The following is a 225,367-nucleotide window of genomic DNA, read 5'->3' as shown; positions in this document are numbered from 1 at the left end:
CCAGGGCTCGATCCAGGCACCGTTGACGCTGTGGGCGCCCAACGCCTATCTGGAGCAGCAGCCCGAGCGCATCTACGTGCTTGGGATCATCTACGGCGTGCTGCTGGTGATGCTGGTGTACAACCTGTTCATCTTCCTCAGCGTACGCGACACCAGCTACCTCTATTACATCCTGTATATCGCCTCGTTCGGTCTATATCAGGTATCGGTCAACGGCGCCGGCATCGAGTATTTCTGGCCCAACAGCCCCTGGTGGGCCAATGCCGCCACGCCATTTCTGATCGGTTCAGCCGCACTGTTCGGCTGCCAGTTCGCGCGCAGCTTCCTGCATACCTCGGAGCACAGCCCGTGGGTCGACCGCAGCCTGATGTTGCTGATGCTGTGTGGCGCCGTGGTGATGATCCTGGCACTGACCATCAGCTATGCCACCGCATTGCGCCTGGCCACCTACCTGGCGCTGGGCTTCACCGTGGTGATCTTCGCCGCCGGCATTCTGGCCTGGCTGCGCGGCATGCGCGTGGCACGCTATTTCATCTTCGCCTGGACGGCCTTCCTCGTCGGTGGGGCGATCAACACGCTGATGGTGTTGGGTTATCTGCCCAACGTCTTCCTCACCATGTATGCCAGCCAAATCGGTTCCGCCATCGAGGTCGGCCTGTTGTCGCTGGCGCTGGCCGACCGCATCAACGCCATGAAGGAGGAGCGCGCGCGCATCCTGCAGGATGCCGGGCACAAGCTGGAGGCGCTCAACCAGGAACTGGCCGACAGCAACCGCTTCAAAGATGAATTCCTTGCCACCGTCACCCACGAGTTGCGCACGCCGATGAATGGCGTGATCGGCTCGCTGGAACTGATGCAGACGGTGAAGATGGACGTGGAACTGGAGCAGTACCAGAAAACCGCCGCGGCCTCGGCCCGTGACATGATGCGCATGGTCAACGACATCCTCGCCCTCACCGAACTGCAGGCCGGCAAGCTCTACCCGCGCCGCGAAGCATTCAGCCTGCGCGGCCTGTTCGATGGGCTGCGCGCCCAGTATGCGCCGCGTGCCGAAGAGAAAGGTCTGCGTTTCGAGTTGAACCTCGATGACAGCCTGCCGGACATTCTCGAAGGCGATGCCGGCAAGCTGGCGCAGGCGCTTGGCTACCTGCTGGACAACGCCATCAAGTTCACCAATGAAGGCCAGGTCAGCTTGGAGATCGGTCGGGCCAGTCGGGCAGGAGAAGGCTTGCCCCTGACCGTGGTGGTGAGCGACAGCGGCATCGGCTTCGACCCGGTGGAGAACCTCCTGTACCAACGTTTCCGTCAGCTCGATGGCTCGATGACGCGCCAATATGGTGGTCTTGGCATCGGCCTGGCGCTGTGCCGGCAACTGGTCGACCTGCTCGGCGGCAGCCTGACGCACGACTCCACGCCGGGCCAGGGTAGCCGCTTCCGTCTCGATGTACCGCTGACCTTGCCTCAGCAACCTGCCAGCGCGGGCGTGCGGCCTGTCCGACGTAGCGGCGGGATCGCGCAACGCACACCGCAGCAGTGCACGGTGCTGGTGGTTGAGGACAACGCTATCAACCAACTGGTGACACGCGGCATGCTGCTCAAGCTCGGCTACCGCGTGCGCACGGCCGACAACGGCGCCGAAGCGCTCGAGCTGCTGCGTCACGAGCCGGTGGATGCGGTGCTGCTGGACTGCCAGATGCCGGTGATGGACGGCTTTGCCACCTGCCGCGCGCTACGTGGCCTGCCGGGCTGCGCCGAATTGCCGGTGCTGGCGATCACCGCCCACAGCCACAGCGGGGACCGCGAGCGCTGCCTGGCTGCCGGCATGAGCGACTACTTGGCCAAGCCGGTGAAGTTCGACGAGCTGCGCATCCTGCTGCATGACTGGGTGCTCTGCCGCCCAGTAAGCGCTACCAGCGGCACTGCGGCGGTTTGAGCGCCACGCGGTTTACCGTTCATCCCATTCCCGATTCGGCGGCAGGTTTGGCTGGATCGTCGCTTTAGCCATGGTCTGAATCCTGATTCACTGGGTGCGAATGAATCAGGATTCAGACCATGGCCTATCACACCAGTGAAGCGCGCATCGACCGCGATCAGGCGCTGCGCCAGCGCATCCTCGATTGCGCCCTTAAGCGCGTGGTCGAGGGCGGCTTCGCCTCCCTCACCATGCAGGCGCTGGCCGGCGATGTCGGCATCGCCACCGGCAGTCTGTACCGCCACTTTCGCAGCAAGGGCGAACTGGCGGCAGAAGTGTTCGCCACGGCCAGCCAGCGAGAGGTCGATGCCCTGGCCGCTGCGCTGCGTGGTTCCGGCAGCGCGGCCGAGCGCTTGCGCCTGGGGCTCGAGCAGTTCGCGGCGAGGGCCTGGCAAAGCCGCCGCCTGGGTTTTGCCCTGATTGCCGAACCGGTCGACCCGGAAGTCGACGAGCAGCGCCTGCTCTATCGCGAAGCCTATGCCGAACTGTTCGTCGATCTGCTCGGCGAGGGCGTTCGTGCTGGCGAGTTTCGCATCGAGCAACTCGGCCTCACCGCCGCCTGCCTGGTCGGCGCCATCGCCGAAGCCTTGATCGGGCCGCTGTCGCCACCCGCCCGGGCGGCGCGCGAAGCCGGACATGTCGGCCTCACTCTGGATCAGGTCAGTGCCAGCCTAGCCACCTTCTGCCTGCGCGCCGTCGGCGCCGAGGACTCCACGCGATGAAACCCAGCCTGCACGCCGAAACTCATGAGGTGTTCAACCAGGTGCCGAGCCTGGACGGCGCCAATCTCTATCGCCTCGACCTGCCATTGCAGGAGTGGACTCGTCGTTATGACGGGGCCTGGGCCTACGAACGCCTGAGTGCCTACGGCGCATTGGCCGGCGGCACGCTGATGCAGGCCGGCTTTCTCGCCAACGAGAACAAACCGGTGTTCAAGAGTCATGATCGCTACGGCAACCGCATCGACCTGGTGGAGTTCCATCCGGCCTATCACGAACTGATGCGCACGGCGGTCGAGCATGGTCTGCCTTCGTTGCCCTGGGCCGATCCGCGTGCCGGCGCGCATGTCGCCCGTGCCGGCCTGACCTACCTGCACAGCCAGGCCGAGGCCGCCAGTGGCTGCCCGCTGACCATGACCTTTGCCGCCGTGCCGGCCATTCGCCTGCAGCCCAACGTGGCCGAGCAGTGGCTGCCGAAGATCCTCTCCAGCCAGTACGACCCGCGCAACCTGCCGATGGAGCAGAAAACCGGCGTCACCATCGGCATGGCCATGACCGAGAAACAGGGCGGCACCGACGTGCGTGCCAACACCACCCGCGCCTACGCCATCGGTCTTGGCGGGCCGGGGCAGGGCTACGAGCTGGTCGGCCACAAATGGTTCTGCTCGGCGCCGATGTGCGACGCCTTCCTCACCCTGGCCTACACCGACAAGGGCCTGTCGTGCTTTCTGCTGCCGCGTCATCGCCCGGACGGCACGCGCAACCAGTTCTACATCCAGCGCCTGAAGAACAAGCTGGGCAACTGGGCCAACGCCTCCAGCGAGGTGGAATACCGTGGCGCCTTCGCCTGGATGCTCGGCGAGGAAGGACGCGGCGTGCCGACCATCATCGAGATGGTGGCCATGACCCGCTTCGACTGCATGGTCGGCTCCAGTAGCCTGATGCGCCAGGCCCTGACCCAGGCCGCGCACCACTGCGCGCACCGTCAGGTGGGCGGCAAGCGGCTCGCCGACCAGCCACTGATGCAGAACGTGCTCGCCGACCTGGCGCTGGAGAGCGAAGCCGCGCTGGCGCTGTGCATGCGCATGGGCCGCGCGCTCGACCACTCGCATGATGCGCAGGAAGACAAGTTCGCCCGCCTGGTCACCGCCGTGGGCAAATACTGGATCTGCAAGCGCGCCCCGGAAATGATCTACGAGGCCAGCGAGTGCATGGGCGGTGCCGGTTACGTCGAGGACACCATCATGCCGCGCCTTTACCGCGAGGCGCCGGTCAACTCTATCTGGGAGGGCTCCGGCAACGTGCAATGCCTGGACGTGCTGCGCGCTCTGTCCAAGGAGCCGGGCGTTCTCGATGCGCTGTTCAATGAGCTGGGCGACGGCCACGGAGATGCCCGCCTCAGGGCGCATATTCAGCGCCTTAAAGCCGATTTTGCCGATACCGCCGATATCCAGTATCGCGCCCGCCAACTCACCGAGGATATGGCCGTGGCACTGCAGGCCAAGCTGCTGCTGGAGGCCGGCAACGCCACCGTCTCAGATGCCTTTATCGCCAGCCGCCTGGAAGGCCGTGGACGGGTCTACGGCACTCTGCCGCGAGGTGTCGACGTCGAGGCGTTGCTGGCGCGTAGCACGCCGAATCTGCTTTGATTCTTGAGCGATCTTTAACAAGGAAAAGTTGGTGGATTTTTAGCGGCTGATTTTTCCCTTTGGGATAGTTGGTCGTACTAAACGTGTTCCCCGCGCCAACAGGGATGAGCCAACCGCGCCAGCCCGGCGCGCTGTTTTTTAGCCCAGCAGGCGAGTAATCTGACGGCCGATGGTTCTGCGTGCACCTACGTGACGCGGATGAAAAGGGAACAGGGTGCGGCGAGTCTCGCCAATGCCCTGGCTGCCCCCGCAACTGTAAGCGGCGAACGATGCCCTCATGCCACTGACTCCGGTCGGGAAGGCGGGCGAAGTGCCAAGCCGTGAGCCAGGAGACCTGCCATCGAATCCATCGATCCTCCAACTCGTCGCGCGGTGGGCGCGGCCAAGGAACTTGCATGCATATCGAACCCGGTGTCGTCGAAGGCGCCAAGATTTTCCTCAGCTACGCAACCGCAGTCGGTGCCTTTGGCCTGACCGCCAAACTGGCGCGCGATGCCATTCGCGACAACGGCGGGGCGACCGCCCTGGCGCTGCGCAGCCTGCTGACCACCGCGCTGGTGTTCTGCTTCTTCGAGGTATTCCCGCACCATGCGGTTGGCGTTTCCGAGGTGCACCTGATCCTCGGCTCCACCTTGCTCCTGCTGTTCGGCGCCGGTGCCACGGCCGTCGGTCTGGCCGCTGGCCTGCTGCTGCAAGGGCTGTTGTTCGCCCCATTCGACCTGCCGCAGTACGGCATGAACGTCACCACGTTGCTGGTGCCGCTGTGGGCCATCAGTGTGCTGGCCAAACGGATCGTCGCGCCCGGTACCGCCTATGTCGACCTGTCCTACAAGCAGGCGCTGGCGCTGTCGACCGCCTATCAGGGCGGTATCGTCGCCTGGGTCGGCTTCTGGGCCTTCTACGGCCATGGCTTTACCAGTGATAACCTGGCCGCCGTGGGCAGCTTCGGCCTGGCCTACATGAGCGTGATTCTGGTCGAGCCGCTGATCGACCTGGGCGTGCTGGCTGGTGCCAAGGCGCTGGCGCGTTTCAGCCGAGGCCCGCTGTTCAACGTGCGTTTGCACCAGGCGGCAGCCTGATCCAGAGCGCGGTGACCGATGCGCTCGGTCGCCGCGCTATGTTTTGCCATGAGGTTGCAGGCAAGATAGGGGCGTTCGTTCTGCCAGGAAGATGCCTGTGAAAGCCTGTTCCGATGATTTTATCGTTGCCCATACCCCCGAAGAGGCGGTTGATCGCCTTGCCGCGTTGCACCAGGAAGCCACCGGTGCCCTGAGCCACGCGCTCAAGCGCTACCTCAAGGAGCGCATCCGTCCGGATGCCAGCGAGCACTGCCTGTTCCGCTACCCCGAACTGCGCCTGACCTACCTGTGCCAGGGCGAAGTGCCGACCACCGTGCGCGCCTACGCCAAGGTGCAGATCCCAGGTACCTACGCGATCACCGTGACCCAGCCGGCTGCCTTCCGCAAATACCTGCTGGAGCAGCTGCGCCCATTGATGAACGACTTCACCGTGCGGGTGGAGGTCGGTCGCAGTCAGCAGAACATTCCTTACCCGTACGTGGTCGAGGGCGGCGATGAGCTGGCCGGCAGTGGCGTGACCGCCGCTGAGCTGGCGCGGGTATTCCCCAGTACCGACCTGTCCGCCGCCACCGACGGCACCGCCGACGGTCTGTACGACTGGGAGAACATCGACCCGCTGCCGCTGGCGCTGTTCGACGCGGCGCGTACCGACTTCTCGCTCAAGCGCATCCAGCACTACACCGGCAGCGACTGGCGCCATGTGCAGCCCTGGATTCTGCTGACCAACTATCACCGTTACGTCGACCAGTTCATCCGCCATGGCCTTGATATGCTGGTGGGCGCCTCGCGCTTCACCCGCATGGTGCTGCCCGGCAACGTGGTGATCGAGCGCGGCATGAACGAAGGCGAGATGCAGGCGATCATCGAGAACGTGGTCTGGCACCGCTACCAGATGCCGGCCTACCACCTGCAGGCCGAAGATGGTCATGGCGTGACCCTGGTCAACATCGGCGTCGGCCCGTCCAACGCCAAGAACATCACCGACCACCTGGCCGTGCTGCGCCCGCACTGCTGGCTGATGATCGGCCACTGTGGCGGCCTGCGTCAGTCGCAGACCATCGGCGATTACGTGTTGGCCCACGCCTACATGCGCCGCGACGGCATCCTCGACCGCGTGCTGCCACCGCACATCCCGCTGCCAGCGCTGGCCGAAGTGCAGCAGGCGCTGCAGGAAGCGGCCAAGCAGGTGACGGGCGAGCAGGGCGATGAGCTGAAGAAGCGCCTGCGTACCGGCACCGTACTGACCTACGACGATCGCAACTGGGAGCTGCGCTGGGCGCAGGAGCGCCCGTTGATCAACCTGTCGCGTGCGGTGGCGGTGGACATGGAGAGCGGCACCATCGCCGCGCAAGGCTATCGCCTGCGGGTGCCCTACGGCACGCTGCTTTGCGTGTCGGACAAGCCGTTGCACAGCGAGATCAAGCTGCCCGGTGCGGCCGGTGCCTTCTACGAGCGCGCCGTGACCCAGCACCTGCATATTGGCATCGCCGCGCTGGAGCTGATGCGCAGCCAGCTCGACTCGCTGCATTCGCGCAAGCTGCGTAGCTTCGACGAGCCGCCGTTCCGTTGATAAGCAGGGCGTGGCCTGACGCACAGTCTGGTCACGCCCCGGCGGCACTGATTAGCGCGCTGGTTTAGACTCGCCCTCGTCATGGACGAACGAGGCGATACACATGGAACAGGCACGTCTGCTGCTCACCGCGCTGTGGGAACCCTTCAGCTTTTTCAGTCTTTTCCTCTACACCGGCCTGGCCCTGCTGCTCGGTGCGGTTGCGGGTCTGTTGCTGGCGCTAAAGCTGCACCGATTGGGCTGGCTGGCGCGCAATAACCGCTGGCACCACTGGCTGCTCAAACTCTACTTTCTGCTGTTGCCGCTGGCCGGAGGGTTTCTCGGTTTCCAGGGCGGATTGCTGTATGGCAGCCAGCAGCAGATCAATCGCCATCTCGACAGCTACGCACCCATGGTGCAGGAGCTTGCTGATGGCGTCTGGAGCGATTTCCAGGCCTATGTCGAAGCGCAGGGCCAACAGGGCACCCTGGCGGTGCGCGATGCCAGCGTGCAGGAGGTGCTCAACCAGTTGGCGCTGGACTACCTGCGCAGCGAACGGCTGCTGGAGGCCGAGGCCCGTGCCGATGCCTCGACCGCCGAGCGCATTGCCTTCGACCTGTTCGACCGTCTGCGCGCCAGCCTGCTAGGCAAGGCGATTGGCGAGATGGCGGTAGAGAAAACCGCCCGTTACAGCGGGCTCAACGAGAAGGTGCTGACTCAGGTACTGGATGCCCGTATCGAGCAGCTGTTCCAGGCCGAGTTTCTTCTCGGGTTGTTCAAGAAGCAGGTCGGCCATGTGTTCAAGCCGTTCTATATTGCCCTGCTGATTCAGCTCGCTCTGTTGCTGGCACTGATCGCGGCCGAGTGGGGGCTGGCGCGTTGGTTACGGCAGACACCCGCTCGCCAGCCTGCCGAGCCGCTCGCCACGGTTTGAGTTCAGGCGGCCACCGGCGCCTCGTCACGCAACAGCTCGGCCAGCGCTGCGCGGTCGATATTGGCGCCGCTGAGTACCACGGCCACGCGCTGCCCGGCATTGAGTTCGCGCTCCTGCATCAGAGCGGCCAGTGCGGCAGCGCCGGCACCTTCGGCGAGGTTGTGGGCGTCTTCGTGGTAGGCGCGGATGGCGGCGCGAATTTCCTCGTCGTTGACTCGCACGATGCGTGCAGCGCCGGCGCTGAGCATGTCCAGTGTCAGTTGCTGCGGCTGGCGGCAGGCCATGCCGTCGGCCAGGGTGTCGGCACGTTCGGTCTGCACCAGGCAGCCCTGCTCGAAGCTGCGTGCATAGGCGTCGGCGCCGCTGGCGACCACGCCGATGATTTCGGTGTCGAGACCAAGCAGGTCACGGGTGCGGATCATCCCGCAGATGCCCGAACCGAGCCCGATAGGCACATAGACCCGGCGCAGATTCGGCACCGCTTCCAGCAGCTCCAGGGCGTAGGTGGCTACGCCGCGCACCAGATCCTCATGCAATGACGGTACCCAGTGCAGGTTGTCGCGCTCGGCCAGGCGCGCCGCCTCGGCGCGGGCTTCGTCGAAGTCACGGCCATATTCGATCACCTCGGCGCCGAGGGCGCGCATCGCCGCGTTCTTCTCGCGGGCGTTGCCATGCGGCACCAGGATGCGGATGGCCAGGCCCGCTTGACGCGCCGCCAGCGCCAGGCTCTGGCCGTGATTCCCTCGGGTGGCGGTGACCAGCCCGCGCACCTGCGGCTCGCGGCGCAGCAGGGCGTCGATATAGACCAGCCCGCCGCGCACCTTGAAGGCGGCAGTCGGGGCGTGATTCTCGTGCTTGACCCAGACCTCGCAGCCCGTGCGCTGGGCCAGCAGCGGCCAGCTCAGTTGTGGCGTGGGCGCCATATGGCGATGAACCAGTGCCGCGCTCTGGCGCAGTTGGGTGAGGTCGAACATGGCGAATGCTCCGGGTGGCGTTGACCCGGATGCTAGTGCGGCGCATTGTATGGGTAAATATTTATATTGCATGGCAAACAATGTGGCTTCCTGATCTGCAAAACAGCGCCTTACCCACTTACCTGGCGTTGGTCGAGGCCATCGCTGCGGCCATTGGTCGTGGCGAACTCAAGCCTGGCGAACGCCTGCCGCCGCAGCGCCGGCTGGCCTGGACGCTGGGCATCAACCCGAGCACAGTGATGCTCGCCTACCGCGAGGCGGCGCGTCGGCATCTGGTGTCCGGCGAGGTGGGGCGTGGCACCTACGTGCTCGCCGGCAGCCGTGAGGCGAGCCTGTTCCGCCTCAAGCAACCGGCCGCGCAGGGCGAGCTGATCGACCTGTCGACCAACGTGCCGGTGCATGACCCGGACAATCACGACCTCTCCGCCAGCCTCGCCGCCCTGGCGGCGCGCTGCGAGCTGGACGCGTTGCAGGCCTACCCGTCGGCAGCCTTGGTGGAGCGTGCGCACCTGGCGGGCGCGAGCTGGCTGCGCCGACGCGGCCTGGAGTTGGCACCGGGTGGTTTGCTGCTTTGTGCCGGCGCCCAGCAGGGCGTGTCGGCTGCTCTGTTGGCGCTGTGCGAAGCGGGTGAGCCGATCCTGGTGGAACGTTATACGGCGCCGGGGATCAAGGCCGCCGCGCGTCAATTGCGCCTGCCGCTGCACGGCGTGGCGATGGACGAGCACGGTATCCTGCCTGATGACCTTGACCGTCAGGCCCGCGCCACTGGCGCCCGTGTGGCGGTGCTTACGCCCTGTTTGCAAAACCCCACCGGCGCCAGCCTCGATGCCGAGCGCCGTGCTGCCATCGCCGAGGTGGCGCGGCGTCGAGGCTTGTGGATTATCGAGGACGATGTCTACGGCGTGCTCGGCAGCGAGGCGCCGCTGGCCGTGAAGCTTCCCGAGCGTTGCCTGCTGATCAGCAGCCTGTCCAAGAGCGTTGCACCCGGCCTGCGCCTGGGCTTTATCGCCGGTGCACCCGAGCTGCTCGAGCGTATCGATCCCGAGGCTCAAGCGACGCGCTGGGCGGTAACGCCGCTGAGCCTGGCGCTGGCCTGTGAATGGATCGAAAGCGGCATCGCCGAACAACGCCTGACCTGGCAAATCGACGAACTGCATCAGCGCTGGCGCCTGGCCGCGCGTGTGCTCGGATCACGTATGCCGCAGGGTCGGGCGGTGGCGCCGCATCTGTGGCTGGATGGTGCGGTGCCGGTTGGTCTGACTGATGCGTGCCGGCAGAACGGTGTGGAGGTGGTGCCGGCCGAGGTGTTTGCGGTCGAGGCCAATCCGGGGCACGCCGTGCGTGTCAGCCTCGCGGCGGCAGCCAGCCGGGTCGAGCTCAAGCGGGCGCTGGAAGGGATCGTGGCGGCTTGGTCTATCGGATGAGTGCCATATGCAGGATCGGGAAGGGGCGGCCGCCGCCGTCCAGGCGCGAGCGATCGGTCACGACGAACCCCAGATGCTGGTAGAAGCCCACGGCCTGCGGGTTTTGCTCGTTGACGTCGACGCGGGTGGAGCCCAGCTCGTCGATGGCGTGAAGCATCAACTGCTTGCCCACACCTTGACCGTGGCAGGCCGGGTCGACGAAGAGCATTTCCACCATGCCTTCGCTTGTGCCGAGAAAGCCCAGTATCCGCCCCGACTCGTCCCGCGCGCAGGTCAGTTGCACGGCGGGGAAATACTGCCCGCATAGCAACGGCTTGATCACCTGCAGGTCGTTTTCCGGCAGGAAGTGGTGGGTGGCGCGCACGGCGGCCTCCCAGATTTCCACCAGGGTGGGCAGTTCGGCAGCGGTGGGTGTGTCGAGAGTCAGCGGCATGTCAGTGGGCATCGAAAGATCAAGCAGGGCGCAGAGCATGCCAGCGCTGCGCCCGTGCTGTCATTGGCTGGCGTCGAGCACCACGCGGTAGCGCGCCTTGCCGCTGCGCAGGTGGTCGATGGCCGCGTTCACCTGGCTCATGGGGAAGTGCTCGACCTGCGGCAGGATCTGGTGTCGTGCGCAGAACTCGAGCATGGTCGCCATGTTTTTCGGCGAGCCGACTGGCGAGCCGGACAGGCTCTTCTGCTGCGGGATCAGGTTGAACACGTGCACCGGGATGGCGCTGGGCACGATGCCGACGAAGTGCAGGCGGCCCTTGCCGCGCAGGGTGCCGATCAGTGCTGGCCAGTCGAGATCGGCGCTGGCCGTGACCAGAAGGAAATCCAGGGTGCCGGCAATCGCCTTCATCGCAGCGCTGTCGGTGGAGGCCACCACCTTGTGAGCGCCCAGGCGCTTGGCCTCGTCCTGCTTGTTCAGCGACGAGGTGAAGGCCGTGACGTCGCAACCCCAGGCGTTGAGAAAACGCAGCGCCAGGTGACCGAGGCCGCCGATGCCGACCACGCCGACGCGGTCGGTGGGCTTGATGTCGAATTCCAGCAGCGGGCTGAACACCGTGGAGCCGGCACAGAACAGCGGGCCAACCAGCGCCGGATCGAGGCCGTCGGGCAGCGGCACGGCCCAGGCCCAGTGCGAGCGCAGACGATCGGCGAAACCGCCGTGGCTGCCGACGATGGTCGGCTTCACCGAGCGGCACAGCTGGTGCGCCCCCTCCATGCACGAGCCGCAATGCATGCAACTGCCCTTGTACCAGCCGATGCCGACCCGTTGGCCGAACTTGAGCCCGCGCGCCTGCTCGCCGAGGCGGACGATGGTGCCGACCACTTCATGGCCGGGGATGAAGGGGTAGCGGGCGTTGCCCCATTCGTTGTCGATCATCGACTGGTCGGAGTGGCAGATGCCGCAATATTCCACCGCTACTTCCACCTCTTCGGCGCCGAGCGGGCCGGGGTCGTAGCTCAGGCGTTCCAATGGCGCCTTGGGCGTGGTGGCGGCCCAGCCGGTGAAGGTGGCGAGTTCGGCGTTGTTGCTCATCGGTAGCTCCGGATCGCAGGGGTGAATCAGCAGCTTAGCTGCCGTGGCGAATCAGGGAAGCACCATCAATGCGGCTTATCGTGGGTTACACTGCGCAGCCCGGTTCCCGCGAAGCCCGTTGCATGTCCCGCCCTCGTCCCCCTGTCAATCGCCGCCCTGCCGCACCCCGCCGCGTGACCAAGGCACCACCTGCGCAGCCGCGCCTGTTGCTGCTGAACAAGCCATTCGACGTGCTCACCCAGTTCAATGACGAGCAGGGCCGCGCCACCTTGAAGGACTTCGTCGATGTGCCCGGCGTCTACCCGGCGGGACGTCTGGATCGTGACAGCGAGGGCTTGTTGCTGCTGACCAACGATGGCCGCCTGCAGGCGCGTATCGCCGATCCCAAGCACAAGTTGCCGAAGACCTACTGGGTGCAGGTGGAGGGTGAACCGAGCGAGGCGCAGTTGCAGCAATTGCGCGAGGGCGTGACGCTCAATGACGGCCCGACCCTGCCGGCCGAGGCGCGTTTGTTGGCTGAGCCCGAACTGTGGGAGCGCAATCCGCCGGTGCGCTTTCGCAAGAGCGTGCCGACGGCATGGCTGGAGTTAGTGATTCGCGAGGGACGCAACCGCCAGGTGCGGCGCATGACGGCCGCCGTCGGTTTGCCCACGCTGCGTCTGGTACGTGTGGCGATTGGCCCTTGGCGGCTAGATGGCTTGCAACCGGGGCAGTGGCGCGAGTTACCGGCCAGGCTGGATTGAACGCAGATCGTGAACAGGTTCTCAGGCGTTTTGTCGCAGGGGCGGCCCCGGCGACCATGACCTGAGTCAATAACCGGCCTTGATCACGGCGATACCTTTGTTCAGCACTTCACGCCAGGCCTGACGCACATCCGCGTCGCATTCCTTGTCGTGCTCGCTGATGGTCAGCAGCAGCGCGTCGAGCCACAGGTCGTAGAGTTCGGGGCGGATATCCAGACGCTGGCGCGAGTGCGATTCACCCAGGGCGCGCAGCTTGCTGTCGGACATGCCACGGGCGTGCATCACCAGGTTCATGATGCCCTGGCGCAGCAACTGCTTCTGCGCGTCCATGTCGGTGTCGACGAATTTCTCGCGGATCAGCGGCGAGCTGGCGAGGAAATGGCGGTAGAAATCAGCGAAGAACAGAGGGCTGGCGCAGCAGCGTCCATAGCTCTGCATCACGCGATCGGCGGCGGTCATTGGCTCTCCTTGAAACCACGGGGGGTGACGAAGCGGCGGGGTTAGCCGTGAATGCCGCGCGTGACCTCGATGATGTAGGTGATGATGGGCTTGGCCAGGAAGGCGAACAGGCACAGCCCGAGGCCCAGGAACAGGATGGCGGTACCCAGGCGGCCAGCCTTGGACTTCTTGGCCAGGTCCCAGATGATGAAGAACATGAACAGAATCAGCCCGCCCACCAGGACGTACATCATCAGGGCTTCGAATTGTTCGGTTTCCATTGCAGCCTCATGCACCTGCTGTCGCCAGGGATAAGCCCCTGGCGGCGGATGAAGGGGCTTTCACGCGGGCGTCGAAACGCTCCACGGAAAGCGCGGGGCGCCAATTGTACGCCTGTGCGCTCAGGCTCGCAGTAGAGCCGATCACGCCTGCGTCGATCAGCCGCGCAGGTGCTGCAACGGTAGTTGCGTGCTGGACAGGATCTGCTGCAGCACGAAGCTCGAGCGCACGCTGGACACCCCGTCGATGCGTGTCAGCGTGCCCAGCAGCAGCTTCTGGTAATGATCCATGTCCGGCACCACCACCTTGAGCTGGTAGTCGGCGTCCATCCCCGTCACCAGGCAGCACTCCAGCACTTCCGGGCATTTGCGGATTTCGTCCTGAAAGTGCTCGAAGCGTTCCGGCGTATGCCGATCCATGCCGATCAGTACGTAGGCCGTCAGGCTCAGGCCGAGTTTCTTGCGATCGAGCAGGGCGACCTGGCCGGTGATGTAGCCGTCGTCTTCCAGTTGTTTGACCCGCCGCGAGCAGGGTGAGGGTGACAGGCCGATGCGTTCGGCGAGTTCCTGATTGGACAGGGCAGCGTTGCGCTGCAATTCGGCGAGAATGTTCAGGTCGTAACGGTCGAGTTTGTCCATTTTTTAACTGGCTCTTTATTTGATTGCGCTAAATATTGCTCCTTTGGTGGTTGATTGCGCAATCGGCAAATATGTAAGCAATATTCGCAATCTTCTTTCGGTGCGGCAGGCGTAAGCTTTCTCTCAGTTTCACGGCCCGGACGATAAGTCCTACCGGCCTCGCCCAACCAGGTGAGCCGGCGCCGACGATCCCACCGGATCGCCCGGCCCCCGGGTCCGCACTGCCCAACCAGGCGGGCGACGAAAGCGGCGACACCATCGCCAGCACCGGACAGATTTCCCGAGGGGGCCGCGAGGCCCCTTTTTTATGCCTGGGATTCAGTGAGGAGCGTGGCCGACGGCACGGCTGCGGTCAGTGCTGGACGACTTCCTGCGGGTCGGCATGCACCAGCACCTCGGCGCGTGGGTAGTGCGCGTGGATGGCCTTTTCCACCGCCTCGCAGTGCGCGTGAGCCTCGGACAGGCTCATTTCGCCCGGCAATTCCAGGTGCAGTTGCACGAACCAGCGCGTGCCGGAAATCCGCGTGCGTAGGTCATGGGCGCCCAGCACACCCGGCACGGCGGTGGCCAGGTCATGCATGTGCTGGGTGGTCTCGCTGGGCAACTCTTCGTCCATCAGCACGGCTACGGAACCGCGAACGATGCTGATGGCGCTCCAGAAGATATAGAGCGCGATGCCGATGGCGAAGATCGCATCCATCTGCAGCCAGCCGAAACGGGTCAGCAGCAGGGCGACGAGGATGCTGGCGTTGAGCAGGATGTCGGAGCGGTAGTGAAGGGAATCGGCGTGGATGGCGGTGGAGCCGGTTTCGCGCACCACCTTGCGCTGGAAAGCCAGCAGGGCGATGGTCAGGGCCAGTGACAGCAGCATCACGGCTATGCCGGCACCTTCGGCTTCCAGCGGTTGCGGCGATTGCAGGCGCTCGACGCCCTGCAGGCCGATGAGAATGGCGCTGACGCCGATGAACAACGCCTGGCCCAGCCCCGCCAGCGCCTCGGCCTTGCCATGGCCGTAGCGGTGATCCTCGTCGGCCGGGCGCAGGGCGAAGTGCACGGCCACCAGGTTGATCAGCGAAGCGGCGCTGTCGAGCAGCGAGTCGGTGAGGCCCGCCAGCAGGCTGACCGAACCGCTCAGCCACCAGGCGATGGCCTTGGCCAATACCAGGGTCAGCGCTACCGTCAGCGCTGCCCGAGTGGCCAGGCGCATCAGCCTGGCATGCTGCGGATTGTGCATGGGCTCAGGCTGCCGGACGCAGGCCGTAGGCGGCCAGTTGCTGGCTGCTGCCGCTGTGCTGAATCAGGCGCGGGTCGTCGAGGGGCAGGTGGCGACCGGTCTGGGTTTCGATCAGTTGCTTGAGCGCCAGTTGATCGACCTTGCCGTCTTTGCCGATCAGTTGCTTGAGTTGTTGCGGGTCGACCTGAGCGGTCTGGCCTTCGGGCAGGTAGATGGCGCCGGTGGCGAAGTCCACGGCGAAGGCGATCAGGCCGGGAATGACGAAGAAGAGGATGCCGATGGCATCGGCAGCGGCGATCAACGGGTCGATCTTGCCTTCGATCTGGCCACGCCGATCCGGGTAGAAGATCGTGCCGCAGGCAGAGAGTTGAGCGAGCAGAGTGGCGGCGACGACGCCAGCGATGAAACGGGATTTCGTGCGCATGAGCACCTCCAGAAAAAAGTGGCGCAACTATAGCAGTTCGACATTGCAAAACCGTTGATCGGGCCGGCTCGGTTGCGCCATGAATTCTCTTCGCGCCGGCAATCCCGGTTCTCCTCAGACCGACGCGCGCGCTGGCGGTTCGCCGCTATCGATAGGCAGCACAAGACCGGGGCGGCACGGGTGTTTAGCCGAAGTGCCCTATAATCGCCGGCCTGCTGTGGAGAAACCATGAACGCCCTGCCCATCGATACCCTGCTGCCCGCCCTGCGCGATGCCTTGTCCGCCCGTCACGAAGTCGTGCTGGAGGCGCCGCCCGGCGCCGGCAAGACCACCCGCGTACCGCTGGCACTGCTGGATGCGCCTTGGCTGGCCGGACAGAAGATACTCATGCTCGAACCACGCCGGCTGGCAGCGCGCGCGGCGGCCGAGCGCCTGGCCAGCGAGCTGGGTGAGCGGGTTGGTGAGACGGTCGGCTACCGCATCCGCCTGGACAGCAAGGTGGGGCCGAACACCCGTATCGAGGTGGTCACTGAAGGGATTCTCGCGCGCCGCCTGCAGGATGATCCGGCGCTGGATGGCGTCGGCCTGGTGATATTCGATGAGTTCCACGAACGCAGTCTGGACGCCGATTTGGCCCTGGCCTTGACGCTCAATGGCCGCGCCATGTTCCGCGCGGCGGACAGTGGCGAGGCGCCGCTCAAGGTGCTGCTGATGTCCGCCACCCTGGAGGGCGAGCGCCTGTCTGCCCTGTTAGGTGATGCACCGGTGCTGCGCAGCGAAGGGCGCATGTTCCCGGTGGATATCCGCTGGGGCGCACCGTTTCAGCCGGGCGAGTGGGTCGAGCCGCGCGTCGTGCAGACGGTGCAGCAGGCGCTGGCCGATGAGCCCGGCAGCCTGCTGGTGTTCCTGCCCGGTCAGGCCGAGATTCATCGCGTGGCCGAGCAACTGGGCGAGGTGCTGGCAGGACGCGACGACATCCAGCTCTGCCCGTTGCATGGCGAGCTGGAGCTGTCGGCCCAGCGCGCAGCCATCGAGCCTGCACCGGCGGGCAAGCGCAAGGTGGTACTGGCCACCAATATCGCCGAGACCAGCCTGACCATCGACGGCGTACGCGTGGTCATCGATGCCGGCCTGGCGCGGGTGCCGCGCTTCGATCCGGCCAGCGGCATGACCCGCCTCGACACCCAGCGTATTTCCCGTGCTTCGGCTACCCAGCGTGCCGGTCGGGCAGGGCGCCTGGAGCCGGGCGCCTGCTACCGCTTGTGGTCGCAGGCGCAGCACGAACAACTCAGTGCCTATTCCAGTGCGGAAATCCTTCAGGCCGACCTCGCCGGCCTGGCCTTGCAACTGCTGCGCTGGGGCGTAACGCCGCAGGAGCTGAGCTGGCTCGACGTGCCACCGCCGGCCGCTTACGCCCAGGCGCTGGATCTGCTCGGCCGCCTGGGTGCCCTCGATGAACGGGGTGCGCTCAATGCCCACGGCCAGGCCATGGCTGAGCTACCCAGCCATCCGCGTATCGCCCATCTGCTGCTGCGTGGCCAAGCGCTGGGCCTCGGTGCTCTAGCCAACGACCTGGCGGCGTTGCTGTCGGAGCGCGATATTCTGCGCGGTGGCGGTGCCGATCTGCACAGCCGCCTGACCCTGCTCAGCGGCGAAAACCGCGTCGCACGCTCGGCCCAAGGCGGCGTGCAGCGTGCACGGCAACTGGCGAAACAGTTTCACGGGCTGGTCAGGAATCGGCCGGTGACTCAGGCAGTGAGCGACCCCGAGCATCCGCGCTGGCTCGGTTGCCTGCTGGCCTTCGCCTACCCGGATCGCATCGCCCAACAACGCCGCGCCGATGGCGCCGATTACCGCCTGGCCAATGGCCGCGCCGCACAATTCGGCGATGCCGATGCGCTGATGAAGCATGAATGGCTAGTGGTGGCCGATCTGGGCAGCCGCCAGGGCCAGCGCGAGGAGCGCATCTATCTGGCGACTGACCTCGATCCGGCGCTGTTCGCGGGCGAGTTGGCCGAGCAGGTGCAGACGCTGGAGGTGCTCGACTGGGATGAGCGCGAAGGCGTGCTGCGCGCCGAGCGCCAGCGCAAGGTCGGCGAGCTGGTGCTGGAACGCCAGGCGCTGGCTGCACTGGACGAGGAGGCGCGCTGTCGCGCCCTGGTCGGCCTGGTAAAACGCAAGGGCCTGGAGCTGCTGCCCTGGACGCCCGAGCTGCGCCAGTGGCAGGCGCGTGTGGCCTTGCTGCGTGAGCTGGACATGCAGCAGCAGGGGCAGAGCGAATGGCCGGATCTATCCGATGCCGCGCTGCTGGCCAGCCTGGAGCAGTGGCTGACGCCATTCCTGGGCAAGGTCAACCGCCTCAGCCACTTCGCCAATCTCGACCTGCCTTCGATCCTACAGACGTTGTTGCCCTGGTCGCTGCCGCAACGCCTCGACGAGCTGGCGCCGCGCACCTTGGCGGTGCCATCCGGCTCGCGCATCGCCATCGACTACACGGAAAACCCGCCGGTGCTCGCCGTGCGCCTGCAGGAACTGTTCGGCCTGGCCGCCACGCCGCGCATCGCCGGTGGCCGCCTGGGGCTCAAGCTGCATTTGCTGTCGCCGGCACGTCGCCCGGTGCAGGTGACCCAGGATCTGGCCAGCTTCTGGGCCAACACCTATATCGATGTGAAGAAGGATCTGAAAGGAAGGTATCCGAAGCACTACTGGCCGGATGATCCCTTGATCGCCGAGCCGACGGCACGGGCCAAACCGCGCAAGTGAAGGGCGCGCCTCACTTCAACTGCACAGCAACTCGCCCAGCTCGCTCGGCACGCGCCCCGTCCAGCGCTTGAACGAGCGGCGGAAGTTGGTGATGTCGTTGAAGCCCAGGCGCTGCGCCACTTCTTCGTTGCTGCAGCCTTTGACCTGGTAGAGGTAAAGCGCCAGGTCGCGGCGTACTAGGTCGAGCTGTTCCTGAAAATGCGTGCCGTGCTTGCCCAGCTTGCGCTTGAGGGTGGCTGGGCTGGTGGCGAAGGCCGTGGCGACGCGTTCCAGGCTCAGTGGCTGGCGGATATGTGCGCTGAGGTGGTCATGCAGCGCATCGAGCAGGCTGCATTGCCAGCCCCAGGCCTGTAGCTGTTCGGTGCAGGCCTGGCGGGCGACTCGCGCGCCGGTGGCGCCGCCGTTTGGCCAGGGGCACAGCAGGTATTCACGCGGCAGGCTCATGACCGTCGACGGACGGCCGAAGCTCAGGGCATCGCCCAGATGCACCCAGTATTGTTCGACGTAACCGGGTTCGGCATAGGCGAACTGGAAGCGCCAGGGCAGGCGCTCGTTGCACTGGCGCCGGGCCAGGGCGACCACGGCGGTCATGCTCGCTTCGAGCAGGAAGGGCAGCAGCCCGGCGGCGCCACAACTGTCGCGCCAGTACAGGTGCAGATGGTGCTCGTCCAGGTGCAGCACGGGCGTCAGCAGCGGTGAGAGCAGGGCGCGGTAGCTGGAAAGACCCTCCAAGGCCTGCAACAGGTGATCGGCCTGCTCCAGCAGGTGGCTGCCGGCTCCGTAGTGACCCGGCCACAGGCGCTGGCCGAAGAGGAAGCTGGTATCCGGCGCATCCAGCAGGCGCTGGGCGTTGGCGATCAGGCGCAGGAACTGGCTGGGGCTGATCCGTGCCTGGCCGGTGACGATGTCGTCGTAGAACAGCTCGCAGCCGCGCAGCAGGTGATGGGTGTCGATGCCGCGCGAGCGCGCCAGGTCGATCAGCACGGCTGGCAGGTGGTGGGCCGCGATGAAGCGGCTGTCGCATTCGTAGCCCATGGCGGTCACGCGCTGCGCGCCAGGCGCGGTTTGGCACGGGCCAGCGCCAGGTTGAGACGCTTGAGCAATTGCCCTTCGTCCTCGTCCAGGGCCATCACCGCGGCGACCGTGGCGTGCAGTTGCAGGCGTTCGCCGTGGCGTTGGCTGCGGTGCGCGAGGTTGGCGATGCTCTGGCGCAATTCGTCCGCCATGCCTTGCGCCTGTTGCTCGCCGGTGTTGGGCAGCACGGCGACGAAGCGGTCGCCGGCCAGGCGGCAGAGCATGTCCTGCTGGCGCAGGTTGAGCAGCAGCAACTGGGCGACGGCCTGCAGCACCTGGTCGCCTTCCTCCTGGCCGAAGCGCTGGTTGATCAGGCTGAACTCGTCCAGGTCGATGGCCACCAGCGACAGCGGTTGCTGGTCGATGCGCGCCTGCACCAGGGCTTGCTGCAGGTGCTGGCGCAAGTACTGGGCGCCGGACAGCGGGGTGAGCTTGTCGAACAGACGGTGGTCGCGCAGCAGTTGCTCGCGCTTGCGCATCTGTGCGCTGATGGCACGTTGTTCCTGCTGCAGGTGGTACATGCCCAGAGTCAGCAGCAGCATGCCCACGGGCATGGGCGCGGTTTCCAGCCAGTTGTCCCAGATGGCCTCGGCGGGTAACTGGATGAATTCGTCGAGACAATCCATCCACATCGAGAAGGCGGTGCAGCACAGGCCCAGTGACAGCAGGCGGGTGACGTGTCCGGCTGGGCGGCCACGCAGCAGCATGACCAGCCAGCCGCAGAGGATCAGGCAGGTGCCGCCTTCGCCGGCCACGTCCATCCAGTTGATCTCGGCCCAGGGCTTGATATGGCCGGTGGCCAGGTAGATCAGCAGGCCGGCGTTGGCGGCCAGCAACAGGCCGGCCAGGGTCACGCCGTGCAGTTTCAGCAACGACTTCATGGGGTTCTCCTTGCGTCGACGCCTGAGCGCCTGCCCAAGCATGCCGGAGCAATGTCTCAATACGGTGACGCTCATGTGCGGCGCACGCTGCAGGGCAGGTCATCCGGGCTGACCTGCAGTTTGGCCTTAGGTGCGCTTCCTGAGTCGTCAAGGAAACAAAGGCGTATGACGGTTCGGTTACCAGGCTGGGGGTCGATTCGGCTCAGGTGATCGTCGTGTTCAAGGGCGATTTTTCAGGCGGGTTTAAGGGCCAGCGAGTGGCTATCGGCCCAGGTTGCAGCCTGATTGAGCCGCATGGCGGCCCGGCGCGACGGCCCTGGGCGGCAGGCCTGCGGCGTGCCCAGGGCCTTTTCACAAGGGCAGGGATGGGCGCGGCGGGCACTGTGTGAGGCGCGCTTGGCAGGTCAAATCAGCTCAAAACGCTTGCCGATACCGCGTAAAACCCCGGTTTTCGCGGCCTGGCGGCAGGTGCTGTCACGCAAGTGCCACAAAGGATTTCTAGCGTTCGCTGCCATTGCCTGGTGTTGCCAGGGGCATCGAACGAGGGATTCAAGGTGGCACAGCCATTTCGTCATATCCGTACTGCCGGGTTTCGCATCAGCCTGCTGACCATCGCCATCAGTGCCGCGCCGGCCTGGGCGGAAGAGGTAATCGAGCGCGTCGAGGTGATCGGCCAGGCCGCCAGCATCGACCAGGCGTTGCAAGAGCAGAAGAACTCCGACAGCATCGAGAGCGTGGTGCATGCCGATGGCGTCGGCCAGTTGCCGGATGACAACGCCGCCGAGGCGCTGCAGCGGGTGCCCGGCCTGTCGGTGGAACGCGACCAGGGCGAAGGGCGCTTCGTCAGCGTGCGCGGCATGGCGCCGGATCTGAACAGCGTGACCATCAACGGCACCCTGGTGCCGGCACCGGAAAGCGACCGCCGCGCGGTGGCGCTGGATGTGCTGCCATCTGAGCTGGTGCAGTCGCTGTCGGTGGTCAAGAGCCTGACCCCGGATATGGACGCCAACTCCCTGGGCGGCACCATCGAGGTGGAAAGCCTGTCGGCCTTCGACCACGACGGCCTGTTCTACACCCTCTCCAGCGAAGCCAGCTACGACACCAATGTCGACAAGGCCAGCCCGAAACTCTCCGGCGCCATCAGCGACCGCTTCAGCCTCGGTGACGGCGTGGACAATTTCGGCGTGGCGGCCGCCTTCAGCCAGCAGAAGCGCAAGTTCGGTTCGGATAACGTCGAGACCGGCGGAGCCTGGGACTTCGAAGACGGCGAGCGGTTGGAGGAACTGGAAATGCGTGACTACGCCATTACGCGTGAGCGCACCGGTTTCGGGCTGAACTTCGACTATCAGGCCGACGATTACTCCAATTACTACCTGCGCACCCTGTACAGCAAGTTCAAGGACACCGAGACGCGCAATGCCGCCGGTGTCGAATTCGACGATGCCCAGGCCACGGGCGAGCGTGGCGATGCCGAGGGCTGGCGCTCGTTGAAGTCGCGCGAAGAGACCCAGGTCATCCAGTCCTACGTGTTCGGCGGCGAACGCATCATCGACCTGTGGACGGTCAGTGCCCAGGCCGGCTACAGCCAGGCTACCGAGAAGAATCCTGGTGGTATTGCCTCGGCCAAGTTCGTCGGTGATTTCAGCGATGTCGGCTTCGACGGCACCGAGACCCCCAGCCTGAGCGCGGGGAGTGCGTTCTACGATCCCAGCTCATTCAGCCTCGACAAGGTGGAGTGGGAGAAGGTCGACAGCAAGGACGACGAGAAGAACATTCGCCTGGATCTGGCCCGTGACTACGACTGGGCCGGCAATGCCGCTCAGGTCAAATTCGGCGGCAAGCTCAGCCGCCGGAAAAAGACCAGTGACACCGATGTTTGGGTGTACGACGACTTTTCCGGGGTCAGCCTGGATGGGCTGCAGAGCGGCTCGGTGGATTATTCGCTGGGCAACTTCGGCAATGGCATCAGCGCTAGCGCCATCGAGAACCTGATCGGCAGCCTGGATCGCAGCCAGTTCTACGATGAGGAAGAGTCGCGCATCAACGACTTCACGATGCACGAAGACATCAACGCCGCCTACCTGATGAACACCCTGGACGTGGACGACTGGCGCTTCATCGCCGGCCTGCGCTATGAGGGCACCGAGTTCGAGGCCAAGGGCACCGGCCTGCGTGACGGCGTGTACGAGGACAGCCATAGCACGAACCGCTACGAGCACTGGCTGCCGGGCCTGCATGCGCGCTATCAGTTGTCGCCGTCCACCGCGATTCGCGCGGCCTGGACCAACACCGTGGTGCGCCCGACCTTTGGTCAACTGTCACCGGGCTTCACCATCGACGGCGACGAAGCGTCCTTCGGCAACCCCGATCTCAAGCCGCTGGAATCGATGAACTTCGACCTCGGCATCGAGCACTACATGGGCCGTGCCGGCGTGCTCTCGGGCTTCGTGTTCTACAAGGACATCGACAGCTTCATCTACAACACCGACCTGGCCGGCACCGGCGCCTGGGCGGACTTCGACGAGGCACTGAGCTACGCCAATGGCGACAGCGCCAAGCTCTACGGCCTGGAGCTGGCCTACTCGCAGAAATTCGACTGGCTGCCTGCGCCGTGGAACGGCCTGCTGGTGGGCGCCAACCTGACCCTGAGCAAGTCCGACGCGAGCATCGAGGGGCAGGGCAGCAAGCGCTCCATCGACCTGCCGAACCAGTCCGACACCGTGGGCAACTTCATGGTCGGCTGGGAGAACGAGCGCTTCAACCTGCGCGTGGCCGCCAACTACAAATCCAGCTACCTGTACGAGATCGGCTCGGTGCAGGACAAGCGCCAGGATCTGTACGTCGACGGTCAGCTGTTCGTCGACGTCAAGGCCGGCTACTTCATCACCCCCGAACTGCAGTTGACGCTCGAGGCGGCGAACATCACCGACGAGTCCTACTACGTCTACACCGGCAGCCGTCGCTACAACTCGCAATACGAGGAGTACGGCCCGACCTACACCATCGGCCTGACCCTGACCCACTTCTGATGGGGGCGCAGGGGGATGGATCAAGCGCCATCCACCTGTAAGGCGCCCGCTATCAGCGACATTTTCAACGGCAGGGCTTGTTGCCAAGCGGCGACAGGATCAGGCCACTGTGACTAGGAACTCTGTATGCGTTTTCTCAAACCGTCCCTGCTGGGACTCTGCATAGCCCTGGCCGCCTGCCAGAGCAACGAAGTGCCCAAGGCCGTCGCGGCCGCTCCGGTGCTGACGATCCACGAACAACGGATCGCCAGCGAAAACACCCAGTGGCTGGCGCCGCTGCCGTTTCTGGCCGGCGCCGAGCGGGTGCAGGTGGCCGACAAGAGCCTGCAGGTGATCGCTGCCGACGGGCAGGTGCTGAGCGAGCTGCCGGGCCGCTTCGCGACCCTCGACCAGCGTGCCGACGATGACGGCCTGCTGATCGCCACCCTCGACAAGAAGCGCCAGCAAGCCCTGCTGACAAGGCTCGACGGCAAGCGGCAATGGAGCGCTCCGAGCTACCTGCCCAAGACCCGTTTCGCCATTGAGGGGCTGTGCCTGTATCGCGACGAGGCGCGCAACGACTTCCTCTTCCTGGTCGGTGATGAGGGCATCGGCGAGCAGTGGCTGGTGGCCGAGCGCGGCCGGCCCCTGGCGCAGGCGCAGCAGGTGAGGGCGCTGAGCCTGCCGCCAGCCAGCAGCTTCTGCCAGGTCGATGACGCCTCCGCCAGTCTCTACGTCAACGAGGAAGGTGTCGGCCTGTGGCGCTATGAGGCGGGCGCCGAGGCGCCGCTGCTGCGCGAACCGGTGGAGTTGGTCGCGCCCTTCGGCGAGCTGCAGGGCTCTGCCGCCGGCATGGCGGTGCTGCCCGAAGCGTTGCTGCTGGTCGATGCCGACGCGGCCAACCTGCATCTGTTCCAGCGCCACGCCGCGCACTGGCAGCGTGCCGGCGTGGTCAGCCTGGCCAGCCTCGACGAGCCCGAGCAGGTCAGCGCGCGCGCCACGGTGCAGGGCCTCGACCTGCTGCTGGTCGACGACACCGGCGCGCGCCGCGCCGCGCTGAACTGGCAGCCGCAGGCGGTCGCGCCCCAGGCCACGGTGCCGGTCGTCACGCCGCTGGTGCAGAGCGATGTCGCGCCCAGCCTGGGCGATGCGGCGGACGATCCGGCCATCTGGATCGACCGCGCGCACCCCGAGCGTAGCCGCGTGCTGGCGACTGACAAGCAGGGGGGGCTGCTGGTCTACGACCTGGCCGGCAAGCAGGTGCAGGACTTGCGCGTCGGCCGCCTGAACAACGTCGACCTACGGCCCGGCTTCCCGTTGGGTGAGCGCCAGGTCGACCTGGCCGTGGCCAGCAACCGTGACCACAACAGCCTGCACCTGTTCGCCATCGACCCGGCCAGCGGTGTAGTGACCGGCATCGGCGAGGTGGCCACGCCGCTCACGGAAATCTACGGCCTGTGCCTGTTCAAGGCGCGCGATGGCGCCATCGATGCCATCGTCAACGACAAGGACGGCACCTTCCTGCAGTACCGCCTGAGCGGCGCCAATGGCAAGGCCAGCGGGCAATTGGTGCGCCGCTTCAAGACCGCCACCCAGCCCGAGGGCTGCGTCGCCGATGACCGCAACCAGCGCCTGTACATCGGCGAGGAAGATGTCGCGGTGTGGACGCTGGATGCCCGCGCCGAAGTGCCCGCGAAGCTCGAACAGGTCATTGCCGTCGGCGGCCCGGTGCAGGACGACATCGAAGGCATGGCGCTCTACCACGGCCAGCAGCGTGACTACCTGGTGATCTCCAGCCAGGGCAACGACAGCTACGTGGTGCTCGAGGCGCAGGCGCCGTATCGGCTGCGTGGCAGCTTCCGTATCGGCCTGAATGCCGCGCGCGGCATCGATGGCGCCTCGGAGACCGACGGCCTGGAGGTGACTTCCGCCAACCTCGGCGGCCCCTGGAGCGCCGGTATGCTGGTGGTGCAGGACGGCCGCAAGCGCATGCCCGAGGGTAACCAGAACTACAAGTACGTGCCCTGGACGGCGGTCGCCGCCGCGCTGGGCCTGGAGTGAGACGAGCGGCGTTGCGCCTGTCATCCGTGCGCAACGTCGCGGTCTTCCAATATGAGCCCAGGGGCTCGAGCCTTTGAAGGAAATTCCGATGCAAAACCAAGCCCATCTCGAACACATGACCGTCTGGGGCCTGATCAGCGATGCCAGCCTCGTCGTCCAGGCGGTGATGCTCTGCCTGCTGCTGGCCTCGCTGCTCAGTTGGTATCTGATCATCCAGCGTGGCGCCGTGCTGCGCCGTAGCGAGCAACTGGCCAAGGCCTTCCTCAAGCGCTTTCGCAGCGACGAGATCGGCGCCCTGTACCGCGAGGGCAGCCAGCAGGAACTGCCAGCCGATGCCGCCCTGCAGCGCATCTTTCTGGCCGGCTACCAGAGCTTCAGCCAACTGCAGCCGCATGGCAGCGCGGACAGCGTGCTCGACGGTGTCGAACGCAGCCTGGCGGTGGCCATCGCCGAGCAGGAAGAACGCCTGGAAAAGGGTCTGCCGTTTCTCGCCACGGTGGGCTCGGTGAGCCCTTATATCGGCCTGTTCGGCACCGTGTGGGGGATCATGAATTCCTTCCTCGGCCTGTCCCAGGTGCAGCAGGCGACCCTGTCGACCGTCGCGCCCGGCATCGCCGAAGCCCTGATCGCCACGGCCATCGGCCTGTTCGCGGCGATCCCGGCGGTGATGGCTTACAACCGCTTCTCGGCGCGCAGCCAGACGCTGATCGCCCGCTACTACGCCTTTGGCAACGAGCTGCAAGGCCGCCTGCACCGCCGTCTGAACGGCGCGACGGCGAATGTCGCCGCAGCGGCCTGAGGAGGAACGCGCGATGCTGGTTCGACCGACGCACAAACATGGCCTGAAGGCCGAAATGAACGTGGTGCCCTATATCGACGTGATGCTGGTGCTGCTGGTGATCTTCATGGTCACCGCGCCGATGCTGGTGCAGGGCGTGCAGATCGAGCTGCCCAAGGTGGCCGCCGAGGCGCTGCCGACACCTGGCGAACAACGCATCGTCACCCTGTCGGTGAAGGCCGATGGCAGCTTCTACTGGAACCTGGGCAGCGAGGTGAACATCGAGGGGCAAACCGACAGCGCGGTGAACAAGGACGAGATGGGCGCGAAGATCGCCGCCCTGGTCGCCGCCAGGCCGGATACCCAGGTGTACGTGCGCGCCGACCAGCACGCCGACTACGCGGCGGTGGTGGCCGGCATCGCCGAACTGCAGCGCGGCGGCGTCAGACACCTGGGCCTGATCACCGAGGCGCCCTGAGATGAACAGCCTGACCCTGGAAATGCCCGCGCCGCGTTTTGCCTGGCCGGCCTGGCGTGAACACGGCCTGGCCTTCGGTGCGGCACTGGCCCTGCACGCCGGCCTGGCCTACGTGCTGTTCAACCTGTCGCAGCAGGCGCCTCTGCCAATGCCGGTTTCCACGGTGCTCACTACCCAGTTGATCACCTTGCCGGCGCCGGTGGTGGAGCCTCCCGCCCCTGTGCCTGTGGAGCCGTCGATGCCAGTGCCGCTGCCTGAACCGGTGGTCGAGGTCGCGCCAGTCGAACAGGCCGATCTGGCGTTCAAGCGGGTGCAGCAGGAGCGTCAGGAGCAGGCGCAGCAGCGCGAGCGTGAACGTCAGCAACGCCGGGAAGAGCAGCAGCGCCAGGAGCGTTTGGCGCGTGAAGAGCGGGCACGCGCGGAGCAGGCGCGTCAGGCGCAGCTCGACGCTCAGCAACAGGCCCAGGCCCGCCAGGCCGAAGCCGAACGCCAGGCGGCCGCGAATGCGGCTGCCGCAGCGGTCGCACGTGCCGAAGCGGAAGCCGCCAGCCGCCAGTACCTGCCCATCGCCAAGCAGGCGCCGGACTACCCGGCCACGGCCCTGGCGCGCAAGATCGAGGGTGAATGCACCGTGGCTTACACGGTCAATACGGCGGGGCGTGTCGAAGACCCGCATGTGGTCGGGCAGTGCCACCCGCTGTTCGTCAAACCTTCGCTGGCTGCGACCAAGACCTTCCGCTACCAGCCTAGGCTGGTCAACGGCCAGGCAGTGGCGGTGGCCAACGTGAAGAACACCTTCAGTTACAAGATTCGGTAAGGATGGGGCTCGCAGGCCATGGGCGTCAGGGCAACTGCAGTTCTGCGCCTTCGGCCTTCAGCGTTTCGTAGGCCTGCTCCAGATCGTCGCGCAGGCGCTCGGCTCCCGGCCAGGCGCGTGAGTAGATGAACTTCAGCGGCAGGTGCTGCAGTTGCACGAATGGCAGCTCGGCCATGCCCAGGCGGCGCCTGGCCTGCTCGACCGGCGTCTGGTAGTCCAGCAGGAAGTCGCCACGGCGGCGCTGCAGCATCTCCAACGCCGAGGTGTGGCTTGCGGTGCGGTGCAGGGTGAGGTTGAGCGCGGGATCCTCCAGCCAGTCATTCACCGCCTGCCAGTAGCTGTAGCCGGTGATCAGAATCAGGCTGCGATCCTTGAGATCCTCGGGCAGGCGCGGTAGCAGGGTATCGCGCAGGAAGTACAGGTTCAGGGTGATTTCACCCAGCAGGTTACGCCCTTCCAGCGTATGTGCGGCCAGCTCTGGCTTGCCCGGTGCGCCCAGCCACAGCTGCACGCTGCCGTCACGCAGGCCGCTGTACAGACGGGCGCCGGGGTAGGAGCGGAAGTCGCCGGTATAGCCGGCCTGCTGCAGCAGGCGCCGGGTCAGGGCCAGGCCGGGGCCGGCAGGCTCACCCTGGGCGTCGGTGTAGGTATAGGGCGGGAATTCGTAGTAGCCGACCTGAATATGGCGTGTGCCATCGGTGGCCTGGGCTACAGGCAGCCAGAGCAGTGCGAAAAGCAGCAGGCAGAAACGTCTTGGCATCCGGATGTCGCGGCGCTGGGCCGTCTTGTCATTGTCGGGCTGGATGAGCATGGACAAGTCGCCAGGGCCTGTCCAGCCCGATGCGTCAGGCTGATGCGCGCTACTGCTGGTGCGGCAGGAAGAAGCGGCCGATCACCGGCAGGTGGTCGGAGAGGGTCTGCGTGTCGTGCTGCCGTACCTGGCTGCTGAAGGGCGTCAGGTGCTGGCTGTAGAACAGGTAGTCGAGGGTGCGATCCGGGCCTCTGGCGGCGGGGTCGTTGGGGAAGTGGGTGTACCACTGCGCCTGCTCGGCGCCGTTGGCCTGCGACAGGCTGGGGATCATCGGGTAGCGGCTGGCGAGGGCCAGTAGCTCGCTGTCGGCGGCGTACCAGACACGCTGCGCGGGCGGCAGGTGCTGAAACTGGCCGGGCGGCAGCAGGTTGAGGTCGCCGCCCAGTATCCAGGGCAGGTCATCTTCCTTTAGCTGCTGCAGCAGCGCATCGGTCATCGCCACCTGGTGCTGCATGGTGTCATCACCCTGGGCGAAGGCATCGAAGTGGGTGTTGATGGCCACCAGTTCGCCGCCGCCACGAATCGGCAGGTAGCTGACCAGCAGCGCGCGCTTGAGCTGGAACAGATGGCTGATCGGGTCGCTGGGCATTTCCGGCAGTTGCAGGCGCTCGGCACGGCTGATCCGGAAGCGGCTCAGGGTGCCGAGCTTCATGCCGACGCTGCCGAGGATGCGCGGGTGCGGGACGAAGCCGGCCTTCCAGTAGAAGGCCTGGCTGGCGCAGGGGTAGAGATCGGCCAGGCGCGTCTGCAGCAGCGCGAGCTGATCCTGGTAGTCGGTGGCCCGGGCGCCGTCGTGCAGTTCCTGCAGCAACACCACGTCCGGCTTTTCGTCGCGCAGGATGCGCACCACCTCGTCGAGCGTGGTGGCCAGATCCTCGCTGCTCGGGCGGGTGTCCGGGCCATCGCCGTCGGGCAGGTCGTACCAGAACACATGGCGCTTGCCGGCCAGGTACTGCACGTTCCAGGTCATCACCTTCAGCGCCTGGCCCGGCTGCAAGGGCGGCACCTTGCCGTTGCAGGCGCTCGGCGCCACTTCGTGCGCTTTGGGCTGCCAGGTCAGGGCGTAGATCAGCGCGCACAGCGCACCGAACAGCAGCACCAGGGCAAGTGCGAGCAGACGGGCGAGGCGAGGCAGGGACATGGCAGTGTCGACGACTATGCTGAGAAGGTGGCGAGGATAACCGACCCGGGCGTCGTGGCCCAGGCTGGGTGACAGTTGTCATGGTGACCGTGCTAAAAAGCCTGGCAGACGGGGAGAGTGCAGATGCATCGCAAGGTATTCGCCAACAAGGTATTCGAGCGCAAGGTGGTGCTGGTCAGCGGTGGTTGCGCCGGGATCGGTCGGGCACTGGTCATGCGCATGGCGCAGGCCGGTGCGCGTCTGGTGATCCTCGACCTCGATCAGGCGGCGCTGGACAGCCTGGTGCAGCACCTGGCCGATCATCACAATGCCGAGGCGCTCGGCCTGCTCTGCGACGTGGCTGACGCCGAGGCGGTGCAGCGCGCCGTGGCGTTGGCGGTGGATCATTTCGGCGGCATCGACGTGCTGGTCAACAATGCCGGCATCACCCATCGCAGCACCTTCGCCGATACCCGCCTGGACGTGTTCCAGCGGGTCATGGCGGTCAATTACTTCGGCGCCCTGCATTGCACCCAGGCGGCCCTGCCCAGCCTGATCGCCCGCAGCGGGCAGGTGATCGTGCTCAGCTCGCTATCGGGCATCGCGCCGTTGCTTTACCGCAGCGCCTACAACGCCAGCAAGCATGCGCTGCATGGCCTGTTCGAAACCCTGCGCTATGAGCTCAAGGGCTCGGGCGTGAACGTGATGCTGGTATGCCCCGGCTTCACCGCCACCGACCTGCGCAAGAACGCCCTGGTCGGGGACGGCTCGGTGGCCGCGCAGCCGCCACTGGCAATGGGCAAGGTGGCCTCTCCGCAGGACGTCGCCGAGGCGATCTACCGTGGCGCACTCAGGCGCAAGCGCCTGCTGGTGTTGTCCAATGTCGACTGGCGGGCCCGCTTGCTGGCGCGCTTCTTCCCCCGGCTGTTCGAACGGGCGCTGCTGCCGCGCCTGTCCGGGCTCAAGCCGCAACGCTCCGAGGTGCGCTGACATGCGTCGTTGCTGGCTTGGCCTGTTCCTGCTGCCCTTGCTTTGCCGGGCTGCGGAACCCGAGCCGTTGCGGGTGATGACCGATCTTTGGCCGCCGTTTCGCATGGAGGCGGCCGACGGCACGCTGATCGGGCTGGACATCGATCTGCTCGATGAACTGTCGCGACGCAGTGGCTTGCGCTTCGAGATCGAGCGCGCACCCTGGGCGCGAGGCCTCGCCGCCCTGGAGCAGGGGCGCGCGGACATGATGACCGGTCTGGCGAAAACCCCGGAACGCGAGCGCTATATCCAGTACCTGGAAACGCCTTATTACGCCTGTTCGCCACGTTTCTACGCCCGGCCATCGGTGGCATCGCTACTCGATCGTTATGACCGCCTGCGCGGGCTGCGCATCGGTTATGTGCTGGAGTCGGCCTATTTTCCGCGCTTCGATGCCGACCAGGCGCTGGACAAGGTTGGCGTCAGCGCCGAGGCACAGTTGCTGGAAATGCTCGTGCGCAAGCGCATCGACACGCTGATCGGCACCGATTGCCAGGTCGATTTCGCCCTGCTCGCCCCCAATCTGGCCGGTCATATCGTCAAGGCAAGCTACCAGCCGCAGGCGCGTACCGATCTTTACATCGGCTTCTCCCGCAAGCGTCTGGCGCAACTGCCCCGCGTAGCGGCTGCGCTGAGCAGCATGCAGACCGATGGCTGGATCGCCCGTGCGGCCATGCGCTATCACGAGGTCGTGGTGCAGCAGTAGCTGCAGCCTGCATGAGGCTGGCCGTCACCGCCCGTCCGCCTGAAACAGCCTGGCCGGCATGGCTCATCCGGCCTAGTCGTTACTTTCTGGTGCCGGTTGCTGCCCTTCGAGCAGCATGAACAGGCGAAACAGCACCACGATGGCGAACAGCTGGAGGAAGCCGCTGGCGCTTTGCTGCAGCACCCAGAGCAGGGTGTCGCTCGGTTCCGGAACCGTCCACCAGTCCAGCAACCAGAGGGGCAGGAGCACGTTGAGCAGGCAGGTCAGCACCGGCCAGAAGCGCCCTTCAGTCATCGCGAAACTGCCTTGCAGCGCGCGCAGTGGTGGCTCCTGGCGCAGTACCAGCAGGAGTTCGGCGAAAGCCAGGCGCACCATCACCCAGATCCCCGGCACGATGAACAATGACAGGCCGAGCATGATCGCCAGCGTGCTGAAACCGGCCAGCAGCGCGAAGCTTGGCCACAACTGCAGGCCGGCGGCGAACAGCTGGGCGTTGCCGGGCGTCTGCCCGTTGCTGCGTGCGTGCAGGAAGAGAATCAGCGGGCCGGCATACAGCGGATAGAACAGGATGCCGAGCAGGATGCCGTACGCCGGGTTGGCGCCTGCGCCGAGCTGGGAGGCCAGCAGGGCCTGGGCGATGGCTTCGAGCAGCAGCAGTGGCAGGGTCAGGCGGGCGATGGCGGCCAGGTTGTGGCTGGAAAAGAACCAGGCGTCACGCAGGACGGAAAGTGGACTCATCGGCAGATTACCAAGGGTGAAGGCACCCGCACTGTGGCGGGTTGCCGGGACAGGTTCAAGGGTACTCCAGCTGTGCATTGGAATGTGCAGCGAGCAGACGCGGCAGTTCTTCGCCTGGTACTTCCAGGGTCAGCTCGGGCGGGCCGGGGGAGTACAGAAGAAAGTCGCAGGCCAATACCGCATGGTCGATCAGCAAGGTGATGCTCGCGTCGTGGCCGAAGGGGCAGGCGCACATCGGTACGCAGCCGGTCTGCGCGCTCAGCGCCTCGTCGCTGGCGATACGTGGGCGCTTGCCCAGCAGGCGCTTGAGCGCGGCCCAGTCGGCGCGTGTACCTTCGAGGGTGATCAGCATGGCGTGGCGCGTGCCGTCCACCTGCAGGAACAGGCTCTTGCTCTCCACTCCACGCAGGCCGAACCGCTGGCGCACGGCATGCGCGGTGGGGTAGTCGAGCACGGGCTCGTGCTCGACCAGGCGATGACTGATTTGCAGGCGCTGAAGCAGGTCGAGGTTGCGTTGGCACAGGCGGTCGAGAGGCGTCATGTCGGTCAGGATAGGGGTTGCGCCGCATCCGGGCCAGCCCTGGGCGCGTCGGCAGTCCGGCTCTGGCATACTGGCGCCTTCGTTGCCCCCGAGGACTCCCGGTGAAGAAGATCGCCGTATTCGCCGATGTGCAGAACCTCTACTACACGGTACGCCAGGTGCATGGCTGTCACTTCGACTACAGCGTGCTGTGGGCGGAGGTCAGCCGCCGTGGCGTGATCGTCGAGGCCTACGCCTACGCCATCGACCGGGGTGACGCCAAGCAGCAGCAGTTCCAGCAGATCCTGCGCAAGCTGGGCTTCACCGTGAAACTCAAGCCTTATATCCAGCGTGCCGATGGCTCGGCCAAGGGTGACTGGGACGTGGGCATCACCATCGATGTGCTCGACGCCATCGACCGTGTCGACGAGATCGTCCTGGCCTCGGGCGATGGCGATTTCGACCTGCTGCTCGAACGCGTGCGCAGCCGAGGCGTCGAGGCCATCGCCTTCGGCGCGCCGGGGCTGACCGCGCAGTCGCTGATCCGCGCCGCCAGTTTGTACGTGCCCATCGAGGGTGAACTGTTACTACGCAATAACTGAGGTTTCACGTGGAATCCATTGCCGTTATCGACTTCGAAACTACGGGCGTGTCGCCGAGCCAGGCGCGCGCCACCGAAATCGGCGTGGCCATCATCGAAGGCGGGCGCATCGTCGATCGTTACCAGAGCCTGATGAACAGTGGCGCCTGGGTGCCGCCGTTCATCGAACAGCTCACTGGTATCAGCAATGCCATGCTGCGCAAGGCCCCACCATCCGATCAGGTGATGAACGAGGTGGCCGAGTTCATCGGTGACAGACCGCTGCTGGCGCACAACGCCGCCTTCGACCAGAAGTTCTGGGACGCCGAGCTGGCGCGTGTGCGACGCCGTCGCTCGCAGCCGTTCGCCTGCTCGCTGCTGCTGTCGCGGCGTCTGCTGCCGGAAGCACCCAGCCACAAATTGGGCAACCTCAACGCCTGGGCCGGTCTGCCGGACACAGGTCGGGCCCACCGCGCCCTGGCCGATGCCGAGATGGCGGCGAACCTGACATTGCACCTGTTCGGCCTGCTGCGTGAACGCCATGGCCGGCACCAGGCTGATCATGCGTTTCTCTGCCAGTTGCAGAACCTCTCCGCTGCCAAGGTGCGCGCGCTGTTGGCAGCGCCATGCCCGTAGCCCGGATGCAATCCGGGAGTTCAGGTGGGTAAATCCCCGTGTTGCATTCGGGCTACCTAGCTTGCGTTTGCATGCGGGCTCCTACAGGTAGGCTGGCGCGGGTAAACTGCGCATCTGTTTCCTTTCCAATTCGGTTACCCCATGACCTTCGCCTCCCTCGGTTTGATCGAGCCGCTGCTGCGCACCCTCGCCGATCTCGACTACCAGACCCCGACTCCGGTGCAGAGCCAGGCCATCCCTGCCGTGCTCAAGGGCCGCGACCTGATGGCCGCTGCGCAGACCGGCACCGGCAAGACCGCCGGTTTCGCCCTGCCGCTGCTGCAGCGTCTGACCCTGGAAGGCCCGCAGGTGGCAAGTAACTCGTTGCGCGCCCTGGTGCTGACGCCGACCCGCGAACTGGCCGAACAGGTGCTGCAGAGCTTTCTGAGTTACGGCCAGCATCTGCCGCTGAGCAGTTACGCGGTGTACGGCGGGGTCAGCATCAACCCGCAGATGATGAAGCTGCGCAAGGGCGTCGACATACTGGTGGCCACACCGGGCCGGCTGCTCGATCTGTACCGACAGAATGCGGTGAAGTTCAGCCAACTGCAGACGCTGATCCTCGATGAGGCCGACCGCATGCTCGACCTGGGCTTCGCCCGCGAGTTGGACGAGCTGTTCAGCGCGTTGCCGAAAAAGCGCCAGACTCTGCTGTTTTCCGCCACCTTCTCCGATGCCATCCGGCAGATGGCTGGCGAGCTGCTGCGCGACCCGCTGTCGGTGGAAGTCAGCCCGCGTAATGCTGCGGCAAAAACCGTAAAGCAGTGGCTGATTCCGGTGGACAAGAAGCGCAAGAGCGAGCTGTTCCTGCACCTGTTGCAGCAAAAGCGCTGGGGCCAGGTGCTGGTGTTCGCCAAGACCCGCAAGGGTGTCGATCAGCTCGAACAGGAGCTGCTGGCCATGGGCGTATCAGCTGACTCGATCCACGGCGACAAGCCGCAGCCGAGCCGTCTGCGTGCCCTGGAGCGCTTCAAGGCCGGCGAGGTGCAGATCCTGGTAGCCACCGACGTGGCCGCGCGTGGCCTGGACATCGATGATCTGCCGCTGGTGGTCAACCTCGATCTGCCGATCAATGCCGAGGATTACGTGCACCGCATCGGCCGTACCGGCCGTGCCGGCAGCACCGGCGAGGCGATCTCCCTGGTCTGCGCCGACGAGGTGGATCAGCTGGCGGCCATCGAGAACCTGACTCAGCAACTGATCAAGCGCGTCGACGAGCCGGATTTCATTCCGGATCATCGCGTACCGCTGACGGCAGTTGGTGGCCAGGTGTTGAAGAAGCCGAAAAAGCCCAAGCAGAAGCTGATTCCTGGTGCGGCCAAGCCTGTTGGCAAGGGCAATATCCACCTAGGCCGCTGGTTCGAGGAGGAGGACAGCAAGCCCAAGGCCAAGGCGGTGCGCAAGGTGCCCAGCTTTGGCAGCAAGCCCAAGGGGGGCAAGAAATAGCAGGCTAAGTTGGCGGTTTGCACCCGCCCTACGGGTGCAAACCGTAGGGCGGGTGAACCTCGCCAGTGATCAGCCGTGTGCCTGAGCTAGTGCCTGGTCGATTGATTGGAGGGCGATTGCTGGGGCTGTAATCCAATCAATATGCCAACGGGAAGCCAGAACATGACCCAGTAATGGTTTGGGCGCAGGAATACTGCATGAACATCCGCCAGCATCGCCGTCATCGCCAGAATGAGCAGTGCAAGCCCCAGGCGTGCCACAGGCTGCTGGCGCAAGTGCCAGCCTTTATGCAACAGACAGCCCAGAAACACGATGAACAGGGTGATGCCGGGTAGGCCTAGCTGATACCAGAGCTGCAGATAAAGGCTGTGAGCATGATCTACAGAGCCACTCCAAGGGTAGGTGAAATCGAACGCTTTTCCTGGCCCTTCTCCCCATAGCCAGAAGTCCGGTAGACGCTCCAGCCAGCTCAACCAGATCAGATCACGTCTGCTTGCGCCCCTTACCAGCCACTCGTTGCGCACTTCCGGCCAGAAGATGATCAGCATGCCCAGGAGCACAACGGCTCCGGCGATAAGTAGCGTACGTGCGGCGCGTCCGGGAGACAGCAATAACAGGCACAAGCCAGCTGTCAGGGTGGCAATCCAGGCGTTGCGGGTAAATGTCAGCAGAACATAGAGGCACAGACCTGCGATACCGAGCAGTATCAGGCCTGCTTGCCATGCACGATGGGGGACTGCGACCAGGCGCTGGCTCAGGATAATGACAAAGATACTGTAGTAAAGGCCGGCAATTACCGGATATTTCAGATCGCCCAGGCCATGCCAGTCCAGGGTATAGAGGCGGGCGTCTTCGCGAATGGTCGCGTAGTCCAGTGGTATCGCCTTGATGCCAAACTGATGTATCACGGTCATCCAGGCGAACACAGCCGCTACCGACGCGCTTAACGTAAGCACTGTAATCAGCGTTCGTGGGTACGATGTCAGGCGCCCGACTGCGTGAATGTAGAGCACCACGAACAGGGCGATCTTCAGCCAATAGCCTGAGCTTTTGCCGCCGACTTCCGCTCGCCAGAGGGCATTCAGTATCAGGCAGGCCAGCAGGCCTGCCAGGGCAAGAACCGCTGGCTGCTTCCATAGCTGGCAGTCTGCTTGAATGAACAGCAAGACCAGGCTGGGCAGCAGTAAAAAAAAATGAACCTGGGTGGAGTAGCTACTGCCGTCGGCAATCAGCAGTATTCCTGATATCTGCAGAAAAAGTCCGAGACTGAGCACTGCCTGCCAGGGCGGTGAAAGCGCCATACGTCCATTTTTATGGGCTGCCACTTGGCTGGCTAGTCTCCTTACGCTGTGGAACAATCCCATGGTTTACCCGTTCCCTTCTGGATAAGGCATTAGCCACTATTTATGTCGCGCATTCTGCATAAAGCCTATGGCTTGTCCATCGACTCCGATTTGCCATTGCCCGAGTTATCGTCCATATCTCCAGATGCTGCGGATGGCGTCGACGTCGAGATTCGGCAAATGACGCTGGAGACTCCCGAGCGTTATGGCGCGCTGCAACAGATGGGGCCTTTTCTCTGGGCATCCACAACCTGCTTGTGGTTGCAGGTACCCGGTATCGTTACCTTTCTCGTGCGTGAGGGACGGCAGATTCTCTTTGACCCCGCAGCAGGTGTCGACGAGGACAGCATCCGTTTATTCCTTCTGGGGTCGGCCATTGGTGCATTGCTGATGCAGCGAGGATTGCTCGTATTGCATGGTAATGCAGTGCGCATTGGTGACCGTTGCATGGTCTGTCTCGGTCATTCGGGTGCCGGCAAATCCACCCTGGCAACGGCGTTCTCTCAGCGCGGATACGAAATATTGGCCGACGATGTAGTGCCCGTTACGGCAGATGGATGGGTGCTGCCGGGCATTGCCCGAGCCAAATTGTGGGCCGACAGCATCAAGCATCTGGGTATCGAGGCGACCGGCTTGCCGCGAATAAGGCCCATGCTGGAGAAGTTCAGTTTACCGCTGGCCCGTTCGGCCGAGCTGGAGCCGATTGCTCTGGGCGGGTTGTACATCCTTGATAAGCACGACCTGAGCAGCCCCACTATCGAGACGCTACAGGGTATCCAGCGATTCGAGAAACTCTGTGAGCACAATTACCGGCCACGTTTCATCGATGCGCTGGGGCTGCAAGCTCAGCGCTTTTCGCTCTGCGCTGCGGTAGCCGGCAAGGTAAAGGTCAAGCAATTGATGCGCAGCTCTACAGGCTTCGATGTCGACAGTCTGGTCGACAGGATTCTCGCTGACATGGGCGTGGTTGCATGAGTGAGGGTATCTACTGGCTGGCGTCTTACCCCAAGAGCGGAAATACCTGGCTGCGTACCTTCATCAGCAATCTGTTGAGCGATGCCGATAAGCCCGTAGAGATCAATCATCTCATCGGCGATCATGCCGCTGATCGACATTGGCTGGATGACGTGTTGGGTCTTTCCAGTGCGGATCTCAGTGATGACGAGTTGAAGCAATTGCGGCCTGCCGTATACCAGTGGGGCGAGAGGCTATCTCGTTACGTCAAGATCCATGATGCCTACGACTATTGTGCCGATGGTTCGCCGCTGATTGGTCGCTATGGAACGGTGGGCGCCGTATACCTGGTGCGCAACCCCTTGGATGTCGTGCCCTCTTTGGCCAACCATTTTGGCTGTGATCTCGAACAGGCCTTGGCCGTTGCACTCGATAGTGGGTTCGTAATCAATCACAACCCAAAGCGCTACCGCTCTCAGACCAGCCAGCGGTTGTCGTGCTGGTCAGGGCATGTGCGCAGTTGGCTCGAGCAAACGGATGTGCCCGTGCATGTCATGCGTTATGAAGACATGCTCGATAAGCCTCTTCAGACATTCGCAGCGGTAGCTCGCTTCCTGGGGGGGGCCCATGATTCGCAAGCGGTCGCCAAAGCATTGCGCTTCAGTGACTTCGAGGTACTGGTCGAGCAGGAAAAGCGTGGTGGTTTTCGCGAGCGTCTTTCCAACCAACCCTTCTTCAACAAGGGCAAGAGCGGCTATGGTCATTCCATGCTGAGCCCTCAGCAGATCCAGCGCATCCTGCAAGCTCATGCACCGATGATGGAGCGTTTCGGTTATTTGGACAGTGGAGCTTTTGATGAGCAAGGCCGGTAGCGAGTCTCCCGATACTTTATGCGACCCTCTGGCGACCTTCGGTTGCCAGCTACCCTGGTCGGTGCCAGCTTTTGCCCAGACCAGCGATCATGTGCCGATGGCCGATCCTGCCTTCCAGTTCGACCCGCATGTCTGCCGCGCCATTCTTCTGGGCTTTGCCCATGCTCGCCGTGTTTATCTGTACGGGCCGCATGGCAGTGGCAAGTCGACGCATATCGAGCAGGTCGCTGCCCGGTTGAATTGGCCCTGCCTGCGCATCAATCTCGACGGCCATGTCAGCCGAGCCGACCTGATTGGTCGTGACATGCTGGTCGTGCGCGATGGGAAGCAGGTTACTGAGTTCGTCCCTGGTCTGCTGGTCTGGGCTTTGCAGCGCCCCATGGCGCTGGTGCTCGATGAGTACGATGCAGGTCGCCCCGAGGTGATGTTCGTCATCCAGCGCCTGTTGGAGGCCGATGGGCGTCTGACCTTGCTGGATCAGAATCAGGTCATCACGCCACATCCGGCATTTCGTCTGTTCGCTACCGGCAACACGGCTGGCAGCGGTGATAGCGCAGGGCTGTATGCCGGTACACAGGTGCTCAATCAGGCGCAGCTTGACCGTTGGAACGTCATGCTGGAGTTGGGCTACCCACCGAAGGAGCAGGAAGCCAGGATCATCCACGCGCGGCTGCCGACCCTGACTCAGGAGCAGGTCAGGGGCATGCTCGAACTGGCATGGCTCTGCCGTCAGGCGCATGAGCAGGGCGAGCTGTCTTCGCTGCTGTCATTGCGCACGCTGCTGGCCTGGGGCGAGAACCTGGTGCTGCTCGAAGACATGGCGCAGGCGTTCTGTCTGTCGTTTCTCAACCGCTGTGACGTTGCCGAACGGCCCCTGGTCGCCGAGCTTTATCAGCGCTGCTTCGCGCGTGAACTGTTTGACGTCGGACGATGAGCGGCGATTCTGAGTCCGGAGCATTGCAGGCCTGGCCGGCCATCTATGCCGGCACGCCTGGGGTGGCCGTTGCTCATTCGGATCGAACCCGTAGTGATGCTGACGCTGCCTGGCAGCGCTGGCATGAGGTACAGAGCGAGGCGCTGTTCTCCGTACTTGAACAACCCTGGTACAGGGTGATCGAACAGGCGCGAGTGGAAACGCTGGCCAGCCAGCATCTGCCAGGCATGGCCCATAACCTGGCGTTTCTACCCTCGTCGTCCACCGCCTTATCGCCTGCTGCGCATCTTTACCACTGCGCCCGCTCTGCCCTGTCCGGTGAGGTGCTGAGTGACGTGCAATGGCAGGTTCCCGATCAAACGGCTGGCCGCTGGTTGGGGCGTCTTTTCGAGCGTGGTCGCCAGCGCCAGTTACAGCAACTGAGTGTGTTTTTGCCAGTGAGGTTGTCCGAGGCGCGTATGCAGTTGGCCGATGCCCAGGGCTTCGCTCGGGTGATCAAGCCCCTGGTGGAGGCCTATGCCCATGCATTTGCATCCGCGCAGCCATTACCCTCGCAGCCCATGGTTGCCAGCGCGACAGCCGGAGGACGGGAGAACCTACCTTCGCGTTCGCTCGAACGCCCTGCAGCGCAGCAGGATGGGCCGTATCGGATTTTTTCCCAGGCTTGGGACGAGGTGCTGGGCGTGCGCGAACTGAGGGCGCTGGCGCAACAGCCGCATGCCGCTCTGAGCGACGAGATCCAGGCACAGGCCAGGCGCCTGGCCCAGCAGCTACGCAAGCGTCTGCAAAGCCTGCAGCAGCATCGTTGGTGCTTCGATCAGCCACAGGGCATGCTCGATGCCCGCCGCCTGACATCAGTGGTGACCAGCGCCAATACGGCGATATTCCGTCAGCCACAACAGGCTCCGCTGACCGATGCCTGCATTTGTCTGTTGCTCGATCAGTCCGGTTCGATGCGTGGCCTGCCGCAGCAGATGACCTTGCTGGCGGTCGATCTGGCTGTGCGTGCACTCGAAGCAGCCGGCGTCTCGTGTGAGGTACTGGGTTACGGTACGCGCTATGCCGGCCAGGACAACCCGGTACTCGACGCCTGGCAGGCTGCAGGCCGGCCGGTGTCACCCGGACGGCTCAATGCCACGCGCTACCTCGTCTACAAGAGCGTGCGGCAACCCTGGCGCGCCGGTCGTGGGCTATTGATGCGTCAGGCACCGCTCGCTGGGGAAAACATCGATGGAGAGGCGCTGCTCTGGGCGGCCAGGCGCCTGCTCAAGCAACCGCAGCGGCGCAAGATTCTGCTGGTGTTCTGCGATGGCGCTCCGCATGACGAGGCGACCATCACGGCCAATGGCCCTGACTATCTACGCAGACACCTGCACCAGAGCATCGCCATGATCGAGCGTGGGCCGATCCATCTCGCGGCCATTGGCATGGGCCAGGGCATCGCTCACTACTATCGCCACAACCTGAGGCTGCAAGGCCCTGAGACGATCTTTAGCGTATTGTTCGAGCAGTTGCCGCGTCTACTTGATTACCCGCATGGGGAGAGGTTTGCATGAGTGCCATTGCCGGCATCGTTCGCTTTGACGGTCAAGCGTTGGATCGCAATGTATTGCAGCGCATGAGCAGCATACTGGCGCCATACGGGCGTGATGCCCAGGACACCAGGCAGGGGGCTGGGGCCGGCCTGGTGCGTACCTTGCTGCGCACGACGCCGGAAGATCGGTATGACCGCCAGCCTGTCGCTTCCGCTGACTGTCAGGTGGTGTTCGCTGGGCGCCTGGACAATCGTGACGAACTGATCGCTCAGTTGGCGCTGGACGAGCGCCTGAGCAGACAGATGGCCGACTCCGAGTTGATGGCGCAGGCTTGCCAGCGTTGGGACACCCTTGCCCTCGAGCGTGTCGAGGGTAGTTACGCCTTGGCCTGCTGGCAACCACAGCGCAGGCGGCTGTGGCTGGCGCGTGATGTCATGGGCGGACAGCCATTGTTCTGGCACCGGCAGTCCGGATTCCTGGCCTTTGCTTCCTGGCCCAAGGCGCTGTTCTGCGTGCCAGGTGTCCCGCGCAGTGTCGACGAGCAGAGTGTGCTCGAACAGCTGGCTTTGCTGCCTATGGCGGGTTGTTCGTTCAAGGATATCCAGCGGGTGAATCCCGGGGAGTTCGTGCTGGTGGAGGGTAATCAGCTTTCCACCCATGTCCATCGGCGCCTGGGTAGCGGCCCGCAGGTGCGCTTCACGCGGGACGAGGACTATGTCGAGGCGCTGCATGAGCATCTTCAGCGGGCGGTGTCGGCCTGTTTACGCTGCAGCGGGCCTGTAGCTTCGCACCTCAGTTCCGGCTTCGACAGTTCCACCGTGACGGCCTACGCCGCGCGCCAACTGGCGCACAAGGGTGAGCGCCTGACCGCCTACACGGCAGCGCCCAGAGAAGGCTTCGCAGGGCCTGTACCGCGTGATCGGCATGGTGACGAAAGCAAGGTCGCAGCCCAGTTGGCGGGGCGTTTCGACAATATCGATCATGTGATTCTGCGTTCCTCGGGCCAGTCGCCGCTGGAGTCCCTGGAGCAGGAGATCGACGAGCTGGATCAATCTCCTGTCAATCCTTGCAATACCCTGTGGATTCGGGCCATCGAGCGAGATGCACAAGCGCGTGGTTGCAAGGTGATGCTGACCGGGCAGATGGGCAATATGTCCATTTCCTATGATGGCTATCCCTACATGGCCTCGCTCTGGCGCAAGGGGCGTTGGCTGCAGTGGTGGCACGAACTGTGTGCCTATCAGCGTACGCATCCACAATGGCGCAGGCGTGGCCTCGCCCTGCGGACGGTTGGTGCCTCTATGCCAGGCTGGCTTTGGAATCAGGCAGTCGCCAGGCGGGAGGGACGCGACAGTGGTCTCGATCACTACACTGCTGTCAATCTGCAGCAGGCGACGACTGGCTGGTTGCAGCAGCGCGCCGCTGCCAAAGGCTGGGATCTCAATTACCGGCCCTGGCATGACGGCAGGGCCATGCGCCTGGCCGTGTTGGGGCGGGTTGATACCGGCTCGGCGCTTGCTTCGGCGAATTTGCGCGGGCTGGAGATGCGCGATCCCACCAGTGACAGGCGGCTGGTGGAGTTTTGCCTGGGCGTGCCGGATTCGCAGTTTCTGCGCGATGGGCAACCGCGCTGGCTGTTGCGTCGGCTGATGGCTGACGTGTTACCCCAGGAGATACTCGAGGGGCGCGGCAAGGGGTATCAATTCGCCGACTGGTATGAGGGCCTCAGTGCAGATCGTGAGCGTCTGCGCGAGCAATTGCACCGGCTGCGTCAACATCGCCGCGCGGCACAATTGCTCGACCTTCCTGCTCTGGAAGCGCTGCTCGAAAACTGGCCCGAAGAGGGTTGGGCCGATATGGTGACCATTCGCAACTATCGCCTGAAACTGCTACGGGGCGTTGCAATGGGTAACTTCATCCGCTATGCCGAGCCTGAAAATCGCTGATGATGGTCTAGAAGCCTTGTGAGGATAGTCAGCTGCTACTGCGTTTCGTGACGAAAGAGCGAAGCTGATATCTAAGCGACTTGAGGTAAGCCGCAGCTCAGCGCTTGGTTTGTCGGGGCTAGCCTAGCGTTGAGTGTCGATTTGCTCGCTCTACTCGGCGTGGGAGATGGTTTAAAGGTGCATAGGTGTGATGCGCACCTCTCCCGATGATGCCGCTTTGAGGCGTGTTGTCAGGCGTGCATGGAATAATGCACGGCCTGACAACGAAATGCTGAAGAGCTGATAAACAGTCAGGAAAATGAACCTGAATCGACTAGGCTGGGCGCAGCAATCTCGGTTGCTGCGAGATCCAGACGAACAAGGCGTGGCGCCTGGTAGGGTTGGCGTTCGCGGGCGTCGATCTGCTCGTTTGGCTCGACTGTGGTAACGCTTTCAAGGTCTTGGGGCTGCATGTCAAGAATCTCCTATTAGGTTGATAAGCGAAGCCAGTCTGGCCGGTCAGTCACTGATTATGAGGATACGCAGGTAAAGACAGGATGCTGGCAACTGGCAAGAGATTGCAAAGATACTTTGCTGAGGTTCAGGACGTTACAGTAATGCCGTCACTGATTGTGCCGGCGGAGCCCAATGTTTTTGAAAGCTCCATTCGCACCAGGCAGGGTGCCTGGTAGGGCTGGCGTTCACAGGCGTCGACCTGCTCGTTTGGCTCGGTGGTGGTAACGTTTTCAAGGTCTTGTGTTTGCATGCTATTGCTCTCGTGGCAGGTGCCGATCAACGATTATCTTCGGTGTTGTAGTGCCGGGGGAATAGCGCTAACAGGGGTCAGGAAAATATGCCCGCGTCGGATGTGCCAGCTGAGCCAGCCTCGGTGTTTTTGAATTCAAGTCGGACAAGGCAGGGCGCCTGGTAGGGCTGGCGTTCGCGGGCGTCGATATGTTCGCTTGGCTCGGCGGCGGAAACGCTTTCAGGGTCTTTGGGTTGCATGTCGGGGCTCCGTGGTTGCAGATATCTGGTCGTATCAGCGTTATCTGTTGGGCAAGCGCTTAGGATGCCGCGCAAAGTGCCCGCCGACGAGTTCTGATTGAACGGTGGTACAACTGGAGCGTTCTAGCACGATGATCGCTCGTCTGCCAGATGATAGATCCAATGGCGCTACCAGTGGCTGCCCCCAGCGCTCCCTTAATGCCGATACGCTTTGCATGCTTGAGTAGGGGGAGGGCATACGGCATTCTTGCGAAGCCTAGGATCGGCGGTTGATGGGATTTCGCTGGCTTATGGCCTCATTTACCTGCCCGAGTCGTTTCATGCACATCGCCTTTGTCCTGGGTACGCGCCCCGAAATCATCAAGCTGTCTTCCCTGATCAAGGCCTGCCAGGATCAACGGATCGACTACACCCTGATCCATACCAATCAGCATTATTCGTCCAATATGGATGCGCGCTTCTTCGAGGAGCTTGCGCTGCCGCCTGCCAATTTCAACCTGGGGGTCGGGGCCTGTCCTCCGGCCTCACAGGTCGGGCGTATGCTGGTGGCTCTGGAGCCGTTGCTCAACGAGCTGCAACCTGATCATGTGGTGGTGCAAGGCGATACCAACAGTGCTCTGGCTGGCGGGCTGGCGGGCTGGCCGCGAGCAAGGCGGGCTTCAATGTGGCGCACGTCGAGGCAGGGTTGCGCAGTTTCGATCGCAGCATGCCTGAGGAAAACAACAGGGTGCTGCTCGACCATCTGGCCAGCCATTGGTTCTGCCCTGCCGAGCGGCAGGTTCAACTCCTGGCTCGAGAAGGTATCACCGGCTCTGGTGTGCAGATAACCGGCAATACGGGGGTGGATGCCACCTTGCTCTATGCCGCACGGTCAATCACGCATTCTCAAGTGCTCGAACGGTTTGGGTTGCAGGCAGGCAATTACCTGCTGCTGACCTGTCACCGGCCCTCCAATACCGATGATCTGTCGCGTTTCGCTCAGCTCATGAGCGCTATCGAACACCTTGCCCGGCAGCGTGGGCAGGTGGTGATCTTTCCCTGTCACCCTCGTTTGTCTGCCGCACATCACGCAATACTCGCGACCTTGCCATCGATTCGCTGCTGCGAGCCACTGGGCTATCTGGATACCTTGGCATTGCTGCAGCAGTCGGCTCTGTTGCTTACCGACAGCGGGGGCTTGCAGGAAGAAGCCTATGTGCTGGGTTTGCCTTGCCTGGTGCTGCGCAACAATACCGAACGCCCTGAAACCCTGGAAAACGGTGGAGCCTGCCTGGTGCAGGATATTTCGCCAGAGGCGCTTGGCCGGCTGGCGGCCGAGCTGGAGGCGGCGAGCATTCACAGGGGCGGAGCCCTTGGCGATGGCCTTGCCTATCGCCATATTCTCGGCGCGTTGCTCGAATCCTGAGGCTTTCGGGGGTTAGCCAAAGAGGCGCTTGGCGAGCCACGCCGGCAGCCACAGCGTGATCAGGCGGCTATTGCTGGTGACATAGCGCTTGAGTAGCCTCCTGGGTTCCTGGATAAGGCGAAACAGCCACTCGCAACCGGCACGCCGCATCCACAGTGGAGCACGCCGCAGGCGCCCAGCCAGGACATCGAACGAGCCGCCAACCCCCATCAGAAAGGGTATGTCGAGCCTGGCCTGGACGCGGCTCAGAAACAGATCCTGATTAGGTGTGGGGAGCCCGACGATCAGGCAGTCGGCTCTGCTGTCGCGCAGTGTCTCGAAGAGCTGCGGCTCCTGTTCTGCGTTGAAATAGCCATGGTGCCAGCCCGCCAGTTGCAACGTCGGGTAACGGTGTTGCAGCGTCCTCACGGCTTCTTCGATGACGTCGGGCCTTGCTCCCAGCAAATAGGGACGTAAGCCCTGGGTGGCACAGGCGTGCAGCAGCGCATGCATCGTATCGATGCCGGTTACCCGCTGCGGAACGGGGATACCCAGGCCGCGAGCTGCCCATACGACCCCCATGCCATCTGCGACGCAAAGCTCTGCACGAAACAGTGCCTGGCGCAGTTGGGCATCCTCTTGCAGGTCGATCAGCTTGGCGGTGTTGACGTCCGCCAACCTCAGCGATTGGCGTGTCTGCATGCTGTCCAGTGCGCGCTGCATGACCTGTTCCTGTGTCACCAGGCTGACGGGAGCGCCGAGTACGATGGCTTGCGTTTGGGTCGAGAGCGCCTGATCCAGTGCCCTTTCATGTCGCCACCGGGAAAGCCTTCCAACCCTGTCTGCACCCAGTACGGATTGAAGGGCTTTCAGGCGCATGCGGCGGGTTGGTGAGACAGGCGTTCGCTGAGCGTCTCGGGCCTGTTGCAGAAACGCTTCGCGTTGGGCAGGCGTCACGGGGGCAATGGCCGAGCCTTCCTCAGCAGGGCGTGCCTCCTGATAAAGATTGTCGGCCGTACAGTTTGTGGGGGCGACGGGTTCCCAGCCTCCCAGGCGTATTACGCGCTGCAGGCCGTCTGCACTGAAATAGCAGGTGTGCGCTGGATGCACTGCCGTCCAGGTTGCACCCGGGATGAACGCATCGGGGACTTCGATGGCCAGGCAACTTTCGGGCGTACTGACGGCGGCAAGCCGCCTGAGCACACCCACAGGGTCGACCAGATGTTCGAAGGTATGAAAGAGCGCGATCAAATCAAGCGTACCGACTTGGTCGATCTGCTCGAGTTCGATGAACCGAACGGGAGCGCCATCGAGTGCCAGGGTGCGTTCTGCATGACCTGGCTCGACCGCGAACAGCTGCAGATCATCGCGCAAGGCATGCAGGCTGCCAAGAAAGGCGCCATGGCCGGAACCGATCTCCAGAACCCTGGCATGGCGGGGTAGTGATTGGGCCAGTCGCCTGGCTCTGTGCAATGCCAGTTCACGGCTACGCATCTGCAACAGCAGGCGTTCGTCCGGCGTGTCGCTGGCCATGAAGGGAAACAGCTGGCGATAGTGTTCTCGGTAGAAGTGATCCAGTGTCGTGGCTGGTAGATCCGGACACAGGTAAGCCGAGGCGCAGTGCCCACAGCAATAGAGCGTCTGGCCGCTATCGAGCAATTGTTCCCGGTCGATGGCGTGCTGATCTTCCGTCATGCCACAGAACCGACAGATGGCCGCTCCGTAGTTCGGTCGCATCAGGCTCATGCGTTGGCCTTATGCTTTTGCCACTCGGTCACGATTTCCTGAAGGCTGTCATCGAGCGGTGTCGCTGCATGCCAGCCCGTGGTCTCTGAGGTTTTTTCCGGAGCCCCCCACTGGCTAGGACGGTCGACCTTACGGCGCAGTGCTGGATCGCTGTGAATCTCTACCGTCAGCCCCAGGCATCGAGCCAGGCCATTGACGATATCGGTAATTGCCGTTTCGCGACCGCTGCACAGGTTGTAGGCACTGGCGCCTTGCTCGGGCCAGGGTGCAAGGTGGGCTAGGGCGGCCAGACCGGTGGCGAGATCCCTGACATCGACGAAGTCGCGACGAGTATGCAGGTTGCCCATCGCCAGGCGTATATGCGAGCCCGCCGGTGCACCTTCCATCCGTCTCAATACCTCAGGGATCAGATGGCCGTTGGGGTCGCCCCAGCCTATGGCATTGAACAGTCGGGCAATGATGCCGCTGGCCCCAGTGCGCTCGGCCCACAGTGCCAGTTGGTGTTCGTTGCTCAGTTTGGTGCCGGCATAGACGTCGCAAGGATGCAGTTGCATGTCTTCACGAAGGGGCTCATCCGCGACGGCGTAAACCGCGCCGCTGGAGGCCAGCAGGACGCGTTTGCAGCCTTGCTTTGCACAGGCATCGAGAACGGTCTGCAGGCCTAGTACATTGACCTCCACAGCCAGCCTGGGATCGGCTTCACAGCTGGGGATGTGATGCAGCGCCGCCAGGTGAATCAGCGTATCCGGTTCGAACTCGCGCAATGCCTGTTCAACGCGCTCTGGGTCGCGTATGTCGCCAAGGAAAGTGGTGAGACCAGGGCGAGCCTCAGGCATGGGCAGGCCGACGGACAGATTGTCGAAAACGGCGACATGCGCGTCTGGTAGCAATACTTCCAGCAGGCGACTACCAATGAATCCGGCCCCACCTGTGATGAAAACCCGCCTTTTGTTCCCCGATGCTGCGAATGGTGAAGACAACTTCCGCACTCCCTGGCTGGCAAATCAGGCACCGGGTTCAGTGCCATTGATGGTGCCGCCTATTGTAGGGCGGTTTTGGCAGAACAACAGGTGGGTAGACGCAGAATCCGATGGTGATTGTTGTTAGGATGCTGCGTTGATTTCTGGGACTCATGTCGCTCGTCCAGCGTGATGTTCGGACTGTATGGAGGCTGTCTATGTGTGGTCTGGTAGTTCTGGCGCGTTGGCCAGAGCAGGCGAGCAGGCTGGCAATGCGAGCTGCGTTGGACTGTCTGGCGCATCGCGGGCCAGACGCTGAAGGCATGCATGCAGCCTGGGGAGGGCGGTTGCTGCTGGGGCATCGGCGTCTGGCGATTCTCGATACCAATACGGCAGCTTCCCAGCCCATGATTGACCCGCTGACGGCGACCTCGCTGGTCTTCAATGGCGCGATCTACAACTATCGAGAGTTGCGCGCTGAGTTGCAGGCACTAGGCGCCGTTTTCAGCACCGGCTCCGATACGGAGGTCATCCTGCTGGCCTGGCGTCATTGGGGCACGGCATGCTTCCAGCGCTTCAATGGCATGTGGGCTCTGGCGATACACGACGGGCCTTCCGGGAAGCTGTATCTGAGTCGTGATCGCCTTGGGGTCAAACCTCTGTATTGTCGGCGATCGGCAGACTGCCTGGCGGTGGCCAGCGAACTCAAGGCTGTGCTGGCAGCCAGCCAGGCACCGGTAAGAGTCGATCCCGTCGCGGCCTTGGACTACCTGAGCATGGGCTTGCTGGATCATCGCCCTTCCAGTTTTCTGCAGGACATCATCGAGGTACCACCCGGGGCGCTCTGGTGCGTCACGCCGGATGGCTTCATCGAGCAGCGACGTTTTCATGACTGGCCCGAGGTCGATCCGGACTTGCACTGCGAGACGGTCGCCAAGGCGCTGCCCGAGCTTCTCGAGGATGCCGTCGGCTTGCGTCTGCGATCGGACGTTGCGCTTGCAGCGCAACTTTCCGGTGGTATGGATTCGGGTAGCGTGGCTTGGGCAATCGGTCAGCAACGCCAGGCGCTGGAGCATTTCCAGGGCTTTTTTTCCTATGGATACGATGGCGAGACGGGCCAGGAACACGACGAAACGGCAGCCGCCTTGCGCACGCTGGAGCATGTCGCGCCTGGTTTGCCGTATCACCGGGTCGCGGCTGCCGCTTGTCCGCAACTGGCAGAGCTCGAACAATTGATCGCGGTGCAGGAGTTGCCGGTGGCGACGCCAAGCATTCTGGCGGGTTGGCGCCTGTTTCGGGCTATTGCGGCAACCGGGGCGAAGGTGGTGCTGACGGGAGACGGCAGTGATGAGCTGTTTGCCGGCTACACCCGGCGCTATTTGCCGCTGGCACTGCGTCGAGCGCTCGGTCGACTGGATTTTGCACAGGCGGGTGCGCTTCTGGCGAGCGATGAGCTGTCATACGGCACGGCATTGCGCCGACTGGTCTGGAGTCTGCCCTCGTCTGCCCTGAGCGGCTTGTTGCGCAGGCAGCCTCATATGCGCGCGATCCGTGAGGATTTCCTGGCGGCCCAGGGAGCGGCATTACAGGGCGTCATCGCTCTGCAGCGCCAGGACATCGATGTCCAGGGTGTCGATGATGTGAGGCGGGTGCTGTTGCCGCAGATTCTGCGCTATGGCGACCGCAATGCCATGGCCTGGGGCATCGAGTCACGGTCGCCTTTTCTGGACTACCGCATCGCTGAGCTGGCCATGCGCCTGCCGGCATCGCGCAAGGTAGGACCTACGGGGGGCAAGCTGCCGCTGCGCATGGCGATGGCTGGCCGTCTGCCGGATTCCGTGGTGCGTGGACACAAGAATCGTGGGTTGGGCAATGCCGAACAGTACCAGGTTGGCCATATGGATCTGACCGAACTGCTCGAAGCACCTCCGCAGGCCGCAGCGGATTTCATCGACATAGCGCAGCTACGTGAACAGCTACGTCGGCAGCCAGGCAACCCCAGATTGTGGTGGCCGGTCTGTTTCCTGCTGTGGCTACGTTGGCTGGAGACCGGGCCGGGCCGACTAGCGTGCTGACAGGTTTTCGTAGAGGGCTTTTACGCGCTGACGAATACCTTCCCAGGTGAAGGTATTGATCGTGCGTCGATGATGTTCGTCGCCGATCCGGTTTCGAGACTGCTGCACGATGCCTTGTCCCAATCGGCTGACATCCGCGAGTGGGTAAAGAGCATCCTCCAGGCCGACTTGGGCGAGGATCGCCCGGTTGCCTGGAATGTCGCTGGCGACCACCGGGCAACGGTGCAACAGCATTTCGATGATCACTGTCGGCATGCCTTCCATTTCCGACGGCAGCAGGAATGCATCGGCTGCCGCCGACATCCCGGCGACATCGCTGTCGCTGACGAAGCCGTGGAACTGTACCCGTTCACTCAGTCCCTGGCGGGCTACCAGTTGCTCCAGGCGGGCACGGTCAGGGCCTGTTCCGACCAGGTGCAGCACGGCTTGCTCGAGTCCGGGTTGGGTGAGCGCTGCGATGGCGTCTTCGAGGCGTTTGACGCAGTCGAGTCGTCCTACTGACAGCAAGGCCGGCGAGCCCTTGAGTTCTGTTCCCATGGTGTCCTGAGGCAGGCTCTTCAGCAGTACACAGTTGGGAATGAATACGGGGCGTGTGACGCGCAGATTCCGAGCCTGCAGATAGTCCAGCCAGAACTCAGCCAGTAACACGGTGGCATCAGCCCGTTTCAGCAGCCAGCGTTCGGCCAGTTGATCCCATAACCACTTGGCTGCGCGTTTACCGATGTTGCTGTCATGATCGTAGTAACAGTGCGGTGTGTAGACGATTTTCTTGTTCAGACGATGGGCCATGTACGCCGCACGTAAGCTGATCGGTGTGCGTGAGCCATGGACATGCACGATATCCGCCCAGCCAATGTCAGCCAGCAGGTTGGCCTTGCTTGCATGATGGACTTCATAGCGGCCCGCCCCTGCGTCAGGGTCTGCATCCTGAGCGATCACACGTATCGAATGCCCCTCTTGCAATGCCAAATCGGCCAGGCCGGCCATATGGCGCGGAACGCCGCCACCACCAGTGTGAGGTTGGAAGTTCTTGTAGACGTGCAGGATGCGTGTGGGCGTCATGTCGAGACTTATCTGAGGGGCTGTGTAGTGGTAACGGTGCTGCGTGTATCCGTGGCGCCGAATACGCGTACGGCGCCGCCGAGCATCAGCCAGAGCGCCGCCGAGCCTGAAACCGAGAGGATGTGTTCGGAGGTGACCAGTGTGATGGTCATGCCGACTGCTAGGTAGAAGATTGCCAAGCCAAGCGTCTCTTGATGCTGACGGTATCCGTTGAGCGCCAGGAGCATGGCTCGCCCATAAAAATACAGGAACACCAGTGCACCGGGGACGCCGATCTGGAAGGCGATGCTGAATATTGCCCCTTCGCCGCCGCCGAGACTGCTAAGGAAAAGTGTTCCGGCTACCGCGCCCTGTCGTCCCAGTCCGCCGCCCAGCAGTAAAACCTGTGGCAGGTCTTGCAGGTTTTTTTGCAGGGCTGTCCAGTGCCCGATACTGGAACCATCGAGGAAGAAGATGGTTTTGATGATCAGGGAAGCCGAGGCCGCGAGAAAGCCCGTCAGTACGACGCTGGCGAGCATCAGCCGCACCCAGGGCGGGCCCGATAGCTGGCGTGCGCTGAGTGCGTAGCCGAGCAGTGCAATCCCTGCCATCAGCATCGCGCCGCGGGTTCCGGACATCCACACGCCTGCCAGCAGAATGGCGCACAGCAGCAAGCGCAGGCAGAGGCCTGCACGATCACGCAGATACCTGTGATTCATCGCCAGCGCCAGCAGTGCTGCAATGGCCAGAAAGCTGCCTTGAGCCAGCGGTGCGGCTAGCAGCCCGGCAGCGCGCCGTTGCAGGTTTTCCATGGTGCCCATGTAGAAGTTCCAGGGCAGCGCGGTTTCCGGGTGTGTCGATTTGCGTAGAACCCCCTTGACCTGCGCGCTGTACTCAGGAAAGCGCAGGGTGTGAGTCCAGAATTCTGTGTGGCCGATATCCCAGACGCCGAAGGCAGTGCTGGCCAGTGCGATAAGGACGATGAACGATGCGCTGCGCCGCAGCTCTGCGGCGTTGCGAATGCAGTAGTAACCGACCAGGAACAGCAGCGGGGGAATCATCAGGCTGCCGAACGAACCGATGATGATTGGCAGTGAAACCCCGTAGGCGAGACCGACCGGAATGTGCAAGAGCGCCAGAGCGCCATACAGCACGATCGCGATGAGCATATCCCTGGGCAGTCGGCAGACCAGCAGGCATAGGGCTGCCGTGATGATGATGGTGGCGTCGCGGCTAGGGCGCAGCATCGAGGCCGCCGGGAAATTTCCCGCGTCATAGAGCCAGGCCGTGAACAGATCACCACAGTGAATCCAGAGGATCAGCAACAGCAGGTAATAGCGTCTCATCGCGTGGAACTCACCCATTCCAGCCATTGGTCATTCGCTTTGAATGTGTCCTCCAGCCAGTCGCGCTGGCGCTTGAGGAAGACCTGCCGTTGTTCCTCGTGTTGCATCAGTTCATCCAGGAGTTGCCTCAGCGCCTGGTAATCGGCCACACGGATCAGTGGCTGGCCAACCCTCCTTGCGGCTATCGAGCCGGGTGCCTGCCAATCGAGACCGATGACCAGATGCCCGTAGCGTGCGGCATCCAGCAATGCAGTGGAGCAAAAGCCCAGCACGATGCAGGGGGCGCTTCCCGGCTGCAGGATGCCAGGTGGCGGGCGTCGACACAGGTGGGACAGTGGTGCGGGGTAGGGTGTCGCCTGTCGACATTCCTCGGGGTGCAGTAGGATTTGTAGGCGTTGCCCGTAGTGATCGTCAGCATGCAGGTGTTGCGCGAGTTGGATGAAGTCCGCCTTCAACGAGCGCCCGAAGATCGGGGTATGCGTCTGGGAAACGATGCATATCGCCGCTGGGGTAGAGACTGTCTCGGTGGGAGGCGGCAGCGGTTTGCTCGGGCCGCGAAGCAGGTTGGCAGAGGGGAAGCCCAGCGCCAGATAGGCTTCCTGGCTGCTGTCTCCCCAGACCAGTTGCCGATCGGCTCGTGGTGGCGTGAATTCGTCTGTTGGCAGCCCGTGCTGTACACAGAGGCTGCGCCATTTGCCCCGGCCGGCCTCTATGGCGGCAACGGCAAACAGGTCGAAGTCGTTGTGCAGTAGCAACGTCCCGCCAGTAGGCTGTTGCGCCAGGGTGCGCTGCCATGCGTTAAGCCAGAGGCGATGACGGAACAGCGTGCAGCGTACCGGCCAGGCCTCAATGGGAGCCTGATGTGTTGAGGGAAGCGGCATGATCCAGGCGTGCAGAGCACTGAGCCAGCCCTTGAAGGATGGGCGTGCAGGGCAGTATCCGCTGACTGTCGAGCGTAGACGCGGGTGGATGACGATGGCAGTGGGGCATCCCCGTGTTTGCAGGTCTTGCAGGCAGGGTTCCAGTGCCTCGCGACCGCTGCTGCCGGGCAGTGACGCCAGCCCGATGATCGCGGGTAATCGGGCCGAGTGGCGAGGCAGTGACAGGCAGTATCCGGCGTCACGCATGGCTGCCAGGAAACAACGCAGGTTGCGTCTGTAGCCTGTGCGTTGCCGGATGAAGAAGAGTTCATGACGCAGGCGGCTGACTTCTGCGCCGTAGTGATCGGCGAGGGCTTGCTGGAATGCTGCCGGCGACTGGGTTGTGTCAGCATGTGAGGTGCCCGTATCCCGCAATGCCTGAGGCTGTCGATAGATCGATAGCAGGATCAGTGGCAGCAATGCCGCATTTAGCAGCCAGGCAATTGGATGATCGATGATCAGTGCGCTGATGAAAATGGAGGCCAGGAGCAGATAGCCACCGGAGGTAAGCCCAAGGCGGCACAAGTGAAGTGTTGCCAGTGTGAGGCCCAGCATGACCAGTGTGCGGCCCCACAACAGTCCGGCGGCGGAACCCAGCGCAAAGGCCGTGAGTTGCCACAGCGCACTGATGAGCAGTCCGAAGAACATGAGGTGCAAAAGTTGGCGCTCGCGCCCATGGCCGATGGCTAATGCACTGCCCAGGCCGCCCAGGGTGATGAAGGTCCAACCCAATATGATCGGGATGAGCAGATCCAGCCTCTGCAACAGGGGTGTTGCTGGCCATAGCGTCCAGAAGGCCAGTACCAGCAGCAGGCCGATTGCCAATCCTGCCAGTAGCAATGCGCCCAGATAGCCAGCCCACCTGGAACCCGATCCTTTGACTTCGACCAGCAAGAGGCGATTGAACTGGTTGAATATTCCGGATGCGCCATTGAGCGCGTGGCTCAATAGGAGATAGGTGGCCGTGAAGCTGGGAGCCAGTTGGGCGATCAGAAATGGTGTGAGGCGCTCATGCAGGGTTCCCGCGATACCGATCGTCGAGAGCTGCAAGGCTGAACGGAGAAGGCTGTTTTCCCGTTTGCCGATGCAGGGCACCAGCAGGGCCGGGCGCCCGAAAACAACGACATTGACCACCGCCTGAGCCGCGAAACCCAGGCTGACTAGCGCACCAGCCGCACTGGCGGAAAGAGGGGTATTACTCAGAAGCGGGATCAGGCTGGCCATCAGGGCTGTGGGCCAGGCAATTTGCTGAAGCAGAAAGCCCGTATGCCGTCGGCCCTCGGCGAGCAGCGGTGCTGAATAATTGATCAGGCCCAGTAGCGTTGCCGGCAAGGCGCTGAGCAGGTAGGCAAAGCCATCGCTTTGCGCGCCGCGCGTCAGTAGCCAGCCAAGCAAGACTGCTGCATAGAGCAACAGCGTCAGCGTTAGACGGTGCAGAAGCGCCTTGCGCCAGCGCTCGCTCCAGCCTGGCGCCTCGGGCGATTCGCGCAGAAATAGAGAGCTGTAGCCCAGGTCGGCAATGAACAGGGTGCTGAGAATCAGCAGGTGAGCCAGGCCGATTTCGGCATACAACGATTGGCCAAGCTGCTGCAGAAGGAGTAGCTGAAAGGCAAAGTTGGTGATCTGGCCAGTGGCATAGATGGCTGCGCCACTGGCGAAGCTGAGGCCGGAATGTGCCATCTATTGTGGGGCCGTCTGTCCGTCTCGGTTCGGTACATGGCACAGGTAGGCACGCGATGCCGCGCCATAGGCAAACCAGGGCTCAAGTTCGATCTGGCTTTGCTCCAGGAACTCACGCAATGCCTTGCGCTGACCCTTGTCATTGCTGGCGCGGAACAGATCATGGTCGTCGCATAGCAAGACGCTGCCCTGTACCAGTCGGGGGCCGATCATGTTCAAAGCATCACGCGTGGATAGATAAAGATCGCAATCCAGATGCACGATCGCGGCGGGGGCTGAGCCAATGGCATGGGCGTTGTCGCTGAAAAAACCAGGCACCAAGCGCAGGCGCGGCGCCGTCAGGCCAACAGCGGCACAGAGTTCCCGCGTGCTTTGTTCAGTGGCCATGAATGTGCCCGTGGCAAGGGTATCTTCGCCCTCATCATTTTCCGGCATGCCCGAGAAGCTGTCGAAGCCGTAGAACATGCTCTGATGGCTCATGAAGTTTGCAACGCTACCCTTGCGCTCATAGGGAAGATCCTTGGAATTCAGGATCCGTCCATTGCAGCGACAGTAAGACAGCCATGAGCTGATCAGACTGTGCCCGCGATAAACGCCAAATTCGTAGTAGTCGCCACTGAGTTGTGTTGCGTGTACGTAAGCCCAGGCACGGTGCAAAGCACCGTGAACATCGTTGCGGTTGAAGTGCGTGCGCGCGCGTAGTCGCCAGTAAATCAGGCGCGCTCGATCCTTGAAGCTGGGCATCCGTTTACTCCTGGTGTGTATGAAGGTAGACGCTGGATCATGCTGGATTGACGATGGTTTTACAGAACCCTGTAACCCCTTGCTCGGCCTGTAGCCTGAAGCGCATGCCTTGCGCCGCTGATTATTTGGCGCTGAGCGGTAGTACCTGACGACGGATCAACTGATACAGGGCAAGCAAGATCGAACTGCCGAAAAAAACCAAGCCGAATATGCCGGCGCCGACGATCAGCGGGCGCCTGCTAAGGATTGGTGTTGCCGGAAGGTCGGTGGTTGCCTTGAGTTGAAGCAGTTGTGGCTTGCTGAGCAGAGACTGAACCTGGTTCAGCACGTCCGAGCTGACTTCCGTTGCGGCCAATGATGAAACATTGGCTTGTTGGAGCTGGTTGGCGCGCGTGATCAACTGTTGAGCCAGATCGTGGCCCGAATGATTGAGCGGTAATGACTCATCGATATTGCTGATGACCTGCTCGTAAAGTCCAAGCCGCTCCAGCTCGTACTCGGTTTTCTTGATCAGGCTGTTGTCCTCCGAAATCGTTGATTCCAGTGCAACGATCTGGGCCAGTGGTGATAGATAGCGGCCGCCACCACCTTGCACCGAAACCAAGGTATTGCGCTCTATCTGACGAAGTTCGGGGTACTGAGCCAGCAACTGTTGCATGTCTTCGATGCGGCTGCGATTGAGTTGGATGTCGACCTGTTTTTCGAAAAGCTGGACTTGCAACTCCGGTCGCTTGTCGATGATGAGGTTTTGCCAATCGTTTATGAGGCTGCGTGCACCCTCCAGCATCATTGCTTCACGAATCTGGCTGATCATGAGCTGTTGAAGACGTTTGGATTGGTCGTCGTTGCTGGCTCTGATGGACAATTCCAGACCCAGGGTGCTGGCTTTTTGCAGATTGGCGCTCGGTGCGTCCTGAATATCGTCTCGGCGCAGTGCCGAGCGATAGCGAACACTGTTTTTCCAGAATTCAGGGTTGCCGAAACGGCCAGCCAGTCGCTGGCGCTCGTCCTCATCGCTGTCTGCCAGGTTTTTCTCAAGGGTGTTCTGAATGAGGGCTTTATCTGGAAGGATGGGCTCTATCTGGCGCCATTTGTCCAGTGACAGGGTCGGGGTATCAAGCAGTGCAGTGAGCTGATAAATCGGATTATTGGCTACCCAGAACACGATGGGCGCAGTGCACAGCAGCGCTATCAGCAGTACCCAGCGCCCTTGCTTCAGGTAGAAGTTCAATATGCCGATAAACAGGTCGCCCAGCGAGGCTTCATCTGTTCGAGTAGGGGCATCGGCTCGTATCGACATGGTTTGGCTCATCGTGCGTGGTCAGGGTGTATTGGGGGACGCCAAGGTGCGGCACTGTGCCATAGGCTTTTGCGGGCGGGCAAACCTAGGAATTGAGCCAACGCTCGAAGTCTGCCAGTAGGCGGGTCTGTTCGCCCAGTTGCGGGTCACGTCTGGCCCTCAGATGTTCCGGTAGGCGCTGTGTGAAGAAACGCTGCCAACGCATCCAGTAGCCGAGCAGGGCTGAATCTGGTGCGCCCTGCATGCTGAGTAGTTTTTCGCGTGGGGGAAACAGTGCCTGGGAATATAGTCGCAGCTTGCCCGAAAGCGTCTGTTGCTTGTCCAACAGCATGAGGTAATAGGCGTCCCGGTGCGACTGTTGGCTGTTCAGAAGCAACTGCCTGCTGACATGCATGACTTCGCTGCTGGGTTGATGCTCTGCGGCCATTGGCGGCAATTCCAGTCGGGGCCAAGCCTGGCGTGTCATTTCCAGCAATAGGTAACATCCCTTGCTGTAACCGCCATGCTCGGCAAGGCGCCAGAAGAGTGGCCAGTCGATGCTGTGTTTCTCCAGCAGCATGGCGATATCGCTGAAGATCAGGGGGCCGTTGTCGAGTTGATGCTGGTAAACCGCATGCACGATCAGGTGCAGCAACTGATCCGTGGGTGACAGCACTCGCATGGTCGGAGCACCGGGGGCTTGAGCCTCGATGGCGCGAGCACGCAATTGGGCGTGACTCAGATAAGCGTCATGTATATCCGTCGTGAAGACGCTGCTATGCACCTCGATGCAAACCCCGTGGCCATCGATCAGCGGGGGGAGGTGCCAGTGTTTGTCCAGCCAGTCCCTGGCATGCCCCTTGGACTGCTCGGACTGGACGAAACCTGCTTGCTGCAGGCATTCAAACGCGCGCAAGGCCTGCGCATAGGGAACGAGGATATCCAGATCCCGCATTGGGCGCAGACCTGCTGCAGGATAAACATAGAAGGCCAGGTAAGCGCCCTTGAGCACCAGGCTGTCAATTCCGGCTTCATCCAGTAACTGGGTAACCTGTCGAAGCGCCGCGCCTTGCCTGAGGCATCTGAGCGTCGAGCGATGGCAGGCCGCAGCCAGGCGTTCATGGACTGATGTCGGTATCGAGTCGCGTATGCCTTCATGTTTCAGCTGCCATTGCAGCAGTGGCAGCAAGCGATGCTGGCTGGCCATGTCCAGCAGCGTCGACCATTCCTGCTCGGTAATTTCAGGCAAGGTAACGGGAGGCTGCCCGAGCAGTGTCAGTAGCTGTTGCCGGGCTAGCTGCTGGGGCATGCCGTGCACTCCTGGGTTACGTCGAGAGGGGGACTGCTGCTGCATCTAACCAGGCGACCTCGATCCAGTTCGATCATCTGGGTGGCATGTTCCAGCGTTGTTGGCTTGTGGCTGATGATCAGAATGGTCACCGTTCCTTGCAGTTTGCCAATCGCGTCGCGAATACGCAGCTCGTTGTCCTGATCCAGTGCGCTGGTGGCTTCGTCGAGAATCAGCAGCAGAGGTTTGCGTAGAAGCGCGCGGGCCAGGGCAAGCCGCTGCCGTTCGCCTCCGGAGAGGCTGACTCCGGCATCACCAATCTGGGTGTCGAGCCCGTGCGGCAGGTCGAAGACGAAGTCGGCTGCTGCCTGATGCAAAGCCTCGTTCAGAGCATCCTCGCTTGCCTCTTCATGGCCACACAGCAGGTTGTTGCGAATGCTGTCGTTGAACAGGAATACGTCCTGGGTCATATAGGCCACGCTATGACGCCAGGAGATGCGATTGTTCGCATCTATCGGCACGCCATCGACGGTAATCGTGCCCGTATCCGGAGCCAGCAGGCCGGCGATGACATCGGCGAGCGTACTCTTGCCAGAGCCCGATGACCCAACGACCGCAGTCGTGCTCAGGTAGGGAAGCTCAAGGGTCACCGAGTCCAAAGCGACCTGCTCGCGCTCTGCATAGCTCACACCGATACCACTCAGGCGGATTGCATGGCGCAATTGCCAGGTCGAGCTGTCCTGGATCGCCTGCTCGCTTGCCGCCAGGCTCTGTTGAAGCAGGGCTTCACCCGCGAGCAGCGCCGGCAAGGCATGCAGCCACTGGTGTACCTGCTGCTGGAGGGTTGCAAAAAGCGGAATCAGGCGGGCGAAGATGAGTACCAGGGTCAGTAGTTGAGCCGTTGCGACCGACCAGAACTCAAGCCCCATGTAGAGATAAAACGCCAGCAGCGCGACCCCTGAGCATTGGAACAGTGCTTTGGTCTTGCCGCTCGTGGCCGAGAAGCGTTCTTGCTGCACGCGCATGTCATGCATGGCTAGTTCGAACTGCTCCAGATGAATCTCTTCACGCCCCAGGGTCTTGCTCAGGCGTATGCCAGTCAGGCTGTCCTGCACGTTGGCATGCATCGTTTTGAATGCGGCGGACAAGCCTTGGCCGAGAGCCAGGGCATTGTGGCGCTGGCCATTGAGCGCGACCAACAGCAGAGCCGCACTCAATAGCACCAGCAACGTCATCTGCCACGACAGCAATAGTGCTGCGATCAGGTAAACGGCCATGGTCATCAGCGTGGCGAGTGTCGCGAGGCCGAAGTTGAGGCCATGGCCAATCCGATTGATGTCATTGAGCAGCAGGCTGGCCAGGTCGCTTCGACGACGCTTGATGAGCCAGCGCCACTCAGCGTGCAGTAGCGCAGAAAAACACTCGCGGCGCAGGTCATCGACGAGGATGTGCTGCAAGTGTGCGGCCTGTTGCTCGCGACCGTATTGAATGAGGCTACGCAAGCCAACCAGCAGCACGAAGAGGGTCAGTAACGGCCCGGGCGTCAACCAGTCGCCAAACCTGCCGGCGGCTGACAGGAAGGCGCTCGTGAGGTTGGCCGACGTATCAGGTGAGGGCTGTAAAACGTGCAGCAGAGGAATGACAATGGCGATGCCAAGCCCCTCTGTCAGGCCACACAGCACCATCAGGACGAAGAGGCTCGCGACCTTTTTCGTCGGGGCTCGTCGGAGCAGACGCATGAAGGCATTGGCGGCAACTGCGAGGATCATGGTGTTTTACGCCCGGAAGTGACGAAACAGCCTACGACCGTGTAGCCGGCAAAGCCGTCGCCACCGCAGACGCGAATTGATCCGACCGTTACCCAGGCATGTGCAATCAGTGCTTTCTGCATGTCGCGCGACAAACCAAAGCAGGTCACGCAGGGAATGCCCGCTGCTCCCAATAGCATCCGAGCGGTGAGGGCCTGGGCGAAACAATTGGAATGCCAGGGCGTATGGCATGCAGCCCAGCGAACGGTACGACCAATACCGAGCGCTCGCCTGGTTTGTTGCGGCGTCGCCAGGCATGAGAGTGGATATGGGCCGTGCTCTGCACCGAGTAGTTTGCTCAACAGGCGAAAGGGCAGCAGCAGAACCAGCGCTCGGCTCAAGCCGAGCAATGGCCAGACAATGGGCAGAGCGTAACGCTGAGCGCGCGGCTTACTCAGGAAGTTATGCAATCGGCAGCGCAGTTGTGCGTACATGCTGAGCGACTTCAGATGATCTGGGCTGCGCCCTGATCCAGAAGGGCTTGCACGAATATCAGAATATCCCCACGGCAGGTCTGTTCGTCGACCTTGTACTCGCTGACGATGGTGTTGGTCATCTGCTCAATGGTCATTGGGTGTTCGAGCAATGACCAGAGGCGTGGGCCTACTCCGCTGATGCCGAAGTACTGCCCACTGCGGACATGCATCATGACAATGTCGCCATCCATCTCGGTTGCGATGAGGTCAGGCGAACGGATGACGCGGCTGTTGTCTGCTAGACGGTGCATGTCGATTGAGAGTCCGGAGAGAGGGCGCAAGCCTGGCGGTTCGAAGGCGCGATGATACCACTGGCCTCATGCCTGGCTAGCGGGCAGATGTATGGCTGATCGCCGCTGCCGTCATGTCATAGATCACCAGGCACACATGCTCCACCGGCTGGCCGGCGAGCGGTAGCAGGGTGACGTTCTGGTACATGAAATCGGCCTGGCCGGTGATTGGCTGGTAACTCTTGAAGCGCATCAGGTAGGGGCGCTGTTGCCACAGGCTGAAGGCGCGAGTGCCCAGTTGCACCACGCTTTCCACCTTGCGCTCCAGCCAGGGGCGGTCGATTTCGGGGAACAGTTCGAACAGCGAGCGCCCTTGCGCCTGATCCGGCCCCAGGCCTGAATGGTTTTCCATGAAGGCGTTCCACACCTCGACGCGGTACTGGCGGTCGAGCACCACCACGCCGACGTCTATGCATTGCACGATGTCGAGCAGCCAGTGAACTTCCTTGATATCGATCTGCGCGGGCATCGCCTTACTCCATCAGGTAGCCGATCTTGCCGGTCAGGCGTTTGATCGAGTCTTCGGTGAACAACAGCAGCAGGTCGAAATGAATGGCATGGCCTTCGAGGCTGTAGCTGATCTCGACGGCCAGGGTCTTGCGCCAGCGCTGGGCATTGACCTGAATGAGCTGGTCGAGGCTGGCGTGCTGGCCGAGCAGTTGCGGATGACCCTGGGAGAAGCGCAGGTCGAGCTGTTCGGCAACGCCAGCCAGGCAGGCACCGATCAGGATACTGGCCAGATCCAGCAGCATCTCCGAGGTTTCCGCCTCGTTCTTCGGCTGCCAGCCCAGCAGGCGCGCCATGTCGTTTACTTCCGAATCATGGAACAGCAGCAATGCCTCACCGGCGATGGCTTCGCCGATAAAACCCTGGCAAATGGCGCTGAAACGTTCGCCACGCTGGGCGTCGACCAGGGTCATGTGCAGTTCGCTGACTTCGAAGATGTTCACCTGCGGCACGGGGAGCTGCACGAATACGCCGAGCACCTTGGCCAGCAGCGCGGCAGCGCGGCCCATGGCGACGTTGGTCACCTCGCGCAGGGCATCGCGGAAGCTCACCTTCAGTTCCGGCAGTTCCACGGCCTGAGCGTGTGGCGCCGGGTTGGTCTGCGGATTGAACAGGCCCAGTTCGAGCAGCGTCTGGCGCAGAATCTCGGGGTCGGCCGGTTTCTTGATGAAGGCCAGCGCGCCTAGCTCGCGGACGCGGCGCACGGCTTCGTCCTGTACGTCACCGGAAACCACGATGACCTGGGTACTGAGCCCCTCTGCCTTGAGCGCAGCCAGGGTCTGGTAGCCGTCGAGCACCGGCATGGTCAGGTCAAGCAGCATCACCTGGCCCTGTCCCTGGCGGATCAAGGCCAGGGCTTCCTCACCATTGCTCGCCTGGCTGAGGCTAACCGGCCATTCAGCTGGAAGCGCGCGGATCAATTGCTTGCGCGCCATATTGGAGTCGTCGCAGACCAGCAGGGGGATCACGGCGGGGGATTACCTGTGTGAATAAGCGCTGGAAACAGCATAGCTGCACGCCGAGCGGCGTCACAGCGCTTTGCGTGCTTTTTCAAGCGTAGCTCGGATGAAATCCGGCAGCTGATGTGGCGCTGTCCCGGATTACATACGGGCTACGAGGCTTTTCCTTGTGTAGGGCGGGTGCAACCCGCCAACAGGAGCTGGCGGGTTGCACCCGCCCTACGGTTCTAGCCAGTTCAGCACGCCTTGTGCGGCCACCCGACCGCTGGCGAAGCAGGCGGTGAGCAGGTAGCCACCGGTGGGTGCTTCCCAGTCGAGCATTTCTCCGGCGCAGAACACACCGGGCAGAGCCTTGAGCATCAGGCCGTCATCCAGCGCCGCGAAGGACACGCCGCCGGCGCTGCTGATCGCCTCATCCAGCGGTCGAGTACGCAGCAGGGTAAGCGGCAGCGCCTTGATCCAGGGCGCCAGATCGGCAGGCTCGGCAAAGGCAGCAGCCGGCGCCAGCTCGCGGAGTAGCGCAGCTTTCACCCCATCGAGTCCCGCCTGGCGGTGCAGGTGCTTGGCCATCGAGTGTTTGCCACGCGGCTTGGCCAACGCCTGTTGCAGCTTTGCCAGTGGCATCTGCGGCAGCAGATCGAGGTGGATCAGCGCCTGGCCGTCGGCCTCGATGGCGCGGCGGATAGCGGCGGAAAAGGCGTACACCAGGCTGCCTTCGATACCGCTTGCGGTCAGCACGAATTCACCGATGCGGGCGGGCTGATCGGGCAGGGCGAGGGCGACGTTCTTCAGCGGCGCACCGGCGAATTTTTCCCTGAGGTATTCGCTCCATCCGTCCACCTCGAAGCCGCAGTTGCTCGGTTTCAGCGCCGCGACCTCGATACCGCGCGCCTGCAGCAGCGGCACCCAGGCGCCATCCGAGCCCAGCCGCGCCCAGCTGCCACCGCCCAAAGCCAGCAGGCAGGCATCAGCGGCCAAGGCGCGTTCGCCGTCGGCGTCTGCGATACGCAGGCTGCCGTCGTCGTTCCAGCCCAGCCAGCGGCTGCGTGTATGGATCACCACGGCCAGTTCGCGCAGGCGACGCAGCCAGGCGCGCAGCAATGGCGCGGCCTTCATGTCGCCGGGGAATACGCGGCCGGAGGTGCCAACGAAGGTATCGATGCCCAGGCCATGAATCCACTCGCGCAGGGCGTCGGCGTCGAACTCACGCAGCAGCGCCGCGACCTCGGCCTGGCGCTCGCCGTAACGACCGATGAAGGCGTCCTTGGGCTCGGAGTGGGTGATGTTCATACCGCCTACGCCGGCCAGTAGGAACTTGCGCCCCACCGAGGGCATGGCATCGAACAGCTCCACCCGCACGCCGCCTTGCGCCAGCACTTCGGCAGCCATCAGCCCGGCAGGGCCGCCACCGATGATGGCGACGTGATGAGTGATGGGCTGGGGTGTTGTGGTCATGGCGGCAGGACGGTCGAAGAAAGGCTGCGCATTCTACCCGAGTGCCTCGTGGCCTTGTCATTTGCCCTGGCATCGGGCAGGTTCAGTGCGAACCTTTTTCGGCTGGAGCCTGCCATGTCCCATATCTGCCCCGACATCGACCCCGATGGCCTGATCGAATATTCGGTGGTTTACACCGACCGCTCGTTGAACCATATGTCGCAGTCGTTCCAGAGCGTGATGCGCGATATCTCCGTCACCCTGAGGCAGGTCTACAACGCCCATGCCGTGGCGGTGGTGCCGGGCAGCGGCACCTATGGCATGGAGGCGGTGGCGCGCCAGTTGGCCACCGGGCAGAAGTGCCTGGTGCTGCGCAACGGCTGGTTCAGCTACCGCTGGACGCAGATATTCGATATGGGCCGGATTCCCGCCGAAGCTCGGGTGCTCAAGGCGCGCCCGGTCGCCGAGGGCCATCAGGCCGCCTTCACCCCGGCGCCGCTGGACGAGGTGCTGGCCACCATTGCCGCCGAGAAACCGCAGGTGGTGTTCGCTCCGCATGTGGAAACCTCCTCGGGCATGATTCTGCCGGACGATTACCTGCGCGCGGTGAGCGATGCGGTGCATGCCGTCGGCGGTTTGTTCGTGCTTGATTGCATCGCCTCCGGCACCCTCTGGGTGGACATGCAGGCCTGTGGCATCGACGTGCTGATCAGCGCGCCGCAGAAGGGCTGGAGCGCCTCGCCCTGCTGCGCGCTGGTGATGATGAGCGAGGCTGCCCAGGTGCGCGTCGAAGCGACCCAGAGCAGCAGCTTCGCCTGCGACCTGAAGAAGTGGCTGCAGATCATGCAGGCTTACGAGCAGGGCGGCCATGCCTATCACGCCACCATGCCCAGCGATGCCCTGGCGCGCTTCCGCGACGCCATGCTGGAGGCCAAGGCCCTCGGTTTCGCCAAGGTGCGCGAGCAACAGCAGGAACTCGGTGACCGGGTGCGTGCGCTGCTGGCAGCACGCGGCTTCAAGAGTGTGACGGCCAAGGGCTTCGAGGCACCGGGCGTGGTGGTTTGCTACACCGACGACGCGCAGATCAAGACCGGCGCCAAGTTCGCCGCCATCGGCCTGCAGATCGCCGCTGGTGTGCCGCTGCAATGCGACGAGCCGGCGGATTTCCAGACCTTCCGTCTCGGCCTGTTCGGGTTGGACAAGCTGGGGAATATCGAACGCACCGTGGCCACGCTGGAGCAGGCGTTGGACAAGGTGCAGGTCGGCTGAGCCATTCGCTGAACTGGCGGGTTTCACCCGCCCTACGTCTTGAGCAGGCCTGTAGGGCGGGTGCAACCCGCCATCGCAGGCGCTTAGCCCAACCCGCGCGCCGCCCACACTTTTGCGGCGCTGTGATGGAGGATGCCATGGCGGCGGGCGAGGGCGGTGTGATCCTTCGAGTAACCACCACCGATCACCCCGAGCACCGGTATGTCGCGCCCCAGGCAGTGCTGCAGCACGGCTTCGTCGCGCGCCGCCAGGCCGGCATCGGTGAGTTGCAGGTAGCCCAGGGCATCGTCCTTGTGCACGTCGACGCCGGCGTCGTAGAGCACCAGATCCGGCTGGTAGATCGGCAGCAGGTAGTTCAGCGTATCGTCCACCACCTTCAGGTAATCGGCGTCGCCCATCCCGCGTGGCAGGGGAATGTCCCAGTCGCTCTGCGCCTTGCGCGCCGGGAAGTTCTGTTCGCAGTGCAGCGATACGGTGATCGCGTCCGGCTCGTCTTCCAGCAGCCGTGCGGTGCCGTCGCCCTGGTGCACGTCGCAGTCGAAGATCAGCACCCGATGCACGCGACCTGCTTCAAGCAGGTAACGGGCGATCACCGCCAGGTCGTTGAAGATGCAGAAGCCCGACGGAAAGTCATAGTGCGCATGGTGCGTGCCGCCGGCCAGGTGGCAGGCCAGGCCGTGACGCAGCGCCAGTTCGGCGGTCAGCAGCGAACCGCCCACGGCACGTACCGTGCGCCGCGCCAGCGCCTCGCTCCAGGGCAGGCCGAGGCGGCGCTGGTCTTCATGGGACAGCTCGCCGGCCATGTAGCGGGCGATGTAGTCCGGGCAATGCACCAGGCCGAGAACCTCCGCCGGACAGAGTTCGGGGCGTTGCAGCTCGGCATCGCGGGTCAGGCCGCTCTCGACCAGGTGATCGCGCAGCAGGCGGAATTTCTCCATGGGGAAACGATGCCCGGCCGGGAAGGGCGGGCTGTAATCCTCGTGGTAGACCAGCGGTAAACGCATACACTTTAACCCTGTTGAAGCGACGGCCTATGGTCGCAATCTGCCGAGTCAATCGCCATGCCTTTGATCGAAACCCGCAGTGAACGGCTGTTGTTGCGCGCCTGGCGCGACAGCGATCTGCCGGCGCTGGCCGCGCTCAATGCCGATGCCGAGGTGATGCGCCATTTTCCGGCCCCGCTGGATGCCGCGCAGAGCGAGCAGATGCTGGCGCGTCTGCGCGCGCAGTTTGATCGACATGGCTTTGGCTTCTGGGCGCTTGAGCGGCGCGACACGGGTGAGCTGATTGGTGTCACCGGGTTGGCGCAGGTCGGTTTCGAGGCGCCCTTCGTGCCCGCCGTGGAAATCGGCTGGCGTCTGGCCCGGGCGCACTGGCGTCAGGGCTTTGCCCGTGAGGCGGCGTGCGCGGCACTGGCCGTGGCCTTCGAGCGTCTCGCGCTGGACGAAGTGGTGAGTTTTACCGTGCCGGCCAATCTGCCCTCGCAGGCGGTGATGCGCAGCATCGGCATGCAGCGTGACGAGCGTGGTGATTTCCTTCATCCGAAATTGCCGAACGGCCATCCGCTGCAACCGCACCTGCTCTATCGCATCAGCCGTGAGCGATGGCTGGCGCGACGATGATCGCCGCATTTCGGCCGCTGATCGCCTGCCGATGCCGACAGACGCGCGCAAATTCTTTACCATCTCGCTCCCTGCCCACCCCGACCCATACCGCACGAGGAGAGACTCCATGACCCAGGTGCTCAACGATCTGGTCGCGCTGCTCAGCCTGGAGCAGATCGAGGAAAACCTGTTCCGTGGCGTCAGCCAGGATCTGGGCTTTCGCCAACTGTTCGGTGGCCAGGTACTTGGCCAGTGCATTTCCGCTGCCAGCCAGACGGTCGAGGAAGCGCGCCATGTGCATTCCATGCACGGCTACTTCCTGCGCCCCGGCGATGCCAGCCTGCCGGTGGTCTATCAGGTCGACCGCACCCGTGACGGCGGCAGCTTCAGCACGCGCCGCGTCACCGCGGTGCAGAAGGGCCATCCGATCTTCTTCTGCAGCGCCTCCTTCCAGTACGACGAGGAAGGGTTCCATCATCAGAGCCCGATGCCCGAAGTGATCGGCCCGGAGAACCTCAAGTCGGAAACCGAGCTGGCGCGCCTGGTGGCGCCGATGATCCCGGAACGCCTGCGGGATCGGGCCATCAGCGACAAACCCATCGAGATTCGTCCGGTCACCTCGGTCAACCCGTTCGACCCGAAGCCGGCCGAGCCGTTGAAGTACGTGTGGTTCCGCGCTGCGGGCGAACTGCCGGACGACCCGCAACTGCACAAGTACCTGCTGGCTTACGCCAGTGACTTCAACCTGCTCACCACCTCGCTGCTGCCGCATGGCGTCTCGGTGTTCCAGAAGTTCATGCAGGTGGCTAGCCTCGACCATTCGCTGTGGGTGCATCGCAACCTGCGCATGGACGACTGGCTGCTGTACGCCATGGACAGCCCCTGGGCCGGTAATGCCCGTGGCTTCTCCCGCGCCAGTATCTTCAACCGCCAGGGCGAACTGGTCGCCTCGGTCGCCCAGGAAGGCCTGACCCGCGTGCGTGAGGACTGGAAATGAGCCTCGGCGATGTTCGCCACTGGGTGTTCGACATGGACGGCACGCTGACTCTGGCCGTGCACGACTTCCCGGCGATCAAGCGGGTGCTGGGCATTCCACAGGAAGATGACATCCTCCATCACCTTGCAGCGCTGCCGGCTGAGGAGGCTGCCGCCAAGCACGCCTGGTTGCTGGAGCACGAGCGTGAACTGGCGGTGGCTTCGCAGCCGGCGCCAGGTGCCATCGAGCTGGTGCGCAGCCTGCGCGAACGCGGCTGCCGGCTCGGCATCCTGACCCGCAACGCCCATGAGCTGGCGCTGCTGACCCTGCAGGCCATCGGTCTGGACGACTGCTTTGCCGTGGACGACATCCTCGGCCGTGATGAGGCACCACCCAAGCCGCATCCCGGCGGTTTGCTGCATCTGGCCGAGCGCTGGCAGGTGGCGCCGAGCGAGTTGTTGATGATAGGTGATTACCGCTTCGACCTGGAATGCGCTCAGGCCGCCGGGGCCCGGAGCGTACTGGTCAATCTGCCGGAAAACCCCTGGCCGGAGCTGACCGAGCTGCATGCCGTGGATTGTGCCGAGCTGCTGGCACGCCTGGGCTGATTCTGCCGCTGCGGTGAAGAGCGCCGCCGCCTGGCTTTCGGCGGTTTTGGATCCATTGGTGCCTGCGGGCGTGCTCGATATCGATCGCCAGGCGTAGGGCAGGTGTAGCCCGCCGACAGTAACTGGCAGGTTACACCCGCCCTACGGTTTTGGCTCGTGTACCGCCGTTGTTCGATCAGCGCACACAATCTTGGTGTCCTGAAAAAGGGCTGAAAGCCAGATTTTGCCAACCTTTCACGCATTTTTCGTCGACTCGGCATGACCTCGCCAGCCTGTCGATGAATTGTGCTTTGGATCCAGCTCTGCGAGCTTGCCCTGGGTTGTCACCCGACAAGAACAATCAAGGGTTCTCGCTGATGAATCATGCCTGCTTTTCGCTGGTAGCGGTCTGCTGCCGGCTGTGTCCTCTCGCCTTCAATGCCCTGCCCATGCCGATTGCCGGCAAGGAAGGTGGGCAATGAGTGATCTGCGCCAGATAGTCGATCAGGGGCCGATGCGCGGCTTCCAGTGGGTGGCCATCGCCGTGTGCGTGATGCTCAACATGATCGATGGTTTCGATGTGCTGGTGATGGCCTTTACCGCGTCGTCGGTGACGGCGGAATGGTCGCTGAGCGGTGCCGAACTGGGCATGCTGCTCAGCGCCGGCCTGCTCGGCATGGCACTGGGCTCGCTGCTGCTGGCACCCTGGGCCGACCGCATCGGTCGACGCCCGCTGATCCTGCTGTGTCTGGTGCTGTCCGGCACGGGCATGGTGCTGTCGTCGCTGAGCCAGTCGCCCACGCAACTGGCGCTGCTGCGTGGCCTGACCGGGCTGGGCATCGGCGGTATTCTCGCCAGCAGCAACGTGATCGCCAGTGAGTACGCTTGCGCGCGCTGGCGCGGCCTAGCGGTCAGCCTGCAGTCCACCGGCTATGCGCTGGGGGCGACGCTGGGTGGCTTGCTGGCGGTCTGGCTGCTGTCGCACTGGGGCTGGCGCTCGGTGTTCCTCACCGGCGGGCTGATCACCTTCGCCGCCATTGCCCTGGTGCTGCTGTGGCTGCCGGAGTCGCTGGATTTCCTGCTCAGCAAGCAGCCGCGCAATGCCTTGCAGCGAGTCAACGCCCTGGCGGCGCGCCTGCAGCAGCCGAGCCTGAGCGCCTTGCCCGCACGCCCCGTGCAGGCTTCGGGTGGCAGCAGCAACCCGGTGCTGCGCCTGCTCGATCCGAGCCTGCTGCGCAGCACGCTGCTGATCTGGCTGCTGTTCTTCCTGGTGATGTTCGGCTTCTACTTCATCATGAGCTGGACGCCCAAGTTGCTGACCTCGGCCGGCTTGTCGGTGCAGCAGGGCGTCACCGGCGGGGTACTGCTGAGCGTTGGCGGCATCTTCGGCGCCACGCTGCTGGGGCTGCTCTCCGCACGTTTCGCCCTGCCACGGGTGCTGGCCGCTTTCATGCTGATCACGGCGGTGATGCTGCTGGTGTTCACCACTATCGGCTCGTCCTACCTGGCCGCATTGGGTATGGGGCTGCTGATCGGGCTGTTTTCCAACGGTTGCGTGGCCGGTCTGTATGCGCTGTCGCCGCTGCTCTATGGCGCGTCGATCCGTGCCACCGGAGTGGGCTGGGCCATCGGCATCGGCCGTGGCGGGGCGATTCTGTCGCCGACCGTGGCCGGGCTGATGCTCGACGGTGGTTGGCAGCCGCTGGAGCTGTATGGCTGGTTCGCCCTGGTGTTCGTCGCGGCGGCGCTGCTCTTGCTGGTGCTGTTGCCGGCGCGCCGGGTGGCGAGTCTGACGCCTTCGCAGGCCTGAGTGATCGTTACAGGCGCGTTGCCTTGAAGGTGTCGCAACGCCCTGGCTGGCCCGTGTCGAAACCGGTGCTGAACCAGCGCACGCGCTGCTGCGAAGTGCCATGGGTGAAGGCGTCCGGCACCACCTGACCACGGGCCTGCTTCTGCAGGCGATCATCGCCGATGGCGCTGGCCGCGTTCAGCGCCTCTTCCAGATCACCAGCTTCCAGCCAGGCGTGGCGCCGCTGGGCATGATGGGCCCAGACGCCGGCCAGGCAGTCGGCCTGCAGCTCCTGGCGCACCAGCAAGCCGCCGTCGCCCTCGACCCGCTCGCCGCGCTGACGCGCGGCGTTGACCTTGGCCGAGACGCCCAGCAGCGTCTGCACGTGGTGGCCGACTTCATGGGCGATCACGTAGGCCTGGGCGAAATCTCCGGCAGCGGAAAAGCGCTGCTCCATCTCGCGGAAGAACGCCATGTCCAGGTACACGCGCTGATCGCCCGGGCAGTAGAAGGGGCCGACTGCCGAGCTGGCGAAGCCGCAGGCCGAGTTGACGCCGCCGGAGAACAGCACCAGTTGCGGATCGCGGTATTGCTTGCCGGCCTGCTGGAACAGCTCGCGCCAGGTGTCCTCGGTATCACCGAGAATGGCGCTGACGAAATCGCGTTGCTCATCCTGGGCCGGCGCTGTGCGATCGGTCTGGCTGACCTGCGGCTGGGTGGCCTGGCCGGCGATCTGGCTGAGTATCTGCAGCGGATCCTGCCCGGTGAGCAGGCCGAAAATGACGATCACCGCCACCCCGCCCAGGCTCAGACCACCGCCGACGCGCATGCCGGTTCGGCCACGTGCGTCCACCACGTTGTCACTGCGTCTACCGCGCTGCCAGCGCATGGGCGTGCTCCCTCGTTCTTACGGTGTCGTTCGTTCAGTTGGCCGGATAGTCGCTCAGCACGACGTCCTGGTGCTCACGATCCAGGCCGATGACCTGATAGGCATCCGCGCGGCCACCATATTCCATGCCGGGCGAACCCATGGGCATGCCGGGCACGGCGGCGCCGAGCAGATCCGGGCGCTGGCGCAGCTTGAGAATATCGGCGGCCGGGACGTGGCCTTCGACGAACTTGCCATCGATCACGCCGGTGTGACAGGAGGCGAGGCGCGGCGGCACGCCAAGGCGCTGCTTGACCACGCTCATGTCATTTTCCACATGGTCGTTGACCACGAAACCGTTGGCCTGCAGGTGATCGATCCAGGCGGTGCAGCAGCCGCAATTGGCGTCACGGTGCACGTCGATGGTCAGTGGCTCGGCGGCTTGAGCCAGGCCACTGCAGAGGCAAAGGGCGAGGAGAGTGCGGCGCATGATGGGGCTCCTGAAGATGAGAGCCAAGGATAGCCCGCCATTGCCGACCGCCCAAGCCATTGCGACTAGGCGTCGCGACTGACGGCGCCTATGCTGCTGGCTGCCTTCAACGATCAGGAGCCCGCCGATGCTGTTCGCCCGAATCGTACTGATGATCCAGATTGTCGCCCTCGCCGGTCTGGGGCTGGCCTACTTCATTCGCCCCGAGGAAATGGCCAGCTTCAGTGGTGCGCTGTTGATGGGCAATGCCGCCGTCACCGAGGTGCGCGCCTACTACGGCGGCCTGCAACTGGGCCTGGCCGCCTACCTGGTGATGGCGCTGACGCGCCTGGATCTGTTGCGCCCGGCGCTGACGCTGCTGACTCTGCTCTACGCCGCGCTGGCCCTAGCGCGTATCGCCGGTCTGTGGCTGGACGGCGGCGCGCAGCAAACCTTCAACCTGACGGCGCTGCTGCTGGAGGTGATATCAGCCGGGTTGGCCTGGTGGGCGTTGCGGGGGATTCAGCGCGAGAGCTGATGGGCGATCGGGCACTTCACGCAGGTGGACAAAAAGCGTTGTCCACCTTACTGCCGTGGCCCGGTTGCACTCAGGCTTAGCGCCTTTCCAGCAGCACACCCGCTTCCATGTGGTGGGTGTAGGGGAACTGGTCGAACAGGGCGCAGCGCGTCACCTTGTGGGTGTCGGCGAGCTGGGCGATGTTGGCGGCCAGGGTCTCCGGGTTGCAGGAGATGTACAGGATACGTTCGAAGCGCCGGGTCAGCTCGCAGGTGTCCGGATCCATCCCGGCGCGCGGCGGGTCGACGAAGACGCTGCCGAAGTCGTAGCTCTTGAGGTCGACATCGGCCAGGCGGCGGAACGGGCGCACCTCGTTGAGCGCCTGGGTCAGTTCCTCGGCGGACAGGCGCACCAGCTCGACATTGCTCACGCCGTTGTCGGACAGGTTGGCCAGGGCGGCGTTCACCGAGGTCTTGCTGATCTCGGTGGCCAGCACGCGGCGCACGCGGGTGGCCAGCGGCAGGGTGAAGTTGCCGTTGCCGCAGTACAGCTCGAGCAGGTCGTCGTCGCGCTGGCCGAGCACATCAACCGCCCAGCCAAGCATCTTCTCGCACACCCGGCCGTTGGGCTGGGTGAAGGCGCCTTCCGGCTGGCGGTAGCGGAAGCTGCGTCCGGCCACGCTCAGTTCTTCTTCCACGTAATCGCGGCCGATCACCAGGCGCTGGCCACGGGAGCGGCCGACCAGGCTGACGTTCAGCTCGGTCGCCAGTTTTTCCGCCTCGGCCTGCCAGGCGGCGTCCAGCGGGCGGTGGTAGGCCAGGGTGATCAGCGCATCGCCAGCCAGTGTGGTGAGGAACTCGACCTGGAACAGCTTGAACGACAACGCCTCGCTGGCCTGCCAGGCGGCGCGCAGGCGCGGCATCAGGTCGTTGATGCGCAGGCTGGCGATGGGGAAGTCGTCGAGCAGGATCGGTGTGTGCTTGTCGCCCTGGGCGAACATCGCGTAGTGGCGCTGGCCGTCTTCACGCCACAGACGGAATTCGGCGCGCATGCGGTAGTGCTCGCGTGGCGAGTCGAACACCTTGGGTTCCGGTGCAGCGAACGGCGCCAGCAGTTCGACCAGGCGGGCCTTCTTCTCGGCGAGTTGGGCGTCGTAGGTGGCGGGGTCGAATGCGGGGCGGCTCATCGGTCACTCATGCGGGCTGAAAAACGGGGCGCCATTGTAGCGATTCCGTTGCCGATGTGCCGGTGTCGTCGATCATTGGTGGGGCGTGGCGGGTGGGCGCTTTGAGCGCAAAGGGATGGTCTGGAGGGGAAGAGGTGGGCTGAAGCCCACCCTACAGCCCACCCTACGCGACACTCGATCCATGTAGGGTGGGCTTCAGCCCACCAATGACAAGAGCGCCTGCTCTCAGAACAGCGCCAGCTTGATCACGCAGAAGATGGCCAGCGCCACCAGCATGCCGTTCAGCTCGCGGAAGCGGCCGGCCAGGGTCTTGGCGGCGACCCAGGTGATGAAACCGAAGGCGATGCCGGTGGCGATGGAGTAGGTCAGCGGCATGGCCAGCGCGGTGACTACCACCGGGGCGGCGACGGTGATGTCGTCCCACTCGATCTCGGCCATGCCCGAGGCCATCAGCACGGCGACGAACAGCAGCGCCGGGGCGGTGGCGAAGGCCGGTACGCTGCCGGCCAGTGGGGCGAAGAACAGGGCGAGGAGGAACAGCACGGCGGTGACGATGGCAGTCAGGCCGGTGCGCCCGCCGGCGCTGACGCCGGCTGCCGACTCGATGTAGCTGGTGGTGGTGCTGGTGCCCAGCAGCGAGCCGCCGAGTGCAGCGGTGCTGTCGGCGATCAGGGCGCGGCCCATCTTCGGCAGGTGGCCGTCCTTGCGCATCAGGCCGGCTTTCTTGGCTACGGCGATCAGGGTGCCGGAGTTGTCGAACAGGTCGACGAAGAGGAAAGCGAAGATCACGCTGACCAGGCCCACGTCCAGCGCACCGGCGATATCCAGTTGCAGGAAGGTTGGGGCCAGCGACGGCGGCATCGATACCACGCCGCCGAACTGGCTGACTCCGAGCAGGATACTCAGGCCGGTGACCACCAGAATGCTGATCAGCACCGCGCCGGTCACACGCAGCGCTTCCAGGCCGATGATCAGGAAGAAACCGAGGATCGCCAGCAGTGCAGCGGGCGAGCCGAGGTCGCCGAGGCCGACCATGGTTGCCGGGTTGGCGGCGACGATGCCGGCGTTCTGCAGGGCGATCAGCGCCAGGAACAGGCCGATACCAGCGGCGATGGCCGAGCGCAGCTCCAGCGGGATGCTGTTGATGATCCATTCGCGGATCTTGAAGATCGACAGCAGGAAGAACAGGCACGCCGAGAGGAACACCGCGCCGAGGGCGACCTGCCAGGTGTGGCCCATGCCCAGTACCACGGTGTAGGTGAAGAAGGCGTTGAGGCCCATGCCTGGCGCCAGGGCGATCGGGTAGTTGGCGATCAGACCCATGACCACGGAGCCGAAAGCCGCCGCCAGGCAGGTGGCGACGAATACCGCGCCCTTGTCCATGCCGGTCTCGCCGAGGATGCTCGGGTTGACGAAGAGGATGTAGGCCATGGTCAGGAAGGTGGTGACCCCGGCCAGTATCTCGGTACGCACGTTGGTGTTGTGGGCTTGGAGTTGGAACAGTCTTTCCAGCATGTGGGGCTCCCCGGTGCGCGAGCGCGCGGCAATGGTCAGAGTCCAAGCAAAGCACATTCACCAGAATGCGCCTCGAACAGGCTTGGTTCCGCGAAAGCCGCGCATCATAGCAGCAAGATTTTTCCCGGTGAATTTATGACTGGACGGACAGCTTCCTACCTGTGAGTCGCGGCTTTACGCCGTCTGCAATCCACTACGGGTGAGCGCTGATCAGGCGCCTTCCTGCTCCAGCAATTGCCGCTTGCGCAGCAATCCCCAGCGGTAGCCGCCGGGGCTGCCGTCGCTGGCCACCACCCGGTGGCAGGGCAGCAGCAAGCCGATGGCATTGCTGGCGCAGGCACGCGCCACGGCGCGTGGGTGGCTATCGAGTTGCGCGGCCAGTTCGCCGTAGCTGCGCGTTTCACCGCTGGGGATGCGTTGCAGAGCCTGCCAGACCCGCTGCTGGAAGGCCGTGCCGCGAATGTCCAGGGGCAGATGGGCGGCGCGCTCGGGTTCTTCGAGTTGCGCCAGTACCTGTTGCAGCCAGGTGTGCAGGCCCTGGTCGTCCCGCTGCAGATGGGCGGCGGCGAAGCGCTGCTGCAACTCGCTGTGCAAGGCTTCAGCGTCGTCACCGAAGAGCAGGGCACAGACGCCCTTGGCGCTGCTGGCGAGCAGCACCTGGCCCAGCGGGCAGGTGGCGATGGCGTAGCGTAGATGTTCACCGTTGCCCTGTTGGCGCCGCTGGCTTGGGCTCATAGCCTGCGGTTTTTCGTACAGGGCGCGGGTGCCGGAGTAGCCGGCCGCCAGGGCGGCCTGCAGCACGCTGGACGCGCCGGGCAATTGCGTATCGAGACGCTTGCGCCGCTCGGCGGCGGCCCAGGCATTGGGCGTAAGGCCGGTGCGCGCCTTGAAGGCGCGGGCCAGGTGCGACGGCGACAGGCCGATGCGCGCGGCCAGTTGCGTCAGGCTCAGGCGTTGTTCGCCGCGCAGCAGCTCACAGGCGGCCGCGACCAACGCATCGAGCTGCTGCGCCGGGCTCTGGCCCTGTGGCGAACAGCGCTTGCAGGGACGGAAACCAGCGGCCTCGGCGCTATTGGCGTCGGGGTGGAAGCTGACGTTGTCGCGCCGTGGCCGACGCGCCGGGCAGTTCGGCCGGCAGTAGATGCCGGTGCTGTGCACGGCGAAAACGAAGCGACCGTCCTGCGCCGCGTCACGTTCGCAAACGGCCTGCCAGCAGCGATCCGGGTCGAGCATGGCGCGGGCTCCATTTAATGACGATGGCCGGATTGTCCTGCGCGCATCGCCGGCTGCCAATCCGCATCGCGCTTTCAAACCGAATCGGGGCGTGAGCGGTAGGAGGGGCTTTAGCCGCGAGCTGTTTGTCGCGGCTAAAGCCCCTCCCACGGGTTCGTGCTGTGCAGGTCGATTAGAGGTTCTCGTGCTGAAACCGCTCCCAAGCCAGGCGCACCTGACCGGTAGGAGCGGCTTCAGCCGCGAAAAGGGCTGGCACGGCACCGCGTGTTGATTGGCCTGCGTGTCAGGCAATCCGCTCCACATGATGGCAGGCCACCTGCCGCGCATCGATCAAGCGCAGCTCTGGGCGTTCGCCACGGCAACGCTCGTCGGCATGCGGGCAGCGCTTGTGGAAGGCGCAGCCGGACGGTGGGTTCAGCGGGTTGGGCAACTCACCGCTGATCTTCATCCGCGGCTTGGCCGGATCAGGGTGAATCGTCGGCGTCGCCGAGAGCAGGGCGCGGGTGTAAGGGTGCAGTGGCCGACTGTAGAGCGCTTCGGCTGGGCCGATTTCCGCCGGGCGACCGAGGTACATCACCAGCACGTCGTCGGCAACGTGGCGCACCACCGAGAGGTTGTGCGAGATGAACACGTAGCCGGTGTCGAACTGCTCCTGCAGATCCATGAACAGGTTGAGCACCTGCGCCTGGATCGACACGTCCAGCGCCGAGGTCGGTTCGTCCGCCACCAGCACCTTGGGTTGCAGCATCATGGCGCGGGCCAGGGCGATGCGCTGGCGCTGGCCGCCGGAGAACATGTGCGGGTAGCGCTGGTAATGCTCGGGGCGCAGGCCCACCTGCTGCATCATCGTCTGCACCTTGTCGCGGCGTTCGGCGCGCGACAGGTTGGTGTTGATCAGTAGCGGCTCGGCCAGTTGATCGCCGATCTTCTGCCGCGGGTTGAGCGAGGCATAGGGGTTCTGGAACACCATCTGCACGTCGCGGCGCAACTGCTTGCGCTCGGCCTTGCTGGCGCCGGCCACTTCGCGCCCGGCAATCTGCAGGGAACCGGCGCTGGGCTCCTCGATCAGGGTCAGGGCGCGGGCCAGGGTGGATTTACCGCAGCCGGACTCGCCGACCACCGCCAGCGTCTTGCCAGCCTGCAGGCTAAAGGACACGCCGTTGAGTGCCTGCACCGTGGCCGCCGGTTGGAACAGGCCGCGCGAGACGTTGTAGTGACGCGTCAGCTCATGGGCTTCGAGTACGGTGCTCATCAGGCCACCTCCAGCGGGAAGAAGCAGCGCGCGGCGCCACGGGCATGTTCGTCCAGGGTCGGACGTTGTTGGTGGCAGCGCTCCTGCACGTAGGGGCAGCGTGGTGACAGCAGGCAACCCAGCGGGCGGTCATAGCGGCCTGGCACGATGCCCGGCAGGGTGGCCAGGCGGCTGGCGCCTGCGCTGTGTTCCGGGATGGCCTTGAGCAGCGCCTCGGTATAGGGGTGACTGGGCGCGTCGAACAGCGTCGGGATGTGCCCCAACTCCACCGCTTGCCCGGCATACATCACGCAGACGCGCTGGGAGGTTTCGGCCACCACGGCCAGATCGTGGGTGATCAGCACCAGAGCCATGCCCTGGTCGCGTTGCAGGTTCAGCAGCAGTTCCATGATCTGCGCCTGGATGGTCACATCCAGCGCAGTGGTCGGCTCGTCGGCTATCAGCAGCTTGGGTTCGGCGGCAATCGCCATGGCAATGGCCACGCGCTGGCTCATACCCCCGGAAAGCTGGTGCGGGTAGGCGTCCAGGCGGCTGGCGGCCCCGGGTATTTCCACCCGTTCCAGTAGCTCCAGAGCACGTGCGCGCGCTGCCTTGCCCTTCAAACCGAGGTGCTGACGGAGCACTTCCTCGATCTGGAAGCCCACGGTGTAGCTGGGGTTGAGGGCGGTCATCGGATCCTGGAAGACCATGGCCAGATCCTTGCCCACGATGTGTCGGCGCTGGCGGCCCTTGAGGCGCAGCATGTCGGTGCCGTCGAACTGCATGCAGTCGGCCTGGACGATGCCGGGGGCGTCGATCAGGCCCATCAGCGCCATCATGGTCACCGACTTGCCGGAGCCGGACTCGCCGACGATGGCCAGCACTTCGCCCTGCTCGACGCTGAGGTCGAGGCCATCGACCACCGGCATGGCGGGGCCGAAGCGGACGGAGAGATTGCGGATATTCAGCAGGCTCATTCCGGGCTCCTCATTGCGCATTCTTGAGTTTCGGGTCAAGCGCATCACGCAGGCCGTCACCCATCAGGTTGATCGCCAGCACGCTCAGCAGAATCGCCAGGCCGGGCAGGCTCACCACCCACCAGGCGCGTTCGATGTAGTCACGCGCCGAGGCCAGCATGGTGCCCCACTCGGGCGTCGGCGGTTGTACGCCGAGGCCGAGAAAGCCCAGGGCGGCGGCATCGAGAATCGCCGAGGAGAAGCTCAGCGTGGCCTGCACGATCAGCGGTGCCGTGCAGTTGGGCAGCACGGTGACGAACATCAGCCGTGGCAGCCCGGCGCCGGCCAACTGCGCGGCGGTGACGTAGTCGCGGTTCAGCTCGCTCATCACCGCCGCACGGGTCAGGCGTACGTAGGACGGCAGCGAGACGATGGCGATGGCGAAGATGGTATTGATCAGCCCAGGGCCGAGGATGGCGACGATGGCCACCGCCAGCAGCAGCGAGGGCAGGGCCAGCATGATGTCCATCAGGCGCATGATGCTGGGGCCGAGCAGGCGCGGGAAGAACCCGGCGACCAGGCCCAGGAGGATGCCGGGGATCAGCGACATCAGCACCGAGGCCAGGCCGATCAACAGCGACAGGCGTGCGCCATGGATCAGCCGTGAGAGCAGGTCGCGGCCCAGTTCGTCGGTGCCGAGCAGGAACTGCCACTGGCCACCCTCCAGCCAAACCGGCGGGGTGAGGAGGAAGTCGCGGTATTGTTCGCTGGGATCGTGCGGCGCGACCCAGGGCGCGACCCAGGGCGCGAACAGTGCGCAGAACACCAGCAGGATCATGAAGGCCAGACCGCCGAGGGCGCCTTTGTTGTGGGCGAAGGCTTGCCAGAACTCCTTCAGCGGCGAAGGGTAGAGCAGGCTCTGGTCGAGGGTTGTTGAGGTGGTCATGGGCGCACCTCCCTTAGGGTGGACGACGCTTCACCCGTCCACCGTTGTCTTTGCTTGGTGGATGAAAAGAGCGTCATCCACCCTACGTGAGCAATGTGGTTATGCATGGCGCCTTCCTTACTTCTGATGGCGAATACGTGGGTTGGCCAGGCCATAAAGGATGTCCACGATGAAGTTGACCAGGATCACCAGGCAGGCGATCAGCAGGATGCCGTTCTGCACCACCGGGTAGTCGCGGGCGCCGATGGCTTCGATCAGCCATTTGCCGATGCCGGGCCAGGAGAAGATGGTTTCGGTCAGCACCGCGCCGGCCAGCAGGGCGCCGACCTGCAGGCCGAACACCGTTAGCACCGGGATCAGCGCATTGCGCAGGGCATGCACGAACACCACGCGTGTCGGCGACAGGCCCTTGGCCCGCGCCGTGCGCACGTAGTCCTCGCGCAGCACTTCGAGCATGGCCGAGCGGGTCATCCGGGCGATCACCGCCAGCGGGATGGTGCCCAGCACGATGGCGGGCAGAATCAGATGGCGCAGGGCGTCGACGAAGGCGCCTGGCTCATCGCTGAGCAGGGTGTCGATCAGCATGAAACCGGTGACCGGCGGGATGTCGTAGAGCAGGTCGATGCGCCCGGACACCGGCGTCCAGCCCAGGCCGACCGAGAAGAACATGATCAGCAACAGGCCCCACCAGAAAATCGGCATGGAGTAGCCGGTGAGGGCGATGCTCATCACGCCATGGTCGAGCAGCGAGCCGCGCTTGAGTGCCGCGACCACGCCGGCAATCAGCCCCAGGGTGCCGGCGAACAGCAGGGCGGCCAGGGCCAGTTCGACGGTGGCCGGGAACAGGGTGAGGAACTCGCTCCACACACTTTCGCGCGAGCGCAGCGATTCGCCCAGGTTGCCCTGGGCGAGTTGGCCGATGTAGTCGAAGTACTGTTGGTACAGCGGCTTGTTCAGACCCAGGCGCTCCATGGCCTGGGCGTGCATTTCCGGGTCGACGCGGCGTTCGCCCATCATCACTTCCACCGGGTCGCCGGGGATCAGGCGGATCAGCGCGAAGGTCAGCAGGGTGACGCCGAAGAAGGTGGGGATCAGCAGCCCCAGGCGTCTGGCGATGAATGACAGCATCAGGCGTTTTTACTCCATGACGGTATGTACTCACCGGACTGCATGGCCCGGTGTCGTTTTGGATAGTGCGTAGCCCGGATGCAATCCGGGGCATTCGCGGAGTGACAGGTGCCCTGTGGGAGGCGCTTCAGCGGCGACAGGTTCGCGGCTAAAGCCCCTCCCACAAAAGCATGGCGCGGAGGGCTCACGGCAGCTTCACCCGGGCAAAGTTGTTCGAGCCCAGCGGGCTGAGCACGAAGCCCTCGACGCCTTTGCGCAGCGCAACGAACTGCTTCGGGTGGGCGAGGGCGATCCACGGCGCCTGCTCATGGAAGATCGCCAGGGCCTGCCGGTACAACGCAGCGCGTTTGCTCTGCTCGGGCTCCTGGCGGGCCTGGGTGATCAGCGCATCGAAGGCCTTGTCGCACCAGCCCGCCTGGTTCTCCCCGCTTTCGGCAGCGGCGCAGGAGAGGTTGGGCGTGAGGAAGTTGTCCGGATCGCCGTTGTCGCCAGCCCAGCCCATGAACACCAGGTCGTGCTCGCCATTCTTGGCGCGCTTGATCAGCTCGCCCCACTCAAACACGCGGATGTTGCTTTGAATGCCGATGGCGGCAAGGTCGGCCTGCAGCATCTGCGCGCCGATCCCCGGATTGGGATTGGTCGGCCCGCCGCCGGGGCGGGTCCAGATCGACAGCTTGAAGCCGTCGGCGTGACCGGCTTCGGCCAGCAACTGGCGAGCGCGTTCGGGATCGTGCGGCCAATCCTTCAGCGTCGCGTCATGGCCCCACAGAGTGGCCGGATAGGGCGCCACGGCCGGCGTGGCATTGCCTTCGCCGAACTGCGCACGAATGTAGGCGGCCTTGTCGAAGGCCAGGTTCAGCGCCTGGCGCACGCGCACGTCGTCCAGCGGTGGGTGACGGGTGTTGATGCCAATATAGGCGGTCAGCAGCGAATCCAGTTCCAGCACCTGCAGCCTGGGGTCGGCCTTGAGTGCCGGGATATCCACCGGGCGGGGGAACAAGGTGATCTGGCAGTCACCGGCCTTGAGCCGTTGCTGACGCACGTTGGGCTCGGGGGTGATGGCCAGCACCAGGCGCTTGATCGCCGGTGCGCCGTTCCAGTAATCGGGGTTGCCGCGAAAGCGCACCTGGGCGTCCTTGGCATAACGCTCAAAGATGAACGGCCCGGTGCCGATGGGCTCGTTGTTCAGCCGCTCCGGAGTGCCAGCCGCGAGCAGGTGATCGGCGTATTCGGCCGAATAAATGGAGGCGAAGCTCATTGCCAGGTTGGCCAGGAAGGGCGCTTCCGGATGTTTGAGGACGAAGCGCACGTGGTGCTCGTCGAGCTTTTCCACGCGTTCGATCAACTGCGCCAGGCCCATGGCCTCGGCATAGGGGAAGCCGCGCAGCGACAGCCTGTGCCAGGGGTGATTAGGGTCGAGCTGGCGCTGGAAGCTCCACAGCACGTCGTCGGCGTTGAATTCGCGAGTGGGCGTGAAGCCCTTGTTGGCGTGGAACTTCACCCCCTTGCGCAGGGTGAAGGTGTAAACCAGGCCGTCATCGCTGATGTCCCAGCTTTGCGCCAGTGCCGGCACGATCTGCGTGCTGCCAGGGGCGAAGTCCACCAGGCGTTCGAACAGGGTTTCGGCGCTGGCGTCGGCCGTGGTCGCTGCGGTGTACTGGACGATGTCGAAACCTTCCGGGCTGGCTTCGCTGCACACCACCAGGTCGTCTGCGGCCTGCGCGTGCACGCTCAGCATCACGGCCAGCAACAGGCCGCCGCGTAGAAAGGGCATGGGAAACATGGGTAACTCCTGACCAGGGTAGAAGCGGCGTGTCCGTGGACACGCCGCCTGCCATCACTTGGCGATACCTACACCATAGAAGGAGTTCAGCGCGAAGGGGCTGATGCGGAAGTCATGCACTTCCTTGCGCATCGGCTGGTACACGGTGGAGTGCGCCAGCGGGGTGATCGGCACCTCACGCTTGAGGATCACCTGCGCCTGCTTGTACAGCTCGGTGCGCTTGTCGACGTCGGTGGTGCGCTTGGCGGCCTTGACCAGCTTGTCGTAGTCCTCGAAGCACCACTTGGAGAAGTTGTTGCCGTCGACCGCATCGCAGCCGTAGAGGGTGCCGAGCCAGTTGTCCGGGTCACCGTTGTCGCCGCTCCAGCCGATCAGCATGGCGTCATGCTCGCCGGCTTTGGCACGCTTGAGGTACTCGCCCCACTCGTAGCTGACGATGCGCGCCTTGATACCGATCTTGGCCCAGTCGGCCTGCAGCATCTCGGCGATCTGTTTGGCGTTGGGGTTGTACGGGCGCTGCACCGGCATGGCCCACAGGGTGATCTCGGTGCCTTCCTTGACCCCGGCCTGCTTGAGCAGGGCCTTGGCTTTCTCCGGGTCGAAGGCCGGATCCTTGATGTCCTCGTTATACGACCACTGGGTCGGTGGCATGCCGTTGACGGCGAGCTGGCCGGTCTTCTGGTACACCGCATCGAGGATCGCCTGCTTGTTCACCGCCATGTCCAGCGCCTGGCGCACTTCCAGCTTGTCGAACGGCGGGTGAGTGACGTTGTAGGCGATGTAGCCGACGTTGAAACCGGCCTGCTCGGGCATCAGCAGGTTGGCCTCCTTCTGCAGCGAGTCGACGTCTGCCGGGCGCGGATTCAGGGTGACGTGGCATTCGCCGGCCTTGAGTTTCTGCATGCGCACCGAGGCATCGGTGTTGATGGCGAAGATCAGGTTGTCGATCTTCACGTCATCGGGCTTCCAGTAGTCCTTGTTGCCCTTGTAACGGATCACTGCGTCCTTCTGGTAACGGCTGAACACGAAGGGGCCGGTGCCGATCGGCTTCTGGTTGATGTCGGCGGCCTTGCCGGCCTTGAGCAACTGGTCGGCGTACTCGGCGGACTGGATCGAGGCGAAGCTCATCGCCAGGTTCTGGATGAAGGCGGCGTCCACGGCATTGAGGGTGAAACGCACGGTCATGTCATCGAGCTTCTCCACCTTGGCGATGTTGCTGTCCATGCCCATGTCGGTGAAGTAGGGGAACTCGGTGGGGTACGCCTTGCGGAACGGATGATCCTTGTCGAGCATGCGCTCGAAGGTGAACAGCACGTCGTCGGCGTTGAAGGTGCGGCTGGGCGTGAAGTACTCGGTGGTGTGGAACTTCACCCCGGGGCGCAGCTTGAAGGTGTAGACCAGGCCGTCATCGGAGACCGTCCAGCTTTCGGCCAGGCCGGGCTCGACCTTGGTGCCGCCGCGCTCGAACTGGGTCAGACGGTTGAAGATGGTCTCCGCTGCCGCGTCGAAATCGGTGCCGGTGGTGTACAGGCCGGGGTCGAAACCGGCGGGGCTGCCTTCGGAGCAGAACACCAGGTTGGCGGCGCTGGCGAAGGGGGCGCTGGCGATCAGCCCAGCGGTGAACAATGCCTGGATCAGGGCGTTCTTGCGCATCTTGACCTCATCGTTGTTGTGCTTGTTGGCGAGGAACCCCTTTTGAGGGCCTCCTGGCAAGCTATGCAGGGCATGTGCCCGAGGCAAGTGGCTTGTTGCGTTCAACGCGGGTTGTGTGACGACTTTGTACGCTCGTGTCGCATTTATGAAATTTGCCGGGGAAAACATGGCAAAGCGCCGTTATCTGCCTTGAACGGCGCTGCCTGATGCTGGGGCGTGGCTCAGGGCATCTGCACTTCGATGACGCCATCGGCCGTCACCGTCACCTGGCTGGTGCCGGCTTCGATCTGTGGCGTGGGCGCTGCGTCCATCATTTCCATGCTCTTGGCAGCGTAGGCGCGCATCGCCATCGGCGGCTGGAAACCGCCGGTGTTGAGGCTCAGGTTGACCAGCTTGTAACCGCTGCCGCCAAGGGCTTCGGTCGCCAGTTGTGCGCGTGCCTTGAAGGCGTTGACTGCGTCCTTGAGCATGGCGTCCTCGCGGGTCTTGCGGGTATCGCTGGCGATGCTGAAGTCCATGCCAGCCATCTTCATCGATTGCAGCAGCTCACCGGTGAGGGTGGACAGGCGGGCGAAATCGGCGCTTTCCAGGCGCACCTCGGCACGCTCGCGCCAGGCGGTGATCTTCTGGCCCTTGTCATCGTAGACCGGGTAGCTGTTGCGGCTGCCCAGCTTGACCGCCACGCCCTTGACCTGGCGCGCCTGCTCCAGGGTCTTGTTGAGGGTGGTGGTGATCTCGGCGGCCAGCTTGGCCGGGTCGCTGTGCTGCGACTCGGTGTAGAGGGTGACGTGCATCAGGTCATGGGCGACCTCCTGGTTCACTTCGGCGCGCAGGGCGATCTGGTTGTAGCGCGGCTCGTCGGCGAGCAGGGCGGTACTGGCCAGGCTGGCGGCCGTCAGGGCCAGGGCGGTGGCGAGGCGGGTCAGGTTTCGCATGAGGCAGTTCCTTTTTCAGTGGCCGCAATGGCCGTTTCCCGAGGGTAGACGAAGGCATTCGGCGAACGGGGTTAAGTCGCGTGCATTTTTTGGAAATCGGTTTTTGATACCGAACCGCTGCAGAAAAGACGAATAACCTTTCCCCTCCGTGCGTCCGGTTGCCGCAGCGGCGGAAGGCCGCGACTGGCTTGGTTATACTCGGCTCCAACCAATGGAGTCGCCATGCTCGAACCCGTTCAGCTACTGTCCGCCAGCCGCCAGAACCTCTGGCGCCTGACCCTCATCCGTATTCTCGTGCTCGCCGCCCAGGCCGGTTCGGTCGGCCTCGCCTACAAATCGGGCGTGCTGCCTTTACCCTGGCTACAACTGTCGGTGACGCTGGGCGTCTCGCTGCTGCTGTGCCTGATCACGGCGCTGCGCCTGCGCGGCCCTTGGCCGGTCACCGAGGTGGAATACGCGGCGCAACTGGCCTGCGACCTGATCATTCACAGCGTGCTGCTGTACTACTCGGGCGGTTCAGCCAACCCCTTCGTGTCCTATTACCTGGTGCCGCTGACCATCGCCGCAGCGACCCTGCCGTGGATGTTCACCATCGCGCTTTCCGGTCTGGCGCTGGCTGGTTACACCATCCTGTTGGTGTGGACGCACCCGATGGTGCTGCCGGCTGCACGCGAGAGTCTGCTGATCTATGGCATGTGGCTGAGCTTCGCCCTGGCGGCTGCGCTGATCACCTTTTTCGTTGCCAAGATGGCCGAGGAGCTGCGCCGTCAGGACGAATTGCGCGCCGAGCGCCGCGAGGAAAGTCTGCGTGACCAGCAACTGCTGGCCGTGGCCACTCAGGCTGCCGGCGCGGCCCACGAGCTGGGCACACCGCTGGGCACCATGAGCGTGCTGCTCAAGGAGCTGCGCCAGGAATACCGCGACAAGCCGGCCCTGCAGGACGACCTGGCGCTGCTGCAGGAGCAGGTCAAGCTGTGCAAGTTCACCCTGCAACAGTTGGTGCGTGCCGCCGAGAACGACCGGCGCCAGGCCGTGGTGGAACAGTCCTGCGTCGAGTGGCTGGAAACCACGCTCAATCGCTGGCACCTGATGCGCCCCGAGGCCAGCTATCGCTACCAGTGCCTTGGGCGCGGCACGCCGCCGAACCTGATGCCGCCAGCCGATCTCACCCAGGCGCTGCTCAACTTGCTGAACAACGCCGCTGACGCCTGCCCGGACAAGCTCGACATCCGCCTCGACTGGGATCACCAGTGGCTGCGCCTGACCATTCGCGACCACGGCGTGGGTGTGCCGCTGGCCATCGCCGAACAACTGGGCCGACCCTTCTTCACCACCAAGGGCAAGGGCTTCGGTCTCGGCCTCTTCCTCAGCCAGGCCAGCGTGACCCGTGCCGGTGGTACGGTTAAGTTGTATAACCACGAGGAAGGCGGCACCCTCACCGAATTGAAGTTGCCGCGTACTTACGGCGTGGCCTGATTAGGAAAACCAAGCATGAGCGAAGAATCCCTGTTCGAAGGCGAAGAGCATCCGCACCTGCTGTTGGTGGATGACGATCCCACCTTCACCCGTGTGATGGCGCGCGCCATGAGCCGTCGTGGCCTGCGTGTGTCCACTGCCTCCAGCGCCGAAGAAGGCCTGGCCCTGGCCAAGGAAGACCTGCCGGACTACGCCGTGGTCGACCTGAAGATGGAAGGTGACTCCGGCCTGGTGCTGCTGCCCAAGCTGCTGGAACTGGATGCGGAGATGCGCGTGGTAATCCTCACCGGCTACTCCAGCATCGCCACCGCCGTGGAAGCCATCAAACGCGGCGCTGCCAATTACCTGTGCAAGCCGGCCGACGCCGATGACGTGCTCACCGCCTTGATCTCCGAGCACGCCGATCTCGACAGCCTGGTGCCGGAAAACCCGATGTCGGTGGATCGCCTGCAGTGGGAACACATCCAGCGCGTGCTGGCCGAGCACGAAGGCAATATCTCTGCCACTGCCCGCGCCCTGGGCATGCATCGCCGCACCCTGCAGCGCAAACTGCAGAAACGCCCGGTACGGCGCTGAGTGTAGGCGTGGCGCCGGGCTCGGCATGGCCTGGCGGACTGTTCGCTTCGCTCCTGAGTCCACCCTACGCCGCTTGGGCCACAGGGTGGGCTTTAGCACCGTAGGGTGGGCTTCAGCCCACCAGCGAAGCGTGTACTCGGCTCTGGCTTCCTGCGTCGTTGCTGGGCGTCTTGGACGTGAGCCCTGGCACAAGGTTCGGCATGGCCCGGCGGGCTGTTCGCTTCGCTCCTGAGCCCGCCCTGCAGCCGACCTATGAGCAGAGCCCGCCGGTGGATCGCGCTTTTCATAGGAGCGGCTTCAGCCGCGAAGCCTTTGCTTCACCGGCCTGATCGCGGCTGAAACCCAATGCCGGCCAACCGTCCCACGCAAGCGAATATTGGCGCTCCGTGCCCATAGCCGATAAATGCTTAGCCAGCTAACATAGGTCGTCAGACAACTCTGGTGCCCCATGTTCGCTGTCGCCGCCGAAACCCTCGCCATCACCGCGCCCGTGTTCGCCATGCTGTTTCTCGGTGTGGTGCTCAAGCGTTTGCGCTGGATCGACGGCGCCTTCATCGATACCGCATCGAGCCTGGTGTTTCGCGGCACCATGCCGACCCTGCTGTTTCTCGGCGTGGTCAAGGCCGATCTGGACAAGGCCATCCAACCCGAGCTGCTGACCTACTTTTTCCTGGCCACCGTGGCTTCGTTCTTCGTCGCCTGGGCCTGGGCGATCTGGCGCGTGCCGTTTGCCGAGCGCGGCATCTACACCCAGGGCGCCTTTCGCGGCAACAACGGCATCATCGGCCTGGCCCTGGCCACCAGCCTATACGGCGATTACGGGCTGGCGGTCGGCTCCTTGCTCGCCGCCCTGGTGATCCTTTGCTACAACGTGCTCTCTGCCGTCGTGCTGGCCATCTACACCCCCGGAGTGACGCCGAGCGTCAAAACCATCACCCTGAGCATCGTCAAGAACCCGCTGATCATCGGCGTGCTTGCGGCGGTGCCCTTCGCCTACTGGCAGATTCCGTTGCCGCAGTGGCTGCTGACCTCGGCGCAATACTTCGCCCAGATGACCCTGCCGCTGGCGCTGATCTGCATTGGCGGCACGCTGAGCCTGGCCTCGCTGCGCCGCAGCAGCGATGTGGCCATCGGTTCGAGCCTGATGAAGATGGTCTGGCTGCCGCTGTTGGCGACGCTGGGCGCCTGGCTGTGTGGCTTCCGCGATGCGGATCTGGCGATCCTCTTCCTCTACTTCGCCTGCCCGACGGCGGCCTCCAGCTTCGTCATGGCGCGTGCCATCGGCGCCAATCACGAACTGGCAGCGGCGATCATCGTCATCACTACCCTAATCGCCGTGGTGTGCATCAATACCGGCTTGCTGCTGTTGCAGTGGGGCGGCTGGATATAGCCCGTACAGGGGCGTCTTTTCAGGGAGCGAAGCGTGAGTGATTCCATCCATTGGTTCGTTGTGAGCTGCGCCTCTGAGAAGGAGGCGCAGCGACGTGCCGAGCAGATGCTGGGCTGGTTGGTCGAGCGCGGTGTCGTCGCGGCGCAAGCCTGCCCGAGTACGGGTCTTTATCCACCGGGCGCAGCAGCACAGGGGTATGACTCCGGCATCGAGTTCTGTGGCGTGAAACTGGTACGGGAGCGCACGGTATTCCACGCCGGCGACAGTGGTCTGGATGGCCTGGTCTGCCCGCAGTGCCGAGAGACCGCTGCTGCGGAAGATATTGCCTGGGATGATGCCGTCGGGAGCTGGTTCGCCGGGCAGGACGACGTAACGCTGAGCTGCCCGGCCTGCGAGCGGGCCAGCAGCCTGCACGATTGGCAGTTTCTGCCCATGCCCTGGGCGTTCGGCAATCTGGGTCTGGGATTCTGCAATTGGTGGCTGGATGAGGCGCTGATCCAGGCGTTGCTCAAAGAGTTGGGGGTGGGTGTGTGCCAGGTGCATGAGCATCTTTAGCAGGCTGTTGAAAAACTACCTGCGTTGGCAATACTGCGTTTAAAACGACCTCAAAATGCTCATTTACAACACGTAAACTGCGCTTTCTCGGTCGTTTTTGCCTTGTCTTGCCTGCCTCGACTACGTTTTTCAACGGCCTGCTAGCGCTGCCTGATCGACTGATGATCAGGGCAGGAACTCCACGCTGAGCACGCGAGTGCTACTACGACCCAGATCATCACTGACCTGTAGCCGATAACGACCGGATTTTTCCGGACGCCAGTTCAGCGCCTGCTGTGGCGTACTCTGGCCGATCAAACTGTGGTCGGCGAACCAGTAGAGCAGACGTGCATCGGCGGCGGCGCTGGCGCTCAGGGTGATGCGCTCCTGTGGTTGTGACAGGCGTAGGCTGTAGGTCACTTGAGTCAGGGGCGAGCTGATGCGCGGCGTATCGTTGCTGTCGATGGCCGCCGGGATCTGGCAGTCGCGTTCGGCGTCGGGTGGTGTGCGCCGGGGTAGACCGGCGGCGGCGAACAGACGCTGCAGTTCGGATGGCCAGAACTCGAAAACTTGCAGTTCGCTGGTCGCCGGGTCGAACGGTGGGCAGGCCGCCTTACCGCTGCGCCGATCAACCATCACCGGACGGTGCAGGTTGGATACGCGGATCGGCGATACGCCAGGGATGTACCAGGTCATACGGGTCTGTGGGCACCAGCGATTGGGCAATTCGCCCGAGGCGGCACACACCGCGAGGCGGGTCAGCCCAGCAGGCGGCTGGTCGGCCACCGGAGAGGCTTCCGGCACGGTCAGCGGCAGGGCATCGGCAATGCGGAAGAACAGCGGCGCAGCAGTCTTGATGCCTACGAAGGCGGGATTCGGTGTGGCGTCGAAGTTGCCGACCCACACCACCAGCACGTAGGGGCCGACCATGCCGGCGCTCCAGGCGTCGTGGAAGCCCCAGGAGGTGCCGGTCTTCCAGGCCACCGGCCAGTCGCGGCCACGGGCATCGGCTGGCAGGCCGTCCGGGCGTGGGTTGTGCCGCAACATGTCGCGCACCATGAAGGTCGCCTGGGGCGACAGCAACAGCGCGCCAGGCTCGCTGCGTTCCTCGCGCAGCCAGCGCAATGGGCGCAGACGTCCGTCGCCCGCGAGCATCAGGTACAGCTTGGCCAGTTCGGCAGGTGTCAGCTCGCCCCCTCCGAGTGCCAGGGCCAGGCCATAGTGGCCTTCGCTGCGCAGGCCGCGCACGCCAGCACGCAGTAGCAGTCCGTGTAGAGAGGGCTGTCTGAGCTGATTGGCCAGCCATACGGCAGGTACGTTGCGGCTGCGGATCAGCGCGTCCTGGGCGGTCAGCGGGCCGGCGAATCGACCGTCGAAGTTCTCTGGCTGGAAGGCGCCGAAGGCGCTGGGGGCATCCCGCAGAATGCTCATCGGCTGGATCAACCCCTGATCCAGGGCCAGGGCGTAGAGCAGGGGTTTGAGTGTCGAGCCCGGCGAGCGCCGCGCCTGCACGCCGTTGACCTGACCGTCGATGCTGGCATCGAAGTAATCGGCTGAGCCGACCATGGCTTTCACCGCCTGGTCACGGCTGTCCACCAGGATCGCCGTGGCATTGCGCACGCCTTGCCGACGTTGGTCATGGACGAACTGCGTGATCAGGCGCTCCAGGCGCCGCTGCAGACGCAGGTCGAGGGTGCTGTGCAGCACGTCGCCCGTTTGCATGGCGAGCAGTTGCTCGCTCAGGTGGGGGGCGCGGAAGGCCAGTTGGCGGCGGGTGCGCGCGGGTAATGGCAGTTCCAGCAGGCCTTCGTTGCGCGGATCGTCGGCATGCACCTGGCGCCATTTAGCCATCAGTTGCAGGCGCGCGCGTTGCAAGTCCGGGCCGAACTGGCCTCGTCGGGGTTGCTGGGGAATGACCGCCAGGGCCAAGGCTTCACTGAGCGACAACTGCTCGGCGCTCTTGCCGAAGTAGATGCGACTGGCGGCCTCCACGCCTTCGATATTGCCGCCCATGGGGGCCAGGTTGAGGTAGGCCTCGAGGATGTCGTGCTTGCTATGACGGGCTTCTAGCCACAGGGCCAGGGCGATCTGCTGCAACTTGCCGCTGATAGTGCGCGAGTTGAGGCCGTACAGGCGGCGTGCCAGCTGCATGCTCAGGGTCGAGCCACCCTGGCGCATGCTGCCGCTGTAGGTGGACAGCGCCGCGCGAAGCAGGGCACCAGGGTCGACGCCGGGATGCCAGTGGAAGTTGCGATCCTCCTTGAGCAGCAGCGCTTCGACCATCGCTGGGGCAATGCGCTCCAGGGCGAGCCATTGACGGAACTGGCCATCGCTGGCCAGGGTCAGGCGCAGCAGCTCGCCGTTTTCCGCCAACACCATGCGTGATAGCGGCGCGGCCTCGCGCAGAGGGGCGTGCGGCCACAGGCGCAGACCCAGTAGCAGCAGGGTCAACAGGGCGAGGCCGTACAGGCCGCGTTTCATCCAGGACATGAGGCTTGGCTGCCAGGGCGCGGCGTACACAGCAGCGTGTCGCGGGTGTGTACGGCCTGGCGCCGATCAGGTTGAGAGTGATTCGGGCTCAGGGCTTGACGATCTCCAGTGTGCCGGCCTTGCTACGGGCCTGCAGGGTGGTGTCGTACATGCCTTCGGCGTAGGCCGGTGGTGTACCGAAGGTGCCGGCATTGGTGGCGCGCACACGGTACACGAAGGAGGTGGCGTTGCGATAAACGGTGCCGTAGAGCACCACTCGATCCTCGCGCACATCGGCGAATTCGGGATGCCAGTCGCTCATGGCCATCTCGCCGACCGGGGGAATCCAGTCGGGGCTATCGCCATTGCTGGACGCCGAAGGGTTGTACACCGGCTCGGTGCCACCTGGCAGGAGGTCGACCACCGCGATCTGGCTCACCTGGTCGAAGTCCTTGGCGCGCAAGCGCAGACGCACCAGGAATTCGTCACCGACGCGTACCTTGCTTACCGGCTCGCCGGCCAGATCGAGGTATTCGTGACTGATCTCCAGACCCTCGGCAATCACCTTGTTCGGTGCTCCACGGTCGTAACCGCCCTCGCTGAGCATGTAGAACAACGGAGCGCTGCTTTCCTGGCGCAGGAGTAGCATCTTGCTGGCCGGTGGTACGTCACTGACCGGTGGTTTGCCGCTCAACTGCAGCACCTGTTCGTTCTGCTTGCTCAACCAGGCACTGACTTGCAGGTTCTGACCTTCCTCGGCGCGCGTTCCGTAGCCATCCAGGGCGCGCAACAGCAGGGCGGCCGACAACGAGTTGTAGCGCTGTTCGTTGAGGCGCTTGCCGAGTGCTTCGAGCAGCTTCACCGGTACGTCGTCGAGTTTGTCAGGGAAGTGCCGGGCGAGCAGGCGCAGATGCTCGGCATCGTGGGTCAGCGGGTCGTAGTACAGGCCGTAGCGACTCCAGCTCTTCTCCAGATTACGCCAGTGCAGTTGGGCGAACAGCGTATCGGCCTGCTTGTCCTGTTTCAGCAGCTTGTAGCTGGCGGCCAGGTAGGCTGCACCGATGTCCTGTTGCCAGCTCTGGCTGTGATAGGTCTCGTAGCGCTCACGGATATCGGCCAGGGCGCCGCTGACCAGCACGCCCTGGCGGCTCAGCAGGTAGGCGGCGTAAGCGCGGTGGCGCAGTTGTTCCAGCCCTTCGCTAGGGCTGTTGGCCACTTGCGACAGGTAGGCGTTGGTCCGTACGAGGAGGTCGCCGGGCACCGGGAAGTTGCGCTCCTTGGCCTCGATCAAAAAGTCACTGGCATACAGGCTGGCGAAAGGCGAGGAGTGCGGGCTGGCTGCCCACAGACCGAAGCCGCCCTCCAGATTCTGCCGTGAGCGCAGGATGCGCAGGGCGTTGTCGAAGGACTGCAGGGCTTGAGGCTCGACGCCGTTCGCCGAGCTCCCCCAGACCAGTGCCGGCATGGCCTTGGACACCAGCTGTTCGGTGCAGCTATAGCCATAGTCGTTCAGGTAGCTTTGCAAGCCACTGGCCCAGACCAATGGCGAGCCAGCAGCGGCGAAGCGTACTTCGCGCCATTGCGGGTAGAGGTCGCGGCTGACAGCCACTTCACCGCTGCGCGCCTGAGTACGACCGAGATTCAGGGTCACGCGGCGTTCCGCCAGGGGCCTGATCGAGATGCTTTCGCCGATCTTCACGCGTTTGCCATCGGCCAGGGTGGCGACGAAGGTCAGCTCTGCCGAACCCAGTTCTTCGCCGGCCAGCAGCTCGATTTCCACCGCGCCTTCCTTGCGAGGTGCCAGTTGCAGGGCGTTCTGGCCGTTGTCCTGCACCTTCAGCCCACTGCTGGTCTCCAGGCTGAGCGTGACGTTCGCCGCTTGCGGCAGGTTGTTGAACACCCCGGCGCTGACCTTGAAACGGTCGCCAGGGGCGACGAAGGCCGGCACGTTGGGGGTGATCACCAATGGCCCACGGACTTCGCTGGCGCCTTCCGCTACGCCGATGCGCGCGTCATCCACCGCGACCGCGAACAGGTGCAGCTTGCCGTTGAAGTAATCCGGTACCGGGTAGTGGAAGTCGTTGTCCCCGGCCTGCAGTTCGACCAGGCCGGACCAGTAGGCTACCGGCGGTTTGCGCTTGCGCTTGAAGGGGTTGAGGTGGGCGGCGAGCAGGTCTTCGCCATCGCCGCCTGTCGCGGCTGCGTCGAGCAGGCGACTGAACTCCGGTAACAGTAGATCGAGAATCTGGCTGGTCTGCACTTCCAGCGCGCGTTTCTGGAAGAACTGCGCCAGCGGTGCGGGCGCCTTGTAACGCGCTACTTGCAGGATGCCTTCGTCGATGGCGTAGACCACCGCACGGCCAGGACGGTCGGTGCTGACCTTGATGTCCAGCGTCTGCCCTGGTTCGACATGCTTGGCGGCACTGATCGCAAGTGGGATACGCCGAGCGTCTAGCTCGATGCGCAGCGGTGCCACGGCATAGGACAGCGGGCTCATGTAGACCTCTGGCGAGGCGCTGTCGCGGACGAACTGCACGTTGACGTAGGCATTGCCCTCCAGCCCGGCGGGCAGGCGGATGCGCTGTACGCTGCTGGTGCTATCGGCCTTGAACCATTGGTGGGCGTAGACCTTGTCGCGCTCGATGGTGATCAGACCAGCACCGGTATAGGGGGCGCGGATGCTGATTTCGACTTCCTCGCCCTGGGCATAGGCAGGCTTATTCAGGCGCAGTTGCAACTCGGCGTTGCGCTCCAGCGAGCGACTGGCGTTGCCGCGCCCGGCCACACTGTAGTGCACCTGGTTCAATGGCGTGCCGTCGGCGGCCTTGAGGGTCAGGATGAAGTCACCCGGTTCGTCGGTCGCCAGGCGCTGCTTGCTGCCAGTGGCGGCGACGCTCAGCGGCTGACTACCGAGGGCGATCTGCTTGAGGCGTGACTGGTACTTGTAAGTCCCGTTGGACTGCTTGACCAGCACCGAGACATAGCGCTGTTCGACCAGTTCGGTGGACAGCCCGTCCACAGCCAGTGGTTTGAGATCGGGGCCGACGGCCTGCCACTTGACCTCCCGTTTGGCACCCTTGCTCACGTAGTCCAGTGAGTCGCTACTCTTGACCCCGACCAGCCAGGGTGCCGAGGACACCATCAGGCTGCTCTGGGCCGCTACGTTGCGCCCGCCTTCTGCTTCGAATACCCGTGCCAGCAGACTGAGGCGATAGGTATTGGCTGCATAGCGCTGCAGGCGCAGGTCGAAGCTGGCTTCGCCATTGTCGTCGGTCTGGCTCTCGGCCAGTTCCTCGCTGCTGCTGTCACTCAGCGAGTTGTCGAGGCGGAAGCGATAGTCAGCGTAGCCCTCGAAAGCGGCGTAGGCCGGCGACAGGGTCATTTCGGCGGTGACTCGGCGTGCTGAGGCAGGGGCACCGAACAGATGCATGGCCTTGACCTTGGCCTCGACCTGCTGCGGAGCGATCCAGCCTTTGACGGGCGCGTTGCTCAGGGTCGCGCTGACCTTCATGCGGTCGGGCTCGAAGTCGCGCACCTTGAATTCGACGCTGCCCAGTTCGCTTCGCCGCTCGTCATCCATCAGGTGCAGGCTGGCGTTGTAAGTGCCGGCAGGTGCCGCCTCGCTGGTGACGAAATCGAGGCTCTCGAAGCCACTGCTGGAGAGCTTCAAGCGCTGGCGCGACACGCTCTGCCCACGTGGGTCGCGTATCACCAACTCTACCGGCAGACCCTGCAGATGGGCACGCCAGTCGGCACTGCGCACGATCATGCCCAGGTGAGCGGTTTCGCCTGGTCGATACAGGCCGCGATCACTGAACAGGTAGGCGTTGAGGCGCTGTGTTTCGCCGTTCTCGTAGCGGCCTCCGATATCGAAACGCGATAGATCGAGCTGGTGTTGGCGGCGCGCTACGGGCAGGAAGGACTGATCGTTGCCGTAGTTGACCACGTACATCAGGGGTGTTTTTTCACGGCGCAGTTCATCGAGCTTGGCGAAGTGTGCCTGGCCATTGAGGTCGGTGTAGGCCGTGGCGACTGGCAGGCCATTGCGCCCGAGTATCTGTACCTCGGCGCCGGCCACCGGGCCGCCCTGGCTGAGTGACTGAACGAACAGGTCGTGGCTGCCATCGCTGCTGCGCTTGGCTATCAGGCCAAGATCGGTGACCACCACGAAGCGCAGGTCGCGAGTGGGCTGACTGTCGTAGTAGTCGAATGTGTCCCGGCTGGGGGCGTCCTGGGCGCTTAGCTTGATCACGAAGATGCCACGCCGTCCGCCTTGGGCGCTCAGGTAGGGGGACAGGTCGACATGGCTGTACTGGGTTTTCGAGGGATCGCTGGCGTCCAGTGGCAGGCGCACCTCCATGCGCTCGACCATGCGGTCGAAATAGCTGTTGGAGAGGCTGGGGCGGGCGAAGCTGCCGTTGTTCTGATCTACCAGGTGGTGCAACTGGTTGGGCAGCAGGCGCGAGATTTCCACCTGGGCGCCGCTGACGCCGCGCCCGAGGATACCCAGCCGCTGTTCACCATTGAGGCTGAGCAGAGCGCCTTCGGAGAGGAAGGACAGGGCCCGAGGGTACTTGGGCATCTGCAATAGGCTGTAGGTCGGATCCTTGGCCAGGTAGCCGCCAATGGCTTCGACCTGGGCGGCGACCTTCACGTAGAGATAGCGGCCCGGTTCGGCCTTGAACTTGAAGGCATGCAGGCTATTGAGCGGTTCAACGCTAGGAATGTGGCTCAAGGTCAGGCGTTCGGCCTTGGCCAGGGCTTGCTCGTCGACGTTCGAGGCATTCCAGTATGAGTTGCCTTCAGCATTGAGCTTGGGCAGCAGCCACGCCTGAACTTGACCTGCAATGGCCTCGTCGCTCACCGCGCTGGAGCTGTTGAACATCAGCACGGGCTCGGGCTCGCCACGGTCATTGTCGACGAACTGGATACTGCCAGTGCTGAAAGTCAGGCGATAGCGGCCGGGTACGCCTACCGAGGTGCGCAACGGCGTGGATGTGGCGTTGCCGCCGTCGCGTGCCTGCACGCCTTTATCCACGACCAGGCTGACATTGCTGCTCTCCAGTGGGGTGGCGAGCGGTGCGGAGTGCACATAGGCCTGCAGGCCGTCCTTGCTGAAACTGATATCCGCATTGGGTGGCACATCTTTGTCGCGGTATTCCAGACCTCGGTCGAGATTGATCGTGACGCGTTGGCGGAAGCCGTCGTGATTGACCGGGTGGGAGAAGTTGATGGTCGCCACCAGCTTCTTCAGGCTGGGCACCACCGGATCTTGATACAGCTCGCTGCTGCTGACTCTGGCCGTGAAGGGCTGGGTGCGCAGGCGGTATTGGTAATCTTCGAGCAAGACGCCTGCGGCCAGTAGACCTTTCTCGGCCATAACCACCTTGTAGCCAGCATCGATGGGCCAGTCGCCTTCTGGTGTAAAGGTCAGTAAGCGGTCGCTTGCCCAGTGCCAGGTGCCTTTGATCTCGGGCTGCAGCTCGATGCCCTGATGCACGGTTTTGCCGATGGCCTCCAGGGGCGCGACCGACTCGTTGAAGATGACTTGCAGGGGTGCCACGACCTGTGGCTCTTGGTTGTAGCGGGTCAGCGCCGGTGCCTTGACCGAATAGGCGACCGTATGAGGCACGGGCAGGTTCTTGTACCAGTACCAGGCATAACCACCAGCTGCACCGAGCGCTGCCAGCACCGCCAGGGTCGCCGCCGTCTGCTTGGGGCGCGCGCGCAACCAGCGCCCGCATTTGCATAGGCCCCGCCAGAGCAGCCCTAACCACGAAGGTGGCTGCCAGCGACCGAACACGGCGCTGAGCAGCCAACGCCCGAGGCGCAGCAGAGCGAGGGTGATAAATGTGCAAATGGCGAAAGCGCGGCGGCAGTACGACTGGATCGAGGCGAGCATAAGCATCCTTGCTGCATGACAGGGCGGGTCTGATATCCGCTGAGGCGACAGCATCGACTGTCGCGGGCACATTATGCTTCCGCCAGCCATCTTGGCGGCGGGTCAGGTGGAAATAAAATTCAACTGTTTGTGGGCTGCATCACGCCTGATTGGCCCGCCACTCTTTGATCACCTCGCGTGGTTCGCCTGGCGGGTTCGGTATTGCAGTGGCTGTTTGAGGGTGTGGGCTGGCTCTGGCGATCCGTTATTCCGCCTGCCCTACGGCGGCGTCCAGCTTTGTAGTGGCACGCGCCAAGGGGCGGCAAATGTGAACGGGTGTCAAACTTCACAAGCTTCCGGCGAGCGGTGATTGTAAGGCGATGTGTCACCCATTAGCCTTGGCACCTTCGTTCATTTAAGGGATTAAACATGAACCCCCTGCCGTGGTCGGCAAGCCTGGCGTTGTTCGCCGCGGCTGCCTGCGCAGACCCCGCCGCGAGCCTGGAAGGCCCAGCCGGTGGTTGGCGTCACGATGGCCTGCTGGAGCGCTCTTCCGATGCGCGCGTGGCCTACCCGACACCGCCGATCGACCGTGGTGGCCAGCGCGGCCGCAGCCTGATCGCCGGCAAGCTCGAGGGCACTCAGGGCCTGCGCCAGCCCTATGTGCTGGCGGTCAATGGCAATCCCCTGCCGCTGTATACCGATGATCAGGGCCGTTTCGTCCGTCCCTACAACTTCGGCGCCGGCTCCAACAGCGTCGAGGTGCGTGCCGACGGCAAGCCGCTGCGTCGCGTGCAGTTCTACGAAGCCAATCAGCTCAAGACGCCCGCTCGGGTGCGCATCGTCCTCGGCTGGGATGATCCCAAGGCCGAGCTCGACCTGCACGTGATCACCCCCGATGGTCAGCATGCCTACTGGGCCGACCCGGTGATGAGCAACGGCGGCGGCCTGGATGTGGACAGCGTCGACGGCCCCGGCCCGGAAATGTTCACCATGACCGCACCGCTGCACGGCACCTATCTGGTGTACGTCAACTACTGGGGCAACCTTGGCGGCCAGGGCTACAACTTCCAGGCCGGCAGCAACCAGAACGAGGTGATCACCGCGCAGATCAGCCTGGTGTTCAACGAAAACACTCTCAACGAGCGGCGCGAGACTTTCATCGTGCCGCTGCGCACCATCGGCGAGCTGTTGCCGGTGAAAACCTTCAACTATTGAACGCGGGTTCGTACCTATGAGCGAGAACACCCCACCCGTCACGCCTGCGCTTGCCGCCACCCCCGGCCCGCGCCGCTGGCGCCCGCTGCTGCTGGCATTGGCCGTGGCCGTTCCGGCGGCGGCTGCCGGTCTGTTCTTCTGGCTGGAGCAGGGGCCGCAAGACACGCGCCCGCTGGCCGAGGCCAATCACCTGGGCCTCGACCTCGCACACCCGGACGTGCTGATCGAAAGCGCCTCGCTGGGCCGCCTGCCCAAGGATGTGCTCAAGGTGCCGCTGCTGCGCGACACCCTCACCGAAGACCTAGTGTTCTACTACGAGAACAATGCCGACCGCTTGGGGCTGGCCGGCAGCCTGCGGCGCATCATCTACGAACACGACCTACAACTGCGTGACGAGTTGCTCGACCAGTTGCTCGATCAGCCGGCCGAGGTGGCCCTTTGGCGCGATGCCGGCGGCCGGCTGCGGCATTTCATGCTGGTGATTCAGCGCGGCGGCCTGGCCAAGCTGCTCGAACCGCTGGCCAAGGTGGCGCTGGATGACACCCAGTTGAGCGTGGCCGGCGAGTTCGTTGTCGACGGCGCCGCCGTGCCCTTCTATCGCCTGCGCTACAACGGCGAGCGCAGCATTTTCTTCGCCTCCCATGGCGATCAGTTGTTGCTGCTGTCCAGCGCCGACATGCTCTATGGCGAGCTGCCGCAGGGCGAAGAGGGCGCCACCGACGGAGAGGCCGTAGAGGCCCAGGAGCCCGTGCTGGCGCGCGTCTCGGCGCAAATGGCGGAAGCCCTGCTGGCTGGCCAGCATCCCTTCCCCGAGCAGTTCGGCCTGACCGAGCGCGGCGCGCTGGGTCAGCGCATCACTCTGGGTGCGGACTTCCTCGCCCTCGGCTATCGCCGCTTCCTGCCGGCCTTCGCCGGATTGCGTTTCGAGATGAACGAGCAGGGCTGGAGCAGCTACCTGGCGCTGGATGACGTGGACGGCCAGAGCGCCTTCGACTTCGCCCCGGTGTGGCAAGCCATGCCCATGGGCGCCAGTGCATGCGTGGCCCTGCCGGTGGCGCCGGGCCTGCCCGAGCGTTTGCTGACCAAGGTGGGTGCCGAGCCCGAGGCGGCGCGCGAACTGGCCGAGCAGCTCAGCGGCAGTGCCGGCCTGTGCTGGTACCCGGATTCGCGCCTGCATTCGCCACTGCTGGTCGGCACCCTCAAGCAGGCGCCGGGCGCGCAGACCGATGCCGAATTGGCCAAGCTGTTCGAACGTGTGATCGGCGCCTGGGAGCCCAATGCCGAAGGCGGCAGCTTCCCTGTCGAGACGCGCAGCGAGGGCGAAACCCATAGCTGGCTGCGCCAGGTCGGCTCCAATTTCGGCCAATACCCGGCGGATCTGGCCGAGCAGCCTGATGCCCTGGCCTCGCGCGGTTTCTTCCGCATCGGCCTGGCCCGGCATGGCGCGACGCTGCTGTTCTCCCTGGATGACCGATTACTGGAGAAGGGTCTGCAAACCCTCGACAAACGCTTCCCGCCGCTGGCCGACGTGCTGCCGGCCAATGCCCTGGTGCCTGCCTATCTGGCGCCGGACAGCATGGCCGCGCTGCTCGAGCGGGAAACCCTGGAGAGCCTGCCGGAAGACATCGAGCCGGTGTTCCGCAACGCCGCGCAGGCCAACCTGCTGCCCAAGCTGCGGGCGCTGTCCGGGCATGGCAAGTACGCCCTCAGCCTGCCGGCAGACGCCGAGGCCGACGAGGCGTGGCAATGGCTGCCGCTGCAGTGGCGCGCCCTGTGAAACGCCTGCTGCTCGGCAGCGCGCTGCTGCTCATGAGCGCGCTCGCCTGCGCCAGCGACGCCGTGCCTGGGCTCGACGCCCAGCAATCGCAGGTGTTTCGTGCCTGGTTCGTGCGCATCGCCCAGGAGCAGTTGCGCCAGGGCCCCAGCCCGCGCTGGCACCAGCAGGACTGTGCCGGCCTGGTGCGTTTCGCCGCCAACGAAGCACTCAAGGTGCACGACGCCAAATGGCTGCGCGCCAACGGCCTGAGCAACCGCTACCTGCCGCCGGAGCTGGAGCTCAGCGAGGCCCAGCGTGGTCTGGCCCAGCAGTGGCAGCAGGGCGGCGGCCAGCTCGGTCCCTACGTCAATGCAATCAAGCTGATCCAGTTCAACAGCACCCTGGTCGGGCGCGATCTCAACCAGGCGCGCCCCGGCGATCTGATCTTCTTCGATCAGGGCGACGACCAGCACCTGATGATCTGGATGGGCCGCAACATCCTCTACCACACCGGCAGCAGTACCCCGACCGACAACGGCATGCGCTCCGTGAGCCTGCAGCAACTGATGACATGGAAGGACACCCGATGGATTCCCGATGCATCCAATCCCAATTTCGTTGGCGTCTACCGGCTGCATTTTCTCAGCCGATGAGGAGCGTATCGATGAACCTGCCTATCCGTGCCCTGCGCCTGGCCACTCTTGCCCTGCTGGCCAGCGTGCTGCCCCTGGCCGCGCAGGCCGATGACAGCGTGCAACCCAGCGGCTACTCGCCGGTGGCGGGGCAGTCATTCTTCCTGCTGGCCGACAGCAGCTTTGCCAGCGACGAGGTGGCCAAGGTGCGCCTCGAAGCACCGGGCCGCGATTACCGGCGCTACATGATGGAGCCCTATGGCGGCGTGGACATGCGCGTATACCGCATCGACCAGCCGCTGGAGTTCCTCAAGCGGCAGAAGAACCTGCACCGGGTGGTGGCCGAAGGGCAATACAAGGGCGAGGGGCTGTCCAATACCCTGGCCTATCTGTGGGACAACTGGTACCGCAAGTCGCGTCGGGTGATGCAGCGGGCTTTCTCCTACGACTCGCGCGTGCAGGTCACCGAGGAAGCGCCAGAGCTGAAGATGGGCGACGCGATCAAGGCGCCAACGCCGTTCGAGGCCCAGCCGCAGTACGCGCCGATGAAGGGCGTGCCGCTGGTAGCGCAGTTCCGCTACCCGCTGTGGGATGCCCAGCCGATCCAGCCGCCCAAGGGCGTCGAGCTGTCCGGCTCGTCGAGTCAGTTCCTCAGCGTCAACCCGGGTAACCTCTACATCCCGCTGGGCAAGCTCAAGCCGGGCCTTTATCTGGTCGAGGCAATAGTCGGCAAGTACCGCGCCACCACCGTGCTGTTCGTCTCCAATACCGTGGCGGTGAGCAAGATCGCCGGCCAGGAACTGCTGGTGTGGACGGCGCGCAAGCACGAGGGCAGCGCGGTGGCCGGTGCCCAGGTGCTGTGGACGGACGGCCTCGGCGTGATGCGCAGCGGCAGCACCGATGAAAAGGGCCTGCTGCGCCTGCAGCACGCCAGCCCGGAGCGCTCCTACCTGCTCGGCGAGGACGCCGAGGGCGGGGTGTTCGTCTCGGAAAACTTCTACTACGACAGCGAGATCTACGACACCAAGCTCTATGCCTTCACCGACCGTCCGCTGTACCGGCCGGGCGACTGGGTCGAGCTGAAGATCGTCGGTCGCGAGTTCACCAGTGCGCGTGACTCCAAGGCCGCCGAAAGCGCGCCGATCAAGCTGGCGGTACTCGACGCCAATGGCACCACCTTGCAGACCCTGGCTCTGAACCTGGATGCCAAGGCCGGTGCCCAGGGCCGTTTCCAGTTGCCGGACAACGCCGTGGCCGGCGGCTACGAGCTGCGCTTTGTCTACCGTGACCAGCTCTACAGCAGCGCCTTCCGCGTCGCCGACTACATCAAGCCGCACTTCGAGATCGCCCTCGACCTGAGCAAGCCGGACTTCCGCACCGGCGACAAGGTCACCGGCAACCTGGTGCTGCTCTACCCGGACGGTAAGCCGGTCAAGGACGCGCGCCTGCAACTGAGCCTGCGTGCCCAGCAGTTGTCGATGATCGACAACGAGCTGCAGTACCTTGGCCAGTTCCCGGTCGAACTGGCCAGCAGCGAGCTGAGCACCGACAGCAAGGGCCGCGCCGCCTTCGAGCTGCCGGCGGCGGACAAGCCCAGCCGCTACCTGCTCACCGTGTTCGCCAGCGATGGCGCGGCCTATCGGGTCAAGACCAGCAAGGAAATCCTCATCGAACGCGGTGCAGCCCGTTATCGCCTGGAGGCTCCGCAGCGCTTCAGCGCCGTCGGCGAGGCGGTACCGTTCAGCTACCGCAGCGAGCAGCCCACCGAACTCAAGCCAGCCAGCTACGAATGGGTGCGCCTGGAAGACCAGAGCAAGCACAGCGCCAGCCTGAGTGAGGGCGACCAGGGCTTCAGCCTGAGCTTCGAGCATCCCGGCACCTACAACATCACCCTCAAGGACAAGCACGGCCTGATCCTCGGTGCCACCGGCCACTCGGTCAGCGGCAACGGTCTCAAGGCCGTGGCTGGCACCGTCGAGGTGGTGTTCGACCGCGACCAGTACCAGCCGGGCGATGAAGCCCTGGCGCTGATTACCTTCCCCGAGCCGGTGGCCGATGCGCTGTTGAGCCTGGAACGTGACAAGGTCGAGGCCACCGCGCTGCTCTCCAGCGGCGGCGACTGGCTGAAACTGGAGAAGCTCAACGACACCCAGTACCGCGCACGCATCCCGGTGGACGATCACTTCGCGCCCAACCTGACCTTCTCCGTGCTCTACACCAAGGGCGGCGACTACAGCTTCCAGAACGCCGGGATCAAGGTGGCCAAGGCGCAGATCGAGATTGCCGTGAGCACCGACAAGGAGCGCTACGAGCCAGGCGAGACGGTCACCGTCGACCTGGCCACGCTGTTCAAGGGCAAACCGGCCGCCACGCGCCTGACGGTGAGCGTGGTGGACGAGATGATCTACGCCCTGCAGCCGGAGATCGCTCCGGGCATCGAGCAGTTCTTCTACCACCCACGGCGCAACAACGTGCGCACCAGCGCCAGCCTGTCGTTCATCAGCTATGACGTGGCCCTGCCGGGCAACGCCAGTGCGCCAGGGCGCGCCAACCGCAGCGAGCGCGGGGTCAAGGTGCTGGAGCGGCCACGCCGCGAGGAAGTCGACACCGCCGCCTGGCAGCCGGATCTGCTCACCGATGCAGACGGCAAGGCGCGCTTCAGCTTCCGCATGCCTGATTCGCTGACCCGCTGGCGCATCACCGTACGGGCGGTCGACGAGGCCGGCGAGGTGGGGCAGAAGAAACAGTTCATTCGCTCGGAGAAGCCGCTGTACCTGAAATGGAGCGGCCCGACCCTGTTCCGCGAGGTCGACAAGCCGCAACTGGGCCTGTTCGCCTTCAACCAGGGCGAGGACGAAACCGAGGCTGAGCTGGTGACCCAGGTTGGCGGCAAGGAACAGCGTCAGCGCGTGACGCTGGCGCGCGGCGCCAACTACCTGGCCTTGCCGCCGACCGCGCTGCAGGCTGGCGAGCTGAGCGCCGCGCTGGTACAGGACGGCAAACCGGTGGATGCGCTGCGCGTCGGCTTGCGTGTCGCCGGCGAAGGCTGGCAGCGCCTGCACGTGCAGAACCTCACCCTGGCGGCGGGCAGCAACCCGCTGAGTCTGCCGGCGGATGCGCGCAACGTCCGTCTGCGCCTGGGCGATGCCAACCAGATGCTGTTCCGTTCGGCACTGGATGACCTGCTGGCCTACCCCTACGGCTGCGTCGAGCAGACCGCCAGCCGACTGCTGCCGCTGAGCCTGGCCTACCCTGCTCTTGTGAAAGAGGGGGCCAAGGGCGAGGCCCGTATCGGCGAGCGTCTGCGCCTGATCATGCAGAACAGCCGCCTGCGCCTGGTGCAGATGGCCGGCCCCGAAGCCACCTTCACCTGGTGGGGCGAGGGCGGTAATGCCGATGCCTTCCTCACCGCCTATGCCTATTACGCCGACTGGCATGCCAGCCGCACCCTGGCCGTCGAGCTGCCGCCGGAACACTGGCAGCGCGTGCTCGACCTCTACGGCCAGCAGGCGGCGCAGGTGCCCTTGCTGCAGCGCGCGTTGATCCTCGGTTTCGCCCGCGAGATGCAGTTGCCCACCGACACCTTGCTCAAGGGCTTGCTGGAGGATCTCGGCAAGGCCGAGGAGGGCGAGGACGTGACGCTGGACGAGGCGGGCGAAACCAGCCTGGTGATGGCCTACCCGGATTCGCGTCTGGGCCTGGATCTGGCCCGCGTGCTGGCCGCCGACATGGCCGGCAGCAAGATCGGCCTGCCGCCGCGCTTTGCCGTCGGCCTGGCCGATGCCCGGGCGCGGGTCGCGGCCAGTCAGCAGCCGTTCGCCGAAGCCGTGCGCCTGTCCCGTGGCCCTGTCGATGCTGCGGCGATCAATGCCCTGCTGCAACGCCTGACGCCTGCCCAGGCGACCCTGGAACGTGCCCTTGCCCTGACCTGGCTGCAGCGCCGCCTGGGCGATGCGCCTGTAGCTGCCGTGACAGCACCGGGTGCGGGTTGGCAGGCGCGTGAAGGCAACAGCGGGGAAACCACCTGGCAATGGCAGGGCGCCCAGCCGCCGAGCGCGCTGGAGCTGCCGGCTGGCGATCAGGCCCTGGCCGCCGCGCTCAGCTACGACAGCGCGGCCACGCCGCCGAGTGGCAACCTTGAGGTCAAGGTCAGCCGCCGTCTGCTGCGCCTGGTGCCGGGCGAGGAAGCCTTCAACTTCAGCGTCGAGGAAGTGGGCGACGGGCCGATATCCGGCGACCAGCTGTATCTCGATGAAGTCACCCTGGAGAGCGCCGCCGAGCAACCGCGTCGCTACGGGCTGCTGGAAGTGCCGTTGCCGCCGGGTGCGGATGTCGAGCGCACCACCTGGGGCCTGCAGGTCAGCGGTCTGGACTCGCCCGAGGCACAAGCGCTGGAGAAGGCCCGCCACGAGCCAGGGCAACTGCTCTATGCCGTGCCGGTGGACAGCCTGCAGGGCAAGCTGGTGCTGCGTCATCTGGTGCGCTTCTCGCAAAAAGGTGAGTTCCATCTGCCGCCTGCGCGCTACTCGCGCATGTATGACCCACAGGCGCAAGCGTTCGAGCAGACGCCGGCACTGGCCGAGCTGAAGGTCGAGTGAGGATGCGCGCGCTGGCCTGGCTGGCTCTGCTGGCGCCCTGCCTGGCTGCGGCCGGTGAGGCGCCGCTGCAGCTGGCCTGGCGCACGTCGCAAGGCGCCGAGCTGTTGCGTCTGGATGAACGGCAACTGCTCGCCCGCGAGGCGTTGCCGGCGGATCTGCGCACGCCGCTCGGCAGCCTGTGGAAGCTGTTCGTCTACGCCTACCAGGTCGACCGCGGCCTGCCCGATCCGGGTTACACCTGCAGCGGCCAGAATCGCGAAGAGGTCTATTGCTGTCAGGCAGGCGAGCGCATCGACCGTGACCAGGCGCTGGTCAAGTCCTGCGGCCTGTACTTCGCGCCGCAGCGCCTGGGGATCGAGGCCGGGCCGTGGCATGACTACTGGCAGGCGCGCCAGGCGCCGGAGTGGCTGCTCGACCTGAACGGCCTGCAACCAAAGCGCCGCGTTGCGGTAAGCCAGTTGCTCGACAGCCTGGCGACCTTGCCGGCCCAGGCCGAGGCGCGCCGCGTGTTGCTCGACGTGACCAATAGCAGTGCCGATGGCGCGCTGCTCGGCCCGCTGGGCGGGCGCCTGCGGGTCAAGACCTGGAGCTGGCTGGCCGATGGCGATGCGCAGGCGCGCCAGGGCGGTTTCGCCGGCTGGCTGGTCGACGGCACGCCGCTCTGGGCCGGTGGCGCCGGCACCAGTCAGCGCGTGCTCAGGCACTACGGCGAAGCGCTGGGCCAGGTGCTGCCCGCTCCCTGGCCGAGCGAGGCGGGTGGCTGCGTCGAGGTGGCCCTGTTCGATCGCTATCCGCTGCGTAGCCTGAGCCGCGCCGACGGCAGCCCGGTCAGCCAGCCCGGTGCGCTACAGGGCCACTATCAGGTGACCTTCGCCAACGGCAATGTGCTACCCATCGAAAGCCAGGGCGAGTTGTTCCTGCTGCCCGGCGCTACGCCGCGCCTGGTCGCGCGCCTGCAGCGCGAGGAATACGTGGCGCGGGTGCTCGACCGTGAGGGCGCGGCGCAGCCAGCCGAAGCGGCCAAGGCGCTGGCCGTGGCCATCCGCACCTACCTGCTGCAGAACGGCGAGCGCCGTGACGAATGCCTGGCGATCCGCGACAGCAGCGCCCAGCAGCGTGTCGCGCCACGCCCGGCCAGCGCCGCCGCGCGCGAGATCGCGGCGTGGACGGCCGATCTGGTTCTGGCCGGTGCGGTAGTTACCTATCACGCCGAACTGCCGGGCAACGACCGCCTCGTCTGGCGCCAGGCGGTCGAACAGGCCGAGGCCGGCCTGCGTTATGACGCCATCCTGGCGCGGGCTTTCGCGCGCTCCAGCCTGAGTCGCTGGGACAAACCCATCGCTGCCTGCCAACCACTAGCCGCAGCCGAGGACTGGCTGCAGCAACGGCGTCGGCGCTGGCGCCCGCTGCTCGATGCCGAGGCGGGCTATGCCGAGACCGGCGAGTTCGCCGTATGCCGCCTGCACAGCGGCAAACCGCATATCGACCGCGAGCGCCGACGCATCTACGTGCGCGGCCTGCAATCGCTGCAGGATCGCCTCGACCTGACGCACGAATACCTGCACCTGGCCTTCGAGGCTCATCCCAACGGCCAGGACGAGCAATACATCGAGGGCCTGGCCCGTTACCTGCTGCTGGAAGCTCAGCCATGAACCATCGTTTGCGTTTCGCCTCCCTGCTGCTGTGCACGCTGCCCTTCGGCGCCTTCGCCGAGATCACCCTGGACACGCCGCGCGCCGGTTGGCGCACCGGCTCGGACGAGGGCGCGCACTTCATGCAGGAGGTCAACTACCCGTCCTCGGCGGTCAACAGCGCGCCGGATCAGGGCGATGCCGCGCGCATCCTCGGCCGCATCAAGTCCACTGACAAGGCGCCGACTGGTGCCCCGGCGCGCCTGGTGGTCAATGGCATCAGCATGCCGCTCAAGGTGCAGGACGATGGCCGCTTCGACCGGCCCTTCGTCTTCCCATCCGGCAGCAATAACGTCGAAGTGCGCAGCCCGGACGGCCAGCAGGTGCGTCGTGTGCAGTTCTACAACAACGGCAGTGGCGAGACGCCGGCGCGGCTGCGCGTGGTGCTGTCGTGGGACAGCGACAACACCGACCTCGACCTGCATCTGGTCACGCCCGATGGCGGCCATGTCTGGTATGGCGAGCGCGCCCTGGCCAATGGCGCAGCGCTGGATGTGGATGTGACCGGCGGCTTCGGCCCGGAAATGATCGCCTCGCCGACGCCGCTGAAGGGCGAGTACCTGGTCTACGTCAACTACTACGGCGGTGGTTATGGCGAGGCGGGCGACCCGGCCGCCGAGCTGACCACGGCCCAGGTGACGCTGATCAGTGAGGAAGGCACGCCCAACGAGAAGCAGGAGTCCTTCCTCATTCCCATGCGCGCGCCAGGCGAGCTGACCCTGGTCAAGCGCTTCAGCTACCCCTGAGCCTGGGAGTGGTTCAGGCGCTTTGCGCCTGCCACTCGTCGATCACTTCCTGGGCCGCGCGGAAGGCGTCGATGCTGGCCGGTACGCCGGCATACACCGCGCAATGCAGCAGGGTTTCGCGGATTTCCTCGACGGTGCAGCCATTGTTCAGCGCGCCGCGTACGTGGCCCTTGAGTTCCTGCGGGCATTTCAGTGCGGTCAGCGCCGCCAGGGTGATCAGGCTGCGCGTCGCGCGGGGCAGGCCGCTGCGCGTCCAGACGCCGCCCCAGGCATGTTCGTTGACGAAGTCCTGCAGCGGCTGGGTGAACTCGGTGGCATTGCCCAGAGCGCGGTCGACGAAGGCATCGCCCATCACTTCTCGGCGCACCTGCAGGCCGCGCTCGTGGCTGTCGCTCATGGTTGGATCTCCTGCCCGCGTTGCTTGTGCCAGGCGCGTGCGGCGATCACCACCAGGGTGATGGCGGTCAGCGGCAGGGCGTAGCCGATCATCGCCTCGCCGAAGGTCTGCGCGAACGGGCGCCCCGTGCTGAACATCACCAGATAGAAGGTGTAGGCCACGTAATAGGCGAGGAACAGCAGGCCCTCCCAGCGGTTGATGCGGTAGCCGGCAAAGAAGATCGGCAGGCAGGCCACTGCCACGGCGATCATCACCGGGAAGTCGAAGGCCAGAGCATTGGGCGATACGGCAATGGCCGCTGGCGAAACCAGCGAAGCCAGGCCGAGTACGCAGAGCAGGTTGAAGATATTGCTGCCGACGATATTGCCGACGGCAATGTCGCGCTCGCCCTTGAAGGCGGCGATGATCGAGGTGGCCAGTTCCGGCAGCGAGGTGCCGATGGCGATCACAGTGAGGCCGATCACCAGTTCGGACAGACCGAGTGCGCGGGCCAGTTGTACGGCGCCTTCGACCAGGAAGTTCGAGCCTGTAACCAGCAGCACCAGACCGACGATGATCAGGCCGAGGTTGATGACCCAGGCGTAGGGTTTGGCAGGTTCGTTGAGGCCGAACTCTTCGGCGAACTCATCGTCCTGCGCGCCCTTGTCCTTGCGTGCGCTGTAGATCAGGAAGCCGGTATAGCTCAGCACGCCGGCGAACAGCAGGGCGCCGTCGAGACGGCTCAGTTCGCCGTCCCAGGCCAGGCCGAAGGTCAGCAGGCTGGCGCCGATCATGATCGGTACATCGAGGCGAATGAGTTGGCGCGAGACGATCAGCGGCGCGACCAGGGCGGTCATGCCGAGAATCAGCAGGACGTTGGCGATATTGCTGCCGACCACGTTGCCGATGGCCAGGTCGCCGCTGCCGTTGAGCGCCGATTGCACGCTGACTGCGGTTTCCGGCGCGCTGGTGCCGAAGGCCACCACGGTCAGGCCGATCACCAGGGGTGGGATGCCGAACTGGGCGGCCAGCTTGGCAGCGCCGCGCACTAGCACTTCGGCGCCGGCCACCAGTAGCACCAGGCCGGCGATCAGGTAGACGTAGGTCATCAGGGTCATTGCATGCGAGCTCCGGAAAAAGTGCGGCTAGTGTAGCGATGGCCTATGGCGGCGCCAGAGGGGCGTCGCAGCGATTTGTTACAGACTCTGTTCAGTCCAAGGCTTCGATACGCACCGGCGCCACGCCTGAGCGCAGCATGTCCAGGCGCTCGGCGGCGGCGCGGGAAACATCGATGATGCGCCCGCGCACGAAAGGGCCGCGATCATTGATACGCACCACCACGCTGCGCTCGTTGTTCAGGTTGGTCACCCGTACTTGCGTGCCGAACGGCAGGGTGCGGTGGGCGGCGGTCAGCGCGCGCTGGTCGAAGCGCTCGCCGCTGGCGGTCTTCTTGCCATGGTGGCGGTCACCGTAATAAGAGGCTTCGCCAGTTTCGCTGGCGCCTGAGCCTGCGCCGCCGAAGGTCGAGCAACCGCCGAGCAGGGCGAGCGCACCCAGCAAGGCCCAGGTCTGTAGCCCGGATGTAATCCGGGGGCTGGGGATTTCCCGGATTGCATCCGGGCTACGGATCGTCATCGTGTTTTCTCCAGATAAAAAGACGCCGGGCAGGCCCGGCGTCGTTGCAACTGTCGTAAGCGAGCCGATCAGGCTCAGCCTTCGAGCTTTTTCTTCAGCAGTTCGTTCACTTGCCCCGGGTTGGCCTTGCCCTTGGAGGCTTTCATGGCCTGGCCGACGAAGAAGCCGAACATCTTGCCGCGCTTGGCTTCGTCGCTGGCGCGGTACTGTTCGACTTGCTCGGCATTGGCCGCCAGCACTTCGTCGAGCATCTTCTCGATGGCACCGGAGTCGGTGACCTGCTTGAGGCCCTTCTTCTCGATGATCTCGTCGGCGCTGGCACCTTCACCGGCAGCCAGGGCTTCGAAGACCATCTTGGCGATCTTGCCGCTGATGGTGTTGTCCTTGATGCGCAGGATCATGCCGCCCAGTTGCTCGGCGGAAACCGGCGACTGCTCGATCTCCAGGCCCTCTTTATTCAGCAGGCTGGACAGCTCGCCCATCACCCAGTTGGCCGCCAGTTTGGCGTCGCCACACACGGCATTGACTGCCTCGAAGTAGTCGGCCAGTTCGCGGCTCGCGGACAAGACGCTGGCGTCGTAGGTGGACAGGCCGAACTGGCTCTCGAAACGCTCGCGCTTCTGCGGCGGCAGCTCAGGCAAGCCAGCGCGCAGCTCGTCGAGGAAACTGCGCTCGATCACCACCGGCAGCAGATCCGGGCAGGGGAAGTAACGGTAGTCGTTGGCTTCTTCCTTACTGCGCATGGAGCGCGTCTGATCCTTGTTCGGATCGTACAGGCGGGTTTCCTGCACCACCTTGCCGCCGTCTTCGATCAGCTCGATCTGGCGCTGCACTTCGTGGTTGATGGCTTTTTCGATGAAACGGAACGAGTTGACGTTCTTGATCTCGGCGCGCGTGCCGAACTCGGCCTGGCCTTTCGGGCGTACCGAGACGTTGCAGTCGCAACGCAGCGAGCCTTCGGCCATGTTGCCGTCGCAGATGCCCAGGTAGCGCACCAGGGCGTGGATGGCCTTCACATAGGCCACGGCTTCCTTGGCCGAACGGATGTCCGGCTCGGAAACGATTTCCAGCAGCGGCGTGCCAGCGCGGTTCAGGTCGATACCGCTCATGCCCTGGAAGTCTTCGTGCAGGCTCTTGCCGGCATCCTCTTCCAGGTGCGCGCGGGTGATGCCGATGCGCTTGACCGTGCCGTCTTCCAGGGTAATGTCCAGATGGCCCTTGCCGACGATTGGGTGATCCATCTGGCTGGTCTGGTAGCCCTTGGGCAGGTCCGGGTAGAAGTAGTTCTTGCGGGCGAAGATGTTACGCGCGCCGATCTCGGCATCGATGGCCAGGCCGAACTGGCAGGCCATGCGCACCGCTTCGGCGTTGAGCACCGGCAGGGTGCCGGGCATGCCGAGGTCGATCAGGCTGGCCTGGGTGTTGGGCTCGGCGCCGAAGCTGGTGGCGCTGGCCGAGAAAATCTTCGATTGGGTGCTGAGCTGAGCGTGAATCTCGAGCCCGATCACGGTTTCCCATTGCATGTCTTGATCCTTCCTCAGAAGCCGCTCGGTGCTTGTTTATGCCAGTCGCTGACCTGCTGGTACTGGTGCGCGACGTTGAGCAGACGACCTTCCTGGAAATAGTTGCCGAGCAGTTGCACGCCCACCGGCAGGCCATCGACGAAGCCGGCTGGCATCGAAAGGCCGGGAATACCGGCCAGGTTGGCGGTGATGGTGTAGATGTCTTCCAGGTACGCGGAGACCGGGTCGCCACCTTTCTCGCCGATCTTCCAGGCCAGGTTCGGCGTGGTCGGGCCGAGGATCACGTCGACCTCGTTGAAGGCGGCGACGAAGTCGTTCTTGATCAGACGGCGGATCTGCTGGGCCTTGATGTAGTAGGCGTCGTAGTAACCGGCGGACAGGGCGTAGGTGCCGACCATGATGCGGCGTTTGACTTCCGCGCCGAAGCCTTCGCCACGCGAACGCTTGTACAGGTCTTCGAGGTTGACCGGGTTCTCGCAGCGATAGCCGAAACGCACGCCGTCGAAGCGCGACAGGTTGGAGCTGGCCTCAGCGGGTGCGATCACGTAGTAGGCGGGGATCGCGTGCTGCATGTTCGGCAGCGAGATGTCCTTGACGGTGGCGCCGAGCTTTTTCAGCTCCTCGACCACGGCCATGACCTTCTCGCCGATACGGGCGTCGAGGCCGGCGCCGAAGTACTCCTTCGGCAGGCCGATGCGCAGGCCGGCCAGTGGCTGGGTCAATGCTGCCAGGTAGTCATCGACCGGCTGATCGACGCTGGTGGAATCCTTGGGGTCGAAACCGGCCATGGCGCCGAGTAGCAGGGCGCAGTCCTCGGCGGTGCGGGCCAGCGGGCCGCCCTGGTCGAGGCTGGAGGCGTAGGCGATCATGCCCCAGCGCGAGACGCGGCCGTAGGTGGGCTTGATGCCGGTGAGGTTGGTCAGCGCCGCCGGCTGGCGGATCGAGCCGCCGGTGTCGGTGCCGGTGGCGGCCGGCAGCAGGCGCGCAGCAACCGCTGCAGCCGAGCCACCCGAGGAACCGCCGGGTACGCGGCTGGTGTCCCAGGGGTTCTTCACCGGGCCGTAGTGGCTGGATTCGTTGGCCGAGCCCATGGCGAATTCGTCCATGTTCAGCTTGCCGAGGGTGACGGTACCGGCGGATTTGAGCTTGTCGACCACGGTGGCGTCGTAGGGCGCCTTGAAACCGGTGAGGATCTTCGAGCCGCAGGAGGTCAGCACGCCGTGGGTGCAGAACAGATCCTTGTGCGCGAGCGGCGCGCCGAGCAGGGCGCCGGTTTCGCCAGCGGCGCGGCGGGCGTCAGCGGCCTTGGCCTGCTCCAGCGCGAGGTCTTGGGTAACGGTGATGAAGCTGTTGAGCTGCGGGTCGAGCTGTTCGATGCGCGTCAGCAGGCTGCGGGTCAGTTCTTCGGCGGAGAATTGCTTGGCCGCAAGGCCCTTGGCGATCTCGGCCAGAGTCAGTTGATGCATGTCAGGCCCTTTCCTTTATTCGATGACTTTCGGCACGAGGTACAGGCCGCTTTCCACGGCCGGGGCGATGGCCTGGTAGGCGTCGCGCTGGTTGCTCTCGTTGACCACGTCGGCACGCAGGCGCTGGGTGGCTTCCAGCGGGTGGGCCAGGGGTTCGATGCCCTGGGTATCGACGGCCTGCATCTGGTCGATCAGGCCGAGGATGTTGTTCAGGGTCTCGGTGGTTTGCGGAATATCGCCTTCATTCAGACCCAGGCGGGCCAGGTGGGCGATTTTTTCCACCTCGGAGCGTTCAAGCGCCATCGGGGGTTCTCCAGTGGAAGTGTGACTGAGAGGGCATGCAGGGAACGGATGTCGCGAGCCAGCGGTCAAAGGCCGCGATGTGCAGCTACAAGGCCCGGAAAAACAGGCAATCTACCATATTGCCGCCTTGCTCAAAATCCCTGCCGTTGTTAGAGTTTGCCGCACTTTTTTACCCACGCGTTGCCTAGGGTCCCTTCCTAATGTTCAAGAAACTGCGTGGCATGTTTTCCAGCGATCTGTCGATCGACCTGGGCACTGCCAATACCCTTATTTATGTGCGCGAACGCGGCATTGTTTTGAATGAGCCTTCCGTGGTCGCCATTCGTACTCATGGCAACCAGAAGAGCGTCGTCGCCGTCGGTACCGAGGCCAAGCGCATGCTCGGCCGTACGCCCGGCAATATTTCCGCGATCCGCCCGATGAAAGATGGCGTGATCGCCGACTTCAGCGTCTGCGAGAAGATGCTGCAGTACTTCATCAACAAGGTTCACGAGAACAGCTTCCTGCAGCCGTCGCCGCGCGTGCTGATCTGCGTGCCGTGCAAATCGACCCAGGTCGAGCGCCGCGCCATTCGTGAGTCCGCTCTGGGCGCTGGTGCCCGTGAAGTGTTCCTGATCGAAGAGCCGATGGCGGCTGCCATCGGTGCCGGCCTGCCGGTCGAGGAAGCCCGTGGTTCGATGGTCGTCGACATCGGCGGCGGCACCACCGAGATCGCCCTGATCTCCCTCAACGGCGTGGTCTATGCCGAATCCGTCCGCGTTGGCGGCGACCGTTTCGACGAAGCCATCATCACCTACGTGCGCCGTAACTACGGCTCGCTGATCGGTGAAGGCACCGCCGAGCGCATCAAGCAGGAAATCGGCACCGCCTACCCGGGCGGCGAAGTCCGTGAAGTCGACGTGCGTGGCCGTAACCTGGCCGAGGGCGTACCGCGCAGCTTCACCCTGAACTCCAACGAAGTGCTCGAGGCGCTGCAGGAATCCCTGGCGACCATCGTCCAGGCGGTCAAGAGCGCGCTGGAGCAGTCGCCGCCCGAACTGGCCTCGGACATCGCCGAGCGCGGTCTGGTGCTGACCGGCGGTGGCGCGCTGCTGCGCGATCTGGACAAGCTGCTCTCCCAGGAAACCGGCCTGCCGGTGATCGTCGCCGAAGACCCGCTGACCTGCGTCGCCCGTGGCGGCGGCAAGGCCCTGGAAATGATGGATCGCCACGCCATGGATCTGCTCTCTACCGAGTAAGTCCCACGGTCGTGGACATTCGACGTGCCGCCTCCGGGCGGCACGCGCATATTCGAGCTATTGCAGTACACTCGGCCACAACTTTTCCTGACCGGTTCGCTTCTCGCATGATTTCGCGCGCTTTCCGTCCCTGTGGCGTACAAGGAGCAGGTCATTAAGCCGCTCTTCGCCAAAGGCCCCTCGCTGGGTATTCGCCTGCTGGTGTTTGCCGTGCTGTCGGCTGTGCTGATGGTGGTCGACGCCCGCTTCGATGCGCTCAAACCGATGCGTAGCCAGATGGGCCTGGTGCTCACGCCTTTCTACTGGATGGCCGATCTGCCGGTACGTGCCTGGGAAAACGCGACGCAGCAGATTTCCTCGCGCAACGAACTGCTGGCCGAGAACGAGAAGCTCAAGGCCGAAGCCCTGCTGTTGCAGCGTCGCCTGCAGAAGCTGGCGACCCTCACCGAACAGAACGTGCGCCTGCGCGAACTGCTCAACTCCGCCGCGCTGGTGGATGAGGACGTGCTGGTCAGCGAACTGATCGGCGTCGACCCCAACCCCTATACCCACCGCATCCTCATCGACAAGGGCGAGAAGGACGGTGTGTTCCTCGGCCAGCCGGTGCTCGATGCCCGTGGCCTGATGGGCCAGGTGGTGGAGATCATGCCCTACACCGCGCGGGTGCTGCTGATCACCGACAACACCCACAGCATTCCGGTGCAGGTCAACCGCAATGGCCTGCGTGCCATCGCCGTTGGCACCGGCAACCCGGAAAGCCTGGAGCTGCGCCACGTCGCCGATACCGCCGACATCAAGGAGGGCGACCTGCTGGTCAGCTCCGGCATGGGCCAGCGTTTCCCGGCCGGCTATCCGGTGGCCACGGTTACGGAAGTGATCCACGATTCCGGCCAGCCCTTCGCCATCGTTCGCGCCACGCCGACCGCCGCGCTCAATCGCAGTCGCTACCTGTTGCTGGTGTTCTCCGACCGGCGTACGCCGGAAGAGCGCGCCAACGATTCTGCCCAGGCTCAGGAGGCGGCCGACCGCGAGGCGCAACAGGCGCGCGACGGTGCCTCGGCTGCGCCCACGGATGCGTCGTCGCATACGCCGACGCCTGCACAGGAGACGCATTGATGGCCGGTACCTATCCCCGCAATGGCTGGGTGATCTGGCTCAGCCTGGCGCTTGGCCTGCTGCTCAGTGTGTCGCCGTTGCCGGAGTTCATGCAGATTGGCCGCCCGCTATGGGTGGCGCTGTTTCTCACCTACTGGGTGCTGGCCCTGCCGCACCGGGTCGGCATGACTACGGCCTGGGTGCTTGGCCTGGCGCAGGATGTGCTGTTCGGTTCGCTGCTGGGGCAGAACGCCCTGATCCTGACCCTAATCACCTTCCTGGTGCTGAGCCTGCATCAGCGCCTGCGCATGTTCCCCATGTGGCAGCAGAGCATGGTGCTGATGGTAGTGTTCGGCCTGGCGCAACTGGTGCAACTGTGGCTCAACGCCCTGACCGGCAGCCGCCCACCGACCCTGGCGTTCATTCTGCCGGCGCTGGTCAGTGCGCTGCTCTGGCCCTGGGTGTGCGTCCTTCTGCGCGGCTTGCACCTGCGCCTCAACGTCAACTGAGCGCGGCCCGCCGCACGGCCGGTCGCGGTTCGCCATAGGAGTCCAGCACATGGCCGAACTGTTCCTGGCTTCCGCCTCGCCCCGCCGTCGTGAACTGCTGGCCCAGATCGCTGTGCCCTGCGTCACGCAAATCGCCTCGATAGACGAAACCCCATTGCCAGATGAGCCGCCGGCAGCCTATGTAGAGCGTCTGGCGCGCGGCAAGGCGCACGCCGGGCTGCTCGCATTGTCGAAACAGGCAGATGCCGTGGTGCTCGGCGCCGATACGGCTGTGGTACTCGACGGCGAAATTCTCGGCAAACCGCAGGACTTCGCCGACTTTCAGCGCATGTTGCGTGCGCTGAGTGGCCGTACTCATCAGGTGATGACGGCCGTGGCCCTGGTCAGCCAGGCGCGTGAGATGGCGCAGGTGGTGTGCAGCGATGTGAGCTTCCGTGCCCTGAACGACGCCGAGATCGCCGCCTACTGGGCCAGCGGCGAACCCTGCGACAAGGCGGGCGGTTATGGTATTCAGGGGTTGGCGGCGGTGTTCGTCAGCCGCATCGAGGGCAGTTACTCGGCGGTAGTCGGTCTGCCTTTGTGCGAAACGGCGCAGATGCTCGGTGATTTCGGCATCGCCTGCTGGCAAGCGCCGGCCGCCCACTAAACTTTTTGCCACGCCAAGCGGGCAACGAATCCATCGGGATGGATGCATGAGCGAAGAGATTCTGATCAATATCACGCCAATGGAATCGCGCGTGGCGGTGGTGGAAAACGGCGTTCTGCAGGAAGTGCACGTCGAGCGCACGCAAAAGCGCGGCATCGTCGGCAATATCTACAAGGGCAAGGTGGTGCGGGTGCTGCCGGGCATGCAGGCGGCCTTCGTCGACATCGGCCTGGAGCGCGCGGCGTTCATCCATGCCTCGGAGATTTCCAGCCGCGAAGGCGCGGCGGTGGAGCCGATCAGCGCGCTGGTGCACGAGGGCCAGAGCCTGGTGGTGCAGGTGACCAAGGATCCCATCGGCAGCAAGGGCGCGCGCCTGACCACGCAGCTGTCGATTCCCTCGCGCTATCTGGTGTACATGCCGCGCACCAGTCACCTGGGCATTTCCCTGAAGATCGAGGACGAGGCCGAGCGCGAGCGCCTCAAGCAGGTGGTTGCCGACTGCGTCGCTGCCGAGGGCATCGAGGAGGCGGGCGGCTTCATCTTGCGTACCGCAGCCGAAGGCGCGGGGGCCGACGAGATTCTTATCGACATCCGCTACCTGCGCCGCCTGTGGGATCAGATTTCTGCGCAGGTACAGACGGCCAAGGCGCCGTCGGTGATCTACGAAGACCTGTCGCTGGCCTTGCGCACCCTGCGTGATCTGGTCAGCCCGCGCACCGAGAAGATCCGTGTCGACTCGCGCGAGACCTTCGGCAAGATCACCCAGTTCGTTGCCGAGCTGATGCCGGAAATCGCCGACCGCCTGGAGCACTACCCCGGCGAGCGGCCGATCTTCGACCTGTACGGCGTCGAAGACGAAGTGCAGCGCGCGCTGGAGCGCAAGGTGCCGCTCAAGTCCGGTGGTTACCTGGTGGTCGATCCGGCCGAAGCGATGACCACCATCGACGTCAATACCGGCGCCTTCGTTGGTCATCGCACCCTGGAAGAAACCATCTTCAAGACCAACCTGGAGGCGGCCACGGCCATCGCCCGCCAACTGCGCCTGCGTAACCTTGGCGGCATCATCATCATCGACTTCATCGACATGGAAGACGAAGAGCATCAGCGCCAGGTGCTGCGCACCCTGGAGAAGCAGCTCGAACGTGACCATGCCAAGACCAACATCATCGGCATCACTGAACTTGGCCTGGTGCAGATGACCCGCAAGCGCACCCGCGAGAGCCTCGAGCAGGTGCTGTGCGAGCCGTGCAGTGCCTGCCAGGGGCGCGGCAAGCTGAAAACGCCGGAAACCATCTGCTACGAGATCTTCCGTGAGATCCTGCGCGAGGCGCGCGCCTATCAGGCAGAAAGCTATCGCGTGCTGGCCAACCAGAAGGTGGTCGACCGTCTGCTCGATGAAGAGTCGGGTAACGTCGCCGACCTGGAGGCCTTCATCGGCCGCACCATCAAGTTCCAGGTGGAGAGCATGTACTCCCAGGAACAGTACGACGTGGTGCTCCTCTGAGCGCGGGTGCCGAGGTGAACCGCCTCGCCATGCTGTTCGCGGCGCTGCTGCGCTGGGGCCTGGGTCTATGTGCGGCACTGCTGGTGCTCGCCGCCCTGTATGTCAGCCTGGGGCGCGAGTTGCTGCCGTTGGTGGCCGAGTACCGCCTGGAACTGGAAGACCGCGCCAGCGCGCAGCTCGGACTGCCGGTGCGTATCGGTCGCCTGGAAGGGCTTTGGCAGGGTTTCTCGCCGCTGTTGGTGGCGCGAGATGTGCAGCTGGGCCCGGAAGGTGAAGGGGTGAGCCTGGAGCAGATTCAGCTCGTGCCCGACGTGCTCGCCAGTCTGCTGGCACGCGCGCCGCGTATTGCCCATCTGCAGTTGCAGGGGCTGCAGCTCAACCTGCAGGAAGACGAGCAGGGCGCCTGGCATCTGCAAGGCCTGCCGCAACGTCAGACGGCGCCGCCAGATGTGGCGCAGGTGCTGCAGCAACTGCGCGTGCTGCAGCGCGTCAGCCTGCTCGACAGTCGTGTGGTGCTGCAACCCCATGGGCGCGAGCCGCTGCTGCTCAGCTACGTCAACCTGAGCCTGCGCTACGGTGCTTCCAGTCAGCGCCTGGATGGCCGCTTCCTGCTGCCCGATGGCCAGCCGGTGGCGCTCAATCTTCGCACCCGCCTGCAGCCGCAAAACTGGCGCGAGGCGCAATCCGAACTCTATCTCAGCCTGCCGCAGAGCGACTGGGCTGCCTGGCTGCCACCGCAGTTGACCGCGCAGTGGAAGCTGCAACGGCTGAGCGCAGGTGGTGAGCTGTGGCTGGCGGCGCGGGGTACGCAGCTACAGCGTGCGGCGCTGCGTGTGCATGCGCCACAGCTGCGGCTGAACTATGCCGAGCTTGAGCCGGTGACGCTCGATGATGTGGCTTTCAATGCCTTCTTCGCTGCAAAGGATGACGGCCTGCATGCGCAGATCGATTCGCTGGCCCTGAGCCACGGCGAACAGCGCCTCGGTGAAGTGCACCTGGCGCTCGACGGCAGCGGTGACAGCGAGCAGCGACAGTGGAAGCTGGCGGCGGATCGTATCGACCTGGCCGCGTGGACGCCTCTGGTGCAAGCGCTTGCACCCATGCCCGAGGCGGCGCGCGAGGCTGTGGCTGCTCTGGCGCCGAAGGGCGGTGTGAGCAACCTGCATCTGGATTTCCGCCCTGCACTGAGCGGGCCTGAGCGTCTGCAGTTCGCCGCGAACCTCGAGCAGGTAGGCTTTTCGGCCTATCACGGCGCTCCGGCGGCCGAGAACGTCAGCGGTAGCATCAGCGGCGATCTGCAGCAGGGTGAGTTGCGCCTTAACACTGAGGACTTCGCCCTGCACCTGGATCATTTATTCCCCGAGCCCTGGCGCTACCGACATGCCCAGGCCCGGCTGGCCTGGCAGTTGAATGAACAGGGGCTGACCTTGGCCAGCCCCTACATGCGCCTGGATGGCGAGGAAGGGCAACTGGCCGGTGACATGCTGATCCGCCTGCTGAGTGATCCCGAGGCCGAAGACTACATGGATCTGCGCGTGGGCCTGCGTGACGGGGATGCGGCCTACACCCGCAAATACCTGCCGACGCGCTCGCCAGCGATGAGCGAAGCGCTCAGCGAATGGCTGCAGACGGCCATCAAGGGCGGCAAGGTGGAGGAGGGTTATTTCCAGTACCAGGGCTCGATTCGCAAGGGTGACCCGCGCGAAGCGCACAACATGAGCCTGTTCTTCCGTGTCAGCGACGCCGAACTGGCCTTCCAGCCAGGCTGGCCGGCCTTGCGCGAGGGGCGTGGTGACGTGCTGATCGAACCGGATGCCGTGCGTGTACGCCTGCAGCAGGGGCGTCTGCTCGACAGTACGGTGAGTGGCGTCGAGGCCGACATTGCCCTGCTGCATGACGGCAAGCCGCCGCACCTCAAGCTCGTAGGCGACGTGCAAAGCAGCCTGGGCGATGCCCTGAAGATCCTTCAGGAAGCGCCGTTGGGCGCGCAGACGGTGTTTGAAGGCTGGCAGGGCGAGGGGCCGCTGGCCGGCCGCCTGGATCTCGACATTCCCCTGCAGAAAGGCCAACCACCTGGCGTGGTGGTGGATTTCGCCACCGAAGGGGCGAGCCTCAAGCTGGCCAATCCGGAGCTGCAACTGAGCCAGATCGAAGGGGCGTTTCGTTTCAACTCTGCCAGCGGCCTCAGTGCGCCGAAGGTCAGTGCCCAGGTGTTCGGCCGTCCGGTCAACGGCAGCATCAGCGCACAAGGCTCGCGCGGTCAGGGGCGCACGCTGTTCGATCTGCGTGGTCAGGTCGAGATAACGGCGCTGCAGAAATGGCTGAAGGCGCCGCCGAGTCTGCCGGTCACTGGGCTGTTACCCTACCGGCTGCGCCTGACCCTGGATGGTGATGACAGCCTGCTGCGTGTCGACTCCACGCTGCGCGGCGTCGCGGTCGAGTTGCCGGCACCGTTCGGCAAGGCCGCAGGCGAAGAGCTGCATGCCGACTGGCGCATGACCCTGTCCGGGCGCGAGCGCCGTTATTGGGCGCAATACGCCGAGTTGGCCAGCCTGAGCCTGGCCTCACCACCGGGTGCCCTGGCGCAAGGGCGCGGCGAACTGGTGCTTGGTGGTGAGGCGGCGCGCCTGCCAACGGAACCAGGCCTGCGCGTGCGTGGGCGGCTGGCCGAGCTGGATCTCAGCGCCTGGCAGCAGGTGGGCAGCAAACACAAGGTTTCCGTAGATGCCGACAGCCAGCGGCTGTTCAAGAGTGCGCAACTGGACATCGGACGTTTCCGTGGTTTCGGCCAGGAGGTCGAGAACCTGAGCGTCGGTCTGACGCGTCAGGGCCAGGCCTGGGCTTTGCAACTGGACAGTGCATTGGCGGCTGGCCAGGTGCTGTTGCCGGATGCTGATAACGCACCGATCGGCATCGATCTGCGCTATGTCAGGCTGCCGGCCCCCGATCCTGATGCGGACAAGAGCATCTCTGTGCCCGACCCTCTGGCTGACGTCGACCCGCGCAAGATTCCGGCGCTGGACGTGCATATCGATCAGGTGCGGCGCGGGGATAAGGTGCTCGGTGCGTGGTCGCTTAAAGTGCGCCCCGAAGCACAGGGCGTTCGCTTCGATGAGCTGGATCTGGATCTGCAGGGCCTGAAGATCGGCGGCAGCGCCGGCTGGCGTGGTGAGCCTGGCAACAGCCGCAGCTGGTACAAGGGGCGTCTGCAAGGGGGGGATCTCAGCAAGATCCTGCAGGCTTGGGATTTTGCCCCCAGCGTCACCAGTGAGAGCTTCCGCGTGGATGCCGATGGCAACTGGCCGGGCTCGCCTGCCTGGTTCTCGCTCAAGCGTTATTCCGGCAATCTCGATCCGTCGCTGCGCAAGGGACAGTTCGTCGAGGTGCAGGGTTCAGCTCAGGCCTTGCGGGTGTTCGGCCTGCTCAATTTCAACTCCATCGGCCGTCGCCTGCGTCTGGATTTCTCCGACCTGCTGGGCAAGGGGCTGAGCTACGACCGGGTCAAGGGTAATCTGCAGGCGACCAATGGTCTGTTCGTCACCCGTGAGCCGATCACCCTCGCCGGACCGTCGAGCAACCTGGAGCTCAACGGCAATCTCGACATGGGGAACGAGCAGATCGATGCCAAGCTGCTGGTGACACTGCCGGTGACCAACAACCTGCCGCTCGCCGCACTGATCGTCGGTGCGCCGGCGATCGGTGGTGCGCTGTTCGTCGTCGACAAGCTGCTGGGCGACAAGGTGGCGCGTTTCGCCAGCGTCCAGTACGACGTCAAGGGGCCGCTGCAGGAGCCCGAGATCAGCTTCGACAAACCCTTCGAAAAGCCGCAATGAGGGCGCGCATTGGCGTACTCTGTCGCCAGGCGAACCTGCCGCGTACAAGAGCGTACCCATGAACCTCGCTGTAATTCAGATGGTCAGTCAGGACGATGTACTGACCAATCTCCGACTGGCTCGACGCATGTTGGAGCGCGCCGCCCAGGGCGGTGCCCGCCTGGTCGTGCTGCCGGAAAACTTCGCGGCCATGGGCCGTCGTGACCTGGCCGCTATCGGCCGTGCCGAGGCGCTCGGCGAAGGGCCTATCCTGCCCTGGTTGAAACAGGCCGCGCGCGACCTCAGCTTATGGATAGTGGCCGGTACACTGCCGCTGCCGCCCGATGACGATGCCGAGGGCAAGCCACGGGCCTGCTCCCTGCTGATCGACGAGGATGGCGAGCGGGCGGCGCGTTACGACAAGCTGCACCTGTTCGACGTGGATGTCAGCGATAACCGCGGTCGCTATCGCGAGTCCGACGATTTTGCTCACGGCCAGCGCATCGTCGTGGCCGACACGCCGGTTGGACGTCTGGGCCTGACGGTGTGCTACGACCTGCGCTTCCCCGAGCTGTACTCGGCGCTGCGCGAGGCCGGTGCCGAACTGATCAGCGCGCCATCGGCCTTCACCGCCGTCACCGGCGCGGCGCACTGGCAGGTGCTGATTCGTGCCCGCGCCATCGAAACCCAGTGTTATGTGCTGGCAGCCGGGCAGGGCGGCGAACATCCGGGGCCCAGGCAGACCTTCGGTCATTCGGCCATCATCGACCCCTGGGGCGTGGTGCTGGCCGAGCAGGAACAAGGCGAGGCAGCCTTGCTGGCCTCGCGCGACGCCGCCGAGCAGGCGGCCATGCGCCAACGCATGCCGGTGCAGCAGCACCGCCGATTGTTTTCATCGGATGTACCGCGTCCGATCGTTGTGGAGTGACCATGAATACGATGTTGCAATCCGTCAGCGAGCACCTGCTCGCCCCCGGCAACCTGACCCTCGACAGCCTGAGCACTGTGCTCGGCGAAGTCGCCGGGCCGGGCATCGATGCCGCCGACCTGTACTTCCAGAGCCAGGTCTCGGAAACCTGGGTGCTGGAGGATGGCATCGTCAAGGAAGGCAGCTTCAATCTCGACCAGGGCGTCGGTGTACGCGCCCAGTCCGGTGAGAAGACCGGCTTCGCCTACAGCAACGCCATCAGCTTGGATGCGCTGAGCCAGGCGGCGCGTGCTGCTCGTTCGATTTCCCGCGCTGGCCAGCAGGGCCGAGTACAGGCGTTCGTCAGCCCGCAGGTGACGCAACTCTATGCCGAAGATAATCCGCTGGATGTCATGAGCCGCGCCGAGAAGGTCGAGTTGCTGCAGTGTATCGACCGCGCCACCCGCGCGCTGGATCCGCGTATCAAGCAGGTGACCGTCAGCCTGGCCGGCGTCTGGGATCGCATTCTGGTCGCCGCGCACGATGGCAGCCTGAGTGCCGACATCCGCCCGCTGGTGCGTTTCAACGTCAGCGTCATCGTCGAGCAGAACGGTCGTCGCGAGCGTGGAGGCCATGGCGGCGGTGGGCGTACCGACTACCGCTATTTCCTCGAAGAGGATCGCGCCATGGGCTATGCCCGCGAGGCGCTGCGCCAGGCACTGGTCAACCTCGAAGCCATTCCTGCACCGGCCGGCACGTTGCCGGTGGTGATGGGCGCCGGCTGGTCCGGCGTGCTGCTGCATGAGGCGGTCGGCCATGGTCTGGAGGGCGATTTCAACCGCAAGGGCAGTTCGGCCTACAGCGGTAAGGTGGGCGAGAAAGTCGCTTCCAGCCTGTGCACCATCGTCGACGACGGCACCCTGGCCGGGCGCCGGGGTTCGCTCAGCGTCGATGACGAAGGCACCCTGACCCAATGCACCACGCTGATCGAGAACGGCGTGCTCAAGGGCTACATGCAGGACAAGCTCAATGCGCGCCTGATGGGCGTGGCGGCCACCGGTAATGGCCGTCGCGAATCCTACGCGCACCTGCCGATGCCGCGCATGACGAACACCTACATGCTGGCTGGCGAGAGTGACCCGGAGGAAATCATCCGTTCGGTGAAGAAGGGCATCTACTGCGCCAATCTCGGCGGCGGACAGGTGGACATCACCAGCGGCAAGTTCGTGTTTTCCACCAGCGAGGCCTATCTGATCGAGGACGGCAAGATCACCGCGCCGGTCAAGGGCGCCACACTGATCGGCAATGGGCCTGAGGCCATGAGCCGGGTGTCGATGGTCGGTAACGATCTGGCGCTGGACAGCGGTGTCGGCACCTGCGGCAAGGACGGCCAGTCGGTGCCGGTAGGCGTGGGCCAGCCGACGCTGAAGATCGACGCGATCACCGTGGGCGGTACCGGCGCGTGAGCCGCGCCGGCGTGGCGATGCCTAGCGCAGGCCGCGCTGGATTTCGTCCAGCTCGCGGATGTACTTGAACACCTTGCGCGCGGCGGCCGGCGGCTTGTTGTGTGCGGCCTCATGCTGGGCATGACGGATCAGTCCGCGCAGATGCTGGACGTCGGCCTCGGGGTAGAGTTCGACGAAGCTTTCCAGGGCGCTGTCGCCTTCGCTGATCAGGCGGTCGCGCCAGCGCTCGAGGGCGTGGAAGCGCTCGTTGTACTCGCGGGTGGAGCTGTCCACCTGGTCGATCAGGGCGAGGATCGCCTCGACATCCTGTTCACGCATCAGCTTGCCGATGAACTGGATGTGGCGTTTGCGTGCGGCATTGGCCGTGTGCTTCGGCGCTTCGGCCAGGGCACGGCGCAGGGCGTCGGTCAGCGGCAGCTTGGCCAGCAGATCCGCTTTGAGGGTGGTCAGGCGTTCGCCGAGATCCTGCAGGGCATGCAGTTCACGTTTGACCTGGGATTTGCTCTTCTCCAGAGAGAAGTCGTCATAGGAATCAGACATGGGGTGGGTCCAGAGGGAAACGCCACCATGATAACAGCAGCGGCAGGCTTCGAGCTTCTCGCTGCAGGCGAAGAACGCTTGGGGCGTGCAGCCTGAAGCGTCTTTGAAGAATTGGAGTGGTTATGAGTGAAGTAGAACTGATCGGGCCACAGGCCCTGCGGGCGCTGCAGCAGCAGGTCGAAGCCATTCTTGCCGAGGCCTCACGTCAGGGCGCCAGTGCCTGCGAGGTGGCCGTTTCCGCAGGGCAGGGGCTCTCCACGACGGTGCGTCAGGGCGAGGTGGAAACCGTCGAGTTCAACCGCGACCAGGGTTTTGGCATCACGCTCTACGTTGGTCAGCGCAAGGGTTCGGCGAGCACCTCGGCTACGGGCGAGGCGGCGATTCGCGAGACGGTGGCGGCGGCCCTGGCCATCGCCAAACATGCCAGCGAAGACGAATGCGCAGGCTTGGCCGACGCGGCCTTGATGGCACGTGAGCTGCCGGAGCTGGATCTCTACCATCCCTGGTCGATCACGCCCGAGCAGGCGGTCGAGCAGGCGCTGAGCTGCGAGGCCGCAGCCTTCGCCGCCGATGCGCGGATCAAGAATGCCGACGGCACCAGCCTCAACACTCACCAGGGCTGCCGCGTCTACGGCAACAGCCATGGCTTCATTGGTGGTTATGCCAGCACTCGCCACAGCCTGAGCTGCGTGATGATCGCCGAAGGCGAGGGGCAGATGCAGCGCGACTACTGGTACGACGTCAACCGCCAGGGCGAGCTGCTGGCCGATGCTGCGGGGATCGGTCAGCGCGCTGCCGAGCGTGCGGTCAGTCGCCTTGGTGCACGCCCGGTGCCGACCTGCGAAGTGCCGGTGCTGTTCGCCGCCGAGCTGGCTGGTGGGCTGTTCAGCCATCTGCTGGCGGCGATCTCGGGTGGCAACCTGTATCGCCACTCCTCCTTCCTCGAAGGCGCACTTGGCCAGCGTCTTTTCCCTGAGTGGCTGAGCCTCGACGAGCGCCCGCACCTGCCGCGCGCGCTGGGCAGTGCGACCTTCGATGGTGACGGCCTGGCGACCTATGCCAAACCGTTCGTGGAGAAGGGCGAGCTGGTGTCCTACGTACTCGGCACCTACTCCGGCCGCAAGCTGGGCTTGCCCAGCACCGCCAACTCCGGCGGTGTGCACAACCTGTTCGTCACCCATGGCGACGAAGACCAGCAGGCGCTGATCCGTCGCATGGGGCGTGGCCTGCTGGTCACCGAGCTGATGGGGCATGGGTTGAACCTGGTGACGGGCGATTATTCCCGTGGCGCGGCGGGCTTCTGGGTGGAGAACGGCGAGATCCAGTTCCCCGTGCAGGAGGTCACCATCGCCGGCAACCTGCGTGATATGTTCCGCCAGATCGTTGCCGTTGGCCGTGATCTGGAGCGCCGCGGCAATATCTGCACCGGCTCGGTGCTGATCGAGAAGATGACTGTCGCCGGTAGCTAAAGCGGCAGAAACGACAAGGCCACCCGCAGGTGGCCTTGTTGTTTGTCAGACACTCATTCGCCTTCGTCGAAGTAGTTTTCGATCAGCGCGACCACGGCATCCATGGCCTCCTGATCCTGTTCGCCTTCGGTATGCAGGTGCACACTGGTGCCCTTGCCGGCTGCCAGCATCATCACGGCCATGATGCTCTTGCCATCGACCAGGCTGTCGCTGCTGCGGCCAATGCGCACCTGACAGGGATAACGGCTGGCGACACCGACGAACTTGGCGGCGGCACGGGCATGCAGGCCAAGTTTGTTGATGATGGTGATTTCGCGGGTTGGCATCGCGGCAGGGATTCCTTAGCTGAGGTCGCGGTGGCGAACCTGGACGTTCTTCAGTGACCGTTTCAGCGCTTCGTTGAGGCGGCTGGCCAGATAGACCGAGCGGTGATGGCCGCCGGTACAGCCAATGGCGATGGTCACGTAGGCGCGGTTGCTGGCAGCGAAGCGTGGCAGCCATTTGTCCAGATAGGCGAGGATATCCTGATACATCTCCTCGACTTCCGGTTGTGCCGCGAGGTAGTCGATGACCGGCTGATCGAGCCCGGAAAAATCGCGCAGTTCAGGTTTCCAGTAGGGGTTGGGCAGGCAGCGCGCGTCGAACACCAGATCGGCGTCCACGGGCATGCCACGTTTGAAGCCAAAGGACTCGACGAGAAAGGCCGTCCCCGTCTGTGCCTGCCCTAGCAGGCGCAGCTTCAGCGCGTCGCGCAACTGATAGAGGTTCAGGCGAGTAGTATCGATGCGCAGGTCGGCGAGATCGATGATCGGCGCCAGCAACTGCGTCTCGTAGGCGATGGCCTCGGCCAGCGAGCGATGTTCGTTGGTCAGCGGATGACGCCTGCGGGTTTCAGAGAAGCGCTTGAGCAGGGTGTCGTCTTCGGCGTCGAGGTAGAGCACCTCGCAGCGGATGCCGCGCTTGTTGACCTCGCTGAGCAACTCGGGGAAGCGGCGCAGCTGGCTCAGCAGGTTGCGTGCATCGATGGACACCGCCACCTGTGGCAGCAGCAGGTCACTGTGCGGCAGAAAACGCTCGGCCAGCTCTGGCAACAGGCTGGCCGGCAGATTGTCGATGCAGTAGAAACCGTTGTCTTCGAGTACATCGAGGGCGGTGCTCTTGCCGGAGCCGGAGCGACCGCTGACGATGATCAGGCGCATGATTATTGACCGTTCTGGATGTCCACGACGACCTGATAGAGCGCCTCGCTGGTCGGCGCCTGACGCAGGCGTTCGCGGACGTCCTGGCGGTCGAGCATGCTGGCGATCTGGCGCAGGAGTTCCAGGTGTGCGTCGGTAGCAGCCTCTGGCACCAGCAGCACGAACAGCAGATCGACCGGTGCACCGTCGATGGCGTCGAAGTCGACGGCCGTGTCGAGTCGCAACAGGGCGCTGATCGGGGCGCTGCAGCCGGCCAGGCGGCAATGGGGAATGGCGATGCCGTTGCCGAAACCGGTAGAGCCGAGCTTCTCGCGGGCAATGAGGCTTTCGTAGATGTCCTGGTTATCCAGGTCGGCGAGATCACGAGCAACCAGGCTGGCGATCTGTTCGAGCACGCGCTTCTTACTGCCGCCCGGCACGTTCACCAGGGAACGGCCGGGGGTCAGGATGTTTTCAAGTCGGATCATGGAGGGGAAATGTCAGCGGGCTGTAGCGCCTTGCAGGCGGTCGAGCTGCTTTTCCTTGTGCTTGATGAGTTGACGGTCGAGTTTGTCGGCCAGCAGGTCGATGGCGGCGTACATATCCGTATGCTCAGCGTTGGCGACGACCTCACCGCCGGCAACGTGAAGGGTGGCTTCGATCTTTTGCTTGAGCTTCTCGACTTCCATGATCACCTGAACGTTGGTGATCTTGTCGAAGTGGCGTTCCAGTCGGCCGAGTTTCTCGCCGATGTAGTCACGCAGGGCGTCGGTCACATCCAGCTGATGTCCACTGATGTTGACTTGCATACCGCTTTCTCCTTGTTGCCTTGTGTAAGAGGCAGGTCATGAGTCGACCTACCACCGGAACACCTTGGCCTGTTCGCGTGTGCGATCAGTCTGGCTTGCTCACATCAGGCGCTTGCGTTCACTGGACGGTGCGATACCGAGAGACTCGCGGTATTTGGCAACTGTCCGACGGGCGACCTGGATGCCTTGTGCCTCCAGTAAACCAGCGATCTTGCTGTCACTCAACGGCTTTTTCGCGTTTTCTGCGGCGACCAGTTTTTTGATGATGGCGCGGATCGCGGTGGACGAGCATTCGCCGCCTTCGGAGGTGCTGACGTGGCTGGAGAAGAAATATTTCAGCTCGTAAATGCCACGCGGGGTATGCATGAATTTCTGCGTGGTGACGCGCGAGATGGTCGACTCGTGCATGCCCACCGCTTCGGCGATGTCATGCAGCACCAGGGGCTTCATGGCCTCGTCACCGTAGTCGAGGAAGCCGCGTTGATGTTCGACGATCTGCGTGGCCACCTTCATCAGGGTCTCGTTGCGGCTCTGCAGGCTCTTGATGAACCAGCGCGCTTCCTGCAACTGGTTGCGCATGAAGGTGTTGTCGGCGCTGGAGTCGGCGCGTTTGACGAAGCCGGCGTACTGCGCATTGACGCGCAGTCGTGGCATGGCTTCCTGGTTCAGCTCCACCAGCCAGCGGTCGTTGTGCTTGCGCACGATGACGTCCGGCACCACATATTCCGGTTCGCTCGATTCGATCTGCGAACCCGGGCGCGGGTTGAGGCGCTGGATCAGGTCGATGACCTGCTTGAGCTCGTCTTCCTTGAGCTTGGTGCGGCGCATCAACTGGGCATAGTCACGGCTGCCGAGCAGTTCCAGGTGCTCGCTGACCAGACGCTGGGTTTCCGTCAGCCAGGGGGTGCTGGCAGGCAACTGACGGAGTTGCAGGAGCAGGCATTCACGCAGATCACGGGCGCCGATGCCGGCTGGCTCGAATTGCTGGATGCGATGCAGTACGACCTCGACTTCATCGAGTTCGATGTCCAGTTCGGTGTCGAAGGACTCGGCCACTTCCTCGAGGGTTTCCTCCAGGTAGCCATCGTTGTTGATGCAGTCGATCAGGGTGGCGGCGATCAGCCGATCCTTGTCCGACATCGGTGCGAGGTTGAGTTGCCACAGCAGGTGGCTGTGCAGGCTTTCACCAGTGGAGGTGCGGGTGGTGAAGTCCCACTCGTCATCATCGTTGCTGGGCAGGCTGCTGGCGCTGGTCTGGTAGATGTCTTCCCAGGCAGTGTCGACCGGCAGCTCGTTGGGAATGCGTTCGCCCCACTCGCCTTCCTCCAGGTTATCAACCGTCGGAGTGGCTTCCTGGTAGCTCTCTTCCTTGCTCGGCGCGGGGGCAGCGCTTTCGGCGCCATCGGCCATCGGGTCGCTGTTGTCGAAGTCGTCGCCATCTTCCTGGCGCTCGAGCATGGGGTTGGATTCCAGCGCCTCCTGGATCTCCTGCTGAAGATCCAGAGTAGACAGTTGGAGGAGGCGGATAGCCTGTTGCAGCTGCGGTGTCATCGTCAGCTGCTGGCCCATCTTGAGGACTAGCGAAGGTTTCATTGCAGACCTTAATTTACTGGCGAGTTACGCCTTCCACATCAGGGCGCCGAAGCGCCGCCAGGAAGCAAATTATATGCCTGAAAAACGCTCATTTGCCTAGGGGCTGTCCTATTCCTGTCATGTAAATGCAGGTGATTTACAGGCGGAACTCGTGGCCCAGGTATACCTCTTTCACGGTCTGGTTGGCGAGGATGGTCTGAGCATCGCCTTCTGCGATCAGTTGCCCGTCGTTGACGATGTAGGCAGTCTCGCAGATATCCAGGGTTTCGCGCACGTTGTGATCGGTGATCAGAATGCCGATGCCCTTGGCCTTGAGGTGATGGATGATCTGCTTGATATCGCCTACCGAGATCGGGTCGACACCGGCGAAGGGTTCGTCGAGCAGGATGAACTTCGGGTTGGTGGCCAGGGCGCGAGCGATTTCCACGCGGCGGCGTTCACCGCCAGACAGGCTCATGCCCAGGCTGTCGGCGATATGGTGGATATGGAATTCCTGCAGCAGGTTCTCCAGTTCCGCCTGGCGGCCGCTGCGATCCAGATCCTTGCGCGTTTCCAGAATGGCCATGATGTTGTCGGCCACCGACAGCTTGCGGAAGATCGAAGCTTCTTGGGGCAGGTAGCCGATACCCGCGCGGGCGCGGCCATGCATGGGCTGGTGGCTGACGTCCAGATCATCGATCAGCACACGCCCCTGATCGGCCTGCACCAGGCCGACGATCATGTAGAAGCAGGTGGTCTTGCCGGCGCCGTTGGGGCCGAGCAGGCCCACGATCTGGCCGCTTTCGATGTTCAGGCTGACGTCGCGTACGACCTGGCGACCCTTGTAGCTCTTGGCCAGATGCTGGGCTTTGAGAATGGCCATTACTGTTGCTGATCCGCAGGTTTGTTCTTCGGCTGGATGACCATGTCGATGCGCGGACGCGGCATGCTCACGTTGTTACCGGTGGCACGGCCCGCATTGACGATCTGGCGGCGGGTGTCATAGACGATTTTCTCGCCTTCGAAGGTGTTGCCTTCCTGGATCACCTTGGCCTGGTCGATCAGAACGATGCGCTCGTTGCTGGCGAAGTACTGAATGGTCTTGCCGTAGGCTTTGACGATCTCCTTGTCCACGGCCGGCTTCTGCTCGTAGTAGGCGAGGTTGCCCACCGAGGTGAATACGTCGATGTCGCCGCTGGCGGTTTGCGTGATGGTCACGGTGTCGCCGGTGATCTTCAGGGTGCCCTGAGTGATGATCACGTCGCCGCGGTAGACCGCTACGCCCTGCTTGTCATCCAGCTCTGCCGTGTCGGCCTGGATGCGGATCGGCTGGTCGCGATCGGAGGGCAAGGCCCAGGCGGCCGCGCTTCCCAATGCGGCGCCGAGGCTGATAATCAGGGGGAGGGTATTAACGAACCTCATGCTGGCCTCTTACGTTGGACTGCAGGATCATCCTGCTGTCATTCAAGTACGCTTTCATTCCTTGTGCCGTGGTCACCCCGTTGGCCGCAACGATTCTAACGGCTTGCTCGGTCTGCGCATATTCCTTGTCAGGAATCACGGTCATGCGGCTGCTGGTGATGATGGTTGGACGATTCTTGGCGTCGGTACGGGCGATGCGTACATCGTCGATCAACTCGACTTCCGCTCCGCCGGGCGATACCTCGGCGCGCTTGCTGGTCACTTTCCAGGGCAGGTCGGTGCCGCGATAGAGATCCAGTTGAGGGTTCTCGACTTGGGTAACATCAGTGCTCTTGAGGTGTTCGAGTTTGTCGGCCGTCATGCGGTAATGCAGTTTGCCGTCGTCCTGGAATTGCACGGTATGAGCGCCGACTGCATAGAAGTCGATGACGTCATCGCTGGCGGCTTGCTGCGTCGTGCCGGCGCTTTCCGGTGCGATGTTCCAGTAGCCCAGCGCGCCGACCAGTACGGCGATCAGGGCGAAAATCAGGAGGTTGAGTGCTTTGCGCGGCATGCTGTGCCCTACAGGTAAGCGGCTTGTGCCGCGTCCAGCGTGCCCTGGGCACGCATGATCAGTTCGCAGAATTCGCGGGCAGCGCCCTCGCCGCCGCGGGCTTGGGTTACGCCGTGCGCATGCTGGCGAACGAAGCCGTCGGCGCTGGCCACGGCCATGCCGAGGCCAACGCGGCGGATCACCGGCAGATCCGGCAGGTCGTCGCCAAGGTAGGCGACCTGTTCATAGCTTAGGCCGAGTTCGGCGAGCAGGCCGTCGAGGACGACGAGTTTGTCTTCGCGGCCCTGAAACAGATGCTGGATACCGAGATTGTTGGCGCGGCGTTCGACCACCGGCGTCTTGCGGCCGCTGATGATGGCGGTGCGTACGCCCGAGTTCATCAGCATCTTGATGCCATGGCCGTCGAGTGTGTTGAAGGTCTTGAACTCGCTGCCATCTTCCAGGAAATACAGGCGGCCATCGGTCAGGACGCCATCGACGTCAAATACGGCCAGTTTCACGGCGCGTGCACGTTGTAGCAGGTTATTCATCACATCACTCCTGCGCGCAGCAGATCGCCGAGGTTGAAGGCGCCCACTGGGCGATTCTTCTCATCGACAACCACCAGTGCGCTGATCTTGTTGTCTTCCATGATTTTCAGGGCCTCTGCCGCGAGCATTTCCGCATGCACCGTCTTGCCGTGGGCGGTCATGACCTCGTCGATACTGGCAAGACGCACGTCGATGCCCTTGTCCAGGGCGCGGCGCAGGTCGCCATCGGTGAAGATGCCGGCCAGGCTCCCGTCATTTTCCAGGACGGCGGTCATGCCCAGACCTTTCTGGGTCATTTCCAGCAGGGCGTCGCGCAGGCTGGTGCCGCGTTGCACCAATGGCAGCGTATCGCCCGCATGCATGACGTTCTCTACCTTGAGCAGCAGGCGCCGACCCAGTGCGCCACCTGGGTGAGAGAAGGCGAAGTCTTCGGCGGTGAAGCCGCGCGCTTCGAGCAGGGCGATGGCCAGGGCGTCACCAAGCACCAGGCTGGCCGTAGTAGAGGAAGTGGGGGCCAGGTTCAGCGGGCAGGCTTCCTGCGATACGCGAGCATCCAGATTGACCTCGGCGGCCTTGGCCAGCGGCGATTCCGGGTTGCCGGTCATGCTGATCATGCGGATGCCCAGGCGCTTGATCAGGGGCAGCAGGGTGACGATCTCGGCAGTGGTGCCGGAATTGGACAGGGCCAGGACGATGTCGTCACGGGTGATCATGCCCATATCGCCATGGCTGGCCTCGGCCGGGTGCACGAAAAAGGCCGCGGTGCCGGTACTGGCCAGGGTCGCGGCGATCTTGTTGCCGATATGGCCCGACTTGCCCATGCCCACTACAACCACGCGTCCCTTGGCGCCCAGGATCATTTCGCAGGCCTTGACGAAATCGGCGTCGATGCGTGGCAGCAGTTCCTGTACCGCGTCGAGTTCCAGGCGGATGGTGCGGCGTGCGGTTTCGATCAGGTCGTGGGGCTTGTTCATTGGGCGTAAGCGGCTTCTGACGAAAAAGACGAGGATTATACCGATAAAGCGTGTCCTACTCACCCTCTACGAAATGCAGAGTAGTCCGCAAAGCTGTCGTGAATCTGAACGTGAAAAACGGGCGTGCTGGGCCAGTATCGCGGCAGATGCTATAGTCCGCCGCCATTTCGGCCATCCAGCAGCTGTGTCTCCGTGCATGGGAGGTGGCGTCTGCCAGGAAGGCTTGATTTTCAAGGAGTCTAGATGAGCGCCGAACACGATTACGCGATCGAGCTGCAAGGCGTCAGTTTCCGGCGTGGGGCGCGGGCCATTTTCGACAATGTCGACATCCGCATTCCGCGCGGCAAGGTCACCGGTATCATGGGGCCCTCCGGTTGCGGCAAGACCACGCTACTGCGGTTGATTGCCGCGGAGTTGCGTCCGGCCGCTGGTGATGTGCGGGTCGCCGGTGTCAGTCTGCCCAGGCTGTCGCGTGAAGAGCTTTTCGACATGCGCAAGCAGATGGGCGTGCTGTTCCAGAGTGGTGCGCTGTTCACCGACCTCGACGTCTTCGAGAACGTCGCCTTTCCGCTGCGGGTGCACACTCAGCTGCCGGAAGAGATGATTCGGGACATCGTCTTGCTCAAGCTGCAGGCCGTTGGTCTGCGCGGTGCAGTCGAGTTGATGCCTGACGAGTTGTCCGGCGGCATGAAGCGGCGCGTGGCCCTGGCGCGTGCCATTGCCCTGGATCCGCAAATCCTTCTGTATGACGAGCCATTCGTAGGGCAGGATCCGATCGCCATGGGCGTCCTGGTGCGGCTCATTCGTCTGCTCAACGATGCATTGGGTATTACCAGTGTGGTGGTGTCCCATGACCTGGCCGAAACCGCCAGCATTGCCGACTATATCTATGTCGTTGGCGATGCTCAGGTGCTGGGGCAGGGAACGCCGGCCGAGCTGATGGACTCCGATAATCCGCGAATCCGTCAGTTCATGAAGGGGATTCCAGATGGCCCTGTACCCTTCCACTATCCAGCTGCTGACTATCGCGACGATCTGTTGGGGAGACTTTGATGCGCAAGACTTCTCCGCTCGAACGGCTGCGCCTGTTCGGTCGTGCGGGTATCGACGTGGTGGCGACGCTGGGGCGCTCGGTGCTCTTTCTCGGTCATGCCGTGTTCGGTCGCAGCAGTGCCGGCAAGCCGCTGCAACTGCTGATCAAGCAACTCTACTCGGTGGGCGTGCTGTCGCTGGCGATCATCGTGGTGTCTGGCGTCTTCATCGGTATGGTGCTGGCCCTGCAGGGTTACAACATCCTGGTCAGCTATGGCTCCGAACAAGCGGTCGGGCAAATGGTCGCGCTCACGCTGTTGCGCGAATTGGGGCCGGTGGTGACAGCATTGCTGTTCGCCGGGCGCGCCGGCTCGGCGCTGACTGCCGAGATCGGCAATATGAAATCCACCGAACAGCTCTCCAGTCTGGAGATGATCGGTGTCGACCCGCTCAAGTACATCGTTGCGCCGCGCCTGTGGGCGGGTTTCATCTCCATGCCGCTGCTGGCCATCATCTTCTGCGTGGTCGGCATCTGGGGCGGGGCGATGGTTGCCGTGGACTGGTTGGGTGTCTACGAGGGTTCGTTCTGGGCCAATATGCAGAACAGTGTTTCCTTCCATGACGATGTGCTCAATGGCGTGATCAAGAGCATCGTCTTCGCATTCGTGGTGACCTGGATCGCCGTGTTCCAGGGTTACGACTGCGAGCCCACGTCCGAAGGCATCAGCCGCGCGACCACGCGTACCGTGGTGTACGCCTCGCTGGCCGTGCTCGGGCTGGACTTCATTCTGACCGCTTTGATGTTTGGAGATTTCTGATGCAAAACCGCACGCTGGAGATTGGTGTCGGCCTGTTCCTCCTGGCCGGCCTGCTGGCCCTGCTGCTGCTGGCCCTGCGCGTCAGTGGCCTGAGTGTCGGTGCGGCCACTGATACCTACAAGATCTACGCCTACTTCGACAACATCGCCGGGCTGACCGTGCGCGCCAAGGTGACCATGGCTGGCGTGACCATTGGCAAGGTAACGGCCATCGATCTGGATCATGACAGCTATATGGGGCGTGTGACCCTGGAGCTGGACAGCGATGTCAACAACCTGCCGGAAGACTCCACGGCTTCGATCCTGACGGCCGGGCTGCTCGGTGAGAAATACATCGGGATCAGCGTCGGCGGCGACGAAGCCGTGCTCAAGGACGGCAGCACCATCCACGACACCCAGTCCGCGCTGGTGCTGGAAGACCTGATTGGTAAATTCCTGCTCAATTCGGTCAATAAAGACGAAGCCAAGTGATGAGGGCCCAAAACATGCTCAAGACCCTGCGTAATTCCTTGCTGGCCGTGCTTGCCGTCATGCCTTTGCTGGTATTTGCGGCGCCCAGCGCTCACGAGGTGGTGCAGCAAACCACCGATAAGCTGCTGACCGACCTCAAGACCAATAAGGAACAGTACCGCAGCGACCCTGCCGCCTTCTATCAGGCGCTGAATGACATCCTCGGCCCGGTGGTCGATGTCGACGGCATTTCGCGCGGTGTCATGACCGTGCGCTATTCGCGTCAGGCTTCCGCCGAGCAGATGACTCGCTTTCAGGAGAACTTCAAGCGCGGTCTGATGCAGTTCTACGGCAACGCGCTGCTCGAATACAACAACCAGGATATTCGCGTACTGCCGGCCAGTACGGGGCAGGACGCCGAGCGTGCCTCGGTGAACATGGAAATTCGCGACGGCAAGGGCGTGGTCTACCCCCTGTCCTACACCATGGTGGCGCAGGATGGCACCTGGAAGATGCGTAACGTGATCATCAACGGTATCAACGTCGGCAAGCTGTTCCGTGACCAGTTCGCCCAGTCGATGCAAAACAATCGCAACGATCTGGACAAGGTCATCGACACCTGGGTCGACACCGTGGCGCGGGCCCGCGAGGCCAGGAGCGAGTCGTGAGTCAGGCCGCCATCGTTGAGCGTACGCCTGGTGAGCTCGCGCTCAGTGGGGTGATCGATCATGTCAGCGGGCCGCTCTTGCGTGAGCAGGGCCAGCGCCTGATCAAGGGCGGTAGTGCGCCGCTCGTGCTCGATTGCAGCGCGGTGAGCAAGTCCAACAGCGTTGGCCTTTCCCTGCTGCTTGCCTTCATGCGCGATGCGCAACAGGTGGGGCGGCCGCTGAGTATTCGTGCCTTGCCCGAGGACATGCGTGAGATGGCCCAGGTCAGCGCGTTGCTCGAGTTGCTGCCGTTGCAGTCCTGAATCGAGCCCTCCGTCAGCGGTGCGTCGTGCGGGGTTCGCAGGCGAGGGGCTTTTTTGTATGATGGCCGACCCGCGGGCCCAGGGCCCAACTGCGTCAATCGAGGTCGAGCATGCAGGCTGCAGAAGTGAAAAGCCTCCTAGAGGAAAAACTCCCGAATACCCAGGTGGAAGTGGAAGGCGAAGGCTGCAACTTCCAGCTCAACCTGATCAGCGACGAGCTGGCCGCTCTCAGCCCGGTCAAGCGTCAGCAACAGATCTATGCCCACCTCAATGCCTGGATCGCCGATGGCAGCATCCATGCCGTGACCATGAAATTCTTCAGCCGAGCCGACTGGGCCGCGCGTTCCTGAGCCTGCGGGCGACGAGACTCCTATGGACAAACTGATCATTACCGGTGGCGTGCGCCTCGATGGCGAAATTCGCATTTCCGGTGCCAAGAACTCTGCGCTACCGATCCTGGCCGCCACCCTGCTGGGTGACGAGCCCGTCACCATCTGCAACCTGCCGCACCTGCACGACATCACCACCATGATCGAGCTGTTCGGTCGCATGGGCATCGAGCCGGTGATCGACGAGAAACTCTCCGTCGAAGTCGACGCGCGTTCGATCAAGACCCTGGTCGCGCCCTACGAGCTGGTCAAGACCATGCGCGCCTCGATCCTGGTGCTCGGGCCGATGGTTGCCCGCTTCGGTGAGGCCGAAGTGGCCCTGCCTGGTGGTTGCGCCATCGGTTCGCGTCCGGTCGACCTGCACATCCGTGGCCTCGAGGCCATGGGCGCGAAGATCGACGTGGAAGGCGGCTATATCAAGGCCAAGGCGCCGGAAGGCGGCCTGCGCGGCGCGCACTTCTTCTTCGATGTGGTCAGCGTGACCGGCACCGAGAACATCATGATGGCTGCGACCCTGGCCAAGGGCCGCAGCGTGCTGGAAAACGCCGCGCGTGAGCCTGAGGTCGTCGACCTGGCCAACTGCCTGATCGCCATGGGCGCGAAGATCCAGGGCGCCGGCACCGACACCATCATCATTGACGGCGTCGAGCGCCTGCATGGTGCGCGCTTCAATGTCATGCCCGACCGTATCGAAACCGGTACCTACCTGGTCGCCGCTGCCGTCACCGGTGGCCGCGTCAAGGTCAAGGACGCCGATCCGTCGACCCTGGAGGCCGTGCTGGCCAAGCTGCAGGAAGCGGGCGCGGAAATCACCACCGGTGCCGACTGGATCGAGCTGGACATGAAGGGCAAGCGCCCCAAGGCCGTCAACCTGCGTACCGCGCCGTACCCCGCATTCCCCACCGACATGCAGGCGCAGTTCATTGCGTTGAACGCGGTGGCCGAAGGCACTGGCACCATCATCGAGACGGTGTTCGAGAACCGCTTCATGCACGTCTACGAGATGCACCGCATGGGCGCCAATATCCTGGTCGAGGGTAATACCGCTGTCGTGACCGGCGTTGGTGCACTCAAGGGCGCGCCCGTGATGGCCACCGACCTGCGCGCTTCGGCGAGTCTGGTGCTGGCTGCGCTGGTGGCTGACGGCGACACGCTGATCGATCGCATCTACCACATCGACCGTGGTTACGAGTGCATCGAGGAAAAACTGCAGTTGCTCGGCGCTAAAATTCGTCGCGTTCCGGGCTGATTGCCTGCGTTCGTTGTCGTAGGGCCGCTCCCTGTCGGAGCGGTCGCTTCCGCTCAAGGAAACCGTTTCATGCTGACCATCGCCCTGTCCAAAGGCCGCATTCTCGATGACACCCTGCCGTTGCTGGCAGCGGCAGGCATCGAGCCGACCGAGAACCCGGACAAGAGCCGCAAGCTGATCATCCCCACCACCCAGGATGACGTGCGCCTGTTGATCGTGCGAGCTACCGACGTGCCGACCTACGTCGAGCATGGCGCGGCCGACCTCGGTGTGGCGGGCAAGGACGTGCTGATGGAGTACGGCGGCCAGGGCATCTACGAACCGCTGGATCTGCAGATTGCCCAGTGCAAGCTGATGACCGCCGGCAAGGTCGGTGCGCCGGAGCCGAAAGGGCGCCTGCGCGTGGCCACCAAGTTCGTCAACGTCGCCAAGCGCTACTACGCCGAGCAGGGCCGTCAGGTCGATATCATCAAGCTGTACGGCTCGATGGAACTGGCGCCGCTGGTGGGCTTGGCTGACAAGATCATCGACGTGGTCGACACCGGCAACACCCTGCGTGCCAACGGCCTGGAACCGCAAGAACTGATCGCCACTATCAGCTCGCGGCTGATCGTCAACAAGGCTTCGATGAAGATGCAGCACGCGCGCATCCAGGCGCTGATCGAAACCCTGCGTGGCGCCATCGAGGCGCGACACCAAGGCTGATTCCTCACCGCGACTTCTGGTCGCGGCAGCCTATCCGTGTCATAGCCATTTTTCTTGGGTGCCCGCACGGTGGGCTTGCTACATTACGGGCGCCCGAGAAACCGCCATTTAATGAGGCTTTCGCTATGACCGCACCCGTTGCCATCCGCCGACTCAACGCCGCCGACACGGACTTCGCGCGTCATCTGGATCATCTGCTGTCCTGGGAAAGCGTCTCCGACGATGGCGTCAACCAGCGTGTGCTGGAAATCATCCAGGCCGTGCGCGAGCGCGGCGACGCTGCTCTGGTCGAGTACACCCAGCGTTTCGATGGCCTGGAGGTCGCCAGCATGGCCGACCTGATCCTGCCGCGCGAGCGCCTGGAACTGGCCCTCACCCGTATCAGCCCGGCTCAGCGCGAGGCGCTGGAAGTCGCCGCCGAGCGCGTGCGCAGCTACCACGAGAAGCAGAAGCAGGATTCCTGGCGCTATACCGAGGCCGATGGCACGGTGTTGGGGCAGAAGGTCACCCCGCTGGATCGCGCCGGGCTGTACGTGCCGGGCGGCAAGGCCTCCTATCCGTCCTCGGTGCTGATGAACGCCATCCCGGCCAAGGTGGCTGGCGTGCCCGAGGTGGTGATGGTGGTGCCGACGCCGCGTGGCGAGATCAACGAGATCGTGCTCGCCGCTGCCGCCATCGCCGGCGTTGACCGCGTGTTCACCATCGGTGGCGCCCAGGCTGTTGCCGCGCTGGCCTATGGCACCGAGAGCGTGCCGCCGGTGGATAAGATCGTCGGCCCCGGCAACATCTACGTGGCCACTGCCAAGCGCCATGTGTTCGGCAAGGTCGGTATCGACATGATTGCCGGCCCGTCGGAAATCCTCGTGGTCTGCGACGGCCAGACCGATCCCGACTGGATCGCCATGGATCTGTTCTCCCAGGCCGAGCACGACGAGGACGCGCAGTCGATCCTGGTCAGCCCGGATGCCGCCTTCCTCGATCGCGTGGCCGCAAGCATCGCCAAGCTGCTGCCGACCATGGAGCGTGCCGAGATCATCCGCACCTCGCTGGAAGGCCGGGGGGCGCTGATCCAGGTGGCCGACATGGAGCAGGCCATCGAGGTGGCCAACCGCATCGCGCCGGAGCACCTGGAGCTGTCGGTAGCCGATCCGGAAGCCTGGCTGCCCGAGATTCGTCACGCCGGCGCCATCTTCATGGGCCGTTACACCGCCGAAGCGCTGGGCGACTACGTGGCCGGGCCGAACCATGTGCTCCCCACTTCCGGTACCGCGCGTTTTTCCTCGCCGCTGGGCGTGTACGACTTCCAGAAGCGCTCGTCGATCATCTTCTGCTCGCCGGATGGCGCGTCGGAGCTGGGCAAGAGCGCTTCGGTGCTGGCCCGTGGCGAGTCGCTGACCGCGCACGCGCGCAGCGCCGAGTACCGCATCAAAAACTAGCGGCTTAGGTAGGGTGGACAACGCTTCGCGGTTTCCACCCCAAGAGAATCCAAGCATTCGAGGAGAGAAGGGCAGATGAGCAAATTCTGGAGCCCCTTCGTCAAAGACCTGGTGCCCTATGTGCCGGGCGAGCAACCCAAGCTGAGCAAGCTGGTCAAGCTCAACACCAACGAGAACCCCTACGGCCCGTCGCCCAAGGCCATTGCGGCGATGCAGGCCGAGGTCAACGACAATCTGCGCCTGTACCCGGATCCCAACGGTGACCGCCTGAAGCAGGCAGTGGCCGATTATTACGGCGTTCAGCCTGCTCAGGTGTTCGTCGGCAACGGCTCCGACGAGGTGCTGGCGCATGCCTTCTACGGCCTGTTCCAGCATGAGGCACCGCTGCTATTCCCGGATATCAGCTACAGCTTCTATCCGGTTTACTGCGGCCTGTATGGCATCGAGTACCAGCAGGTGGCATTGGACGAGCACTTCCAGATTCGTGTCGAGGACTACGCCCGGCCCAATGGCGGCATCATCTTCCCCAATCCCAATGCGCCGACGGGTTGCCTGCTGCCGCTCGACGCCATTGAGCGTTTGCTGCAGGCCAGCCCGGACAGCGTGGTATTGGTGGATGAGGCTTATGTCGATTTCGGCGGCCAGACGGCCATCGCTCTGGTCGATCGGTACCCCAACCTGCTGGTCACCCAGACCCTGTCCAAGTCGCGTTCGCTGGCCGGGCTGCGTGTCGGCATCGCGGTCGGGCATCCGGATCTGATCGAGGCGCTGGAGCGGATCAAGAACAGCTTCAACTCCTATCCGCTCGATCGCATCGCCATTGCCGGCGCGGCGGCTGCCTTCGAGGATCGTGCCTACTTCGAACAGACCTGCCAGCAGGTGATCGACAGTCGCGACGCAGTGGTTGCCGGTCTGCAGGGGCTGGGCTTCGAGGTGCTGCCGTCGGCGGCCAACTTCGTTTTCGCTCGTCACCCGGACAAGGATGCGGCAACCCTGGCGGCTGGTTTGCGTGAGCAGGGCGTGATCGTGCGCCACTTCAAGCAGCCGCGCATCGCCCAGTTCCTGCGTATCACCATCGGTACGCCGGAGCAGAACCAGGCCCTGTTGGACGCGTTGCAGGGCCTGTAACGCCTCGCTGCAGGCGCGCACCGAGTCGCGCCTGCAGCGTTCGATCAGTGATGATGGTGACCCTGGCCGACGAAGGTCAGCGAGGCGAACAGGCCGCGCGTTTCGATATCGGCATCGCCCTTGACCGGCAAATCGACCTCGGCGGCGATGATGTTGAGGCCCTGGTTGCGTACCACCACCTCGGCGCGGCCATCTGCATCGGTGGTGGCGCTGACCTCATCCGGTGCCCCTCGGTAATCACCCACCAGCTTGACGCCCGCCATGGGCTTGCCGTCTACCAACACGCGTACCGGCAGCGGCTTGCCTGGGCCCACCTCCAGCGGATCGACTTCCGGCAGGATGACCATTTTCAGTTGCTTCAAGTCCGGCAGCCTGGCGCCTTCGCTGTAGATCGCCAGGCTGTACTTGTAGGTGTGCAGCGACTGCGTGGAGTTCGGCACCTGGCTACGCCCCTGGTTGATCCACTGGCCATCCGGGGTCTTCGACCAGGCGCCGTTATCCAGGGCCACGGCCATGATCGCCGGGGGCTTGAGGGGTTGCAGGCGAGCATGGTCGGTCAAACGCTCGACGGTCACCGGGATCATCTTGCCGGTGCTGTCATAGGCCCAGGCGCCACTGATCTTCTTGGCGTCGAAGGCGTTGTCCTCTTCGCCATGACCGTAAACCACTTCGATATTGCCGCGCCGCTCTTCGGTCCACAGGCCGTGGGCCAGGGCGTTACCACATGCGAACAGGCTGGTGAGCAGTAGGCAGGTACTCAGACGCATCGACGATCTCCTTTGGGGTGGGGGGCGACCGCGTTGGGTGCGGTCTAGATAAATATGTAATAACGTTTCGTTATTGGCTGCAAGCGAACTGGCCTAAGCCAGGTCGCGTGGTGTCAGTTGCCGTTGGCGGGAGGGCGGATGCCGATTTCGGCGGTCAGCTTGAGGGTTTTGCCGTTACGCAGCACTTCGATGAGGATCTTGTCGCCCGGCTTGGTACGGGCCACCTGATTCATCGAGCGGCGACCATCGCTGGCGGCTTCGCCATCGATGCTGAGGATCAGGTCGCCAGGCTGCAGGCCTGCCTTCTGCGCCGGGCCGTCGCGATACAGGCCGGCGACGACGATACCGGGGCGCCCTTCCAGACCGAAGGATTCGGCCAACTCCGGGGTCAGTGGCTGTACCTCGATGCCCAGCCAGCCACGGATCACCTGGCCGTGCTCGATGATCGCCTGCATCACCTCCAGTGCCAGCTTCACCGGGATGGCGAAGCCGATGCCCTGCGAGCCGCCGGACTTGGAGAAGATCGCGGTATTGATGCCGACCAGATTGCCATGCGCATCGATCAGTGCGCCGCCGGAGTTGCCGGGGTTGATCGCGGCATCGGTCTGGATGAAGTCTTCGTAGGTGTTCAGGCCCAACTGGTTACGGCCGGTGGCGCTGATGATGCCCATGGTCACGGTCTGGCCGACGCCAAAGGGGTTGCCGATGGCCAGGGCGACATCGCCGATGCGCAGGCTGTCCGAGCGCCCCAGGGTCATGGCAGGCAGATTGTCCAGGTCGATCTTGAGCACGGCCAGGTCGGTTTCCGGGTCGCTGCCGACCAGGCGTGCATGGGTTTCACGGCCATCCTTGAGGGCGACGACGATCTCGTCCGCGCCGCTGACCACATGGTTGTTGGTCAGCAGGTAACCTTCCTTGCTCATCAACACGGCCGAGCCCAGGCTGGACTCCATGCGCTGCTGGCGCGGCAGGTTGTCGCCGAAGAAGCGGCGGAAGGTCGGGTCTTCGAACAGCGGGTGCGCCGGTTTGCTCACCAGCTTGGTGGTGTACAGGTTGGCCACGGCGGGCGATGCGATGTCCACGGCGTCGGCGTAAGACACCGGCCCCGCCTGCAGGCGATTGGATATTGGAGCTTGCACCAGTTGCACGTCGGTACTCGGCAGGCCGACCCATTGCGGGTAGCGCTGGATCAGCAGCAGGGCGATGAGCACGCCGACCAGCAGGGGCCAGCCGAGAAAACGCAGGGCCTGGGGCATCGAGACAATCCTGAGGGTTGCGGGGGCCAAACGCGGCCCTTTAAGGTGGCGCATTATAGTGAGGTGCGCGGCAATAAGGCAGCGGCCTGCAACAGCGTGAGAAGGAATCGTCATGGCCATTGCCCTGTCCACTCTGGTTGGCGAAGCTGACCAACTACTCAATGCATCGCGTATCAGCGACTACTGCCCCAATGGTCTGCAGGTCGAAGGGCGGCCGCAGGTGCGCCGTATCGTCAGTGGCGTGACTGCCAGCCAGGCGCTGATCGAGGCGGCCATCGAGGCCGAAGCCGACGTGTTGCTGGTGCACCATGGTTATTTCTGGAAGGGCGAGAACCCCTGCGTCACCGGCATGAAGCAGCGGCGGCTGAAGGCCTTGCTGGCACATGACGTCAGCCTGCTGGCCTATCACCTGCCGCTGGACGTCCACCCCGAAGTGGGCAACAACGTGCAGCTTGCACGGCAGTTGGGCATCGTCGTCGAGGGGCCGCTGGAGCCGGAAAATCCGCGCACCGTTGGCCTCGTCGGCTCGCTTGCTGAGCCCATGAGCGCTGCCGATTTCGCCCGTCACGTGCAGCAGGTACTGGGCCGTGAGCCCTTGCTGGTCGAGGGCGAAGGGCTTATCCGCCGAGTCGGCTGGTGTACCGGCGGCGGCCAGGGCTATATCGATCAGGCGATTGCCGCAGGTGTCGACCTGTACCTCACCGGCGAGGCCTCCGAGCAGACCTTCCACAGTGCCCGGGAAAATGGCGTGAGTTTCATCGCCGCAGGCCATCACGCCACCGAGCGTTATGGCGTGCAGGCGCTGGGTGATTACCTGGCCCGACGTTTCGCCCTGGAGCATCTGTTCATCGATTGCCCGAACCCGGTGTGATTCGCGCTTTCCTCTCGATATAACACTAGAACCTTTCGGTCTAACCAGCGTCCTGGCTATAAGCAGACGCTGTGTTAGAGTGCCGGCTCGTCCACGGCCCGCCGGCCCCATAACAGCAAACCGTGAGTAGCCATGCTCGACAAACTGACCCATCTGAAGCAGCTCGAGGCGGAAAGCATCCACATCATTCGTGAAGTGGCCGCCGAATTCGACAACCCGGTGATGCTCTATTCCATCGGCAAGGATTCCGCCGTGATGCTGCACCTGGCCCGCAAGGCGTTCTTCCCTGGCAAGCTGCCGTTCCCGGTGCTGCACGTCGATACCCGCTGGAAGTTCCAGGAGATGTATCGCTTCCGCGAGAAGATGGTCGGTGAATACGGCCTGGAGCTGCTGACCCACATCAATCCCGATGGTGTGGCGCAGGACATGAACCCCTTCACCTACGGCAGTGCCAAGCACACCGACGTGATGAAGACCGAAGGTCTCAAGCAGGCACTGGACAAGTACGGCTTCGACGCCGCCTTCGGTGGTGCCCGTCGTGATGAAGAAAAATCCCGCGCCAAGGAGCGCGTGTATTCCTTCCGTGACAGCAAGCACCGCTGGGATCCGAAGAACCAGCGCCCCGAGCTGTGGAGCGTGTACAACGGCAAGGTGAAGAAGGGCGAATCGATCCGCGTCTTCCCCCTGTCGAACTGGACCGAGCTGGACATCTGGCAATACATCTACCTGGAGCAGATCCCGATCGTGCCGCTGTACTTCGCTGCCGAGCGCGAAGTCATCGAGAAGAACGGCACGCTGATCATGATCGACGACGAGCGCATCCTCGAGCATCTGTCCGATGAAGAGAAGGCGCGCATCACCAAGAAGATGGTGCGTTTCCGTACCCTCGGCTGCTACCCGCTGACCGGCGCGGTGGAGTCCACCGCGACCACGCTGCCGGAAATCATCCAGGAAATGCTCCTGACCAAGACCAGCGAACGGCAAGGGCGGGTCATCGATCACGACGCCGCCGGTTCGATGGAAGAGAAAAAACGCCAGGGCTACTTCTAAGGATTCCTCATCATGAGTCATCAGTCTGATTTGATCAGCGAGGATATCCTCGCCTATCTGGCCCAGCACGAACGCAAGGAGCTGCTGCGCTTTCTTACCTGCGGCAACGTCGATGACGGCAAGAGCACGCTGATCGGCCGCCTGCTGCACGACTCCAAGATGATCTACGAGGATCATCTGGAAGCCATCACCAAGGATTCGAAGAAGGTCGGCACCACCGGCGATGACATCGACCTGGCACTGCTGGTCGACGGCCTGCAGGCCGAGCGCGAGCAGGGCATCACCATCGATGTGGCCTACCGCTACTTCAGCACCGCCAAGCGCAAGTTCATCATCGCCGACACCCCCGGCCATGAGCAGTACACGCGCAACATGGCTACCGGTGCCTCCACCTGCGACTTGGCGATCATCCTGATCGACGCCCGTTACGGTGTGCAGACCCAGACCAAGCGCCACAGCTTCATCGCCTCCCTGCTGGGCATCAAGCACATAGTCGTCGCCGTCAACAAGATGGATCTCAAAGACTTCGATCAGGGCGTGTTCGAGCAGATCAAGGCCGACTACCTGGCCTTCGCCGAGAAGATCAACCTGCGCCCGACCACCCTCGAGTTCGTGCCGATGTCGGCGCTCAAGGGCGACAACGTGGTGAACAAGTCCGAGCGCTCGCCCTGGTACACCGGGCAGTCGCTGATGGAAATTCTCGAGACCGTCGAAGTCGCGGGCGACCGCAATTTCGACGACCTGCGCTTCCCGGTGCAGTACGTCAACCGCCCGAACCTGAACTTCCGCGGTTTCGCCGGCACCCTGGCCAGCGGCATCGTGCGCAAGGGCGACGAAGTGCTGGCCTTGCCGTCTGGCAAGAGCAGCCGGGTCAAATCCATCGTCACCTTCGAAGGTGAGCTGGAGCAGGCCGGTCCGGGCCAGGCGATCACCCTGACCCTGGAAGACGAGATCGACGTGTCGCGCGGCGACATGCTGGTGCATGCCGACAACCGTCCGCTGGTCACCGACAGCTTCGAGGCCATGCTGGTGTGGATGGGCGAAGAGCCGATGCTGCCGGGCAAGAAATACGACATCAAACGCGCCACCAGCTACGTGCCGGGTTCGATCCCAAGCATCGTCCATCGCGTCGATGTGAATACCCTGGAGCAGGGGCCGGCCAGCGAGCTGAAGCTCAACGAGATCGGCCGGGTCAAGGTCGCGCTGGATGCACCGATCGCCCTGGATGGCTACGAGTACAACCGCACCACCGGTGCCTTCATCATCATCGACCGCCTGACCAACGGCACCGTCGGCGCCGGCATGATCATCGCCGATCCGGTCGCCCATGGCGGCGGTCAGCATGGTCGCCTGGCGCACGTCTCCACCGAGGAGCGTGCCTCGCGCTTCGGCCAGCAGCCAGCCACCGTGTTGTTCACCGGGCTTTCCGGTGCAGGCAAGAGCACCCTGGCCTATGCCGTGGAGCGCAAGCTATTCGACATGGGCCGTGCGGTCTACGTGCTCGATGGCCAGAACCTGCGTCATGACCTGAACAAGGGGCTGCCGCAGGATCGCGCCGGTCGTGCGGAGAACTGGCGCCGTGCCGCGCATGTGGCGCGTCAGTTCAACGAAGCCGGTCTGATCGCCCTGGCGGCCTTCGTCGCGCCGGATGCCGAAGGCCGCGAACAGGCCAAGGCACTGATTGGCAGCGAGCGCGCCCTGACCGTCTACGTGCAGGCCTCGCCGCAGGTCTGCGCCGAGCGTGATCCGCAGGGTCTGTATGCCGCCGGTGGCGACAACATCCCGGGCGAAGGCTTCCCATACGACGTGCCGTTGAATGCCGATCTGGTGATCGACACCCAGACGCAGTCGGTCGAGGAGGGCGTCAAGGCGGTGCTGGACTTGCTGCGCAGTCGCGGCGCGATCTAACTCGCCGCGTCACCTCACAACGCCGGGCTCATGCCCGGCGTTGTGCTATCTGCCGCTTGCTAACGCAGCTCGCGCAAGCGTTGCTTGTCCGCTTCCTGGGTCATGGCCTGTTCGGCCCGCGCCAGGGCGCGTTCTGCCTGTTCGAAGGCGGCCTGACGAAACCCTGCGTCGCCCATCTGGCTGAGTGCCTGCAGCGTTTTGCGCAGCTTCATTTGTACTTCGAGCAGGCTCGCACCGTCGCGGGCGATGGGGTTGAAGGCATCCTCGAACAGATCCCGCGTATGCAGTGCCGTCACCCACACCCTGGGGAATTGCGGCGTCTGATCCGCTTGCTGATCGCGTGCCCAGGTGCAGAGCACGCGCGCCTGACGCCCCAGCACATCGATTGCCGTACCCGGATCGTTGACCGCCGGTGACAGCGCGCGGGAAGCAATTTCGCTCAGTACTGCCAGGCCGAAGCGCGGATCCTGATCGAAGCTGCGTTCCTTGCCGATGCTGAACGCCTCACGGGCGCATTGCAGGGCTTGGCACGCCTTGTCGCTCTGGTGCGGGCTGGCGATCCAGGCCAGCGGCGTGTCGGGGTAGACGAATGCACCGGGCGCTGCCAGCAGGTGGATGTCGCTGTCCAACTGATCGGCCTGTTCGGCCAGAGCGGCCATGTCGACATGCTGCACGTAGCCGACCGTATCGGCCGTCAGGCGCAAGGCGCCTTCAGGGATGGTCTGGTCGGCCGGCGCGGGACTGCCGCCCAGGTAAGGGTTGGCGCAGCGCCAGTCGATGGCGCGCTGGGTGGCCTCCTCGACGCGCTCGGTGGTTTCACCCACGCGGCCCAGGCGCGTCAGGTGATCGATCCAGCGCAACAGGCTGACCACCACCAGAGCGATCACGGCGATGGTGACGATGAACAGGACGAAGCGCCCGCTATCGCCGTAGGCGCCGGTCTTGAGCACGACGATACCGACGATGCTGAACAGGAACGAGCCGATGAAACTGGACAGCACGTTCTGGGTCAGGCGGTCTTCGATCAGCAGTTTGATCGCGCGTGGCGTGACGTTGCTGGTGGCGGCGCTGTAGGCCGAGGTCATCACGCTGAGGCTGAAGGTGGTCACCGCGAGCATGCTTGAGGCGATGATATTGAGAATGCCGTCGACTGCGTCGGCGCCGATGGTGGTAGGCAAATCCCAGGGCAGCAGGTGCTCGGTCAGTGCGGCCAGGCCGGCGGCAGCGATGCCCAGCGCGCCGATCAGCGTGGCGCGAAACCAGAGCTGTCGGGTCAGTCGTGTCAGTAACCATTGCCAGCGCGACATGAGGTGTCCTCGGGAAGGGAAGCACCTGCGATCATAGTCGGCTGGCGCTTGACGGTGCAGGCGCGGGCCGAAAAAACAACGCCCCGGCGGGCCGGGGCGTTGTGGGGAGTGCGCGTGCTGTCAGGACTTCTTCAGGCCGTAGCTCTCGTCGAGCATGCCCGGGCCGTCGGTCTTGGGCGCGTAGTCCTTGGGCATTTCATAATTCTTCGGCGGGGTCAGGCGCTCGCGCTTCTCGCCACTTTCCGCGCTGTTGAGGGTAGCCAGCAGGCGCTGACGGGTCAGCTCGTCCAGGGCCAGGCGGTTGGCGCCGTCGGACAGGTGCTCCTGCACGTCCTGGTAGCTCTGGGTGAGCTTCTTCACCAGGCTGGCGGTGGTGTTGAAGTGGGTGACCACTTCGTTCTGGTAGGCCTCGAAGCGTGCCTGCATTTCATCCATCTGCCGCTGCGTCCGGCTGGGTGCGGCATTGGGGGCCAGGCGGGCGAGCAGAAAGCCCACGGCGATGCCGACCACCAGGGTCAGGGCGGGTATCAACCAGGCTGCAAGTGTCTGTTCCACGAGTCCTTCCTCTCAAAACGGCTTTGCTTTACGTTAGCGGCTCGAACCTGCGCTGTATACGTTTACCGCACAGGCAGTTTGCTAGACGAGTCGACCCGTTGCGGGGTCACGGAGTTCAGTGTTGCTCAGTCGCGAAACCCCTCTTTTCATCCAAGGCCCCAAGGGCCAACTCGAAGCCCTGCTGCTGGAGGTGCCCGACGCCCGTGGCGTGGCGCTGGTTTGCCATCCCAATCCGGTGCAGGGCGGCACCATGCTTAACAAGGTGGTGAGCACCCTGCAGCGCACTGCGCGTGACAGTGGATATCACACCTTGCGTTTCAATTATCGCGGTGTGGGCACCAGCGCTGGCAGCCATGACATGGGCACTGGCGAAGTGGATGATGCCGAGGCCGTTGCCGCCTGGCTGCAGGAGCAGTACCCGAACCTGCCCATTACCCTGCTCGGTTTTTCCTTCGGCGGCTTTGTCGCTGCTGCGCTGGGCGCACGGCTGGAAGCGCAGGGCGTCACGCTCAGCAAGCTGTTCATGGTGGCGCCGGCGGTGCATCGCCTGGCCGCCGACACCCCGCCGGCCAGCCAATGCCCGCTGGTGGTGATCCAGCCGGACGCGGACGAAGTGATCGAGCCGCAGGCCGTGTACGACTGGTCGGCCAACCTTGGGCGTGCCCATGAGCTGCTGAAAGTGGCAGAATGCGGTCACTTTTTTCACGGCAAGCTGACGGATCTGAAGGATCTGCTGTTGCCTCGCCTGTAAGTCTTTAAGCCATTTCTAAGCGAACCTCATGACCACCCGTATCCTTACCGGTATCACCACCACCGGCACGCCGCACCTGGGCAACTACGCTGGTGCCATCCGCCCGGCTATCGTGGCCAGCCGCGATCCGCAGATGGACTCGTTCTATTTCCTCGCCGACTATCACGCGCTGATCAAGTGCGATGACCCGGCGCGCATCCAGCGCTCACGGCTGGAGATCGCCGCGACCTGGCTGGCGCTGGGCCTGGATACCGACAAGGCGACCTTCTACCGCCAGTCCGATATCCCCGAGATCCCCGAACTGTGCTGGCTGCTCACCTGCGTGGCCGGCAAGGGTCTGCTCAATCGTGCCCACGCCTACAAGGCCTCCGTGGACAAGAACGTCGAAGCCGGTGAAGACCCCGACGCCGGCGTGACCATGGGGCTGTTCAGCTACCCGGTGTTGATGGCGGCGGACATCCTGATGTTCAACGCGCAGAAGGTGCCGGTCGGCCGCGACCAGATCCAGCACGTGGAGATGGCTCGCGACATCGGCCAGCGCTTCAACCACCTGTTCGGCAAGGGCAAGGATCTGTTCGTCCTGCCCGAGGTGGTGATCGAGGAGGAAGTGGCCACGCTGCCCGGCCTCGACGGGCGCAAGATGAGCAAGAGCTACGACAACACCATCCCGCTGTTCGGCAGCGCCAAGCAGCTCAAGGAGGCCGTGGCGCGCATCGTCACCGACTCCAGGCTGCCGGGCGAGCCCAAGGATGCCGAGGGTTCGCACCTGTTCACCCTGTACCAGGCTTTCGCCAGCCACGCACAGCAGGACGAGTTCCGCGCCGAGCTGGAAGGCGGCCTGGCCTGGGGCGAGGCGAAGAATCGCCTGTACCAGCTGCTCGAAGACACCCTGGGCGAGGCGCGCGAGCGCTACAACGCGCTGATCGCTCGGCCGGCCGACCTGGAGGACATCCTCCTCGCCGGCGCCGCCAAGGCGCGCAAGATCGCCACGCCGTTCCTTGGCGAGCTGCGCGAGGCGGTGGGCCTGCGTTCGTTCCGCGAGCAGGTGCAGGTGTCTACTGGCGAGAAGAAGAAAGCCGCCAAGAGCGCCCGCTTCGTCAGCTTCCGCGATGAAGATGGCAGCTTCCGCTTCCGTCTGCTGGATGCCGATGGCGAGCAACTGCTGCTGTCGAAATCCTTCGCCGATGGCAAGTCGGCCGGCATGATCAACAAACGCCTGCAATCCGGCGAGCCGCTGGATGTGCGCGTCGAAGGCCAGGTGTTCGCGGTATGGATCGATGGCGAGAGCGTGGCCAGCAGCCCCGAGTTCGCTGACGGTCAGGCGCTGGAAGATGCCATCGCCCGCCTGCGTGAGGCATTGGCACCGCAGGACTGAGATAGCCGCTTCATACCGGGCGGCGGTTGCCGCCCACGGCAAGATTGCCAATCAACGGGGGCGTCGCTAAAGTGACGCCCCCGTTTTTACTTGCCGGCTGAGAGCCTTTTTAAAGGCTCGCGAGCTAGAGGCATGCAAGGCAGAAACAGGCGAGGAAGCGGAGTGTACTGGTGTACATGAGCATTCCGAGCCTGTTTCTTACGCAGCAGGCCCGACGCGCAGCAGACTTTGAACAGGCTCTAACGAATCATGACTCCTCTCGAGCGTTATCAGGCCGACCTCAAGCGGCCCGACTTCTTCCATGATGCGGCCCAGGAAAATGCCGTTCGCCACTTGCAGCGTCTGTACGACGACCTGGTCGCCGCCGACCAGGGCAAGGGTGGCTTGTTGGGCAAGCTGTTCGGCAAGAAGCCGCAAGGGCCGGTCAAGGGCCTGTACTTCTGGGGTGGCGTCGGGCGCGGCAAGACCTATCTGGTCGACACCTTCTTCGATGCGCTGCCGTTCGAGCAGAAGATGCGTACCCACTTCCACCGCTTCATGAAGCGTGTGCACGAGGAAATGCGTACGCTCAAGGGCGAGAAGAACCCGCTGACCATCATCGGCAAGCGCTTCGCCGACGAGGCGCGGGTTATCTGCTTCGACGAGTTCTTCGTCAGCGATATCACCGACGCGATGATCCTCGCCACCCTGCTGGAAGAACTGTTCAAGAACGGCGTATCGCTGGTGGCGACCTCCAACATCGTGCCGGACGGCCTGTACCGTGACGGTTTGCAGCGCGCGCGCTTCCTACCGGCCATCGCCCTGCTCAAGCAGCACACCGACATCGTTAACGTCGACAGCGGCGTCGACTATCGTCTGCGTGCCCTGGAGCAGGCCGAGCTGTTCCACTTCCCGCTCGGCCCGGCCGCCGAGGAGAGCCTGCGCAAGAGCTTCCAGAGCCTGCTGCCGGACTGCACGCACATGGTCGAGAACGAGGCGTTGATGATCGAGAATCGCGCGATCAACGCTGTGCGCGTGTGCGAAGACGTGGCCTGGTTCGAGTTCCGCGAGCTGTGCGACGGCCCGCGTAGCCAGAACGATTACATCGAGCTGGGCAAGCTGTTCCATGCGGTGATCCTGGCCAACGTCGAGCAGATGGGCGTGGCCAAGGACGACATGGCGCGGCGCTTCATCAACCTGGTGGATGAGTTCTACGACCGCAACGTCAAACTGATCATCTCTGCCGAGGTGGAGTTGAAGGATCTGTACATCGGCGGCCGACTGAACTTCGAGTTCCAGCGCACCCTGAGCCGCCTGCTGGAGATGCAGTCGCACGAGTTCCTCTCGCGTCCGCACAAGCCCTGATAAGCAACACGCAAAAGGCGACCCGAACAGACCGTGTGAAAACTACTGCGCTCGGCCATGCTGCGTTAAAAAACGGCTCGGGCGCGAGTCCGATCAAAATGCTCATTTACAGCTCGTAAACTCCGCTTTTTCGCCGTTTTTTGCCTTGCCTGACCTTTGCTCGCTACGTTTTCACACGGTCTGCGAAGGTCGCCTTTTTCATAGCCGGGAATTGCTCAGCGGCTGGCCAGCTGCTTTTTCTGCTGGTCGAGCAGGCTTTGCGCGCGGGCCACTTCGAGCGCTTCCATGGCGCTGATCGGTTTGATCGCCACGGCTTGCTGCAGGTGTTCGATCGCCTTGCCTTGCTCATCATCGCCATACACATAACCCAGCGCATTGGCGTATTCGTAATGGCCGATCGGCAAATCGTCGCGCGCCTGGAAGCTGCGTTTGAAGTAGCTTTCCATCTTGTCGGCACTGACACCGTAGGTCATCTTGCCGACCAGTTTGCCGACCTTGCGGATCACGCCGGCCTCATAGCCACCATAGAGCGCCAGGGCGAACGGCTGCTGTGGGTGTTTGGCCAGCAGGGCGTCCAGCTCTTGCGGAATCTGCGAGGTGTAGCCGCGCTTGAGCACGACCGGTACGGACAGTTCCTCGCCCAGACGTGCCTTGGCGTAGGTGCGACCGAACTGGGCGACGATATCGGCCTGCACCAGGTCGCCGGCCTGATCCGTGTAGGCGATCACCTCTTCGAGCAGGCGGTGTTTCTCGGCCTGATCCGGCACCAGGAACATGGCGTAGATGACCTGGGCGAAGAGGGAGGGTACCTGGCCGCCAACGCCGAGTGCCATGCCCTGTTTCTTCGCTTCGGCAAAGTCACCGCGGAACATCAGGCGCCACACGTCCTGCAATTGCTGTGCATAGCGCTCGGCTTCCTCGGGCTTGCCGCTGAAGCCGGTGCCGGCGGCCACTGTCTTCTCCACGGCCTGAGGGTAGCGAGCGGCCATGTCCATGACCCATTTGGCGTCCGGGAAGGGGTAGTTGCCGAAGCCGCGAGTCAGCTGTGGCCAGGCCTGGCGCAGCTTGTCGCCGCTGTAGTCGTAGGCGCTCTGATCGAAGGGGAAGGGTTTCCAGTTGTCAGCCGCCGCAGCACTGAGGCTGCAGACGGCAAGCAGGGCAAGCAATAGACGGCGCATGACGGTGAACCTGTTGTTGTTATGTACGGTTCCCGATCATAGGGCGCTGCTGCCGAGCGCCAACCTAACCAAGGGTGGGCTGGCGTGGTGCCTTTATCCGTCGCGGCTCGCTGCGTTCTGCTGCATGAACTGGCGGCGATACTGATTGGGCGACAGTTCGGTGTGCTGGCGAAACAGTCTGGCGAAGAAGCTGGCGTCGTCGTAACCGACCTCGTAGCTGATGGTCTTGATGCTCTTGCGGGTGGAGGAGAGCAGGCTCTTGGCCGTCTCGATGCGCAGGCGCTGCAGGTAATGCAGTGGTTTGTCGCCGGTAGCGCTCTGGAAGCGACGCATGAAGTTGCGGATGCTCATGCCGTGCTCGCGGGCCACGTCCTCGAAGCGGAACTTGTCGGCGTAGTGCTCTTCCAGCCAGTGCTGGATCTGCAGCACGGTAACGTCGTGGTGCAGTTTCTGCCCACCGAAGCCGATACGCCCCGGCGTGTAGCTGCGTTGCACCTCATAGAGAATGTCACGCGCCACGCCCTGGGCGACGCCCGCGCCGCAATAGCGTTCGATCAGATAGATGTACAGATCGCAGGCCGAGGTGACGCCGCTGGCGCAATACAGGTTGTCGGCGTCGGAGAGGTGCTTCTCCGGGTTGAGCAGCACCTTGGGAAAGCGCTCGGCAAATTCGCCGACGAAGCGCCAGTAGGTGGTCGCCTCCTTGCCGTCGAGCAGGCCGGCTTCGGCCATCCAGAATACGCCGCTGGCCTCGCCGCAAATGGCGGTGCCCGCCGCATGCTGGCGCCGCAGCCAGTCGAGCACCTGTGGGTAGCGCCTGCTCAGTGTCGCGAAATCGCCCCAGAAGGCCGGCAGGATGATCAGATCGCAGCTGTCCAGCCCGCCGTCCACCGGCACGTGAACCTTGCTGAAGCTGTCGACGGGGTGTCCGTCGGGGCTGACCAGATGGATCTCGAAGGGGGGCTCGAGGCCCAGGCCCTGCTGCTTGGCGTAGCGGACGCCGGCCATGTGAAAGAAGTCCTTGGCTTGTAGCAGGGTGGAGGCGAAGACGCCGTCGGTGGCGAGAACGCTGACTCGGCGCAGGTCGCTGCGCGGCTGGGTAGTAACCATGGGTATTGTTCTTATTTAAGGCTAAGTGGTCATCTGACGGCTGGATCGTCTTATTTTTTGGCGGTTGTGTCCAGTGCGACCAAGCGTTTGCTTGGCTAAAGTCGAGGGCTCTTCCCGTCAGCCCAGGCACAGGTGGCCGCATGATCCCCAGAACGATCTTCAGCTCCGAACACGAACTGTTCCGCGACAGCGTGCGCAAGTTTCTCGAACAGGAGGCCGTGCCTTTCCATCATCAATGGGAGAAGGACGGTCATATCGATCGAGCCTTGTGGAACAAGGCGGGCGAAGCCGGGATGCTGTGCTCGCACATCCCCGAAGAGTACGGCGGCATGGCGGCCGATTTTCTCTACAGTACCGTGGTGATCGAGGAAGTCGGGCGTCTCGGACTGACCGGTATCGGCTTTTCCCTGCACTCGGATATCGTCGCGCCCTACATCCTGCATTACGGCAGCGAGGCGCAGAAGCAGCATTACCTGCCCAAGCTGGTGAGTGGCGAGATGGTCACCGCCATCGCCATGACCGAGCCGGGCGCCGGCTCCGATCTGCAGGGCGTGAAGACCACTGCCGTGCTCGACGGCGACGAATACGTGATCAATGGTTCGAAGACCTTCATCACCAACGGCTGGCTGGCTGATCTGGTGATCGTGGTAGCCAAGACCGATCCGAAGGCCGGCGCCAAAGGCACCAGTCTGTTTCTGGTCGAGGCCAACACGCCGGGCTTCTCCAAGGGCAAGCGCCTGGAAAAGGTCGGCATGAAGGCACAGGACACCTCCGAGCTGTTCTTCCAGGATGTCCGTGTGCCCAAGGAAAATCTGCTGGGGCAGCCAGGCATGGGCTTCGCCTACCTGATGCAGGAGCTGCCGCAGGAGCGTCTGACCGTGGGTGTCGGCGCGCTGGCCTCGGCTGAGGCGGCGCTGAGATGGACGCTGGACTACACCCGTGAGCGCAAGGCGTTCGGCAAGGCTGTGGCGGACTTTCAGAACACGCGCTTCAAGCTCGCCGAGATGGCCACCGAGATTCAGGTGGGGCGCGTGTTCGTCGACCGCTGCCTGGAGCTGCATCTCAAGGGCAAGCTGGATGTGCCGACAGCGGCGATGCTGAAGTACTGGGGCACCGACCTGCAGTGCAAGGTGCTCGACGAGTGCGTGCAACTGCACGGCGGTTACGGCTACATGTGGGAATACCCGGTGGCGCGAGCCTGGGCCGATGCGCGGGTGCAGCGCATCTACGCCGGTACCAACGAGATCATGAAGGAGATCATCGCGCGCTCGCTGGTGTGAACGCAGCGGCAGGCTGCGGGAAGGACATGCGTGGGCTTGAATATCCGCCCACGCATCGTCCCGCCTGCCGTCTGCTCTTAAGGCGCCGGGTTGGGCTGTGCCCTGTGAATCGCCTCGATACCCGCAATTACCTCTTCGCAAAGCTTCAGTTCGGCACTGGCCAGGTTGCTGTCCAGTTGCTCCAGGCTGGTAGCGCCGATGATGTTGCTGGTGACGAAGGGCTGCGCGGTGACGAAAGCGAGGGCCATCTGCGCCGGATCCAGGCCGTGCTCATGGGCCAGGGCCACGTAGCGTGAACAGGCTGCTTCCGCCTGCGGGTTGGTGTAGCGGGCGAAGCGGCTGAACAGGCTGATGCGCGCTCCGGCCGGGCGGGCGCCACCTTCGTACTTGCCGCTGAGCATGCCGAATGCCAGTGGTGAGTAGGCCAGCAAGCCGCACTGTTCGCGAATCGCCACTTCCGCCAGGCCCACCTCGAAGCTGCGATTGAGCAGGTTGTAGGGGTTCTGGATCGACACGGCGCGCGGCCAGCCGCGGCTCTCGGCCAGTTGCAGGAATTTCATCGTGCCCCAGGGCGTTTCGTTGGACAGGCCGATATGACGGATCTTGCCGGCTTTCACCTGCTCGTCGAGCACTTCCAGGGTTTCTTCCAACGGTGTGAATTCGACGTCCTTGTGCTTGTAATCGAGCTGGCCGAAGAAGTTGGTCGGGCGCTCCGGCCAGTGCAGTTGGTACAGATCGATCCAGTCGGTCTGCAGGCGCTTCAGGCTGGCATCCAAGGCTGCCACGATGTGCTGGCGGTTGAACTTGAGCTGGCCGTCGCGGATATGGCCGATACCGTTGCCGGGGCCGGCGATCTTGCTCGCCAGGATCCAGTCGGCGCGGTCGCCGCGCTGCTTGAAATAGCTGCCGATGATCTGCTCGGTCTTGCTGTAGGTTTCGGCGCGCGGTGGCACCGGGTACATCTCGGCCGTGTCGATGAAATTGATGCCGCTGGCCTTGGCCCGCTCGATCTGGGCATGCCCCTCGCGCTCGCTGTTCTGCTCACCCCAGGTCATGGTGCCCAGGCACAGGGCGCTGACATCGAGGCCGGTTCGGCCTAGCTTGCGGTATTCCATGAGGTACTCCTTTGGCAAAAGGGCCATACAAGCAGGTTGAATTTTTTTTCGCAATCAGGATAATCCGCCACCTCTTTCTGCGGTGGAAGTGATGCGCCGCCTGCCGAAGAATCTTGCCGTACCGTGGACGCGCTGACCCGAGCCCCCGATAGCGTCTGTAGGCGGCTGCCTTTGACTTGTCAAAGTACGCACTATTCAGTAAGATCCGCCGTCTATTTTTGCTGGGCGGCCCCTGAGGCTATAAAGAATGAAAACTTTTACTGCTAAACCGGAAACAGTAAAACGCGACTGGTTCGTCGTTGATGCTGCTGGCAAGACCCTGGGTCGTCTGGCCACCGAAATCGCGAGCCGTCTGCGTGGCAAGCACAAGCCTGAGTACACTCCTCACGTTGATACTGGCGACTACATCGTCGTGATCAATGCCGAGCAGGTACGTGTGACTGGTGCCAAGACCAGCGACAAAATGTACTACTCCCACTCCGGCTTCCCGGGCGGCATCAAAGAGATCAACTTCGAGAAGCTGATCGCTCGTGCTCCTGAGCGCGTGATCGAGACCGCGGTCAAAGGCATGCTGCCGAAGAACCCGCTGGGTCGCGACATGTACCGTAAGCTGAAGGTGTACAAGGGTGCCGCTCACCCGCACACCGCTCAGCAGCCCCAAGAACTGAAGATTTAACGGAATAGTTCATTATGTCGGCGATTCAAAACTACGGCACTGGCCGTCGCAAGACCGCAACCGCGCGCGTTTTCCTGCGTCCGGGTACTGGTAACATCTCGATCAACAATCGCACCCTGGACACCTTCTTCGGTCGCGAAACCGCTCGCATGGTCGTGCGTCAGCCGCTGGAGCTGACCGAGACCGTCGAGAAGTTCGACATCTTCGTCACCGTTGCTGGTGGTGGTGTCAGCGGTCAAGCAGGTGCCATCCGTCACGGCATCACCCGCGCTCTGATCGAGTACGACGAGACCCTGCGCAGCCCGCTGCGTAAAGCTGGTTACGTCACTCGCGACGCCCGTGAAGTCGAGCGTAAGAAAGTCGGTCTGCGTAAAGCGCGTAAGCGTCCGCAGTACTCGAAGCGTTAATCGCTACTACGCTTCTCAAAAGCGCCCAGTTTCCTTACGGAGCTGGGCGTTTTTTATGGGGCTGGCAAAATGCTGCGACAACGTGCCGCATACATACAGGCCGCGCCCGGCAAGGCTTTCGCGGTTCCCCTGGCGGGTAATTACCTTGTCAGAAAAGGGGCTTTTCTTTACCATTTGGCGAATTTTTTGCGCGGCCCGATATTTACTTAGTAGAGGCCTGAACAACAGGCCACAAAGCTGATGGGAGACGACTGAATGAGCAATGACGGCGTGAATGCAGGCCGGCGTCGCTTCCTGGTAGCGGCCACTTCCGTGGTGGGCGCTGCAGGGGCGGTAGGTGCTGCGACTCCGTTCGTGGGGTCATGGTTCCCCAGTGCCAAGGCCAAGGCGGCCGGTGCACCGGTGAAGGTGAACGTCGCCAAGATCGAGGCGGGTCAGCAGATGATTGCTGAGTGGCGCGGTCAGCCGGTGTTCATCGTGCGCCGTACCGAGGAGATCCTGAACAACCTCGCCAAGATCCACGATCGCGTGGCCGATCCGGAGTCCGCTGCCTCCGTGCAGCCGGCATACGTCGACAAGCAGACTCGCTCGATCAAGCCCGAGTTGCTGGTGCTGGTTGGTCTGTGCACCCACCTGGGTTGCTCGCCGTCCTTCCGTCCGGAAGTGGCGCCTGCGGATCTGGGGCCGGACTGGGTCGGCGGTTACTTCTGCCCGTGCCACGGTTCCCGTTACGACCTCGCCGGTCGTGTCTACAAGGCCCAACCGGCTCCGCTGAACCTGCCGGTGCCGCCGTATAGCTACGAGACGGATGACGTCATCGTCATCGGTGTGGACCAGGAGAAGGCCTGATGAGCAAATTCATGGAATGGGTGGATGCGCGCTTCCCCGCCACCAAGATGTGGGAAGACCATCTCTCCAAATACTACGCCCCGAAGAACTTCAACTTCTTCTACTTCTTCGGCTCCCTGGCGCTGCTGGTGCTGGTCAATCAGATCCTCACCGGTGTCTGGCTGACCATGAGCTTCACGCCGTCCGCCGAGGAGGCCTTCGCTTCCGTCGAATACATCATGCGTGATGTCGAGTACGGCTGGATCATCCGCTACCTGCACTCCACTGGCGCTTCGGCGTTCTTCGTGGTGGTCTACCTGCACATGTTCCGCGGTCTGCTCTATGGCTCGTACCAGAAGCCGCGTGAGCTGGTGTGGATCTTCGGCATGCTGATCTACCTGTGCCTGATGGCCGAAGCCTTCATGGGCTACCTGCTGCCCTGGGGCCAGATGTCCTACTGGGGTGCTCAGGTGATCATCTCGCTGTTCGGTGCCATCCCGGTCATCGGTGATGACCTGACCCAGTGGATCCGTGGTGACTACCTGATCTCCGGCATCACCCTGAACCGCTTCTTCGCCCTGCACGTGATCGCGCTGCCGATCGTCCTGCTTGGCCTGGTGGTGCTGCACATCCTGGCACTGCACGAAGTCGGCTCGAACAACCCGGACGGCGTCGAGATCAAGAAGAAGAAGGACGAGAATGGCATCCCGCTGGATGGCATCCCCTTCCACCCGTACTACACCGTGAAAGACATCGTCGGTGTCGTGGTCTTCCTCTTCGTGTTCTGCGCCGTGGTGTTCTTCTTCCCGGAGATGGGTGGTTACTTCCTCGAGAAGCCGAACTTCGAACAGGCCAACCCGTTCAAGACCCCTGAGCACATCGCGCCGGTTTGGTACTTCACGCCGTTCTACGCAATTCTGCGCGCCGTGCCGGACAAGCTGATGGGCGTTATCGCCATGGGCGCTGCCATTGCCGTGTTGTTCGTGCTGCCGTGGCTGGATCGCAGTCCGGTCAAGTCCATGCGCTACAAGGGCTGGATGAGCAAGATCTGGCTGCTGATCTTCTGCGTCTCCTTCGTCATCCTCGGTGTCCTCGGCGTGCTGGCTCCGACTCCGGGCCGTACCCTGCTGTCGCAGGTGTGCACTGTCCTGTACTTCGCGTACTTCATCCTGATGCCGTTCTACACAAGGATGGAGAAGACCAAACCGGTTCCGGAAAGGGTGACTGGCTGATGAAAAAGCTATTTGCTGCATTTGTTTTCGCTGCGTTGCCAGCTTTGAGCTTCGCCGCTGGTGGTCATGACGTTGAGCTGGACAAGGTCGATATCGACCTGACCGACAAGGCTGCCATGCAGGACGGCGCGCGTACCTTCGCCAACTACTGCATGGGCTGCCACTCGGCCAAGTTCCAGCGTTACGAGCGCGTTGCTGATGATCTCGGTATTCCGCACGAGATCATGCTGGAGAATCTGGTCTTCACTGGCGCCAAGATCGGCGATCACATGAAGAACGGCATGCATCCGGAAGATGCCAAGGTCTGGTTCGGTGCCGCTCCGCCCGATCTGACTCTGGTGGCGCGCGTGCGTGGCAACGATTGGCTGTACACCTACCTGCGCAGCTTCTATGCCGATCCGACTCGCCCGCTGGGCGCCAACAACAAGGTGTTCCCGAATGTGGGCATGCCGAACGTGTTGGTCGGTCTGCAGGGCAATCAGGTTATCGGTTGCAAGCAGGTTCAGGTGGTGACCGATGGCAAGAAGCAGTACGACCCGTTGACCGGTGCACCGATCACGCATGAGGCTTGTGATCAGCTGACCGTCGAGCCGAACACTGGCACCTTGAGCGAGGCCGAGTTCGACGAGAAGATCAAGAACCTGGTGACCTTCCTGGCCTACTCGGCCAACCCGGTCAAGCTGGAGTCCCAGCGCATCGGCACCTACGTGCTGCTGTACCTGGCGTTCTTCTTCGTGTTCGCCTACCTGCTCAAGCGCGAGTACTGGAAGGACGTGCACTAAGCTGTCCGACCTGTCTGAAGACCTGCGCGCCCTCCTTGGGCGCGTAGGTTTTTATAGCCTGCCATTTCTGGCGGCCCCCTGTGGTGCCGTCGCCTGCAACGTCAAAATTGCTTCCGGCAATTTTTTGCATTTCTGACCCATCAAAAAAGCGAGGAGGATCGCCATGGCGGTGACCAACCGGTTGACCTGCTACTCCGACCCCGCCGATCACTATTCCCATCGCGTGCGTCTGGTGCTCGCCGAAAAGGGCGTCAGCGTCGAGATCGTCGATGTCGAGTCTGGGCGGTGTCCGCCCAAGCTGGCTGAGGCCAACCCTTACGGTACCGTGCCGACGCTGGTCGATCGTGACCTGGCCTTGTATGAATCGTCCGTGGTCATGGAGTATCTGGACGAGCGTTATCCGCATCCGCCGCTGTTGCCGGTCTATCCGGTGGCGCGCGCCAACAGTCGCCTGCTCATGCACCGCATTCAGCGCGACTGGTGTTCGCTGGTCGACCGGATTCTCGATGCGCGCAGCAAGGAGAGCGACAAGGCGCAAGCCCGCAAGGAATTGCGTGAGAGCCTGACCGGTGTCTCGCCCCTGTTCGCTGACAAGCCATTCTTTCTCAGCGAAGAACTGAGCCTGGTAGATTGTTGTCTGCTACCGATACTGTGGCGCTTGCCTTTGCTGGGGATCGAGCTGCCGCGACCTGCCAAGCCCCTGCTCGATTACATGGAGCGCCAGTTCGCCCGGGATGCTTTCCGCGCGAGCCTTTCCCGTATCGAGCGAGACATGCGCTGAGGCGCGAGGAGAACCTCATGAATTCCAGTCGCCCTTACCTGATTCGCGCGCTGTACGAGTGGATCGTCGACAACGATTGCACGCCTCATCTGCTGGTCAATGCGGAATGCCCGGGGGTGCAAGTGCCGCCAGGTTTCGCCAGCGATGGCCAGATCGTGCTCAATGCTTCGCCCAGTGCCGTGCGCCAGTTGCACATGGATAACCAGGCGGTGAGCTTCGAGGGTCGCTTCGGTGGTGTTGCGCACAGCCTCTATCTGCCGGTGCCGGCGATCCTGGCCATTTACGCCAGGGAGAACGGTCAGGGTATGGTCTTCGATGCCGAAGCCCCTGCGCCATTGGCGGAGGATCACCAGGATCCGCAGGGTAACGGCCCGGACGACGGTGGCGAGCCGCCGCGCCCAAGTGGGCGGCCGAGCCTCAAGGTAGTCAAATAGGCTTCAGGCGAGAGCAAAAAGAACGGGCGCCCTTGGGCGCCCGTTCTTTCTTGTGGCTTGAAGCTTGTGGCTTGCAGCGCTCTCAGTTGGTGTACTCGAACAGGCGCACGACCCGCTGCACGCCCGATACGCTTTGCACCACGGCGGTTGCGGCATTGGCTTCGCTACGATTGACCACGCCGAGCAGGTAGACGATGCCGTTTTCGGTGACGACCTTGACCTTGCTGCTCGGCACGCTGCTGTCAGCCAGCATCTGCGTCTTGATCTTGGTGGTCAGTAGCGAGTCATTACTGCGAGCCAGCAGTGAGGCGGGCTGCTGCACCTGTAGCTCGTTGTAGACCTTTTTCACGCCTTGCACGTTGCGTGCGCGCTGTGCAGCGAGATCCTTCAGTTCGGCGCGTGGAGTCTGGCCGGCAATCAGGATGACGCCGTTGTAGGCGGTGACGATGATGCGCGAGGTCGGGCTGCTGAGGTCGGCATGCGCGTTACTGATGGCCGTGGCGACGTCCGGGCCGAGGAACTGGTCGTCGATCTTGTTGCCGATGCTGCGGCTGCCGCAGCCGGCCAGGGTCAGTACGAAGGCCAGGGTGGCCAGGATCAGTGCGGAACGCTTCATTCTTCACTCCCGAATAGTTGGCTATCGATCAGGTCGCAGAGGCAGTGTATGGCCAGAAGATGAACCTCCTGGATTCGTGCGGTGACTTTCGAAGGAACGCGGATCTCCACGTCTTCCGGCAGCAGCAGCGAGGCCATGCCGCCGCCATCGCGGCCAGTCAGTGCGACCACGGTCATTTCGCGGTCGTGGGCCGCCTGGATGGCCTGGATGATGTTGGCTGAATTGCCGCTGGTAGAAATGGCCAGCAGCACATCGCCGGGCTGGCCCAGTGCACGAATCTGCTTGGAGAACACCTCGTTGTAGCTGTAGTCGTTGGCGATCGAGGTGATGGTCGAGCTGTCGGTGGTCAGCGCGATGGCCGGCAGGCTGGGGCGCTCGCGCTCGAAGCGATTGAGCAGTTCCGAGGAGAAATGCTGGGCATCGCCGGCCGAGCCGCCATTGCCGCAAGAGAGAATCTTGCCCTCGTTGAGCAGTGCCTGAACCATGATCAGGCTGGCGTGCTCGATGTAGGGAACCAGGACGTCCATGGCCTGTTGCTTGGTGTCGATGCTGGCCTGGAAGAGCTGGCGGATTCGGGATTGCATATCCATCGGTTAAAACCTTGCGTGTACGGCCGTCAGGTATCGAAGGCGTTCTTGATCCAGTCGAGGTGCGTGGTGTTGCCGGTACTGATGGCGACCACATCGAAGCGGCAGGGGTGGCGAGCCCAGTTGGGATGCTGCTGGAGGAACATCTGCGCCGCGTTGATCAGCTTGTTGCGTTTGCGTGCATCGATGCTCCCCAGCGCGCCGCCCCAGGCGCTGTGACGACGGGCGCGGACTTCGGCGAATACTACTGTATCGCCATCAAGCATGACCAGATCGAGCTCGCCACACCGACAGCTCCAGTTCTGTTGGATCAGGCGCAGGCCGTTCCGTTCCAGATGCTCTCGGGCTGCCTGTTCGGCAGCCCGGCCCAGGTCGTTGTGTGCGCTCAATTGAGGCTGTCGGGGAGGCGTTGCACCTGGCCACCACGGAACTCGGCCCAGGGCAGTTGACGCTCGATACGTTGCGTCGCGTTCAGGCTGAGGGTGCCGGAAAGACCATCGACGCGCGATTCCGGCAGGGCCTTGAGTTGGCCCAGACGCGGTGCCAGGCGATAGGCGTCGACGCCCATGGCATACAGGCGGCCGAGGCTGCCGCCGGCCTGCGGCCACTGATTGCTCACCTGCTGGCGCAGTGGATCCTGCGCGTCCAGCAACCACGGCGTTTCGCAGAAGCGAATGCCTTCGAGATCCTGATACTGGGCCTGGCTGTGAGCGCCGGTGAACAGGTGCGAGGTGGCGTAGACCGGCACGTCACCGGCGTACTGGAAGGCCAGGGTTGGCTTGATCTGCTGGGCCTGCTGCGGGGTGGCGGCGAGGAAGATGAAGTCGATGTCCTGGCGACGCGCCGGCTGTGCATCAAGGCTGGTGCCCAGGGTGTTCTGCAGGCGGCGGGCGCGGGCTTCGCTCTCGCGGAGCTGGAACAGGTCGGCGATCTGTCGGGCCAGTTCCACGGGCTGATCGACATGCTCGGCAGCGATCAGCGTACCGCCCTGAGCCTGCCAGTTCTGGCGGAATGCATCGAGCACGCGATCACCCCACTCGCCGCGCGGTACCAGGGCCACGGCGCGGCGCATGCCATCGCTCCAGGCGCGGCGGGCGACTTCACGGGCTTCGTCCTCGGCTGCCAGGCCGAACTGGAACAGCTGCGCCGGACCTTCCTGGGTCGCGTCGCTGTAGTTCAGCGCCAGGGTGGTGATCGGCAGTTGCTCGCGTTCGCTCAACTGTTTGACCAATGGTTTTTCCAGCGGGCCGACCACCAGTTGTACGCCGTCGGCCTGGGCCTGTTGATAGAAGGCGTCCAGCGAGCCGATGCGGGCGCTGTCGTAGAGTTTGATCTGCGGCGGGTTCTGGCCGGCTTGTTCTGCCTGGAAGTGGGCGGCGAGGAAACCGTCGCGCAGGGCGCGGGCGACGCTTGCCAACTGTCCGTCCTGCGGCAGCAGCAGGGCGATGCGGGTCAGTGGCTGGCTGGCGAGCTCGCGCAGTTTGACCAGCGGGTCGGGCAGTTGCTGGGCGGCCGGATGTTGCGGGTTCTTCGCTACCCATTCGTCGATGGCGGCTTGTTGCTGCTCCAGGGTGGGGGCGCTCTTGGTGGCGCGTGCCAGTTGCAGCCAGCCATTCAGGTCGTCGTCGGCGCCGCTGGCGGGCTGTGGGGGCAGGCTGGAAACCAGTGCCCAGATGCTTTCCTGGTTGTCATGTGCGGCCTGGCCGCTGAGCAGCGGGGCGATGAAGACGCGTTCGCGGGCAGCGGCGAGCACCTGGCCGTCGGCCTCGAGTGCGCGAGCGCGAACCAGTTGGGTGCGCGCTTGCTGTTCCACGGGGAGTTCTGCGAGGCGTTCCAGGCTGGGGTGCTGCAGGGCCTGCAGGGCGCTCTTGGGCTGTTTGCGCGCCATCGCCAGCTCCGCACTGAGGGTGCTGGCGAAGATTTGCTGGGCAGGCTGCAGGGTCTTCAGGTCGACCTGTTCGAGAATCCGCGTGGCACGCGCGATGTCCTTCTGCTGATAGGCCTGGTCGGCTGCAGACAGGCGCAGCAGATTGGCCTGTTCTGGCTTGCTGTCGGCGGCCTGCTGCAGCATCTGCTCGATGCTGGCTTGCGGCGTGCGGGGCAACTGGCCCAGGTTGTTGGCGGGCGAGTTGGCGCAGGCGGCGAGCAAGCCGGCCAGAAAGAGTGCTGAAAGTGGGCGCAGGCTAGCGATCATCGGGTCATCCTGATACTTGAGCAAAACGAGCGGCGATTGTACCCAAGGCCGGCAGACGGTGCGATGCCGTGCGGCGTTAACCCGTTAGAATGCGCACTCTTTCAATTAACGAGGTGTTTCCCGTGAGTCAGTCCGCCGTCACCAGCGTCCAGCCCGGCACCCTATACGTGGTCGCCACGCCGATTGGCAACCTGGACGACATCAGTGCGCGGGCGCTGCGTATCCTGCGCGAGGTCGCTCTGATCGCAGCGGAGGACACGCGCCACTCGGCCCGGCTGCTGCAGCATTTCGGCATACCGACGCCATTGGCTGCCTGTCACGAGCATAACGAGCGCGATCAGGGTGGGCGCTTCCTGGCGCGATTGCAGGCTGGCGAGGATGTGGCGTTGATTTCCGACGCGGGAACGCCGTTGATTTCCGATCCGGGCTATCACCTGGTGCGCCAGGTGCGTGCTGCGGGTATCCCGGTGGTGCCGGTGCCGGGTGCTTGCGCGTTGATCGCGGCCCTTTCCGCTGCCGGACTGCCGTCCGATCGCTTCATCTTCGAGGGTTTTCTGCCGGCCAAGGCGGCGGGGCGTCGTGCGCGTCTGGAGCAGGTTCGCGAGGAGTCGCGCACGCTGATCTTCTATGAGGCGCCGCACCGAATTCTCGAATCTCTGGAGGATATGCGTGACGTATTCGGTGGCGAGCGTCCTGCCTTGTTGGCGCGCGAGCTGACCAAGACGTTCGAGACCTTGCAGGGATTGCCGCTGGCTGAGCTGTGCCAATGGGTGGCTGCCGACAGCAATCAGCAGCGGGGTGAGTGCGTGGTGCTGGTGGCCGGCTGGCAGGCGCCGGAAGGTGAGGAGGCCGTCAGTGCCGAAGCCCTGCGAGTGCTCGACCTGCTGATGGCGGAAATGCCGCTCAAGCGTGCCGCTGCGCTGGCGGCGGAGATCACCGGGGTGCGCAAGAACCTGCTGTATCAGGTGGCCCTGGAGCGCAAGGGCTAGTGGTTGTGACGGCTGTCTCGCTTGCAGCTTGCCATCACGCCCGGTACCCTTGCCGGCGGAGAGTCGATCGGACAGTCGCTGCCTTCGCAAGAAGGGGGAGGAAAGTCCGGGCTCCATAGGGCGGAGTGCCAGGTAATGCCTGGGAGGCGTGAGCCTACGGAAAGTGCCACAGAAAATAACCGCCTAAGCACGCAAGTGCCGGTAAGGGTGAAAAGGTGCGGTAAGAGCGCACCGCACGGCTGGCAACAGTCCGTGGCTAGGTAAACCCCACTCGGAGCAAGACCAAATAGGGTTCCATTGGCGTGGCCCGCGCTGGAACCGGGTAGGTTGCTAAAGACGTGCAGTGATGTACGTCGTAGAGGAATGACTGTCCTCGACAGAACCCGGCTTACAGATCGACTCTCCTCCCTCCTTTCTCTGTTCGTGATGCACTTCTAGTTCCCGCTCGTCTGATGCCGAAAAAATCTTACTCTTAAGAAATCACTTTAAGTTTGGATTTCAGCCTCAAGTAATGGCTGGGATTTGTGTGGCAAATATCCTCTCGAGCGTCGTGTTTCTCCTCTCTTTCGTGAGCTAAATCTCCGTCCTGTAAGGATTTTTCCGTTCTGGCGCGCCTTGACGGTGGGGCGTACGCATTTCTATAGTGTGCGCGAGTGGTGGAAAGTGGCATGAAGTGGGTTTTTATGGGCATGGAAAGCTAATTACAGGGGAAGCGCAGCCGTGTTTCGCGGAGCTAACGCCATTAGTCTCGACGCCAAAGGGCGCCTCGCGATGCCGAGTCGGTATCGTGACGAGCTCGTTTCGCGTTGCAGTGGCCAGCTCATTGTGACCATCGATGCTGTCGATCCCTGTCTTTGCGTGTATCCCCTGCCTGAGTGGGAGCTGATCGAAAACAAGCTGCGCGAGCTGGCTTCCTTCCGTGAGGAGAACCGTCGCCTGCAACGTTTGCTGATCGGTAATGCGGTTGATCTGGAGCTCGACGCCAGTGGCCGTTTCCTCGTTCCGCCACGTCTGCGCGAATACGCCAAGCTGGATAAGCGAGCCATGCTCGTTGGCCAACTGAACAAGTTTCAACTCTGGGATGAAGATGCCTGGAATGCTGTAGCCGAAGCCGACCTGGCCGCCATCAAGGAACCTGGCGCGCTTTCCGATGACCTCCGTGACCTGATTCTGTGACCATGACCGATAGCAGCTACCGCCATATCACTGTGCTGCTCGACGAAGCCGTCGAGGGTCTCGCCGTGCGCGCGGACGGTTGCTACGTGGATGGCACGTTCGGGCGTGGTGGGCACAGCCGGTTGATCTTGCACAAGCTCGGCCCAGGCGGGCGGCTGCTGGGGTTCGACAAGGATCCCCTGGCTATCGCGACTGGGGAAGCACTGGCGGCCGAAGACGGCCGCTTTGTCGTTGTGCAGCGTAGTTTTGCGGAACTTTCCGATGAGGCGGCTGTCCGCGGGCTGGCCGGCTCTATCTCGGGCATCCTGCTCGATCTGGGCGTGTCGTCGCCGCAGCTCGACGACCCCGAGCGTGGTTTCAGCTTCCTCAATGACGGGCCGCTGGACATGCGCATGAATCCGGATGTCGGCGTCAGCGCCGCTGACTGGATCGCCTCCGCCGACGAAGATGAAATCGCCCGCGTAATGAAGGATTACGGCGAGGAGCGTTTCGCCAAGCGCATGGCGCGCGCCGTGGTGCAGCGCCGTGCCGAGCAGCCGTTCACGCGCACCGCCGACCTGGCCAAGGTGCTGACCGATGCCAATCCAGCGTGGGAGAAGGGCAAGAACCCGGCGACTCGTGCCTTCCAAGGCATTCGTATTTACGTCAATAACGAACTGGGCGATCTCGAGCGTGGTCTCGAGGCGGCGCTGGACGCCTTGGAAGTGGGCGGTCGCCTGGTGGTGATCAGCTTCCACTCCCTGGAAGACCGCATCGTCAAACAGTTCATGAAGCATCAGGCCAAGGGCGAAGCCGACAAGCTGCCGCGCGACCTGCCGATCATTCCCAAGGCCTTCGAGCCGCGCCTGAAGCTGATCGGCAAGCCGGTCTTCGCCAGTGACGCCGAGGTCAAGGCCAATCCGCGCTCGCGTAGCGCGGTGATGCGCATCGCGGAGAAGTTGCGATGAGTCGGCGCTTCGGCAAGTCCATGCCCAGCGGCAGCCTGCTGCTGCTGGTGCTGTTCGTCGCCATTCTGGTGTCTGCTGTGGCGGTGTCCTACAGCGCTCACTGGAGCCGCCAACTGCTCAACGAGCTGTATGGCGAGCTGAGCGTGCGTGACAAGGCGCAGGCCGAGTGGGGGCGTTTGATTCTCGAGCAGAGCACCTGGACAGCGCACAACCGCATCGAGGCCCTGGCCAGCGAGCAGCTCAAGATGCACATCCCTGATCCCGCCGCCGTACGGATGGTGCAGCCGTGATTGGTCTCGAAGGCGCGCTCTATCCCTGGCGTTTCCGCCTGGTGCTGGCGCTGCTCGCCCTGATGGTCGGTGCCATTGCCTGGCGCATGCTCGACCTGCAGGTGCTCGACCATGACTTCCTCAAGGCGCATGGCGATGCGCGCAGCGTGCGGCATATCCCGATTCCCGCTCACCGTGGTCTGATCACTGACCGCAATGGCGAGCCGCTGGCTGTCAGTACGCCGGTCACCACGCTGTGGGCCAATGGCAAGGAACTGCAGGCTGGGCGTGACCAGTGGCCGGCATTGGCTGCTGCGCTCGGTCAGGAGCCGGCCGGTTTTGCCGCGCGCCTGGAGCAGAATAAAGAACGTGAGTTCATGTATCTGGTGCGCGGCCTGACGCCGGAGAACGGGCAGCGCGTGCTCGATCTCAAGGTGCCGGGTGTCTACGCCATCGAAGAGTTCCGCCGTTTCTATCCGGCTGGTGAAGTGGCGGCGCATGTCGTCGGCTTCACCGATATCGATGATCACGGTCGTGAGGGCATGGAGCTGGCTTACGAAGACTGGCTCGCCGGTGTGCCGGGCAAGCGTCAGGTGCTCAAGGATCGCCGTGGCAAGCTGATCAAGGACGTGCAGGTGGCGCAGAACGCCAAGGCCGGTAAAACGCTGGCGCTGTCCATCGACCTGCGCCTGCAATACCTGGCGCATCGCGAGCTGCGCAACGCGCTATTGGAGAACGATGCCAAGGCCGGCAGCCTGGTGATGGTCGACGTCAAGACTGGCGAAGTGCTGGCGATGGTCAACCATCCCACCTACAACCCGAACAATCGTCGCAGCCTGACCCCGGCGGCGATGCGCAACCGCGCAATGATCGACGTGTTCGAACCCGGCTCGACCATGAAGCCGCTGTCCATGGCGGCCGCTCTGGAAACCGGGCGCTGGAAGCCCAGCGATGTGGTGCAGGTCGGCAATGGCACGTTGCGCATCGGTCGCTACACCATTCGTGACGTATCTCGTACCGAAGGTCCGGCGCTGGATCTGACCGGCATCCTGATCAACTCCAGTAACGTCGGCATGAGCAAGGTCGCCTTCGATGTCGGCGGTGAGCGCATCTACGACACCATGAGCAAACTCGGCTTCGGTCGTGATACCGGGCTGGGCTTCCCCGGTGAGCGTGTCGGTAACCTGCCCAATCATCGCAAATGGCGCGAGGCCGAGACGGCCACGCTGTCCTATGGCTACGGCCTGTCGGTCACCGCAGTGCAGTTGGCTCATGCCTACGCGACCCTGGCCAATGGCGGCGCGATGGTGCCGCTGTCGATGATTCGTATGGACAACCTCCCAGGCTCGATGCAGGTCGTGCCCAAGGATGTTGCGACCACTCTGCAAGGCATGTTGCAGCAGGTCGTCGAGGCGCCGCGTGGCGTCTTCCGTGCGCAGGTGCCTGGCTATCACGTTGCCGGCAAGAGTGGTACGGCGCGCAAGAACAGCGTGGGCTCCAAGGGCTATCGCGAGAACGCCTACCGCTCGCTGTTCGCCGGTTTCGCTCCCGCGCAGGATCCGCGCATCGCACTGGTGGTGGTGATCGACGAACCGGGCAAGGGCGCCTACTTCGGCGGCCTGATCTCGGCGCCGGTATTCAGCAAGGTCATGGCCGGCTCGCTTCGCCTGATGAACGTAGCCCCGGACAACCTGCCGCCGCCGGAACAGAAGGTGGCCGCCACCACTCAGGGAGGGCGTAACTGATGCCCATGCCACTGAACCAATTGCTGCCGGCCGCCGAGAGCGCCGTGCTGGTACGCGAACTGACTCTGGACAGCCGCAAGGTGCGCCCGGGTGACTTGTTCCTGGCCGTGCCCGGCACCCAGCAGGATGGCCGTGTACATATCGCCGATGCCATCGCACGCGGCGCTGCTGCGGTTGCCTATGAAGCCGAAGGCGCGGCAGAAATGCATGCCGAGAGCGCCGTGCTGGTGCCGGTCAAGGGCTTGGCCGGCCAACTGTCGGCAATCGCCGGCCGCTTCTATGGCGAGCCGAGTCGTGCCCTGCATCTGGTCGGCGTTACCGGCACCAATGGCAAGACCAGTGTCAGCCAGTTGCTGGCCCAGGCATTGGAGCTGCTCGGTCAGCCGTGCGGCATCGTCGGCACCCTGGGCAACGGTTTCTACGGTGCGCTGGAACAGAGCAAGCACACCACGCCTGACCCGGTCGGAGTGCAGTTCACCCTGGCTACGCTCAAGCAAGCCGGCGCCCGCGCGGTGGCCATGGAAGTTTCCTCCCATGGCCTGGATCAGGGGCGTGTCGCGGCGCTGGAATTCGACGTGGCCGTGTTCACCAACCTGTCACGCGATCACCTCGATTACCACGGCAGCATGGAGGCTTATGGCGCCGCCAAGGCCAAGCTGTTCGCCTGGGCGAATCTGCGCTGCCGGGTGATCAACCTCGATGACGCCTTCGGCCGCGAGCTGGCCGCGCAGACGCACGAGTCGCGTCTGATCGGCTACAGCCTGGAGCGCTCCGAAGCCTACCTGTATTGCCGCGACGCGCAGTTCGATGACCATGGCGTGCGCGCTCATCTGGTCACGCCGCGTGGCGAAGGCGTGCTGCGCAGCAACCTGCTCGGCCGCTTCAACCTGAGCAACCTGCTGGCGGTGGTCGGCGCCCTGTTGGGTATGGATTACGCCCTTGACGAGATTCTCAAGGTGCTACCGCAGTTGCAGGGGCCGGCTGGCCGCATGCAGCGTCTTGGTGGCGGCGACAAGCCTTTGGTGGTGGTCGACTACGCGCACACCCCGGATGCTCTGGAAAAGGTGCTGGAGGCCATGCGTCCGCACGTCGAAGGTCGTCTGCTCTGCCTGTTTGGCTGCGGTGGTGATCGTGATCGCGGCAAGCGTCCGTTGATGGCGGCGGTGGCCGAGCGTCTCGCCGATGAGGTGTGGGTCACCGACGACAATCCGCGTACCGAGACGCCGGCGCAGATCATCGAAGACATTCGCGCTGGCTTCAGCGCGCCAGAGAACGTGCAGTTCATTCACGGTCGCGGCGATGCCATCGCCCGGCTGATTGCCCAGGCCGCTGCCAGCGACGTATTGGTGCTGGCCGGCAAGGGCCATGAGGATTACCAGGAAATCATGGGTGTGCGTCAGCCGTTCTCCGATCTGAGTGAAGCGAACAAGGCCCTGGCGATTTGGGAGGCTGCTCATGCTTAAGCCCTGGCTGCTCAGCGAAGTCGCTGCCGACCTGAGCGCGCGCGTGATCGGCGCCGACGTGGCCTTTTCCGCTGTGGGCACCGACAGCCGTACCATCGCCCCGGGTCAACTGTTCGTGGCGCTGACCGGGCCGCGCTTCGACGGTCACGATTACCTGGCCGAGGTTGCTGGCAAAGGCGCCGTTGCCGCACTGGTCGAGCGTGAAGTTGCGAATGCGCCGCTGCCGCAATTACTGGTGGCCGATACCCGCCTGGCGCTCGGTCAGTTGGGTGCGCTGAATCGTCAGGCCTTCACCGGCCCGCTGGCTGCCGTTACCGGCTCCAGCGGCAAGACCAGCGTCAAGGAAATGCTCGCGTCCATTTTGCGTGCAGGCCTGAGCGGCGCGGTGCTGGCGACCCGTGGCAACCTCAACAACGACCTGGGTGCGCCGCTGACCCTGCTGGAACTGGCGCCGGAACATCGCGCCGGGGTGATCGAGCTGGGCGCCAACCATGTTGGCGAAATCGCCTACACCGTCAGCCTGACCCGGCCGCAGGTGGCGATCATCACCAATGCCGGCAATGCCCACGTCGGTGAGTTCGGTGGCCCGGAAAAGATCGTCGAAGCCAAGGGCGAGATTCTCGAAGGCCTGCCGAGCGATGGCGTGGCCGTACTCAACCTGGATGACAAGGCCTTCGCCATCTGGCAGCGCCGTGCCGACGGACGCAAGGTGCTGAGCTTCGCCCTGCGCGACAGCCGCGCCCACTTCCATGGCGCCGAACTGGATCGTGACGCACGCGGTTGCCAGGGCTTCACCCTGCGTAGCCCGATCGGCAGCGTGCGGATTCAGCTCAACCTGCTCGGCGAGCATAACGTCGCCAATGCTCTGGCCGCCTGTGCCGCCGCTCATGCCCTGGGCATGCCGCTGGCCGCCATGGTCGAAGGCCTGCAAAACCTGCAGCCGATCAAGGGCCGCGCCGCCGCGCAGTTGACCGCCAATGGCGTGCGGGTGATCGATGACAGCTACAACGCCAACCCTGTGTCGATGTGCGCGGCGGTGGATATACTCGCCGGATTTTCCGGGCGCACCGTTCTGGTGCTGGGCGACATGGGTGAACTGGGCGAGTGGGCCGAACAGGGCCATCGCGATGTTGGTCGTCATGCCGCAGGGAAGGTCGATGCGCTGTATGCCGTCGGCCCGCTGATGCGTCACGCCGTCGAGGAGTTTGGCTCAAAAGGCCGCCACTTCGTAGATCAAGCCGAGCTGATCGCAGCGCTTCGCGCCGAACAGGCCGGCAGCACACTACTAATCAAGGGTTCACGCAGCGCAGCCATGGACAAGGTCGTGGCGGCGCTGTGCGACGTAGCTGGGGAGAATCACTAAATGCTGCTGCTGCTGGCGGAGTACCTGCAACAGTTCCACAAGGGCTTCGCGGTCTTTCAGTACCTGACCCTGCGCGGCATCCTCGGCGTGCTGACCGCCCTGGCGCTGTCGCTGTGGCTCGGCCCGTGGATGATCCGCACCCTGCAGGTGCGTCAGATCGGCCAGGCCGTGCGCAACGATGGCCCGCAATCGCACCTGTCGAAGAAGGGCACGCCGACCATGGGTGGCGCGCTGATCCTCACCGCCATCGCCGTCAGCACCCTGCTCTGGGCCGACCTGTCCAACCGCTACGTGTGGGTGGTGTTGGCCGTGACGCTGGCGTTCGGGGCCATCGGCTGGGTCGATGACTACCGCAAGGTGATCGAGAAGAACTCGCGCGGCCTGCCGAGCCGCTGGAAGTATTTCTGGCAGTCGGTGTTCGGCCTAGCGGCGGCCATCTTCCTTTATATGACTGCGCAAAGCCCGGTGGAAACCACACTGATCCTGCCGCTACTGAAGGACATCAGCATCCCGCTGGGTGTCGGCTTCGTGGTGCTGACCTACTTCGTCATCGTTGGTTCGAGCAACGCGGTGAACCTCACCGATGGCCTCGACGGTCTGGCGATCCTGCCGACCGTGATGGTCGCCGGGGCGCTGGCGATCTTCTGCTACCTGTCGGGCAACATCAAATTCGCCGATTACCTGCTGATTCCCTACGTGCCGGGCGCCGGTGAGCTGATCGTGTTCTGCGCCGCGCTGGTTGGGGCCGGCCTCGGTTTCCTGTGGTTCAACACCTACCCGGCACAGGTGTTCATGGGTGACGTCGGTGCGCTGGCGCTCGGCGCTGCGCTGGGCACCATCGCCGTGATCGTCCGTCAGGAAATCGTGCTGTTCATCATGGGTGGCGTGTTCGTCATGGAAACCCTGTCGGTGATCATCCAGGTCGCCAGCTTCAAACTGACCGGCAAGCGCGTGTTCCGCATGGCGCCGATCCACCACCATTTCGAACTCAAGGGCTGGCCCGAGCCGCGCGTGATCGTCCGTTTCTGGATCATCACCGTGATTCTCGTACTGATCGGCCTGGCCACCCTGAAACTGAGGTAATTGCGCGTGTCGTTGATCGCTTCCGACCAATTCCGCATCGTTGTCGGCCTCGGCAAGAGCGGCATGTCCCTGGTGCGCTTCCTGGCGCGTCAGGGCGTGCGCTTTGCCGTGGCCGATACGCGCGCGAATCCGCCGGAGCTGGAAACGCTCAAGCGTGACTATCCGCAGGTGGACGTGCGCTGTGGCGAGTTGGACGTGGACTTCCTCTGCCGTGCCGCGGAGCTGTACGTGAGTCCAGGCCTGGCCGTGGCGACACCTGCGTTGGCCGAAGCGGCTGCACGCGGGGTGAAGCTGTCCGGCGACATCGACCTGTTCGCGCGTCACGCCAAGGCGCCGATCGTCGCCATCACCGGCTCCAACGCCAAGAGCACCGTCACCACCCTGGTCGGCGAGATGGCCGCTGCGGCCGGCAAGCGTGTCGCCGTGGGTGGCAACCTCGGTACGCCGGCGCTGGATCTGTTGGCCGACGATGTCGAGTTGTACGTGCTGGAGCTGTCCAGCTTCCAGTTGGAAACCACCGATCAGCTCAATGCCGAAGTGGCCACCTGCCTGAACATCAGCGAAGACCACATGGATCGCTACAGCGGGCTGCCGGCTTATCACCTGGCCAAGCACCGCATCTTCCGCGGCGCCCGGCAGGTGGTAATCAACCGTGACGATGCACTGTCGCGTCCGCTGATCGCCGATCAGGTGGACTGCTGGGAGTTCGGCCTGGGCAAACCTGACTTCAAGCGCTTCGGCCTGCTCGAAGAGAATGGCGAGAAGTCCCTGGCGTTTCGCTTCGAGGCGCTGCTGCCGGTGAGCGAGCTGAAGATTCGCGGCGCGCACAATCAGTCCAATGCCTTGGCGGCGCTGGCACTCGGTCATGCTGTTGGCCTGCCGATGGACGCCATGCTCGCCAGCCTGCGTCAGTTCGCCGGTTTGCCGCACCGCTGCCAGTGGGTCGGTGAGCGGGCTGGCGTTAACTATTACGACGATTCCAAGGCCACCAATGTCGGTGCCGCGCTGGCGGCCATCGAAGGCCTGGGTGCGGATATCGCCGGCAAGCTGGTACTGATCGCCGGTGGTGACGGCAAGGGCGCCGATTTCTCTGCGCTGAAGCAGCCCGTCGCACGCTTCTGCCGCGCCGTGGTGTTGCTGGGTCGTGATGCCGAACTGATCGCTGCCGCTCTGGGTGATGCCGCGCCGCTGGTGCGGGTAAGAACCCTCGAAGAAGCGGTGCAGCGCTGCAGCGAGCTGGCCGAGGCCGGTGATGCCGTGCTGCTGTCGCCGGCCTGTGCCAGCCTGGATATGTTCAAGAACTTCGAAGAACGCGGTCGCCTGTTCGCCCAGGCCGTGGGAGGGCTCGCCTGATGCTGGGCTTCCTGCGCGTTCGTCCGTCGCCGCTGCTGGGGCGCGGCTTCGATGTCGACTTCCCCATGCTGGCCGGCTGCCTCGGCCTGCTCGGCCTGGGCCTGGTGATGATCACCTCGGCTTCGTCCGAGGTGGCGGCAGCGCTGTCCGGCAACCCGCTGTACCACATGATCCGCCACATCATTTATCTGGTGATCGGCCTGGGTGTGGCTGGCGTGGTGCTGATGATCCCCATGAGCTTCTGGCAGCGCTACGGTTGGATGATGCTGCTGGCCGCCTTCGGCCTGCTGGTGCTGGTGCTGATTCCGGGGATTGGCCGCGAGGTCAACGGTGCGCGGCGCTGGATCGGCTTCGGCGCCTTCAACGTGCAGCCTTCGGAAATCGCCAAGGTCTTCGTCGTGGTCTATCTCTCCGGCTACCTGGTGCGACGCCAGGAAGAAGTACGCGAGAGCTGGATGGGCTTCTTCAAACCCTTCATCGTCCTGCTGCCGATGGCCGGCCTGCTGCTGCTGGAACCGGACTTCGGTGCCACCGTGGTGATGATGGGCTCGGCCATGGCCATGTTGTTTCTCGGCGGCGTCGGTCTGTTGCGCTTCGGCCTGATGGTGGCGCTGGCCGTGGGGGCGGTGTTCGTCCTGGTGCAGACCCAGGAATACCGCCTGCAGCGTCTGATCACCTTCACCGACCCCTGGGCCGATCAGTATGGCTCCGGTTACCAGCTGACCCAGGCGCTGATCGCCTTCGGCCGTGGCGAATGGTTCGGCGTCGGCCTGGGCAACAGCGTGCAGAAGCAGTTCTACCTGCCCGAAGCGCATACCGACTTCGTCTTCTCGGTGCTGGCGGAAGAGCTGGGCCTGGTCGGCTCGCTGCTGACCCTGGCGTTGTTCGTCTTCGTCTGCATACGCGGCCTGTACATCGGCCTGTGGGCCGAGAAGGCCAAACAGTTGTTCTCTGCCTACGTCGCCTACGGCCTGTCGTTCCTGTGGATCGGCCAGTTCCTGATCAACATCGGCGTGAATACCGGCCTGTTGCCGACCAAGGGCCTGACCCTGCCGTTCCTCAGCTACGGTGGTTCGTCCCTGGTGATCTGCTGCATCAGTCTGGCGATCCTGCTGCGTATCGAGTGGGAAAGCCGGCACGTGCTGGGTAACGAGGATGTTGAGTTCGACGAGTCGGATTTCGCCATCGAGCCGCCATCCTTCGTTCTCGAGGAGCCTCGCCATGCGCGGTAACGTCCTGATCATGGCCGGTGGCACTGGCGGGCACGTGTTCCCGGCGCTGGCCTGCGCGCGTGAGTTCCAGGCGCGGGGTTATAGCGTGCACTGGCTGGGTACGCCGCGTGGCATCGAGAACGAGCTGGTGCCGCAGGCTGGGCTGCCGTTGCACCTGATCAACGTCAGCGGTCTGCGTGGCAAGGGCAAGCTGTCCCTGCTCAAGGCGCCGTTCCAGCTGCTGCGCGCACTGCTGCAGGCGCGTCGCATCGTGCGTGAGCTGCAGCCGGTGTGCGTGCTCGGCATGGGCGGTTACGTCACCGGGCCGGGGGGGCTGGCCGCACGCATGGCGGGTGTGCCGTTGATCATTCATGAGCAGAACGCCGTGGCCGGTACTGCCAACCGCTTGCTGTCGCGTATTGCCACACGCATCTGCGAGGCCTTCCCGAACACCTTCGTGGTTTCCGACAAACGCCGTACCACCGGCAATCCGGTGCGTGAGGAACTGTTCCTGGAGACGCCGCGCGAGCCACTGGTCGGACGCAAGCCGAAGCTGCTGGTGCTCGGCGGCAGCCTGGGCGCCGAGCCACTGAACAAACTGCTGCCCGCTGCGCTGGAAAAACTGCCTGGCGATATCCGCCCGCAGGTCTTCCATCAGGCTGGCAAGCAACACGCCGAGATCACTGCGGAGCGTTATCGCGATGCTGCGGTCGAAGCCGAGGTCGCGCCCTTCATCAAGGACATGGCGCGCGCCTATGGCTGGGCCGATCTGGTGATCTGCCGCGCCGGTGCGCTGACCGTCAGCGAGCTGGCCGCCGCCGGCCTGCCCTCGATGCTCGTGCCGCTACCGCACGCCATCGACGATCACCAGAGCCGCAATGCCGAATACCTGGCGAAGGAGGGCGCTGCCGTTCTCCTTGCGCAACATGCCACTGACGCGGCCAAGCTCGCCGCGCAGCTCACCGAGGTTCTGATGCACCTGGAAAAACTCACCGCCATGGGCGCCACCGCGCGCCGCCTGGCCAAGCCCGATGCCACCCGCACGGTGGTCGACATCTGCCTGGAGGTGGCCCGTGGCTAAGTCTCCCGCCGCCGTCAAGGCTGAAGTCCGGCGCATGCGCCGCATCCGCCGCATCCACTTCGTTGGCATCGGTGGTGCCGGCATGTGCGGTATCGCCGAAGTGTTGATGAACCTGGGCTATGAAGTGTCCGGCTCCGACCTCAAGGCTTCGGCCGTGACCGAACGCCTGGAAAACTTCGGTGCCACCATCTTCATCGGTCACCGCGCCGAGAACGCCGAGCAGGCCGACGTACTGGTGGTCTCCAGCGCCATCAATACGGCCAACCCGGAAGTGGCCACTGCCCTGGAACGCCGTATTCCGGTGGTGCGCCGCGCCGAGATGCTCGCCGAGCTGATGCGCTATCGCCACGGTATCGCCGTCGCCGGTACCCATGGCAAGACCACCACCACCAGCCTGCTGGCCTCGGTGTTCGCCGCTGGCGGCCTGGATCCGACCTTCGTCATCGGTGGCCGGCTGAATGCCGCTGGCACCAATGCCCAGCTCGGCTCCAGCCGCTTCCTGATCGCCGAAGCCGACGAGAGCGACGCCAGCTTCCTGCATCTGCAGCCGATGGTTTCGGTGGTCACCAATATCGACGCCGACCACATGAGCACCTATGGCGGCGACTTCAATGTACTGAAGAAGACCTTCATCGAATTCCTGCACAACCTGCCGTTCTACGGTCTGGCCGTGCTCTGCGTGGATGACCCGGTGGTACGCGAGCTGCTGCCGCAAGTCGGCCGCCCGACCGTCACCTACGGCTTCTCCGACGATGCCGACGTGCGTGCGATCAACGTACGCCAGGAAGGCATGCGCACCCATTTCACCGTGCTGCGCCCGGACTGCGAGCCACTCGACGTGTCGGTCAACATGCCGGGTAACCACAACGTGCTCAATGCGCTGGCGACCATCGCCATCGCCACTGACGAAGGCATCGACGATAGCGCCATCGTCGCCGGTCTGTCGGGCTTCCAGGGCGTCGGTCGGCGCTTCCAGGTCTACGGCGAACTGCCGGTGGATGGCGGCAGCGTGATGCTGGTCGACGACTACGGTCATCACCCGCGCGAAGTCGCTGCCGTGATCAAGGCCGTGCGCGGTGGCTGGCCGGAGCGCCGTCTGGTGATGGTCTATCAGCCGCACCGTTACAGCCGTACCCGCGATCTGTACGACGATTTCGTGCAGGTGCTCAGTGAATCCAACGTGCTGTTGCTGGTTGAGGTCTACCCGGCCGGCGAGGAGCCGATTCCCGGTGCCGACAGCCGTCAGCTGTGCCACAGCATCCGTCAGCGCGGTCAGCTCGACCCGATCTACGTCGAGCGTGGCGCGGATCTGGCGCCGCTGCTCAAGCCGCTGCTGCGTGCCGGCGACATCCTGTTGTGCCAGGGCGCTGGCGATATCGGCGCGGTGGCGCCGCAACTGATCAAGCACCCACTGTTCGTCGGGGAGTCGAAATGAGTTTGCACAGTACCCTCGATCCCAAGGCCTTCGGTCGCGTCGCCGTGCTGTTCGGCGGCAAGAGCGCCGAGCGTGAGGTGTCGCTGAAATCCGGCAATGCCGTGCTCAGCGCCCTGCAGGCGGCTGGCGTGGACGCCTTCGGCATCGACGTGGGTGATGATTTCCTGCAGCGCCTTGCCAGCGAGAAGATCGACCGCGCCTTCATCGTGCTGCATGGCCGTGGTGGCGAGGATGGCTCCATGCAGGGCCTTCTCGAGTGCGCCGGCATTCCCTACACCGGCAGCGGCATCCTGGCGTCCGCCCTGGCCATGGACAAGCTGCGCACCAAGCGCGTGTGGCTCAGCCTCGGGCTGCCGACGCCGAATCATGCCGTATTGGCCAGCGAGGCTGATTGTCACGTCGCCGCGACTGAACTGGGCTTCCCGCTGATCGTCAAACCGGCCCATGAAGGTTCGAGTATCGGCATGGCCAAGGTGGAATCCCTGGACGCCCTGATCGCCGCCTGGCAGGACGCTGCGCGTTATGACAGTCAGGTGCTGGTGGAGCAGTGGATCGCCGGCCCGGAATACACCATCGCCGTGTTGCGCGGCGAGGTGCTGCCGCCCATTGGTCTCGGCACGCCGCACACCTTCTACGACTACGAAGCCAAATACCTGGCCGATGACACCCAGTACCGCATCCCCTGTGGTCTGTCGGCGGAGAAGGAAGCCGAGCTGAAAGACCTTACCGCGCGTGCCTGCGAAGCCGTGGGCACCCAGGGTTGGGCGCGCGCCGACGTGATGCAGGACGCCAACGGCCAGTTCTGGCTGCTGGAAGTGAATACCGTACCGGGCATGACCGATCACAGCCTGGTGCCGATGGCCGCGCGTGCCGCCGGTCTGGATTTCCAGCAGTTGGTGCTGGCGATCCTGGCCGACAGCGTCGAGGCGAGGGGTTAACTCATGGTCACGGCCGTGCGTCATCAGGACTCGCTGAGGGCTCCGCTACGCGGCAAGCCCGTGCCGCGTGGCGCCAGCCGTCTGGTGGCCAAGGAGCCGGTGCGCCTGCGCCTGCCCAAGGCGGATTTTTCCTGGGCTGGCCGCTTGCTCTGGCCGCTGGTGCTGGTTGGCCTCGGCTTCGGTGCCTACGAAGGCGCGCAGCGCCTGCTGCCCTACGCCGACCGCCCGATTGCGCGCATCAGCGTGCAGGGCGATCTGGCCTACGTCAGCCAGGAAGCGGTGCAGCGGCGGATCGCGCCCTTCACCCAGGGCAATTTCTTCAGCGTCGACCTGCGCAGCATGCGCGAGGAGCTGGAGAGCATGCCCTGGATCGCCCACGCCGAAGTGCGCCGTGTATGGCCGGATCAGATCGATGTGCGCCTGGAAGAGCAACTGCCCATCGCCCGTTGGGGTGACGAGGCGCTGCTCAACAACCAGGGCCAGGCGTTCGCCCCGCAGGAGCTGAACAACTACCAGCACCTGCCGCAGCTGTCCGGCCCGCAACGCGCGCAACCGCAGGTCATGCAGCAGTACCAGATCCTCAGCCAGTTGCTGCGGCCGATGGGCTTTACCGTGGTTGGGCTGCAGTTGCGCGAGCGTGGCAGCTGGTTCCTCTCGGCCACCGAGAATGCCAGCGGGCAACGCATCGAGATGCTGCTGGGGCGTGATCACATCGTGGAAAAAATGCGTCGGTTCGCGGCTATCTACGAGCGCGAGCTGAAAGAACAGAGCGCGAACATCGCGCGCATCGACCTGCGTTATGCCAACGGCCTGGCCGTGGCCTGGCGTGAGCCGGTGGAGCCGGCTGCGGCCGAGCAGAAAGTGAATTGAGAAGAGGCAGGACACTATGAGTAGCGCGCAAAGCGGCAAGATGATCGTCGGCCTGGACATCGGCACCTCCAAGGTGGTGGCGCTGGTGGGCGAGGTGACGAGCGATGGCCAGCTGGAAATCGTCGGCATCGGCACTCATCCGTCGCGCGGGCTGAAAAAGGGCGTGGTGGTCAATATCGAATCCACCGTCGCATCGATCCAGCGTGCCGTCGAAGAGGCGCAGTTGATGGCCGGCTGCCGCATCCACTCGGCGTTTGTCGGCGTGGCCGGCAACCACATCCGCAGCCTCAACAGCCACGGCATCGTCGCCATCCGCGACCGTGAAGTCAGCGGTGCGGACATCGAGCGCGTGCTCGACGCCGCCCAGGCCGTGGCCATCCCGGCGGATCAGCGCGTGCTGCACACCCTGGCGCAGGATTACGTGATCGACAACCAGGAAGGCGTGCGCGAGCCGCTGGGCATGTCCGGCGTGCGTCTGGAAGCCAAGGTGCACGTGGTTACCTGCGCCGTCAACGCCGCTCAGAACATCGAGAAGTGCGTGCGTCGCTGCGGTCTGGAAGTCGACGACATCATCCTTGAGCAGCTGGCATCCGCGTACTCGGTACTGACCGAAGACGAGAAGGAACTGGGCGTGTGCCTGGTGGATATCGGCGGTGGCACCACCGATATCGCCATCTTCACTGAAGGCGCGATTCGTCACACCGCGGTGATTCCGATTGCCGGTGACCAGGTTACCAACGACATCGCCATGGCCCTGCGTACGCCGACCCAGTACGCCGAGGAAATCAAGATTCGCTACGCCTGCGCCCTGGCCAAACTGGCCGGTGCCGGTGAAACCATCAAGGTGCCCAGCGTCGGTGATCGTCCGCCGCGTGACCTCTCGCGCCAGTCTCTGGCCGAGGTGGTCGAGCCGCGTTACGACGAGCTGTTCACCCTGATCCAGGCCGAGTTGCGTCGCAGCGGCTACGAAGACCTGATTCCCGCTGGCATCGTCATGACTGGCGGTACGGCGAAGATGGAAGGCGCGGTCGAACTGGCCGAGGAGATCTTCCACATGCCGGTGCGCTTGGGCGTGCCACATAGCGTCAAGGGCATGGGCGATGTGGTGCGCAACCCGATCTATTCGACCGGTGTGGGGCTGCTGTTGTACGGGCTGCAGAAGCAGCACGACGGCATTTCCATGTCGGTTGGCAGTCCTTATCAGGACGAAGGCAAAACCCCGGTACTCGAGCGCATCAAGCGCTGGGTACAAGGCAATTTCTAATTTTGCAGTAGGCGTTACACAACTAGAAAGGAAGGAGAGGGATCATGTTCGAATTGGTAGATAACGTTCCACAAAGCGCGGTGATCAAGGTCATCGGAGTCGGCGGTGGCGGCGGTAACGCGGTCAACCACATGGCGGTGAGCAACATCGAGGGCGTCGAGTTCATCTGCGCCAACACCGACGCTCAAGCGCTGAAGAACATCGGTGCACGCACCGTGCTGCAACTCGGCCCGGGCGTGACCAAGGGGCTGGGCGCTGGCGCCAACCCTGAAGTCGGCCGTCAGGCCGCGCTGGAAGACCGCGAGCGCATCGCTGAAGTCCTGCAGGGCACCGATATGGTGTTCATCACCACCGGCATGGGTGGTGGTACCGGTACCGGCGCTGCGCCGGTGATCGCCGAAGTGGCCAAGGAGCTGGGCATCCTCACCGTTGCCGTGGTGACCCGTCCGTTCCCGTTCGAAGGCCGCAAGCGCATGCAGATTGCCGACGAAGGCATCCGTGCGCTGTCCGAGAGCGTCGACTCGCTGATCACCATTCCCAACGAGAAACTGCTGACCATCCTCGGCAAGGACGCCAGCCTGCTGTCCGCCTTCGCCAAGGCCGATGACGTGCTGGCCGGTGCCGTGCGCGGTATTTCCGACATCATCAAGCGTCCGGGCATGATCAACGTCGACTTCGCCGACGTGAAAACCGTGATGAGCGAAATGGGCATGGCCATGATGGGCACTGGCTGCGCCAGCGGTCCGAACCGTGCGCGTGAAGCGACCGAAGCGGCCATCCGCAACCCGCTGCTGGAAGACGTCAACCTGCAGGGCGCGCGTGGCATCCTGGTGAACATCACTGCCGGCCCGGATCTGTCCCTGGGTGAATACTCGGACGTGGGTAACATCATCGAGCAGTTCGCCTCCGAGCACGCCACCGTCAAGGTCGGCACCGTGATCGACGCCGACATGCGCGACGAACTGCACGTCACCGTGGTCGCTACTGGCCTCGGCGCGCGCATGGAAAAACCGGTCAAAGTGGTCGACAACACCGTTCAGGTCGCAGCCAGCCAGCCGGTTGCCCAGCAGCCTGTTAGCCAGCCGCGCGGCGAGCAGTCGGTCAACTACAAGGACTACGAGCGTCCGACCGTACAGCGCCAGAGTCACGGCGGCGCGGCAACCGCAGCCAAGCTCAATACTCAGGACGATCTCGATTACCTGGATATTCCGGCTTTCCTGCGTCGCCAGGCTGATTGATGGAATGTATCAGGACTATATGGGTGATTGGTGTTCAGCAAAGGTCGGTTCTGCTATCATCCCCGACCATTGTTGAAAACAGTTCGCAACTAGCGATATAGCGGCCAAGCCATGATCAGACAACGCACCCTGAAGAACATCATCCGTGCCACCGGCGTTGGCCTGCATTCGGGGGAAAAGGTTTACCTGACCCTGAAGCCGGCTCCGGTGGATACCGGTATCGTGTTTCGTCGTACCGATCTCGACCCGATCGTGGAAATCCGCGCATTGGCCGGGAATGTCGGTGAAACCACCATGTCGACCACGCTGGTCAATGGTGATGTCAAGGTGGATACGGTAGAGCACCTGCTTTCGGCCATGGCAGGCCTGGGCATCGATAACGCCTACGTCGAGCTCTCCGCATCCGAAGTACCGATCATGGATGGCAGTGCTGGCCCATTCGTATTCCTGATTCAATCCGCTGGCCTGCAGGAGCAGGAAGCGCCGAAGAAGTTCATCCGCATCCTGCGAGAGGTCACCGTGGAGGAGGGCGACAAGCGCGCCACCTTCATACCTTTCGACGGCTTCAAGGTGAGCTTCGAGATCGACTTCGATCACCCCGTGTTCCGCAATCGCACGCAGAGCGCCAGTGTGGATTTCTCCAGCACGTCTTTCGTCAAGGAAGTCAGCCGGGCCCGCACCTTCGGCTTCATGCGTGATATCGAGTTCCTGCGTTCGCAGAACCTGGCACTCGGTGGCAGCGTGGAAAACGCTATCGTGGTCGACGAGTATCGTGTACTCAACGAAGACGGCCTGCGTTACGAGGACGAATTCGTCAAACACAAGATTCTCGATGCCATCGGTGACCTGTACCTGCTGGGTAACAGCCTGATCGGCGAGTTCAAGGGCTTCAAGTCCGGTCACGCACTGAACAACCGTTTGCTGCGTACCCTGATCGAGCAGACCGATGCCTGGGAAATGGTGACCTTCGAGGACGCCAAGCTCGCGCCGATCTCCTACATGCGCCCGGTAGCGGCCGTGTAAACACCCTCTTTCTTGCTTTTATTCAGGCCACCTTCGGGTGGCCTTTTTTATGCTCGGGCATTTTGCGAGTGGTCGTTTCAGAGGGAGTCGTCGATTTGGCGTCAGTTTTTCAGACGAGCGGCCGACGGCTCAGTCCGCTTCGTCGGTGTGACTGGCCAGACGCTGCAAAGCCGCGCGCAGTCTGGGGTCGCTGATCCCTTCTGCGCTGGCCTGGATGTTCTCGGAGGCCGCCTTGGACAACCGAAGGGTGCGACCGGTTCCACGACTATGACCGCTTTGCGGTTGCACCTTGAACAGGATTTTCGTTAAGGTCGCGAACTCTTCCAGCGCCTGCAGCTGCCTTTGCAGCCGGCGCTGCTGGTAACGCAATCGCGTTGCCCAGTGACCATCGGTCACGATCAACAATAGGCAGCCTCCGCGCCAGGACGCGACATGACAGTGTTCACGGGCGGCAGGTTGTAGCTGGCTTTCGACAAGACGCTGCAGATGAGCGAGGCGCTGAGCCTCGTTGAACAGCGCTTTCAGGGGCTTGGCTTCGCGTAACAGCGTGGCGGGCGCCTGAGCCGGCAAGGGACGAAACGACATGGCAGGAAGCCTTGAGCTGCGGAGACGTCATGGTAGCAGAGCGTGCTACCAGCTTGTGCTCCGCCATTATCAGGCCACGGGAAACACTGGCACTGGCCGCCACGAACGCCCCATTCCGGGCTCTTCGCTGGCGCAACAGGTCATTGGCGAAGTGGTTTTCAAGTGGCCTGTCAGGGGAAACCATGCACATCATCTTGCTCAACAGTCGACAGGGTTCGGCTCGTACCATCCATCTCAATCTGCGCTGGCTATCGCTGGCCGCACTGCTGACGGTTTCACTGAGCCTGGCGGCTGGCGCGGCACTGGGCGCCAAGTGGTTCACGGCTGCGCCGCTATCTGACAGTCGCCTGGCCGCCGCGCTCGATGAGCAGCGCCAGCAGGTCGGTGCGGTGCGTGAAGATGCGCAGCGGCAACTGGATGCCTTCGCCGCCCATGTCGCCGAACTGCAGGCCCGCCTGACCCGCCTCGATGCCCTGGGTGAGCGCCTGACCGAATTGGCTGATATCGATTCCAGCGAGTTCGACTTCTCGCTGAACGTCGGCCAGGGCGGTGCCGAGGATGCCCTGGGCGCTTCCGCCTATGCGCCCCCGCCGTTCATGAATGCGCTCGACGAGCTGGCCTTGCGCGTGGACAGCCGCGAACAGCAACTGGAAGTGCTGGAGCAACTGCTTGGCGAACGCCGCATGAACGAAGCTGAAACCCTCTCCGGGCGGCCGGTATTGCAGGGCTATATCTCGTCGCCCTTCGGTCGTCGCGTGCATCCGTTGACCGGCCGCGTCAGCGTGCACAAGGGCATCGACTTCGCTGCCAAGCGCGGCAGTGACGTGGTGGCGGTCGCTGCCGGCGTGGTGACCTTCTCGGGGCGCAAGAATGGCTACGGCAACGTGATCGAGCTCAGTCACTCCGATGGCTACACCACGCTGTATGCGCACAACCGCAGCAACAGGGTGCAGGTAGGTGATCTGGTGCAGCGTGGCCAGGCCATTGCCGAGGTCGGTAGCACCGGACGCTCGACGGGCGCGCACGTGCACTTCGAGGTCAGCAAGGACGGCCGCCCGGTCAATCCGACGCTGTATATCGCGCGCAACAGTGGCGTGGAGTGAGGCCGTGCCACTTTGCCGCGGTCTTGAATTAGCCTTTCGCCATCCCCATCTAGAACGCTGAAGTGATGCACCGTGAAGCGCTGGGTGCGCTGCGCTGAGCAGAACACCCGCGCCATCGTGTGCCGAGAACGTCGCTTTCCTCCCGGGTTTTTCCGGGTAGAATGCCCCCTTCGTCCGCAGCCATGCTGGCTGCCAGGTCGTCATTGACGGCGGCCTCCATCCATTCGCCGGAAGACCCTGCCGATATGTTTGCGCCTTTGTTGAAAAAACTTTTCGGAAGCAAGAATGAGCGTGAAGTCAAACGCATGCTCAAAGCGGTGCAGTCCGTGAACGCCCTGGAAGAGCAGATGATCGCGCTCTCGGACGAGCAGCTGCGGGGCAAGACCGGAGAGTTCAAGGCTCGTCTGGCCAAGGGCGAAACCCTCGACCAGATCCTGCCGGAGGCTTTTGCAGTGGCCCGCGAGGCCGGCAAGCGTGTGATGGGCATGCGTCACTTCGACGTACAGCTGATCGGCGGCATGACCCTGCACGAAGGCAAGATCGCCGAGATGCGCACCGGTGAGGGCAAGACCCTGGTGGGTACCCTGGCCGTCTACCTCAATGCACTGTCCGGCAAGGGCGTGCACGTGGTGACCGTCAACGAATACCTGGCACGCCGCGACGCCAACTGGATGCGTCCGCTGTACGAATTCCTCGGCCTGTCCGTCGGTATCGTCACCCCCTTCCAGCCGCCGGAAGAAAAGCGCGCCGCCTACGCCGCCGACATCACCTACGGCACCAACAACGAATTCGGTTTCGACTACCTGCGCGACAACATGGCCTTCAGCCTGGAAGACAAATTCCAGCGCGAGCTGAATTTCGCCGTGATCGACGAAGTCGATTCCATCCTCATCGACGAAGCCCGTACGCCGCTGATCATTTCCGGTCAGGCCGAGGACAGCTCCAAGCTGTACATCGAGATCAACAAGCTGATCCCGCGCCTCAAGCAGCACATCGAGGAAGAGGAAGGCGTGGTGACCCAGGAAGGTCACTACAAGGTCGACGAGAAGACCCGTCAGGTCGAGCTCAACGAGGCTGGCCACCAGTACGTCGAGGAGATGCTTACCGCAGCCGGCCTGCTGGCCGAAGGTGAAAGCCTCTATTCCGCGCACAACCTCGGCCTGCTGACTCACGTCTATGCCGGCCTGCGCGCGCACAAGCTGTTCCATCGCAACATCGAATACATCGTGCAGAACGGCCAGGTCATCCTGATCGACGAGCACACCGGCCGTACCATGCCGGGCCGTCGCCTGTCCGAAGGCCTGCACCAGGCCATCGAGGCCAAGGAAGGGGTGAACATCCAGGCTGAGAGCCAGACGCTGGCTTCGACCACCTTCCAGAACTACTTCCGCCTGTACGCCAAGCTGTCCGGCATGACCGGTACGGCCGATACCGAAGCGTTCGAATTCCGCCAGATCTACGGCCTGGACGTGATGGTGATCCCGACCAACAAGCCGGTCGCGCGTAAGGACTTCAACGACCTGGTCTACCTGACCCAGGAAGAGAAGTACCAGGCGATCATCGCCGACATCAAGGACTGCCAGGCCCAGGGTCGGCCGATCCTGGTCGGCACCGCGACCATCGAGACTTCCGAGTACGTCAGCCAGTTGCTGAACAAGGAAGGCATCGAGCACAAGGTGCTCAACGCCAAGTTCCACGACAAGGAAGCCGAGATCATCGCCCAGGCCGGTCGCCCCGGCGCGCTGACCATCGCCACCAACATGGCCGGTCGTGGTACCGACATCCTCCTCGGCGGTAACTGGGAAGTGGAAGTCGCTGCCCTGGAAAACCCCACCGACGAGCAGATCGCGCAGATCAAGGCCGAATGGCAGAAGCGTCACCAGCAGGTGATCGAAGCCGGTGGCCTGCATGTGATCGCTTCCGAGCGTCACGAATCGCGTCGTATCGACAACCAGTTGCGTGGTCGTGCCGGTCGCCAGGGTGACCCGGGCTCCAGCCGTTTCTACCTGTCGCTGGAAGACAACCTGATGCGCATCTTCGCCTCGGATCGGGTGAAGAACTTCATGAAGGCCCTCGGCATGCAGTCCGGTGAGGCCATCGAGCACCGCATGGTCACCAATGCCATCGAGAAGGCCCAGCGCAAGGTCGAAGGCCGCAACTTCGACATGCGTAAGCAACTGCTCGAATTCGATGACGTGGCCAACGAGCAGCGCAAGGTGATCTACCACATGCGCAACAGCCTCCTGGCATCCGAGAACGTCGGCGATACCATCGCCGAGTTCCGTGAGGACGTGCTGGGCGCCGCCATCAACGGCCACATTCCGCCGCAGTCGATGCCGGAGCAGTGGGACGTGGCGGGCCTGGAGTCGACCCTGCAGAGCGACTTCGGCATCAAGCTGCCGATCCAGCAGTGGCTGGACGAAGACGACAAGCTGTACGAGGAAACCCTGCGCGAGCGCATCCTTGCCGAGCTGATCGCTGCTTACAACGAGAAGGAAACTCAGGCCAGCGCCGAAGCCCTGCGTACCTTCGAGAAGCAGATTCTGCTGCGCGTGCTGGACGACCTGTGGAAGGATCACCTGTCGACCATGGATCACCTGCGTCACGGTATCCACCTGCGTGGTTACGCGCAGAAGAACCCCAAGCAGGAGTACAAGCGCGAGTCCTTCACCCTGTTCCAGGAGCTGCTTGATTCCATCAAGCGCGACACCATCCGCGTGCTCGGTCACGTGCAGGTGCGCCGCGAAGACCCGGCCGAAGAAGAAGCCCGCCTGCGCCGCGAAGCCGAAGCCTTGGCCGAGCGCATGCAGTTCCAGCACGCCGACGCCTCTGCGCTGGCCGAAGAGGACGGTAGCGCCGAAGAGGGTGATGTTGCGGCAGCCGTTGCGCCGGTACGTAGCGAGAACAAGGTCGGTCGTAACGAACCCTGCCCTTGCGGTTCGGGCAAGAAGTACAAGCACTGCCACGGCCAGATCGGTTGAACCTGGCTGTTGCGCGCCGTTAAAGGCGCTTGCAGTAGAGAGGGCTTCGGCTATGCTGTCGCCGCCCTCGATGACGCCGCGACGGCCCTGCCGTTCGCGGCGTTTTACCATCTCTCAGACCGCCTGGCGGTCGGCAACGTCTCACAAGGAGCTCACCTCATGGCTGTTGGTCTTGGCCCGCTGTCTACCCTGCACCCGGTTCCTGGTTTCGAGCTGGGCATCGCCTCGGCCGGTATCAAGCGCCCCGGGCGCAAGGACGTGGTGGTGATGCGTTGCGCCGAAGGCTCGCGCATCGCCGGGGTGACCACCACCAACGCCTTCTGTGCCGCGCCGGTGTTGATCACCCGTGAGCGCCTGGGTGGCGAGGTACGTTACCTGCTGACCAACACCGGCAATGCCAACGCCGGTACCGGCCCTGACGGCCTGGCTCGCGCACGCCGTGCCTGCGCGCGCCTGGCCGAGCTGACCGGCGTTGCCGAAAGCGCCGTGCTGCCGTTCTCCACCGGGGTGATCGGTGAGCCGCTGCCGGTCGAGAAGATCGAGGCCGCGCTGCAGGCTGCGCTGGACGATCTGGATGTCGATCACTGGGCTGAAGCGGCCACCGGCATCATGACCACCGATACGCTGCCCAAGGGCGCCAGCCGTCAGTTCCAGCACGATGGCGTGACCGTCACCGTGACCGGCATCTCCAAGGGGGCCGGGATGATCCGCCCGAACATGGCCACCATGCTCGGCTACATCGCCACCGACGCCAAGGTCGCCCAGGGCGTGCTGCAGGATCTGGTGCGTGACGCGGCGAACAAGTCGTTCAACCGCATCACCATCGACGGTGACACCTCCACCAACGACTGCTGCATGCTGATCGCCACCGGCCAGGCCGCACTGCCGGAAATCGCCGAGGCTTCCGGCGAGCTGTTCGCCAAGCTCAAGCAGGCGGTGTTCGAGGTGTTCATGGACGTGGCGCAGGCCATCGTCCGTGACGGCGAAGGCGCGACCAAGTTCGTCACCGTGCAGGTCAATGGTGGTGGCACGCACCAGGAGTGTCTGGACGTGGCCTACGCTGTGGCCCACTCACCACTGATCAAGACTGCGCTGTTCGCCTCCGACCCCAACTGGGGGCGCATCCTCGCTGCCGTCGGTTATGCCGGCGTGCCGCAACTGGACGTGAGCAAGATCGACGTGTTCCTGGGCGAGGTCTGCATCGCCAGCAAGGGCGCGCGTGCCACCACGTACACCGAAGAGCAGGGCGCCGCCGTGATGGCTCGTGAGGAAATCACCATCCGCATCGAGCTGGGCCGGGGTGATTGCAGCGAGACCATCTGGACCACCGACCTGTCCCACGAATACGTGAAGATCAACGCCGAATACCGCACCTGAGAACACGCAGCGCTAGCTGCGAGCCTCAGACTGCCGTGCCTCGTTGTCATCCATTCCCGCGCCTCATGGCCCCATGACGCGCGGGAATTTGCTATTGAGGCAGCGGGCTTTTAACGTCGAACCATGACTTTCAACCTGACAGGGGCTTGAGAATGGCTTTGCAATTGGTGATTGGCGACAAGAATTATTCCTCCTGGTCGCTGCGTGCGGCGCTCGCCGTCGAGCTGAGCGGCGCCGCCTGTGACGAGGTGCGAGTGCGCCTGTATCAGCCCGACAGCCGTGCTCGCCTGTTGAGTCACTCGCCGACCGGCAAGGTGCCGGTGCTGCTGACCGAGCACGGCCCGGTCTGGGATTCGCTGGCCATCGCCGAGTACCTGGCCGAGCGCTTCCCCGAGGCGCAGCTTTGGCCGCAGGATGTCGCCGCACGCTCGCTGGCACGCAGCCTGTGCGCCGAAATGCACAGTGGCTTCGTTGCCCTGCGCAGCCATCTGCCGATGGATCTGGCGCGCGACCAGGCCCTGGCCGAGATACCCGCAGAAGCCCAGGCCGATATCCAACGCATCTGTGCCCTGTGGGCCGACTGCCGCGCACGCTTTGCCGGGGAGGGCCAGTTCCTTTTCGGCCGGGCCAGCCTGGTCGATGCCTTCTATGCACCGGTTGCCGCACGCCTGCGCAGTTATCGCGTAGCCCTGCCGCAGGTGGCGGCCGACTATGTCGAAAGCATTTATCAGTGGCCGGCGTTCGTGCGCTGGTACGAGGCTGCCTTGCAGGAGGTCAAGCGGTGAAACGCGTTCATGTTGCAGCGGCGGTCATCCGGGGTATGGATGGCCGCATCCTGATTGCCAAGCGCCCACAGGACAAACATCAGGGCGGCTTGTGGGAGTTTCCCGGTGGCAAGGTGGAAGAGGGTGAGGCCGTGAGCGCGGCGCTGGCGCGTGAGCTGGAGGAGGAGTTGGCCATCCGCCCGACGGCGGCGCGCCCGCTGATCCAGATTCGCCATGATTACCCGGACAAACAGGTGCTGCTGGATGTCTGGGAAGTCACGGCCTTCACTGGCGAGCCGCACGGTGCCGAGGGCCAGCCATTGGCCTGGGTCAGCGAGCGGCAGTTGCTCGATTACGAGTTCCCCGCCGCCAATCGCCCGATCATGGCGGCGGCGCGTTTGCCGCAGCGTTACCTGATCACCCCCGACGCCGTGGACAACGCAGAGCTGCTCGGCGGCGTGCGCGCGGCGCTGGCGCAAGGCGTGCGTCTGATTCAGCTGCGTGCGCCGAACATGTTCGATGCGCAGTACCGCGATCTGGCGGTGGACATTCAAGGGCTGTGCGCGGGCAAGGCGCAACTAATGCTCAAGGGGCCGCTGGAGTGGCTGGGCGACTTCCCGGCGGCGGGCTGGCACCTCACGGCCGAACAACTGCGCAAGTACGCCGCCCATGGTCGGCCATTCCCTGAGCAGCGGTGGCTGGCGGCGTCCTGTCACAGCGCCGAGGAGCTGGCGCTGGCGATGCAGATGGGCGTGGATTTCGTCACCCTGTCTCCGGTGCAGGCCACCGCCACTCATCCCGAGGCGCAGCCGCTGGGCTGGGAGGCGGCGAGCGAGCTGCTCCTGCAATGCAACCTGCCCGTCTATCTGTTGGGCGGCGTCGGCCCGGACGATATCGAGCGCGCCTGGCAGATCGGCGCTCAGGGCGTGGCCGGCATCCGTGCATTCTGGCCGGCCAACGGCTCATAGCTGCGAGCTCTTCTGAATGCTGTACGGGAAAGATTCGCGAGTATGTACGCGTGAGATGCCATATTCCTGTATGAGCTAGCTCTGCTCGCGAATCTTGTGGAAAAAGCTTCGCGAGCAGAGCTCGCTCCTACCGTATATACCTGAGGTATCGGACAGGCTGGAGGCACGGAATGCCCCGTTACCATGCATCTGATCTGCGAAGCGGACGTTTTTCCGAGTCCGGCCGGATCTATTCGGTTACAGCCGTTACTCACTGTAGGCAACCCTGGTTTCACGATTTTTTCGTGGGCCGTCTGCTGGCCGACGAGCTACGTTTAGCCGAGGAGCAAGACCTGGCCACCTCGTTGTGCTGGGTCGTTATGCCGGATCATTTTCACTGGTTGCTTCAGCTAGGACAGTGCGATTTGGGAGGGCTGTTGCAGCGGGTAAAGTCGCGTAGTGCCAAGGCAGTCAACCAGCGCCTGCAACGCAGTGGCAGGGTCTGGCAATCCGGGTACCACGACAGGGCGTTACGTCGTGAGGGTGATGTACGTGATATTGCTCGGTATATCGTCGCCAATCCGTTGCGTGCCGGCTTGGTCAAGCAGCTCGGCAATTATCCCTTGTGGGACGCCGTATTTCTGTAGGAGCGGGCTATAGGGCGGACGCAGGAGTCTGAGCGAACCGTCCGCCATGGCGCGTGAGGCACCGTATCGTTGTAGGAGCGAGCTCTGCTCGCGAATGCTGTGTGGGTGAGGTTCGCGAGCAGAGCTCGCTCCTACAGCACATTAGATTTCAAGCAGTTCCAGCGTCGGGCTACGGCTTGTCCGCAGCCTTCCACAGCACCTCGCCGATGCCCTGGCGCTTGGCGATCAGGCGTGCGGCGACGAACAGCAGGTCGGATAGGCGATTGACGTAGGCCAGGCCTACCGCACGCAACGGTTCGACGGCATTGAGGTGCTGGCAGCGACGCTCGGCGCTGCGTGCAAAGCTGCGGCAGACGTGCGCCTGGGCGATCGATTTCGAGCCGCCGGGCAGAATGAAGTTCTTCAGTGGGCCGACTTCCTCGTTCCAGCGGTCGATCACCTCTTCAAGGCGCTCCACTTCCTGTTTCTGCAAGGCCTGGTACTCAGGCATCGCCAGTTCGCCACCGAGGTCGAACAGGCGGTGCTGGCAGGGGCCGAGTACCTCGATCACTTCCTGCAAGCCCGCGCACTGTGTTGCTACGGCTTCCAGCTCGGCCAGCAACAGGCCCAGTTGACTGTTGAGGGTGTCCAGTTCGCCGATGGCTTCGATGCGTGGGTGATCCTTGCCCACTCGGCGGCCGTCGGCCAGGCCGGTTTCGCCCTTGTCGCCGGTGCGTGTGTAGATCTTGGTCAGACGGTTACCCATGGTTCAGAGTCCTGCGTGGCTGTCGGGCGTGGTGGTCAGTGGCAGGCGCAGGGTGAAGCAGGTGCCCTGGCCCGCGCGGGAATGCACTTCCATCTGGCCCTTGTGGTTGTTGGTGATGATGAAATACGACACGGCCAGCCCCAGACCGGTGCCCTGGCCGACTTCCTTGGTGGTGAAGAAGGGCTCGAAGATGCGCTTGCGCACGGTCTCGCTCATGCCGGTGCCATTGTCCTCGACCTGGATTTCCGCCCAGTGGCCGGCCTGGCGCGTGCGCAGGGTGATGCGCCCGGGCTCGCTGCGCTGTTCGTGCTGGTGGATGGCCTGGGCAGCGTTCTTCAGCAGGTTGAGCAGCACCTGCTCCAGCTCGTTGGCGGTCGCGGGCACCGGGCCGAGGTTGGGGTCGAAGTCGCGGACGATCTCCAGGGTCTTGAAGTCGAAACTGTCGGCCAGATCGAAGTCGTTGCCGGCGATCTCCAGGGCCTGGTCGATCAAGGCCGGCAGGTCGCAGGGCACCAGCTCGCGATTGCTGCGGCGGCTGAAGCTGAGCATGTGGCTGACGATCTTGGCGGCGCGCTGACCGGCCTGCTGGATGCCATTGAGCAATTTGGGAATCTCCCGGGCCTGCAGGTACTGATCGATGGCCTGCAGGTCGACGCCGGCCTGCTCGGCCTGCTCCAGGTTTTTCTCCAGTTCCGGTGACAGGCGCCGGCGAATGTTCTGCACGTTATGCAGGATGGCGCCGAGGGGGTTGTTGATCTCGTGCGCCATGCCGGCGGCCAGGCCGCCGACCGAGAGCATCTTTTCCGACTGCACCATCATCTCTTCCAGGGACAGGCGCTGGGTGATGTCGTCGATCCGGATCACTACGCCGCGCCCGGCTCCGCCCATCAGGGGGTAGAAGGTCAGGGCGTAGTGGCGTGGTTCGTCATCCTTGGGCCAGGTGACGCGCTCGATCTTCTCGACCCGCAGCAGCTCGGCCGTGCGCTTGAGCTGTGGCAGGAAGGGCTTGAGCGAGGGGACGGCAAGGAACACCGGCTGGTTCAGGGCCTCGTCCATGGGCGTGCCGGAAAGGGCGCTGGCCTCCTGGTTCCACTGGGTGACGTAGAGCTGCTCATCGAGTGCGATGAGCGCCGAGGGCATGGAGTCGATGATGCTGTTGAGGTAGTTCTGAAAGCCGGTGAGCTTCTTCTCGATCTTGCTGCGCACCTGCACTTCCAGCTCCAGCTTGCGATTGGAGTGGCGGGTTTCCTCGGCCAGGCTCTGTGCCTGGTCGAAGGCTTGCTGGGCGTCGTCGCGGGCGCGCTTGAGTTGTTGTTCACGCGCTTCCATGCGCATCAGCATGGTATTGAAGGCGTCGGCCAGGCTGCCGATTTCGTCCTGATTGCCGCGGTTGGCGCGCAGCGCATAGTTCTCTTCACGGGTGACCTGGCGCGACAGCTCCTCCAGGCGCCGGATCGGCTTGGTGACCAGGCGGCGGATCTGCCGTGCGACCAACAGCCATAGCACCACGCTGAGCGCGAGGATCGCCAGGCTGGCGGTCAGGGTGCCGGTGTAGAAGGCACCGGGCAGCTCGCTGGAGGCGACCAGCAGCAGCGCGCCAGGGCGGCCGCTGGGGTGCGGCAGTTCGACCAGCAGGTTGGTGCGAAAGGCCGTTTCCCGCCAGCTTTCCAGCTCACCGAGGCGTTGCGGCAGCTTCAGCCGTTCGCCGCGTTGCAGTTGCGCCAGGCTTTCGCCATTGCTGTCGTAGATCACCGCGGCGCGCAGCGGTGCGTATTCGTCCAGGCGGCGCAGCACGGCCTGTGCCGAGTTTTCCGAATGCAATGCCTCGGCGCTCAGCGCCGGGCTTGCGATCAGCCGGCCGAGGGTGTGCAGCGCCTGTGGCGCCATGCTTTGCTGGGTGATCCAGTAGGCAGCGGTGATGAAGGCCAGATTGGCGACCAGCAGGACGGCACTGAGCAGTACCAGCAGGGCCGCGAGCAATTTGCGGCCGACGGGCAGATTTTCGAGACGCTGGCGCAGAGTCATGGGCACGGGGCGTATGTCGGGCGAAGGGGCAGGTTAGCGCGCCCGCGTCGTCATTGCCATGCCGCGCTAGTCGAGGGGCAGGCCGCGTGCGGCCAGATGCGCGAGCAGACGGCGCTGCACGTCACTGAGGTGCGGCAGCGACAGGCCAAGGTCGTTGGCGGCGGCACAGGCATAGCCCAGCAGGTAGCGAATTTCGGTGCGGCGGCCCTGGCTGACGTCCTGGTACATCGAGGAGTAATTGGCTGCGGTGGCGTCGATCACGCGCAGCACGTCTTCGTGCAGGTGCTCGGCGGCGGCCGCCTGGCCACAGGCCTGTAGCAGCGTGGTGAGCTCGGCGCAGAGGCTGGCGACTTCGCCGGGGTAATCGCGCAGCCCGCCGTTGCGGCAGTCATGCAGCACGGTCAGCGGATTGATCGCGCAGTTGAGCGCCAATTTGCGCCAGAGCTTGTCGAGGATCTCCGCGCTCCATTGGTGGGGAATGCCGGCTGCCTGTAGGTCGGCCAGCCATTGCGGGGCGGTCGGTCGCAGCGGATCACCCAGCCAGGTGTGCCCGGCTCCGGCGAAGACCACCTGGAAGTCGGCCTGGCGAAAGGCACCCTCGGTGCTCGAGGCATAAACGCAGCGCCTGCCCTGCAAGTGCCGGGCGACGGCGTCCTGGCTGCCGAGGCCGTTCTGCAGCAGTACCACGGTCGCATCCTGAGCGAGGCGCGGTGCCAGGCGTTTGGCTGCATCGAGTGCGTCATAGGCCTTGCTGGCCAGGAGCAGACGCTGGATTGGAGCATCGTTGTCGAGGGTTTCAGCTGCGATGGCGTAGCGCTGTGGTGCACCCTGTTCGATCAGCGTCAGACCGCCGGCTCGCGTGTAGTCGGCCAGGCGTTCATCGCTGCGCAGGATCAGCCGCACCGGCAGGCCGGCACGAGCCAGGCGGGCCGCCCAGAGCGTGCCCAGGCTGCCAGCGCCGAGGACATGCCAGGTCATGGTTGCGGCAGGCGCAGTGCGGTCACGCGCCCGCTGGCATACGCCTCGGGTAACACACGTTCGGCATGCTGCAGCACCTGTTCGACCTCGATGGGCAGGGCTTTGGCGTCCAGCCCGACCAGGCTGATGCCGGCCTTGAGGCTGATGAAGCCTTCGCTGGTCTTGAACGCCTTGAGGTTGAGGCCGTCATGCAGGCGCTTGAAGCTGCTCGGCGAGCACTCGTGCAGATCCTCGAGCAGGGTGATCAGGCCGAAGTGGTGGTCGTCCAGGCGCGTCAGCACGTCGAGCGGGCGCACCAACTGCTGCAGGCGGCGGGCGATACCGTGTATCAGCTCGTTGTAGAAGCGTTCGCCATGCTTGCTGCGCAGTTCGTTGGCTTCCTGCAGGCCGATCAGCAGGTAGCACAGGGCGCCGCCGCGCGATTCCACCTGGCGTAGGCTGTCAGCCATCTTCTGGCGCAGGTAGCGCGGGTTGCCCAGGCCGGTGAGCGGGTCGACCAGGTTGCGTCGTTCCAGGCTGGCGATGCTCTGGGTGAGCATGCGGTTTTCCTGCAGCAGGCGCTGCAGGGTGTTGCACAGACGGTCGGCTGCGTACACGCGCGGCACCAGCTGCTCGTTCATCGCCGCCTTGCTGATGAAGTCGTCGACGCCGCGGTCGAAGGCTTCGCCCAGCACGTTTTCGCCTTCCTTGCCGGTGAGCAGCATGATGTAGGTGTAGTGATCGGCCATCTCGTCGAGCTGGCGTACCCGGGAGGTCAGCTCCAGGCCGTCGATCTCGGGCATCAGCCAATCGGCCAGGAGTACGCTGGCTGGGCGTTGTTCGAGTTGCGCCAGCGCCTCCACGGCGCTGCTGGCGAAACGCACGTCCTGATAGCCCGCCTGAGTCAGGGCGCGGCCGATCATGGCGCTGGAAAACTTGGCGTCGTCCACCACCAGGATGCTGAGATGGGGGTTGGGCATGGGACAGGCTCGCGGGCAGGCAGGAAGAAGGGGGCCAAACGGCAGATAACAGTCTGGGTATAATGAGCCCGCTAAAGTTATCGTCAAGTCAGGCGCGTTCACTCCGTGAAGAGGATCGCGCCGTCCATCAGGAGCTCTCTCATGCCTTCGTTCGACGTGGTGTCGGAACTGGACAAACACGAACTGACCAATGCGGTCGACAACGCTATCAAGGAACTCGACCGCCGTTTCGATCTGCGCGGCAAGTGCAGCATCGAAAGCAAGGACAAGGCGCTGACCTTGACCGCTGAAGCCGAATTCATGCTCGAGCAGATGCTCGATATCGTCCGTAGCAGCTTGATCAAGCGCAAGATCGACTGCCAGTGCATGGAAACCAAGGATCCCTACGCGTCGGGCAAGGTGATGAAGCAGGAGGTCACCTTCCGCGAGGGCATCGACAAGGAGCTGGCGAAGAAGATCGTCGCTCATATCAAGGATGCCAAGCTGAAAGTGCAGGCCGCCATTCAGGGCGAGCAGGTGCGCGTCACCGGCAAGAAGCGTGACGACCTGCAGGAAGCGATTGCACTGCTGCGCGGCCATGAATTCGGCATGCCGCTGCAGTACAACAACTTCCGTGATTGAACCTTTGCGACGCCCGGGCGTCGCAACAAGGTTGATAGCACTTTGACCGCCATGGCCTGCCATGGCGGTTTCGTTTCATGTACGGGAAACAGGAGCAACCCATGGAGATGAACGTCGACGAACTGGTCAAGCTGTCCGAGGCCTGGCTGCCCGTGGTGCTGGAGTACAGCGGCAAGCTGACGCTGGCGCTGATCACCCTGGCGATCGGCTGGTGGCTGATTGGCAAGCTGACCAACAGCATCGGTCGCCTGCTGGAGGTGCGCAAGGTCGACCGCGTCCTGAGCAGTTTCATCGGCAGCCTGGTGAGCATCATCCTGCGCATCCTGCTGCTGATCAGCGTGGCCTCGATGATCGGCGTGGAAACCACCTCCTTCATCGCCATGATCGGTGCCGCCGGTTTGGCCATTGGCCTAGCGTTGCAGGGCAGCCTGGCGAACTTCGCTGGTGGCGTGTTGATCATGCTGTTCCGCCCGTTCCGCGCTGGTGACTGGATCGAGGCGCAGGGTGTGTCCGGCAGCGTCGACAGCATCCAGATCTTCCACACCACGCTGAAGACGGCTGACAACAAGGTGGTGATCGTGCCCAACGGCGCGCTCTCCAATGGCCACATCACCAACTATTCGCGTGAATCCACGCGGCGTGCCGAGATCGTCGTGGGGATCGATTATTCCAGTGACATCAAGCGTGCCCGTGAAGTGCTGCTGGATATCGCCAACGACCCGCGCGTGCACCGCGATCCGGCGCCGGTGGTGTTCGTCACCGGGCTGGGTGATAGCGCGGTCAATCTGTCGATGCGGGTGTGGGTCAATACTGGCGATTTCTGGCCGGTGACCTTCGAGTTCATCGAGCTGGCCAAGGAGCGCCTGACTGCTGCCGGGATCGGCATTCCCTTCCCGCAGCGTGTGGTGCACATGGCCAAGGCCGACTGAGCGCTGCCCTGATACGCAAGAGCCCCGGCATGTCCGGGGCTCTTTGCATCTGGCCTCAGGCCTTTTCCACTGCGGCGGGTTCGCTGCTCTCGGTCACGCTGGGGGCGTGCAGGTCGCGTCGCCATTGCAGGGCGATCAGCAGCAGGGTGGGCACGCCCATCAGTGCGGTGGCGAGGAAGAAGTGAGCGTAGCCGAGGTGTTCCACCATCACGCCCGAATAACCACCGATCAGTCTGGGTAGCAGCAGCATGATCGAGCTGAGCAGGGCGTACTGGGTGGCAGAGAACTTCAGGTTGGTCAGGCTCGACAGGTAGGCGACGAAGGCCGAGGTGGCCAGGCCGGCGCTGAAATTGTCGCAACTGATGGTCACCACCAGCATGGGCACGTGCGCGCCCATGCCCACCAGGGCCATGAACATCAGGTTGGTCGCCGCCGATGACAGGGCGCCGACGAAGAGGATCGGCATGATGCCGAAGCGCACGATCAACAGCCCCCCGGCGCCGGCACCGAGCAGGGTCATCACCAGGCCGAAGACCTTGCTGACGCTGGCGATCTGCTCCTTGGTGAAGCCCTGGTCGATGTAGAAGACGTTGGCCATAACCCCCATCACCGTATCCGACAGGCGATAGGTGGCGATCAGGGTCAGCAGCAGCAATGCCTGCCAGCGGTAGCGCAGGATGAAGTCGTTGACCGGCGTCAGCACCGGCGCCATACCGCCCCAGAACAGGCTGGAGATCGACAGGCCGGTGAGCAGGGTATAGAGCAGGGCGCGCAGGAAGGCGCGGTCGGCATACAGCAATTCCTGCAGGCTGATCTGGCCCTGGAATACCAGGCCCAGGTCGCTTTCGTAGAACTGCGTGAGCATCGCCGGTACCGAGATCAGCAGGATGATCAGCAGCAACACGGAGAGTAACTGATGGAAGAAGCCATATTTGGCTGCCGCCGTTTTCAGTACCGGAGCCAGGCCGCCCCAGAACAATCCCGAGGCGCACACGCAGGCCAGTGTGCTGTAGAGCATGGCACGCAGGAAGGCGCGGTCGTTGTACAGCAGCTCCTGGGCGCTGACGTCGCCCATCAGCATCGGCACCAGATCGCTCTGGTAGAACTGGATGAACATGGTCGGCACGGAAATCACCAGCACGATCACAGCGAGCAGCGACAGCAACTGGTGGAAGAAACCATGCTTGGGCGGTGTGGCATGCAGATGCGGCGGCGCCGGTGGCTCACGCATCCAGATCGAGGTGAGTAACCCCGGCAGCATGAGCAGGGCGAACACCAGGTAGGTGCCGGCCCAGGCGCTGAACTGGTAGTCCTTGGCCGTGGAGCCGAAACCCTCGGCGAAGTACAGCGCGCCGGCGGTGGCCAGCAGCGCGGCAACCCGATAACCGGTCATGTAGGCCGCTGCCAGGGCCGCCTGGTGGGTATCGCCGAGAATCTCCAGGCGGTAGGCGTCGATGGCGATGTCCTGGGTGGCGGAGGCGAATGCCACCAGCACAGCCAGTGCAATCAGCCAGGACAACTGCGTTTGCGGATCGAAGTTGGCCATGCCGACCAGACCGACGGCCACCAGGCCTTGCGATAGCACCAGCCAGGAGCGGCGCCGGCCCAGCTTGCCGAGCAGCGGCAGGCGCCATTGGTCGAGCATCGGCGCCCATACCCATTTGAAGGCATAGGCCAGGCCGATCAGGCTGGCGAAGCCGATGGTCTCGCGGGCCACGCCTGCTTCACGCAGCCAGACCGAGAGGGTGGAGAACACCAGCATGTAGGGCAGGCCGGCAGCGAACCCCAGCAGCAGAAGCGCCAGCGTGGCGGGATTGGCGTAGGTGGCGAGGGCTTCTCGCCAGGATTTGCGTGGCATCGGCTTCGAATCTGGGGGCTGCGGGTTGATTGCGCGCACTCTAACTGCTGTGCTCCATCGGGCGCCAGCCGTGACGACGCATATCCACACGTTCGTTCAGGATGCTAACGCCCTCGGCACGCAGGCGTGCGCGCTGCTCGGCACCGGACGCAGTGCCCGCCGGCAGGCTGATGCGCCCGCCGGCGGCAATCACCCGGTGCCAGGGCAGGCGGCTGCCCTCGGGCAACTGGCTGAGTGTGCGCCCGACCCAGCGTGCTGCGCGGCCAAGGCCGGCCAGGCTGGCCAGTTCGCCATAGCTGATCACCTTGCCGGGCGGGATCTGTGCCAGTGCCAGATAAAGCGCTTCGCGGCGGTTATCGACGGGGACGGCGGCCACGTCCTGGGGCTCTGTCTTTCTATCCATGGGGGCTCTCATTGCAGCGCCAAGCTCCATCATGCGTGATCGCCAGGATCATACCCCGGCGTGCTCAAGGCTGTTGGACAGCACCATCGGGCGGAAAGTGCTGAACTCTGCTGCATCACGTCGGTCAGCTCTTGCTCTGCTGCCGAGCATCCGCATAATGCCCGGTTTTTTGCCCACTCGAGCTGATTATCCACGCTTATGTCGCGCCCAACTTCGTTGTCCCTGCTCAGCCTGAGCATCGTTTTGTTCAGCGCCCCCGTACTTGCCGATACCGTCTGGTTGAAGAACGGTGATCGTCTGACTGGCACCATTCGCGTCTTCGACGGCAGCAAGCTGCTGCTGCAGACCGACTATGGAGGCTCGATCCCGCTGGACTGGAAAAAAGTCGCCACGCTGGAAAGTGACCATGAGTTGCTGGTCAAGATGGGCCCGGTCGATGGCGAACGCGCCAAGTCGCTGCTGGCCGCCGAGCCAGGCAAGGTCACCCTTGCCAACGGCGGTGCGCCGAAGACGGTGGAGTTGGCGCAGATCGAGCAGATCATGAAGCCCAAGCCGCTGATCGAAGACTTCGTCTGGAAGGGCAATATCGACCTGGCCATGGACTACAAGCGTGCCGAGCGTGACACCGATGACTACGACGTGGACATCGACACCAAGGCACGGCATGGCCAATGGCGGCACAACGCCCAGTTCGAGTACAACCGCGAGCTGAAGGACGACGTGGTCAGCACCGACAACTGGTCGACCGAGTACGCACTCGACCGCTTCCTCACCGAGAAGCTGTTCTGGCAGGGGCGTCTCGAATACAAGCGTGATCGAATCGAGGAGCTGGAGCGCCAGCGCACGGTCGGTACCGGTCCGGGTTACCAGTTCTGGGATGACGAACTGGGCGCATTCTCCGTCGCGACGCTGGCCAACCGCAGCGACTACAGCTTCAGCAACGGTGAGCGCAATCGCTTCTACGAGCTCAGCGTGAAGTGGGATTACAACCGGTATCTGGTGGGCAAGACGGTGGAGCTGTTCAGCTCCGGCGAAGTGGGCCGGCCGCTGAGCGGCGCGGCCGATTTCAGCCTGGATGCCGAGGTCGGCCTGCGCTACAAGGTCACCGATTGGGCCTCGCTTAACATGAAGGCCGAGAAGGACATGGTCAGCGGCGCCGAAGGCGATCTGGATGAAACCCGCTACACCCTTGGCTTCGGTGTCGGCTGGTAAGTTCAGGCTGGCAGTAAAGAAAAAAGCCCGGAATCGCTTCCGGGCTTTTTCGTTTCAGTGCTCTTTCAGGTTCTTGTTGCGCCAGCCTTCGCCGCCAGGCAGCAGCAGGTTGAGCGCCAGTGCGGCGATGGCGCACAGGGAGATACCCGACAGGGCGAATTCCTTGCCGCCGATCACCATGCCACCGATGCCGAACACCAGGGTGATCGAGACGATCACTAGGTTGCGCGCCTCGGACAGATCCACCTGATGACGGATCAGGGTGTTGAGCCCGACCACGGCGATGGAGCCGAACAGCAGGCAGAGAATGCCGCCCATTACCGGCACCGGAATGGCCTGCAGCGCCGCACCGAACTTGCCGATGAAGGCCAGGGAGATGGCGAAGATCGCCGCCCAGGTCATCACCTTGGGGTTGAAGCTCTTGGTCAGCATCACCGCGCCGGTGACTTCGGCGTAGGTGGTGTTGGGCGGGCCGCCGAACAGGCCGGCTGCCGAGGTGGCCAGACCGTCACCGAGCAGGGTGCGGTGCAGGCCGGGCTTGCGCACGAAGTTCTTGCCGGTCACGGTGCCGACCGCGATCACCCCGCCGATGTGTTCGATGGCCGGTGCCAGGGCGACCGGCACCATATAGAGGATGGCGCCGAGGTGGAACTCGGGCAGCATGAAGTTAGGCATGGCCAGCCAGGGCGCTGCGGCGATGCTGCGGGTATCGATTACCCCGAAGAAGACCGAGAGCAGGCAGCCGACGGCGATACCGGAGAGGATCGGCACCAGACGGAACAGGCCGCGCCCCATCACCGCCACGAGAACGGTGGTGGCCAGAGCTGGCATGGAGATGAACATGGCGGTCTGGTAGGGCACTAGTTGCGCCGCGCCGTCGCCGGTCTTGCCCATGGCCATGTGCACCGCGACCGGCGACAGGGCCAGGCCGATGGAAATTACCACCGGGCCGATCACCACCGGCGGCAGGATGCGATCGATGAAGCCTGGCCCCTTCAGTTTCACGGCCAGGCCCAGGAGCATGTAAACAAAGCCGGCGGCTACTACGCCACCGAGCACCGCCGGCATGCCGAACTCACCCTTGGCGGCGATGATCGGCGCGATGAAGGCGAAGCTCGAGGCCAGGAACACCGGCACCTGGCGGCCAGTCGCCAACTGGAACAGCAAGGTGCCGATGCCAGCGGTGAACAGCGCCACGTTGGGATCCATGCCGGTGATCAGCGGCATCAGCACCAGCGCGCCGAAGGCGACGAAGAGCATCTGCGCGCCAGAGAGGATCTGCTTGGGCAGCGGATCGTTGTACTCGTTCATGCTCAGGCGTCCTTCTGCTTGGTGCCGAAGATCTTGTCGCCGGCATCGCCAAGCCCGGGGATGATGTAGCCGTGTTCGTTGAGGCACTGATCGATGGACGCGGTGTAGATGATCACGTCCGGGTGGGCGTCGTTCACCGCCTTGATGCCTTCGGGCGCGGCGACCAGCACCATGGCGCGGATCTCCTTGCAGCCTGCCTTCTTCAGCAGGTCGATGGTGGCGACCATGGAACCGCCGGTGGCCAGCATTGGGTCGATGATCAGCGCCAGGCGCGAGTCGATCTCGGGCGCCAGTTTTTCCAGGTAGGTATGCGCCTGCAGGGTTTCCTCGTTGCGTGCCACGCCGACCGCGCTCACCTTGGCGCCGGGGATCAGGCTGAGCACGCCATCGAGCATGCCGATACCGGCGCGCAGGATCGGCACCACGGTGATCTTCTTGCCGGCGATCTTCTCGACCTGCACCGGGCCGGCCCAGCCCTGGATCTCGTAGTGCTCCAGCGGCAGGTCGTTGGTGGCCTCGTAGGTCAGCAGGGCGCCCACTTCCTGAGCCAGCTCACGGAAGTTCTTGGTGCTGATATCGGCACGGCGCATCAGGCCGATTTTGTGACGGATCAGCGGGTGGCGGATCTCGCGGATGGGCATGGGGTGGTCTCTCCGGCTGGCTGAACGTCCGCCCGCACCCCTGCGACGACTCGGCTCTGATGTGAGCGACTGCGCGTCGCGGTCACAGCGGAACCTGAGCCATACCATTGGCACGGGCGGATTGTGAAAAAATCGCGTTAGATTAAAGCATTGCTCGTGCCAAGTGGTGAGCGATCATGCGCTTGCGCGCTAAATCCTGGGCGCGAAGCTACGCTTGTCCGTCCGGGCTTGTACGAGGCTGCGCGGGTCTGTACCTTTGCCCGTTTTTATCTGACGGCTCGATCAGCTTTTACCTGCTTGCGCCGCCACCACCAGCCTGAGAGAGAAACGTCATGTCTGCCGATCTCGTGCATATCCGCCAAGTCATGGCGGAAGCCGATTGCCTGTTCACCGAAGCCCAGGTCGAGGCTGCCATCGATCAGGTGGCCGCCCGCATCAATGCCGAACTGGCCGAGCGCAACCCGGTGGTGTTCTGCGTGATGAACGGTGGGCTGATCTTCTCCGGCAAGCTGCTGACCAAGCTGGCCTTCCCGCTGGAGGCTTCGTATCTGCATGCCACGCGCTACCGCAACGAAACCAGCGGTGGCGAGCTGTTCTGGAAAGCCAAGCCGGAAGTCTCCTTCATCGACCGCGACGTGCTGATCATCGATGACATCCTCGATGAGGGGCATACCCTGGGCGCGATCATCGACTTCTGTCACCACGCCGGGGCGCGTGCCGTGCACACGGCCGTGTTGATCGACAAGGAGCACGACCGCAAGGCGCGCCCGGAACTGAAAGCCGACTACGTGGGCCTCAGTTGCATCGACCGTTACATCTTCGGTTATGGCATGGATTACAAGGGCTACTGGCGCAACGCGGCTGGCATCTTCGCGGTCAAGGGGCTGTAACGCTCTCTTCAGTTGTAGGAGCGAGCTCTGCTCGCGAATCTCATGCGCCTGCCGTTAGGCAGGCGCACTAAACCTGCGGACTCTCTTCCAGCCAGCGCAGCGCTTTTTCCCGCGCTTGCGGCAAATCACGTACATACGCCAGTTGCCCGGCCCGCCGGTGAATGCCGGCGCGGCGCAGCTGTAGTCGCACCTGTGCGCTGGGGCCGCTGAGGATCAGTGCGATGCCTTGCTGGCGGTAGTCACGCAGCACGTTGTCCAGCGCGGCGATGGCGGTCATGTCCAGCAGCGGCACGGCGCTGATGTCGACGATCACCACACGCACGCCTGTGCTGAAGCGGCGCAGCACGCTCAGCGCCTTTTCCGCCGCGCCGAAGAACAGCGGGCCACGAATGGTATAGGCCAGCACTGCTTCCGGTAGCTCGCGCAGGGCCTGGCGTTGCTGGCGATCCAGCGCGGCGGTGTCGGTCAGCTCGCTCATGCGCTTGATGAACAGGCCGGCTGCCAGCAGCAGACCCACGGCGACGGCCAGCACCATGTCGAACACGACCGTCAGCACCAGGCAGGTGAGCAGTACCAACACGTCGCCGCGTGGCGCGATGCGCAGGGTATGCAGCACGTGCTTGGGTTCGCTCATGTTCCACGCCACCATCAATAGCAGCGCCGCCAGGGCGGCCATTGGCAGGTAGCTGAACAGCGGCGCGAGCAGCAGGATGGCGGCGAGTACCACGCCAGCATGGACGATCGCAGCCAGCGGCGAGAACGCGCCGGCGCGTACGTTGGCGGCGGTGCGGGCAATGGCGGCAGTGGCGGTGATGCCACCGAACAGCGGGGCGAGCAGGTTGCCCAGGCCCTGGCCGATCAGTTCGGCGTTCGGATCGTGCTTGCTGCCGGTCATGCCATCCGCCACCACGGCACACAGCAGCGATTCGATGGCGCCGAGCATGGCGATGGCGAAAGCCGGGGCGAGCAACTGGCGGATCAGCTCGAATGACAGATGCAAGGGCTGGCCATCGGCACCGGGCAGATTCCAGGGCAGTGCCAGGGTCGGCAGGAATGGCGGAATGCCGGGATGCTCGATGCCATCGAGGTTATAGCTGAAGCGCTCGCCGAGGGTCGCCACATGCAAGCCGAAATGTTCCAGCGCCAACGCCAGCAGGGCGCCGAGCGTCAGGGCAATCAGGTGGGCCGGTACCCGCGGTACCAGTCGTGGCCATACCAGCAGGGTTGTCAGCGTGCACAGTGCCACCAGGCTGTCGCCGAGGCTCAGGCTGGGTAGGCCGCGCACCAGCAGCACCAGTGTCTCGGTCAGGTGTTGTGCGCTGCCGGGCAGGGTCAGCCCGAGCAAATCCTTGATCTGCAGGACGGCGATGACGACGCCGATACCGGCGGTGAAACCCAGCGTGACGGGGTAGGGCACGAATTCGATCAGGCGTCCGGCGCGCAGCAGGCCCAGGCTGATTAGAATGAGGCCGGCCATCAAGGTGCACAGCAACAGGCCGCCGAGGCCGTATTGCTGGGTGATCGGCAGCAGGATCACGACGAATGCTGCGGTGGGGCCGGAAATATTGAAGCGCGAGCCGCCGAACAGGGCGATCAGCGGCGCGGCGATCAATACCGTGTACAGGCCATGCTGCGGGGCGGCGCCGACGGCAATGGCCAGGGCCATGGCCAGCGGAATGGCGATGATGCCGACCGTCAGTCCGGCGCTCAGGTCGCCGCGCAGAGCTTTCCAGGAATAACCGGCGCGCAGGGTCTGGCGCCAGGCGGCAAACAATGGCAATGACAGGCGTGACATGGCGGCTCCCGGTCGGCTGGCTGCCATTATAGGGGCGCCGTTGGTGCGCGTGGTATTGATCTGGGTCGGCTGTGGTGGTTGCAGCACGCCGTGTCAGCGTTGGCGGCTGCGCGTTGAGCGTGGCCGGTGGCGGCGTTACACTTGCGCCCCTTTCTACAGATGGCGGAGTGGGCGATGCGTAAAGACAAGAAGCAGGTGATCGGCGAAGAGATCAGCGACGACTCGATCAAGCTGTTCCTCGGCGTGGAGCCGGCCGATGCCACGCCACCGTCCCTGCACAAGCTGATCAAGGCCTATCGCGGCCTGCGCATCGACGACTTCGAGCGCTTCGTTGGTTTCTTCGTCGAGGCTGGTTACGACCTTTCGGCGTGCGATGCTCAAGGTCATGACTTCATTGCCCTGATTCAGGATCAGCGCAATGCCGAGCCGTACGTCGAGGTGATCAAGGCCGCGCGCGGCTGACACTTGACGGCTGTATCGATGCCCGCGTATCGCAAGAGCGCGGGCATTTTTCTGTGCGCAAATTGCGGGCAATAAAAAACCGGCCCTGAGGCCGGTTTTTCAAGAACCTGCGCGCGGCTTAGGCGGCAGCAGCTTCGCCCAGCGCTTTGATGTGCGCGTTCAGGCGGCTCTTGTGACGAGCGGCTTTGTTCTTGTGGATGATGCCTTTGTCAGCCATGCGGTCGATGACCGGAACGGCAGCGGTGTAGGCAGTCTTGGCAAGCTCGTGGTCTTTGGCAGCGATGGCCTTGACGACGTTCTTGATGTAAGTACGAACCATCGAGCGCAGGCTGGCGTTATGGCTACGGCGCTTCTCAGCCTGTTTGGCGCGTTTTTTGGCAGAAGGTGAGTTGGCCACCGTCAAGCTCCTCGAAAACTGGGGGGTTTACACAAATTAAGGCCGCGAATCATGCCGACATGACTATCGGCTGTCAAGTCCGCGGGCACTTTTCGCCGCTGGCCTGACCAGCGGTGGCTCGATACACTCGACGCTTTTGCGAGCGGGGGATTGTCCACGTTTGCGACCGTCCGGAATAGCCCAACCTTCATGAATTTGCTCAAATCCCTGGCCGCCGTCAGCTCCCTGACCATGCTTTCACGCGTGCTGGGGTTCGTGCGCGACACCATCATCGCTCGTACCTTCGGCGCTGGCGTGGCGTCTGATGCCTTCGTGGTCGCCTTCAAGTTGCCCAACCTGCTGCGCCGTATCTTTGCCGAGGGGGCGTTTTCCCAGGCCTTCGTGCCGATCCTGGCCGAATACAAGATGCAGCAGGGCGAGGAGGCGGCGCGTACCTTCGTCGCCTATGTCAGCGGTTTGCTGACCCTGGTGCTGGCGCTGGTCACCGCCCTCGGCGTGCTGGCTGCACCCTGGATTGTCTGGGCCACGGCGCCTGGGTTTGCCGATGATGCCGAGCGCTTCGATCTCACCGCCGACCTGTTGCGGGTGACCTTTCCTTATATATTGCTGATCTCGCTATCCTCGCTGGCTGGGGCGATCCTCAATACCTGGAATCGCTTCTCCGTGCCGGCCTTCGTGCCGACATTGCTCAACGTCAGCATGATCATCTTCGCGCTGTTCCTTGCGCCTTATTTCGACCCGCCCATCATGGCGCTGGGCTGGGCGGTGCTGGTCGGTGGCCTGGCCCAGCTGCTCTGGCAACTGCCGCACCTCAAGCGCATTGGCATGCTCGTGCTGCCGCGCCTGAACCTGCGCAATAGCGGCGTATGGCGGGTGCTCAAGCAGATGGGGCCGGCGATCTTCGGCGTTTCGGTGAGCCAGATTTCGCTGATCATCAACACCATCTTCGCCTCCTTCCTGGTCGCCGGTTCGGTGTCCTGGATGTACTACGCCGACCGCCTGATGGAGCTGCCTTCCGGCGTGCTCGGCGTGGCCCTCGGGACCATCCTGTTGCCGGCGCTGTCGAAGACCTACGCCAGCCAGAATCGTGACGAATACTGCCGTCTGCTCGACTGGGGGCTGCGTCTGTGTTTTTTGCTGGTGCTGCCCTGCACCCTGGCGCTGGCGATCCTGGCCGAGCCTTTGGTGGTATCGCTGTTCCAGTACGGCAAGTTCGGCGCCGAAGATGCGCTGATGACCCAGCGGGCGTTGGTGGCCTACGCGGTCGGCCTGTTGGCACTGATCCTGATCAAGATCCTCGCGCCGGGGTTCTACGCTCAGCAGAACATCAAGACGCCTGTGCGCATCGCCATCGTCAGCCTGTTGGCGACTCAGGCGATGAACGCCTGGTTCGTCTTCGGTCTGAAGCTGGCGCATGTCGGGCTGGCTCTGTCGATCAGCCTGGCGGCCTGCCTCAATGCCGGCCTGCTGTACTGGCAACTGCGCCGCGCTGATATCTTCCGGCCGTTGCCGGGGTGGGGGCTGTTCCTGGCGAAGCTGGTGGTCGCGGTGGCGGTGATGGTCGCGGCGCTGTTGGGCATGCTCCACTTCATGCCGGCCTGGGGCGAGGGTGAGATGCTGGTGCGTCTGCTCCGCCTCGGCGCTTTGGTGGCGGTTGGCCTGGCCGCTTATTTCGGCATGCTCCTGCTGCTGGGTTTCCGCCCGCGCGACTTTGCCCGCAAGGCGCTGTGATGCCTGTTGTGCGCGGCGCGCTGTGCGTATAATCGGCCACTTTGTGAACAAGAAGCCTGTTATGCAGCTGGTTCGAGGTCTTCATAACCTGCAGCCGCCCGAAGGGGGCTGCGTGGTCACCATCGGTAATTTCGACGGCGTTCACCGTGGGCACCAGGCCATCCTGGCGCGCCTGCGCGAGCGTGCCGCGGAGTTGTCCGTGCCCAGCTGCGTGGTGATCTTCGAGCCGCAGCCGCGCGAGTTCTTCGGCCCGGATACCGCGCCGGCACGTCTGACCCGGCTACGCGACAAGCTCGCCTTGTTGGCGGCAGAAGGCGTTGATCTGGTGCTGTGTCTGGCCTTCAATCGCCGCCTGCGCGAGTTGTCTGCGGCCGAGTTCGTCCAGCGTGTGCTGGTCGATGGGCTGCGGGTGAAGGATCTGGAAATCGGCGACGATTTTCGCTTCGGCTGCGACCGCGCCGGCGATTTCGAATTTCTCCAGGCGGCTGGCCAGCGCCATGGCTTCAGCGTCGAGGCCTCGACCACCATCGAGGTGCTCGGTGGCCGTGTCAGCAGCACCCGGGTGCGCGAGGCACTGACCGCTGGCGATTTCGAGCTGGCCGAAGCCCTGTTGGGCCGGCCGTTTCGCATCGCCGGGCGCGTGCTGCATGGGCAGAAGCTGGGTCGTCAGCTCAATGCGCCCACTGCCAACATTCAGCTCAAGCGGCGCAAGGTGCCGCTGACCGGGGTTTATCTGGTGAGCTGCGTAATCGATGGCGTGATTCAACCAGGCGTCGCCAATATCGGCGTGCGCCCCAGCGTTGCCGGTGACGGCAGCGCCCATCTGGAAGTGCACCTTCTGGATTTTGCCGGCGACCTCTATGGCCGGCGTCTCTCGGTGGCTTTCCACCACAAGCTGCGTGATGAGCAGCGTTTCGCCTCGCTGGAGGCCTTGAAGGCGGCGATTGCCGCCGATATCGCCGCTGCCCGTGAATATTGGCAGAGCCACCCGCTGATGAAGAGCCCGAAATGACCGACTACAAAGCCACGCTGAACCTGCCCGATACCCAGTTCCCGATGAAGGCCGGCCTGCCGCAACGCGAGCCGCAGACCCTGCAGCGCTGGAACGAGATTGGCCTGTATAGCAAGCTGCGCAAGATTGGCGAAGGTCGGCCGAAGTTCGTCCTGCACGACGGTCCGCCCTATGCCAACGGCAGCATTCACATCGGTCATGCGCTGAACAAGATTCTCAAGGACATCATCACCCGCTCCAAGACCATGGCCGGCTTCGACGCGCCGTACGTACCGGGCTGGGACTGCCATGGCCTGCCGATCGAGCACAAGGTCGAGACCACCTTCGGCAAGAACCAGCCGGCGGATCTGACTCGTGAGCGCTGCCGTACCTATGCCGCCGAACAGGTGGAGGAGCAGAAGGCCAACTTCATCCGCCTCGGTGTGCTGGGCGACTGGGAAAATCCCTACCTGACCATGAACTTCGCCAACGAGGCCGGTGAGATCCGCGCGCTGGCGGAAATGGTCAAGAACGGTTTCGTGTTCAAGGGCCTCAAGCCGGTCAACTTCTGCTTCGACTGTGGCTCGGCGCTGGCCGAGGCCGAGGTCGAGTACCAGGACAAGAAATCCGAAGCCATCGACGTCGCCTTCCCGGTCGCGGACGCCGACAAGCTGGCCGCCGCCTTCGGCCTGGCCAGCCTGAGCAAACCGACGGCCATCGTCATCTGGACCACCACCCCCTGGACCATCCCGGCCAACCAGGCGCTGAACGTGCATCCCGAGTTCACCTATGCGCTGGTAGATGTGGGTGATCGCCTGCTGCTGCTGGCCGAGGAAATGGTCGAAAGCTGCATGAAGCGCTACGACCTGCAGGGCCAGGTGGTCGCCACCGCGCCGGGCGCGGCGCTGGAGCTGATCAACTTCCGTCACCCGTTCTATGACCGCCTGTCGCCGCTGTACCTGGCCGACTACGTCGAGCTGGGCGCTGGCACCGGCATCGTTCACTCCGCGCCGGCCTATGGTGAAGACGACTTCCATAGCTGCAAGCGCTACGGCATGAGCAACGACGAGATCCTCAACCCGGTGCAGAGCAACGGTGTGTACGTCGACTCGCTGCCGTTCTTCGGCGGCCAGTTCATCTGGAAAGCCAACTCGGCCATCGTCGCCAAGCTCGAAGAGGTCGGCGCGCTGCTCAAGCACGAGACCATCAACCACAGCTACATGCACTGCTGGCGCCACAAGACGCCGCTGATCTACCGCGCTACTGCGCAGTGGTTCGTCGGCATGGACAGCCAGCCGAAGGAAGGCGGCACCCTGCGTGAGCGCTCCCTGGCGGCCATCGAGGAGACCAAGTTCGTCCCGGCCTGGGGCCAGGCGCGTCTGCACAGCATGATCGCCGGCCGTCCGGACTGGTGCATCTCGCGTCAGCGCAACTGGGGCGTGCCGATCCCGTTCTTTACCCACAAGGAGAGCGGCGAGCTGCACCCGCGTACCGTCGAGCTGATGGAAGAAGTCGCCAAGCGCGTCGAGCAGGAGGGCATCGAGGCCTGGTTCAAGCTCGACGCCGCCGAGCTGCTGGGCGCCGAGGCCGATCAGTACGACAAGAGCCGCGACACCCTGGACGTGTGGTTCGACTCCGGCACCACCCACTGGCATGTGCTGCGTGGCTCCCACGCCGAGCTGGCGCATGCTCAAGGCCCGGTTGCCGACCTCTACCTGGAAGGCTCCGACCAGCACCGCGGCTGGTTCCATTCCTCGCTGCTGACCGGTTGCGCCATCGACGGTCATGCGCCGTACAAGGAACTGCTGACGCACGGTTTCACCGTCGACGAGCAGGGCCGCAAGCAGTCCAAATCCCTCGGCAACGTGGTCGCGCCGCAAAAGGTGATCGACAGCATGGGCGCCGACATCCTGCGCCTGTGGGTGGCCTCGACCGATTATTCCGGCGAGATGGCCGTCTCCGACCAGATCCTGCAGCGCAGCGCCGATGCCTACCGCCGCATCCGCAACACCGCGCGCTTCATGCTGGCCAACCTCAATGGTTTCGACCCGGCCAAGGATCTGCTGCAGCCCGAGCAGATGCTCGATCTCGATCGCTGGGCGGTGGATGCCACCGCGCGCCTGCAGGACGAGCTGACCGAGGCCTACAGCGAATACCGCTTCTGGAACGTCTACTCCAAGGTGCACAACTTCTGCGTGCAGGAGCTGGGCGGCTTCTACCTGGACATCATCAAGGATCGTCAGTACACCACGGCGGCCGACAGCGTGGCGCGTCGCTCCTGCCAGAGCGCGTTGTTCCACATCTGCGAGGCGCTGGTGCGCTGGGTGGCGCCGATCCTGGCGTTCACCGCCGAGGAAATCTGGCAGTTCCTGCCGGGTGAGCGCGCCGAGTCGGTGATGCTGGCCACCTGGTACGAGAACCTGGCGCGTCTGCCGCAAGGCTTCGAGCTGGACAACGCCTATTGGGAGCGCGTCATGGCGGTCAAGGGCGCGGTCAACAAGGAGCTGGAAGCCATGCGTGCAAGCAAGGCCATCGGCGCCAGCCTGCAGGCGGAAGTCACCCTGTTCAGTGATGACACCTTGAGCGGCGATCTGGCCAAGCTCGGCGACGAGCTGCGCTTCGCGCTGATCACCTCGGCCGCTGCCACCGCGCCGTTGGCGGATGCGCCGGCCGATGCCGTCGTCACCGAGGTGCCGGGGCTGAAGCTGAAGATCGTCAAGTCCGTCCACGCCAAGTGTGGCCGTTGCTGGCACCTGCGCGCCGACGTCGGTAGCCACGCCGAGCATCCGGAACTCTGCAGTCGTTGCGTGAGCAACATCGAAGGCGAAGGTGAGGTGCGCAAGCATGCCTGACGCCCGTTTCGGCAAACTGCCCTGGCTGCTGCTCAGCGTGCTGATTCTGATCGGCGACCGGCTGACCAAGGATTTCTTCGAAGGCAGCCTGAGCATGTACCAGCAGATCGTGGTCATTCCGGACTACTTCAGCTGGACGCTGGCCTACAACACCGGTGCGGCGTTCAGCTTCCTGGCAGACGCTGCCGGCTGGCAGCGCTGGTTCTTCGCCGGTATCGCCGTCGTCGTCAGCGCCGTGCTGGTGGTTTGGCTCAAGCGCCTCAAGCGCAACGAGACCTTGCTGGCTTTGGCGCTGACCATGGTGCTGGGCGGCGCGCTGGGTAACCTGTATGACCGCGTGGTGCTGGGCCACGTGGTCGACTTCATCCTGGTGCACTGGCAGAACCGCTGGTACTTCCCAGCGTTCAACCTGGCCGACACCTTCATCACCATCGGTGCCATTCTGCTGGCACTGGATATGTTCAAGAGCGACAAGTCGGCGAAGGAGGCTACGCAATGACAGATGTACGCATTGGCCCGGATCGGGAAGTGACCCTGCACTTCGCCCTCAAGCTGGAAAGCGGCGACGTGGTCGACAGCACCTTCGATAAGCAGCCGGCGACCTTCAAGGTCGGCGACGGCAACCTGCTGCCGGGTTTCGAGCAAGCGTTGTATGGTTTCAAGGCGGGTGACAAGCGCAGCGTGCAGGTGCAGCCGGAGCAGGGCTTCGGCCAGCCCAACCCGCAGAACGTGCAGATCATGCCGCGTAGCCAGTTCGAGGACATGGAGCTTTCCGAGGGGCTGCTGGTGATCTTCAACGATGCCGCCAACACCGAGTTGCCGGGCGTGGTCAAAGCCTTCGACGACAAGCAGGTGACCATCGACTTCAATCACCCGTTGGCCGGTAAGGTGCTGCAGTTCGACGTGGAAATCATCGAGGTCAAAGCGCTCTAAGTCAGTAGTGCTGACCCTGTAGGAGCGGCTTTAGCCGCGAGCTCTTCTTGCAGCCTGCACTGATCCCGCGCAGGCTGTATCTTTCGGGATCGACTCAGCATGTCTTTGCGATCCCCGATCAATACCGAGACAGCCAGCATGTATATCAAACTCGCCAATCCCCGCGGCTTCTGCGCCGGCGTTGACCGCGCCATCGAGATCGTCAACCGCGCCCTGGAAGTATTCGGCCCGCCCATCTACGTGCGCCATGAAGTGGTGCACAACAAGTTCGTCGTCGAGGACTTGCGCGCCCGTGGCGCCGTGTTCGTCGAAGAGCTGGATCAGGTGCCGGACGACGTCATCGTCATCTTCAGTGCCCATGGCGTCTCCAAGGCCGTGCGCGATGAGGCCGCGCGCCGTGGCCTGAAGGTCTTCGACGCGACCTGTCCTTTGGTGACCAAGGTACACATGGAGGTCGTGCGCTACAGCCGCGAAGGGCGCGAGTGCATCCTCATCGGTCACGAGGGCCACCCGGAAGTGGAGGGCACCATGGGCCAGTACGACGCCAGCAACGGCGGCGCCATCTACCTGGTCGAAGACGAAGCGGATGTCGTCGAGTTGCAGGTGCGTGACCCCGAAAATCTGGCGTTCGTGACTCAGACCACGCTGTCGATGGATGACACCAGCAAGGTGATCGACGCGCTGCGAACGAAGTTTCCCGCCATTGGCGGTCCGCGCAAGGACGACATCTGCTATGCCACGCAGAACCGCCAGGATGCCGTCAAACAGCTCGCCAGCGAATGCGATGTCCTGCTGGTAGTCGGCAGCCCCAACAGCTCCAACTCTAACCGCCTGCGCGAACTGGCCGAGCGCATGGGCACCCCGGCCTATCTGATCGACGGCGCGGAAGACATGCGCGCCGAGTGGTTCGCCGATGCCAAAGGCGTCGGCATCACCGCAGGCGCTTCCGCTCCTGAGGTATTGGTTCGTGGCGTGGTGGAACAACTACGCGCCTGGGGCGCTGAAGGGGAAACGGAGCTGGATGGTCGGCCAGAGAACATCACGTTTTCCATGCCGAAGGAGTTGCGGGTGAAGGCGATCTGATCCTCGCCGAAATAAATAGCCCCCGCACTCCGGTGGAGTGCGGGGGCTATTTATTTGCGTCTTGTTTTCTGCTGATTAACCCGTTTGTCCCTTCAATACGGAGTTACCAACTGCATTTGTCCCCAAGTGAGCCGCCGTGCGCATTAGCCGCGGTCAGTGTCATGTTGCCGCTGATGCGGGCAGAAGATGTCGTCGAGGCGATTAGCGTATAGGCAGTCGCTGTTACGTCGCTGGCTTGTACCGTAAATACCGTGCTGCTACTGCTTAGCGCTGTATTGGTATCATACTTCCCGCCATTTTCCGCACGGCGTCGTTCCATCTGTTGCGCCGCACTACTTAACAAGGCCTTGCCATCTTCACACTGTGCCTTTTCGACATAGCTGAAATAGCTGGGCAGCGCGATGGACGCGAGAATCGCCAAGATCACACAGGTGATCATCAGCTCGATCAGGGTAAAACCACTCTGTTTATTCATGACGGTCGATCACTTCTCTTCGGATTTGTCGGTCCAGTACAAGCGGCTCTTACTGGCCATGTCATAAGGCGTTGGTTTTCCGTCGTTGTCATCATCATCGTCGTCATCATTGCCAACTGGAATGAGCTGAGAGGGGTCGTTGTATGCCCAGCAGGTGTCGCCTTTGCAGTAAACCTGAGGGTTGGACGGCAGACTCGCGCCTTTCAGGACGGTGGAGCGAGTGCTGTCAACGGCAGTGCCGTCGAGCAGATTGACTCGATACCCACGCGATACACCCTGCGTAGCACGGCAGGCGTTTTGTGCTACGACGGGTTGATAGGTGTTGAAGTACAGATTGCCTGCGATAGCCAGGGTATTGGATAGCACCTTCTCTCCGTCTGCTGCCAAGGTGATATACCAACCGTCCTTGTTCAGGATCGCTTTTAGCTGATCCGGATCGGAGGTAACCAAGCTGGTTGCGTTATACAGGCTGCTTTCATTCAGGGTTGTGCCGAGTTTGTTCAGGTCTTCGGTACGGAAGGAATAGAACCGATCTTGAATGACCTTGTCGAGCGGATGGCCGCGATAACCAGAGCCCAGGCTGACCGTCAGGTACACCTTGTTATTGGCACTGAGTAGCGCAACTGCAGGTTCGTTATAGAACCGACGAGCGCTGGCTTCATCCGAACCGGCAATGCTGGCAAATACATTACCGCTGGCCAAACCATTCCCTGAACCACCGTTATTGATCAGGAAGCGCCAAACCTGCCCGCCCATATCGCCGACGAATATCTGCGTAGCCAGACCTTCCGGGTTGAGAATCGGTTGGCCGGCTGCGTTGGTTTGCAGGCCGATCACGGTGGGCCTGCTGGGTGCGCTGTAATTCATGTTGATGCCGGCCGCAGAGGCGGACCAGAGCAAGCTGCCACTCTTGGCGTCGACGATGAACAGGTCGTTGCCCTGGGTGTCGGTACGGCGGACGTTGGTCTGGTTTTTCAGCGGATCCTGATTCGGGTCATAGCCGCCGGCAAAGATCAACACATCGGTAATGGTACTGCCGACTTTGATCTTGGTTTTGACCGGTGCAGACCAGGTTTGACCGAGCTTGGTGAACTGGCCGCTGCCGCCCTGAATGATCCACTTGATCTTCGGAGAGGTGGGGCTGGTGATATCGAGCGCATACAGATTACGTCCGCCACGGCCCATGCTGGCATAGGCGTAGACGAACTCGCCGCTGTCGATTTCGCCGTTCTCATTAGTGTCTTCGGCCCATACGGTCACGCTGTTGTCCATGCCGTATACGTGGGAAAGATCGCCAGTATTGGCGTTGGCCGACAGGCGCTTGATATTGCCCAGCAGCTCCCTTGGCATGAAAGCAAACTGCTCTGCCCCTGTGTTGGTGTTGACCAGTTGCACGAAGCCTTCGTTGGTGCCGATGATCGCGCTCTGGATTTCGCTGGTGCAGTTACCGTCACTGTCTTTGGCGGAGCAGCCGTAGGTCACCACGCTGGGCGTGGAGTGGATTGGATCACCCATCGCCTGGCGCATGCTGGTCGTGCCTGTCTCATAACCACGAATGTAGTTGATGAGAGTGTCACGCTCGGTATTGTTGGCAGCACCAATCTGCGAAGGTGTCAGGCTCGTGTCGAGCTTGGTGAGCGTGGTACCACCGTCGATGTTCGTCCACAGATTGCGATTGTTTGGGACGGGTAGATTGCTTGCCGCGCCGCCTGCTGCGACGTTGCTGCCATCATTGCTGGAGGACCACCAGCTACGCGCGTTGTTGCGGAAGAAGCCGGTATTGGCGTCGATGGCAGCCGTGTTGTCCTGATCCAGGATCAAGGGCGAGCCGTTCTGAACCCCCATCCGATAACGCTTCAGGTTGCCTGGCCAGCGATCGGTTGAGGAGGGGCGGAACAGGGAAAAATACAGCTGATCCTTGTGATCCTGACGGTTGAATGAGTTCACCGGCGCGGTGGCGCTGACGAAGGTCGTATCGGTCGCCAGTGCTTCCTGAATGATGCTGTTGAAGGCATTGGCCAGGGCATTTGCATCATCAGCGGTATAGGACTTCCCGCCGCCTGCAGTTGCAATGTCTGCCAGGTATTTCTTGGCGCCTGCGCTGGCCTGCAGGGCAAAGCCCACGGTATGAGTCGTGACGAGGTTGTCGCCGTCCAGCGTGCTGGACTGATCGGTGCTGTTCAGCCATTTGGCGATTTCAACGCCGCAGGTTTCACCATTGGTCTGTTCGCCACTGTCGCGCGGAGCACAGGAGCCACCGATCAGGCTCTTGGCATTGCTGATGATGGTGTTGCTATTGCTGTTTGCCTGGCCATCGGTCATCAGTACCAGGTAGTTGGCTTGGCAACTGCTCTGGATTGGGCTGGTTGGGCCTTTGTGCTTGCCGGACAGTGCTGTGTAGTAACTGGCGCCCTGATAGAGCAGATCGACGATTGGCGTACCGTTGTTGGCTTGCATGTCACCGACGACGCCTTTCAGGTAGTCGCGCACCTTGTAGGTACTGTCGGTCAGATCCGTGCCTTTGGCCAGTTTGACCTGCAGGCGAATGGCCGCTGCTTTGCTGTTCTCGAACGCATTCAGGCTGAAGTTGGACGACGACGAGGTCTGCTTGATCAACACGCTGAGTGCGTTGCCATCTGCCCAATCGCTACGGCCGAGAACGTTCTGCAGGGCTGTATTGAGGCCAGAAGGCTCGCAGATCACCGGAATGCCAGGGCCCTGGCTGGTAAAGGTGCAGGCTGAGGTCGTGGTTGCAGCGCGCTGGCCGAGGTTGTTGTTGCTGGTGTTGAAGGCTGCCGAATTACCAACGTTCTCGAAATACACATTGGCTGTGACAGTCGTACCGCTGGCGCTATTGGGGGTCACGATCAGGCGAGCTTCATCGATGGTGGCGCCCTGCTTGAAGGGAACCTGCTGGAAGCGCGCACCTACGTAGGTGTATGTGTCACTGAAAGACAGCGTGCTTTCATTGACGCTCACGGCAGTGTTATTGGTGTTCCACCAGGAGCCGGTACGGAACTGTCGTGCATCGTCCTTATCGTCGATCAGGCTCAGGTCGACGATAGGTTTGGTGCAGCCTGTATCGCCACCTGTATAGCTAATACTGAGCGTCGGCTTGAAGCCATCGTTGCCGTCTTTACTGATTGCGGTACGGCTACCATCGCCACCAGTGGGGGTCAGGAAGAATGCCATGGCATTGTTGCCACACCAGCCGCTCCGGTTGACTACCGCCTGAACCTGAGCCGTGACGTCGGCACCGCTCTCTGTGTAGACCGGCGGGTTAGCCGTACGCCAAGCAGCCGGTGTCCATGGGGTAGCGCTGGTTTTCGGGCGCGAGGAAAAATCGGCACCGCTGAAGTCGCTGGCGTTGTCGCTGGTTTCTGCTGCTACGTCGAAGCTTACGGTTCGGTCATCCGAACTGGCTGGAACGAAGTTCAGCGTGGCGCGGGTGATGGTAGCGCCTTGCGGGATGTTTACCGTCTGGAAGCGCAGTCCGGTGGTGCGGTCACTACTCTCACTGCCGGTGTAGGTAATGGTCAGTTGCGGTGCGTTGGCAACATCCCCGACCGCGTAGGTGAAGTTGTTTTGACTGGTCGCACGCAGACGAATCGCCACGTCACCGATTGGGTTGAGAGTGGGGGTAAGATTCTGTTGCGCAGTCAACAGACTGGTAACGTCGAACCTGTGCACACCGCTGCTTACCGTGCTGGTTCTTGCCGTATTGGCCGTAAATGTACTGACGAGCGGCGAGCTGTGGTTGAACGCCTCGGGGGTTTTGGAGTTGACCAGGCTCAGGTTGGCTGTCGTAGCCCCAGTGGCCGTCACGGGGCTCAGTTCCAGCGTGGCACTGGTGATGGTCACGCCCTTGGGGATATTCAGGTTGCGGAACAGCAGCAGGCCGTCTTGGCCAGTAGAACCTTTGCCCGAGTTGAGTTGCGTGATCTGGCCGGCCGGGCATTCAGTGGTTGCATCCATTTTTACCGAGCAGGTAACGTCATTGCGCACGTAATAGGTGCTGTTGTCGTTGGAGTAGGTATTCGGTACGCCCAGGCTTCGTACGACAGTGCCAGTGGTGCTGGGATTCTTGATATAGCCCATCACCAGTGTTGGGTCGGCGATATTGTTGCTGCCGTTGTAACGACTGGCATCATCTGCGCTGATCTTGATCTCCGGACTGGAGACTTTGATGTTCACTGCGGCGTCGATGTTGTCCACCGGCTGCAGCAAACGCGGTACGCTGGCATCTCCCTGTGTCCCTGCCGAGTTGTTCATCACCATCAAACCGACGTTAACGCCGCTGGTGGTGTTGAGCAGGTTGGTCATCGTGTCCTTGAGGGCCTTCATCCTGTTGTCGGTGTTGCAGGTTCGGTTGCTGTTGATGCACCAGCCCATGGAGCCTGAGTCATCGAGGATAAACAGAACGTTGGGGCGCGTGTCGTTGTCCGGCTTGGTGCCGAAGAACACCTCGGTATCGTCGGCCAGGCTGATCGCACTGTGCAGGATCAGAACACCGGCAAGGCTGAAGGTGCTGGTGCGGCGCAGGAAATGGAAGGGATTCATTGCATATGCCCCGGTGGCGTGACGATTAAAGAGATTTGACGGTTTCACTGGATGTCCCCTCGGCGCTGCCCACCTTGACGATGGATGGCTTTCACTGCACAAACCCCATTTTCACAGACACTCCCACCCTCGACCGTCAGATCGAAACAGTCCATGCGTGGTGTGCCGGTACCTATGCCGAGGTTGCCTCCGGGGCAGGCGATATCCCAGCGTGATTTGCTCTCCACGATACTGAAGGACGTTTCGCCGATAGTGCCGCTCTTGGGCAGCTTCGAATTGTCTGCTTCGATGAAGTAACTGCTGACCCAGTTCGCGATGCCTCCCTCTGCCGCTTGAAACGCCATGGTGCGTTGTTCGCTGTTGGACGATATGCGCAACTGCAGGGTGGCCTGGTTGGAGGCCGTGATGGCAATCAGGGTCAGCATGAGCAGAAGGATGAGGCTGACCAGAAGCACCATGCCTTTTTGTTTGGATGGATTCATCAGCTTAATCCCTGGCAATGAGGCGATTCTTGAGCTCATAGGTAGAGCTGAATTCACGAGCACTGAAGTTGGCCTGAGAACTCTGCACTTGGAGTGTTATCTGTACTGCATTAGCGGTTTCAGGCGTGCTGTTGTCGGGGAGTAACGTGAAGCTACCATCGACGGGTTCTGTGTCGTCGCCCAGCAAGGGTTGGGCAGCGTTGCCATCGACAGATTTGCTCAAGCCGTTATTGGCAAAGGTGTAGGTAACGGTTTGCAGAGCAGCACCCACATCGTCACATTTCTTCGGATCGATATATTTCAGGGTCAGACTCTTCTGGTTGCTACCAAGTGCAACGGCATCCTCTATTGGATCTGCTTTCCAGTTATTGGTCGTGCAGGTCTGCAGACCGGCAAGACGCGCGTCCGAACCAATGACCTCCATCGCCAGTCGACCGTTTTCTTGAATGCGCGCTAACTCCGAGTTGCTACGCCCAGACATGAACGAGCTATTGAATAGATCCGTGACGCCAAGGATCAGAATGGAGCTGATCACCACGGCAACCATGACTTCGATTAGCGACAGTCCGCGTTGTTTGAAGGCATTCATACTGAGGTCACCACCTCGACGTACTGAGTTTGTCCATCGTCTTTGCTGTTGTCCTGCCACTGAATTCTCACGGTAACGGTGACAGTGCCGAGCGTATCGAGCTTGCTGGTGTCGAGCGATATCTTGGTATTGGCTGTGTCGACGCTAGGTAGGCTGGCCTTCAGAGAGGTGCACCAGGCGGCAAGGTCGTAGCTCGCTCTGCTCGCGCCGCCGGCCGGAATGGTTCCTGTCGGGGCAGTACAGTTCGGCAGGCTGGAAATGGCGTACTTGTTGGCATTGCTGCTGCTATCGGTGGCGAAGATGACTTTGTACTTCTTGTCACTGCTCGCTGGGTCGACGATGTTGGTGCGCATGCGCTCGACTATGTCGTACGCCATCAGGGTTGCCTGACTGCGGGAATAAGCGCTTTCGTTGGACTTCTGACTGCGCGCCATCAGGCTGGCCATGCCGAGTAAGCCGACCGCGAGAATCACCACGGCCACCATCACCTCAATCAGGGTGAAACCTCGTTGAATCGAGGAAAACCGTTTGCTCATCATCGTATTCCTGTCAGTTGATCTTGGCGGCGCCAACAATATTCACCGAGAGTGTCTTGCCCGCGACACTCAACGTGCTGGCAGTGGTCGTGCCATCGTTGTTGAAGGTGATCGCGTCTCCCGTGATGACGACCCCTGGTGCTGGGGGGATGCTGCGCAGAAGCGTTGCACCATCAAGAACCAAGCCTCCGGTGCTCCAATCGTTGCCGCTGCAACTGTTGCCTCCGCCGCTGGCGCAGACCTTCACCGCGTCGCTGCGACGCGTGACAGCTTCACTGCGAGCGAACTGCAGGGCACCGAGCAGGTTGTTGATTGCAGAGGTCTTGCGACCAGCCTCAATACTGCTTTGATAGCTGGGCACGGCAACCGCTGCGACGATGGCGATGATTGCGAGCACCACCATCAGCTCGATCAATGTGAACCCTTTACTCGATGCCATGGACGCTCCGCCAAGATTCGCTTAGAAACTCGACGTTAATTTAGCAACATGTGGCAATCAAACCTGTTCGAGACGGACAGGCGGACGAATTGGCGGATAAGGAACATCTGCCAGTGCTCTGCTGTGACGCGCGTCACTTTGGGACTCAGCATCCTGCATCTGCTTTGGCGGGCTCCGTGCGTGTTCGGCCGGAGAGGCTGATCACGATATGGTTCTGCGGGACACTGTCTTTGCAGAGCGTAAGGGTGCCATTGAGGGCTCGTGTCGAGCCGTCAGCTTCGAACTGGATGTATCCGTTCGTTCTGTTCCAGTGCCAGGAAAAGTCTTCTTTGATTTCGGACTGGTAGAGGATTTCGTCATCTGGATCGATCTTGCCGTTGGCATTCTTGTCGATGAACACCAGTAGGGAGCCCTGCCATTGCCGTGTTCCCGAGCAGTCATGCTGCCCGCCACAGAGTGTGATGATTTGTCGTGTGAATACCGCACGGCTGCGTGCATGTAGCAGTGTGGCAACCATTTGATTATTGGTTTGAATTCGCTGATTGCTCTCAATCAGGCTCTGCAGATTCGGCAGTGCGGTTGTCAGAAGGAGAGCGACGACGGCGAGAGCGCACATCATTTCGATGAGCGTCCGCCCATAGATTTTCCCGGGCATGTTCCAGCATCCTTGCTAGCTGATTGGGTTTAAACGAATAGGCTAGCTCAGGATCGCTGTATGAAAAGTGCTGGACGGATATTGGTTGTCGGCGGTGGTGCCTTGGGGATGCTATCCGCACTGATGCTGGCGACTGCTGGGGAGTCAGTCGCCGTGCTTGAGGCCGGCGAGGCCGGGCGTGAGTCCTCCTGGGCCGGTGGCGGTATCGTGTCGCCGCTCTATCCCTGGCGTTACAGTGCGGCGGTAACGGCGTTGGCGCATTGGTCGCAGGATTTCTACCCAGGGTTCGGACAGCGCTTGCTGGCGCAGACGGGGCTTGATCCCGAGGTGCATGTCACCGGGTTGCACTGGCTGGATCTGGATGATGAAGCCGAGGCGTTGAGCTGGGCCGAGCGTGAAGGGCGGGATCTGCATTCGGTGGATATCGCGTCGGTATATCGCCAGGTTCCGGTGCTCGGTGCAGGGTTCGCGCGCGCCATTCATCTGCCGGGTGTGGCCAATGTGCGCAACCCTCGTCTGGTCAAGGCGCTACGTGCGGCGCTGGCCGCCATGCCGAACGTCGAGATTCGTGAGCACTGCCCAGTGACCGGTTTCATACGCGAGGACGGTCGTATCCGTGGCGTCACCACCGGCACTGAGTCTATTCGCGCCGAGCGGGTGGTGCTGGCCGCTGGAGCCTGGAGTGGCGAGTTGCTGAAGACGCTTGGTCTGGAGCTACCCGTCGAGCCGGTAAAAGGGCAGATGATCCTGTACAAGTGCGCCGAGGACTTTCTGCCGAGCATGGTGCTGGCCAAGGGGCGCTATGCGATTCCGCGCAGGGATGGCCATATTCTCGTCGGCAGTACGCTGGAATATGCCGGGTTCGACAAGACGCCGACCGACACTGCGCTGGAGAGCCTCAAGGCTTCCGCCGAGGAGCTTTTGCCGGCGCTCGCCGGTGCACAGGTGGTCGGGCATTGGGCGGGATTGCGCCCGGGCTCGCCAGAGGGCATCCCCTTTATCGGCGAACTGCCATCTCATCCGGGCCTGTGGCTCAACTGCGGGCATTTCCGCAATGGCCTAGTGCTGGCTCCGGCCTCCTGCCAGTTGCTGGTCGATCTGATGCAGGGGGGCGAGCTGATCATCGATCCGGCGCCTTATGCGCCGGGCAATCGCCTGGGTTAGCCGCGCGGTAGCGCCAGCGACTGCCGTTGGCGCAGCATTTCAGTCGATACCCAGCTTTTTCAGGCGATAACGCATCGAGCGGAAGGTCAGGCCCAGGCGTTGGGCGGCGGCTGTACGGTTCCAGCGGGTTTCCTCCAGGGCCTGCATGATCAGCTTGCGTTCGATGTCTTCGAGGTAGTCCTCGAGGTTGTCGATCTGCGCCAGGCTTGCTTCGCCGCCTTCACTGCTCGGGCCGCTGGCATCGGCCAGGCGCAGATCATTGGGGGTGATCTGGTCGTCTTCGCAGAGGGTATAGGCACGCTCAAGCATGTTCTCCAGCTCGCGCACGTTGCCGGGGAAGCGGTAGTTCTTCAGCTTCTCCAGCGCCTCGGGGTGCAGTTTCGCGGCAGTCAGGCCGGGCGCGTCGGCCAGGCGCGCGAGCATGACTTCTGCCAGTTGGGCGATGTCTTCGCGACGTTCACGCAGCGGCGGCACGCGCAGTTCGATGACGTTGAGGCGGTAGTAGAGATC

At 63.5% G+C, this 225,367-nt stretch carries 204 protein-coding genes, 1 other RNA gene, 1 pseudogene and 1 riboswitch (2 of these 207 cut by a window edge); of the genes and pseudogenes, 112 read left to right on the top strand and 94 right to left on the bottom strand.

Features of this window, described 5'->3' with window-relative positions:
• From VC352_RS16490 to VC352_RS16465, 6 genes are all read left to right on the top strand, one after another.
• Positions 1-1,933, top strand: the 3' portion of a protein-coding gene (locus VC352_RS16490; RefSeq protein WP_322980604.1) for a hybrid sensor histidine kinase/response regulator. 479 nt of this gene lie to the left of the window's left edge; the window shows 1,933 of its 2,412 coding nt (coding positions 480-2,412); its start codon lies beyond the left edge, outside the window; its stop codon occupies positions 1,931-1,933.
• Positions 1,934-2,052: 119 nt separating this feature from the next.
• Positions 2,053-2,694, top strand: coding sequence for a TetR/AcrR family transcriptional regulator (locus tag VC352_RS16485; RefSeq protein ID WP_322980603.1), 642 nt, complete (start codon positions 2,053-2,055; stop codon positions 2,692-2,694).
• The gene (locus VC352_RS16480; protein ID WP_322980602.1) at positions 2,691-4,340 is read left to right on the top strand and encodes an acyl-CoA dehydrogenase family protein; all 1,650 of its coding nucleotides are present in this window, start codon (positions 2,691-2,693) and stop codon (positions 4,338-4,340) included. Before VC352_RS16485 ends, VC352_RS16480 begins: the two co-directional genes overlap by 4 nt.
• Before the next feature lie 153 nt (positions 4,341-4,493).
• Positions 4,494-4,697: riboswitch (cobalamin riboswitch) on the top strand.
• A 38-nt stretch (positions 4,698-4,735) separates the two neighbouring features.
• Positions 4,736-5,419: an energy-coupling factor ABC transporter permease gene (locus tag VC352_RS16475; RefSeq protein WP_322980601.1), complete on the top strand. Its 684-nt coding sequence runs from the start codon at positions 4,736-4,738 to the stop codon at positions 5,417-5,419.
• 97 nt (positions 5,420-5,516) lie between these two features.
• Positions 5,517-6,989, top strand: coding sequence for an AMP nucleosidase (amn, locus tag VC352_RS16470; RefSeq protein ID WP_416340192.1), 1,473 nt, complete (start codon positions 5,517-5,519; stop codon positions 6,987-6,989).
• A gap of 103 nt (positions 6,990-7,092) precedes the next feature.
• Positions 7,093-7,902, top strand: a complete 810-nt coding sequence (locus VC352_RS16465; protein WP_322980599.1) for a hypothetical protein — start codon at positions 7,093-7,095, stop codon at positions 7,900-7,902.
• Between the two features lie 2 nt (positions 7,903-7,904).
• Here the strand turns inward: VC352_RS16465 and VC352_RS16460 are convergent, their stop codons facing one another.
• Positions 7,905-8,876, bottom strand: a complete 972-nt coding sequence (locus VC352_RS16460; protein ID WP_322980598.1) for a threonine dehydratase — start codon at positions 8,874-8,876, stop codon at positions 7,905-7,907.
• An 80-nt stretch (positions 8,877-8,956) separates the two neighbouring features.
• Here VC352_RS16460 and VC352_RS16455 point away from each other — a divergent pair, with 80 nt between their 5' ends.
• Positions 8,957-10,300, top strand: a complete 1,344-nt coding sequence (locus VC352_RS16455; protein WP_322980597.1) for a PLP-dependent aminotransferase family protein — start codon at positions 8,957-8,959, stop codon at positions 10,298-10,300.
• On the opposite strand, the gene VC352_RS16450 is transcribed toward VC352_RS16455, so the two are convergent.
• Positions 10,290-10,733, bottom strand: coding sequence for an acetyltransferase (locus VC352_RS16450; protein WP_322980621.1), 444 nt, complete (start codon positions 10,731-10,733; stop codon positions 10,290-10,292). The genes VC352_RS16455 and VC352_RS16450 overlap by 11 nt on opposite strands.
• 60 nt (positions 10,734-10,793) lie before the next feature.
• Positions 10,794-11,825: an NADPH-dependent aldehyde reductase Ahr gene (gene ahr, locus VC352_RS16445; RefSeq protein WP_322980596.1), complete on the bottom strand. Its 1,032-nt coding sequence runs from the start codon at positions 11,823-11,825 to the stop codon at positions 10,794-10,796.
• 173 nt (positions 11,826-11,998) lie between these two features.
• Here ahr and VC352_RS16440 point away from each other — a divergent pair, with 173 nt between their 5' ends.
• Positions 11,999-12,568 (top strand): pseudouridine synthase, encoded by a 570-nt coding sequence (locus VC352_RS16440; protein WP_322980620.1) that lies wholly within the window; start codon positions 11,999-12,001, stop codon positions 12,566-12,568.
• Positions 12,569-12,634: 66 nt separating this feature from the next.
• On the opposite strand, the gene VC352_RS16435 is transcribed toward VC352_RS16440, so the two are convergent.
• The 5 genes from VC352_RS16435 to VC352_RS16415 all read right to left on the bottom strand — a co-directional run bounded on the left by VC352_RS16435 (position 12,635) and on the right by VC352_RS16415 (position 15,581).
• Positions 12,635-13,027 carry a globin gene (locus tag VC352_RS16435; RefSeq protein ID WP_322980595.1) on the bottom strand — a complete coding sequence of 131 codons (393 nt, stop codon included), beginning with the start codon at positions 13,025-13,027 and terminating at the stop codon, positions 12,635-12,637.
• A gap of 41 nt (positions 13,028-13,068) precedes the next feature.
• Positions 13,069-13,287 (bottom strand): DUF2788 domain-containing protein, encoded by a 219-nt coding sequence (locus VC352_RS16430; protein ID WP_268179077.1) that lies wholly within the window; start codon positions 13,285-13,287, stop codon positions 13,069-13,071.
• 156 nt (positions 13,288-13,443) lie between these two features.
• Complete coding sequence (locus tag VC352_RS16425) at positions 13,444-13,923, bottom strand: Lrp/AsnC family transcriptional regulator (RefSeq protein ID WP_322980594.1); 480 nt, start codon at positions 13,921-13,923, stop codon at positions 13,444-13,446.
• A gap of 352 nt (positions 13,924-14,275) precedes the next feature.
• Positions 14,276-15,157, bottom strand: coding sequence for a cation diffusion facilitator family transporter (locus tag VC352_RS16420; protein WP_322980593.1), 882 nt, complete (start codon positions 15,155-15,157; stop codon positions 14,276-14,278).
• Positions 15,158-15,161: 4 nt separating this feature from the next.
• A complete protein-coding gene (locus VC352_RS16415) occupies positions 15,162-15,581 on the bottom strand; it encodes a polyribonucleotide nucleotidyltransferase (RefSeq protein ID WP_322980592.1) in 420 nt (139 codons plus the stop codon).
• A gap of 228 nt (positions 15,582-15,809) precedes the next feature.
• On the opposite strand from VC352_RS16415, the gene hrpB reads away from it, so the two are divergent.
• The gene (gene hrpB, locus VC352_RS16410) at positions 15,810-18,344 is read left to right on the top strand and encodes an ATP-dependent helicase HrpB (protein WP_322980591.1); all 2,535 of its coding nucleotides are present in this window, start codon (positions 15,810-15,812) and stop codon (positions 18,342-18,344) included.
• Between the two features lie 15 nt (positions 18,345-18,359).
• Here the strand turns inward: hrpB and VC352_RS16405 are convergent, their stop codons facing one another.
• On the bottom strand, positions 18,360-19,379 hold the full coding sequence (locus VC352_RS16405; protein WP_322980619.1) for an AraC family transcriptional regulator ligand-binding domain-containing protein: 1,020 nt from the start codon (positions 19,377-19,379) through the stop codon (positions 18,360-18,362).
• A gap of 5 nt (positions 19,380-19,384) precedes the next feature.
• Positions 19,385-20,299: a GGDEF domain-containing protein gene (locus tag VC352_RS16400; RefSeq protein WP_322980590.1), complete on the bottom strand. Its 915-nt coding sequence runs from the start codon at positions 20,297-20,299 to the stop codon at positions 19,385-19,387.
• A 554-nt stretch (positions 20,300-20,853) separates the two neighbouring features.
• Between VC352_RS16400 and VC352_RS16395 the strand changes: the two genes are divergently transcribed.
• The 5 genes from VC352_RS16395 to VC352_RS16375 all read left to right on the top strand — a co-directional run bounded on the left by VC352_RS16395 (position 20,854) and on the right by VC352_RS16375 (position 27,441).
• Positions 20,854-23,328, top strand: a complete 2,475-nt coding sequence (locus VC352_RS16395; RefSeq protein ID WP_322980589.1) for a TonB-dependent receptor — start codon at positions 20,854-20,856, stop codon at positions 23,326-23,328.
• A 126-nt stretch (positions 23,329-23,454) separates the two neighbouring features.
• A complete protein-coding gene (locus tag VC352_RS16390; RefSeq protein ID WP_322980588.1) occupies positions 23,455-25,368 on the top strand; it encodes a phytase in 1,914 nt (637 codons plus the stop codon).
• 88 nt (positions 25,369-25,456) lie between these two features.
• Positions 25,457-26,167 carry a protein TolQ gene (gene tolQ / locus VC352_RS16385; protein WP_322980587.1) on the top strand — a complete coding sequence of 237 codons (711 nt, stop codon included), beginning with the start codon at positions 25,457-25,459 and terminating at the stop codon, positions 26,165-26,167.
• Positions 26,168-26,180: 13 nt separating this feature from the next.
• Complete coding sequence (tolR, locus tag VC352_RS16380; RefSeq protein WP_322980586.1) at positions 26,181-26,624, top strand: protein TolR; 444 nt, start codon at positions 26,181-26,183, stop codon at positions 26,622-26,624.
• A 1-nt stretch (position 26,625) separates the two neighbouring features.
• Positions 26,626-27,441, top strand: coding sequence for an energy transducer TonB (locus VC352_RS16375; protein ID WP_322980585.1), 816 nt, complete (start codon positions 26,626-26,628; stop codon positions 27,439-27,441).
• A 25-nt stretch (positions 27,442-27,466) separates the two neighbouring features.
• On the opposite strand, the gene VC352_RS16370 is transcribed toward VC352_RS16375, so the two are convergent.
• Together VC352_RS16370 and VC352_RS16365 are read right to left on the bottom strand one after the other, a co-directional pair.
• Positions 27,467-28,201 carry a substrate-binding periplasmic protein gene (locus tag VC352_RS16370; protein ID WP_416340195.1) on the bottom strand — a complete coding sequence of 245 codons (735 nt, stop codon included), beginning with the start codon at positions 28,199-28,201 and terminating at the stop codon, positions 27,467-27,469.
• Between the two features lie 100 nt (positions 28,202-28,301).
• Positions 28,302-29,393, bottom strand: coding sequence for an endonuclease/exonuclease/phosphatase family protein (locus tag VC352_RS16365; RefSeq protein WP_322980583.1), 1,092 nt, complete (start codon positions 29,391-29,393; stop codon positions 28,302-28,304).
• 123 nt (positions 29,394-29,516) lie between these two features.
• Between VC352_RS16365 and VC352_RS16360 the strand changes: the two genes are divergently transcribed.
• On the top strand, positions 29,517-30,362 hold the full coding sequence (locus VC352_RS16360) for an SDR family oxidoreductase (protein ID WP_322980582.1): 846 nt from the start codon (positions 29,517-29,519) through the stop codon (positions 30,360-30,362).
• 1 nt (position 30,363) lies between these two features.
• Entirely contained in the window at positions 30,364-31,107 is a 744-nt protein-coding gene (locus VC352_RS16355) for a substrate-binding periplasmic protein (RefSeq protein WP_322980581.1), read from the top strand.
• A 72-nt stretch (positions 31,108-31,179) separates the two neighbouring features.
• On the opposite strand, the gene VC352_RS16350 is transcribed toward VC352_RS16355, so the two are convergent.
• Together VC352_RS16350 and VC352_RS16345 are read right to left on the bottom strand one after the other, a co-directional pair.
• Positions 31,180-31,845 carry a YciC family protein gene (locus VC352_RS16350; RefSeq protein ID WP_322980580.1) on the bottom strand — a complete coding sequence of 222 codons (666 nt, stop codon included), beginning with the start codon at positions 31,843-31,845 and terminating at the stop codon, positions 31,180-31,182.
• Between the two features lie 55 nt (positions 31,846-31,900).
• Positions 31,901-32,386 (bottom strand): YbaK/EbsC family protein, encoded by a 486-nt coding sequence (locus tag VC352_RS16345; protein WP_322980579.1) that lies wholly within the window; start codon positions 32,384-32,386, stop codon positions 31,901-31,903.
• A gap of 101 nt (positions 32,387-32,487) precedes the next feature.
• On the opposite strand from VC352_RS16345, the gene VC352_RS16340 reads away from it, so the two are divergent.
• The 3 genes from VC352_RS16340 to VC352_RS16330 all read left to right on the top strand — a co-directional run bounded on the left by VC352_RS16340 (position 32,488) and on the right by VC352_RS16330 (position 35,066).
• Positions 32,488-32,967 carry an NYN domain-containing protein gene (locus tag VC352_RS16340; protein WP_322980578.1) on the top strand — a complete coding sequence of 160 codons (480 nt, stop codon included), beginning with the start codon at positions 32,488-32,490 and terminating at the stop codon, positions 32,965-32,967.
• Between the two features lie 8 nt (positions 32,968-32,975).
• Positions 32,976-33,581: a 3'-5' exonuclease gene (locus VC352_RS16335; protein ID WP_322980577.1), complete on the top strand. Its 606-nt coding sequence runs from the start codon at positions 32,976-32,978 to the stop codon at positions 33,579-33,581.
• A 141-nt stretch (positions 33,582-33,722) separates the two neighbouring features.
• Complete coding sequence (locus tag VC352_RS16330; RefSeq protein ID WP_322980576.1) at positions 33,723-35,066, top strand: DEAD/DEAH box helicase; 1,344 nt, start codon at positions 33,723-33,725, stop codon at positions 35,064-35,066.
• Between the two features lie 86 nt (positions 35,067-35,152).
• Here VC352_RS16330 and VC352_RS16325 read toward each other — a convergent pair whose 3' ends face one another.
• Positions 35,153-36,430: an O-antigen ligase family protein gene (locus VC352_RS16325; RefSeq protein WP_322980575.1), complete on the bottom strand. Its 1,278-nt coding sequence runs from the start codon at positions 36,428-36,430 to the stop codon at positions 35,153-35,155.
• Between the two features lie 42 nt (positions 36,431-36,472).
• Between VC352_RS16325 and VC352_RS16320 the strand changes: the two genes are divergently transcribed.
• The 5 genes from VC352_RS16320 to VC352_RS16300 are packed head-to-tail and all read left to right on the top strand — an operon-like array spanning position 36,473 to position 42,650.
• Positions 36,473-37,384: a hypothetical protein gene (locus VC352_RS16320; RefSeq protein WP_322980574.1), complete on the top strand. Its 912-nt coding sequence runs from the start codon at positions 36,473-36,475 to the stop codon at positions 37,382-37,384.
• Entirely contained in the window at positions 37,381-38,235 is an 855-nt protein-coding gene (locus VC352_RS16315) for a sulfotransferase domain-containing protein (RefSeq protein ID WP_322980573.1), read from the top strand. Before VC352_RS16320 ends, VC352_RS16315 begins: the two co-directional genes overlap by 4 nt.
• On the top strand, positions 38,219-39,169 hold the full coding sequence (locus VC352_RS16310; protein WP_322980572.1) for an AAA family ATPase: 951 nt from the start codon (positions 38,219-38,221) through the stop codon (positions 39,167-39,169). Before VC352_RS16315 ends, VC352_RS16310 begins: the two co-directional genes overlap by 17 nt.
• The gene (locus VC352_RS16305) at positions 39,166-40,725 is read left to right on the top strand and encodes a cobaltochelatase CobT-related protein (RefSeq protein ID WP_322980571.1); all 1,560 of its coding nucleotides are present in this window, start codon (positions 39,166-39,168) and stop codon (positions 40,723-40,725) included. Before VC352_RS16310 ends, VC352_RS16305 begins: the two co-directional genes overlap by 4 nt.
• Positions 40,722-42,650 (top strand): asparagine synthetase B family protein, encoded by a 1,929-nt coding sequence (locus VC352_RS16300; protein WP_322980570.1) that lies wholly within the window; start codon positions 40,722-40,724, stop codon positions 42,648-42,650. The genes VC352_RS16305 and VC352_RS16300 overlap by 4 nt, the downstream gene beginning before the upstream one ends.
• Before the next feature lie 290 nt (positions 42,651-42,940).
• Here VC352_RS16300 and VC352_RS16295 read toward each other — a convergent pair whose 3' ends face one another.
• The 3 genes from VC352_RS16295 to VC352_RS16285 all read right to left on the bottom strand — a co-directional run bounded on the left by VC352_RS16295 (position 42,941) and on the right by VC352_RS16285 (position 43,634).
• Positions 42,941-43,102 (bottom strand): hypothetical protein, encoded by a 162-nt coding sequence (locus VC352_RS16295; protein WP_322980569.1) that lies wholly within the window; start codon positions 43,100-43,102, stop codon positions 42,941-42,943.
• A gap of 128 nt (positions 43,103-43,230) precedes the next feature.
• Positions 43,231-43,395: a hypothetical protein gene (locus tag VC352_RS16290; protein WP_322980568.1), complete on the bottom strand. Its 165-nt coding sequence runs from the start codon at positions 43,393-43,395 to the stop codon at positions 43,231-43,233.
• A gap of 77 nt (positions 43,396-43,472) precedes the next feature.
• The gene (locus VC352_RS16285) at positions 43,473-43,634 is read right to left on the bottom strand and encodes a hypothetical protein (RefSeq protein WP_322980567.1); all 162 of its coding nucleotides are present in this window, start codon (positions 43,632-43,634) and stop codon (positions 43,473-43,475) included.
• 272 nt (positions 43,635-43,906) lie between these two features.
• Here VC352_RS16285 and VC352_RS16280 point away from each other — a divergent pair.
• Both VC352_RS16280 and VC352_RS16275 read left to right on the top strand, forming a co-directional pair.
• Positions 43,907-44,260: pseudogene (locus VC352_RS16280) on the top strand (UDP-N-acetylglucosamine 2-epimerase); the annotation flags it as partial.
• A gap of 80 nt (positions 44,261-44,340) precedes the next feature.
• Positions 44,341-45,039, top strand: a complete 699-nt coding sequence (locus VC352_RS16275; protein WP_416340191.1) for a UDP-N-acetylglucosamine 2-epimerase — start codon at positions 44,341-44,343, stop codon at positions 45,037-45,039.
• A gap of 12 nt (positions 45,040-45,051) precedes the next feature.
• On the opposite strand, the gene VC352_RS16270 is transcribed toward VC352_RS16275, so the two are convergent.
• On the bottom strand, positions 45,052-46,764 hold the full coding sequence (locus VC352_RS16270) for a WecB/TagA/CpsF family glycosyltransferase (protein WP_322980565.1): 1,713 nt from the start codon (positions 46,762-46,764) through the stop codon (positions 45,052-45,054).
• Positions 46,761-47,744, bottom strand: coding sequence for an NAD(P)-dependent oxidoreductase (locus tag VC352_RS16265; RefSeq protein ID WP_322980564.1), 984 nt, complete (start codon positions 47,742-47,744; stop codon positions 46,761-46,763). The genes VC352_RS16270 and VC352_RS16265 overlap by 4 nt, the downstream gene beginning before the upstream one ends.
• A 152-nt stretch (positions 47,745-47,896) precedes the next feature.
• Here VC352_RS16265 and asnB point away from each other — a divergent pair, with 152 nt between their 5' ends.
• On the top strand, positions 47,897-49,798 hold the full coding sequence (gene asnB, locus VC352_RS16260) for an asparagine synthase (glutamine-hydrolyzing) (protein ID WP_322980563.1): 1,902 nt from the start codon (positions 47,897-47,899) through the stop codon (positions 49,796-49,798).
• On the opposite strand, the gene VC352_RS16255 is transcribed toward asnB, so the two are convergent.
• From VC352_RS16255 to VC352_RS16200, 12 genes are all read right to left on the bottom strand, one after another.
• Positions 49,787-50,860, bottom strand: coding sequence for a glycosyltransferase family 4 protein (locus VC352_RS16255; RefSeq protein WP_322980562.1), 1,074 nt, complete (start codon positions 50,858-50,860; stop codon positions 49,787-49,789). The genes asnB and VC352_RS16255 overlap by 12 nt on opposite strands.
• A gap of 8 nt (positions 50,861-50,868) precedes the next feature.
• The gene (locus tag VC352_RS16250; RefSeq protein ID WP_322980561.1) at positions 50,869-52,203 is read right to left on the bottom strand and encodes a hypothetical protein; all 1,335 of its coding nucleotides are present in this window, start codon (positions 52,201-52,203) and stop codon (positions 50,869-50,871) included.
• Positions 52,182-54,785 carry a hypothetical protein gene (locus VC352_RS16245; protein ID WP_322980560.1) on the bottom strand — a complete coding sequence of 868 codons (2,604 nt, stop codon included), beginning with the start codon at positions 54,783-54,785 and terminating at the stop codon, positions 52,182-52,184. Before VC352_RS16245 ends, VC352_RS16250 begins: the two co-directional genes overlap by 22 nt.
• Complete coding sequence (locus VC352_RS16240) at positions 54,786-55,529, bottom strand: TylF/MycF/NovP-related O-methyltransferase (RefSeq protein WP_322980559.1); 744 nt, start codon at positions 55,527-55,529, stop codon at positions 54,786-54,788. It lies immediately after the preceding gene.
• A 121-nt stretch (positions 55,530-55,650) separates the two neighbouring features.
• A complete protein-coding gene (locus VC352_RS16235; RefSeq protein WP_322980558.1) occupies positions 55,651-56,829 on the bottom strand; it encodes a hypothetical protein in 1,179 nt (392 codons plus the stop codon).
• Positions 56,830-56,914: 85 nt separating this feature from the next.
• Complete coding sequence (locus tag VC352_RS16230; RefSeq protein WP_322980557.1) at positions 56,915-58,117, bottom strand: nucleotidyltransferase family protein; 1,203 nt, start codon at positions 58,115-58,117, stop codon at positions 56,915-56,917.
• Positions 58,102-59,865 (bottom strand): ABC transporter ATP-binding protein, encoded by a 1,764-nt coding sequence (locus VC352_RS16225; protein ID WP_322980556.1) that lies wholly within the window; start codon positions 59,863-59,865, stop codon positions 58,102-58,104. The genes VC352_RS16230 and VC352_RS16225 overlap by 16 nt, the downstream gene beginning before the upstream one ends.
• The gene (locus tag VC352_RS16220; RefSeq protein WP_322980555.1) at positions 59,862-60,338 is read right to left on the bottom strand and encodes a lasso peptide biosynthesis B2 protein; all 477 of its coding nucleotides are present in this window, start codon (positions 60,336-60,338) and stop codon (positions 59,862-59,864) included. Before VC352_RS16220 ends, VC352_RS16225 begins: the two co-directional genes overlap by 4 nt.
• Before the next feature lie 11 nt (positions 60,339-60,349).
• On the bottom strand, positions 60,350-60,631 hold the full coding sequence (locus VC352_RS16215; protein WP_322980554.1) for a PqqD family peptide modification chaperone: 282 nt from the start codon (positions 60,629-60,631) through the stop codon (positions 60,350-60,352).
• A 76-nt stretch (positions 60,632-60,707) separates the two neighbouring features.
• Positions 60,708-61,139, bottom strand: a complete 432-nt coding sequence (locus VC352_RS16210; RefSeq protein ID WP_322980553.1) for a PAS domain-containing protein — start codon at positions 61,137-61,139, stop codon at positions 60,708-60,710.
• A gap of 4 nt (positions 61,140-61,143) precedes the next feature.
• Entirely contained in the window at positions 61,144-62,112 is a 969-nt protein-coding gene (locus VC352_RS16205) for a response regulator (RefSeq protein ID WP_416340194.1), read from the bottom strand.
• Positions 62,113-62,355: 243 nt separating this feature from the next.
• Positions 62,356-63,591, bottom strand: a complete 1,236-nt coding sequence (locus VC352_RS16200) for a TIGR03862 family flavoprotein (protein ID WP_322980551.1) — start codon at positions 63,589-63,591, stop codon at positions 62,356-62,358.
• Between the two features lie 114 nt (positions 63,592-63,705).
• Here VC352_RS16200 and VC352_RS16195 point away from each other — a divergent pair, with 114 nt between their 5' ends.
• Entirely contained in the window at positions 63,706-64,839 is a 1,134-nt protein-coding gene (locus VC352_RS16195) for an aminotransferase class V-fold PLP-dependent enzyme (RefSeq protein WP_322980550.1), read from the top strand.
• A gap of 83 nt (positions 64,840-64,922) precedes the next feature.
• Here VC352_RS16195 and VC352_RS16190 read toward each other — a convergent pair whose 3' ends face one another.
• Positions 64,923-65,843 (bottom strand): histone deacetylase, encoded by a 921-nt coding sequence (locus VC352_RS16190; RefSeq protein ID WP_322980549.1) that lies wholly within the window; start codon positions 65,841-65,843, stop codon positions 64,923-64,925.
• A 57-nt stretch (positions 65,844-65,900) separates the two neighbouring features.
• Between VC352_RS16190 and VC352_RS16185 the strand changes: the two genes are divergently transcribed.
• The 4 genes from VC352_RS16185 to VC352_RS16170 all read left to right on the top strand — a co-directional run bounded on the left by VC352_RS16185 (position 65,901) and on the right by VC352_RS16170 (position 69,816).
• Positions 65,901-66,461, top strand: a complete 561-nt coding sequence (locus VC352_RS16185; RefSeq protein ID WP_322980548.1) for a GNAT family N-acetyltransferase — start codon at positions 65,901-65,903, stop codon at positions 66,459-66,461.
• Between the two features lie 109 nt (positions 66,462-66,570).
• On the top strand, positions 66,571-67,440 hold the full coding sequence (gene tesB, locus VC352_RS16180) for an acyl-CoA thioesterase II (RefSeq protein ID WP_322980547.1): 870 nt from the start codon (positions 66,571-66,573) through the stop codon (positions 67,438-67,440).
• Positions 67,437-68,027, top strand: a complete 591-nt coding sequence (locus VC352_RS16175) for an HAD family hydrolase (protein WP_322980546.1) — start codon at positions 67,437-67,439, stop codon at positions 68,025-68,027. Before tesB ends, VC352_RS16175 begins: the two co-directional genes overlap by 4 nt.
• 457 nt (positions 68,028-68,484) lie before the next feature.
• Entirely contained in the window at positions 68,485-69,816 is a 1,332-nt protein-coding gene (locus VC352_RS16170; RefSeq protein WP_322980545.1) for an MFS transporter, read from the top strand.
• Between the two features lie 7 nt (positions 69,817-69,823).
• Here the strand turns inward: VC352_RS16170 and VC352_RS16165 are convergent, their stop codons facing one another.
• On the bottom strand, positions 69,824-70,684 hold the full coding sequence (locus tag VC352_RS16165) for a neutral zinc metallopeptidase (protein WP_322980544.1): 861 nt from the start codon (positions 70,682-70,684) through the stop codon (positions 69,824-69,826).
• 34 nt (positions 70,685-70,718) lie between these two features.
• Entirely contained in the window at positions 70,719-71,153 is a 435-nt protein-coding gene (locus tag VC352_RS16160) for a DUF411 domain-containing protein (RefSeq protein WP_322980543.1), read from the bottom strand.
• A 127-nt stretch (positions 71,154-71,280) separates the two neighbouring features.
• On the opposite strand from VC352_RS16160, the gene VC352_RS16155 reads away from it, so the two are divergent.
• Positions 71,281-71,670, top strand: a complete 390-nt coding sequence (locus VC352_RS16155) for a DUF4345 family protein (protein WP_322980542.1) — start codon at positions 71,281-71,283, stop codon at positions 71,668-71,670.
• 76 nt (positions 71,671-71,746) lie between these two features.
• On the opposite strand, the gene trmA is transcribed toward VC352_RS16155, so the two are convergent.
• The 10 genes from trmA to VC352_RS16105 all read right to left on the bottom strand — a co-directional run bounded on the left by trmA (position 71,747) and on the right by VC352_RS16105 (position 84,215).
• Entirely contained in the window at positions 71,747-72,835 is a 1,089-nt protein-coding gene (gene trmA, locus VC352_RS16150; protein ID WP_322980541.1) for a tRNA (uridine(54)-C5)-methyltransferase TrmA, read from the bottom strand.
• Between the two features lie 225 nt (positions 72,836-73,060).
• Positions 73,061-74,350: an NCS2 family permease gene (locus VC352_RS16145; RefSeq protein WP_322980540.1), complete on the bottom strand. Its 1,290-nt coding sequence runs from the start codon at positions 74,348-74,350 to the stop codon at positions 73,061-73,063.
• A 210-nt stretch (positions 74,351-74,560) separates the two neighbouring features.
• Positions 74,561-75,583 carry a bifunctional DNA-binding transcriptional regulator/O6-methylguanine-DNA methyltransferase Ada gene (ada, locus tag VC352_RS16140; protein WP_322980539.1) on the bottom strand — a complete coding sequence of 341 codons (1,023 nt, stop codon included), beginning with the start codon at positions 75,581-75,583 and terminating at the stop codon, positions 74,561-74,563.
• 283 nt (positions 75,584-75,866) lie between these two features.
• Complete coding sequence (locus VC352_RS16135; protein ID WP_322980538.1) at positions 75,867-76,835, bottom strand: peptide ABC transporter ATP-binding protein; 969 nt, start codon at positions 76,833-76,835, stop codon at positions 75,867-75,869.
• Positions 76,835-77,791, bottom strand: coding sequence for an oligopeptide/dipeptide ABC transporter ATP-binding protein (locus VC352_RS16130; protein WP_322980537.1), 957 nt, complete (start codon positions 77,789-77,791; stop codon positions 76,835-76,837). The genes VC352_RS16135 and VC352_RS16130 overlap by 1 nt, the downstream gene beginning before the upstream one ends.
• A gap of 10 nt (positions 77,792-77,801) precedes the next feature.
• Complete coding sequence (locus tag VC352_RS16125; RefSeq protein WP_322980536.1) at positions 77,802-78,716, bottom strand: ABC transporter permease subunit; 915 nt, start codon at positions 78,714-78,716, stop codon at positions 77,802-77,804.
• Positions 78,717-78,833: 117 nt separating this feature from the next.
• Positions 78,834-79,844: an ABC transporter permease subunit gene (locus VC352_RS16120; RefSeq protein WP_322980535.1), complete on the bottom strand. Its 1,011-nt coding sequence runs from the start codon at positions 79,842-79,844 to the stop codon at positions 78,834-78,836.
• A 184-nt stretch (positions 79,845-80,028) separates the two neighbouring features.
• Positions 80,029-81,627 carry an ABC transporter substrate-binding protein gene (locus tag VC352_RS16115; RefSeq protein ID WP_322980534.1) on the bottom strand — a complete coding sequence of 533 codons (1,599 nt, stop codon included), beginning with the start codon at positions 81,625-81,627 and terminating at the stop codon, positions 80,029-80,031.
• Between the two features lie 54 nt (positions 81,628-81,681).
• Positions 81,682-83,280: an ABC transporter substrate-binding protein gene (locus tag VC352_RS16110; RefSeq protein WP_322980533.1), complete on the bottom strand. Its 1,599-nt coding sequence runs from the start codon at positions 83,278-83,280 to the stop codon at positions 81,682-81,684.
• Positions 83,281-83,501: 221 nt separating this feature from the next.
• The gene (locus tag VC352_RS16105) at positions 83,502-84,215 is read right to left on the bottom strand and encodes an SIMPL domain-containing protein (RefSeq protein ID WP_322980532.1); all 714 of its coding nucleotides are present in this window, start codon (positions 84,213-84,215) and stop codon (positions 83,502-83,504) included.
• A gap of 222 nt (positions 84,216-84,437) precedes the next feature.
• Between VC352_RS16105 and VC352_RS16100 the strand changes: the two genes are divergently transcribed.
• The 4 genes from VC352_RS16100 to VC352_RS16085 all read left to right on the top strand — a co-directional run bounded on the left by VC352_RS16100 (position 84,438) and on the right by VC352_RS16085 (position 88,212).
• Complete coding sequence (locus VC352_RS16100) at positions 84,438-85,691, top strand: ATP-binding protein (protein WP_322980531.1); 1,254 nt, start codon at positions 84,438-84,440, stop codon at positions 85,689-85,691.
• A 15-nt stretch (positions 85,692-85,706) separates the two neighbouring features.
• Positions 85,707-86,267, top strand: a complete 561-nt coding sequence (locus VC352_RS16095) for a response regulator transcription factor (protein ID WP_322980530.1) — start codon at positions 85,707-85,709, stop codon at positions 86,265-86,267.
• Between the two features lie 448 nt (positions 86,268-86,715).
• Positions 86,716-87,657, top strand: coding sequence for an AEC family transporter (locus VC352_RS16090; protein WP_322980529.1), 942 nt, complete (start codon positions 86,716-86,718; stop codon positions 87,655-87,657).
• 33 nt (positions 87,658-87,690) lie between these two features.
• A complete protein-coding gene (locus VC352_RS16085; protein ID WP_322980528.1) occupies positions 87,691-88,212 on the top strand; it encodes a hypothetical protein in 522 nt (173 codons plus the stop codon).
• 165 nt (positions 88,213-88,377) lie between these two features.
• On the opposite strand, the gene pbpC is transcribed toward VC352_RS16085, so the two are convergent.
• Together pbpC and VC352_RS16075 are read right to left on the bottom strand one after the other, a co-directional pair.
• A complete protein-coding gene (gene pbpC, locus VC352_RS16080; protein WP_322980618.1) occupies positions 88,378-90,672 on the bottom strand; it encodes a penicillin-binding protein 1C in 2,295 nt (764 codons plus the stop codon).
• A gap of 97 nt (positions 90,673-90,769) precedes the next feature.
• Positions 90,770-96,562 carry an alpha-2-macroglobulin gene (locus VC352_RS16075; protein WP_322980527.1) on the bottom strand — a complete coding sequence of 1,931 codons (5,793 nt, stop codon included), beginning with the start codon at positions 96,560-96,562 and terminating at the stop codon, positions 90,770-90,772.
• A 408-nt stretch (positions 96,563-96,970) separates the two neighbouring features.
• On the opposite strand from VC352_RS16075, the gene VC352_RS16070 reads away from it, so the two are divergent.
• The 6 genes from VC352_RS16070 to VC352_RS16045 are packed head-to-tail and all read left to right on the top strand — an operon-like array spanning position 96,971 to position 107,182.
• The gene (locus tag VC352_RS16070; protein WP_322980526.1) at positions 96,971-97,759 is read left to right on the top strand and encodes a YfaP family protein; all 789 of its coding nucleotides are present in this window, start codon (positions 96,971-96,973) and stop codon (positions 97,757-97,759) included.
• 16 nt (positions 97,760-97,775) lie between these two features.
• A complete protein-coding gene (locus VC352_RS16065; protein ID WP_322980525.1) occupies positions 97,776-99,536 on the top strand; it encodes a DUF2138 domain-containing protein in 1,761 nt (586 codons plus the stop codon).
• Positions 99,506-100,168, top strand: a complete 663-nt coding sequence (locus VC352_RS16060) for a DUF1175 domain-containing protein (protein WP_416340190.1) — start codon at positions 99,506-99,508, stop codon at positions 100,166-100,168. The genes VC352_RS16065 and VC352_RS16060 overlap by 31 nt, the downstream gene beginning before the upstream one ends.
• Before the next feature lie 11 nt (positions 100,169-100,179).
• Entirely contained in the window at positions 100,180-104,745 is a 4,566-nt protein-coding gene (locus tag VC352_RS16055) for an alpha-2-macroglobulin (RefSeq protein WP_322980524.1), read from the top strand.
• A gap of 2 nt (positions 104,746-104,747) precedes the next feature.
• Positions 104,748-106,397 (top strand): DUF2300 domain-containing protein, encoded by a 1,650-nt coding sequence (locus VC352_RS16050; protein WP_322980523.1) that lies wholly within the window; start codon positions 104,748-104,750, stop codon positions 106,395-106,397.
• On the top strand, positions 106,394-107,182 hold the full coding sequence (locus VC352_RS16045) for a YfaP family protein (RefSeq protein WP_322980522.1): 789 nt from the start codon (positions 106,394-106,396) through the stop codon (positions 107,180-107,182). Before VC352_RS16050 ends, VC352_RS16045 begins: the two co-directional genes overlap by 4 nt.
• Before the next feature lie 13 nt (positions 107,183-107,195).
• Here VC352_RS16045 and VC352_RS16040 read toward each other — a convergent pair whose 3' ends face one another.
• From VC352_RS16040 to gatC, 6 genes are all read right to left on the bottom strand, one after another.
• The gene (locus VC352_RS16040) at positions 107,196-107,579 is read right to left on the bottom strand and encodes a carboxymuconolactone decarboxylase family protein (protein WP_322980521.1); all 384 of its coding nucleotides are present in this window, start codon (positions 107,577-107,579) and stop codon (positions 107,196-107,198) included.
• Entirely contained in the window at positions 107,576-108,676 is a 1,101-nt protein-coding gene (locus tag VC352_RS16035) for a calcium/sodium antiporter (RefSeq protein ID WP_322980520.1), read from the bottom strand. The genes VC352_RS16040 and VC352_RS16035 overlap by 4 nt, the downstream gene beginning before the upstream one ends.
• 91 nt (positions 108,677-108,767) lie before the next feature.
• Complete coding sequence (locus VC352_RS16030; protein WP_322980519.1) at positions 108,768-109,193, bottom strand: septal ring lytic transglycosylase RlpA family protein; 426 nt, start codon at positions 109,191-109,193, stop codon at positions 108,768-108,770.
• A gap of 74 nt (positions 109,194-109,267) precedes the next feature.
• Positions 109,268-110,716, bottom strand: coding sequence for an Asp-tRNA(Asn)/Glu-tRNA(Gln) amidotransferase subunit GatB (gene gatB / locus VC352_RS16025; protein WP_322980518.1), 1,449 nt, complete (start codon positions 110,714-110,716; stop codon positions 109,268-109,270).
• Positions 110,717-110,730: 14 nt separating this feature from the next.
• Positions 110,731-112,182 carry an Asp-tRNA(Asn)/Glu-tRNA(Gln) amidotransferase subunit GatA gene (gatA, locus tag VC352_RS16020; RefSeq protein WP_322980517.1) on the bottom strand — a complete coding sequence of 484 codons (1,452 nt, stop codon included), beginning with the start codon at positions 112,180-112,182 and terminating at the stop codon, positions 110,731-110,733.
• 15 nt (positions 112,183-112,197) lie between these two features.
• A complete protein-coding gene (gatC, locus tag VC352_RS16015; protein WP_024306969.1) occupies positions 112,198-112,485 on the bottom strand; it encodes an Asp-tRNA(Asn)/Glu-tRNA(Gln) amidotransferase subunit GatC in 288 nt (95 codons plus the stop codon).
• A gap of 200 nt (positions 112,486-112,685) precedes the next feature.
• Here gatC and mreB point away from each other — a divergent pair, with 200 nt between their 5' ends.
• From mreB to tldD, 8 genes are all read left to right on the top strand, one after another.
• Positions 112,686-113,723, top strand: a complete 1,038-nt coding sequence (mreB, locus tag VC352_RS16010) for a rod shape-determining protein MreB (RefSeq protein ID WP_159971523.1) — start codon at positions 112,686-112,688, stop codon at positions 113,721-113,723.
• A 201-nt stretch (positions 113,724-113,924) separates the two neighbouring features.
• Positions 113,925-114,839, top strand: a complete 915-nt coding sequence (mreC, locus tag VC352_RS16005; RefSeq protein WP_416340193.1) for a rod shape-determining protein MreC — start codon at positions 113,925-113,927, stop codon at positions 114,837-114,839.
• Complete coding sequence (gene mreD, locus VC352_RS16000; RefSeq protein WP_322980515.1) at positions 114,839-115,327, top strand: rod shape-determining protein MreD; 489 nt, start codon at positions 114,839-114,841, stop codon at positions 115,325-115,327. The genes mreC and mreD overlap by 1 nt, the downstream gene beginning before the upstream one ends.
• A gap of 49 nt (positions 115,328-115,376) precedes the next feature.
• Positions 115,377-115,973, top strand: a complete 597-nt coding sequence (locus tag VC352_RS15995; RefSeq protein WP_322980514.1) for a Maf family protein — start codon at positions 115,377-115,379, stop codon at positions 115,971-115,973.
• A 46-nt stretch (positions 115,974-116,019) separates the two neighbouring features.
• Positions 116,020-117,477: a ribonuclease G gene (rng, locus tag VC352_RS15990; protein WP_322980513.1), complete on the top strand. Its 1,458-nt coding sequence runs from the start codon at positions 116,020-116,022 to the stop codon at positions 117,475-117,477.
• A 14-nt stretch (positions 117,478-117,491) separates the two neighbouring features.
• A complete protein-coding gene (locus tag VC352_RS15985; protein WP_416340189.1) occupies positions 117,492-121,310 on the top strand; it encodes a YhdP family protein in 3,819 nt (1,272 codons plus the stop codon).
• A gap of 58 nt (positions 121,311-121,368) precedes the next feature.
• Positions 121,369-122,217, top strand: coding sequence for a carbon-nitrogen hydrolase family protein (locus VC352_RS15980; protein ID WP_322980512.1), 849 nt, complete (start codon positions 121,369-121,371; stop codon positions 122,215-122,217).
• Positions 122,218-122,219: 2 nt separating this feature from the next.
• On the top strand, positions 122,220-123,662 hold the full coding sequence (gene tldD / locus VC352_RS15975) for a metalloprotease TldD (RefSeq protein WP_322980511.1): 1,443 nt from the start codon (positions 122,220-122,222) through the stop codon (positions 123,660-123,662).
• Positions 123,663-123,683: 21 nt separating this feature from the next.
• Here the strand turns inward: tldD and yjgA are convergent, their stop codons facing one another.
• Positions 123,684-124,202 carry a ribosome biogenesis factor YjgA gene (gene yjgA, locus VC352_RS15970; protein ID WP_322980510.1) on the bottom strand — a complete coding sequence of 173 codons (519 nt, stop codon included), beginning with the start codon at positions 124,200-124,202 and terminating at the stop codon, positions 123,684-123,686.
• 122 nt (positions 124,203-124,324) lie between these two features.
• Here yjgA and pmbA point away from each other — a divergent pair, with 122 nt between their 5' ends.
• A complete protein-coding gene (pmbA, locus tag VC352_RS15965) occupies positions 124,325-125,671 on the top strand; it encodes a metalloprotease PmbA (RefSeq protein ID WP_322980509.1) in 1,347 nt (448 codons plus the stop codon).
• A 53-nt stretch (positions 125,672-125,724) separates the two neighbouring features.
• On the opposite strand, the gene VC352_RS15960 is transcribed toward pmbA, so the two are convergent.
• The 10 genes from VC352_RS15960 to VC352_RS15915 all read right to left on the bottom strand — a co-directional run bounded on the left by VC352_RS15960 (position 125,725) and on the right by VC352_RS15915 (position 132,709).
• A complete protein-coding gene (locus VC352_RS15960) occupies positions 125,725-125,997 on the bottom strand; it encodes an HPr family phosphocarrier protein (RefSeq protein ID WP_322980508.1) in 273 nt (90 codons plus the stop codon).
• Positions 125,998-126,012: 15 nt separating this feature from the next.
• Positions 126,013-126,870 carry an RNase adapter RapZ gene (gene rapZ, locus VC352_RS15955; RefSeq protein ID WP_322980507.1) on the bottom strand — a complete coding sequence of 286 codons (858 nt, stop codon included), beginning with the start codon at positions 126,868-126,870 and terminating at the stop codon, positions 126,013-126,015.
• A gap of 2 nt (positions 126,871-126,872) precedes the next feature.
• Entirely contained in the window at positions 126,873-127,337 is a 465-nt protein-coding gene (ptsN, locus tag VC352_RS15950; RefSeq protein WP_322980506.1) for a PTS IIA-like nitrogen regulatory protein PtsN, read from the bottom strand.
• Between the two features lie 12 nt (positions 127,338-127,349).
• Positions 127,350-127,658: a ribosome hibernation-promoting factor, HPF/YfiA family gene (gene hpf, locus VC352_RS15945; protein WP_159971508.1), complete on the bottom strand. Its 309-nt coding sequence runs from the start codon at positions 127,656-127,658 to the stop codon at positions 127,350-127,352.
• A gap of 99 nt (positions 127,659-127,757) precedes the next feature.
• Positions 127,758-129,251, bottom strand: a complete 1,494-nt coding sequence (locus VC352_RS15940) for an RNA polymerase factor sigma-54 (RefSeq protein WP_322980505.1) — start codon at positions 129,249-129,251, stop codon at positions 127,758-127,760.
• Positions 129,252-129,387: 136 nt separating this feature from the next.
• On the bottom strand, positions 129,388-130,113 hold the full coding sequence (gene lptB, locus VC352_RS15935) for an LPS export ABC transporter ATP-binding protein (RefSeq protein ID WP_322980504.1): 726 nt from the start codon (positions 130,111-130,113) through the stop codon (positions 129,388-129,390).
• Complete coding sequence (gene lptA, locus VC352_RS15930; RefSeq protein ID WP_322980503.1) at positions 130,113-130,652, bottom strand: lipopolysaccharide transport periplasmic protein LptA; 540 nt, start codon at positions 130,650-130,652, stop codon at positions 130,113-130,115. Before lptA ends, lptB begins: the two co-directional genes overlap by 1 nt.
• Positions 130,639-131,205, bottom strand: a complete 567-nt coding sequence (gene lptC, locus VC352_RS15925; RefSeq protein ID WP_322980502.1) for an LPS export ABC transporter periplasmic protein LptC — start codon at positions 131,203-131,205, stop codon at positions 130,639-130,641. The genes lptA and lptC overlap by 14 nt, the downstream gene beginning before the upstream one ends.
• 8 nt (positions 131,206-131,213) lie before the next feature.
• Positions 131,214-131,735 carry an HAD family hydrolase gene (locus tag VC352_RS15920; RefSeq protein WP_322980501.1) on the bottom strand — a complete coding sequence of 174 codons (522 nt, stop codon included), beginning with the start codon at positions 131,733-131,735 and terminating at the stop codon, positions 131,214-131,216.
• Complete coding sequence (locus VC352_RS15915) at positions 131,735-132,709, bottom strand: KpsF/GutQ family sugar-phosphate isomerase (protein ID WP_322980500.1); 975 nt, start codon at positions 132,707-132,709, stop codon at positions 131,735-131,737. The genes VC352_RS15920 and VC352_RS15915 overlap by 1 nt, the downstream gene beginning before the upstream one ends.
• Positions 132,710-132,952: 243 nt before the next feature.
• On the opposite strand from VC352_RS15915, the gene VC352_RS15910 reads away from it, so the two are divergent.
• From VC352_RS15910 to hisC, 10 genes are all read left to right on the top strand, one after another.
• Positions 132,953-133,762 (top strand): ABC transporter ATP-binding protein, encoded by an 810-nt coding sequence (locus tag VC352_RS15910; RefSeq protein ID WP_322980499.1) that lies wholly within the window; start codon positions 132,953-132,955, stop codon positions 133,760-133,762.
• The gene (mlaE, locus tag VC352_RS15905; RefSeq protein ID WP_322980498.1) at positions 133,762-134,559 is read left to right on the top strand and encodes a lipid asymmetry maintenance ABC transporter permease subunit MlaE; all 798 of its coding nucleotides are present in this window, start codon (positions 133,762-133,764) and stop codon (positions 134,557-134,559) included. Before VC352_RS15910 ends, mlaE begins: the two co-directional genes overlap by 1 nt.
• A complete protein-coding gene (mlaD, locus tag VC352_RS15900) occupies positions 134,559-135,029 on the top strand; it encodes an outer membrane lipid asymmetry maintenance protein MlaD (protein ID WP_322980497.1) in 471 nt (156 codons plus the stop codon). Before mlaE ends, mlaD begins: the two co-directional genes overlap by 1 nt.
• Positions 135,030-135,043: 14 nt before the next feature.
• Positions 135,044-135,676, top strand: coding sequence for an ABC transporter substrate-binding protein (locus VC352_RS15895; RefSeq protein WP_322980496.1), 633 nt, complete (start codon positions 135,044-135,046; stop codon positions 135,674-135,676).
• Positions 135,673-135,978, top strand: a complete 306-nt coding sequence (locus VC352_RS15890; RefSeq protein WP_322980495.1) for an STAS domain-containing protein — start codon at positions 135,673-135,675, stop codon at positions 135,976-135,978. The genes VC352_RS15895 and VC352_RS15890 overlap by 4 nt, the downstream gene beginning before the upstream one ends.
• Before the next feature lie 110 nt (positions 135,979-136,088).
• Positions 136,089-136,328 carry a BolA family protein gene (locus tag VC352_RS15885; RefSeq protein ID WP_220802712.1) on the top strand — a complete coding sequence of 80 codons (240 nt, stop codon included), beginning with the start codon at positions 136,089-136,091 and terminating at the stop codon, positions 136,326-136,328.
• A 22-nt stretch (positions 136,329-136,350) separates the two neighbouring features.
• Positions 136,351-137,616, top strand: a complete 1,266-nt coding sequence (murA, locus tag VC352_RS15880) for a UDP-N-acetylglucosamine 1-carboxyvinyltransferase (RefSeq protein ID WP_322980494.1) — start codon at positions 136,351-136,353, stop codon at positions 137,614-137,616.
• Between the two features lie 69 nt (positions 137,617-137,685).
• Entirely contained in the window at positions 137,686-138,321 is a 636-nt protein-coding gene (hisG, locus tag VC352_RS15875) for an ATP phosphoribosyltransferase (RefSeq protein ID WP_322980493.1), read from the top strand.
• 125 nt (positions 138,322-138,446) lie between these two features.
• Positions 138,447-139,757, top strand: a complete 1,311-nt coding sequence (gene hisD / locus VC352_RS15870; RefSeq protein ID WP_322980492.1) for a histidinol dehydrogenase — start codon at positions 138,447-138,449, stop codon at positions 139,755-139,757.
• Positions 139,758-139,832: 75 nt separating this feature from the next.
• On the top strand, positions 139,833-140,885 hold the full coding sequence (gene hisC / locus VC352_RS15865) for a histidinol-phosphate transaminase (protein ID WP_322980491.1): 1,053 nt from the start codon (positions 139,833-139,835) through the stop codon (positions 140,883-140,885).
• Between the two features lie 44 nt (positions 140,886-140,929).
• Here hisC and VC352_RS15860 read toward each other — a convergent pair whose 3' ends face one another.
• Together VC352_RS15860 and algW are read right to left on the bottom strand one after the other, a co-directional pair.
• On the bottom strand, positions 140,930-141,652 hold the full coding sequence (locus VC352_RS15860) for a DUF4198 domain-containing protein (protein ID WP_322980490.1): 723 nt from the start codon (positions 141,650-141,652) through the stop codon (positions 140,930-140,932).
• A 113-nt stretch (positions 141,653-141,765) separates the two neighbouring features.
• Complete coding sequence (algW, locus tag VC352_RS15855; protein ID WP_322980489.1) at positions 141,766-142,908, bottom strand: Do family serine endopeptidase AlgW; 1,143 nt, start codon at positions 142,906-142,908, stop codon at positions 141,766-141,768.
• 112 nt (positions 142,909-143,020) lie between these two features.
• Here algW and VC352_RS15850 point away from each other — a divergent pair, with 112 nt between their 5' ends.
• From VC352_RS15850 to cysN, 3 genes are all read left to right on the top strand, one after another.
• Complete coding sequence (locus tag VC352_RS15850) at positions 143,021-143,779, top strand: Nif3-like dinuclear metal center hexameric protein (RefSeq protein ID WP_322980488.1); 759 nt, start codon at positions 143,021-143,023, stop codon at positions 143,777-143,779.
• Positions 143,780-143,911: 132 nt separating this feature from the next.
• Complete coding sequence (gene cysD, locus VC352_RS15845) at positions 143,912-144,829, top strand: sulfate adenylyltransferase subunit CysD (protein ID WP_013714118.1); 918 nt, start codon at positions 143,912-143,914, stop codon at positions 144,827-144,829.
• Between the two features lie 12 nt (positions 144,830-144,841).
• Positions 144,842-146,737 carry a sulfate adenylyltransferase subunit CysN gene (gene cysN, locus VC352_RS15840; protein WP_322980487.1) on the top strand — a complete coding sequence of 632 codons (1,896 nt, stop codon included), beginning with the start codon at positions 144,842-144,844 and terminating at the stop codon, positions 146,735-146,737.
• Between the two features lie 59 nt (positions 146,738-146,796).
• Here the strand turns inward: cysN and VC352_RS15835 are convergent, their stop codons facing one another.
• Together VC352_RS15835 and VC352_RS15830 are read right to left on the bottom strand one after the other, a co-directional pair.
• Positions 146,797-148,044, bottom strand: coding sequence for a DUF2254 domain-containing protein (locus VC352_RS15835; protein WP_322980486.1), 1,248 nt, complete (start codon positions 148,042-148,044; stop codon positions 146,797-146,799).
• 120 nt (positions 148,045-148,164) lie between these two features.
• Complete coding sequence (locus VC352_RS15830) at positions 148,165-148,599, bottom strand: YhcB family protein (protein WP_159971486.1); 435 nt, start codon at positions 148,597-148,599, stop codon at positions 148,165-148,167.
• Positions 148,600-148,720: 121 nt separating this feature from the next.
• Between VC352_RS15830 and VC352_RS15825 the strand changes: the two genes are divergently transcribed.
• The 3 genes from VC352_RS15825 to zapE all read left to right on the top strand — a co-directional run bounded on the left by VC352_RS15825 (position 148,721) and on the right by zapE (position 152,069).
• Positions 148,721-149,350 carry an alpha/beta hydrolase gene (locus VC352_RS15825; RefSeq protein ID WP_322980485.1) on the top strand — a complete coding sequence of 210 codons (630 nt, stop codon included), beginning with the start codon at positions 148,721-148,723 and terminating at the stop codon, positions 149,348-149,350.
• Positions 149,351-149,378: 28 nt separating this feature from the next.
• Entirely contained in the window at positions 149,379-150,725 is a 1,347-nt protein-coding gene (locus tag VC352_RS15820; RefSeq protein ID WP_322980484.1) for a tryptophan--tRNA ligase, read from the top strand.
• Between the two features lie 249 nt (positions 150,726-150,974).
• Complete coding sequence (zapE, locus tag VC352_RS15815) at positions 150,975-152,069, top strand: cell division protein ZapE (protein WP_322980483.1); 1,095 nt, start codon at positions 150,975-150,977, stop codon at positions 152,067-152,069.
• Between the two features lie 215 nt (positions 152,070-152,284).
• Here zapE and VC352_RS15810 read toward each other — a convergent pair whose 3' ends face one another.
• Together VC352_RS15810 and VC352_RS15805 are read right to left on the bottom strand one after the other, a co-directional pair.
• Positions 152,285-153,247, bottom strand: a complete 963-nt coding sequence (locus tag VC352_RS15810; RefSeq protein WP_322980482.1) for a hypothetical protein — start codon at positions 153,245-153,247, stop codon at positions 152,285-152,287.
• A 93-nt stretch (positions 153,248-153,340) separates the two neighbouring features.
• Positions 153,341-154,255 (bottom strand): GlxA family transcriptional regulator, encoded by a 915-nt coding sequence (locus VC352_RS15805; protein WP_322980615.1) that lies wholly within the window; start codon positions 154,253-154,255, stop codon positions 153,341-153,343.
• A 242-nt stretch (positions 154,256-154,497) separates the two neighbouring features.
• Between VC352_RS15805 and VC352_RS15800 the strand changes: the two genes are divergently transcribed.
• Entirely contained in the window at positions 154,498-155,637 is a 1,140-nt protein-coding gene (locus VC352_RS15800) for an acyl-CoA dehydrogenase family protein (protein ID WP_322980481.1), read from the top strand.
• Positions 155,638-155,714: 77 nt separating this feature from the next.
• Here the strand turns inward: VC352_RS15800 and VC352_RS15795 are convergent, their stop codons facing one another.
• Positions 155,715-156,752 carry an NADP(H)-dependent aldo-keto reductase gene (locus VC352_RS15795; protein ID WP_322980480.1) on the bottom strand — a complete coding sequence of 346 codons (1,038 nt, stop codon included), beginning with the start codon at positions 156,750-156,752 and terminating at the stop codon, positions 155,715-155,717.
• A gap of 247 nt (positions 156,753-156,999) precedes the next feature.
• Between VC352_RS15795 and rplM the strand changes: the two genes are divergently transcribed.
• The 7 genes from rplM (at position 157,000) to VC352_RS15760 (ending at position 161,892) form a co-directional block, all read left to right on the top strand.
• Positions 157,000-157,428, top strand: coding sequence for a 50S ribosomal protein L13 (gene rplM, locus VC352_RS15790; RefSeq protein WP_322980479.1), 429 nt, complete (start codon positions 157,000-157,002; stop codon positions 157,426-157,428).
• A 14-nt stretch (positions 157,429-157,442) separates the two neighbouring features.
• On the top strand, positions 157,443-157,835 hold the full coding sequence (gene rpsI, locus VC352_RS15785) for a 30S ribosomal protein S9 (RefSeq protein ID WP_322980478.1): 393 nt from the start codon (positions 157,443-157,445) through the stop codon (positions 157,833-157,835).
• Positions 157,836-158,090: 255 nt separating this feature from the next.
• Positions 158,091-158,684 carry a ubiquinol-cytochrome c reductase iron-sulfur subunit gene (gene petA, locus VC352_RS15780; RefSeq protein WP_322980477.1) on the top strand — a complete coding sequence of 198 codons (594 nt, stop codon included), beginning with the start codon at positions 158,091-158,093 and terminating at the stop codon, positions 158,682-158,684.
• Positions 158,684-159,895 carry a cytochrome bc complex cytochrome b subunit gene (locus VC352_RS15775; protein WP_322980476.1) on the top strand — a complete coding sequence of 404 codons (1,212 nt, stop codon included), beginning with the start codon at positions 158,684-158,686 and terminating at the stop codon, positions 159,893-159,895. The genes petA and VC352_RS15775 overlap by 1 nt, the downstream gene beginning before the upstream one ends.
• Entirely contained in the window at positions 159,895-160,677 is a 783-nt protein-coding gene (locus VC352_RS15770) for a cytochrome c1 (protein ID WP_322980475.1), read from the top strand. Before VC352_RS15775 ends, VC352_RS15770 begins: the two co-directional genes overlap by 1 nt.
• Before the next feature lie 163 nt (positions 160,678-160,840).
• The gene (locus VC352_RS15765; protein ID WP_322980474.1) at positions 160,841-161,458 is read left to right on the top strand and encodes a glutathione S-transferase N-terminal domain-containing protein; all 618 of its coding nucleotides are present in this window, start codon (positions 160,841-160,843) and stop codon (positions 161,456-161,458) included.
• 17 nt (positions 161,459-161,475) lie between these two features.
• Positions 161,476-161,892 (top strand): ClpXP protease specificity-enhancing factor, encoded by a 417-nt coding sequence (locus VC352_RS15760; RefSeq protein ID WP_322980473.1) that lies wholly within the window; start codon positions 161,476-161,478, stop codon positions 161,890-161,892.
• Between the two features lie 82 nt (positions 161,893-161,974).
• On the opposite strand, the gene VC352_RS15755 is transcribed toward VC352_RS15760, so the two are convergent.
• Genes VC352_RS15755 through VC352_RS15740 form a run of 4 tightly spaced genes read right to left on the bottom strand, consistent with a single transcriptional unit; the run spans position 161,975 to position 165,289 of the window.
• Entirely contained in the window at positions 161,975-162,508 is a 534-nt protein-coding gene (locus VC352_RS15755; RefSeq protein ID WP_322980472.1) for a BON domain-containing protein, read from the bottom strand.
• Complete coding sequence (locus VC352_RS15750; RefSeq protein ID WP_322980471.1) at positions 162,505-163,098, bottom strand: phosphoheptose isomerase; 594 nt, start codon at positions 163,096-163,098, stop codon at positions 162,505-162,507. The genes VC352_RS15755 and VC352_RS15750 overlap by 4 nt, the downstream gene beginning before the upstream one ends.
• A gap of 26 nt (positions 163,099-163,124) precedes the next feature.
• Positions 163,125-163,484, bottom strand: coding sequence for a YraN family protein (locus VC352_RS15745; protein ID WP_322980470.1), 360 nt, complete (start codon positions 163,482-163,484; stop codon positions 163,125-163,127).
• Complete coding sequence (locus VC352_RS15740) at positions 163,481-165,289, bottom strand: penicillin-binding protein activator (protein WP_322980469.1); 1,809 nt, start codon at positions 165,287-165,289, stop codon at positions 163,481-163,483. Before VC352_RS15740 ends, VC352_RS15745 begins: the two co-directional genes overlap by 4 nt.
• Positions 165,290-165,378: 89 nt before the next feature.
• Here VC352_RS15740 and rsmI point away from each other — a divergent pair, with 89 nt between their 5' ends.
• The 18 genes from rsmI to lpxC all read left to right on the top strand — a co-directional run bounded on the left by rsmI (position 165,379) and on the right by lpxC (position 184,737).
• Positions 165,379-166,278 (top strand): 16S rRNA (cytidine(1402)-2'-O)-methyltransferase, encoded by a 900-nt coding sequence (rsmI, locus tag VC352_RS15735; RefSeq protein ID WP_322980468.1) that lies wholly within the window; start codon positions 165,379-165,381, stop codon positions 166,276-166,278.
• 59 nt (positions 166,279-166,337) lie between these two features.
• Positions 166,338-166,685, top strand: an RNA gene (gene rnpB, locus VC352_RS15730) — RNase P RNA component class A.
• A gap of 313 nt (positions 166,686-166,998) precedes the next feature.
• Entirely contained in the window at positions 166,999-167,454 is a 456-nt protein-coding gene (mraZ, locus tag VC352_RS15725) for a division/cell wall cluster transcriptional repressor MraZ (RefSeq protein ID WP_322980467.1), read from the top strand.
• 2 nt (positions 167,455-167,456) lie between these two features.
• Entirely contained in the window at positions 167,457-168,401 is a 945-nt protein-coding gene (gene rsmH, locus VC352_RS15720) for a 16S rRNA (cytosine(1402)-N(4))-methyltransferase RsmH (RefSeq protein ID WP_322980466.1), read from the top strand.
• Positions 168,398-168,691, top strand: coding sequence for a cell division protein FtsL (ftsL, locus tag VC352_RS15715; RefSeq protein WP_322980465.1), 294 nt, complete (start codon positions 168,398-168,400; stop codon positions 168,689-168,691). The genes rsmH and ftsL overlap by 4 nt, the downstream gene beginning before the upstream one ends.
• Entirely contained in the window at positions 168,688-170,415 is a 1,728-nt protein-coding gene (locus tag VC352_RS15710) for a penicillin-binding protein 2 (protein ID WP_322980464.1), read from the top strand. Before ftsL ends, VC352_RS15710 begins: the two co-directional genes overlap by 4 nt.
• Positions 170,415-171,878, top strand: coding sequence for a UDP-N-acetylmuramoyl-L-alanyl-D-glutamate--2,6-diaminopimelate ligase (gene murE / locus VC352_RS15705; RefSeq protein ID WP_322980463.1), 1,464 nt, complete (start codon positions 170,415-170,417; stop codon positions 171,876-171,878). The genes VC352_RS15710 and murE overlap by 1 nt, the downstream gene beginning before the upstream one ends.
• Entirely contained in the window at positions 171,871-173,241 is a 1,371-nt protein-coding gene (locus VC352_RS15700) for a UDP-N-acetylmuramoyl-tripeptide--D-alanyl-D-alanine ligase (RefSeq protein ID WP_322980462.1), read from the top strand. The genes murE and VC352_RS15700 overlap by 8 nt, the downstream gene beginning before the upstream one ends.
• Positions 173,242-174,324 (top strand): phospho-N-acetylmuramoyl-pentapeptide-transferase, encoded by a 1,083-nt coding sequence (gene mraY, locus VC352_RS15695; protein WP_322980461.1) that lies wholly within the window; start codon positions 173,242-173,244, stop codon positions 174,322-174,324.
• Positions 174,325-174,330: 6 nt separating this feature from the next.
• Entirely contained in the window at positions 174,331-175,677 is a 1,347-nt protein-coding gene (murD, locus tag VC352_RS15690) for a UDP-N-acetylmuramoyl-L-alanine--D-glutamate ligase (protein ID WP_322980460.1), read from the top strand.
• Complete coding sequence (gene ftsW, locus VC352_RS15685) at positions 175,677-176,909, top strand: putative lipid II flippase FtsW (protein ID WP_322980459.1); 1,233 nt, start codon at positions 175,677-175,679, stop codon at positions 176,907-176,909. Before murD ends, ftsW begins: the two co-directional genes overlap by 1 nt.
• Positions 176,899-177,969, top strand: a complete 1,071-nt coding sequence (gene murG / locus VC352_RS15680; protein ID WP_322980458.1) for an undecaprenyldiphospho-muramoylpentapeptide beta-N-acetylglucosaminyltransferase — start codon at positions 176,899-176,901, stop codon at positions 177,967-177,969. Before ftsW ends, murG begins: the two co-directional genes overlap by 11 nt.
• A 34-nt stretch (positions 177,970-178,003) precedes the next feature.
• Positions 178,004-179,404, top strand: a complete 1,401-nt coding sequence (gene murC / locus VC352_RS15675) for a UDP-N-acetylmuramate--L-alanine ligase (RefSeq protein WP_322980614.1) — start codon at positions 178,004-178,006, stop codon at positions 179,402-179,404.
• Positions 179,401-180,342 carry a D-alanine--D-alanine ligase gene (locus tag VC352_RS15670; protein WP_322980457.1) on the top strand — a complete coding sequence of 314 codons (942 nt, stop codon included), beginning with the start codon at positions 179,401-179,403 and terminating at the stop codon, positions 180,340-180,342. Before murC ends, VC352_RS15670 begins: the two co-directional genes overlap by 4 nt.
• 3 nt (positions 180,343-180,345) lie before the next feature.
• A complete protein-coding gene (locus VC352_RS15665; protein WP_322980456.1) occupies positions 180,346-181,212 on the top strand; it encodes a cell division protein FtsQ/DivIB in 867 nt (288 codons plus the stop codon).
• Between the two features lie 16 nt (positions 181,213-181,228).
• Positions 181,229-182,476 (top strand): cell division protein FtsA, encoded by a 1,248-nt coding sequence (ftsA, locus tag VC352_RS15660; RefSeq protein ID WP_322980455.1) that lies wholly within the window; start codon positions 181,229-181,231, stop codon positions 182,474-182,476.
• A gap of 44 nt (positions 182,477-182,520) precedes the next feature.
• The gene (gene ftsZ / locus VC352_RS15655; protein ID WP_322980454.1) at positions 182,521-183,714 is read left to right on the top strand and encodes a cell division protein FtsZ; all 1,194 of its coding nucleotides are present in this window, start codon (positions 182,521-182,523) and stop codon (positions 183,712-183,714) included.
• A gap of 111 nt (positions 183,715-183,825) precedes the next feature.
• Positions 183,826-184,737 (top strand): UDP-3-O-acyl-N-acetylglucosamine deacetylase, encoded by a 912-nt coding sequence (gene lpxC, locus VC352_RS15650; RefSeq protein ID WP_322980453.1) that lies wholly within the window; start codon positions 183,826-183,828, stop codon positions 184,735-184,737.
• A 129-nt stretch (positions 184,738-184,866) separates the two neighbouring features.
• Here the strand turns inward: lpxC and VC352_RS15645 are convergent, their stop codons facing one another.
• Positions 184,867-185,322 carry a DciA family protein gene (locus VC352_RS15645; RefSeq protein ID WP_322980452.1) on the bottom strand — a complete coding sequence of 152 codons (456 nt, stop codon included), beginning with the start codon at positions 185,320-185,322 and terminating at the stop codon, positions 184,867-184,869.
• A gap of 182 nt (positions 185,323-185,504) precedes the next feature.
• Between VC352_RS15645 and VC352_RS15640 the strand changes: the two genes are divergently transcribed.
• The 6 genes from VC352_RS15640 (at position 185,505) to VC352_RS15615 (ending at position 193,141) form a co-directional block, all read left to right on the top strand.
• Positions 185,505-186,425, top strand: a complete 921-nt coding sequence (locus VC352_RS15640; RefSeq protein WP_322980451.1) for a M23 family metallopeptidase — start codon at positions 185,505-185,507, stop codon at positions 186,423-186,425.
• A gap of 245 nt (positions 186,426-186,670) precedes the next feature.
• Complete coding sequence (secA, locus tag VC352_RS15635; RefSeq protein WP_322980450.1) at positions 186,671-189,406, top strand: preprotein translocase subunit SecA; 2,736 nt, start codon at positions 186,671-186,673, stop codon at positions 189,404-189,406.
• A 159-nt stretch (positions 189,407-189,565) separates the two neighbouring features.
• A complete protein-coding gene (gene argJ / locus VC352_RS15630) occupies positions 189,566-190,783 on the top strand; it encodes a bifunctional glutamate N-acetyltransferase/amino-acid acetyltransferase ArgJ (RefSeq protein ID WP_322980449.1) in 1,218 nt (405 codons plus the stop codon).
• A gap of 152 nt (positions 190,784-190,935) precedes the next feature.
• Positions 190,936-191,568 (top strand): glutathione S-transferase family protein, encoded by a 633-nt coding sequence (locus tag VC352_RS15625; RefSeq protein WP_322980448.1) that lies wholly within the window; start codon positions 190,936-190,938, stop codon positions 191,566-191,568.
• Positions 191,565-192,515 (top strand): Nudix family hydrolase, encoded by a 951-nt coding sequence (locus VC352_RS15620; RefSeq protein ID WP_322980447.1) that lies wholly within the window; start codon positions 191,565-191,567, stop codon positions 192,513-192,515. Before VC352_RS15625 ends, VC352_RS15620 begins: the two co-directional genes overlap by 4 nt.
• A 170-nt stretch (positions 192,516-192,685) precedes the next feature.
• Entirely contained in the window at positions 192,686-193,141 is a 456-nt protein-coding gene (locus tag VC352_RS15615) for an REP-associated tyrosine transposase (protein WP_322980446.1), read from the top strand.
• Positions 193,142-193,310: 169 nt separating this feature from the next.
• Here VC352_RS15615 and VC352_RS15610 read toward each other — a convergent pair whose 3' ends face one another.
• The 4 genes from VC352_RS15610 to VC352_RS15595 form a co-directional block, all read right to left on the bottom strand.
• On the bottom strand, positions 193,311-193,886 hold the full coding sequence (locus tag VC352_RS15610) for a cob(I)yrinic acid a,c-diamide adenosyltransferase (RefSeq protein WP_322980445.1): 576 nt from the start codon (positions 193,884-193,886) through the stop codon (positions 193,311-193,313).
• Between the two features lie 3 nt (positions 193,887-193,889).
• On the bottom strand, positions 193,890-195,911 hold the full coding sequence (locus VC352_RS15605; RefSeq protein ID WP_322980613.1) for an ATP-binding protein: 2,022 nt from the start codon (positions 195,909-195,911) through the stop codon (positions 193,890-193,892).
• A gap of 66 nt (positions 195,912-195,977) precedes the next feature.
• Entirely contained in the window at positions 195,978-196,889 is a 912-nt protein-coding gene (locus VC352_RS15600; RefSeq protein WP_322980444.1) for a putative 2-dehydropantoate 2-reductase, read from the bottom strand.
• A complete protein-coding gene (locus VC352_RS15595; RefSeq protein WP_322980443.1) occupies positions 196,886-197,848 on the bottom strand; it encodes a response regulator in 963 nt (320 codons plus the stop codon). The genes VC352_RS15600 and VC352_RS15595 overlap by 4 nt, the downstream gene beginning before the upstream one ends.
• Before the next feature lie 141 nt (positions 197,849-197,989).
• Between VC352_RS15595 and VC352_RS15590 the strand changes: the two genes are divergently transcribed.
• Together VC352_RS15590 and VC352_RS15585 are read left to right on the top strand one after the other, a co-directional pair.
• A complete protein-coding gene (locus tag VC352_RS15590; protein WP_322980442.1) occupies positions 197,990-198,469 on the top strand; it encodes a YajQ family cyclic di-GMP-binding protein in 480 nt (159 codons plus the stop codon).
• Between the two features lie 101 nt (positions 198,470-198,570).
• Positions 198,571-199,398, top strand: coding sequence for a mechanosensitive ion channel family protein (locus VC352_RS15585; RefSeq protein ID WP_322980441.1), 828 nt, complete (start codon positions 198,571-198,573; stop codon positions 199,396-199,398).
• Between the two features lie 55 nt (positions 199,399-199,453).
• Here VC352_RS15585 and VC352_RS15580 read toward each other — a convergent pair whose 3' ends face one another.
• Both VC352_RS15580 and VC352_RS15575 read right to left on the bottom strand, forming a co-directional pair.
• A complete protein-coding gene (locus VC352_RS15580) occupies positions 199,454-201,256 on the bottom strand; it encodes an AmpG family muropeptide MFS transporter (RefSeq protein ID WP_322980440.1) in 1,803 nt (600 codons plus the stop codon).
• 40 nt (positions 201,257-201,296) lie between these two features.
• Positions 201,297-201,659 carry an MGMT family protein gene (locus tag VC352_RS15575; protein WP_322980439.1) on the bottom strand — a complete coding sequence of 121 codons (363 nt, stop codon included), beginning with the start codon at positions 201,657-201,659 and terminating at the stop codon, positions 201,297-201,299.
• Positions 201,660-201,857: 198 nt separating this feature from the next.
• On the opposite strand from VC352_RS15575, the gene VC352_RS15570 reads away from it, so the two are divergent.
• Entirely contained in the window at positions 201,858-202,871 is a 1,014-nt protein-coding gene (locus tag VC352_RS15570) for a DUF481 domain-containing protein (RefSeq protein ID WP_322980438.1), read from the top strand.
• A 54-nt stretch (positions 202,872-202,925) separates the two neighbouring features.
• Here VC352_RS15570 and VC352_RS15565 read toward each other — a convergent pair whose 3' ends face one another.
• Both VC352_RS15565 and upp read right to left on the bottom strand, forming a co-directional pair.
• Positions 202,926-204,182, bottom strand: coding sequence for a uracil-xanthine permease family protein (locus VC352_RS15565; RefSeq protein ID WP_322980437.1), 1,257 nt, complete (start codon positions 204,180-204,182; stop codon positions 202,926-202,928).
• A 2-nt stretch (positions 204,183-204,184) separates the two neighbouring features.
• Positions 204,185-204,823 carry a uracil phosphoribosyltransferase gene (gene upp / locus VC352_RS15560; RefSeq protein WP_322980436.1) on the bottom strand — a complete coding sequence of 213 codons (639 nt, stop codon included), beginning with the start codon at positions 204,821-204,823 and terminating at the stop codon, positions 204,185-204,187.
• A 332-nt stretch (positions 204,824-205,155) separates the two neighbouring features.
• Here upp and VC352_RS15555 point away from each other — a divergent pair, with 332 nt between their 5' ends.
• Positions 205,156-205,713 carry a hypoxanthine-guanine phosphoribosyltransferase gene (locus VC352_RS15555; protein ID WP_322980435.1) on the top strand — a complete coding sequence of 186 codons (558 nt, stop codon included), beginning with the start codon at positions 205,156-205,158 and terminating at the stop codon, positions 205,711-205,713.
• Between the two features lie 67 nt (positions 205,714-205,780).
• On the opposite strand, the gene dauA is transcribed toward VC352_RS15555, so the two are convergent.
• Positions 205,781-207,508 carry a C4-dicarboxylic acid transporter DauA gene (gene dauA, locus VC352_RS15550; protein ID WP_322980434.1) on the bottom strand — a complete coding sequence of 576 codons (1,728 nt, stop codon included), beginning with the start codon at positions 207,506-207,508 and terminating at the stop codon, positions 205,781-205,783.
• A 174-nt stretch (positions 207,509-207,682) separates the two neighbouring features.
• Here dauA and VC352_RS15545 point away from each other — a divergent pair, with 174 nt between their 5' ends.
• Positions 207,683-207,970, top strand: coding sequence for a PA4642 family protein (locus tag VC352_RS15545; RefSeq protein WP_322980433.1), 288 nt, complete (start codon positions 207,683-207,685; stop codon positions 207,968-207,970).
• A 118-nt stretch (positions 207,971-208,088) separates the two neighbouring features.
• Here the strand turns inward: VC352_RS15545 and rpsT are convergent, their stop codons facing one another.
• Complete coding sequence (rpsT, locus tag VC352_RS15540) at positions 208,089-208,367, bottom strand: 30S ribosomal protein S20 (protein WP_322980612.1); 279 nt, start codon at positions 208,365-208,367, stop codon at positions 208,089-208,091.
• A 189-nt stretch (positions 208,368-208,556) separates the two neighbouring features.
• On the opposite strand from rpsT, the gene murJ reads away from it, so the two are divergent.
• The 6 genes from murJ (at position 208,557) to ispH (ending at position 215,957) form a co-directional block, all read left to right on the top strand.
• Positions 208,557-210,098: a murein biosynthesis integral membrane protein MurJ gene (murJ, locus tag VC352_RS15535; protein WP_322980432.1), complete on the top strand. Its 1,542-nt coding sequence runs from the start codon at positions 208,557-208,559 to the stop codon at positions 210,096-210,098.
• Positions 210,099-210,159: 61 nt separating this feature from the next.
• Positions 210,160-211,110, top strand: a complete 951-nt coding sequence (ribF, locus tag VC352_RS15530; protein WP_322980431.1) for a bifunctional riboflavin kinase/FAD synthetase — start codon at positions 210,160-210,162, stop codon at positions 211,108-211,110.
• Complete coding sequence (ileS, locus tag VC352_RS15525; RefSeq protein ID WP_322980430.1) at positions 211,107-213,941, top strand: isoleucine--tRNA ligase; 2,835 nt, start codon at positions 211,107-211,109, stop codon at positions 213,939-213,941. Before ribF ends, ileS begins: the two co-directional genes overlap by 4 nt.
• Positions 213,934-214,440, top strand: a complete 507-nt coding sequence (gene lspA / locus VC352_RS15520; RefSeq protein ID WP_322980429.1) for a signal peptidase II — start codon at positions 213,934-213,936, stop codon at positions 214,438-214,440. The genes ileS and lspA overlap by 8 nt, the downstream gene beginning before the upstream one ends.
• Complete coding sequence (locus VC352_RS15515; RefSeq protein WP_322980428.1) at positions 214,437-214,874, top strand: peptidylprolyl isomerase; 438 nt, start codon at positions 214,437-214,439, stop codon at positions 214,872-214,874. The genes lspA and VC352_RS15515 overlap by 4 nt, the downstream gene beginning before the upstream one ends.
• A gap of 138 nt (positions 214,875-215,012) precedes the next feature.
• Entirely contained in the window at positions 215,013-215,957 is a 945-nt protein-coding gene (gene ispH, locus VC352_RS15510; RefSeq protein WP_322980427.1) for a 4-hydroxy-3-methylbut-2-enyl diphosphate reductase, read from the top strand.
• A gap of 103 nt (positions 215,958-216,060) precedes the next feature.
• On the opposite strand, the gene VC352_RS15505 is transcribed toward ispH, so the two are convergent.
• The 7 genes from VC352_RS15505 to VC352_RS15475 form a co-directional block, all read right to left on the bottom strand.
• A complete protein-coding gene (locus VC352_RS15505) occupies positions 216,061-216,432 on the bottom strand; it encodes a type IV pilin protein (RefSeq protein WP_322980426.1) in 372 nt (123 codons plus the stop codon).
• Between the two features lie 9 nt (positions 216,433-216,441).
• Positions 216,442-220,992 (bottom strand): pilus assembly protein PilY, encoded by a 4,551-nt coding sequence (locus tag VC352_RS15500; protein WP_322980425.1) that lies wholly within the window; start codon positions 220,990-220,992, stop codon positions 216,442-216,444.
• Between the two features lie 44 nt (positions 220,993-221,036).
• A complete protein-coding gene (locus tag VC352_RS15495) occupies positions 221,037-221,474 on the bottom strand; it encodes a PilX N-terminal domain-containing pilus assembly protein (protein ID WP_322980424.1) in 438 nt (145 codons plus the stop codon).
• 4 nt (positions 221,475-221,478) lie between these two features.
• Positions 221,479-222,063, bottom strand: coding sequence for a PilW family protein (locus tag VC352_RS15490; RefSeq protein ID WP_322980423.1), 585 nt, complete (start codon positions 222,061-222,063; stop codon positions 221,479-221,481).
• Positions 222,060-222,599 (bottom strand): type IV pilus modification protein PilV, encoded by a 540-nt coding sequence (gene pilV / locus VC352_RS15485; protein WP_322980422.1) that lies wholly within the window; start codon positions 222,597-222,599, stop codon positions 222,060-222,062. Before pilV ends, VC352_RS15490 begins: the two co-directional genes overlap by 4 nt.
• Before the next feature lie 13 nt (positions 222,600-222,612).
• On the bottom strand, positions 222,613-223,038 hold the full coding sequence (locus VC352_RS15480; RefSeq protein WP_322980421.1) for a GspH/FimT family pseudopilin: 426 nt from the start codon (positions 223,036-223,038) through the stop codon (positions 222,613-222,615).
• A 145-nt stretch (positions 223,039-223,183) separates the two neighbouring features.
• Positions 223,184-223,693, bottom strand: a complete 510-nt coding sequence (locus tag VC352_RS15475) for a GspH/FimT family pseudopilin (RefSeq protein WP_322980420.1) — start codon at positions 223,691-223,693, stop codon at positions 223,184-223,186.
• 60 nt (positions 223,694-223,753) lie between these two features.
• On the opposite strand from VC352_RS15475, the gene thiO reads away from it, so the two are divergent.
• Complete coding sequence (thiO, locus tag VC352_RS15470) at positions 223,754-224,857, top strand: glycine oxidase ThiO (RefSeq protein ID WP_322980419.1); 1,104 nt, start codon at positions 223,754-223,756, stop codon at positions 224,855-224,857.
• Positions 224,858-224,896: 39 nt separating this feature from the next.
• Here the strand turns inward: thiO and VC352_RS15465 are convergent, their stop codons facing one another.
• Positions 224,897-225,367 carry the 3' portion of a sigma-54 dependent transcriptional regulator gene (locus tag VC352_RS15465; RefSeq protein ID WP_322980418.1) on the bottom strand. It continues 870 nt past the right edge of the window, so 471 of the gene's 1,341 nt are visible here — the last part of the coding sequence; its start codon lies beyond the right edge, outside the window — the gene reads right to left on this strand; its stop codon occupies positions 224,897-224,899.

The organism is Pseudomonas sp. C11 (assembly GCF_034683865.1).
GTDB lineage: Bacteria > Pseudomonadota > Gammaproteobacteria > Pseudomonadales > Pseudomonadaceae > Aquipseudomonas.
Note: the sequence above shows the minus strand (reverse complement) of the source record. Positions and strands in the feature narration are given on the sequence as shown.

Excerpts from the sequence above, each read along its gene's own strand:
- VC352_RS16485 (WP_322980603.1), top strand. The coding sequence starts at position 2,053 with ATGGCCTATCACACCAGTGAAGCGCGCATCGACCGCGATCAGGCGCTG.
- VC352_RS16480 (WP_322980602.1), top strand. The coding sequence starts at position 2,691 with ATGAAACCCAGCCTGCACGCCGAAACTCATGAGGTGTTCAACCAGGTG.
- VC352_RS16475 (WP_322980601.1), top strand. The coding sequence starts at position 4,736 with ATGCATATCGAACCCGGTGTCGTCGAAGGCGCCAAGATTTTCCTCAGC.
- VC352_RS16465 (WP_322980599.1), top strand. The coding sequence starts at position 7,093 with ATGGAACAGGCACGTCTGCTGCTCACCGCGCTGTGGGAACCCTTCAGC.
- VC352_RS16460 (WP_322980598.1), bottom strand. The coding sequence starts at position 8,876 with ATGTTCGACCTCACCCAACTGCGCCAGAGCGCGGCACTGGTTCATCGC.
- VC352_RS16455 (WP_322980597.1), top strand. The coding sequence starts at position 8,957 with ATGTGGCTTCCTGATCTGCAAAACAGCGCCTTACCCACTTACCTGGCG.
- VC352_RS16450 (WP_322980621.1), bottom strand. The coding sequence starts at position 10,733 with ATGCCGCTGACTCTCGACACACCCACCGCTGCCGAACTGCCCACCCTG.
- ahr (WP_322980596.1), bottom strand. The coding sequence starts at position 11,825 with ATGAGCAACAACGCCGAACTCGCCACCTTCACCGGCTGGGCCGCCACC.
- VC352_RS16435 (WP_322980595.1), bottom strand. The coding sequence starts at position 13,027 with ATGACCGCCGCCGATCGCGTGATGCAGAGCTATGGACGCTGCTGCGCC.
- VC352_RS16430 (WP_268179077.1), bottom strand. The coding sequence starts at position 13,287 with ATGGAAACCGAACAATTCGAAGCCCTGATGATGTACGTCCTGGTGGGC.
- VC352_RS16425 (WP_322980594.1), bottom strand. The coding sequence starts at position 13,923 with ATGGACAAACTCGACCGTTACGACCTGAACATTCTCGCCGAATTGCAG.
- VC352_RS16420 (WP_322980593.1), bottom strand. The coding sequence starts at position 15,157 with ATGCACAATCCGCAGCATGCCAGGCTGATGCGCCTGGCCACTCGGGCA.
- VC352_RS16415 (WP_322980592.1), bottom strand. The coding sequence starts at position 15,581 with ATGCGCACGAAATCCCGTTTCATCGCTGGCGTCGTCGCCGCCACTCTG.
- hrpB (WP_322980591.1), top strand. The coding sequence starts at position 15,810 with ATGAACGCCCTGCCCATCGATACCCTGCTGCCCGCCCTGCGCGATGCC.
- VC352_RS16405 (WP_322980619.1), bottom strand. The coding sequence starts at position 19,379 with ATGGGCTACGAATGCGACAGCCGCTTCATCGCGGCCCACCACCTGCCA.
- VC352_RS16400 (WP_322980590.1), bottom strand. The coding sequence starts at position 20,299 with ATGAAGTCGTTGCTGAAACTGCACGGCGTGACCCTGGCCGGCCTGTTG.
- VC352_RS16390 (WP_322980588.1), top strand. The coding sequence starts at position 23,455 with ATGCGTTTTCTCAAACCGTCCCTGCTGGGACTCTGCATAGCCCTGGCC.
- tolQ (WP_322980587.1), top strand. The coding sequence starts at position 25,457 with ATGCAAAACCAAGCCCATCTCGAACACATGACCGTCTGGGGCCTGATC.
- tolR (WP_322980586.1), top strand. The coding sequence starts at position 26,181 with ATGCTGGTTCGACCGACGCACAAACATGGCCTGAAGGCCGAAATGAAC.
- VC352_RS16375 (WP_322980585.1), top strand. The coding sequence starts at position 26,626 with ATGAACAGCCTGACCCTGGAAATGCCCGCGCCGCGTTTTGCCTGGCCG.
- VC352_RS16370 (WP_416340195.1), bottom strand. The coding sequence starts at position 28,201 with ATGCCAAGACGTTTCTGCCTGCTGCTTTTCGCACTGCTCTGGCTGCCT.
- VC352_RS16365 (WP_322980583.1), bottom strand. The coding sequence starts at position 29,393 with ATGTCCCTGCCTCGCCTCGCCCGTCTGCTCGCACTTGCCCTGGTGCTG.
- VC352_RS16360 (WP_322980582.1), top strand. The coding sequence starts at position 29,517 with ATGCATCGCAAGGTATTCGCCAACAAGGTATTCGAGCGCAAGGTGGTG.
- VC352_RS16355 (WP_322980581.1), top strand. The coding sequence starts at position 30,364 with ATGCGTCGTTGCTGGCTTGGCCTGTTCCTGCTGCCCTTGCTTTGCCGG.
- VC352_RS16350 (WP_322980580.1), bottom strand. The coding sequence starts at position 31,845 with ATGAGTCCACTTTCCGTCCTGCGTGACGCCTGGTTCTTTTCCAGCCAC.
- VC352_RS16345 (WP_322980579.1), bottom strand. The coding sequence starts at position 32,386 with ATGACGCCTCTCGACCGCCTGTGCCAACGCAACCTCGACCTGCTTCAG.
- VC352_RS16330 (WP_322980576.1), top strand. The coding sequence starts at position 33,723 with ATGACCTTCGCCTCCCTCGGTTTGATCGAGCCGCTGCTGCGCACCCTC.
- VC352_RS16325 (WP_322980575.1), bottom strand. The coding sequence starts at position 36,430 with ATGGGATTGTTCCACAGCGTAAGGAGACTAGCCAGCCAAGTGGCAGCC.
- VC352_RS16320 (WP_322980574.1), top strand. The coding sequence starts at position 36,473 with ATGTCGCGCATTCTGCATAAAGCCTATGGCTTGTCCATCGACTCCGAT.
- VC352_RS16315 (WP_322980573.1), top strand. The coding sequence starts at position 37,381 with ATGAGTGAGGGTATCTACTGGCTGGCGTCTTACCCCAAGAGCGGAAAT.
- VC352_RS16310 (WP_322980572.1), top strand. The coding sequence starts at position 38,219 with ATGAGCAAGGCCGGTAGCGAGTCTCCCGATACTTTATGCGACCCTCTG.
- VC352_RS16305 (WP_322980571.1), top strand. The coding sequence starts at position 39,166 with ATGAGCGGCGATTCTGAGTCCGGAGCATTGCAGGCCTGGCCGGCCATC.
- VC352_RS16300 (WP_322980570.1), top strand. The coding sequence starts at position 40,722 with ATGAGTGCCATTGCCGGCATCGTTCGCTTTGACGGTCAAGCGTTGGAT.
- VC352_RS16295 (WP_322980569.1), bottom strand. The coding sequence starts at position 43,102 with ATGCAGCCCCAAGACCTTGAAAGCGTTACCACAGTCGAGCCAAACGAG.
- VC352_RS16290 (WP_322980568.1), bottom strand. The coding sequence starts at position 43,395 with ATGCAAACACAAGACCTTGAAAACGTTACCACCACCGAGCCAAACGAG.
- VC352_RS16285 (WP_322980567.1), bottom strand. The coding sequence starts at position 43,634 with ATGCAACCCAAAGACCCTGAAAGCGTTTCCGCCGCCGAGCCAAGCGAA.
- VC352_RS16275 (WP_416340191.1), top strand. The coding sequence starts at position 44,341 with ATGCCTGAGGAAAACAACAGGGTGCTGCTCGACCATCTGGCCAGCCAT.
- VC352_RS16270 (WP_322980565.1), bottom strand. The coding sequence starts at position 46,764 with ATGAGCCTGATGCGACCGAACTACGGAGCGGCCATCTGTCGGTTCTGT.
- asnB (WP_322980563.1), top strand. The coding sequence starts at position 47,897 with ATGTCGCTCGTCCAGCGTGATGTTCGGACTGTATGGAGGCTGTCTATG.
- VC352_RS16255 (WP_322980562.1), bottom strand. The coding sequence starts at position 50,860 with ATGACGCCCACACGCATCCTGCACGTCTACAAGAACTTCCAACCTCAC.
- VC352_RS16250 (WP_322980561.1), bottom strand. The coding sequence starts at position 52,203 with ATGGGTGAGTTCCACGCGATGAGACGCTATTACCTGCTGTTGCTGATC.
- VC352_RS16245 (WP_322980560.1), bottom strand. The coding sequence starts at position 54,785 with ATGGCACATTCCGGCCTCAGCTTCGCCAGTGGCGCAGCCATCTATGCC.
- VC352_RS16240 (WP_322980559.1), bottom strand. The coding sequence starts at position 55,529 with ATGCCCAGCTTCAAGGATCGAGCGCGCCTGATTTACTGGCGACTACGC.
- VC352_RS16235 (WP_322980558.1), bottom strand. The coding sequence starts at position 56,829 with ATGTCGATACGAGCCGATGCCCCTACTCGAACAGATGAAGCCTCGCTG.
- VC352_RS16230 (WP_322980557.1), bottom strand. The coding sequence starts at position 58,117 with ATGCCCCAGCAGCTAGCCCGGCAACAGCTACTGACACTGCTCGGGCAG.
- VC352_RS16225 (WP_322980556.1), bottom strand. The coding sequence starts at position 59,865 with ATGATCCTCGCAGTTGCCGCCAATGCCTTCATGCGTCTGCTCCGACGA.
- VC352_RS16220 (WP_322980555.1), bottom strand. The coding sequence starts at position 60,338 with ATGTACGCACAACTGCGCTGCCGATTGCATAACTTCCTGAGTAAGCCG.
- VC352_RS16215 (WP_322980554.1), bottom strand. The coding sequence starts at position 60,631 with ATGCACCGTCTAGCAGACAACAGCCGCGTCATCCGTTCGCCTGACCTC.
- VC352_RS16210 (WP_322980553.1), bottom strand. The coding sequence starts at position 61,139 with ATGCCCGCGCAGATCGATATCAAGGAAGTTCACTGGCTGCTCGACATC.
- VC352_RS16205 (WP_416340194.1), bottom strand. The coding sequence starts at position 62,112 with ATGGCGCGCAAGCAATTGATCCGCGCGCTTCCAGCTGAATGGCCGGTT.
- VC352_RS16200 (WP_322980551.1), bottom strand. The coding sequence starts at position 63,591 with ATGACCACAACACCCCAGCCCATCACTCATCACGTCGCCATCATCGGT.
- VC352_RS16195 (WP_322980550.1), top strand. The coding sequence starts at position 63,706 with ATGTCCCATATCTGCCCCGACATCGACCCCGATGGCCTGATCGAATAT.
- VC352_RS16190 (WP_322980549.1), bottom strand. The coding sequence starts at position 65,843 with ATGCGTTTACCGCTGGTCTACCACGAGGATTACAGCCCGCCCTTCCCG.
- VC352_RS16185 (WP_322980548.1), top strand. The coding sequence starts at position 65,901 with ATGCCTTTGATCGAAACCCGCAGTGAACGGCTGTTGTTGCGCGCCTGG.
- tesB (WP_322980547.1), top strand. The coding sequence starts at position 66,571 with ATGACCCAGGTGCTCAACGATCTGGTCGCGCTGCTCAGCCTGGAGCAG.
- VC352_RS16175 (WP_322980546.1), top strand. The coding sequence starts at position 67,437 with ATGAGCCTCGGCGATGTTCGCCACTGGGTGTTCGACATGGACGGCACG.
- VC352_RS16170 (WP_322980545.1), top strand. The coding sequence starts at position 68,485 with ATGAGTGATCTGCGCCAGATAGTCGATCAGGGGCCGATGCGCGGCTTC.
- VC352_RS16165 (WP_322980544.1), bottom strand. The coding sequence starts at position 70,684 with ATGCGCTGGCAGCGCGGTAGACGCAGTGACAACGTGGTGGACGCACGT.
- VC352_RS16160 (WP_322980543.1), bottom strand. The coding sequence starts at position 71,153 with ATGCGCCGCACTCTCCTCGCCCTTTGCCTCTGCAGTGGCCTGGCTCAA.
- VC352_RS16155 (WP_322980542.1), top strand. The coding sequence starts at position 71,281 with ATGCTGTTCGCCCGAATCGTACTGATGATCCAGATTGTCGCCCTCGCC.
- trmA (WP_322980541.1), bottom strand. The coding sequence starts at position 72,835 with ATGAGCCGCCCCGCATTCGACCCCGCCACCTACGACGCCCAACTCGCC.
- VC352_RS16145 (WP_322980540.1), bottom strand. The coding sequence starts at position 74,350 with ATGCTGGAAAGACTGTTCCAACTCCAAGCCCACAACACCAACGTGCGT.
- ada (WP_322980539.1), bottom strand. The coding sequence starts at position 75,583 with ATGCTCGACCCGGATCGCTGCTGGCAGGCCGTTTGCGAACGTGACGCG.
- VC352_RS16135 (WP_322980538.1), bottom strand. The coding sequence starts at position 76,835 with ATGAGCACCGTACTCGAAGCCCATGAGCTGACGCGTCACTACAACGTC.
- VC352_RS16130 (WP_322980537.1), bottom strand. The coding sequence starts at position 77,791 with ATGAGCCTGCTGAATATCCGCAATCTCTCCGTCCGCTTCGGCCCCGCC.
- VC352_RS16125 (WP_322980536.1), bottom strand. The coding sequence starts at position 78,716 with ATGACCACCTCAACAACCCTCGACCAGAGCCTGCTCTACCCTTCGCCG.
- VC352_RS16120 (WP_322980535.1), bottom strand. The coding sequence starts at position 79,844 with ATGCTGTCATTCATCGCCAGACGCCTGGGGCTGCTGATCCCCACCTTC.
- VC352_RS16115 (WP_322980534.1), bottom strand. The coding sequence starts at position 81,627 with ATGTTTCCCATGCCCTTTCTACGCGGCGGCCTGTTGCTGGCCGTGATG.
- VC352_RS16110 (WP_322980533.1), bottom strand. The coding sequence starts at position 83,280 with ATGCGCAAGAACGCCCTGATCCAGGCATTGTTCACCGCTGGGCTGATC.
- VC352_RS16105 (WP_322980532.1), bottom strand. The coding sequence starts at position 84,215 with ATGCGAAACCTGACCCGCCTCGCCACCGCCCTGGCCCTGACGGCCGCC.
- VC352_RS16100 (WP_322980531.1), top strand. The coding sequence starts at position 84,438 with ATGCTCGAACCCGTTCAGCTACTGTCCGCCAGCCGCCAGAACCTCTGG.
- VC352_RS16095 (WP_322980530.1), top strand. The coding sequence starts at position 85,707 with ATGAGCGAAGAATCCCTGTTCGAAGGCGAAGAGCATCCGCACCTGCTG.
- VC352_RS16090 (WP_322980529.1), top strand. The coding sequence starts at position 86,716 with ATGTTCGCTGTCGCCGCCGAAACCCTCGCCATCACCGCGCCCGTGTTC.
- pbpC (WP_322980618.1), bottom strand. The coding sequence starts at position 90,672 with ATGAAACGCGGCCTGTACGGCCTCGCCCTGTTGACCCTGCTGCTACTG.
- VC352_RS16075 (WP_322980527.1), bottom strand. The coding sequence starts at position 96,562 with ATGCTCGCCTCGATCCAGTCGTACTGCCGCCGCGCTTTCGCCATTTGC.
- VC352_RS16070 (WP_322980526.1), top strand. The coding sequence starts at position 96,971 with ATGAACCCCCTGCCGTGGTCGGCAAGCCTGGCGTTGTTCGCCGCGGCT.
- VC352_RS16065 (WP_322980525.1), top strand. The coding sequence starts at position 97,776 with ATGAGCGAGAACACCCCACCCGTCACGCCTGCGCTTGCCGCCACCCCC.
- VC352_RS16060 (WP_416340190.1), top strand. The coding sequence starts at position 99,506 with ATGGCTGCCGCTGCAGTGGCGCGCCCTGTGAAACGCCTGCTGCTCGGC.
- VC352_RS16055 (WP_322980524.1), top strand. The coding sequence starts at position 100,180 with ATGAACCTGCCTATCCGTGCCCTGCGCCTGGCCACTCTTGCCCTGCTG.
- VC352_RS16050 (WP_322980523.1), top strand. The coding sequence starts at position 104,748 with ATGCGCGCGCTGGCCTGGCTGGCTCTGCTGGCGCCCTGCCTGGCTGCG.
- VC352_RS16045 (WP_322980522.1), top strand. The coding sequence starts at position 106,394 with ATGAACCATCGTTTGCGTTTCGCCTCCCTGCTGCTGTGCACGCTGCCC.
- VC352_RS16040 (WP_322980521.1), bottom strand. The coding sequence starts at position 107,579 with ATGAGCGACAGCCACGAGCGCGGCCTGCAGGTGCGCCGAGAAGTGATG.
- VC352_RS16035 (WP_322980520.1), bottom strand. The coding sequence starts at position 108,676 with ATGACCCTGATGACCTACGTCTACCTGATCGCCGGCCTGGTGCTACTG.
- VC352_RS16030 (WP_322980519.1), bottom strand. The coding sequence starts at position 109,193 with ATGACGATCCGTAGCCCGGATGCAATCCGGGAAATCCCCAGCCCCCGG.
- gatB (WP_322980518.1), bottom strand. The coding sequence starts at position 110,716 with ATGCAATGGGAAACCGTGATCGGGCTCGAGATTCACGCTCAGCTCAGC.
- gatA (WP_322980517.1), bottom strand. The coding sequence starts at position 112,182 with ATGCATCAACTGACTCTGGCCGAGATCGCCAAGGGCCTTGCGGCCAAG.
- gatC (WP_024306969.1), bottom strand. The coding sequence starts at position 112,485 with ATGGCGCTTGAACGCTCCGAGGTGGAAAAAATCGCCCACCTGGCCCGC.
- mreB (WP_159971523.1), top strand. The coding sequence starts at position 112,686 with ATGTTCAAGAAACTGCGTGGCATGTTTTCCAGCGATCTGTCGATCGAC.
- mreD (WP_322980515.1), top strand. The coding sequence starts at position 114,839 with ATGGCCGGTACCTATCCCCGCAATGGCTGGGTGATCTGGCTCAGCCTG.
- VC352_RS15995 (WP_322980514.1), top strand. The coding sequence starts at position 115,377 with ATGGCCGAACTGTTCCTGGCTTCCGCCTCGCCCCGCCGTCGTGAACTG.
- rng (WP_322980513.1), top strand. The coding sequence starts at position 116,020 with ATGAGCGAAGAGATTCTGATCAATATCACGCCAATGGAATCGCGCGTG.
- VC352_RS15980 (WP_322980512.1), top strand. The coding sequence starts at position 121,369 with ATGAACCTCGCTGTAATTCAGATGGTCAGTCAGGACGATGTACTGACC.
- tldD (WP_322980511.1), top strand. The coding sequence starts at position 122,220 with ATGAATACGATGTTGCAATCCGTCAGCGAGCACCTGCTCGCCCCCGGC.
- yjgA (WP_322980510.1), bottom strand. The coding sequence starts at position 124,202 with ATGTCTGATTCCTATGACGACTTCTCTCTGGAGAAGAGCAAATCCCAG.
- pmbA (WP_322980509.1), top strand. The coding sequence starts at position 124,325 with ATGAGTGAAGTAGAACTGATCGGGCCACAGGCCCTGCGGGCGCTGCAG.
- VC352_RS15960 (WP_322980508.1), bottom strand. The coding sequence starts at position 125,997 with ATGCCAACCCGCGAAATCACCATCATCAACAAACTTGGCCTGCATGCC.
- rapZ (WP_322980507.1), bottom strand. The coding sequence starts at position 126,870 with ATGCGCCTGATCATCGTCAGCGGTCGCTCCGGCTCCGGCAAGAGCACC.
- ptsN (WP_322980506.1), bottom strand. The coding sequence starts at position 127,337 with ATGATCCGACTTGAAAACATCCTGACCCCCGGCCGTTCCCTGGTGAAC.
- hpf (WP_159971508.1), bottom strand. The coding sequence starts at position 127,658 with ATGCAAGTCAACATCAGTGGACATCAGCTGGATGTGACCGACGCCCTG.
- VC352_RS15940 (WP_322980505.1), bottom strand. The coding sequence starts at position 129,251 with ATGAAACCTTCGCTAGTCCTCAAGATGGGCCAGCAGCTGACGATGACA.
- lptB (WP_322980504.1), bottom strand. The coding sequence starts at position 130,113 with ATGGCCATTCTCAAAGCCCAGCATCTGGCCAAGAGCTACAAGGGTCGC.
- lptA (WP_322980503.1), bottom strand. The coding sequence starts at position 130,652 with ATGAGGTTCGTTAATACCCTCCCCCTGATTATCAGCCTCGGCGCCGCA.
- lptC (WP_322980502.1), bottom strand. The coding sequence starts at position 131,205 with ATGCCGCGCAAAGCACTCAACCTCCTGATTTTCGCCCTGATCGCCGTA.
- VC352_RS15920 (WP_322980501.1), bottom strand. The coding sequence starts at position 131,735 with ATGAATAACCTGCTACAACGTGCACGCGCCGTGAAACTGGCCGTATTT.
- VC352_RS15915 (WP_322980500.1), bottom strand. The coding sequence starts at position 132,709 with ATGAACAAGCCCCACGACCTGATCGAAACCGCACGCCGCACCATCCGC.
- VC352_RS15910 (WP_322980499.1), top strand. The coding sequence starts at position 132,953 with ATGAGCGCCGAACACGATTACGCGATCGAGCTGCAAGGCGTCAGTTTC.
- mlaE (WP_322980498.1), top strand. The coding sequence starts at position 133,762 with ATGCGCAAGACTTCTCCGCTCGAACGGCTGCGCCTGTTCGGTCGTGCG.
- mlaD (WP_322980497.1), top strand. The coding sequence starts at position 134,559 with ATGCAAAACCGCACGCTGGAGATTGGTGTCGGCCTGTTCCTCCTGGCC.
- VC352_RS15895 (WP_322980496.1), top strand. The coding sequence starts at position 135,044 with ATGCTCAAGACCCTGCGTAATTCCTTGCTGGCCGTGCTTGCCGTCATG.
- VC352_RS15885 (WP_220802712.1), top strand. The coding sequence starts at position 136,089 with ATGCAGGCTGCAGAAGTGAAAAGCCTCCTAGAGGAAAAACTCCCGAAT.
- murA (WP_322980494.1), top strand. The coding sequence starts at position 136,351 with ATGGACAAACTGATCATTACCGGTGGCGTGCGCCTCGATGGCGAAATT.
- hisG (WP_322980493.1), top strand. The coding sequence starts at position 137,686 with ATGCTGACCATCGCCCTGTCCAAAGGCCGCATTCTCGATGACACCCTG.
- hisD (WP_322980492.1), top strand. The coding sequence starts at position 138,447 with ATGACCGCACCCGTTGCCATCCGCCGACTCAACGCCGCCGACACGGAC.
- hisC (WP_322980491.1), top strand. The coding sequence starts at position 139,833 with ATGAGCAAATTCTGGAGCCCCTTCGTCAAAGACCTGGTGCCCTATGTG.
- VC352_RS15860 (WP_322980490.1), bottom strand. The coding sequence starts at position 141,652 with ATGCGTCTGAGTACCTGCCTACTGCTCACCAGCCTGTTCGCATGTGGT.
- algW (WP_322980489.1), bottom strand. The coding sequence starts at position 142,908 with ATGCCCCAGGCCCTGCGTTTTCTCGGCTGGCCCCTGCTGGTCGGCGTG.
- VC352_RS15850 (WP_322980488.1), top strand. The coding sequence starts at position 143,021 with ATGGCCATTGCCCTGTCCACTCTGGTTGGCGAAGCTGACCAACTACTC.
- cysD (WP_013714118.1), top strand. The coding sequence starts at position 143,912 with ATGCTCGACAAACTGACCCATCTGAAGCAGCTCGAGGCGGAAAGCATC.
- cysN (WP_322980487.1), top strand. The coding sequence starts at position 144,842 with ATGAGTCATCAGTCTGATTTGATCAGCGAGGATATCCTCGCCTATCTG.
- VC352_RS15835 (WP_322980486.1), bottom strand. The coding sequence starts at position 148,044 with ATGTCGCGCTGGCAATGGTTACTGACACGACTGACCCGACAGCTCTGG.
- VC352_RS15820 (WP_322980484.1), top strand. The coding sequence starts at position 149,379 with ATGACCACCCGTATCCTTACCGGTATCACCACCACCGGCACGCCGCAC.
- zapE (WP_322980483.1), top strand. The coding sequence starts at position 150,975 with ATGACTCCTCTCGAGCGTTATCAGGCCGACCTCAAGCGGCCCGACTTC.
- VC352_RS15810 (WP_322980482.1), bottom strand. The coding sequence starts at position 153,247 with ATGCGCCGTCTATTGCTTGCCCTGCTTGCCGTCTGCAGCCTCAGTGCT.
- VC352_RS15805 (WP_322980615.1), bottom strand. The coding sequence starts at position 154,255 with ATGGCCGGCGTCCGCTACGCCAAGCAGCAGGGCCTGGGCCTCGAGCCC.
- VC352_RS15800 (WP_322980481.1), top strand. The coding sequence starts at position 154,498 with ATGATCCCCAGAACGATCTTCAGCTCCGAACACGAACTGTTCCGCGAC.
- VC352_RS15795 (WP_322980480.1), bottom strand. The coding sequence starts at position 156,752 with ATGGAATACCGCAAGCTAGGCCGAACCGGCCTCGATGTCAGCGCCCTG.
- rplM (WP_322980479.1), top strand. The coding sequence starts at position 157,000 with ATGAAAACTTTTACTGCTAAACCGGAAACAGTAAAACGCGACTGGTTC.
- rpsI (WP_322980478.1), top strand. The coding sequence starts at position 157,443 with ATGTCGGCGATTCAAAACTACGGCACTGGCCGTCGCAAGACCGCAACC.
- petA (WP_322980477.1), top strand. The coding sequence starts at position 158,091 with ATGAGCAATGACGGCGTGAATGCAGGCCGGCGTCGCTTCCTGGTAGCG.
- VC352_RS15775 (WP_322980476.1), top strand. The coding sequence starts at position 158,684 with ATGAGCAAATTCATGGAATGGGTGGATGCGCGCTTCCCCGCCACCAAG.
- VC352_RS15770 (WP_322980475.1), top strand. The coding sequence starts at position 159,895 with ATGAAAAAGCTATTTGCTGCATTTGTTTTCGCTGCGTTGCCAGCTTTG.
- VC352_RS15765 (WP_322980474.1), top strand. The coding sequence starts at position 160,841 with ATGGCGGTGACCAACCGGTTGACCTGCTACTCCGACCCCGCCGATCAC.
- VC352_RS15760 (WP_322980473.1), top strand. The coding sequence starts at position 161,476 with ATGAATTCCAGTCGCCCTTACCTGATTCGCGCGCTGTACGAGTGGATC.
- VC352_RS15755 (WP_322980472.1), bottom strand. The coding sequence starts at position 162,508 with ATGAAGCGTTCCGCACTGATCCTGGCCACCCTGGCCTTCGTACTGACC.
- VC352_RS15750 (WP_322980471.1), bottom strand. The coding sequence starts at position 163,098 with ATGGATATGCAATCCCGAATCCGCCAGCTCTTCCAGGCCAGCATCGAC.
- VC352_RS15740 (WP_322980469.1), bottom strand. The coding sequence starts at position 165,289 with ATGATCGCTAGCCTGCGCCCACTTTCAGCACTCTTTCTGGCCGGCTTG.
- rsmI (WP_322980468.1), top strand. The coding sequence starts at position 165,379 with ATGCGCACTCTTTCAATTAACGAGGTGTTTCCCGTGAGTCAGTCCGCC.
- rsmH (WP_322980466.1), top strand. The coding sequence starts at position 167,457 with ATGACCGATAGCAGCTACCGCCATATCACTGTGCTGCTCGACGAAGCC.
- ftsL (WP_322980465.1), top strand. The coding sequence starts at position 168,398 with ATGAGTCGGCGCTTCGGCAAGTCCATGCCCAGCGGCAGCCTGCTGCTG.
- murE (WP_322980463.1), top strand. The coding sequence starts at position 170,415 with ATGCCCATGCCACTGAACCAATTGCTGCCGGCCGCCGAGAGCGCCGTG.
- VC352_RS15700 (WP_322980462.1), top strand. The coding sequence starts at position 171,871 with ATGCTTAAGCCCTGGCTGCTCAGCGAAGTCGCTGCCGACCTGAGCGCG.
- mraY (WP_322980461.1), top strand. The coding sequence starts at position 173,242 with ATGCTGCTGCTGCTGGCGGAGTACCTGCAACAGTTCCACAAGGGCTTC.
- ftsW (WP_322980459.1), top strand. The coding sequence starts at position 175,677 with ATGCTGGGCTTCCTGCGCGTTCGTCCGTCGCCGCTGCTGGGGCGCGGC.
- murG (WP_322980458.1), top strand. The coding sequence starts at position 176,899 with ATGCGCGGTAACGTCCTGATCATGGCCGGTGGCACTGGCGGGCACGTG.
- murC (WP_322980614.1), top strand. The coding sequence starts at position 178,004 with ATGCGCCGCATCCGCCGCATCCACTTCGTTGGCATCGGTGGTGCCGGC.
- VC352_RS15670 (WP_322980457.1), top strand. The coding sequence starts at position 179,401 with ATGAGTTTGCACAGTACCCTCGATCCCAAGGCCTTCGGTCGCGTCGCC.
- VC352_RS15665 (WP_322980456.1), top strand. The coding sequence starts at position 180,346 with ATGGTCACGGCCGTGCGTCATCAGGACTCGCTGAGGGCTCCGCTACGC.
- ftsA (WP_322980455.1), top strand. The coding sequence starts at position 181,229 with ATGAGTAGCGCGCAAAGCGGCAAGATGATCGTCGGCCTGGACATCGGC.
- ftsZ (WP_322980454.1), top strand. The coding sequence starts at position 182,521 with ATGTTCGAATTGGTAGATAACGTTCCACAAAGCGCGGTGATCAAGGTC.
- lpxC (WP_322980453.1), top strand. The coding sequence starts at position 183,826 with ATGATCAGACAACGCACCCTGAAGAACATCATCCGTGCCACCGGCGTT.
- VC352_RS15645 (WP_322980452.1), bottom strand. The coding sequence starts at position 185,322 with ATGTCGTTTCGTCCCTTGCCGGCTCAGGCGCCCGCCACGCTGTTACGC.
- VC352_RS15640 (WP_322980451.1), top strand. The coding sequence starts at position 185,505 with ATGCACATCATCTTGCTCAACAGTCGACAGGGTTCGGCTCGTACCATC.
- secA (WP_322980450.1), top strand. The coding sequence starts at position 186,671 with ATGTTTGCGCCTTTGTTGAAAAAACTTTTCGGAAGCAAGAATGAGCGT.
- argJ (WP_322980449.1), top strand. The coding sequence starts at position 189,566 with ATGGCTGTTGGTCTTGGCCCGCTGTCTACCCTGCACCCGGTTCCTGGT.
- VC352_RS15625 (WP_322980448.1), top strand. The coding sequence starts at position 190,936 with ATGGCTTTGCAATTGGTGATTGGCGACAAGAATTATTCCTCCTGGTCG.
- VC352_RS15615 (WP_322980446.1), top strand. The coding sequence starts at position 192,686 with ATGCCCCGTTACCATGCATCTGATCTGCGAAGCGGACGTTTTTCCGAG.
- VC352_RS15610 (WP_322980445.1), bottom strand. The coding sequence starts at position 193,886 with ATGGGTAACCGTCTGACCAAGATCTACACACGCACCGGCGACAAGGGC.
- VC352_RS15605 (WP_322980613.1), bottom strand. The coding sequence starts at position 195,911 with ATGACTCTGCGCCAGCGTCTCGAAAATCTGCCCGTCGGCCGCAAATTG.
- VC352_RS15600 (WP_322980444.1), bottom strand. The coding sequence starts at position 196,889 with ATGACCTGGCATGTCCTCGGCGCTGGCAGCCTGGGCACGCTCTGGGCG.
- VC352_RS15595 (WP_322980443.1), bottom strand. The coding sequence starts at position 197,848 with ATGCCCAACCCCCATCTCAGCATCCTGGTGGTGGACGACGCCAAGTTT.
- VC352_RS15590 (WP_322980442.1), top strand. The coding sequence starts at position 197,990 with ATGCCTTCGTTCGACGTGGTGTCGGAACTGGACAAACACGAACTGACC.
- VC352_RS15585 (WP_322980441.1), top strand. The coding sequence starts at position 198,571 with ATGGAGATGAACGTCGACGAACTGGTCAAGCTGTCCGAGGCCTGGCTG.
- VC352_RS15580 (WP_322980440.1), bottom strand. The coding sequence starts at position 201,256 with ATGCCACGCAAATCCTGGCGAGAAGCCCTCGCCACCTACGCCAATCCC.
- VC352_RS15575 (WP_322980439.1), bottom strand. The coding sequence starts at position 201,659 with ATGGATAGAAAGACAGAGCCCCAGGACGTGGCCGCCGTCCCCGTCGAT.
- VC352_RS15570 (WP_322980438.1), top strand. The coding sequence starts at position 201,858 with ATGTCGCGCCCAACTTCGTTGTCCCTGCTCAGCCTGAGCATCGTTTTG.
- VC352_RS15565 (WP_322980437.1), bottom strand. The coding sequence starts at position 204,182 with ATGAACGAGTACAACGATCCGCTGCCCAAGCAGATCCTCTCTGGCGCG.
- upp (WP_322980436.1), bottom strand. The coding sequence starts at position 204,823 with ATGCCCATCCGCGAGATCCGCCACCCGCTGATCCGTCACAAAATCGGC.
- VC352_RS15555 (WP_322980435.1), top strand. The coding sequence starts at position 205,156 with ATGTCTGCCGATCTCGTGCATATCCGCCAAGTCATGGCGGAAGCCGAT.
- dauA (WP_322980434.1), bottom strand. The coding sequence starts at position 207,508 with ATGTCACGCCTGTCATTGCCATTGTTTGCCGCCTGGCGCCAGACCCTG.
- VC352_RS15545 (WP_322980433.1), top strand. The coding sequence starts at position 207,683 with ATGCGTAAAGACAAGAAGCAGGTGATCGGCGAAGAGATCAGCGACGAC.
- murJ (WP_322980432.1), top strand. The coding sequence starts at position 208,557 with ATGAATTTGCTCAAATCCCTGGCCGCCGTCAGCTCCCTGACCATGCTT.
- ribF (WP_322980431.1), top strand. The coding sequence starts at position 210,160 with ATGCAGCTGGTTCGAGGTCTTCATAACCTGCAGCCGCCCGAAGGGGGC.
- ileS (WP_322980430.1), top strand. The coding sequence starts at position 211,107 with ATGACCGACTACAAAGCCACGCTGAACCTGCCCGATACCCAGTTCCCG.
- lspA (WP_322980429.1), top strand. The coding sequence starts at position 213,934 with ATGCCTGACGCCCGTTTCGGCAAACTGCCCTGGCTGCTGCTCAGCGTG.
- VC352_RS15515 (WP_322980428.1), top strand. The coding sequence starts at position 214,437 with ATGACAGATGTACGCATTGGCCCGGATCGGGAAGTGACCCTGCACTTC.
- ispH (WP_322980427.1), top strand. The coding sequence starts at position 215,013 with ATGTATATCAAACTCGCCAATCCCCGCGGCTTCTGCGCCGGCGTTGAC.
- VC352_RS15505 (WP_322980426.1), bottom strand. The coding sequence starts at position 216,432 with ATGAATAAACAGAGTGGTTTTACCCTGATCGAGCTGATGATCACCTGT.
- VC352_RS15500 (WP_322980425.1), bottom strand. The coding sequence starts at position 220,992 with ATGAATCCCTTCCATTTCCTGCGCCGCACCAGCACCTTCAGCCTTGCC.
- VC352_RS15495 (WP_322980424.1), bottom strand. The coding sequence starts at position 221,474 with ATGAATCCATCCAAACAAAAAGGCATGGTGCTTCTGGTCAGCCTCATC.
- VC352_RS15490 (WP_322980423.1), bottom strand. The coding sequence starts at position 222,063 with ATGAATGCCTTCAAACAACGCGGACTGTCGCTAATCGAAGTCATGGTT.
- pilV (WP_322980422.1), bottom strand. The coding sequence starts at position 222,599 with ATGAGCAAACGGTTTTCCTCGATTCAACGAGGTTTCACCCTGATTGAG.
- VC352_RS15480 (WP_322980421.1), bottom strand. The coding sequence starts at position 223,038 with ATGGCATCGAGTAAAGGGTTCACATTGATCGAGCTGATGGTGGTGCTC.
- VC352_RS15475 (WP_322980420.1), bottom strand. The coding sequence starts at position 223,693 with ATGCCCGGGAAAATCTATGGGCGGACGCTCATCGAAATGATGTGCGCT.
- thiO (WP_322980419.1), top strand. The coding sequence starts at position 223,754 with ATGAAAAGTGCTGGACGGATATTGGTTGTCGGCGGTGGTGCCTTGGGG.